Genomic DNA, 230,686 nt, shown 5'->3' with positions numbered 1-230,686 from the left:
TTCGGCTTGGCCCGGCTGCGCCGGCACGGCGGCGACCGCGACGGGGCGGTGGCCGTGCTCGACGAGGTCGAAGCCTCCTCCTCGCTCTACACCGAGGCCCGGATCGCCGCTGTCGCAACGATTCTCGCCGATCGCGGCCCCGACGATCTGTCCGAGCCGGTGCTGCGCGAAGCGGGGGACCGCGTGCAGGCCCTCACCATCGAGTCCACTCGCCGCCGCGCCCAGGTACGAATGCAGGTGCTCGACGCCGCCCTCGCCTGGCTGACCGCGGGCAAAACTCCCGCCAGCCATACGCCGCTGCTCGGCGCACCCTTCGATCTGGAAGGCGTACGCACCGGCCTGGAACGCTGCTACCGCGACCTGGCACGCGAAACACCCGATATGTGGGCACGTTTCGAGATGGTCGACCGCGCCAACCGCGTCCGACCGAGAACCACACTATGAACGCCGAGCGGCCGCCCGACGCGGCTCCCACCCACCCGTCCCTGCCCGACTCGATCCCCACTGTGAGCGCCGAATTGAACCCGACCACCGCGGGCACCGTGCCTACCGAGCCTCTGCCCATCCCTGCGGAACGGCAGCGCACCACCGCCTGCCCCAACTGTCAGGCCCCGGTGGGTGTCAAAGATCGCTACTGCGAGGAATGCGGGCAGGAGATCGGTGCGCGCCGGGTCGCGCTGCCGCGGCCGGTGGACGAAGCGGGCACGCCGGCCGGGCCGTCGAGTTGCGAGAGCTGTGGCGGGCAAGACCACGACAGTGACGGCTACTGCCGTGGTTGTGGCCAATTGCGTACTCAGCCAGACCGTTTCGAGGCCGACCTGGGCGCGGTGTATGTCGCCACCGATCGCGGGCTGAGCCATGCGCGCAACGAGGACTCGGTCGCCGCGGCGGTCATCGACGGGCCCGGCGGTATTCCCGGCACCACCGTGATCGTGGTGAGCGACGGTGTGTCCTCCTCGGAAGACCCGCAGGCGGCCTCCGGAGCCGCCGTGCGCGCGGGCGTCGACGGCTGCCTGAGCGCCCTCGCCGACGGCGACTCGCCGGAGGAGGCCGTCTACGCCGGACTTCTCGCCGCCATCGAGGCGGTCCGGGCCACCGCCAAACCCAACGGTCACGCACCCTCCTGCACCTATGTCTCGGCGATCGTCCGGGGTTACGGCACCGGCGAATTCGAGATCGCGCACGCCAATATCGGTGACAGCCGGGCCTATTGGCTGCGCACCGAATCGTCGGCGTCGGTCTGCCGGCCCTCCCAGAAGCTCACCAAGGACGACTCCTACGCCCAGACCCTCGTCGACCTCGGCACCGACGAAGCAACGGCCATGCAGCATCCGCGCGCCCATCACCTGATGCGCTGGCTGGGAGCCGATTCCGGTGCCGAACCCACCGCCGACAGCTGTGTCGGCACCTTCACCACCACGGGCCCCGGCGTGCTGCTGCTGTGCAGCGACGGCCTGTGGAACTACCGGCCCGGCGCGAACGACCTGGCCGTCATCGCGACCGCGGCCGAACGGATGCCCGCCGCCCGCGAACTCGTCGAATTCGCGTTGCGCAGCGGCGGGCGCGACAACATCACCGTCGCACTGGCACCCATCACCTGAGCTATCCAGCAGGAGCACACTGTGGAAAACCAAGGCATTTCGGTAGCCGTCGACCAGAACGAGTATCTGGCCGAAGGCGCGGACACGGTCGACGCCATCGTCACCGTCGAAGCGGGAGCGGATTTCGTCGCCGCCGAGCCGCCCCCGGAGCGGGTCGAGATCCTCATCATCGACTGTTCCGGTTCGATGGCGACCGGCCGCAAGTTCCAGGGCGCCCGTGAGGCCACCCTGGCCGCGCTCGACGTGCTGCCCGAAGGCACCCGCTTCGCCATCATCGAGGGCACCGCCAAGGCGCGCTTGATCTTTCCCAAAGACGAGCCCTCGCTGCCCGCGACGCGGCAGAACGTGGCCGCGGCCCGCCGGCAACTGGACAAGCTGCGACCGTCCGGGGGGACCGCGATGGGGACCTGGCTCGGGCTGGCCCGCCAGCTCGCCAAGAAGCACGAGGGCGCGATGGTGCACGCCATTCTGCTCACCGACGGCAAGAACGAGCACGAGGAACCCGAAACCCTCGAAGCCGAGATCAAACTGTCCGAAGGCCTGTTCACCTGCGACTGCCGGGGAGTCGGCGCAGACTACGTGGTCAAGGAAATGCAGCTGATCTCCAACGCGCTGCACGGCAGCACCGACGTGGTCGAGCAGGGCGAGGAGCTCGCGGCCGACTTCACCGCCATGATGCAGAGTTCGCTGGCCAAGGCGATTCCCGAACTGAGACTTCGGGTTTGGACGCCGGCGGGGGCCACGGTCAACTATGTCAAACAGGTCAGTCCGGCAGTCCTCGACCTGACCGGCCTACAGGTGGAGAACAGCCCGCAGGTGCGGGACTTCCCGCTCGGCTCCTGGGGTGCGGAGGAACGCGAATACCACCTGCAGGTGCGCCTGGAACCCGCGCCGCCCGGCCGGGAGAAGGCCGCCGCGCGAGTTACCGTCTTCGCCGGTGATCAGGAGGTCGGCAAGGGGCTGGTGCGTGCGGTGTGGACCGAGGACACCCAGCTCTCGGCCCGGATCAGCGAGCGCGTCGCCAAATACACCGATCAGGCCGAACTCGCCCAGGTGGTGCAGGAAGGCTTGGACGCCCGCAAGAGCGGCGACGTCGACACCGCCACCGCCAAACTGCGCCGCGCCGTGGAACTGGCCACCCAGGCCGGTAACGCCGAAACCGCGAAGCTGCTCCGCAATGTTGTCGACGTCGAGCGCGACGGCACCGTCCGGCTGCGCACCAAGGTCGAGGCGTTCGACGAAAAAGCCCTCGAGGCCCGCTCGGTCAAGACCGTCCGGATCCCGCCGAAGAAGTCCTGATGGTTATCTGTCCCGACGGGCACTCCTCGGAATCGACCGATTATTGCGACGAGTGCGGCACCCAGATCGGGCAGCCGTCGCATGCCGCAACCCCGACGGCGGCGGCCTGCCCGGAATGCGGCACTCCGAGCGCCGGCAGCCGGTTTTGCGAAGGGTGCGGCCACGACTTCGTGCTGGGCACGCCCGCCCAGCCGCCCGCCGCATCTACCTTGATCGACCCGGCTCCGACACTGGTGGGCCAGCCCGCGGTATTCGAGCCTCCGCCCGAACCCACCCCGGTCCCGCAGCTCGCCTGGGTCGCCACCATCACTGCCGACCGCGCCTTCTACGAGCGCGTCCAGGCCCGCAAAGGACCCGACGCCGACCAGGTCGCTTTCCCCGCCTACTTCCCGGAACGCCGAATCACCTTGCACGGCAGCGACATCCTGATCGGTAAACACAGCGTCTCGCAGGGCGTGAACCCCGACATCGACCTCGGCATCCCACCCGCCGACGCCGGCGTCTCCCGCGCCCACGCCACGCTGCACCTGACCGAGGACACCGCGACCATCACCGATCTCGGCTCCACCAACGGCACCAGCCTCAACGACGCTGAAACTGATATTCCGAAGAACACCGCAGTACCGGTACACGCAGGCGACCGGATCCATCTGGGAGCCTGGACAACCATCACCCTCAGCCGCGGCTGACGGCCACCTGGTGGGGCTCTCCTCCGGTAGGGCCTACGTCATCGCCGCAGGTGATGGCGGTGCGACGGACAAGGGAGCATAGTGAGAAGTCTCAGAGAAAGGGACTTGCCATGCCCGAGTTCATGGATGTGCATACGACGATGCAGGGAGTTACTCCCGAAGCCCTGACCGAAGCCCACAACGCCGACCTGGCGATCCAGGACGACGAGCACGTGAACTTCAAACACGCCTGGGCAGACCCCGAGTCGGGGATGGTCTTCTGCCTGTCCGAGGCGCCCAGTGCCGAAGCGGTGCAGCGGATCCATCAGCGCGCGGGACACCCCGCCGACAACATCTACCAGGTGCCGGTCCAGGCTTGACCGCACCGGCCGGCAACCGGTTTACAACAAAAAATCAATCACCTAGCCGTGCTTGGTGCGGGCGGTCAGGTCGTCCAGCAGGATCATCAGCTCGCCGGTCTGCTTGGTGACTGCCATCAGGCGGATCTTCAGGCCCTTGAGGTTGGCGCCGTCGATCGGGGCGTCGAGCTGGTGCTTGACGTGCTGCCATTCGGCGCTGGCGGTGACCTTGCCCAGTTGCACTTCGTGGATGGAGCCCTCGGTGCTGCCGAGGCTGGCGAAGATCCGGATCGAGGCGTGCGGTGAGCGCACCCAGAGGTTCAGTGCCTCCAGCTGCCCGGGGACCGCGAAGGATTCACCGGATTTGGTGACGAGGTCGACCTCGAGGTCGTCGGCGGCCGACTTGATCAGCAGCACCAGGGCGCGGTGGTCGGCGCCGGCACGGCCGTCGATGTAGGCCCGGAGTTCCTTGTTGGGAGCGCCTTCGGCGAACGTGGTGAGGTGACTGCGGCCGGCGCCGGCGCCGGCGACGTCCCAGTTGTCCTTGTTTTCGAAGTCGTCCAGGAGCACCTCGACCGAGGTTTCCGACATCCCCGCTGTCCCTTCGTTCGCTCGGCGACCGGACATGCTCCGGCGCTTGGGTGTAACCCTACAATCACGACAGGGGCTGGGCGTTGCGGGCGGTGAGCAGCGCGGTCATCTGGCCGGTCTCGTTGCCCTGCTCGTTCACCATGTCCAGCGCCACTCGTTTGACCGCGGCGTTCGAGCCGGTGTTGAAGGCGGCCTGGGCCATATCGATGCCGCCGTGATGGTGGCGAATCATCAACTGCAGGAACAGGATTTCGGCCTCGGCGCCGCGCAGTCCGGCCAGGGTGGTGATTTCGGCGACGGAGGCCATGCCGGGCATCGGTGCGCCGCCGTGGTCGTGCTGTCCTTGCATCCAGCGCATCGGCGTCGCGGTGGTCAGCGGCAGCTCGAAAAGCTGTAGCCAGCCGCGCAGCTGGGCGATCTCGCCGGTCTGGGCGAGCACGATGCGTTCGGCGATGCCGCGGATCTGCGGGCTCGCGCCGGCGGGCAAGGTGCGCGAGAGCAGCACCGCCTGTTCGTGGTGCACCGCCATGTCCTGGGCGAAGCCGATATCCACCGGCGACAGCACCGGCCCGGGAGCGCTCGGCGACGGCGGGTGCAGCCAAAAGCCCAGCGCCCCACCGACTATCAGGCACACCGCCGCGAGCAGCAGCTGCTTACGCGCCAACGGTCGGCTCCTGATCGGCGGGCGGGGTGTAGACGTTGTTGTCCAGTTCGAAGATCAGGAATCCGTTGTCGCTGCAGGTGGTCCAGATCTGCGTGCCCCGGAACACCGGCGGTGACAGGCACATGTCGGCGGACATGTCGTTCTTGGTGACCATGCCCGAGCGCGGTCCGAGCGCCTGGCCTGGTTGCAGTTTGCCGTTGAGCATTTCGCGGGCCAGCGGCACGAAATTCCAGACCGGCACGCCGATGAAAGCCAGGTCGGAGTTGACCGAATTGGGTAGTGCACCACCGGATACGGGTCGCGGCGCTGGATGGCGCTGATGTCGAGAATGTTGATCCCGTTCTGGATCGACAGATACATCTTGGTGCCGTCGGGGCTGATCCCGAACCCGTGGGCGGTCAGCGACTGCAGCCCGTGCCAGATGACGCGCGGATTCGACGGATCGCTGACATCGATGGCCGTGACCAGGCCGGGGCTGGTGCTGGTGGCCCAGTAGGTGTTGCCGTCGGGGGAGAAGCCGCCCTCGTGCGACAGGAACGGCAGCGGCATCGTCAGGTCGGTGCCGGGCCCGGGGTTCAGCAAGCGTGGATGCGCGCAGTCGGAGATGTCGTAGATGGAGAAGTAGGCGGTGCCGGTCGTGATGGGAACGGCGGTGGCGGCCAGCAGTTTTCGCGCGTGGTTGACCTTGAGGCTCTCCCACGTCCCGCCGAGCATGGCGGGTTCGTCGAGGCTGGCGGTCTGCACCGGGTTCGCCGGGTCGGACGCATCGATGACGTGCACGCCCGGCGCGGCGCTGTTCAGCAGGTTCCCGGGAAAGAAGGTACCGGTGTAGGAGCAGTGGTCATAGACCGCCGACAGCGTCCCGCCGCCCTGCTGCTGCAATCCACCCACGAACGAGGTGTTGCAGCGATATCCGGCGGTGCTGCGCCCATTGAGCCGATCCTCGGCCGGAACATCGCCCTGCACACCGGTTTCCGGCAGCGAACCGGGCCCGCACTCCGCCCGCGGCACCGCGTTCTGCTCGATCTCGGGCCAGTTGTACACCGCCGCACCGGCCGAGCCGGGTGGCAGCGCCGTGAACGAAACAGCCAGTGCCACAGCGGCAGTCAGCATCGACAGTCGAGCCACAGAGCCCCTCCCAGAGTCACGTGTCGCAGATCCGCCGCACCACTGGGCAACCCCTCCTGGGCGGCAGATCTAGAACACGTTACAACTGGGCGGGCGTTCCTGAGGCAATTACAGCAATTCTGTCTTCCCGCATCAGGCGACCCGCGAGTCAGTGCATCGGCCGCGGCACCACCCGCGGCGAAAGGCCCTTGGTCGCAGGGCCTTCCAGGACCGTGCCATCGGGTGCGAAGCGCGACCCGTGCAACGGGCAATCCCAGGACATCTCCACGTCGTTCCAGCGCACGATGCCGCCCAGATGCGGGCACACCGCGGAGACCTCGGTGGTGGTGCCGTCGACGGTGCAGACCGCGGACGGGCTCAGGCCATGCCGTTCGACCTTCCCGCAGCCCTCTTCGGGCGCGGTGCCGGGCCCGCCGGACAGCCGCAGCAACCAGCCGCTGCCCATCTGTTGCGCCACTCCGGCATTGGCTTTCAGCGCCGAGAACCAGCCCTTCAATTCCGCGGGCCGCCAGGTTTCGAACACTCCGGACCAGGCCGGTGGCTTGCCGGTGCGCCGCCCGGCCAGCGCCAGCGCGGCCGCGGTGCCGTTGGTCAGGCCCCACTTGGCGAAGCCGGTGGCCACGGTGATCCGATCCTGGCCCGGCAGCAGCGGCCCCGCGTAGGGGAGTTCGCCGATCGGATGGTGGTCCTGGGCTGACCAGCTGTAGAGCGGTTCCGCGCCGGGGAACCACCGCTTGGTCCAGTCGACCAGGGCCTCGACATGGGTTTTCGCCGAATCCGTCCGCCCGACGCCGTGCGCGTTGCCGCCGACGACGAGTACGTTACCGTCGGGGGTCGGCGCGTAGCGCAGCGATTTCGTGGGCTGGCCGGCGCTGATGAACATCTCGCGCGGAATCGGTTGCGGCACACGGTAAGCGGTCAGATAGGAGCGTTCCGCCTCGAGCCGGGCGAAGAAGCCGCCGCGGTCGAGGATCGGCATGGCCGTGGCCAGCACCACCGAGTGGGCGGCGAGGTCGCCGTGCTCGGTGTCGATGATCAGGTCACCGTCGGGTCCGCTGCGCACACCGTGGGCGCGGGTGGATTCGTAGATCGGCGCGGTGTAGGCCTCCACCTGCGCGGCCAGCGCGGCGATCAGCGCCATCGGGTCGACCTGTACCTGATCGTCGAGCCGGACCGCGCCATGCACCGGGAACGGCACCTCGAGATCGCCCACCAGCTCGGTGGGCAGGCCTGCCCGCTGGGTCGCCTCGTACTCGGCACGCACCTGCTTCATTTCCCCGGCGGTCTGCGCGTAGGTGAGCGCGGGCTCGCGCTGGTGGTCGACGTTGTGTTCCTCGCAGAACCGCACCAGCCACTGCTGGGCGTCGCGATTGGCCTCGACGTAGCGAGTCAGGGTGCTGATCGAGTGCATCCGGGCGATCTTCTGCGCCCGCGTCCCCTGCAGCAGACTGACCTTCCCGGTATTCAGCCCACTGGCCGCGGCACCGACCCGGCGGGCCTCGAGGACCGCCACTTGGACGCCGTTTTCGGCCAGCAGCAGCGCGGTCACCAGGCCGGTGATCCCGCCCCCGATCACGACGGTGTCGAACCGGAGTCCCGGAGTGAGCCGCAGCCGGGCCGGCACCTCGGCGTCTTTCGTCCATAGTGACGTCATAGGCGGGAGATAGCCGATCGGGTGGTACCGAAACCTGTCCGGAAATCTCGCCGCGGCTGATTGAGCCCGGTTACGGCGGGTAGACGGCAAGTGTCCACCTGATAACCGAATTTCGGAGGTAGATATATCGTGACCGAGCGTAAGAGCGGTCCCCAGGAAGGCTTCGAAGGCACCGTCGAGGGCGTGAAGGGTAAGGCCAAAGAGGCCGCCGGAACCGTTTTCGGACGTGACGATGTCCGCGAAGAAGGCCGCGCCCAGCAGGACAAGGCCGAATCCCAGCGCGAAGCCGCCAAGAAGGAAGCAGCCGCCGAGAAAGCACGTGCGGAAGCAGGCGTCGACGAAAAGCGTCAGCGCGCACACCAGCAGGACTAGTCCTTGATCATTACGTCGATCATCGAAAAAAGCCCGCCCGGCGAATCCGCCGGGCGGGCTTTTTTTATTTAAGACTTCGGGCTCACTGGATGACGTTGTTTTCCATTGTCGGCAACTGGCGCGCGATATTCAGTTGGCGCTCGGCGGCATCGATCACTTCCATGGCACTGACCAGGAGCAAGCCCGGATCTGGTTCGGCGGCGTAAGGATCGCCAGTCTGCCCGGCCCACAGCGCGATATGCGCCGCGCGCCCGGCGGGCGGACCGGACTGGGCGGGGGAGAGGGGACCAAAGATCAGCACCGAGGGGGTGCCGAAGGCGGTGGCCAAGTGGCCGACGCCGGTATCTCCGCAGATCACCAGCGCCGCGCCCGCGACCGTGGCGGCCAGCTGTTGCAGCGTGAGTTCGCCTGCCACCACCGAGGTTTCGGGCAGACCGGCGTGCTCGGCTACATAGCGGGCAAGGGGAAGTTCGGTGGAGGTGCCGGTGACCAGAATCGGGTGACCGGCGGCCTGCAGACGGGAGGCGACAGTCGCGAAACGCTCCGCGGGCCATTGCCGCGCGGGCGAACTCGCGCCCGGATGAATGACGACGTGGGTGCGCTGGCCGAGGGCCTCCGGCGGCGGATCCAGCTCGATGCTGGCCGGATCCGTTGGTATCCCGGCTGATTCGAGCAGTTTGCACCAGCGCAGCGTCTCGTGCAGATCGTCCGGCCAGGCGGGGCCGCGCACCAGCGGGAAATCCGGATGCCGATAGGTGATCAGCTGCTCCGGGTCGGTGGCGTCCAGATCGGCGATGCCTTCGGGGCCCGGTCCGTGCAGGTTCACCGCGCTCGTCGGTGGCGGCGCGTTCCAGCGCAGGTCACCCAGGATCGGGGTGGCGTGCAGGTCGTCCACGCAGCCCGTCATGTCGACGATCGGGCGTAGCCAGCCGGGCGCGGCGAGCACGAGGCGATGGTGTGGGCGAGCGGCGCGTAACCCGCGCAGGGCGGGCAGCGCGGTGAGCAGTCCGCCCAGGCCGCGAGCCCGCAGGATCAGGGTTACGGCCGGGTCTGCGGTCGAGGACATCAGCTACGCCTCCCGGCGGTAAATCTCTGGCGCCCTTGCGAACTCGCGGACGAGGGCGGCAGCGTCGGCGTCCCCGTCCGCGAGCCGGCCGCCGACCTCCGTACCGCCCGGGCGGGAACGTCCTGGTGGTGCGGCTTTCGACGCTCGACGCCGATGTCGAGCGGGCCGGAGGCGGCAAATCGTATTCCGGTGATATCCCGGCGCATCCGCTCGAAACAGGGTGTGGCGCAGATCTCTACTTGGGGACCAGGATTCCGGTCAGGTCGGCCTTGTTGATGGGGGTGTCGGGGTTGGCCTGGGCCGAGCACATCAACTCGATCGCGGTGAGGGAACGGTCGACGGTCTGATCGTTCGGCACGTCGCCACCCTGCTCCTGTTCCAGGAACTTCGCGACGGTGGTGCGCTGCTTTTCCTTGTCCTGCTTGGTGAATTCGCTGCACGGCGTTTCGCCGCCCTTGTTCACGGCCTTCTCGGCCTCATCGCAACCCGCGGCGAACAGAGCGGCCGCGGCGAGGCCGGCGACGGCGGCGGTGGTCACAGTACTCAGATTCATCGAATTCTCCTGGGGCTGAAGGGAATCAGAATCCGGCCAAGCCGGAGGCGAGGTCGGGAACATCGAGCGCTTCGAGCACTTCGTCACGCGTCTGCGGGCAGGCCGCGGTGGTGGCCGTGTCGATCACCGTGCGGTCCCGGACAATCAGGTCGTTGAGGCCGCCGTTGCGCAGCCCCCAGTTGTGCACGGTGCCGTTGAAACCCACCCGGGCCAGCACCGAACCCTGCGATTTCCAATCCCCGAGCTCGTCGCGGAACATCTCGCACAACTGGTTCGCCGCCACCTCGGTGATCTGATCGGGGTTCGGAATTTCCGAACTCTTCGGCGTCGTCGAATTGAAGGTCATCGTGAATTTCGGCTGAGTCGGGGTGGCGGGGCCGATCGGAGTTTCGGAATCGCCTCCGGGCACGTTGCTGCCACATCCAGTCAGCAACAGCGCGCCCGCGGCGGCGAGCAAACACAACGAGCGAGCGTTCATCAATGCCCGCCATCGTCGGAGCTGTGCGTCTCCTCCTTGCGGACCCGGCGGTGCTCGGCGAAAACGAGGAACGCGCCGATACCGAGGCACAGCACGGTGGCGACAACACCGATGATCGCCCAGCCCTCGAATCCGTAGCCCGCGGCGGTGACAGTCAGCGCGAGCCCGACGATGCCCAGCATCACGAGAATAATGCCGGGCCAATTGCGGGTGTCCTCGAGCGTTTCGCCGGCGTGACTTCTGGTGGTGCGTTCATGATCCGGAAAATCTTGCTCGCCAACCATTAGGAAGCTCCTTTTCTGGCCGAACTGTCGAACAGGTGCCTTGGCAGCGATACCCGGGTTCGGCACGGTCAATCACCGGGTGGCCAGCGGCTGGGCCGCCTTGTCGCGCGCGGGCTGCAACTCGTAGATCGCATACGCCGCCCGGATCACCGGTTCGGCGACATTGCGCACCCGGATCCCGCCCGGGGTGGTGCCGCGTTCGGTGCCCGCGTGCGCGTGCCCGTGCAGCGCCAGATCGACCTGGAACTCATCGATCGGCTCACCCAGCAGATAGGAGCCGAGGAACGCGTAGATCTCCGGGGGTTCGCCGTGCAGGGTGTCGCTGATGGGGGAGTAGTGGGTGAGCACCACCGTCACATCGGTGTCGAGATCGGCCAGCGCGCTGCGCAGCGATTCGGCGACATCGACGGTGTGCCCGGCGAATTCGCGCATGAGGCGTTCGCCGAAGATGCTGGCGCACTTGCCCGCGAAGCCGCCGCCGAAGCCCTTGCAGCCGGCCACGCCGAGGGTTTCCCCGCCGATGTCGAGGGTGACCGAGGTGCCTTCCAGCACCGTGATGCCGTGGTCGCAGAGCAGCGCGGTGATCTCGTCCGGCAGGTCGCTGTGGTGGTCGTGGTTGCCCAGCACCGCGATCACCGGCAGCCCCAGGTCGGAGACTTCGTTCGCCACCACCCGCGCCTCCTCCAGGGTGCCGTGCCGGGTCAGATCACCGGCGAGCAGCAGCGCGTCGGCGCGCAACGGCAGTTCGCGCAGCGCCGGCCGCAGCTGGCCGGCCGATTCCGCGCCCAGATGGATATCACCCACGGCCGCGATTCGCATGGGGCTCAACTCCTTTCGGGCGCGGAGAGGTCTTCGGTGCCCTCCGGGGCGCAGGGCAGGGTGACGTGCACGTCGTTGTGAATGCGCGCCGTCGGCAGCTGCTCCCGGATCACCGTCTCCATGGCCTGTTTGCGTTCCACACTGCTCACCTCGCCGCCGAGCACCACCACCTCACCGCGAATGGTGACGTGGATGCCGAGTTCGCAGGTACGCGGATCCTCGGCGAGTGCGCGGCGCAGATGCGCGACGACATATTGCGGTGTCTCCATCTACTTGCCTCCCTCGGTGTCGGTGCCCCCGTTGGTGATTCCGGTGTCGGCGATCCCGAGATCGGCCAGCAGGCCGAGAAAGGCGCGCGCGTACGGCGAATGTTCGGTCTGCTGCCGCACGGCCGTCCAGTCGACCTGTTCGCGCAGGTCGCGGGCGATGTGCAGGAGCGGGCTCAGGTCCAGCCGGTGCGCGTCGAACACGAGCAGCTTGTCCACCATCAGGTCGGTGCCGCTGACGACCGGCGCCATCGTCGGGCCGATCCGCATTTCCTCCGCGCGATCCAGCAGTTCGTCGGTGACGTCGCGATTGTTCGGGCGGAAGATCACGTCGATCAGGGTGTCGCCGTCGTATACCTTGGTCAGCCAGTCCTCGGCGGGCTCGCACAGCCGCAGGCCCTCCTCCGCCAGTGCCGCCACGGCCGCGTCGGTGTCTTCGGGTTTGACGAAGATATCGACGTCGTGATGGGTGACCGGCCCGCCCCGGGCATACACCGCGCAACCGCCCGCGACCGCGAACCGGATACCGGTACCGGTCAGGGTGGTGACCGTGCGGGTCAGCGCGTGCAGCAGCTCTTCGGTGGTCGGAACCATAGGGCGGTGGTACCCGGCGCTTTCGCGGTTAATCGTGGTGACAGCGGGTATACGGGTCTTTACCCCTGGAGATCGAGCAGGGGAGGAGATTCAGGTGAACGAGCACGGCGGCCGCCCGGGGGAGGGCCGGTTCCCGCACGGCCGGTCCGAGACTGACACCGAACGTCTCGACCGCAACTGGGAAAGCCTGATCCAGGAATTACGCGTCGTCCAGACCGGTATCCAATTCTTGATCGGCGCTCTGCTGATCCTGCCGTTCCAGTCCGGTTTCGCGCATCTTTCCGGCCCTTTGCGGGTGCTGTATCTGGTCACCGTGTCCACGGCGGTGGGAGCGACGGTGTTCCTGGTGGCGCCGGTGTCCTGGCATCGGATCCTGTTCCGGCGGCAGCGCATGGGGAACGTGGTGGCCGCAGCGCATCGGTGCGCGATGATCGGGGTGGCTCTGCTGGGCGTCGCGCTCACCGGCGCCGTGATTCTGGTCTTCGAGGTCGTCGTCGAAGAGGCGTACGCGGGTGTGGTGGCGGGCGCGGTCCTCGCGGCGCTGTTCGTCGTCGCCTGGCTGCTCACCCCCTGGCGGTGGCGGGCTAGATCCGAGGCCGATCCGGCGTCGGCGGATGCGGCGGACGAGCGCTAGCGCGCGGTGGCTACCGCGGGCAGCGGGGCCGGGCGGAGCGGAGCGCTGCGGATCGGGGTGGCGCGCTCGTAGGTGGTCACGGTCTCGGCGGCGATGCGATCCCAGGAATAGCGCTCGCGCACCCGCTGGATGCCCGCGGCGCCCCAGGATTCGCGCCGCACCGGATCGTCGAGCAGGGCGCGTACCGCCCGTGCGATGGTCGCGGGTTCCGGTGGCGCGACTAGTCTTCCGGTGACGCCGTCGACCACGGTGTCCAGCATCCCGCCGACCGCGGTGGCGACGACCGGAGTCCCGCAGGCCATGGCTTCCAGCGGGACCAGTCCGAACGGCTCGTACCAGGACGTGCACAGCGCCACGTCGGCCGAGCGGTACAACCGCGGCATGGTCGCGTGCGATACCGGTCCGAGCATCCGAAGCCGTTCCGCCACACCGTAATCGGCAGCCAAACGGCGCAGGCGACGGGTTTCGGTGTCCTCGTCGAGGCCGTCGCCGACAGCGCCGCCCGCGATCACGAGTTCGGTATCCGGCAGTTCGGCGAGCGTGCGCACCGCAAGGTCGAATCCCTTGCGGCGCACCAGTCTTCCCACCGCCAGCAGCCGATGCGGCTGCCGTCGCCCGGCCGCGCCGCCGTCCGGGGTGAACGTCGCGAGATCGACTCCGCCGGGTACCACCGAAATCCGGAATCGCGGCACCCCCATCCGGGTCAGCTCGGTGACCTCGTCGGAGCAGGTGGCCAGGACCTGGGTGGCGCGGGTGGCGATGAGCCGCTCGAAGCGGATGCGCGGGCGCGGGCTGGTATCGGCCAGGCCGTGGAAGCGCCGGCGCACCGTGCCCAGCCCGTGGAAGGACACCACCACCGGCAGATCGTGTGAGCGGGCGGCCAATTCGGCGGCCAGCGCCGACATCCAGAAGTGCGCGTGCACCACCTCGGGGCGGCGCAGCGCCCAGTGCTTGCGCAGGAACGTCCCGAATTCACCCAGATGCGGCAGGATCTGGTCGCGCGGCAGCGGCCGCGGCGGCCCGGCGGGGACGTGCACCACGCGATAACCCTCCCGGGCCGGAACTTCGGTGCGGGTGTGCGGATCCTGCCGACGGGTGTACACCGTGACTTCGTGCCCGGCCCGGACCAGCGCCGCCGCCAATGCCCCCACCGCGACCGTCCGCCCGCTGGCGGCGCCCCCGCCGAGTTCGGTTAGCGGAGAAGCACATTCGGCCACCATTGCAATCTTCACGGCGGACTCCCATCAACGGCGCAGACGATCTGTGGCGGTTATGCCCAGTGAACTGCGGCGGCAAACCCGGGCAGGCGCTGTTCGACCGGGTGAGGGCGGGGTGCGTGATCCAAACCGTGACGATCGCGCCCCGGGCCGGTGCTGCGCCGGTTTTGTGTACAGAACGGAGCGGGCGTGCCAAACTAGGGAAAGGTTGAGACTACAGCCGACCCCGGATTCACAGCGACCGCCTCGATGAGGAGACGCTCGGTGCTAGGTCGGCGGGAGCGTTGCGACACGAGTTCCCCCATACGAACTCCCCACTTCGCCGCTCACTTCCCGCAGACCCCTCCGCACCTGTTGTGAACCGGAGATCCCCCCTGATTGTGGGAGGTATGTCATGCCTACGGATGCAGTTGTGCTGCACTCTCTTAACGGTGCTCACGTGTCTGCCGACGGCGCTACAGCGGACGATTCGACGCCACGGTTCCATCCGAGCCGTACCTGGGCGCAACGGGTCGACCGCCGTAGACGAAGCGTGGTGGTGCGGGTGGAAGGCGAGCTCGACGCCGCCGTCTATCCCGAATTTCGCGCCACCCTCGACAACGCGATCGATTCCGGCGCTCCCGCGGTGGTGATCGATCTGCGGGCCGCGCGGTTCGTCAGCCTGCGGGCCGCCGCCAGCCTCGGCGCGGCCCGGCAGCGGGCCGCGTGCAACGGCGTCGACCTCCGGATCGTGGCCGGTCGCCGCGACATCGAGCGTGCCTTCGAACTCACCGGAGTCCGGCCGATGTTCGGTAACTACCCCTCGATGCGGGCGGCCCTCGACGCCTGAATGACGTTGGTCCTCGAACCGGCCGATCCACTCGCTCGCACGCTCTACGCCACGCATACTGGCGCTGTGATGGAGAGTGGATCGGTTCACGAAGCGGACCCGGACGCCGAGGATGCCGTTGCGCTGAACCGTGTGATCGGAATGGGTAAGCCGCAAAGCGTCGGCAACTTCCGGTATTGGTTCGACGACGAGCGCTGGGAATGGTCCGACGAGGTGGCGGTGATGCACGGGTACACGCCCGGCACCGTCACCCCGACCACCGAGCTGCTGCTGACCCACAAGCACCCCGAGGACCGTGCGCAGGTGGCCAGCACGCTCGCCAAGACCGTCGAGCACGGCGATCCGTTCTCCAGCCGGCACCGCATCATCGACACCGGCGGCAACGTGCATCACGTCATCGTGGTCGCCGACCGGATGGCCGACGACGACGGCGAGGTCGTGGGCACCGCCGGCTACTACGTCGACGTCACCGACACCCTCGAGGAGCACCGGCAGGAAACCCTCGACGACACCCTGCCCGAGCTGTACGCGGCGCGCGCGGTGATCGAACAGGCCAAGGGCGCGCTGATGCTGGTCTACGGAATCAGCCCGGAGCAGGCGTTCAAGGTGCTCAGCTGGCGGTCCCAGGAAACCAACGTGAAGCTGCGCGCGCTGGCCGACCAGCTGGTCGCCGACATCGGCGCGATGGTGCACTCGCCAGTGCATATGCGCACCGAATTCGATCATTTGCTGCTCACCGCGCACGAGCGCATCCAGGCGGGTAGCTGACCAGGTTCGTGTTTGCTCCCGCCCGCACCGGGTAAGCGGCACCGTGAGGAACGTCGCGGTTAGAGCATGGGGCTGTGCCCGGTGGCCGGACCGCGCAACCGGCGACGCGAACAAGGTGGTGATGGGCAATGGGGGAGTGGACTTCCCGATCCTCAACGAAGACGACGACGATCGGGGTGCGGTTACCCGCTCAGTTCGACCAGCTCACAATGCTGCGCGCCCTCGCCGAAACCGTCTCGCTCATAGCCGATTTCGCGCTCGACGAGGTCACCGACATCCGGCTCGCCCTGGACGAGGTGGCCACGTCGCTGATCATGGAGGCGGTGCCGGACTCCACCCTCGAGTGCGAATTCACCTATGACGACCGGCAGATGTTCGTCCACGTCGGCTCGGTCGCGACCTCCGAGGCGGTAGTGGGGCAGGCCGGTTTCGGCTGGCATATCGTGCGGACCCTGACGGCTTCCATTGCCGCCGTGCAGGAACCGTTCGACGCGACGGTGGGCGGGTTCCCGACGATGGTGGATTTCAGCTGGGTGCGAGGGGTGGCTGATGACGGGTGAGTCGAGATCGCCCGGTGACAGCTACGACAATATCGAGCCGCTCTTCGAGAAGATCGCCGCACTGGATCCGGACGACCCGCGCCGCGAACCCATGCGGGAGGAACTGATCGAGCGTTGCCTGCCCTTGGCGGAGCACATCGCGCGAAAGTTCTCCGGACGTGGTGAGATCTTCGATGATCTGCTGCAAGTGGCACGACTGGGGTTGGTGCAAGCCGCGGATCGCTTCGATGTGAGCCGCGGTTCTTCGTTTCTGGCGTTCGCGGTGCCGACGATCATGGGTGAGGTGCGCCGGCACTTCCGTGACAACACCTGGGCGGTGCGAGTTCCGCGGCGGGTCAAGGAGATTCAGCTCAGCATCGGTCCGACCATCGAGCGGATGTCGCAGCGGCTGGGCCGGGTGCCGCGGGCCCGGGAGATCGCTGCCGAACTCGATGTGGATCTGGTGGAGGTCACCCAGGCGCTGATCGCGGGCAACGCCTATCAGTCCCAGTCCATCGACGCGGTGGCCGGCGACGATATCGACAACGCCCCGCTGCCGCTGCTGGAAAGCCTCGGCGAAGAGGAAGAGTCCTACCATCTGGTGGAGGACTTCATGGCGGTCAAACCGCTGATCGAGGACCTGCCGGACCGGGAACGCCAGGTGCTGATCATGCGGTTCTTCGAGAACAAGACGCAGACCCAGATCGCCGACGTGCTGGGGGTCTCCCAGATGCACGTGTCGAGGATCCTGTCCAAAACCCTGACCGCGCTGCGGGAACAAGCGCTGCGCGACTAGGGCTGGCGTGGTCTACCGCGGTATCGGCGGTGGCCCCGGGACCGGTGGCAGCGGCGGACGCGGATCGTCGGGATTCGGCATCGGGGTCGGGTCCGGCGGTAGCGGCGGAACAGGATTCGGCTCCGGGAACGGATCGGGTGCGGGATACGGTGGCACCGGATCCGGCTCGGGTAGCGGGGGATGCGTGAGCCCGGGCCCGTTGATCGGCATAGCGGTCATGGGTTCTGGGTACCCACCCCGAGCAGCGCAAACCGCCGCGAAAATCTCAGCTAACTGACCGCGCCCGGTTTGCCGCGCTTTACCATCGGGTACCTCATGGAGAACCGGAACCAAAGCTCAGGGAGCTAAGGAGGGTCGTCATGGACCGCCAGCGACGACCAGTCGCCCGGAATCCGCATCCCGGACCCGGCGATGCTCGAACGCTGAAACCCGCACAGCAAATCAATTCCCCCGCCGAGCAGCCCGACCGCGCGGACCGCACCCTGGTCACCCGCAACCACGAGGTCATCCGCCGCTGGGCCGAACAGCGCGGCGCACGCCCCGCCACCACCCCGTTCAGCGAATACAACGGCCGACTAGACACCTTGCGCTTCGACTTCCCCGGCTACGGCGGCGCGATCCTGCAGCCGGTCGAGTGGGACAAGTGGTTCGACACCTTCGGCGCCCGCCACTGCAGATTCCTGTATCAAGAAAAGCGCCCAGACGGCACGCCGAGCAACTTCAACCGCCTGGAGATCCCACGCGACGAGTGGTGAAGCTGCGCAGACCATTTTCGACGAGCGGGGCCCGGGATCCATGCGATCGCGGGCCCTGTTCTTCTACGAAAGCCGCCGCATCTGGTGCCCGGGCCGCGACCTTGAACCAGGAAATCAGCTGGGGGCCTTAGGGACTCGGGTCCTCGGAATGAGCGCTGAGCATCAGACGCTGGCGTTCGCGGCGAGCACCGGGGGGATGTGTGGGACTAGGTGTTCCGGCCCGGAGATCGCAGGGATGACGAGGATCCTGCGAGCTCCGAAACCATGAGCTCACGAGATGGCGGGCGGCTCAGGCGGACTCGCTGGCGTCCTCCTCGCCGAAGGCCGGGAGCATCCGTGGCAGGACCGCTGCGCCCGCGGTGGCCGCGATGGCGGAGGTGGTGGCGATGCTCCAGCCGACGGGGCCCAGCGGGGTGCAGCCGAAGTAGTGGCATAGGCCCGGGGTCATGACGATTACGCCGAGGACGCCGGCGCTGGCGGCGGTGGTGGCCCAGACGAGGGGGCTGGTGCGGCCGGAGAGCAGGGTTTGGCCGAGTTGGGTGCCGATCAGGGCGACCAGGCCGACGGTGGCGGCTCGGCGTTGGGTGCCGGTGTAGCGGGCGATCGTCCAGGCGCCGGAAGCGCCTGCGGCGGTGGCGATTCCGCGGATGGCGATGGTGCGGGCCAGCTCCGCGCCGAGGCTGGCGGGCGGGATCTCGGCGAGCTGGGCGGCGCGGTGTTCGGCGGCTTTCGCCGAGTCGATGCCGGGGTCCGGGCGGTTCCGGTCCGGGGACAGGGCGAGGGCCAGGGCGGGGAACATGTCGGTGAGCATGTTGACGAGCAGGAACTGGCGGGTACCCAGCGGGGCGGCGCCGGCCACGGCGGTGCCGTAGAGGGTGAACGCGACCTCGCCCGCGTTACCGCCGACGAGCACGCCGACGGCGTTGTTGATGCGCTGCCACATGCCGCGCCCTTCGACGAGTGCGTGCAGGATCGCGGTCGGATCCGGGTCGGTGAGCACCAGGTCCGCGGCGTTGCGGGCAGCGGCGGAACCGTGTGCGGCCAAACCGATTCCGACGTCGGCGGTGCGGATCGCGGCGGCGTCGTTGGCGCCGTCGCCGGTCATGCCGACCACGTGCCCGGCGCGGCGCAGGCCGGCGACGATGCGCACCTTCTGCTCGGGGCTGACCCGGGCGAAGACTGTGCTGCGCTCGATGAGTTCGGTCTGCTCGTTGTCGTCGAGACGGTCCAGATCCGAGCCCGTGGTGACCGCGTCGGCGGCGATACCGAGTTCGCGTGCGACCGCCGCGGCGGTGACGGGATGGTCGCCGGTGATCATTCGCACGCTGATGTTGTTGTCCTGCAACGCATTTACCAGCGGCAGGCTCTGCGCGCGCGGCGTGTCGGCGAGACCGAGGAACCCGAGCAGGGTGAGTTCGCCGACCATGTCCTCGACGTCGTCGGGGCGATCGGACAGGTCGCGACGGGCCACCACCAGCACGCGCAGGCCCTGCTCGGCGAGCTGACGCACGGCCTGTTCGGCCTGCTCCCGAAGTTCCTGCGGCAGTCCCTGTTTGCCCTCGGCGGTGCGGATCTTGGTGCAGCGGGGGAGCACCACCTCGGGTGCGCCCTTCACCACCAGACGCAGTCGGCTGGTGGTCTGTCCCAGCGCGGCGGCATAGCCGCGGTTGTGTTCGAAGGGGATCTCGTCGATCGGATCCCACTGGTGCGCATCGTCGCCGAGCACCTCCGCGGCATCCAGCACGGCACGATCGGTGGCATGCAGTACCGGCCCGTCGGCAGGATCGGGGCAGGCCCGGGCCGCGGCCCGCAAAAGTCTGCGCGCGCTGTCGGATTCGGCATCCGGCTCCCACTGCTCGTTCAGATCGGCGAGGGTGGTCAGCCGCAGCCGGCCCTCGGTGAGTGTCCCGGTCTTGTCGAAACACAGGGTGTCCACCCGGCCCAGCGCCTCCACGGTTCGGCTGGCGCGCACCAGGACTCCGTAGCGCGACAACCGCCGAGCGGCCGCCAACTGCGCGACCGTGGCCACCAGCGGCAGCCCCTCGGGCACAGCCGCCACCGCCACACCGACACCATCGGCGATAGCGGTACGCAACACCCGCCCACGCAACCCGCCCAGCACGGTGACCGCGCCGCCACCCGCCAGCGTCAACGGCAGCGCCCGCTGCGTCAACCGCCGCAATTGCGCCTGCACACCGCCCTTTTCCGGCGGAATGGCACCGGCCGTCGCGCGCCCGGCCTGTGTCTCCGCCCCGACCGCGACAACCACCGCGAGCGCGGAACCACTCACCACCGTGCTTCCCTCGAACACCATGCAGGCCCGCTCGCCGAGCCCCGCACCCGGAGTAGCCGCGAGTTCCTTCGGCACAGTGATCGATTCCCCGGTGAGACCGGATTCGTCCAGCTCCAGATCATCGGCGACCAGCAGACGCGCATCGGCGGGCACCACATCCCCGCCCCGCAGCACGATGAGATCGCCGATCGTCAGCTGATGCGCGGGTACTTCCTCACCCGGAAGAGCAGCACCGCTCAGGTTCAGCCCCCGCAAGTCCCGGGTACGCAATTGCATTGCACCCGAACCCGAGCCACCGTTGCTGCTCGCGCCGGACCCGCCGCCGAGGCCGGTGCCGCTGGAGGCTTTGCTGCTCAACGCTTCTCGGTCGACGAGCCGCGCCGTCAACTCCTCCCCGGCGAGCAACTCATGCAGCGCGCTCTCGGCTTTCTGGCGCTGTCGGGCCGATACCACCGCGTTCACCGTCAGCACCGAGGACAGCAGGATCGCATCGGACGGTGAGCCGAGGATGGCGGTGGCGACGGCGCCGACGCCGAGGATCGGAGTCAGTGGGTCGGCCAGTTCGTCGCGGACGTGCTTGCCGAAGGACAAGGCCGGGGCGAGGGGGGCGAGGATCCGTTCCCGGCTGGACTGTTCCGGGGCGGTTCGCTCGGCGACCGGCTGTGGCTGCGGGAGTCGCGACAGGACCTCGTCGGGTTCCAGTGCGTGCCATGGCAACAGGGGAGCCAGCGCGGTCGAGGGGACGCCGCGCACCGCCTGCCAGCCGCTGAACGCGCCGTTGGCCAGGCCGAGTACGTGGGCGGTGATCATCGGCGAGGTGCGGCCGCGGCGTCCGGGACCGGTGGCGAGCAGCAGCGCGCCGAGTGCGCAGCCGGACAGTGCGAGGGCCCGGCCGCGTTCACTGGTGGCCCGGGCGGGTGCGACCGCGGCGAGCACGCGCTGCACCTGAGTCAGGTCGCGGCACACCACATCCGCGCTCCACGGCAGTCGCAGCGCGTGGTCTTCCTCGCCGCACAGGCCGATTCCAGCGTCCGCCCAGGCCAGCGCCTTATGCGCCCGAGGACTCAGCACAGCGACAACGTGGCCGTCTTCTTGCAGTTCGTGCACGTACTTGCTCAGGGAGATGCCGACGTTGAGGAATTCGTCGGCGAGCGTGCGCAATTCGGCCCCGTCCGCACCTGCGGACAGCACTACGCGCAAACCCGCATTGCGTGCCGAAGTCAGCACGGCGTGCGCCCGCCGGTCGAGTTCGCGGCCGATCAGCACCCGCCCAACCGGGCGATCACCGTCGCGCAGTTCCCGCCACGCCGGTCGCAGCGTCGCACCGCGATCAGGAGTACCGCTGTTCGGATGCACCAGACGCAGACGTCGGTCAGGTGAGGTTTCGCCGCTGGAACCGTTCTTGTTCTCCGCCGCGCGCAGAAGTCGCTGCGCCGCACTCCACACCTGCGCGGCGGCGCGCAGCTCGTCCTCGGCTGCTTCGGATTTCGACTCCTCATCACCCCGGTCGCGCCACCGCGGATCGATGGCTTCCGCGTCGAGCACGATGCGCCGCGAAGTCAACAGGGCTTCACCGTCGATCACCATCGTGGTCAGCCGATCCAGCCGCCGCCACACCGCCGGGTAGAGGGTCAGCACGCCGGCGCGGGCGAGGGTCGTGGAAACCGTTGCCGCGTACGCTTCCCGCGCCGCACGCGCTGCTTTCGGCGCACCCAGTTGCAGGGCGTCGGCCGCTTGGGAGGCTCTGGCGTTGCCCGCGAACGCGGCCGCCCCGAGCAGCGAGCCCGCCGCGGTCTCGTCGGCCACCCGCTCCACCGGGCCGGGCGGCAGGTCGCAGGGCCGGGTATGCGGCGGCAGGGGATCGGCGACGCCCGGGCTGTGCGACGACGCCAGTTCCGCTTCCCAGCTTCGCCACAGCGTGTGGCGGGCCAGCGCTTCGGTCAGGGTGGCGGTGCGCTGCACGGTGTCGACCAGCAGGTTCGCCAGGCTTTCCGAGGCGCTGTCGCTGACCGCGTTGCCGAGCGCATTGGCCAGGGCGAGTACGAGATCGGCTCGGGTGCGGCCCAATCGGGCTTCGAGCAGGCGGCGTACCCGGGGCTGCGTATCGATGACGGCGGCGGCTCCGCGCAACGCCCGTAGCGGCGGCTGGAACGGGAGTACCAGTCCGGCGGTCGACACCGCGATCGCCGCCAAATCGCCTGCGACCTGAATTCCGGCGGCCAGCAAGGGTTCTCGATCGGCGGGGAATTCGGTGCGGCGACTCCAGCCCACGTCGCTGACATCGGCGTTGTCCTCGATGTGCTCGATGACGTGCAGCAGCTCCTGCAAGTCGTCCGCGCCGTGCTCGAGTTCGGCGATCACGCGCCCGGTGACGGTGTTGACCTTCCACTCGCGCACCGAGCCGAGGCGTTCCAGTTCGCGATCCAGTTCCCGGGTGAGCGCGGCGTGCTTGCCGGTGGCCAGGCCGTGCACCTCGATGGACGCTCGATCCTCGTGCACCGCGACCCGCCGCTGGGTGCGCTCGGGGCTCGGATCGATCAGTGCGGCCAGATCGTCGCGCAGGTGTTCAGGGGTCAGCGTTTCCATCCCGTGCGCTGCGGCTTTCACTCCGGACTCGAAGGCGTGTATGGGTATTTCGACCGCCTTCAGGCCCATGCCGAGCGCGAACAGCGAACCGCCACGCAGCGTTTCCGACACCTTGGTGCGCAGTGAGAAGCCCATATTCGACAGCTACCCAGGGGCGCATCCGGCAAACAGACACGAAAGCCTCTGCGGGTATTCGTCTTTCGTGTCGCGGCGCATTCTTTGCGGTGCGGTTCGAGCTGCATTCCCGGGTTGCAAGGATTGTGTCGAAGGTCACCGCCGACTTGCTTTTCGGGCGGGTAAAGGCCAAGGGTTGTGGATAGCCAGCGACTAACCCACCCTCCGATGTGGGGTTTACCGAACGGTTGGTTCGGGTAACCCGGAGGTTGGCACGTTGCTCGAAGGCGGAATGTCGCGTCGGTATGGGGATGCGAAACTTCCGTACTGCACGCGGGTCCGCTCTGGCAAGGGATGAGGACCTGTTGAGCACCAACTTGATGATCGTTGACGAGGACGAGAACGTCAGGGGCGAATTGCGCCTGGCGATGGAGGACGAAGGCTACGACGTTTCCGAGGCGCAAGAGGCTGAGGACGCACTGTCCTATCTGCGCAGCAAGGGTGCACCGGATGTGATGATCGTCGAGCTGATGCTCGGTGACATGGATGGCTTCGATTGCATCCGCGAGATCCGCCGCGAGCACGACGTGCCGATCATCGTGATCAGCTCGCGCGACAACACCCACGACGTGGTGGCCGCCCTGGAGGCCGGCGCCGACGATTTCGTCACCAAGCCGTTCGAGATCAAGGAGATCTCGGCCCGCATGCGCGCCCTGCGCCGCCGGGCCCGATTGACCGCCGAGCGGGACACACCCAAAGAGATCGTGCTCGACGCGCTGCCGGGCGCACCACTGGTGCTGACCCCGGATTCCGGTGCGGTCCGGCGCGGTAACGAGGAAATTCACCTCACCATCACCGAGTTCCGGCTGCTGTGTGAACTGGCCGAGACCCCAGGCCGCGTGCTCTCACGCGCCCTGTTGCTCGAACGCATCTGGGACGACGGCTTTTTCGGCGACGAACGCATCGTCGATGTGCACATCCGCCGGCTCCGCACCAAAATCGAACGTGATCCATCGGACGCGCGCATCGTGGTCACCGTGCGCGGACTCGGCTACCGATTAGATCTTCAAACCTAAGCCGCAGTATTTCCGGTAGAACGCCGACTCCATTGTGACGAGGCTTATTTCGTTATGCCCTCCTACCAGGCGTTGTGATCTCTTCGTAATGCAACCGCAAAGAGTTCGACAAGATCACCGCAAAGTTCAGTCGTAAGGCTGTGTAAGTACTGCAGACCCAAAAGGGAGATGTATGTCCACACCAACCTTGCCCACGCTCGATGACAGCACCGTCGCTGAAATCGACCGCCTCGCCGCACCGGTTATGCGCGCTCCGCGCGTCGGTGACGCCGCGCAGATCTGGCGAATCGCCAAGGATTCGCAAGTGCTCGACACCAATTCGAGCTACGCCTACCTGCTGTGGTGTCGCGACTTCACCGGTACCTCGGTGGTCGCCGAGGTCGACGGCCGCGTCGTGGGATTCGTCATCGGATACCTGCGGCCGGAAGCGCCCGACACGGTGTTCGTGTGGCAGGTGGCGGTCGAGCAGGCCCAGCAGGGCCTCGGCACCGGTACCGCTTTGATTCAGCATTTGCTCGACACCGTTGCCCCGCACGGGGTTTCGGTCCTGGAGACGACCATCGCACCGGACAACCCGGGTTCCATCGCGATGTTCAGCTCGGTGGCGCGTCGTCGTGGTGCGCAGATCACCAAGGCTCCCATGTTCGATCCGGAGATGTTCCCGGACAGCCACGAAGCCGAAGAGCTCTACCGAATTGCCCCGATCGATCTGTCCGTCAGTAAGCAGGAGGCCCGAAAGTGATCACCGCCGAGACGACCATCTTCGAAGAGCTGGAATCCAATGTCCGCGGCTATTGCCGCTCCTGGCCCACGGTGTTCACCACCGCCAAGGGCAGCTGGCTACGCGACGAGGAGGGCAAGGAATTCCTCGACTTCTTCGCCGGCGCCGGCGCACTGAACTACGGCCACAACAACGACGTGCTCAAGCAGCCGCTGCTGGATTACATCGCCGGTGACGGCATCACCCACGGCCTGGACATGTCCACCGCGGCCAAGCGCAAGCTGCTCGAAACCATGCGCGACACCATCCTGCGGCCGCGCGGCCTGGACTACAAGGTGCAGTTCCCCGGCCCGACCGGCGCCAACGCGGTCGAGGCGGCGCTGAAGCTGGCCCGCAAGATCACCGGGCGCGAGACCGTGCTCAGCTTCACCAACGCCTTCCACGGCATGACCCTCGGTGCGCTGTCGGTGACCGGCAATGCGGCCAAGCGTGCGGGCGCCGGCGTGCCGCTGGTGCATGCCGCCCACATGCCCTACGACGGCTACTTCGACAACACCACCCAGGACTTCCAGTGGATGGAGCGGGTGCTCGACGATTCGTCCTCGGGCTTCGACCGCCCGGCCGCGGTGATCGTGGAGACGGTGCAGGGTGAGGGCGGCGTGAATGTCGCTCGCCCGGAATGGCTCCGGCATCTGGCGGGGCTGTGTGCGGCGCGCGAGATCCTGCTGATCGTCGACGACGTGCAGATGGGTTGCGGCCGCACCGGCCCGTTCTTCTCCTTCGAGGTCGCGGGCATCACCCCCGACATCGTGACGCTGTCCAAGTCGATCGGCGGCTACGGCCTGCCGATGGCGCTGGTGCTGTTCAAGCCCGAGCACGACGTGTGGTCGCCGGGCGAGCACAACGGCACCTTCCGCGGCAACAACCCGGCCTTCATCACCGCCGAGGCGGCGCTGGCGCACTACTGGGCCGATGACACCCTGCAGCAGTCCACCGAGGCCAAGGGTGTGCGGATCGGCGAGGCGCTCGGTCAGGTCGTCGACTACTTCCCGGGCCTGTCGACCCGCGGGCGCGGCCTGGTGCAGGGCATCGCCTTCGACGATCCGTCCCAGGCCGGCAAGGTGACCCAGGTCGCCTTCGAACGCGGTCTGCTGGTGGAGACCTCCGGTTCCAGCGACGAGGTCGTGAAGCTGCTGCCGCCGCTGACGATCACCGACGAGGAACTCGATCTCGGCCTGCACCTGCTCACCGGCGCCATCGACACCGTGTGCACCGGCTGGCAGCGCCTGCACCACATGGACAAGGGAGCGTAACCAGTGATCGTTCGTACTACCGCGGAGATCACCGGCACCGATCGCGATGTCGCCGACGAAGGCTGGCGCAGCAAGCGCATCATCCTCGGCGGGGACGGTGTCGGGTTCTCCTTCCACGAGACCACCATCGAGGCCGGCACCACCCACGTCTTCCACTATCAGAATCACGTGGAGGCGGTGTGGCTGGTCGAGGGCGAGGGCACGCTCACCGACCTCGACAACAACGTGACCTATCCGCTCGGGCCGGGCTCGATGTACCTGCTCGACGGGCACGAGAAGCACCGCCTGGAAACCCGGACCCGGATGCGGATGTTGTGTGTGTTCAATCCGCCGGTCACCGGGCAGGAGGTCCACGACGAGAACGGCGTCTACCCACTGGTCGCCGTCCCGAGCAACTGAGGGAGGTAGCGAATGGTGTTGCAGCACACCGTTGATACGAGTCTGACGGATCACTACCCGACCCGTACGGGTGGGGCGCGCCAGCACATGGAGCGGGTCGATCCCACGGTGTGGGGGCAGATCGGCACCGAGGCCCTGTCCACCTTCGGCACCGACGGCTATGCGGTGCTCGACGATCTGCTCAGCCCCGCCGAAGTGGCCGAGTTCAGCGCTGAAATCGCCCGCCTGGCAACCGATCCCGCGCTCGCCGAGGACGATCGGGTGATCCGGGAGCGGTCCGGTAATCGGGTGCGCTCGGTGTTCGAGGTGCACAAGCTCAGCGCCGCCGTGGCCGATCTGGTGCGGCAGTCCCGGATTTCCGGGCCGGCCCGCGAGGTGCTCGGCTCGGAGGTGTACCTGCACCAGACCCGGATCAACTACATGCCCGGGTTCCGCGGCAACGGCTTCTACTGGCATTCCGATTTCGAGACCTGGCATGCCGAGGACGGGATGCCGGCGCCGCGGGCGGTGAGCCTGTCGATCGCGCTGACCGACAACTATCCGGTCAACGGCAGCCTGATGGTGATGCCCGGCTCGCACCGCACCTTCGTGCCGTGTCAGGGCAGCACTCCGGCCGAGCATTATCGGGAGTCGTTGCAGGAGCAGGAGATCGGGGTGCCGACGCCGTCGGACATCGCGGTGCTGGCCGAGCGGCACGGGATCACCCAGTTCACCGGCCGGGCCGGATCGGCGCTGCTGTTCGACTCCAACATCATGCACGGCTCGTCGAACAACATCACGCCGTTTCCCAGGTCGAACATCTTCCTGGTGTTCAACAGCGTGGAGAACACCCTCGTGGAGCCGTTCGCCGCACCCGGCCGAAGGCCTGAATACATTGCCGCGCGAGATTACACGCCGGTGTAAAGCTCCGCTGTTCCGCGTGCGCCTCGGTCGTCGGGGCGAGAGGCGCACGCGGGCAGCGGTTTACGCGTAGATGTCCAAGGTGACGGTGAGTGTGGCCAGCCTGGTGTCCAAGCGCAGGTCCTTTACCCGGCGCTGCAAATCCGCGCGTACGGACGGGGTCAGCAAAGCCCAGACCTCGCCGATCTGGGCTTGAGTGTCCAGATCAGCTTCGGACAGGATCCGTAGCAGCGCAGGCCAGATCCGCGCCTCGGTGGCCGCGCCGGGCACCGCGAGCAGCGTCGGATCGGTCAATTCGGTGATCTGCCTGGCGATTCGGCGCTGCACCTCGAAATCGGTGCGTTCGATCCAGCACAGCAGGCCCCGCCACAGCGCGGGCTCGTCGGCACCTTCCAGCGCGCCCACGAGCGCCGACATGCCGGTGTGGTCGCCGATGATCGGGTTCGCGGCCAGACTGTCCAGCGCCGAGGGGCGCAGGTTTCCGACGAAGCGCAGCAGCTCCGGAATCGCTCCAGCCGCGATGACCGTGCCGATCAATTCGGTGATAGCCGCGGTGGATCCGAATTCGAACATGAGCTCGCCGACCGCGCCGACCACATCGCTGTCGCAGCGCGCGAACACCGACAGTGCGGCCAGTTGCAATTCCGCGGACCCTGCCAGCACCGTCGCCACCATCTGCGGGATCCGGTGCGATCGCCCGTGCAGCAGTTGCCGCATGACGCCGCTGAGGTTCTCACCCGAGTACGCGTAGGCCGCGGACCGGATCAGCCCCTCGTCGTCGGCGACGCCCGCTTCGATGGCCCGGATCAGTGTCGGTGTGGCATAGGCGAGGAACGGGCCCGCGGTCACGTAGTCGCCGCGGCGCAGCACCTCGTTGGTGATCTGCACAATTGGCTCCGGCGGGGCCACATCGGCGAGCTGCCCGACGGTGTGCGGGTCCAGATACGGTGCGCAATCCGCGGCGTAACCGGGCTCCAGCATCCACACGGCATCCGCGGCTTTTTTCGGATATTTCACACCCACCGCGCCGGCCGCCCGCCCGGTCATCATCGGCGGAACGAGCTTCTGTACCAAGGGGATCGAGATGCTCAGCGGGATGATCGGCACCAGCTTGCTGATTCGCTCGAAGGTCGCTGCGTGCTGGGCGAAAATGACCGCTGCCATGCGCTGTTGCAGCTCGTGCAGGGCTTCGGCGCCGAGGCGCTCCAGATGCGCGAGGCGCTCGACGGGCACGTGCAGCGTCCGCGCCAGCAGCACCAGTTGGGCTTTGGTGACCAGATCCGTCATCAGCGCAGCCGATTGCCGAACATGATCTTCTTCGCGGGGGTGCGCAGCGGCCAGGGGAGGGTGCCGATCACGCTGTCCACGGAGTCGTTCAGCATCGCCGCCTCGATCCGGCGCGCCGAGCGGAAGGTCATGAGTAATTCGCGGATTTCGGGCTCGGAGAGCAGGTCGAGGGCGGATAGCGGGCCCCCCAATTCGCGTTCCAGCTCGGCTCTGGCGGTCATCGTTCTCCCGTTCTGCGCACCCACGCGAACAGCATTGCGCGCGCGGATTTCTCGAGTTGTGACCCGAGGTTTACTCGATCATATTCTGCCGGGATGTGCGCAGTGCTGGGATGATTCGCGGACGGAAGGGGGTTGACACGTCAGTGGCAATCATCGAGCAAAGAAATCGGCTCTTGACCTAGGTGTTACCGGTGAGTACAAATACGAGAAACATGCCGATCTGTCTGCAACTTTGAGATCGGCCTACAGAATTGCACGCCATTGGTTACCGATGTCATCACTGTCGAGCTCGAATACGAGGTCGAGCGCATGGCGATGTGGGATCTGCTGCTGGAGCCGCAGACCTACACGCGAATGTTCACCGGTATCGGAGCGGCCGAGCGCGCGGAAACTTCAGAAACGCAAGTGGTTCTGTTGATTCGCGCAAGCACCTCCGGTACGGAAATCACGGTACCGCCAATCCATCTCGTTGTCGCGCGGGAGCGGGAAATTCTCGAATTGCAATGCCCGAGCACCGGAAGTTTCGTCTCGATCCGGCTCCGGGACACCATTGATGCGAACCTGGAAGGGGAGAAGACGCGGGTCAACGTCACCGTTTTCGGTGCGGGCCGCATCCTCGCCAACGGCGGCGGTCCGGGCCTGGCCGAGCGCGACAATATGGCCGTAATCGACTGGGTGCGAGCGGGTTTGACGCGCATCGCCGAGGCGGTCCAGGGAAGGCCCACGTCGATTCTGATCAACGGTGAGGACTCAGCGACCCGCCTGCAGATGGGCATCGCCAGGCAACTCGTCACCACCGGCGTCGTGCGCAGTTACCGGTTCGACCGCGGCATCAAACAGCTCGGCGGACTGGCCAAGTGGGGTTTCAACCTGGCCGGCGGGTACGCCGCGGCCGCGGCCTACACCCCGAAGCGGCTCGGGCTGATCGACCCCGATGTCGCCTACACCTTCACCGAGGTGCACCGGCGCACCCATCAGCTGGCCGCCGCCCTGGCAACCCTCGGATTCGGCGCTCGCACCAGCATCGGACTGCTCGCCCGCAACAGCGCCCCGATGGTCGAATGTATGGTCGCCGCAGGCAAACTGGGCGTCGACACGGTGCTGCTCAACACCGGGTTGTCGGCGGGCCAGATCGAAGAAGTGGTGCAGCGCCACGGGCTGGCGGCGATCTTCCGCGACGACGAATACGACCACCTGCTCAAGTACGTCTCGCCCACCATCCCGCGCTACTCCACCTCGCCGCCGCGACCCGACGGCCCGATCAACCTCGACGATCTGATGGGCCTGGACGCGCCGGCCTTCTCCCGGCCGCGGCAGCCGGGCCGGTTGATCGTGCTCACCTCCGGCACCAGCGGCACCCCGAAAAGCGCTCGCCGCCCGCACCCCAAGGGTTTCGGCACCGTCGCCGCACTGCTGTCCCGGATTCCGTTCCGGATGGACGAGACCATGCTCGTGCCCGCGCCGCTGTTCCACACCTGGGGGCTGGCGGCGCTGCAGATCAGCACACCGATCCGGGCGAGTGTGGTGCTGCCGGAACGGTTCGACGCCGAGGACACCCTGCGCCTGATCGAACAGCATCGGGTGAGCGCGCTGGTGGTGGTGCCGGTGATGATCAACCGGATCCTGGACCTGCCGCTGCACGTGCTCGCGCACTACGACCGCAGCAGTCTGCGCATTGTGGCCAGTTGTGGTGCGCCGCTTGCCGGTTCGACGGTGCAGCGGTTCCAGGAGACCTTCGGCGAAACCCTTTACAACGTGTACGGGTCCACCGAGGTGTCCTGGGCCACGATCGCCGATCCGGCCGATCTGCGGGCCGCGCCGACCACGGCCGGGCGGCCGCCGCTGGGCACCAAGGTGGCGATCCTCGACAACGACTTCCGGCCGGTGCCGCGCGGGGTGACGGGGCGCATCTTCGTCAACAACCACATGCTGTTCGACGGTTACACCGATGCGACGCCGCCGCCCGAGGCCGAGGGCATGCTCGACACCGGCGACCTCGGCTACATCGACGCCGACGGCCTGGTGTTCGTGGCCGGGCGAGACGACGAGATGATCATCTCCGGCGGCGAGAACGTCTTCCCGCGACCGGTGGAGGAGGCGCTGTCGCATCTGCCGCAGGTGAGTGAGGTGGCCGTGGTGGGTGTGCCGGATCGGGAGTACGGGCAGCGGCTCGCGGCGTTCGTGGTGACCCGGCCCGGGTTCGGGTTGGATCGGGACATGGTGCGCAACTACATCCGGCATCGGCTGAGCAGATTTTCGGTGCCGCGTGATGTGACTTTCCTGGACGCGCTGCCGCGCAACGCCACCGGCAAGATCTTGAAACGGACACTCGTCCAACCGAGTTGACGGCCCCCTTCCTCCGCACCCCCGGCGGACGTCTGGGAAAACCGACCCATCCGTCCGCACCTCCGGGCCGAATAACCGTGGTGCTCGGGACCGCCCCGAGCCGAGCTCACGCTCGAACAACAACGGTTCGGAAAGGCTTTATATGAAAATCCGTGCACTCGGTATCGGTGTCGCGGTCACCGGCATCCTCGTCGCGATGTCGGGCACCGCGCACGCCGACCACGAGATGGTGGTCGTGGCGGGCAAGACCGGCGAGGCGCCGTCGACGATCTGCGCGAGCGCGGGCATGAGCCAGGCCGCTTTCGCCGCGCAGGAGACTGCGGGCCCTGTCGCGCTGCTGCAGGCGGAGAAGGTCCCCAGCGCCTACGTCGGTTCGTTCAACGACATCGAGGCCGACCTGGTGCTGCGCGACAACGGTGTGGTCGCGCCGTACGTCCAGCAGGTCAACGACACTCAGCACGCGCTGTGCACCAAGTCCGACACCGCAACCTCCCCGGCCGCCAAGACCGGTAACTGAGCTCCTCGGCTAGCGAACGACGATGCGTTGCAGCGCGTTCAGGTCCTTCTCCAGCATGCGGAACAGCCAGTAGATGGCGAGGAAGGCCAGCGCGCTGCCCACGCACAACACCCGGATGGCGAGGATTACCGAGCCGATGTCGTCGACCGGAATGAAAGTGGCCCCGGCGACTCCGAGCAGCGGAACCGCCGCGGCGATGGCGAGAAAATAGGTGCTGCGGCGGTCCAGCTGTTCCAGCCGGCGCGCGTCGTCCCCGCCAGCACCGCCGTGCGGCAGAAACATCGGATACAGGCAGCGCACCGCGTAGAAGCTCACCAGGAAGTACGGATACGCCATCGCGATCGCGCCGCACACGATCTGGGTGATGAAGAAGTGCGCATAGTCGGCGGCGCCGAGATGATTGCCGGACAGCTGCACCGACAGCGGGACCACGACGCCCGCCAGCGCCCACAGCGCGAAACAGGTGAGCACATTGCGGGTGCCCAGCCGGAGCGTGTCCGCGCGGACCCGGGCCAGGGCGGGTGCGTCGTAGGAGTTGCCGCGCCGCAGACCCCGCGCGGTCGACCACAGGCGCACCAGCAGCAGATTCGTGACGAGGAATCCCACCAGGAAACACAGCCCGTAGGTGGTCAGCGCGATCTGATCGAATCGGTGCTGAGCCTGGGCGTCGAACTTGCCGATGATCAGGGTGCGATTGTGGTGGTAGCTGTACCAGATCGCCAGGGCATTCGGAATCGCGATGGCGCAGGCCATGATCGGATGCATCAGCATCCGGGCGCGTAGTCGCGCACTTCGGGGTGGCGGATCCACCAGATCGCGGGCGCGCGCGTCGAGACAGACATCGAGTTGCTGCGCCATTTCGGCTCCGTTGGCCCAGCGCTTGTCCGGGTCGGGTTCCAGCGCGCGAGCCAGGGCTCGGCGTAAGGCCGCTGGACAATCCGCGGGCAGATTCTCGTACGGCAGGGCCTCCGGACTGCCCTCGCGACGCTGCAGCATGCCGTCCAGCGTGGTGCGGTCCCCGCCGGTTACACCGTCGTCGGCGAACGGCTTCGTGCCCGTGAGCAATTCCCACAGCACCACCGCCAGCGCGAACAGATCGCTGCGAATATCCAGGTCGGCCGCGGTTCCCGGCTTGTCCGGATGCACGGCCGCCAGCTGTTCCGGCGACATGTACGCCAGCGAGCCGCCGAAATACGCGACCGGGCTGGCCCCGGACACGTTGCCGCTGAAGCTGATGTTGAAATCCGCTAGCTTCGGCACACCCTCGGCGGTCAGCAGCACATTCGCCGGTTTGATATCGCGATGCAGGACGCCGCGGTGATCCGCGTAATCCAACGCCTCGGCCAGCCGGCGACCCAGCCAGGCAATGGTTTCCGGCCACGACAGCTGCGCCAGCTGGTCTCGCACCTGCGACTCCCCGGGCCGGATCTCACCTTTGTCCTCGAGCACGCCATCGATGACTTCGAGCAGCAGCGCGCCCGAACGCTGCGCGGGCCCGGTCTTACGCACCCGCTCCAAAACGTTGAACAGGGTTCCGCCCGGCACATACTGCATGTACAGCAGCCGCAGCCTGCGCTCCTCCAGGATCCGCTGATCGAAGACTCGCACGATGTAGTCGTGATCCAGCTGCGCCAGCGTCTGCGGCTCAGAACTCTTGTCCTGCGAGATCTTGACCGCCACCAGCCGCTGCATGGACCGCTGCCGCGCCAGGAAAACCCGTGCGAACGCGCCCCGGCCCAACCCGGTCATCAGATCGAAGTCATCGATCCGCTGCCCGGCCGCGAGATCGTCGAGGGCGACCGGCTCCGCCGCCGACATCAAGGTGCTGTGATAGTCGTCTGTGCCGAGCAGCTCCGAAAGTTGTTCTGCCTGAGCCGGATAGGTGGCGGTGTACTCCGCGAGATCTACCGCGCTCCCGGCGTTCTTCCGGACATGGAACTCCTCATAGATCAAGTCCGGCGGCAGGGGCCAACTGCTGAGCTCCGGCAACTCCGCCGCATAGTCGGCCAGCCGCTTGGGTTGCTGCCCCCGGCTCCACCGGTTGGCCAGGTCGACCTTGATCAACTCGATCAGCGAAACCCGCCGGATAGCAGGCGAATCCGGCAGGAACGCGGGAATCTCCGGCGGTGCTTGCGCGTCCCGCCAGGCCTCGGCGAACCGCTCCACCACCTCGGCCACCCCGGTACCGGGCGAACGGCCGGCCGCGACCGTCGCCCCCGAAACCACCGGAGCCGGATGCGCCATGGCTGCATCGTAACGTCGGCTGCCGACAGCAGTAGCCCAACGACAGCAGATCGGCCACCTGCGAGTCACATGGGGCAGAAAAGCATCACTGAGGCGGCAGATACTGCTGTGGCGAGACCGGCTGCTGACCCCACTGACCCTGCTGCGGCGACATCGGCTGCTGACCCCACCGCGCGGGCGGTTGTGTTGGGGTCGTAGCCCTGCCGGTCTTCGCGGCGGAGATCACCGCCAGGACGAGTGCGGCCAGGTTGGCGAGAATGCTCAGCACGAGCACCAGCAGGGGGACCGATGCCATGCCGAAGAACCGCCCGTAGGCCAGGATCGGGGTCAATCCTGTCGCGAACAGCATGCCCGAGCCTGCCGCGCAGGCCACGGCAGCCGCGGGCGCGCGCACCCCGATCAGCAGCACGATCGCGGAGCCGATCGCGGCGAGGCAGACGAGATAGAGGGGAGCGTCGTACCAGAAGTCCTCGTGGAAGAAGTCCATCCGTCCCCAGACCACGCGCTCGACAATCGCCAAGATCGTCGCGACCAGCAGTAGCCCGCCCGCCACCCGCCCGAGCGCCGACCCCGGGCGGCTCGGCCGCGGCGGATACCCGGGCCGCTGGCCGTAGGCCGCGGGATACCCTGGAGCGCCATGTACTTGCCGCGGACCACCTTGCCCCACACCCTGATACGGAGCCTGGGCTGAATACTGCGGCGGATATGCATCCTGCGGCGCAGGACCGACCCCCTGCTGTGCTTGCTGCTGACTCGGGTTCGTCACGAACAATTCCTCCCCGGGCGGCCGACCACACCGCCCCTGTAATTGATCCAACCCGAAACCCTAGGCCAATCCGGACAAGACTGCGGGCTGCCGATCAGCTAGCCGAGTGCGTGAAAGAGCTTCAGCCACTGGCCGGGAGCGACGAAGCCGACCGGTTGTTCCAGCGGAATGCCCGCGCCCGCACAGGCTTTACGGACAACGCGTGCCGGAAACGCCTGGCCTAGCGACGCCGCGAGCGACCCACCGACACCGGAGAAGCCGAGTTCCACCAGCCGTCGATAGTCCGGCAGCGCGGAGTGGGGGAGTAGCGGCTGCGAACGAACTCGAAGGTGCAGCACCGCCGCGTCGACCTGCGGGACCGGATGGAAGTGCTGCCGGCTGACCCGCGGCCCCAATTCCCATGCGACGCACGGCCAATGCTCGATCGCGAGTTTGGTCCAGCGACCGTAGTCGCCGGTGTGCTTACGCGCGAATTCCTCCTGCACCAGCAGCGTCGCCGAGGTCAGGTGGCGAGCCGCCAGGCACCACCGCACGATGTCGGTGGTGCTCCCGAACGGGATGTTGGCGACGACCGCGAACGGTTCGCTCGGCGCCGCCATCGTCCGGAAATCACTGTGATAGCAACGGATTCGGTTGTTGTCCGCGTACCGGCGGCGCAGGCGCGCGGCGTAGTGGCCGTCGATCTCGTAGGCCAGCACCCGGTCGGCCGTGCCGAGCAGCTGGCGGGTGAGCATGCCGTCGCCGGGGCCGATCTCGACAACGAGGTCGGAGTCACCGACTCCGGATGCGCGTATCAGCAGGCGGGCGGTGTCGGCACCGGCGAGGAAATTTTGTGACAGCCGCTTGCGAGGGCTCGTGTGGCTGCTGCGGGCACGCGGAAGGGAACGATTGCGGGACATGGGTGTCCTCCGGACGGAGTGGTCGAATCAGGAACCAGTGATTCGCCCGGACCCAGGCCGGTGCACAGTGTGACCGACGGAACGTCGGTAAGGAATCCGATCAGCGCCGAAAGATCAACGGCGCGCGCGGTTATCGCGCGATCGGGAGGTCACGGTGCGCCGGCCGAGCCCAGGCCACCGTGCGCAGTCGAATGTAGAACGCGCCGACAGCGCACGCGCTGCCTATGCCTGGGCTACCCATATCGGACAACATACCGGCGGCTCCGATTCAGCGGAAATGGTTTATCGGCCCAGCCAGCGGGCATTGTCGACGAAGATCGACAGCAAACTAGTAGCGAACTATCATTCCAACTAGGTCGGGCAAGCCCCTGGAGGCTCCTATGCGTACCAGTCATACAGCTCGTCTATCTGCTCTGATGCGATGGATCGTGCCCGCTGGACTCGGGGCCGCGCTCGTCGTCGCCCCGTTCACACTGCCGGTCGCCCATGCCGACGCCGATTACGGCGGCGGCTGTGTGCTGTATAGCGGCGATCGTGCGGCAACCGTCGATTCCCTGCGTTTCCGCTGCAATCCGGCGCAACAGGACGCCCTCTTCCGTGATGCCTCGCCGGGCGCGGTTCCGATGGGCCCGAAGAACGGCTGGGTGATCCGGCCGATCGACATGCAGGCATGGACGCCGGCGATCTGGATCGGAAAAACGTTCTACACCGGCCCGGATGGCGGGCACGTGCTGAACCGGATCACTCCGGCCGGAATCGAGGGGTGGCCCGCGGACGTGTTCCGCGGCCCGGCGCTGCTCGACGGCGGTCCGTCCTGGGTGCTGGACTACCGGCCGTCACCGAGTCCGCAACTGTACGACGAGATTCGGGAGATCACGCCGGGAGTGTGGTTCGGCTATTCGTGGTCGCGTGAGGCGGCGGGGCCCGCGCAGCTGCTGACCTTCGCGCTGGCCTGAGCGAAACTCGCTCGAACCCGGTCGGTTGTGTGCGGCAGACTCTCCGGCGTGAGCATACGTTCAGCCGAGGAGTTGGCTGCCTTCCTTCAGCATGGAGGAAAAGTTAAGTACCTGAAGTTCTGGGGTCACCAGCCGCAGCGGGACGGCAGCATCGGTCCCGGGTCGCTGAGCCAATGGTGGCCCGCGGAATTCACCGTCGACGGAGCGACTTTCCGCAGCGCGGAGCACTACATGATGTGGGGCAAGGCGATGCTGTTCGGCGACACCGAGACGGCCGAGCGAGTGCTGGCGGCAACGCATCCCAAGCAGGCGAAGGACCTCGGCCGCCAGGTGCGCGGGTTCGACGAAGCAGCTTGGAATGCCGAGCGATTCGCGATCGTGGTGGCCGGGAGCGTCGCCAAGTTCGGGCAGGACCCGGACTTGCGGGACTATCTGCTGCGCACCGGCGAGCGAGTGCTGGTGGAGGCCAGCCCGGTGGATCGGATCTGGGGGATCGGCCTGGCCGCCGACGATCCGCGCGTCGAGGATCCGGCGCGCTGGCGCGGCTTGAACCTGCTCGGGTTCGCGCTCATGGCCGCCCGGGACGAACTGCGCGCTCAGGCCGACTGATCGACCTCCGAGCGTCCCTCGGCCGCACACGCCCGCCACACCCGCGCCTCGGCAGAATTTCCTTGGCGATCGAGCAGTTCCGCGAGCCCCGCCATGGCCCGGGGTTCGCGGCGGTCGGCGGCGGTGCGCCACCAGCGTTCCGCTTCCCCGATGTCACCGCGCCGGAACCGCACCACCCCGAGGTCGTAGGCGGCCGCCGCATGCCCGGCCTCCGCCGCCTGCGCCCATAACCCGCACGCCTGATCCTCTTCCCCGCGCGTGTACATCGCCACACCCAGGTCATACAGGGCACCGCGCATCCCAGTGTCGGGATCCTGGCCCCGCCTCGACCCCGCCTGCCACTCGGTGTCGCCGGTGTGTCCGGGAAGCTCGCCCGGCGCCCACTGCCCGGCGCTCGACACGGCCTGAATGGACTCGTAAGACGCCTGCTGCGCTGCAAACATCCAGTCGCCAACGCCGGTTGCAGGCGGTGCAATGTTGCGCTCAGTGCCTGTGCCTGTGCCTGTGCCTGTGCCTGTGCCAGTGCCAGTGCCAACTGTCGGCTGCCGGGCCGCGGCGTCCCAGGACTGCGCTGCCGAAGACCCCGGCTGGCCAGCCCCTGCCCAACTGGAGGTTTGCGCCGGACGCTCGTTGCCGAACCAGTCCCGCTCCACGCCACCCGGCGCCGATGCTCCGGGAGACTCCGCCAACTGCCCGAGTTCCCGACCTGAGACCTGCCACCTCGGCTCCCGAGCCGACGCCTGCGACCCTGGTTCCAGAACTGAAGCGTGCGACCCTGGCTCCCGAGCCGAGGCCTGCGGTCCTGGATTCAGACTCGACGTCTGCGGTCCTGGAGTCAGACTCGACGTCTGCGGTCCTGGAGTCAGGCCCGACGTCTGCGGCCCCGGAGTCAGGCCCGACGCCTGCAGCCCCGGCTCCCGAGCCAAGGCCTGCAGCCCCGGCTCCAGAGCCGACGCGTGCAGCTTCGGCTCCCGATCGGGTGCCTGCGATGCTGGCTCCCGAACTGGTGTCTGCATCCCCGGCTCCTGGCCCGGTGCCTGCGACCCAGGTTCCCGGCCTGCCTGCCAGGCCAGCCCCCGAGCCGACGTCAGCATCCCGGGCTCTTGCGCGGGTGCCTGGGATGCTGGCTCCCGAACTGGTGTCTGCATCCCCGGCTCCTGGCCCGGTGCCTGCGACCCAGGTTCCCGACCTGCCTGCCAGGCAAGTCCCCGAGCCGACGTCAGCAGCCCCGGCTCCTGCACGGGTGCCTGCGATGTTGGCTCCAGAGCCGCAGCCTGCAGCCCTGGCTCGTGACCTGGTGCCCGCCACCCATGCTCCCGCGCGGGTGCCTGCGACCCTGGTTCCAGAACCGGCGCCTGCAATCCTGGCTCGCGAGCGGGTGCCGGCAGCCCCGGCTCTCGACCTGGCGCCTGCCAACCAGGTTCCCGACCCGGTGCCTGCGACCCCGGCTCCGGCGCTGGTGCTTGCCACCCCGGCTCCACTGCCGTCGCCTGCCGCGCCGGCCCCAGCGTCGGTTCGGTTCTGTCCGCGAACTGATCCGGTTCGAAGCGTGACTGCCAGTCGGCGCCGAAGCCGTTCTGGCCGGTAATCGGGGCGCTCGCGGACTGGTTTGGATCCGCGGGCCAGTTCGGCGCTTGCCCGGGCATGCCGTATCCAGCGAATTGTTCCGGCTCGGCCGGCCTGCCCGCCGCGAACCAATCCTGCTGCGTGGCAGCGGGCGTCGCGTCGGCGTACCAGGCCTGCTCATTCGCCGGAGCGCTGGCGGATTGCGGCGGACGCGCGCCGTTGCCGGTGTTCCATGCTCGGCCCGGCGTGTAGGCGTCGGCGTCGGTGCGCGGGTCCGGCAGCCCGCTGGCGGCGAACCATTCCGGGGAGCCGATTGCGGGCGTGGCCGGTTGGGGTGTCGGTTGGGGTGCCGGTTCGGCGATGATCTGCCCGGCTGTTTCGAACCATTGCTGCGACACCGGGATCGGCGCGGCCGACTGGGCGACCTGACCGCCGACCGAATGCCCGGGCTGCTCTATTCCGGGCTCGGCGGCGAACCAACTGCGCGGTGCGGCGGCGGAGGTGTCCATGCCGATGACCAAGTTCGCGAAATTGGGCGGCCCCTCGCCGACGCTGCACCACAGCACCATGCGCCCGTCGGGGGAGTCCTCGATGACGATGCCGTAGTTGCCGATCCACGATTTCTGCGCGCCGGTTTCGTCGACCCATACCGGCGTCAGCGTGAACATCGCCTTCGGGCTGGTGGGGGTGAGGTCGAAGGTGACGCCGCCGGAGAGCACGTCGCTCCACACGTCGACGCCGCCGAGTTGGCGGCCCTCGATGCCGATGTATCCGTCGGTGACCGACAGGCCGATGCCGTGCCCACGCAGCCCGTTCGGCGGCGCGGCCGAGACCGTGTACATGGTGAGCGTGGTGGGCGCGGGGCCGAACTGCTCGGAGTACATGGGATAGACCAGGCTGCCGTGCCATCGGATGGGGTCGGCGGATTGGTAGCGAGCGGCTAGCGGTAGGTGGTCGGCCGAATTCTGGGCAGACAGGTGCGAATACGGCTCGTACATCGGTAGCGCTCCGCCTTTCCGCGATGATCATCGCCATGTCTGCGCTGTGCGGCGCGGTACACCGTACTCGCTGACAGCCGACTCGCCGATGTGTTTCGGCGAGTCGCGGGACGGTCGCGGAAAACAGACGTGTTCGCTTGTTCTGTAAAGGATTTCGAATGCGGACACGCGGTTTGCTTCAGGCGCTGTTAGGTAGACGAAGAGCCTGGAATGTATGTGTAACCGACGGTTACACATAAGTGCTTTACTGCAAAATTTGGGAGAGGGCCGAACGGCCGAGGCACCGGGAGACGGCGCGTGATGCCCTCACCCTACCCGGTGCCCCTGAGATGCGCAGCGCGGGGGCTCAAACCCCGACAGCTTCGCCGTATTTGCCAAGGCTCAAACCCCGACAGCTTCGCCGTATTTGCCAAGGCTCAAACCCCGACGGCTTCTTCCATCTCTTCCTCTGCCTCGATCTTTCGATGCACTGGCGCTGGAGTGACAGGCGCCTGCTTGCGCTCATACCGCGCCGCGACCACCAGCAAAGCCAATCCTGCGACCAGCCACAACACCAGGCTCGCGATCCGAGCGCCGAGTCCCGCACCGCCGTCGAAGTAGAGCAAGCTGCGCGCCCCCTCCACGAAACCCGCCCCGTTCCAGAACGAGTGCAGCGCGCCGAAGAACCCGTTCTGTAACTCGGGCCGGTAGATGCCGCCGGAGGAAGTGAAATTGAGCATCACGAACAGCAACATGAGAACAAGCGTGGTCCACCGCTTCAGGAAGGTGTGCAGGCCGATGCCCACCAGCACGATGCCCGCGGAGTACAGCCACGACATGCCCCAGATCGCCGCGTAGTCGTGGTCGATGACGCCGAATACCGGTCCGGCGACCGCGAGTCCGATGATGCTGACTGCCAATGAGGTGGCCACGCCGATCGCCGCGCGCATCCGCATGCTCAGGCCCGCGCCCGCCGCGCCGATAGCGGCGACGCTGCCGTAGGAGCCGACGCTCAGCGCCACAAGCAAGAAGAAGATGCCTTGCCCGGTGGGGTCGCCGGGTGCGGTGGGCGCGATGTCGGTGACCGTCAGCGGCACGCCCTGCTGTCCGGCGACCTGCTTGAAGACCAGCTCGACCGCCATCGCGGTGGTGTCCGAACTGCCCTTGGCGACAAGCAGTTCCGGATGGTGCGCGTCGGGGACGTAGGCGCCGGCCAGGTCGCGGTCGCGCAGCTGACTGATCGCGGCGTCGCGATCGGGCAGGGTCAGCACCTCGAGCCCGTCGCCCGCCTTGTCCTTCAGGGTCTGCGCCAGCACCATCTCTTGCGGCGCGGTGCCGACGACAGCCACCTGCAAATGGTTGGGCTCGGGCTGATGGAACGCGCCGAGGTAGGCCAAGGCCATGCCCAGGCACATGAGCAGCGGGGTGAGTAGATGCGTGGCCACATGTCGCAGCTCTGCTGCCGAGGTCTTCAAAGGAACAACTCCCAATGGTTGGTAAATGCAACTATGCGATTAGTTGTATCATACAACCATGTCGGACGAGCTGCCACGAGGGGACGCGATCCTCGCCATCCAGCGCGAACTCACGGCCTTCGCGCGCCGCGCTCGGGGTCGCGCCGCCGAGCTGCATCCGGAATTGTCGCTGGTCGCGGCGAGCATTCTGGACCTGCTCATCGAGCGCGACGGTTGTCAGGCCAGCGAGGTCGCCGAGCATTTCCTGCTCGACAAGTCGACGGTGAGCAGGCAGATCGCGGCCCTGGAAAAACTCGGATACCTGACCCGGGAGGTGGATCCGGCCAACCGCCGCAATCTGCGGTTGCACCCGACAGCGGAGGGTCGCCGGGTAGCGGGTGCGGCCGAAGCCGCGCGGCGAGCGGCGTTCGCGGTGCGATTCGAAGACTGGCCCGACGGCGACCTGGCTCGCTTGGCGCAGTACCTCACCCGGTACAACGCCACCCCCTGAGCTCCGTCGAGTGCACGCGAAACGCGTTGCCGGACCCCTGCTTCCGCTGACTCGACAGTTGTCGCTTCAAAACCGCACTTAACCAACCAAGCACTTGCTACCCTTCGGCGATGATCCCCACTGTGGTATGGGGCACCGGCAATATGGGGCGTGCGGCCATTCGTGCCATCGACGCCCACCCGGAGCTCGAACTGGCTGGTGTGCTGGTGCACAACCCCGGCAAAGTAGGCCGAGACGCGGGTTCGCTCGCCGGTCTCGACTACGAACTGGGGGTCGCCGCCACCGACGACATCGACGGGGTACTCGCCGCGAGCCCGCGCGCGATCGTGTACGCGGCCTCCGGCGACATCCGCCCCGATGACGCGCTCGCCGACATCATGAAAGCCATCGGTGCGGGCGCGGTGGTTGTCTCGCCCGCGGTGTACGCGCTCTACGATCCGCGCAGTGCCACACCGGAAGTCCGGCAGCCGGTGCTCGACGCGATCGCGGCCGGCGGCGGTTCGCTGTTCGTCTCCGGCGTCGACCCGGGCTGGGGCAACGATGTGCTGCCGCTGCTGATCAGCGGCCTGGCCGGCACCGTGGACGTGGTCCGTTGCCAGGAGATCTTCGACTACACCACCTACGACCAGCCCGACTCGGTGCGCTGGCTGGTCGGCATGGGCCAGCCGATGGAATACGAGCCGCCGATGCTGGCCCCCTCGGTGCCGACCATGGTGTGGGGCGGGCAGGTTCGGCTGCTGGCTCGCGGGCTCGGCGTCGAACTCGACGAGATCCGCGAGACCGTGGATCGCCGCGCCCTGGACGCGACCGTGACCACAAAGCTCATGGGCGATTTCGACGCCGGGACGCAGGGTGCGATCCGGTTCGAGGTGCAGGGCATCGTCGCCGGCGAGCCGCGCATCATCATCGAGCACGTCACCCGCATCCACGCGGACTGCGCCCGGGACTGGCCGCTGCCGCCCGACGGTGAGGGCGCGCACCGCGTGATCATCGAGGGCCGCCCGCACATCGAGGTCAGCATCGAATGCTCCGACGAGGGCGGCAACCGGTCGGCGGGCGGAAACGCCACGGCCGCAGGCAGATTGGTGAACGCCATTCCCTGGCTGACCGCGGCCGACCCCGGCCTCTACGACGCACTGGACGTGCCGCTTACTCCGGCGGTCGGCAAACTCGGAAGGAAGAATCCGTGATCATCGATGTACCCGAGGGCAAGGACCCGATCGGCTATGTGTGGGGCGAAATGGTGCCGGGCATCGGCATTCCCGCCTCCGGCTTCTCGCTGGCGGTCTACGAGCACACCACCCTCGGACTGCGTGAATTCGAGGCCGCGCGGCTGCGCATCGCGCAGATCAACGGCTGCATCTTCTGCCTGGACTGGCGTACCGAACGCGACGGGCTGAAGGTCGAGGAAGGCTTCGCGGATGCGGTAACCGACTGGCGCACAAGCGATATCCTCGACGAGCGGAGCCGTTTGGCGGCGGAATACGCCGAACGCTACGCCGTCGACCACCACAACCTGGACGACGAATTCTGGCAGCGGATGTTCGCGCAGTACACCCAGGCCGAGGTGGTGGAGCTGTCCATGAGCATCGGCTCCTGGCTCGCCTTCGGCCGCCTCAATCGCGTGCTCGGCCTCGACGCCGCCTGCGTGCTGCCGGGGCACTAGTACCTCTGATCACGTACGCGCGGTAGTCACCGATCTCCGTCCGCCGGACTGAGGGTGTGGCTCCGCGCGTCGTAGATGGCGTAACCGAAACCGGCGATGAGGGCTTCGATGATCCGCCGCACCGCGGGCGCCGCGTAATCGACTGCGGAGCCGCGGGTGCGGCGGCGGTCGAGGCGGTCGGCGGCGGTGATGCGGACCGCATTGCCCGCCGCCTCCAGCCGCACCCGCGCATGCGCCCGGGACAGGGGAATAGCCCGATTCCAGGACTCCATTCCGGGAATCAGCGTCAACTGCAGATCATCCTCTATCGGTCTTCCCGCCTGGGACCGGTAATAGGCCATGACCTGATCGGGTGTGGACACGACCCCCGCCGGCACAATGATGTACACGTAACTCACCGCACCACCGTAACCACTTGGGCGCCATCGGCACTCGGCATTCTTTCGGATTTGCCTCGGGAGTTCGCGGTGGTGCGGGCGACGGTCGACCCGGACAGTTAGGCGCCGACCGGGGTTTCGGCGGTATCCGGCGGCTCGGCCACATTACGTTTGGGTCCGGTGAACCAGCGGCGGGCCGAAACGAACCACCAGATGCCGATCGCGCCGACCACCGCCACCAGGGTGAGGGGGGCGTAATTGACTACCGTCCAAGTGAATTCGTCGTTCCACGGGTAGCCGCGGTCGTCGGTGGGCAGGATGAACAGCACACTGATCAGGGCGATCCAGATCAGGGCGACGATGCCGATAGGCCGATACCAGGGGCCGAGTTGCCAAGGGCCGGTGCGGAATCGGCTGCCGTGCCGTTGACGCAGCAGAATCGGGATGCCGTAGGCGATATAGAGGCCGATGGTGGCGACCGAGGTGGCGGCGGCATAGGCGACGGGCGCGTTCGCCGCGGGGACCAGCATGGACGGGATCAGCAGCAGGAACGCGAAGAAGGAAATGAACAGCACCGCGTTCACCGGGACCTTGCGGACCGACAATTTCGACCACAGCGCCGAACCGGGCACCGCGCCGTCGCGCGCGAACGCGAACAGCATGCGGGAAGCGGAGGTGACCGAGGCGTAGCCGCAGAACAATTGAGCCGCCGCGGCGATGATCAGCAGCGTGCCGGACCAGAAGGAATTCAGCGAATTCTCCAGGATGTAGATCACCGGGTAGCCGTTGTTCTTCTCCGGGTCCAGGGCGTCGTCGAGATTCGGGATCGCGAAGGTGACCGCCATGATGAGCAGATAACCCGCGACCGCCGACACGATGATGGTGTTGACGATCCCTTTGGCCGCCGTCCGGGCCGCGTCGTGGGTTTCCTCGCTCATGTGCGCCGACGCGTCGTAACCGGTGAAGGTGTACTGCGCGTGCAGCAGGCCGAGCAGGAAACTGAATGCGACACCGCCGAATCCGACGGCGCTGTTGTCGACGGTTTCGGTGAACACGAAGCCGATGCTCTGATGGTTTTCCGCGCCGATACCGAGCACCAGCACGAATACCGCGACACCGGCCACATGCCACCAGGCCGAAATATTGTTGATGACCGCGGACAGGTGCGGGCCGATGGCGTTCAGCACCGCGTGCAGCACCAGGATGGCGGCGAAGACCATGAAGATCGCGGTGCGGTCGGTGCCGATCTCGATGCCGATCACATTCAGCACCGAGGTGGTGAAGATAGCGGCGCCGTAATCGATGGCGGCGGTCACCGCGATCTGGCCGATGAGATTGAACCAGCCGGTGAACCAGCCCCACACCGGGCCGCCGAGTTCGGAGGCCCACCAATAGAGGCCGCCGGAAGTCGGGTAGGCCGAAGCCAATTCGGCCATGGCCAGGCCGATGAACAACACCATGATCGAGACCAGTGGCCAGCCCCACGCCATGGTGATCGGGCCGCCGTTGGCCAAGCCGATGCCGTAACTGGCGAGACCGCCGGTCAGGATCGAGACAATGGTGAAACTGATCGCGAAATTGGAAAATCCGGACCAGGATCGCGCCAGTTCCTGTTTGTAGCCGAGTTCGGCGAGCCGGCGTTCGTCATCGGTAGTGCTCATAGATGCTCCCACAGCGAAAACGCTGCCCTCACACAGCGTTTGCAGAAGATCAGTGTGCGGTAAAGATCGGACTGCCGCAGGGTAAGCGGCGAAACTCGATCGAGGGATAGCGAAGAGTGCGCCCGCAACATGCCGATGCCGGGCGCGCGTATCCGGCGGTGGCGCGACGTAGCGTGGCGGATATGAGTGAGCGACTGGTGATCGTCGGAGGCGACGCGACGGGTATGTCGGCGGCCTCCCAGGCCCGCAGGCTACGCGAACCCGGCGAGCTGGAGATCGTGGTGTTCGAACGCGGCCGGTTCGCCTCCTACTCGGCGTGCGGGATCCCGTACTGGGTCGCCGGGGATGTGAAGGACCGCGAGGATCTGATCGCGCGCACGCCGGAGGAGCATCGGGAGCGCGATATTGATCTGCGGCTGGGCACCGAGGTCACCGAGCTCGATGTCGACGGCAGCAGAGTGCGGGTCCGGGATGCCGACGGGGCCGAATCCTGGTGTAGCTATGACAAACTCGTGCTCGCTACCGGCGCGCGGCCGATCCGTCCGGAGCTGCCGGGCATCGACGCCGGGGGTGTGCACGGTGTGCAGACGCTGGAGGACGGGCAGGCGCTGATCGACACCCTCGAGCACACCGAGGGTAAGAAGGCGGTCGTGGTCGGCGCGGGCTACATCGGCGTCGAGATGGCGGAGGCGCTGATCAAGCGCGGCTATGACGTGACCATGATCAACCGGGCGTCCGAGCCGATGTCCACGCTCGACCCCGATATGGGTGCGCTGGTCCGGAAAGCCATGTGCGGCATGGATATCGAGATCGTCGGCGGCGCCGAGGTCACCGAGATCCGTACCGGCGATTCGGGGCGCGTCTCGGCCGTTCGGACTGCCGACGGTGAATACCCGGCCGACGTGGTGATCCTCGGCATCGGTGTGCGGCCGGAAACGACCTTGGCGGAGGCCGCGGGCCTGCCGCTCGGCGAGGACGGCGGCCTGCTGACCGACCTGTCGATGCGGGTCCGCGGCCACGACAACATCTGGGCCGGCGGCGACTGCGTCGAAGTATTGGATCTCGTCTCCGGCCGGCAAATGCACATCGCGCTCGGCACGCACGCCAACAAACACGGGCAGATCATCGGCGCCGGCATCGGCGGGGGATACGCGACGTTTCCCGGCGTCGTCGGCACCGCCGTCAGCAAGGTCTGCGACCTCGAGGTCGCGCGAACGGGCCTGCGGGAGAAGGACGCCCACGCGGCCGGACTGCAATTCGTCACCGTCACCATCGAGTCGACCAGCCGCGCGGGCTACTACCCGGACGCCGCGTCGATGACGGTGAAGATGCTTGCCGAACGTCGCACCGGCCGCTTGCTCGGCACCCAGATCGTCGGGCGGGAGGGCGCGGGTAAACGTGTCGATATCGCCGCCGTCGCCCTCACCGCCCGGATGACCGTGGAGCAGATGACAGCGCTGGACCTCGGCTACGCGCCGCCCTTCTCCCCGGTGTGGGATCCCGTGCTGGTCGCCGCCCGCAAAGCCATGGCCGCGGTGGCGAAGAACAGGTAGAGCTACTGCTCAGGCTTGCCCAGCGACTCCAGGAGTTCGGTCTGGCCGAACATCGCGGCGGTGTCGCGGGCCGACGGGGTGCCCGCGTCGAGATCGGCGCCCGCGTTGATCAGCAGGCGCATGATCTCCTTGTCGCCCTTGAACACCGCGCCGGACAGGGGCGTCTGGCCGCTGTCGTTGAGCTGGTTGGCGTCGGCGCCGCGCATCAGCAGCACGGCTGTGGCGTCGCGGTGGCCGTGGTAGGCGGCGAGCATCAGGAGGCCGTCGCCGCGATCGTTGGTGAGGGTGGCGGGGACCCCGGCGTCCAGGTAGGCGGCGAGCGTGTCGGCGTCGCCCTGGCGCGCCAGATCGAAGACTTTGCCCGCTAGTTCGATCACCTTGTCTTCTTCAGTGCTCATCAGGCTATTTCATCATGTGTGGGCGGTGGCCCACGTCGGTGTTACCGGGACCGTTCCACCCCGAAGCAGTGCAAGCTGAAGCGGCGGTAGGGACTGGAGTTGCGGAAGTATTCGCCGCTGACCTGCGCGGGCTCGGCGAGGCCGAACTCACCCAGGAGTGTGACGGCCAGCTTTGCGGCGGTTTCCGCGGTTTCCGGCCCGGGCAAGAACTCGCGGGTCCACGCGCCGTACTCGTCCGGTGCGAACCCATGCTCGCGCAACACCTCCTCCGAACGCCCTTCGGGGGAGGTCACCATGACCAGTTCTTCGAGGTCTTGCGATAGCTGCAGCCATCGGGTGTCGTCCGCGACCGGGTCGGCCGCCGCCAGGGTGACCACGACATGATCCGGCGAGGGGCTCGTATTGCCGGTACCCAGCGTCCGCATCCCGAAGTGGATGTCGCGCAACGTCATTGCGAGCGCCTCGGCGAGTTCGTCCCAGCTGTGCACGAGCCGACCGCCGAAGTAGCAGCCGATCAGGCTCGGATGGTCATCCTCCCCGATCCAGGTGTAGGGCACCTCGCCGAGGCCTTCGCCGTATTCCCAGCTGCGGTAATCCCAGCCCTCCCACGCTTCGGTGGCGAAGACCCGCACCGTCAGGTCACCGCGGTAGCTGACCTCGAGTTGCCTGGTGGTGGTTTTCCCGCGCCAGCGCACGAACGCGTCGCCGTTGCCGCCGTACAGGGACGGCTCACCCCACACCTCTGTCGCGACCGCGAGATAGTCGCGGAACGCCTCTGGTGTGATGACCGCGGCGCACAGATAGACCTGCATCATCTCGGAATCCCCGCCGTGCCGCCGATCCCAGTTCTCGGTGAGATACGCACCCCGCACCACTCCAGGAACCGCCGCTGTCTCGCAGCGGGGGAGTTGGTCGCGCGACACCTCCCACCCGAGTTTCGTGCACGCCGCGACCACATCCTCGTGCCGCCACGTGCCGAAGTCGGCTGCCCCCAGATCGGTTAGCAGCGTGCGTAATTCATCCCGTCCCAGCCCCGTCATGTCCAGCACGCTACTCCCGGGCACCGACAGGAATCAGGGCTCAGGCCCGGCAACCTTCCAGGGTCGCGTTGCCCAGTTCCAGGACCACGTCCTCGACGTTGCCGCGCAAACGGAACGCGTTGAGCTGGCGGATCGCGCCGTTGCCACGTTTGAGGACAGCGGCGACGGTGTCGGTCACGAACGTGCGGTCGCCGAACTCGTCCAGGGCGGGGGAGACGTGGTCGATCAGTTCCATGAGCAGGTCCCGGGTGGGCAGGATGCGGCCGTCTATCGGGGCCACCACGTCGCCGTCGAGTCCCGTGCGCGCGGCCTTCCAGTACGCGGCCCGCAAGACGTCCGCGGCTACCGGTGGCGCGGTCATGCCCTCCGCCAACGACATTCGCGCCCGCAGCACCGTCGCCCGGACCAGGGCGGCCAGCAGGGCTGTTTCCTCGACGGTGGCGGGCACGTCGCTGACGCGGACCTCGACGGTCGGCCACTGGATCGATGGGCGGACATCCCAATAGACCATCTGCTCGTCGAGCATGATCCCGCTCGACAGCATCATCGCCACCATCGAGTCGTACTCGTCGACGGAGTGGAAATAGGGGGGTGGGCCCGCGCTCGGCCAGCGCCGCCAGAGGATGCTGCGCCAGCTGGCGTACCCGGTTTCCACACCGCGGTAGATGGCCGAATTCGCGGTCAGTGCCAGAAACAACGGCAGCCACGGCCGCAGATAGTTGCTCACCTGGACCGCGGTTTCCCGGTCCGGGACCGCCACGTGGACGTGGCAGCCGCACAGGCCCTGCTCCTGGGCGAGCATCCCGAAACCCTCGGCGATCCGCTGGTAGCGGGGCGTGTCGGTGACCGGGAAGCGGCCCGGGACCGTCGGCGGTATCCCGGCCGCGAGTAATTGGACGCCGTTCGCGTCCGCGCAGGCGGCCACCCCGCGGCGAAGCTCACGCAACTGCCCGAGCAGCTCAGGGGTGTTGGAGTGGACGTCGGTGCTGGTCTCCACCTGACAGCGGGTGAGCTCGAGCTGCAGGTCGATGCCGTATTCCTTGGCGGTTCGGGCGACCGCCTCGTTTTTCGCGGCCGGCGCACCCGTCTCCGGATCGGCGAGCAGGAACTCCTCTTCAACGCCGACAGTCGACGTGACTGGGTCCATCCACCAAGATTACGCTGCCTTCCCGCCTCGGCGAGAGCGTTTGCGTTCGTGCTCCCCCGTCCATGCCGAATCTGTTTCCCGCACAGTGCGTTTGTGCCCCGGCCTGGGTTGGCGACACGCTGGCGGACTCGGCGGTCAGCATCGCGGTTCGGCCGCCACCGGGGCGTTCAATCCCTGCTCCAGCCGCACTGGCATGCGAGACTTGCGGGCGTGAGCGGGCTCAGCGAAGCATTCAGCAGCGGAAAAACCGACAGTCGACCGGATCGCGGCGAGGTCATCGGCCGTGGTGTCGTATGGCTGGCCAAGTGGGCGCTGTGCGTGGTGGCGATAGCGGCGGGCGCCTGGGTCCTCGGCTACCTGATCGCGAAGCTGTGGGTGGTGATCCTGCCGGTCCTGCTGGCCATCGTCGTCGCCACCGTGCTGTGGCCGCCGACGGGCTGGCTGATGAAGAAAGGCTGGCCGCCCGCCGCCGCGGCGTCGGTGTCGCTGCTCGGGTTCATCGCCATCCTGGCCGGCATCATCGCGCTGATTGTGCCGTCGGTCGTCGACCAGGCGCCCGACCTCGCCGACAAAGCCACCGAAGGCATCGATAAGGTCCGCAACTGGTTGCAGGGCCCGCCGCTGCGGGTGCGCGACGAGCAGCTCGACTCCGCCGTCGAGGCCGTCACGAGCCGCCTGAAGTCCAGTGCCGAGCAGATCGCCTCCGGCGTGTTCAGCGGTGTCAGCACGGCCACCTCGGTGCTGGTGACCTTGTTCCTGGTACTGGTGCTGGCCTTCTTCTTCATCAAGGACGGGCCGCGTTTCCTGCCGTGGCTGCACCAGGTGACGGGCAGCCGCTGCGGCACCCACCTGGAGCAGGTGCTGGCCCGCGTGTGGGTCACCCTCGGCGGTTTCATCCGCACGCAGGCCCTCGTCAGCCTGATCGACGCCGTGTTCATCGGCGCGGGCCTGGTGATCCTCGGTGTCCCGCTGGCGCTGGTACTGGCGGTGCTGACCTTCCTCGGTGGGTTCATTCCGATCGTCGGTGCCTTCGTCGCGGGTGCGCTGGCGGTGCTGGTCGCTCTGGTCGCCAACGGCGTCACCACCGCCTTGATCGTGCTCGGCATCATCATCGCCGTGCAGCAGCTGGAAGGTAATGTGCTGCAACCGGTTCTGCAATCGCGGAGCATGAAACTGCACGCCGTTATCGTGCTGCTCGCGATCACCGCTGGCGGCTCGCTCTACGGGATCGTCGGCGCCTTCCTCGCCGTCCCCGTGGCCGCCGTGGCCGTGGTGACGCTGCGCTACATCGGTGAGCAGATCGATCTGATCACCGGAGAAACCACCGAAGCCGGGGCTCCCGAAGAGGTGGACGCCACCGCCCCCGGCTCCGACCACAGCACCGAAGTCGTCCGCGGCGCAAGCGATCCGGAGCCGGAGAAGTAGCGCTAGGCCGGTTCGCTCAGGTAGCGGGCGCTGAACCGGCGCAGGATCTCCATCGGGACCGTGATCGACTCCTTGTGCCCGAGCTCGATCAGGTAGTCCGCTTCGTCGGGGTCGAAATAGCCCGCGTGCCGGTAGGTTTCGATGCGCAGGGCCAAGCCGTTGCCGTCCAGTTCGGGATGGAACTGGGTCGCGTAGACGTGCTCTCCGACGCGGACCATCTGCACCGGGCAGCCCGCGGAGCTCGCGAGCAGCACCGCGTCCGGCGGCACTTCCTGGCAGGCTTCCTTGTGGCCGACGAACGCCCGGAACGACTCGGGGAGGCCTTGCAGCAAGGGATCCGCGGCGGCGGCGTCGTTCAGTTCGATGGTTTGCGCGCCGGGCGGTTCGCTGTAGCGCTCGGTGCCGACCTTGCCGCCGAGCACCTCCGCCAGCATCCCCAATCCGTAGCAGGCGCCCAGGTAGGGCAGGTCTCGCCGGACGATCTCGGTGACGAGCCCGCGCAGCTTCGGCTCGAATTCGCGCTGGTAGTCGTATTTTTGGTGCTCTGGATTGCTGATATTGCTCGGGCCGCCGCCGACGATGACCGCCGCGTAGTCGTTGAGGTCGACATCGGGGAAGTCCTGATCCATTCGAATCCGGACCACCTGCTCCCGCTCCAGTTCGGCCGCCCGCAGCATGGCGAAGTATTCGTCGTCGGACGCGGAGTGCTCGGGACGCAGCTGCAACAGCAAGCAGGGTTTCGGCATGGCTCCGATTGTGGAAGATCGCGGGCGTCAGTTGGGGAGGTCGGCGATATGTCTGTTATTTCGCTCAGCCGATCACCGGCAGCGTGCGATCGTCGGCGAGCCGTTTCAGCGCCCGCTGCATGATGCCGGTGACATAGTCGTAGCCGCGGTCCAGATCCAGTTCGTCACCGAGCGCGGTGCGCAGATCGATGGGGTGGAGGAACTCGACAGTCACCTTGGTGGGCAACGGAATATGTCCCGCGAGATCCCCGAAATTGAGCCCCCACGGCAGCGCGATCGAGATCGGGAACACCTTGAGCCGCAACATCCGATCCAGCCGCAGCAGCCGCGCCAGCCGATCACCTCGGGTGAGAATCAACTGATTCTCGTGCGCCCCATAATTGATCACCGGCACGATCGGCACATTCGCGTCCCACGCCAGCCGCAGGAACCCGGTGCGCTGCGCGAAATCGATCTGATCCTGCTCCCACGCCGGCCGATGCACCTCCCAATCCCCGCCCGGATACACCAGCACCGCCGCCCCGCTGTCCAACGCGGCCCGCGCACTCTCCGGATTGGCGGCCACCGTCCCGAACTTCCGCAAATAGCCGCCCAGCACCGGAAACGCCATCACCAGATCATGCGCCAACTGATAGAACGGCCGCTCCGGCCCGAAATGCCGCGTAAACGCCAACGTCGTCACCACCACCTCCGGCGACACATTCCCGCCGGAGTGATTGCCCACCAACAGGATCGGCCCCTCCGCCGGCACCCGCTCGATCCCCTTGATCTCCGCCCGGAAATACACCCGCACCAGCCGCCAGCTGAACTCCAAACTCCGCGCCACGAACTCCGGATCCCGCTCCGCCATATCCGCGCTCGGCACCCGCGCCTTCACCTGCTCCGACACCCACCCCGCGGCCCGGTCGAACGGCAGCAATTTCCGGATCCCAGACGGCACGGGAACCTCCTCATAACGCGATACACGATCACAGAAGGAATGCCTCCCATACGCCCCGCCAAACCTCACCCCACTCGCGCGGCCAATCCACTGTCGCCGCCGGAGCAAGCATCGAGCGATGACCAACCGCGAAAGCGTCACGCCCTTCGTGCTTTCCAGTACGACGGCTCAGGCCAGTACCGCCTGATCCACACCGACGGCGAAATGGAACAAACCACGGACGTGTTCGAAGCTCACGACGCTGAACCCAACGCACACGGCTGGAACAGCTTCGCCGAGTCCGTGGTCAACACCCACCTGCCAGGACTCGCCGACAGGTTCCGCTTCGACTCCGAGGCAGGCACTTTCATCGTCAACAGCACCGATCTCGACGCCCTCCGCTGCCCCGCCACCCACCTCCGTCAGGCATTCCACAACCACGAAATCCTGGACCGGCTGCTCGCCGCCGCCGATCCCGAACTCCTCCGCTAGCGGGACGAATCCGGCCATGCACCCGGGCACTATCGAACAACTCTGGCGCTAGTACCCGATTAGCCCGCATGAGTGGCTGTGACGCCGAGTCCGATTGCCAGGTGGGTTTGCCGATCCCGGGCGGGCCCAGCACGATCACGTTTTCTGCTAGGGAAACGAAGGTGGCGGTGCCAAGTGCGCCAACACATCCCGACCGATTGAACGCAGGTGATCGAGGTTGATGTCCTTCAATGTGTCACTTGCGGGAAGTTCACGGTGCGGATCCACATGATGGTGCCTTTGGCCTCGCGGTCAGCGATCTGGCGCTGGGACCAGTCTTCGTCACGCACTTACTCGGCGAGTGCTTCTCAGTAGCGAGCGATCGTCGCATTACCCGGGCTACAGAAGCCAGCATCGAGGGCAACCCACCGAGAGGCTTGGTCGAGCCGATGCTCGCGGTACCCGATCTCTGCTGCGTTGTGGTCACTGGAATCTCGTTTCTGTTGTCGGAACAGTGAGTTCGACGCCGACAAGGCGTCGTAATCGGGCAACGCGCGCAGCGTGACCGAATGTCGGTCGGGAGGCCGGCGCGCCTGGCCACCACGGCGACAATCGGCGGCGAACCCGGCCCCGCAACTGCGCGGCGAGAACGGACGTGGTCATGGTCGGTGAATGGTGGAGGCAGTTCGGCGGGGGAGCTTGGCTGGGATTGATGGGGTGGAGTGATCCACTGAGCACGACCCCGGAATGTTGAACTGTGTTCGGGGACAAGCATTGTCTGAATGCGGGGTGCGGCTGGGGGTAGGGGTCAGCCAGCGGACGCACGGGTCCGGCGTGGCTCAGGGCGTGGCAGTGGTTGCAGGCCAGGGTTTCGCTGTCGATGTCGGTGGTACCGCTATCGTCCACCGGTGGACGCGCCGATTTCCCGTGGTGCCGAACGGGTGTGGCACCACGGGTTCAGGCAGCAGGTGTGTCTGGCGCTAGACCGTGGAGCCAGCGTCGACGTTGTGCTCGGTCTCGTTCGCGGTGGTGGTGGATGCGCGCGAGGGTTTCGGCGAGGAGTTCGCTGGCGTGATGGCGGTGGTTGACCTGTGGTGTTTGGGTGGGGTCGATGTGGGGCGGTGCGATCCACCCGGTCCGACCCGGGTAGTCCGAATCCTTGCTGAGGGCAACGGTTTTCCAGCCGCCGGGCCCGTCGTGGACCAAGGCGTGGCAGCGGTCGCAGGCCAAGGTTTCGTTGCCGATGTCAGTCGCGCCGTTTTTGTTCCAGTCGGTGACGTGATGGACCGCGCAAAGGCTGGCGGGTGCGTCGCAGCCCGGGCGGGTACAGCCCCGTAGGGCCGCGATCAACGCCAGCCGTTGCCCGGCCGAGGCGAGGCGTTTGGTGCGTCCCAAATGTAGTGGTACCCCGGCATGGTCGAACACCATCAGCCACGGCAGAGCCCGTTGGGCGAGCGTCAACGCTTCGGTGATGGGGACGGTGCCCCCGGTCGCGGTGGTGGCGACCCCGGCGGCGTTCTCGATGTCTTCGACACTGATCGACAGGATTGTCGAGACGGGCAGTCCGCGATGGGTTCCGAGGTTGGCGGGGTCGGTGCCCGGCGACAACAGGGCGACCAACGCGTCGTGGGTACGTTGGGCGGCGCTGCGGGTATCGCGCTTCGCCGCAGCATCCAACACCTCCCGATCGATGTGTTCGGTGCTGCCAGAAGGGCTTTGCGGGTCGTCGGGATTGTTCATCCCCGGGCGGCCGAGTTTCGCGACCACTGGGTCGAGGAGGGCGCGCAGGGTAGGGGTGATGTCGCCGCTGATCGCCGACATCCCGTCAGCGCGTTGTTTACCGATCCGCAGGGCGCGTTGACGTTGACGGTCGGTGTCGTTGGTGAGGCTGCCATCGGGGTCGAGGCGTGCCAGGATGTCTCGGCCGATGTTGGTGAGGTCTTCAGGCATCACGGCACGGGCGGCGGTGGCCAGGATGTGTTCGGCGGCTTCGAAATCGGCGTTCGCGGTCGAGCCTGGGACACGCTTGAGCACTTTCGCGATCTCACGTGCGTGATCGGTGGAGATCTCACCTTCGGCTTGGGCGGCCGCGGTCGCCGGGTGGCGGGGTTCCATCTCCTCGCCTGGGATGTCATGCCACACACCCAAACTGGTGGCGGCGGCGATGCGGGCGGCGGCGTCGGCGTGGGAGATCCGAAGAGTTTGGATGAGTAGTTTTTTCGTGGTGCCGGCGCCGGTGCGGGCGGGGAGTCCGCCTTCGGTGGCGCGCACGATCAGTTTGTGGGCGAAGGAATCCAGCACCCGCCGGGCGCGTTCGAGCTCGCGTATCGCTTCGAGCACAGCCTCATCCGAGAGCAGCGTCACCGTGGTGGCGGTGAGGTCGGTGGCGGCGGTCAGTAGCGGGTCGGTGACCCGCTGTGCTGATACCGCTGGGCTGGTCGAACGCATGTGTGAATTCTATCGCCGTTCACAGCGGATAGCTATCGAAAATCGGGTCTGAATTCGATCTCTTCACACTGGACGAACGTATGAAAGCGCCTGTTACACAGCAGGTTACGGGAGACGGTCTTTCCGGTTTGTCTTCACAGCGCCCCGGCTGCCGTTCATCCACACCGATTCTCTTTTCTGTCTTTCTGGAGTGTTTTGGACTGGACCACAGCCGGGTGACCGAGGACCGAACCGAGCGTCCGCACGAAAGGTGAGGGGTAAGTCCGGTAGGGCTGCCAACGTGCCCCGCATGGTTTGGGCAAGATCTCTGGACCACAGCACCACTACTGGACCACGCTGTCCGGGAAGGTTTTTCGATCCCCCACCGCCGCCACCCTGCGGAAGCGCCGAAACCAGCCCTCTGCCGGGTACCGAACCGTCACCAGCACGCCTATTTCACCACCCGTCTGGGAAGCTTGTTCGATCCCCAGCCGCCGCACCCTGCGGACGCACCGAAACCAGCCCTCCACGAGGTATTGAACGGTCACCACGTCGTGTGGGTGTGCTGGAAACGCCCATCTGACGGATCCCGCGCGGCGTACCGCAAGCGACCTCCCAAATACGAATCGGCTACCGCCGTACGCCCACACCAGCGACAACACACCGCCGGTTCGGAATCCGCAACAACCGCCGGGCCACCCTGCGGACGTATCGAAACCAGCCCGCCGTCGGGTACCGATCGGGCACCACCTGACGGGCGCGTGGCGAAGCGCCGATCTGACGGTTGCCGCGTCGGCGTGCCGCAAGCGACCTCCCAGGTGCAAATCGTCCACCGCCGTGTGCCCACACCAGCGACGCACCGCCGGTTCGGAATCGGCAACATCCGCCGCCCCCCTGCGGACGTACCGAAGGCGGCCCGCCGTCGGGTGACGGTCACCACCTCCCGCGGGCGTGTTGGAAGCCGCCATTTGACGGGCGCCGCGCGGCGTACCGAAAGTAATCTCCCAGGTGCGATTCGGCCACCGCCGTGCGCCTGCACCAGCAACGACGCACCGCCGGTTCGGGATCGGCAACAACCGCCGCGATCCTGCGGACGTATCGAATTTGCTCGCCACCAGGTATCGAACGGCCACCATCTGCCTTGGACGTATTGGAACCGGCCCGCCACCGGGTACCGAACGGCCACCATCTGCCTTGGACGTATTGGAACCGGCCCGCCACCGGGTACCGAACGGTCACCACCTCCCGTGCTGGAAGCCGCCATCTGACGGGCGCCGAGCGGTCGTGCCGCGAGCGGCCTCCCAGATGTGATCCGGCCACCGCCGTGCGCCCGCACCAGCAACGACGCACCGCCGGTTCGGGATCGGCAACAACCGCCGCGATCCTGTGGGTGTACCGAAACCGGCCCGCCACCGGGTACCGAACGGCCACCACCTCCCGTGCTGGAAGCCGCCATCTGACGGGCGCCGAGCGGGCGCGCCGCGAGCGACCTCCCAGACGCGATCCGTCCACCGCCGTGCGCCCGCACCAGCAACGACGCACCGCCGGTTCGGAATCCGCAACATCCGCCCGCCACCCTGCGGACGTACCGAAACCAGCCCGCCACCCGGTATCGAACGGCCACCACCTCGCAGGGGCGTGCTGGAAGCCCCATTTGGCGGGCACCGCGCGGACGTGTCGAAAGCGACCTCCCAGGTGCGAATCGGGCAACGCCGTGCGCCCCGCACCAGCTATGACCACCGCCGGTTTGGCCCGGCCGGACGTCGCGTGGATACGCCAGAAGCAGATGAAGGCTCCCCATCGCATGGGGAGCCTTCCTGATCGATTCCGGTTGCGAAACCTGTTGCGCTACTCCGCAACCGCCGCTGTGGTTTGCTCTGCGACGCGGCCGAAGTCCAGTTTCACCAGCTGGTCGGCGCAGTCGAAGTAGCGGTCGTCGTGGGTGATGACGATGACTGTTTTGCCGCGCTGTTTGAGGGAGGTGAGGATTTCGCGGTAGAAGACGTCGCGGAATTTGGGGTCCTGGTCGGCGGCCCATTCGTCGAAGATGTAGATGGCGCGGTCTTCGAGGAGGGCGGTGAGGAGGGCTAGGCGTTTGCGCTGGCCTTGGGACAGGTCGATGGTGGAGAGGCGGCCGTTTTCGACGGTTACCTTGTGGGAGATCTGGAGTTCTTCGAGGTAGCGGCGGACTTCGGCGTCGAGGTCGGGGCGGTCGAAACCGAGGTATTCCTCGAACAGGTGGAAGTCGGTGAAGATGGCGGAGGAGTTCTGGCGGAACCACTCGATGTTCTCGTGATCGATCTGTTCGCCGTTGAGGGCCAGCCGGCCGGTGCGTGGAACGTAGAGGCCGGTGATGAGTTTGGCGAGGGTGGATTTGCCGCTGCCGTTGCCGCCGACGATGAAGGTGATCTGGCCGGGTTCGAAGACCAAGTCGAGTGGGCCGAGGTGGAAGCCTTCGTCGGTGTCGGGGCTGGGTAGGGGAGCCATCGGCATTGGCATGCCGTCGGCGCCACCGTGGTGGATTCGTTTGTGGCCGTTGACATCCGGGCCACCTGGGCCGCCAGGCGGCGGGAAGTGCGGCGGATGCTGCCCACGGCCCTTGGGTAGCCCACCCGGACGACCCTGCCTCGGAGCACCCGGAGCACCCAGGCCAGGAGCACCAGGCCCCGGAGCCCCCGGCGGCGGGAACGGCGGCGGCAACTCGGTCCGGTAGCTATAACTGATACCAGCCAACTCCAACCGCGCCGACTCGACCGCGGGCCGCTCGGTATACGGCAGCTGCTCCTCGTTGTGCAGCGTCTCCATGGACAGATTCATAGTGCGGATCTTGGCCAGCGCCACATCACCGCGCAGCAGGTCCGGCAGCCGGTGCATGAAGTTCTGCATCGGCATCGACAGGAAGGTCGTCACCAGCACATAGGCGACCATCACATCGTGCGGCAGGTTCAGCGCGGAGGCGATGACGAACAGGATCAGCGCCATCGTGCCGAGCTGCAGAATCTGCCCGATGCCTTGCGCCGCAGCGAATTTCGAGCCCGCGTCGACGTTCTGGTCGCGCAGCTCACCGGAGGTGCCGAGCAGATGCCGGTCCATGAAGTCGCGCCGCCGCCCGCGGTGCAACTTGAGTTCCTTGATGCCCAGCGTCACCGCTTGGAAGGACCGCAGCAGCGCGTCCTCGTTCTCGCGCGCCGCCTGGTAGACCCTGCGCACCCGCTTGAGGAACGTCTCCACACACGCGATTCCGAGCAGCGTGCCGCCGACGGTGATCGCGAAGATCGGCCCGGACACCACCGCCAGGAACACGAAGCAGCCGATGATGGTGGCCACGTCGATGCAGATGCTCGGGATCGCCGTGACCGCCTGCGACAGCGACCGCACGTCCTCGGTCAATGTCGCCATCAGCCGGTGCATTCCGAGCCGTTCCAGATGTTCCAGCGGCGCCGAAACGATGCTGGAGCTCAGGTCGGCCCGCAACCGGTAGATGGCGTCCTGGGCCAGCCGGAGCAGCAGGATCTGCGAGAGCACGCCGCTGACCAGGATGACCAGCCCGGTGAGGGCGAAGTTCTGCACGGTGACCGACGCGTGCGGTTCCGGCGACACCACCCCTCGGATCAGGGTAAGCAGGTAGGTGTTGGCCGCACCGCAGACGAGGCCCGCGAGCACCACGGCCGCGATCCGCACCCGGGAAATCGAGAGCAGGAATCTGATCAGTTGCATTGCTACTGCGCTTCTTTCGAAATGTGAGCGGCGACTATCGACGAATAATGTCGAAGATCATTCCCTCGAGGGTGACCCCCGGCGCGAAGGAGAACGCCACGCCCGTGGAGATCGGCTTGTCGCTCTGCGTTCTCTGCGGGAGCGCAGCCTGCGGAGTGACCAGACGATTCAGCATGTTCTCCAACACGAAGATCAGCGAGACACTGAGCATGTTGCCGTGCTCGGCCAGAATGTCCCAGCTGGGCGCGGCCGTTTCCGGCGGTATCCCGAGCGAGCGCGCGGACTGCTCGATGATCTTCGGCCCACCCGGGTGGATGGCCCACAGATCCACATCGGACTTCTGCAATCCGTTGCGCTGCAACGCTTCGGTGACCACCGGATCGACCCCCTGCAGAATGTACTCCGGCAGGCTCTCCGCCAGCTCGCAGGTGATCCCATTGTCGTTGACGCGCAACACGATTCCGTCTTCGGCGTCGTCGAACAGCCGGCTGAAGCTGTCCCGGATGACCACGCTGCCCGGCGCCAGCGGCTGATGAACCTGGCTCGCGCCGATCACGACGGCGCCGCACCCGTCGCCGAACAGGCTGTGGATGATGACGTCGTTGACGTTGTCACCGAACGCGGCGTTCACCGAGCTCAGCTCCAGCGCGATGACCAAAGACTTCTTATCCGGATGCGCCCGAACGTAGTCCGTGGCCGAACGGATGCCGTTCATCGCGGCCGCACAGCCCATGAAGTTGATCAGCACGCGGCTCACCGACGGCGACAGCCCGAGCTTCTTGACCACCGCGACATCGACTCCGGGCGCGATGAACCCGGTGCTGGTCACGAACACCAACTGCCCGATCTCCGCGGCCGGATCCGCCACACCCGCGAGTGCCCGCCCGGCCACGTCGACCGCCAGCGGCACCGCGTACTCCAGGAACAGGTCCATGCGCTGCCGGATGGTGGCGGGTTCCCGGCTGAACGCCAGGAAATCCGGGTCCAGCGGGTCGACCGCCAGGTGGCGGGTGTCGATCATGGTCTTCTGGTAGATCCGCGGAATGCGGGCCTGCTGCGCCGGATCGGCGAACAGCGCGGCGACCTTGTCGGCCGCCTCGGCCTGCGAGTAGATTTCACTCGGCGACCCGGTCGCGATTCCTTCGATCACCGCCACCGAGGTCGGGGGAGCCGGCGGCAGCACTCCGTATCCGTGCTCGGCCCCCACCAAGTGCCGACCTGTGTTCTCCGCGAACACTGTAGGCCGAGCGCCACCCTCATCGATTGTCACAGACACGAATTTCTTCCTTTCGAGAGAATATATGGGGACCGGGCCGCCACCCTCCAGACGGCACCGTCTCCGATAAACAGCGGAACCGGTTTATACCGTTCCGATTCCGGTGAAGCCCTGCGCCGTGTAGGTGACGCACGTCTTCAACGCCGAGGGCGACAAATGCTCACGCATGAAGCCCCACTTGTTCTCCTCCGCCTCGCGCGAGGGCGAAAGCAGGTAAGTCTGGATCTGTTTCGGGAACCGGTCGGTGAAGAAACTCTTCGCCGGCAGCCATTCCACCCCGAACTTCTCCGCCTCTTCGCGCACCACATCCTCGGTCGCGATATTGGCGAAACCGCTGCGCTGGTAGGGCAACACGTGATGCACCCGGTGCGAGCTCAGGCCCGCGGACAGGAAGCAGTCGACGTAGCGGTTGCCGACCACCCGCAGGTCGTAGGCCTGCTCGAGCTGGTTCACGCCCCAGTCCTCGGTGTCGGAATGCAGTTCGTCGGTGTCGACCTCGAAGTCGTGGCTGGCCACCACCAGGAACGTGCTGACCCACATGGTGACGACGAATTGCAGTGCCCAGGCCCAGAAATCGCCGGCCAGCGTGAACGCCACCAATTCGGCGATCAGCAGGAACCGCACACCGAACGAGCCGACGAAATGCCCCATCGCGCCGCGTCGCGTGCCGTACATATCGCGCACGCCGACCTGGCGCACCAGGCGGCAGACATCGAGCAGCCGGATCAGCATGCCGGTCACCGTGTGCCCGAACTTGTGCATGGTGTGCACCGGAATCCGGTACAACCGCGGCACCTGCATCATCATCGTGAAGACGTTCTTCTTGATGTCGACTTCACTCTGCGTGTGCGGGTGGTGCAGCAGCGCGTGCCCGTCGGCGGTAACGAACGCCAGCGCAACATAATTCATGTCGAAGGCGTTCACGAAAATCTTCGAGAGCTGGGTCTTCTGCGCCCGGTGGATCGCGTAGTGCCCGAATCCGGCGAGCGAACTACGCAGCACCACCATTGCGATCACGAACACCGGCAACGGCATCCATTTCGGATCGGCCAGACGCAACCCCTGCACCGCGAAGTACAGCACAGCGAGCACGCCGACCACGATGTTGAACAGCGTGTCCATCCGCTGCAGGCGGGCCGCCAGTTCCGGTTCCTTCAACCGCGCCTTGACTTTGTGCAGCAGGTCGTTCTTGTCGTCGAACCGGTACTTCGGGGTGTCGCGCCAGCTGTCGAAACCTTCCTTGAACAGGAAGTCCGGGGCGTTCGCCTTCGGATGGATGTCTTCCGGGATCGCTTGGCGGTCAAGGGCGTAACGCTCGATCATGCGCCCGATCCGCTCCGGATCCTTGTGGTAGGAACCGATGATCGAGGTGATGTCGCGATTCTTGGTGCGGCCGATGAAGAATTCGCCGCCGGGATGCTTGGAGATCCACTGACTCAGGTCGTAGGCTTTGCCGTTGTACACCCAGACGTTCGACACCGGAGGGGGACCGGGCGGGGGGCCGGGCGGCCGACGGAATTCCTGCTCCTCGGTAGCGGGGCGGTCACTCGTCGTCATGTCTATCCTTTGGAACAGGGTCATAGCTTGCGCCGCGGGCGGAGCTGTTCTGAGCGTTACGACAGAATCTTCCGTGCGGCTGCTTGCATCTCACTGAACAATCTCTTAAACCGGTTTGGGCGTTGCATGTTCGGGGTACGAGCGTGCCCCGAAAACGGGAAAGCCGGTCCGGGAGCAGGGAACAGCCGAAGCCGCCCCCACGCTCCCGGACCGGTCCTCGATACCGGTCGATAAGAACTAGCTGCCGGGCTTGAGCACGTTGACCGGCTTGCCGTGATCGGTCAGGGTCAGCTTGATCTCGCCCTGATCCTTCTTCACGATGGCGCGGATCAGGTTCGGGCCGGTGCCCGGCGAAGCGGCCGTGGACGGCAACTGGGTGGCCGAAGTGGTCGGCGGCGCAACGTCCTTGATCCACACGGTGATCGGCAGCTCGCCGATGCCCTCGCCGGCCCGCGGCACGATCGGATCGATCGCCGAGCCGCTGATGGTGCCGGTGACCTTCACGGTGTCGACGCCGTCGATCTTCTCGCGGCCTTCGGCCTTCGCGTTCTTGATCTGGGCGATGACGTTGGCCAGGCCCTTGTCCTTGTCCAGCAGGACGCCCGGATCGTAGATCTTCTCCGCCGGACCGATCTTGGTGTAGGTGGAGCCGTCGGTCAGCGCGTACAGCGTCTTGTCGACGACCAGGAACTTGGCCTCGATGAAGTCGGCTTCCGGCTTGGTGCGGATCTTCGCCTCACCCTGGGCCGCCCCCTGGCCCTGCGGCTGATTGGTGACGCCCGCGTCGATCTTCTCCATCGGCAGGTTCGGAATGTTGGTGACATTCAGATCCATGTGCACCGACTGCAGCGTCTGGGTGGTCTTGGAGCACTCCGACACCAGCTGGCTGCCTTCGGGCAGCTGCGACGGTGGCGCGGCGGAGGTGGTGGGAGAGGAGGATTCGTTCGAGGTGCAACCGGTCACCAGCGCGGCGAACACCGACGCCGCCATAACGACTGGCGCGATGCCCCGCCGACCGACCCGGAGTCGTCGGGTGTTTCGCGTACGCGTGGTCAAGTCACTCATATAAGCCCCTGAGGAGGTTCGTTCTACCAGCAAGTGGAAGGCATTCTGCCGCCCCCCAACGCAGTAGTATGTACTACTTGTCCGACTTTGGGGTTCATCGGTTCAGTTCGGGACTTCTAGCTGGGGGCGAAGTTCCGGCGAATTCCGGTCCGCTGTCAGCGTTCCCGCAGCAACACCTCATGATCGCCCGCCGGGCCCAGGTGAATTAAAAGGGGTCAGCGGCTCTGGAAGTCGGTCACCGACAGAGGTTTCCGGCACCGCCGAGTCGGCCGTTCAGTCCAGGGCGGCAAGTATCAGTTCGCCCAAGGCTCGGTCGCCGCGGGCGTTGGGGTGCAGCGGTGTGGTCGGGGCGGCGGGGACCAGCGGCTCGACCCAGCGGACGCCGGGGGCCTGGCACATGTCGTGACCGGTGATACCGGAGGGGTCGACACCGATGCCGTCGACCTCGCGGGCCGCGTCCAGCAGTACCTGGGACAGACTGCGGAAGATCCGGCGCAGGTAGGGCACGTCACCGTTGGCGACCGGAACCGCCGGCCAGCAGCCGCCGGATTCGGGGAACTGCGGAAGATAGCCCACCGCAACGATGGTCGCGTGTGGCGCGCGGGCGCGAATATCGTGGAACACCTGGAGCACCCGCGGCCGGATGCGGTTCCGCACGAGCTCGGCGAGCTGGTCGGTGCCGCTGGCGGTTTGGAAACGCTCGCACGGATTGCCGTGCGGGTCGGTCGCGGCGAGCGCCCCGCAGGTGCCCAGGGCGGTCACCGGATCGAGGTCGTTGGCGCCGATGGTGATGGTGACCAGGTCGGTGTCGGCGTTCAGTCCGTCGAACTGCGGTGGGTTGAACGCTCCCACCACGAACTGCGACTCGGTCATGTGCTGGGTGCGGGCTTCGCTACAGCTGTTGTCCACGAACTGGATCGGACGCAGGGACGCCGCGACGACGTTCGCGTAATTGCTGGTCGAGCGGAAACATCCGGGAACCCCGGAGGTGGCGGTGGCGTCGGCGATCGCCGCGTAGGAGTCACCGAGGGCGACATATTGTCCGATCTGGGGCGCGGGGTTCGCGGACGCCGGGACCGAGGTTGCGAGCAGGCCGGCGAGCGCGGCCGCGACGGCAGAGATCTTGCGCATATTTCATCCGAGTGGTTCGGGTCGGCGCGCCCGAGCGGGCGCTTGGGTGACGGCCACGCTACCGCCACTGATCCAATCTGCTTGGTATTTCACAATTTCGGGCAGATTTGATCAATTGCGAGGACCCGCCCGCGAAAGGTCGGATGAATCCCTTATTCTCTTAGCACTGTGAACTACTCCGTGACGGTCGTGCACCTGGTCGCCAGGCTGCACGTAGACCTGGGCCGCCTCGCCGCCCACCTGTGTCGCTGACCCGCGCCCATCGCCCGGTCAGTTCCGTTCCGCTTGGAGTTTTCCCATGTCTTCACCCGATTCCCCCGCCGTCTCGACCCGTAGCCTGAATCCGGCGCGCTGGTCGTTCGGCGTGCAGATCCTGCTCGGCTTGGCCGTCGGCGTCGCCGCGGGCCTCATCGCCCGCACTACCGGTGCAGCCTGGCTCACCACCACGCTCACCCAAATCGGCAGCATCTTCGTCCAGCTGCTCAAGCTCGCGGTGCCGCCGCTGGTGTTCACCGCGGTGCTGGTCAGCGTCGCCGGACTGCGGCACGTCACCAATGCCGCCCGCCTGGCCGGGCGCACCCTGCTGTGGTTCCTGGGGACCTCGCTGATCGCGGTCGCCGTCGGCATCACACTCGGGCTGATCACCAACCCGGGCCGCGGCGTCGAACTATCGCTGACCGGGGTGAAGGTGCCCGAACACAAGAGCGGCTGGACCGACTTCGTCACCGGCATCATCCCGACCAACGTCGTCGGAGCCTTCACCAATGGCAATGTGCTGCAACTGGTCTTCCTCGGACTGGTCTTCGGCATCGCCGCCCTGAAACTCGGTGACGCCGCCAAACCTGTTCTGGACCTTGCCGACTCGGTGCTGCAACTGGTGCAGAAGGCGCTGTGGTGGGTCATCCGGCTCGCCCCGATCGGCACCGCCGGGCTCATCGGCAAGGCCGTCGCCAGCTACGGCTGGAACCTGCTGCAGCCCTTGGCCACCTTCACCGCCGCCATCTACATCGGCTGCTTCATCGTGCTCGCGGTCGTCTACCCGGTGCTGCTGCGCACGGTCGGCGGCGTGAGCCCGATTCGCTTCTACGCCAAGGCCTGGCCCGCACTGGAGCTGGCGTTCGTGTCGCGCTCCTCGATCGGCACCATGCCGCTGACGCAGCGGATCACCATCGAACGCCTCGGTGTTCCCCGGGAATACGGCTCGTTCGCGGTTCCGTTCGGAGCGACCACGAAGATGGACGGTTGCGCGGCCGTCTATCCGGCGGTGGCGGCCATTTTCGTCGCCCAGATCAGTGGCATCGACCTCGGGATTCGGGACTACCTGCTGATCGCGTTCGTGTCGGTCTTCGGATCGGCGGCGACCGCGGGTCTGACCGGCGCGATCGTGATGCTGACCTTGACGCTGTCCACCCTGGGCCTCCCGTTGGCGGCCGCGGGCCTGCTCCTGGCGATCGATCCGATTCTGGACATGATCCGCACCGCCACCAATGTGGCGGGGCAGATGGTGGTGCCGGTGCTGGTCGCCAAGCGTGAGGGGATCCTCGATCAAGAGGTGTTCGACCAGCCCTCGGCTCCGCTGACGGAAGCGGAACCAGAACCCGAGCCGAAGCCGGAGCCGGTTGCCGCCTGAGCGGTCTCCAGGGCCAGGATGACGCTCTCCGTCGGGAACCGGCGGAGAGCGTTGCGTTATCCACTGTTGATCCAATCGAATACGTGTCGAAACCATCCAAATGAGCATGATCAAACTTCGGTAATTCGCTGCCGCAAGCGATTTCGCGGAATATCATCAGACGGCGCACTGAAATACGCTGAGCTATACGCCTATTCGAGTTTTCCGCCGCAAGCCGTCCGGTGACCATTTCGAACCAAAGGGCGCGTGCCATGCTAATTGAGCTGCTCCAACAATTGCTCGTTCCTGTTGCTCTTGCGGTAGCGGCGGTAATTGTTTTCGTCGTTGGAGACCGCCTACGGCCGAAATCGTGGCGCCAGGCCGACGACGGCTCCGGCAGCATGGTGGTCGACCTGGTCAACACGCTGTTCCTCGCCGTCGCCGCGTTCGTCGTAGTGATTTGCTGGCAGCAGTACGACAACGCGCACAATCACACCGTCGCCGAATCCAAGGCGCTGGTCGACGTCTATTGGGCCGCCCATGCGATGTCCGAACCCGACCACGACCGAGTCCAGGAGCTGGTCCGGGATTACACCGAACAGGTCGTCACCGACGAATGGACCGTCATGGACGAGGAAGGCCGACTGAGCCAATCCACCCAGCGCACACTGGATTCGCTGCGCGACACCGTCATGGCGATTCAGTCGCCCGACGCCGAGGATGCGCGGACCGCCGCGCTGGCCGGTCTCGACGCGGTCGCGCAAGCCCGCCACGACCGTGCGCTGGACGCGAGTCTCGGGATGCCCGGATTTCTGTATACCGCGCTGTGGTTCAGCACGGCGCTGCTGTTGTTCAGCGCGCTGATCTCCGGTGTTCTGGTCACCCTGCGAAGCGTCGTGATGACTGCCCTGCTCGGGCTGGTGGTCGGTGCGGCGATCGTCGCGATCTACGGTCTCGATCGGCCGTTCTCCGGCGCGAACATCGTCTCGAAAGACGCCTTCGAGATAGCGCTTTCCCGCTACCGCCGCATCACCTAGCGCCGACCTGGCCGGGCAACGACGACGATGGGATGTCCGCACATGGCACACATCAGAGCGTGGACCCTGGTGTCGACGCTGCCGCTTGCCGCAGTCCTGCTCGCTGGTCGGCCGGTCAGCGCGGGGGCCGATCCGTGGCCGCCGATCAACGAGATTGTCAGCGGCAGTAGTTCTCCGGGGTCCGCAGCGGCTGGGAGCGCGTTCGACGGGATCGTGATGGAGTTGGGGCCGAGTGTCCCGCTGGCGGGGTGGCATCCTGGAACCGGAAGCGCCAGCAGCTATTCGGTGCCGGCAGTCGAGGTTGCTCCGGCAATGGAGGTTGCTCCCGCGGTTGAAATCGCTCCTGCGGTCGACGAAGTGGGCGAGGCCGAATCGGCTGTTGTGGCGGCGGAGCGGGAAGAGCTGCCGCAACCCGACTCCGGCAGTGTTCGGTCGGCGTGCGCCGCTGGTGTTGCGGTCGGTAGCGCGCTGATCTTTCTCGGTAGTGCCACCGGCAGCGGGCTCGGCAACGGGTTGGTAGGTGTTGGCTCCAGTGGTTCCGGGACGGGCAGCGCCGCGGTCGGCAGCGCTGCGGTCGGTAGCGCTGTCACCGGCAGTGCGCTTCTTTGCCTGCTGTGGCCGCTCGAGGGCGTGCCTCCCACGCCCGGTAACCCGCTCGAGCTCGGCCCGCCCGACCCTGCCGCTCCGGCTCCGTCCGGTCCGGCTCCGGTGATGCCGGTGGTTCCGGGTCCTGTCACGGCCGCCCCGCTGGAGCTGCTGGCCGATGTACCGGATTCTCCTGTCGCGCCTAGGGTTCCCGGCGCACCGCTGGCCTGGACACCGCCGCCCTCCGACCCGGTTGCGTGGAACCTCTTGCAACTGCTGACGATTCTGGTGATCGCGATCCTCAGCACCGTCCGCGGTATCGCGGCCGTCAAGCGCAAGCACAGCGGATAGTTTCTGCGCTACCACCGAATCGCGATGCGCCGGAGCGAGGTGCGGCTCCTGGCCACCTTTGATCCGGCCATCGAGGGCCAGGATCACAGTCCGTGCAGATGCGCCCAGACAGGTTAACTGGGACGTCGGTGGAGCTCGGTCGCGAATTCCACCCGCCGCGCGGCGGTGGCGATCTCGGGCGAGGCTGCTGACGTGGTTCGGCATCTGTCTGCGGGCAGCGCCCCAATCAACCGTCCCATGACAGGCGCGGCGGCGACCGGCGAGTGCCACCGGATATCCGTGTGCTGCAACAGAGACAGGGGTGGAGTGATCACTCCCCGTGCAACTTTGCAGTGTCTGTATTCGGCTATCTTGCCGCGTTCCCGAGCTGATGCCGTGCGGTCCCATACGCTCCGTCGCTGCTCTCCGGGCAGGGGCGCTCGTCCTGTCTACACTCACGCGATGTCTGAAACGCGATGGTCCGGTGGTCTTGTCTTCACACCTGGGCTCATGGCGTTCACCGGCGAAATCGGGGAGACGGCGGCGCATTCGCATGCTGCGGTCCAAATTCTGCTGGTCACCGCGGGGGAGGTCAGCCTGACCGATGCTGCCGGACGCACCATGGCCGCGACCATCGCGATCATCCCGCCCGCCGCCCGCCACGAAGTTCGGGCCGAGCCGGGAACCGCCGGGCTGCTGGCTTATCTCGATCCCGACAGCATTGCCGGGCGAGCAGCGATCGCGCGATTGCGCGGTTTGCCTGCCGAGGATGTAGCGAGCTGGATCTCCGCGGCCACGCCTCGGCCCGGCGTGCTGCTGCCAGGGGAGTCGATGGGATCGCATCCACCGGGATCACATGCCGCGGTGGCCGACGCGCTACGGCTGGCAGCCGGTAACCCGGCGGGGCCGCCGACGCTGGTCGAGATGGCGGCTCAGGTGGCGCTCTCGCCGAGCCGTCTGTCGCACGTGTTCGCCGAGCAGATGGGTCTGCCGTACGCGGCGTGGCGGCGCTGGACGCGATTGCGGCGGGCCATGGATGCCGTCCGGGACGGCGATTCGCTGACCGAAGCCGCTCATGCCGCCGGTTTCGCCGACAGCGCTCATCTCACCCGGACTTGCCGCGACATGTTCGGCATCACCCCGACCGAAGCACTGCACGCCACCGGCTGGCGGGCCTGAAAACACCCTTCAGGTCAGCAGATTTCTTCAAGCGTCCGCCCATGCCGTCCGGCGAGGCTTGATCCATGGTCAAGCTGTTGCACCCCGTCATCCGATACGGCTACGCGCCGTTGATGCTGCTCGGCATCAACGGCGTCGGCATCGCCCTCGCTGCTTCCGGCGCGAACAAACTCTGGCTGCTGGCGTTGCTCGTCACGGCGATCGCGTTGTCGTTCCTTGCCGAACGAATGCTGCCCTACGAACAGGACTGGAATGCCTCCCACGGCGACGTGCAGCGCGACACCGCGCACACCTTCGTCAACGAGACCCTGATCCTCGCCAGTGTCGGCGTCATCCCGGTGCTCGCCGCGGTAATCCCGGGCGACGGAATCTGGCCGGTCACAATACCTTTCGTGGTCCAGGTGCTGATCGCGATCCTGCTCGCCGACATCGGTATCACCCTCACGCACTACGCCAGCCACAAGATCGGTGTGCTGTGGCGCTTCCATGCCGTGCATCACAGCGTGAAACGGTTCTACGGACTCAACGGCCTCATGAAACACCCACTGCACCAAACGATCGAGATGGCCGCCGGCGTGGCCCCGCTGATCCTGCTCGGACTTCCGGTCCCTGTCGCCGCCGCCCTGTCCCTGGCCGTTGCAGTTCAACTCCTGATGCAGCACTCCAACACCGACTACCGTGTCGGCCCGCTGAAACATGTACTGGCCCTCAACGAAGGTCACCGCTTCCACCACCTCAAATGGCCCGGCATCGGCGACGTCAACTTCGGCCTGTTCACCCTGCTCTGGGACCACCTGCTCCGCACCCACAGCTACGACCCGTCCCGCCGCTTCACCAGCGACGACCTCGGCATGGCCGCCAAACCCAACTACCCCGTCGGATATCTCGACCAACTCGCCGAGCCCTTCACCCGGCGCGGGGCCTGAGCGGTCACCATTCCGGTGAGCGCTGAATAGACCGAGCCAATCCACAGTTCGCGGCGCAGCGGATCAAGGTCAAGCGCGGCGCCGGCAATAGACGAAAAGGTGCGGCTCGGGAATCGCCTGTGGGTGATCAGGAGTGAACGTGCTCTGCCGCGACTGGAGAACCTCGAAGCCCGCGTCGTCCAGCAACGCCAAAAGCCCCGCCTCACCGTAACTGCTCACCCGCGCGGGCCGACCCATGAACATGACATCAACCTGTTCGATATCCGCGGGCACAGTGGCCAGAACCAGATAACCACCCGCCCGCAACCAACCCGCCATCCGATGAAGCGAGGCGTCGATCTCCGCCCGCGTCATCTGCAGCAACGGAAAGAACGCACAAACCGCATCCACACCGCCCGCCTCGACTTCGTAATCCCGCACATCGGCCTGATAGAACACCGCCCCGGGAACTTGCCGCCGCGCAACCTCAACCATCACCGACGAAACATCGATCCCCTCCACACGAAAGCCGTTGCCGGACAACACCTGTGCGCTAGGCACCCCGGTCCCACTGCCGACATCGATCACCCGCGCTCCACCCGGCAACTGCTCCGACAACCAACCAAGCGCCGCACCCTGCTCGGGCAATTCCCGGAACGCCCGCTCGTACTCGACACCGATCGCATCGAACAGCTCAGCAGCGGACAACGGTTCATCGGTCGCCATAAAGGGAGACTCCCACCTCCCACACCATCAATCAACCACGACATTCCCAGCGAGCGGCACCTGGTTGAGGCGAACGCCGAGTAGGTCCGTCATGGTATGCCGCTCGGCGACTGTCATCGTTGGTTGGCGGCGGGGCCGTGCGTGGCCGCCATGGGGCGGCGTTATCGTCGGCTGCTGTGGGGTCGGTGAGTGGCACGTGGTTGAGGTGAAGGTCGTGTGGTCTCGCGATTTGCGGCGACCGGTCTCCGAATCGTCGCGATTCCGCCGATTTGCGGTTGCAATCTCAAGCTGCAGTTCGGGTGTGTGTGCCGTTCGGCGTCAGTAGTTGTGGGTGGCGGTGTGGGGGCGGCTGTCGATGTATCCGTGGCGGATTAGGCGGATGCGCGGTTGAGGTGGACGGCGGGCCGGGTTGCCGTCGCTGCCTCTCGGTATTAGTAAGGCTCGACGAGGCGGGCCTCGTGGGCGAGGATGGCGGCTTGGACGCGGTTGTCGGTGGCTGTGCGTTGGAGGATTGCGCTGACGTGGGCTTTGACTGTGCCTTCGGCGATGTGGAGGGATTTGGCTATGTCGTTGTTGGACAGGCCTTTTCCGATGAGGGTGAGGACGTCGCGTTCGCGGGTGGTCAGGGTTGCTACCTTGTCGCGGGCCGCGCTGTGGCGTTCGAGGGTGTTGCCGTTGAGTTCGGTGAGGACTCGGTGGGCGATTCGGGGGGAGAGGAAGGCGGCGCCGTTGGCGGCGGCGTGGACGCCCATCAGGAGTTCGCGCGGGTCTGAGGCTTTGAGGAGGAAGCCTTTGACGCTGGCGGCGAGGGCGCGGGCTACGTAGTCGCCCTCGTCGAAGGTGGTCAGGATGATGACCGGGACATCGGGGTGCAGGCGGCGCAGTTCGGCGGCGGCGGTGAGGCCGTCGAGGTTCGGCATTCTGATGTCGAGCAGGACGACGTCGGGGTTGTGGGATCGGGTGAGTTCGATGGCCTGGTGTCCGTCGGCGGCTTCGGCGATGACCTCGATGCCGGGATCCGTGTCCAGGATTGCGCGTACGCCCGCGCGGATCATGGCCTCATCGTCGGCCAGCAGTACGCGGATCACGGTGCCGCCGCTCGGGTCGGGGCTGACAGTGGGATGCGGGCGGTTACGGTGAAATCGCCGCGCTCGGAACTGGACTGGAACGTCCCGCCCAGAAGCTCGACCCGCTCGGCGAGGCCGATCAGCCCGCTGCCAGCGCTCGAGGGGAATGGACTTGTGGCTGTGCGCCCGACCGATCCGGTGCTCGTGTTCGGTTGGGATGGGCTTGCGCCGGTTCGGTCGGCCGATCTGCTGCTCGTGTTCGGTTGGGATGGGCTTGCGCCGGTTCGGTCGGCCGATCCGCTGTTCGTGCTCGGCTGGGATGGATTTGCGTCGGTGCGGCCGATCAAGCCACTGCTTGTGCCGGTCGGCGCTGGCGTTGCATCGGTGCGGCCGGCTGATCTGCTGTCCGCGCTCGCGGGGAACGGGTTTGGGCAGTCGGGGCGGGGCGACATCTTGCCTGCGCTGGCTGTGGATGGAGTTGTGCCGGTGAGAGGGTTGGTCACTGCGACTGCTAACTCATCGCCATGCTGTTCGATCCGGATGGTTACCGGGGTTCCGGGTGCATGACGTGCGGCGTTGGTGAGTGTCTCCTGGATGATTCGGCGAAGGGCCGAATCCGCCAGTGGGGGAGGGGGATCGGAGGATAGGTCGTCTTCTAGCAGCACTGTCATGCCTGCGGCGCGGGCTCGGGCGACCAAGGCGGCGACCGGCATGTGCGGTGGTTCCGCGGTGGCTGTTTCGGTCCGGAGCAGGGCGATGGTTCGGCGGAGTTCGTCGGTGGCGGCTACTGCTGAGGCGCGTAAGTTGCTGGCGGAGCGGCGGTTCGGTTCGGTTAGGTCGGGGTTCAGTTCGAGGGCACCCGCTTGTAGGGCGATGAGGGCCAGTTCGTGGCCGAGGGAGTCGTGCATGTCGGTGGCGATGCGGGCGCGTTCGCGTAGGCGGGCGCTTTCGGCGGCTAGTTCCTGGGTTTGTTCCAGGTGGGCGATGCGGTCCTGGCCGGCGGTGATCAGTTCGGATTGCTGGCGGCGGAAGCGTCCGATCAGCCAGGGGAGCATCACGAACAGGGCGAGTGTCATGACGGCGCTGACTGCCTCGGAGATCTCGAACACCGCGATCGTGGCTGCCGCGCCGGTGGCTACCAGGAGGACTTCGCCGCCTCGGCGCACCGGTAGGTGGCGTCCCTGTAGGTATGCGGCGACCGCGAGCGCCGCGAACAAGGCCTGCCTCCAGGGTGGAAGCCCTTCCATGGCAAGTCCGTTCAGCACGCCGCCCGCCGCGGTGATTGCGAGGAGTGCGCTGTTCTTCATCCCGCCGACCTTACCGAGCGCAGCCGGACCATCCGAAGCACCGCGGTCGAGGCCCCGGCGAGGGCGGCAACGAGCAACGCTATTGACAGCGGCGCGGCGAAATAGGTGAGCTGGGACCAGGTAACTGTTCGACCACCGGTGATCGCCGAAATGATTTGCGGATACGCGGCGAACAGGAGTAACGGAATTGCCAGCGGCAGCAATCGCAGCGTGATCCGCCACCACGACCGCGCAGCGCAGCGTTGCGCCCAGCGCCGGGACCGCAGCACTCCCAGGACGCCCAGACCCAGAGTGCCGAGCGCGATCAGGGCGAGGACCAGCTCGAAAATCTGCCGCTGACCACCGATCTCCGCCGGTGTCTGCCCCCGGCTCAGCGCCACGAGGCCCTTGACGATGTCATAGGTGTCATCGTGCAGCGCGGCACTGTTGGCGAGTACCGCGAACCCGTATCCGGTGGCGGGGTCGATGGCCTGGAAAGCGGTGTAGGTGAACAGGTTCCCGCTGTGTACCAGCAGCGTGGGGTCCGAGTCCTCCGGCGCCCAGCCCATCGCGTACTCGTCGACCGGAGACGGCGTGTGGGTCGTTGCCAGCGCTGCCGGGCTCAGCAGTTGTGGACCACGGCCGTTCTGTGCGATCAACCACTTGCCCAGGTCGGCAGCGGAGGTGATGACGCCGCCGCTACCGCTGCCTTCGAGAAAGCCGGGCAGTTCCGGACGGGAGACCCAGGCGCCGAATATCGAATTGTATCCCTCGGCGGGCGCGATGTTCTCGGCACTCACGGCGCTGTCCGTCATCCCGAGCGGTCCGAACACACGCTGTGCAAGGAAGGTGCCGAAGTTCTGACCGCTGGCGACTTCGACGAGCCGCGCCGCGAGGTTGTAGTTCACGTTGCAGTATTTGAAGCGCGTGCCGGGATCGGTTGCGAGCGCGGCGGTGTCCAGGCGGGACACATAGTCCGCGAGCGACGTCGCCCCCTGGAGCCGGCCGATATCGACGGTCGAGTCCGTCAGCCCCGACGTCTGGTTCAGCAACTGCCGCACGGTCACCTCGGCGGCGCGCGCGTCTGCCGCGGTGAATCCGGGCAGCTGTTCGGAAACCGTGCGATCCAACGAGATTCGGCCTTCATCGACCAGAATCATGACCGCGGTTGAGGTGAATGACTTGCTGAGCGACGCGATCCGCATCGGAGTGTCCGCGGTGACCGGGCCACCGCCGGAATCGTGCCCGTAACCACCGGCGTGCACGACCCGGTCACCCTGGGTGACAACTGCCGACAGCCCGGGCAACCCGGTGCTGTCGAGTGCGGCTTCGAGGTAGTCGTCGATCACCGCTGGCGTCAGCGGCCCGGCGGGAGCCGCCTGCGACACCGGCAGCGCGACCACACCGAGACCAGCCACGATGGCGAGGATGGAGAGCAATCTGAGCATGCCGTCGACGCTAGGGAACAACACAGCCGAGAAAATCTGCCGAACGACCGGACCTACCCCCGACGAAAGTTATAGACCTCAGCCTGTGATGGGCGTGTTCTGGGCGGCGGCCAGCCACCATTCCCCGTCCCGCTCGACGAGGACATACATCGCCATTTCGGAGAAACCACCAGGTTCGAGGGCCTGTCGGCGAATGTGAGCGACAACGACATTGGGTGCGGGCGCTTGGACAGCGACGACTTCGAACCGCGATGCCGGTGCCACCCCAGCTTTCATGAGCTGGTGATGGATGGCGTTGAGCTGGTCATACCCGACGAGCGTGGCCCCTTTCGGGCTGCCCCACATGATGTCCGCGGCGAACCAGCTGTCATAGACATCGGCATCGCCCGAGTCGCCGCCTTTCTGGAGTTGTGCCGCCAAGGCGGTCGCCTCGGTGTCGGCGACAGCTTGACGAGTCGAATCGTGCAGCACTGGACGTGGTTTCATGACCATCACTGTAAGAGCTCAACCAACATTGAGGTCAAGTCCGTCATCTATTCCGAATCAGGCTCGCGCTCAACAGTTTTGCGGTCCGGCACCGACGACGCGCGCTGCGTGACCAGAATAGCCACGATCAACACCACGACGATTTCGAGGAGATCCCACCCGACCGGATTCTCGGCCGGTTCGAAGCCCGCGACGCCCGGTAACGCCACTTCGGCAGTCGCCGGGTCCGAGCCGACCGGCGGCGTGGGTTGCGCCACCTGACTGACTCCCGGCCCCAGCAGCGCACCCTGCCCCGGGACCGGCGGAACCTGGCCGGGAAACGGCGGAATCGCCAGGGGGATGCCGGGCGCCGGCGGCGACGGAGACGGCAGCAACAGCGCCAGGCACGTCAGCACCGCACTCCCGGTCGCGGCGCTACCCACCGCCGCGCTACCTAGACCGGCGCTTCCCAGCGCTCCACCGAGGGCAGACCCACTCATCCCTGACCCGCCCGAGCCCGAAGCGGCCGACCCCACCGCTGCCGAGCCCACCACCACCGACCAGGAGGAACCGAAAACCACCGATCCGGACGAACCCAGCAGCGCCGACCCCGAACTCATCCCACTCCCGGTGAGCAACGCGAGCACAAGCATCGATCCGCCGAGCACCGCGCTACCCGCGCAAGCGGTTTCCACGCTCCCGCTGTCGAGCCCGGGTGCGACGGCAGGACGGAGCGCGATTTCCTTCCCGGCGTCCGCCGAGGCATCCGTCGGCTGCGTGCTCCCGCTCGCGCTACCGCTCTGGATCAACTCTTGGGCAGTCGCACTCAGCGGCCCCAATCTGAGCGGAGTCCCCGCCTCGGAACCTCCAGGTGACGTGCCGTCCCCGCCACCCGAGCCGGTGGCGATTTCGCCGATGAACGGCAGATCCGGCGGCACCGCAGCGGCGAACGGGCAGCCCAACGTCAACGTCATGGGCAACAGCACGCTCGCGGCAACGACTTTCCTTGCCGCGCAAGCTCTTCGCCGTACCGGACCAACGAGGTCCATGCGCGCAATCCTCACTCGTCGCGGCTGCCGTCGTCGATCAGCTGAAACTGGGATTGGGCATAGGCGAACGCATCGGTCGGCACGCCGATGACGCTGGAGAACGGCCGCTGCAATTCGTGAACGGCCAGCAGCGCGCCTCCCACCACGACCCCCAGCAGCGCGGTCATCACCACGCTGCGCCACGTCACCCGCATCCCCGACAGCACCGGATTCAGTAACACCAGAAGCGAACCGATGCCCAGGATGGCAAACAGGAAGGTGGGGAGCATCCGTCCGGCATCGATCGCTCGATCAGCGCGGGCCTGGGTGACGCGGTCCAGTGCGGTGAGAGTCCGCGAACGGGCGTCGGTGACGAGCGAATCCGTCGAACGCACCGGAACCACCGTCTCCCGAATCGTCTCCAGCTGGGCGCCGACGGCCGTACTGAGTTGATGCTCGTTCTCCATGAGCGGCCACTCTTGGGAGATCACCTGATTCGTATAGTCCTGCACCAGGTCACGGACCCGCCGCTGTTCCACTTCGGGTAGCGCTTGCGCCGCCTCGTAGACATCGACCAGCGCTTTCGCCTCCGCGACGGTGTGGTTGTGCGCGGTCTGCTGCTGTTGCCAGCACACCACGAAGGTGAACGCGACCGCCGCCGTGAACAGCGTCTTGATCAGATCCAGCACCAGCGTGCCGGACGATTCGTCACTCGTCTGCCGCCACGACTTCGGACGCAACCGATCCCCGAGGACGAACAGCGTCACCGTTGCCAAAGCTACGGCGATGACGATGAAGATTTCCTGATCCATGAAGCGCTCACCTTCCGGTCGCAATCGGGTGCAACTGGATAACCGAAGTGCTTAGTGGAGCGATCAGTGATCGTAACAACGGGCGAACCGGACAGATCGGATCTCCGTTCGGGCCGTGATTCGGCGCGGTCGTTACAGGGTGCAGCGGGTGTCGGCCGCCGGAACCTTCAGATCGACGAGGTAGTCGGCAACCACGCCGTTCACGCAGTCGCTGGCGCCGGACATGACCACGGTGTGCTGTTCCCCTTCGACTGTCAGCACCGCACCGCCGAGGGTTTCGGCCAGGTGGACGCCGCCGTCGTAGGGAGTGGACGGGTCGCCGGTGATCGAGACCGTCAAGGTCTCGGGCAGCCCTTCGATGCCGGTGGCGTAGGGGTAGTCGAGAGTGGGTGCGGCGGGCCAGAACTCACACGCGTCCCGGGCGCCGTCGGCACCTCGGCCCGAGTCGGTGAACGGGGCTACCTGCTGGATCCGTCGCTTGAGGTCGGCTTCCTGCTCGGGAGTGCGGCGTTGCTCGTCGAGGCAGTTGATCGAGAAGTTGGCCTCGGCGAAATTGGCCCAGTGCCCATCCTGGTCGCGGCCGCCGAAGATATCGCCCACCGCGAGCAGGGTGTCGCCCCGCCCGGCCCGGATCTCCGCGATGCCCTTGACGATCACCGGCCAGGCCGCGGAGTCGTAGAGTCCGGCGGTCACAGCGCCGTACGCGGCATTGAAGTCCAGTTTCCGCCCGCTCGCGGTGACAATCGGCTGGTCGATCAGCGGGCGAACGATGTTCTGGAAGTTCGCGGTGGCTGTGCCGGGGTCGGTGCCCAGCGGGCAGTCGGGGCGGGTGGCGCAGTCGGCGGCCATCTTGTCGAAGGAGCGCTGGAAACTCCCGAATTGCGTCAGCCGCCGTTCGACGGTGCCCGCGTTCGGATCGATGCCGCCGTCGAGTACCAGCGCGCGCACGTGCTGCGGAAACATCTCGGCGTAGACAGCCCCGAGCCGGGTGCCGTAACTCTGGCCGAGGAAACTCAGCTTCTCGTCACCAAGGACCGCGCGCAGAATATCCATGTCGCGCACCGCATCCCGGGTGCCGACATGCGCGAGCACATCCGCGCCGCCAGACCCGGCGGCACACTTCTCGACCACCCTGCGGGCGTCCTGCTCGGTCAGTTTTCCCGCGCCGACCGTCACCGACATCACGGATTCACCCGCATCGATTTCGGCGTCGGAGAAACAGCTGATCGCCGGGGTGGACGCGCCGACGCCACGGGGATCGAACCCGACCAGATCGAACCGCTCGGTCACCGGGCTTTTCGCCATGTTCTTCGCGGCGACGGCGGCCATGCTCATTCCGGGCCCGCCCGGCCCGCCGGGGTTGATCAGTAGTGATCCGATCGGTTTCCCGCGCGCGGGCGCTTTCAGGAGCGCGATCTGCGCGGTCCGGCCCGAAGGATCGCCGTAGTCCAGCGGCACTTCCATCCGGCCACACTGAAATCCCGGATCGCCGGAGATGATTTTGTCGTCGGCGGCAGTTGTGGCATAGCCAGCGCAGGGCCCGAACGACAGCTTCTGGTCATAGAACCGCTGCAACTCCGATGACTGAGCAGGCTCCGACCGGGAACACGCGCCCAGCGCCAGCAACAACAGAACCGCCAACACCAGTCGGCCGAGCAGAGATGACCTCATATCGAATCAGTTCCCTTCGGTGCGTGCGGTCCGGAGCTTGCGTCCTACCCCGTTGCATGACATCGATCTGGGCAGGGTTGTAAAGGTCTGTCATCGCCACCTCGACGGTATCGGCGATCCGCCGCGAACCGGCTCCCAGGTTCGTTCATCGGCATCAGCGGGCAGCCGGTCCAGCTCGGCGCCCGCCGGCAGCGCCTCAGGATCTTGCAGCAGCTGCTTATACGCATCGAGTGCCTGGCGCGCTGATCACCCGCGACATGACGACCACAAACGCGCGATCGGCAGCGGAGAGCTCGCCCGCGACAGTCAATTCCGGCGCCACCTCGACCGGCGCGGCCTGCCGCACGAACCCCGTGAGCTCGAGCTCCCGGGTACTCCACGCCAAGACTGTCTTCCCTCCGGCACCGGATCCGGCGGCGCGGACGCGCCACCTAGGGAACAGTCTTGACTGTGCCGCAACGGCACAGTCAAGTGCGCCGTTGCGGCGTGTCGGCTGCCTAGGTGACGAAGAGCTGGTCGGCGAGCATTTCGTCGAGACTCTTGCCGAAGGCGTGCGCGATCTGATCGAGGTCTTCGACGGTGTGCGCGGCGCTGATCAGGAAGCTGTGCATCTCGGCCATGTAGACCTGATGTTTGCGCATGTAGTAGGCCAGGGCGATGGTGGCTTTGAAGTTGCTGCCCGCCATGCGATCTCGATAAAGTCCGGCCGCCCGGTGGCTGAAGTTGAGCGAGAAGATCGAATTGCGGGCCGAGATCCGGCAGGCGATCTCGCGCTGCTGGGTCGCCTCCCGCATGAGGTCGGCGAGGCGCTCGGTGTGGGTGTCGAGCTGGTCGTAGATCTCCGGGTGGGCGCCGAGGTGGCGCAGCGCGGCGAGGCCGGCCGTGCAGGTCAGCGAGTTGCCGCTCAGGGTGCCGCCGGCGAATACCCGGTTCTCGTAGTCGTAGAACGGGTCCTGCGAACTCTTGGCCATCTCGATGAACCGGCGCTGCCCGACCACCGCGCCCACCGGCAGACCGCCGCCGATCACCTTGCCGAGACAGGTCAGGTCGGGTTCGATGCCGACCATCACCTGCGCGCCACCGTAGGCGACCCGGAAGCCGCTGACCACCTCGTCGAAGATCAGCGGAATCTCCAGCTCGGTGCACAGTTCGCGCAACGCGGTGAGGAATTCGACGTCCAGCGCGACCACCGAGGTCGGCATGGGTTCCAAGATGACGCAGGCGAGTTCGTCGGCGTGCTCGCGCAAGCGCTGCAATCCGGCGATATCGCCGTACTGCAGTACGACGGTGCCCGCGACCGTCGCCGGATCGGCTCCGAGCGACCCGGCCACCGGTTCGGGCCGCGCCCGATCACCGGAGAAGCGGAACCACGAACTGACCAGACCCTGATCGGAGGACCCGTGGTAGTGCCCTTCGAATTTCGCCACCAGGGTCCGCCGCCGGTAACCCCGGCATATGCGGATCGCGAACATGATCGCCTCGGTCCCCGAATTGCACAGCACCGCTTGCTCGGCGGCGGGGAAGGCGTCGACCAGCAGTTCGGCCAGTTCGATCTCGGCGGCGTTGCCGATGCCGTTGACGAGCCCGCGCGCGGCGCCCTCGGTGATCGCCGCGGTGATCGCGGGATGCGCGTAGCCGAGCAGGTGCGGCCCGTATCCGGCGGACAGGTCGATGTATTCGTTGCCATCGAAATCCCGGATGCTGCCGCCGACGGCTTCCTTGACGAAGACCGGGAATCCGCTGGGGAAGAAGTAGCGGTCGATGTGGGTCGGCGCGACCAGCGAGGACCGCGCCCGGTCCCGCATTTTCAGCGAGGTAGGCATCTGGTCGGTGAAGTCGTCTTCGAACCGCCGCTCGACCTCGGCGCTCATGTAGGGGGAGTAGCGGTCGGTGAATTTGCGTGCGTTCGCCCAGATGTCGATGTCCGGATCGATCTGGGAGGCGAAGCCCTCGCCGGAGAGGAAGACCAGCTCCACCTTCGTGAAGTTCGTGGTGTATCGCGAATCATACTGTCGCAGTACCGCATTCACGTCATTGAAGTAGGACACCGTCGACCACCGGTTGGTGGAGATGTCGAAGTGATACCGCAACACCTCGATCATGTCGGCGACGTAGTCGTCGTGCCGCTCCCGCACCGCCTCGCCCGCGATCACGAAGTAGCGGGTGAACCGATCGACCGCGATCTCCCATTCCTTGCGGGTGCAGGCGTAATAGAAAGAGGACAGACCCCACTTCTCGTCCTCGGTGAGCTCAACGGTGACGCCGTAGTCCAGCAGCACCAATTCCCCTTCGGGGCTGAACATCACGTTGCCCGGATGCGGGTCGCCATGGCAGATGCCGTGCATGTACAGCATCGTGTAGATGATGTCCTGCAGCCGCTGGGCCAGGCGCGGCCGCGGGAACGAGACGGTCTCGACGTGCTTGCCCGGAATGCCGTGCATGTACTCCATCACCAGCATCCGCTTGCTGACCAGTTCCGGCAGCACCGCGGGGACTTTCACGAACGGATGCGCCCGCAGGTTCTCGCCGATGCGCTGCTGTTTCTCGGCCTCGTGTGCCATATCGGCCTGCGGCCGCAACAGCCGCGCCACCTCGGTGAACCGTCGCGGCACGTCCAGATACCGCACCGGCGGCACCGTGGCGTGCACCAGCTTCACCATCGCGCCGATCGAGGACAGGCTGTCCTCGATCTGTTCCGGCACCGAATCCTTGACCAGCTTCACCGCGACCTTGCGCCCGTCGAGCAGCTCCGCGATGTGCACCTGAGCGACCGACGCGCTGGCGATCGGCGTCAAATCGAAAGAGCTGAACGTCTTTTCGATCTTGTCACCCAACTCCCGCTCGATCGCGCGCCGAGTCTGCGCCTCGGTCATGTGCGGAGTCTGGTCCTGCAGCACCCGCAGCGTGTCTACCCACGATTGCGGCAGCAGATCCGATCGGGTCGCCGCGATCTGGCCCATCTTGATGTAGATCGGCCCCATCCGCAGCAGGAACGCCAGGATGGCGTCGGCTTGGCGCTGCTCCCGGGAGACTTCGCGCCGCCGGATCGAGTCGATCGAGTACGCGGCGACCCCGCGCATTCCATTGCCGGCAACCTTGCCGAGATGTCTGAACATGGCTCACCCGTTCGGCTTTGGTCGTCAGAAGACGAAGGAGAATACGGCGAAGGACATTCCGGCGCTGCCGACCCAGCCCACCGCGCGGTCGCCGGGCTGCAACGTGCCCTGGTCGAGCGCCGAGGCGATGGCGGCGGGCACCGAGGCGGACACGATATTGCCGGTCCGCTGAAACACGTGATGGATCGCCGAACCCAGTCCGACCTGGTCGGCCATCATCTGCCAGTAGCGCTTGCTGGAGGCATGGGTGAACAGCGCGGCCACCTTCTCGGTGTCGACGCCCAAGCGGTCGAAGACGGCGTACGCGTCCGCGAGCCCGGTTTCGTGCATCTCGAAGCCGAAGGAGGTGAAGTAGCCGACCCCGTTGGCCGCCAGTTTGTCCGACGGGTCGCAATACCCCTCGTAGCCTTCCAGCGGCACGTTGCACAGCGGTGCCAGATCGGGCCGGGAGGCGAAATGGAACTCCCACGGCTCGTGGTCCTCCGCGGTGAGAATCGTTGCGGTCGAACCTTCCCCGAGCGTGTAGGCCGGGAACCTGGACTCCAGCGCGGCCGCGTTCGGCAGCCGGAACAGATGCGGCACCACCGCCCCGCCGTCGCGCAGGCTGAACTCCGCGTTGACGATCATCGCCGCCCGATAGGGTCCGGTGCGCATCAGCGACTCGGTCACCTGCAGCGCCCGCGTCCAGCTCATGCAGGCGTCGAGGAGATCGAAGCAGTGCGCGTTGCTCAGCCCGATCGCCGCGGCCGAGTGGTAGGCGCCGCCCGGTTCGACGAAGCCGCGCCCGATCCCGGTGTAGATCAGTAGATCGATCTCCTCGGCCCGCATATCCGCCTGCGCCAGTGCGGTTTTCGCGGCGCCGCGCAGCAGATCGATGGGACGCTCACCATCGTCGAGCCAGCATCGGTCCCGCGAGCCCGCGTAGCGCAGGTAGCTGTCGATGGTCCGCAGCGTGCCGTCGAGGTCGCCGTCGAAGTCCCGGGCGCTGTGCTCGGCGATCATGTCGAGGATGTCGGCATTGCTCACCGTGCGCGAGGGCAGGCCGGCCACCGCGGCCCGGAGCTTCACCGCGCACCCCCCGGAGCCAGGATGTTCGCGAGCACCCGCACCATCTCGGTGACTGTCTCGGAATCCCAGATCAGTTCGGGCGGGAAGCGTTTGCCCGCCCACGATTCCAGCCATTCGTGCAGATCGATCTGATCGACCGAGCCGAGTCCGTGTTCGGCCAGCGAACGATCCGGATCCAGGTCCGGCGCGTCGGGCTTGTTCTCGGCCATCCAGGCGCGGATCTGTTCGAACAGGCCCTGCCGCACCAGATCTCGCATGGCGGTGCGGCCGTTGCCGTTCGTCGCGGTCCGCGCGGGTTCGACCGGCGCCGGGCGCACCCAGCGCTGGGTCTCGGGTAGTCGCCCGGCCACGAAATCGGTCATGCAGTGCTGGCGGCGCAGTTTGCCGCTGGTGGTCCGCGGTACCGCACCCGGCTGCACCAGAACCACTGTCGCGGGGGCGATGCCGTGCCGCTTGGCCACCGCGTCGTGCATCGACGCCGCCAGGCTTTCGAGCTCGCGGTCGATATCGGTGCGGCACTCGGCGACCAGCACAAGGTCCTCCTGCCCGGATTCCGTTACCGCGAAGGCGATGACGCCACCTGCCCGCAAGGCGTCGTCGCTGTCGACGACGGTGGCCTCGATGTCCTCCAGGTAGTAGTTCATGCCGTTGACGATCATCAGGTTCTTGAGCCGTCCGCAGAGGAAAAGCTCACCGGCATAGACGAATCCGAGATCGCCCGTCCGCAGCCACGGGGTGTCGTCCGCGCCGGCGATGCGGGCGCCGAAGGTGCGCTCGGTTTCCTCCGGCCGCCCCCAGTAACCGGGCGACACGCACGGACCCTGCACCCAGATCTCGCCGACCTCGCCTTCGGAGACCTGACGCCCGGATTCCGGTTCGACGATCGCCATTTCGGTATCCAGCACCGTGGTTCCGTGACCGACCAGGTCGATGCCGTCCGGCTCCGCGGTCGGCACCGCCTTGCGCCGGGCGAGCCCCGTGACGTCGAAACGCTCCGCGAGGTAGCGTTGTTCGCCGGTGGAGCAGGTCACCTTGAGGGTGTCCTCGGCCAGGCCGTAGCCGGGCGAGAGCGCCGTTTCCCGGAGCCCGCACGGGGCGAAAGCGATCTCGAAGCGCTCCAAGGTGGTCTTGCGGACCGGCTCGGCGCCATTGCTGAGCAGGTGCCAGCTGCTCAGATCCAGCGCCGCCCGCTGCTCCGGCGTGGTCCGGTCGACGCACAGGTCGAACGCGAAATTGGGTGCGCCGCTGTGTGTTCCGTGATACTTCGTGATCGCGTCGAGCCAGCGGACCGGATTCTTCACGAAGGTGGCGGGCGCCATCAGCACCGCGCGGCCGCCCGAGAAGACCGGCATCAGCACTCCGGTCACCTGCCCGAAGTCGTGGAAGTGCGGCAGCCACGAGGTCACCACACTGTCGGCGTCGATCTGCCAGCTGCAGGCCATCTCCAAGCACTGCCGCACCGACATCGCGTGGTCGATGATCACGCCCTTCGGCGTGGCGGTCGAGCCGGAGGTGTATTGCAGGTAGGCGATGGTCTTGGGGTCTATCGCGGAGGGCTCGGCGGCGGACTCCGCGGCCGGCGCGATCTCCTCGGTGACCACCTGCGGCAGCCGGGCGAAGGACAGCTCGTCGCCGAAAGTGGGCAGCGCGGTGGCGATCTCGCGCGTGGTGAGCACGCCGGCGGCCGCACAATCCCGCGCGATCACCTCGATCTGCTCGGACCGCCCGCGTCCTGGCTCGTAGAGCGGCACCGCGATCACCTGGGCGTACAGGCAACCGAAGAACGCGGCGACGTAATCGAGCCCGGCGGGGTAGAGCAGCAGTGCCCGATCGCCGCTGTGGAACTGTTCGGCCAGCACCGCTGCGATGGCGCGCGCCCGGCGATCCAGTTCGCGGTAGGTCAGGCTGCCGGATTGGTGGCCGTTCTCGTCCAGAAATGTGTAGGCCGTCTGATCCCCGCTCCGCCGGGCGCGCGTGGCGAGCAAATCGACCCAGTCACTCGCAGAGACAACAGAATCCGAGGACAACGTTTTCATGCCCACCTCTATACGTTGAAAGCTTGGTGATCGAATTTGGTCGGATGAATTCCCGGAAATGAGAATTGCGCTCAATCTAGCCACGAAATCGCTGGTGCGTCAATACTTCCGGGGATCGGCGATCGCATCAGGAAAGTGTCAGCCGAACTGTCAGCGGCGGCCGCGAAAATGGCAGCACCGGCCGGCGCCACAGGACCGACAAGGAGGTGCACCCGACATGTTCCGGGGTCGTGACCGGGACCGGAGCATTGCCGAGAGATCAGAATTCCCGGTATCGGCGCTGGACGAGGCCGTCGTTCTGGATCCGGCGAGTCCTTTGCACATCACGCACACTATTTGCGGACTGACAATTGCGACCGTGTCTGTGGATTGGTTACGCAAACAGTCTGCCGAGCATATTGCGGCGACGATCGCGCGGCACCTGTCCACGGCCGAGGCAGCCTATGCCGCGACATTGTGGACGCCGAAACGCCGGTTCGAATGGCTGGCCGGACGATTGGCGGCCAAATGCGCGGTCTGCGCATATCTGCGCCTGCACCTCGGAATAATCAAACAGACTCAGGAGATCGTCGTCGAGGTGATCGGCGAGGGTCCCAGCGCGGGCAAGCCTTTCGTGGACGCCGGCGGTGAAATCGGCATCTCGCACTCCGGTGAATTCGCGATCGGCGTGTGCACCACCGAACCGGTGGGCGTCGATCTGGAGCGGAACCGCAGGCTCGCGCCGCCGCTGGTGCACGCGCTGGGCCCGGCGGCCCGGGGCGTGAGCGCGGCCAGCTCGCGCCTGCACACGATGCCGGTTCCGCTGCGCTGGGCGTGCACGGAGGCGGTGCTCAAGCACTACGGCTTCGGCCTGCGCATCGATCCGCGCGAGGTGGTCCTCACCGCGTGGCGGACCGATGGTTCCTTCCTCTGGCGGGCGGGCCCCGGATTGCGTCGCGAGATCGCGGCGCTGCCCTGGCCGCGCCACGCCTGGGCGGGTGAAATCGCCGGGTATGCCCTGGCTTTGGTTTGGTAGACGGCGGAGGAGAGCATGAAAGCCCAACACGCTCGGCAGCGGGTCGCGATTCCCTTCGGTCAAGCTTTGACGGCGGCGCTGGCGGTAGCGGCGACGAGTCCGTCGTCGCACAACTGCCAGCCGTGGGCGGTGGCGCGGTTGCCCAGCGCTCGCGGGCTCGATAAGGGGTCGCCGGTGCCGGAATTCCTTGTGCTGGCAGTGGATCGGAGCCGGGAGATCGGCGCGCTGCCCGCGCATCACGCGGAGATGCGGGTCAGCTGCGGGCTGTACTGGCGGCTGCTGCAACGAGCGCTGGCCGCGCAGGGCTGGGTCGCGCACCGTGATGTCTCGCCGGTCGACACGCCGTCGCGGGTCCTGCCGGCGGAGTGGAATCCGTTGCGGCTGACCGAATTCCACTGGACGGGCGAGCAACGCGAATCCCTGTCGAGCTTGCGTGCTCTCGCCGCCAGCCGCCAAACCAACCGGGGGCCATACAGCGCGCGACCGATCCCGACGACCACACTGGCCGCACTCAGCGAGCATCTGGGCGGCACGAATCCGCCGATCGAGGTTCGGCAGCTGCGCACCGAAGACGAGCTCGATCGCTTCGCCGACTACGTGAAACGCTATGGCGGCAGGGATTTCGGCCACCGGCAGGCGTGGCAGGAGACGCACTCGTTCATCCGGCGCGACGCCGCCGAAGCGGACGCGCGCGGCGATGGCTTCACCTTCGCGCACCTGTTCGGTCCGCTATCGCCCGCGCAGCAGCTGCTGCGGCGCTGGGTGCTCGCACCGCGGACGATGAGCGCACTGCGGGTGATCGGATTCCCGCGCCTGCTCGCCGGACAGCTCGCACGGGTGGTCCGCACCGCGCCGGTCGTCGTGGCGCTGAGCCTGCCGGAATCCGGCGATCTCGACGACAACCTGATCACCGCGGGGGAGCGCCTCTGCGACTACTGGCTGCACGTGACCCGCTCGGGTCTGGTGCTGCATCCGGTCAGCATCGTGGTCCAGCACGAGGACCTGCGCGCCGGCTTGTGCGCCCGGTTCGGCATGACCGGCCGGCCCTTCTTCATCGCCCGGCTCGGCTTCCCGACGACGAGCTTTCCGCACACCCCACGCCGGAATCCGGACGCGTGTTTCCGCGAATTGTAGGCATTCCGGCCCGCGAAGGCGCTGGTGGTGCCATGCTTGTCCATATGGACAAGGCGATTGGACAGGCCATTCGGCCAAACAGCGCCACCCAGGGCGCCGCTACCCGCGCCGCGATCATCGACGCCACCGTGGAGATCATCATCGAGGCCGGTTGGGGCGGGGTCACCCTGCGCTCGGTCGCCGCCCGGGCGGGCGTCCGCCACGGCGTCGTCGGCTATCACTTCCGCGGCAAAGAAGATCTGCTCGGCCAAGCCGCCGCCGCGGCGACCCGGAACCTGCTGGCGCAGCCGCTGGCATTCGCGCGCCAGGCGACCGACCTCGAGCAAGTCGTCGAAGGCACCCTGGCCTGGTATTCCGCGGGCTCGCTCACCGATCCGGCGCTGGCTTTGCTGCTGGAGATCCTGCGGCAGGGCGTCCGCGATCCGGCGCTGCGCGAACCGATCGCCGCGGAGATGCGCGCCTACCGCGTCGCACTCACCGATCTCATCGAAAAAGGCCAGGGCAATGGTGCACTCACCACACGCGTGCCGGCGGCCGACATCGCGACCATCGTCGCGGCACTACTCGACGGACTGCTCATGCATGCCGTCTTCGATCCCGAGTTGAACCTGGAGGGCACGGCCGCGGCCGTGCGCTCGCTGCTGTCTGGAGGCTGACCGTGAGACAACACAGCTGGGGTGCGCACATGGCCCGCCGGCGTCGCCTGGTGATCGTCACCTGGTTGGTGCTGATCATCCTGTGCGGCTTGGCATTTCCGCTTCTTTCCAAAGAACTCAAGGCGCCCAACTACGGCGTGGACGGCGCGCAGTCGACGCGGGCGTCGAACCTGATTCAGCAGTACTTCCAGGGGCTGGGCAACGAACAGGACGTCATTGTCTTCGACGCCCCGCAGGGGCAGGTCTCCGATCCGGATCAGCGCGCTGCGATCGACCGGGTCGTCGTCGCCGCTCGCGGCTCGACCGGCGTGGTCACCGTGATCGGCCCGTTCGACCCGCTGGCCAAGGATCAGGTCGCACCGGACGGCCGCGCCGCCCTGGCGGTCGTCGGCATGCAAGGCGACACCGACCAATTGCCCGGTCGCGCAAGTGATCTGCAAGAGGCCATCGACGAAGCGGCGGGCAGCGGGATCGAGGCGTATCTGACCGGCTACTCGCCGATCACCAACGACCTGACCGTCGTGGAGACGACGGCGGCCTCGCAAGCGGAGGGGATCGGTCTGCCGATCGCGCTGGTGATCATGGTGCTGGCCTTCGGCGCGGTAATGGCCGCGGCACTGCCGCTGCTGCTCGCCATCGCCGGACTCATGCTCACCTTCGGCGTGATCTACCTGCTCAGTTTCGTGATGACCTTCGACGCCTTCCTGGTCACCATCGTGACGATGATCGGCACCGGCATCGGGATCGACTACGCGATGTTCATCGTGAGCCGATTCCGGGAGGAACTGGCCCGGCGCGGGGTCACCACGCGCGATCCGGACGCGATCGCGGAGGCGACCGGCGTGGCCATTCGCACTTCCGGGCGCACGATCCTGTTCTCCGGCGTGGTCGTGGGCATTTCGGTGTGCTCGTTCTTCATTCTGAAATCGCCGCTGTTCCGGGAGATTTCGATCGGCGTGCTGGTCTCGGTGATCTGCACCGTGATCGCGGCGCTCACGCTGCTGCCCGCCGTGCTGGCGGCACTGGGCCCGCGCGTCAACGGCTGGCAGTTGCCACCGCGGTGGCGTCCGGCGGACGTGCGGTCCGACACCCATCTCGCCGCCGGGCCCTGGGCGCGCTGGGCGCACCTGGTCATTCGCCGCCCGGTCATCTACGCGCTGGTGGTCGCCATCGTGCTGGTCGTGGCCGCGCTGCCGGTCGGAAGTTTGAAGTACGGCATCGATCTCGGCACGAAATCCCTTGCGGGACGGCCCAGCGCGAGCGCGCAGGAGGTGCTCGACCGTTCGTTCAGCCCGGGCGTTGTTTCGCCGATCCAGATCGTGATCACCGCGCCGGGCGACGGTCCGCTCGACGCCGCGGGTCAGGAACGGGCCAGCCGGCTCGCGACGGAGCTGTCCGGTGACTCGCGCGTCGCGCAGATCGAAACGCTGCCGAATGAGGGCCGGGTTCTGCTCAATGTGGTGCCGAAGGTCGCGATCGACTCCAGCGAGGCCATCGCGCTGGTGGAGCACATTCGCGACGACCTGGCGCCACCGACCGGCGATCAGGTACTGGTCGGCGGGGCGACGGCGAGTTTCGTCGATCTGTCCGACGAGACGACCGCCAAGCTGCCCTGGGTGCTGCTGCTGGTACTCGGCCTGTCGCTGGTGTTCCTGCTGCTGATCTTCCGCAGCGTGGTGCTGCCGATCAAAGCCGTCATCATGAACCTGCTCGCCACTGGCGCGGCGATCGGCCTGACCGTCGCGGTGTTCCAATGGGGCCACGGCGCCGGGCTGCTCGGCTTCACCAGCACCGGCTTCTTGCAGGTGTATCTGCCGATCACGGTGTTCGTGCTGCTGTTCGGCCTGTCGATGGACTACGAGGTCTTCCTGATTCGGCGAATCCAGGAGGCGTGGGAAGACGGCCACGACACCGACGAATCCATCGCCATCGGTGTCGAGCACACCGCACGTCCGATCACCGCCGCCGCGGCGATCATGGTCGCGGTCTTCGGCAGCTTCGTCACCGCGCAGGTGCTGGAGCTCAAGCAGTTCGGCTTCGCGCTCGCGGTCGCCGTGGCGATCGACGCGACCCTGGTCCGGCTCGTGCTGGTCCCCGCGTTGATGAAGCTCTTCGGCGACTGGAACTGGTGGCTGCCCGCGTGGCTGGACCGCGTCCTGCCGCACATCGGCGAGCACCACCCGCGCCGCACCGAGCAGCCGGAGGAGCTGGCGGCGTCGGCAGAGCGGCGCTAGGCCTGGTAGCCGGGGTCGATCCGGGTGCCCTCGTATTCCGCGGTGACCGTCGCCATGGTGTCGAAAGCGGTGACGAGGCCCTTGAAATCGGGGGTGTGCATGTCCTGCTCGAAGTCGGCGCGGCTGCTCACCTGGATCACCTCGAAGTAGTGCCCCGGTGTGGCAGTGCGCTGGACGCTGAAGGCGCGCACGCTGGGCAGCCGCGGGCAGGTGTGGTAATCGGTCTCGCGGACCCAGGCTTCGAACTCCGCGGGATCGGTGTCGGGGTGCAGGCGGATGAGATGGACGATGAGGTCCATGGCGTGGCTCCTTCAGCGGCGTTTGCGGCCCAAGCCCAATGCGCGGGCGACGTTGTTCTTCTGGATTTCGTTGGTGCCGGAGAAGATTCGGGACGGCACCGCGTCCCGCAGCAGGGTCTCGGCGTCGCCGGCGGTGACGCCGAGAGCGCCGCGCAGCTGGATCGCGTCCAAGCCGATCTGCACCGCGGCCTCGCTCACGGCGATCTTCGCCAAACCCGCCGACACCTCGCAGTTGCCGCCGCGGGACAGTTCGACGGCGGCTTTGTTCAGCAGGAGGGCGGCCGATTCCAGGCGCGCGAGCATGTCGACGATGCGGTGGCTGACCGCCTGGAATTCGCCGATGGGCGAACCGAATTGGACGCGTTCGCCCGCGTAGACGATGGTGCTGTCGAGCACCCTGCGCATCGCGCCGAGGTAGATCCCGAACAGGCAGGTGCGTTCCCACTTCATGGAGCCGGTGAAGACGCTCGCTCCGGCGCCCTCGCCGCCGAGCACGCAGTCCGCCGGTACCCGGCAATCGGCGAAATGAACTTCGGCCGTGGGGGATCCGCGTAACCCGATCTTGGCGTAGGGCGGACCGACCCGCAGCCCGGGGGTGGCGGCCCCGATGAGGAAGGCGGTCACGCCGAAGAAGCCGCTACCCGGGCTTGTGACAGCCTGAACCAGGAACACGTCGGCGATCGGGGCGTTGGTGGTGAACACCTTGGTGCCGTTCAGCACGTAGTGGTCGCCGTCGCGGACTGCTCGGGCACTCATGTTGAAGATGTCGGAGCCTGCCTCGGCTTCGGTGATCGCATGTGCGGCAACCAGTTCCCCCGAGCACAGCCGCGGTAGCCAGTGCCGGCACTGCTCCTCCGTGCCGAATTCCGTGATCGGCATCAGACAGGCGAAGAGATGCGCGGCGGCCGAGAACGCGAAACCGGTATCGGCACAGCCTGATCCGAGCGCCTCCATCAACGCGACGGCCGCGACCGCGTCCAGGCCACTGCCGCCGTACTGCGTGGGAACCGTGGCCCCGAGGATGCCCTGCTTACCTGCCAGCTCCCAGCGGCGGCGAAAGTCTATGGGCTCGAAGGAATCCGGACCGGTCAGGTCCCGCTGCGCGAATCCCGTCACCGCTTCACACATGGCCGTGATCTCGGGCGAAAGCTCGAAGTTCATGAGTTGCCGTCCTGCCGGTATTCCTCGAGCAACAGGTGGTAGTTGATGCCGCCGGTACCGAACGAGCTCACGCCCGCCCGCCGCGGTCGGCCAGGTGTCGCGGGCCACGGTTCGGCCGTCGTCGGCAGCACCGCCGGAATATCGGCGAGCGGCAAGTCCGGGTTCGGGGTGCGCAGGCTCGCGTTGGGCGGAAACGTCTTGGCCCGCATGGCCTGTAGCGCTTCGAGCAATCCCGCGCCGCCCGCAGCTGCGAAGGTATGTCCGACGACCGCCTTCACCGACCCGATCACCAGCGGGCGATCCCGCTCCGCGTCTCCGTAAACCTGTGCCGCCGCGGTGATTTCGACGCGGTCACCCACACGGGTACCGGTACCGTGCGCCTCCAGATAGTCCACCGCCGCGGGCTCGAAATCGACCGCGTCGAAGGCCCGCCGCATCGCCCGCACCTGACCGGCCACATCCGGCGCGATCAGCGACTTCGCATCATTGGAGCCGCCGACACCACGAATCAGCCCCACGATCTCGTCACCGTCACGCCGCGCATCGGACAGGCGCTTGAGCAGGAACAGCGCACAACCATCACCCGGACTGAAACCGTCGGCTTCGACATCGAACGGGGTAATCCTGGTGTGCGACAACAGCCCCAATGCCGAGCACAACACGAGATCACGTGGGTTGCAGGCGAACTCGACCCCACCGGCAATCGCGAAATCAGCGCCCCCCATCCGCAACGCATTGATCGCCACATCGACCGCCGCCAGTGTGGAAGCACACGCCGCCTCGACCGCTATCGGGATCGCGGACAGCTGGAACTCATTGACCACCAGCGCGGCAATCCCACTCGCCAGGCACCCGTCCAAATCAACGGGTGATAGTGGCCCGTTCACCGGGTCGTGGATTCGCCGCACCCGCTCCAGCACGCGCGCCCGCCCGCTCTCCGGCAGCGCAGCCCAAGCCTCCGTCGCAGCAAGCGCATCCTCCAACGCCGCAACCGACCGCTCAGCATTGCGCAACCGCTCACTCGTCAAACTGAGCGTGCTCCCGATCGCCACCACCCCGGTCCCCGCCCCCAACGCCGCCCGCCCCGCATACCGGCCCAACATCTCATCGGCCACCGAAAGCCCAAGCCGCTGCGCCGCATCCATAGCCCGATACCGATGCGGAGTAATCCGAACCCCCACCGGCGGCCGCTCCGGCACCCCCACCGCCCCACCCACCTGGCAATAACTATGCGTCAACGTCATCTCACCAGGCGCAAAATACAACTCCCGATCCAACACACTCTCCGGCAACCTGCCCAACCCACTCCGCCCGGACTTGATCGTCTGCCACAGCCCCGCCGCATCCGCCCCACCCGCAAACGCCCCACCGAAACCGACGATGGCAATGGGCTCTGCGGTGCGACTGTCACTGTCGGATCCGGCGGTGCGGACTGTGGCGAGTCCAGCGACGGCATTCGCGGTCGAGTCCCCGTGGCGACGACTTGCGCCGGATTCAGCTGAAGCGGACTCCGCGGTGCGATGTTCGGGGCTGAAACTTGCAGCGGCAGTCGGGTCCGCACCGCTCCCGCTGTCTGGTCCGGCGGTCGGAATGGGTTCTGTCCTGCGACGCGAGCTGTCGGATTCTGCGCGTTCGGCGAGGTCGTGGGGCTTGCTTGTGGCGTTTCCGCTTTCGAGCAGGAAGTAGCCGAAGGTGCCGCCGAGGGCTGAGCCGCAGAGGGCTGCGTATCTGGTGTCGGATTCTGGTTCAGGGGGCCAGGGGTGGGGGTTCTCGAGGGAGGAGAAGGGGGTGTCGGTGAGGTCGGGGGGTGGGGTGTGGCGGGGTGGGAGGGTGGCGTGGTGGAGGGTTAGGGCTGTGGCGGTTATGCCGGCTAGGCCTGCGTTGGCGTAGGTGTGGCCGAGGCGGTCGCGGGTGCTGTTCAAGGCCACTGTTTGGGGGGTGGTGTTGTTGAACAGGCGGGTGAGGGCGCGGATTTCGGCGTCGGTTACGTCGGGGATGCCGGGGCCGACGCTTTCGATGTAGCGGACGGCGGCGGGGTGGACTGCGGCGGCGTCGTGGCATTCCTTGGCGATGCGGAAGCGTTCCTCGGCGGTGGTCGAGTAGCGGAAGACGCCTGGGCGGGGTTCGTGGCGCAGGGCGCCTTCGAGGATCGAGGCGTAGATGCGGTCGCCGTCGTGCCGGGCTGTGTCGCGGCGTTTGAGGAGAAGAGCCGAGACGCCTTCGGAGAGGGGGGAATTCGTGGTCAGGCCCTTGGCGGCGAGGGCGTCGGCGGCGAAGTCTCCTTCGTGGCGCTGTCCGGTTACCACCAGGACCGCGTCGGCGGCGCCGTTGCGCAGGGTGTGCATCGCGTGTTCCAGTGCGACGAAGGAGGTGGCGTCCGCGGATTCCAGGGTGATCGTGTGGCCGAGCAGGCGGAATGCCGCGGCGATTCGGGCGGGGATGGTGCTGGCCATTTCGCCGACCCGGTCGTGGGGTGCGGCGCCCAGTCGCGCGACCAGGCTGGCCCGCATTTCCCGGCGGAGACGGGGCGCCGCAGCGCGGACTGCTTCGTCGTGATCGAGGGCCGCGGCACGTTCGACTGCACGCCCGTACCCGGCGCCCGCGACGCGAAGTGCATTGGCGTACTGGCGATCCAGGCCGAAACAGGTGCCTGCGATGACGTCCGTTCGCTCGGTGGGCAGCGCCCGCTCGGGGAACCCGGCATCGGCCAGGCACTGTCGTGCCGCCTCCAGCATGAGCATCTGCATCCGTGCCATCGACCGGCGCTGCACCGGAGGAATGCCGAACTGCGCCAAGTCGACCTCGACGTCGCTCAAATCCGCTGCGCCACAAGGCGGATCCGGTGCATTGAGCAAGTTCCAGAACGCTTCCACGCCGCGGGCACGCGGGTACAGGCACGCCATGCCGACGATGGCGATGGGTTCGCTCATCCGTCGATCACCTCGACCACGCCGCGGTCCCCGTCCACCATGAGCAGATCGCCGGTCTTGATCACGCGGGTGGCGTGTTTGGTGTTGACGACGGCGGGCACCCGGAACTCCCGCGACACGATCGAGCTGTGCGAGAGCATCGAGCCGATATCGGTGACGATCGCGCCCGCGATGGCGAACAGGGGAGTCCACGACGAGTCGGTGTATTGGGTCACCAGGATCTCACCGAACTGGAATTCGTCGGCCTGCCAGGCCAGGTCTTCGACAATGCGGGCCCGGCCGACCGCCTGCCCCGGACTGGTACCGAGACCGGGCAGCCGGGCGCCCTCCGGCAGCGGCCGAACGGACTTCGTGACGTCCCATTCGCCGATGATGCTGAGCGGCGGGGCGGGCAGCCGGGCGTAGTTCTGGAAGGTGCGCCGCGCCTCCTCCAGCTTTGTGCGAGAGACGATTTCGTGTGGATCGCCGCCGGCCAGGTAGCGCTGTATGTCCGCGAAATCCAGGTAGGCGACTTCGTCGGGGGAGCGCAGCAGACCCGCTTCGATCAGCCGCCGCCCCACCTCGTAGACGACGTCGCGGACCAGCCAGATCGAGGTGATCATCGCCAGCCGCGCGGTCTCCCGCAGTGAGCTGCAGGTCTCGTACAGCGACAGCGCGGTCTTCACGGCCCGGCGCTTCGCCGCGGGCAACCGTTCGACGGCCCGCATCGCCTCGGCCGCCCGCGGATCGTCTTCCGCGCCGAGCACGTTGCCGATCGAGAACCCTTCCTCGGTGTAGCGCCGGATCATCTGGAACACGTACGCGGGGTCATCGATCCAGCGCGGGTGGGTCAGTTCCATCTCCTGATGCGCGCGAGTTCCGTTCTCGCGCAGGAACGGTTCCATGTGCGTCGTCCAGAATGCCTGCCCCGCTTCGTCATTGCGGAGCCGCGCCGCCACATCGGCGGCCGATCCGGCCCGGATGATCCGCAACGCCTCGGGCTGGGTGCGCGCGACCTCGGCCAGCTCCCAGACCTCGCGCGCCGCCTCGAGCGTCCGCAGATTCGACATCCGGGTCTTGAAGTGGTTCTGCACGCGCTCCCCGGCCGCGCCGAGCCAGGCCCCGCACATCCCCTCCAGCACACCGTAGAAGCCGAAGGCGTTGAGGAAGTACGGCATGTAGCCGACGTTCATATCGTGGAAATACGCCAAGCGGCGGCGCATTTCGTCGTGTAGCTCGCGCCGGTCGAGCTTGCGCAGGTCGATCCGGTGCGCGCGATCGTATTCGTAGTGCCGCGACTCGGTCATCCGCTGGGCGCGCGGTTTGGCGTCCCGGAATTCACGGGCGGCGGTCTTGAACCAGAACAGCGTGGACCGCAACCACGACACCCCGAGCGGGTAGGAGCCGAACGGATTGCGGTAGTCGGCCAGGTCGATCTCCTCGCTGGCGAAGCGCAGATCGAACGGCTGCTGGTCCCGGGTGGCCAGACTCTGGCTCAGGATGTGCGCGGTGTAGGAGACGTTGAGGTAGACGTAGCCCTGGAAATAGCCCATGTGCAGCGGCATCTCGCCGCGGTCGCGCACACCGGTTCCGGCGATGCAGTCGCCGTGCACGTTGTCCTGGTAGTACTTCGCGAACGACAGCCCGAGCGGCGTCATGACACCGGTGAAGATCTCGCCGATGTCCATGCGCGTCCAGAACGTGCCGTGTTCGATCGGCGTGGGCTGCGTGTCGTTGTACGGGCTCAGCCGCGCCGTCTGCGGTGTGCCGGTGGTGATGGGCCGGGCCTGGAGCAGATAGAGCACCCGATCCCGCACCGCCCACTCGATATCCTGTTCGGCGCCATAGTGATCGCGGATCCGCTCGGCCAGCGCGGCGAGTTCGAAGAGCTGCTTCTCGGTCAGGCACGGCACGTTGCGGAAGGCTTCATCCACCTTCACCAGCTCGACCGCGCCCGAACCGACCGGGGCGCACCGAATCACCTTGTACCGGACGTTCTGCTCGACGACTTCGGGACCGGCGGGGTCGACCAGGAACGAATCCGAGGTGACGCGGCCGGAGACCAATCCCTCTCCCAGCCCCCAGCACGCGTCGACGACGAACCGGTCGGTGCGCCCGCTGATGGGATCGCGGGTGAACAGCACACCCGCCGTGTCGGCATCGATCATCTGCTGCACCACCACGGCGATCGTGCCGGCGCCCGCGGACTCCCGATAGGCCACCGCCCGGTCGGACCACAGGGAGGCCCAGCAGGTCTTCACCGCCTCCAGCAAGGCGGCGTCGCCGGCGATGTCGAGCACCGTGTCGTGCTGTCCGGCAAACGAATACGCGGCGGAGTCCTCCTTGCTCGCCGAGGAGCGCACCGCCACCCGCGGCTGCCCGAGCTGTGCATAGGCCGCGGCGACGGCGGCGGCGATATCCGCGGGGACCTCGGCGGCCAGGATCGTCTCGCGCACCTTCGCGGGCTCGTCCTCGACGTCGACGCCGACCTCTGCCAGGAACCGCTGGAACAACTCGGTGGTGAGGCAGAAGGCGGGCGGCACCGGGAGACCGGCACGCAGCAGCTCGTCGAGCCGAGCGCCCTTGCCGCCCAGCGATTCCTGGGGACGAGGATCGGCCGCGCCGAGGACCGTGATCAGGTCACTGACAGTCTTTTTTCTCATGCTGTGCGCTCCCGAGAGTTACCGGCGACGAAGGCGCAGAACTGCTCACCGGGGATCAGGCGGCGAACTTCGACCTCGCCGAATCCCGCGCTGCGCAACTGATCCGCGAGTTCGGTGGCCTCCGGCAAGGATCCGCCGAAATCGGCGTACTCGAACCACAGGCTCAGCACTTCCATGCTGAGGTTGCCGCCCCGGCACGAGGTGGTGAGCAGCAGCCGCCCGCCCGGTGCGAGCAGGGATCGTGCCTGTTCGAGGAGCTTGGTCCGGTCCTCGACCGGGAAGTAATAGATGTTGTTGTGCATGGTGATCAGGTCGAACTGCGGTTCCAGGTCGAGTTCGCGGACATCCGCGTGCCGGACCTCGACCCGGTCGGACAGACCCCACTCGGCGACATTGGCGGCGGCTTCCTGGGCAACCTCGGCCTGGTAGTCGACGGCCAGCGCAGTGAGCCGGGGATTCAAGGTGGCGGCGTGACGCACGTAATCACCACTGCCACAACCGATCTCCAGCAGTCGAAGCGGCGCTCCCGGATCCACCGCACGTTCGATGGCTTCCTCCACGAACGGCTGCACGACCTGGCTGGAGCGGGCGATGATGGCGCCGTCCTGGTCGGCCATGGTCAGCCGATGCCCGTGCTGGAGCATCGCCGGGCCGTTGAGCAGCACCGGCAGATGGAACCGCACAACCTCCTCGAGCGCCGCGGCCACGGCGTCGTTGCGCGGTAGCGCAAGAGCTTTGGCCGTGCGGCTCTTCAGCCGGTAGGTGCCGGTGTCGACGCTGAGCTCGCCGAGCCGCACCCCGACGTCCAGCCAGGCGCGCAGCAGCCGCCGGTCGTCGGTGATGCCGAGCGCGTCGGCGAGCGTCTCGGCATCCGCACCGGTCCCCGAGAGTCGCTGCAGCACACCACTACTCAGCGCACCGGTGAGAAACGCCGCGCGATACAGGGGTGTGACGAAGCTCCTGGCGAGGGATAACAGCAGCGGAAGCCTGCTGTCGGTGGCCACTTTGGTCAGGGTCGTGAGTTTCACGGCCGGTTCCTTCCTGCCAGACTTCGATAGTCGATCTTGCCGTTGGTATTGCGGGGCATCGCCGGCACGCGAGTGGCGTTGCGCGGCACCATGTATCGCGGCAGGAACCGTGCGCAGTGTTGTTTGAGAGCGAGCAGCCCGGGCGCGTCCGCGCCGGCGCGGACGGTGTAGAAGAGGGTGAGCTTGGCGTCCGGGCCCTCGCCGGTGACAATGACCGCCGCCTCCTCGAGCGCCGGATGCCGCAGGGCCACCGACTCGATCTCGCCGAGTTCGATGCGATATCCGGAGGCCTTCACCATGCGGTCCTTGCGGCCGTGATAGACCAGCCTGCCGTCCACCCAGCTGACCAGGTCACCGGTGGGATGACGGTGCCGGCGGTGTTGTGCCGCAGCCGGTTCCGATTCCTGCCGCCAATAGCCCGGGGTGACGCAGTCGCCTTCGATCACCAGTTCGCCGAACGCCTCCGGCCCGGTCAGCGCCTGCCCGTCCGCGTCGACGATCAGCGCGGTCGCGGAATCCACGGGCAGGCCGATGGGCAGTGGGTCGTCGGACTCTTGATCCGCTGGGGTGAGGCGGTGATAGGTGCAGACGTTTGTCTCGGTCGGCCCGTAGAGGTTGTAGACCTGGGTCGCGTCGCCGAGCACGACGAGGAGTTCCTTGAGCCGCGGTTTCGGATAGACCTCGCCCGCGAACAGCACATACCGCAGGCCGCGCGCGACCTCGGAGGTGAGCGCACCGCAGCCCGTCAGCAGCGCCAGGATCGAGGGCACCGAATACCAGACGGTGACCCCGTATTCGCGGATGCCCGCCGCCAGCGCCGCCGCGTCCCGCGCCTGTTCGTCCTCGATGATCCACACCGCCGCACCGGCCGACAGCGCGACGAACAGGTCGAAGGTGCTCAGGTCGAAGTTGAACGAGGCGTGGTTGGCGAAGACGTCGTCGGCGCTGACCGCCAATTCGCCACGCGCCCAGCCGATGAACGCCGACAGATTGCGATGCGAGATCTGCACGCCCTTCGGCGTTCCGGTGGAGCCGGAGGTGTACAGGATGGCGGCGAGGTCGTCGGGTGTGAGCTCGGCGAGCCCTGGGTTGCGCTCGAAACGATCACCGACGCCGAGGAACTCGTTCCAGGTGAGGGCGGGTTGCGCCACGCTGTCCGCCACGGCCACAACAGCTTTCACGGACTCCGGCAGTGCGGACTCGGTGAGCAGGGGCAGGTGACGCGCGTCGGTGAACACCACGATCGGCTCGGTGTCCTGGATGATCGTCTGTACGCGCTCCGCGGGATGGCCACCATCCAGCGGCACGTACGCGCAACCGGCATGCAGCGCCGCGAGAATCGCGTGCGCGTACTCCGGCCCCTTGTCCATCCAGATCACGACCCGATCGCCGACGGTCACCCCGAGCCCGCGAAGCCCGGCCGCGACTCTGCCGACTGTCTGCACGAGCTCGCCGTAGGTGACGGTCCTGCCGCCGACCAGGGCAGGCCGCGAGGCCTGCTCGACCGACTCGATGACAGGCATGCGCACCACGCTGGGCAGCGGCCGCGCGCTCATAGCCGTAGCTCGTCCCGGGCGGCCGGCACCCCCGTCTCGGCCCCGGCTTCGACGAAGATCTTCGCGGCCAGCTCCAGGTCCTCCGGCGTGTGCTCGGAGGTGACGCTGATCCGCAACCGGGCATCACCGAGCGGAACGCCGGGGAAGACGACTGTCTGGCAGAACAGCCCGCGGGCTCGTACCGCCCGCCCCATCTCCAGCGCGCGCTGCTCGTCGCCGATGACGATGGGCACGATCGCGCTCTCGGTGTGCTCGAGATCGAACCCGGCGTCGGTCAGCAGCCGCCGGAGATGACGAATGTTGTTCCACAGCGCGACGATTCGCTCGGGTTCGCGCTCCATCACGTCGAGCGCCGCGATCAGGCCCGCGGCGACCCCGGCCGGGATGGTCGCGGCGAACACATAGGAATTGGAGTAGAAGCGCAGGTAGTCGATCACGTCCTCGTCGCCGACCACGAAACCGCCCATACCCGCGAGGGTTTTGCTCATCGTGCCCAGTTCCAGATCGACCTCGCCTTTGAGCCCGAAGTGCTCGGCGGTGCCCGATCCGCGCACGCCGAGTACGCCGGTCGCGTGCGCGTCATCGACCAGTACTCGCGCGCCGTGCGCCCGGGCCAGCCGCACGATCTCCGGCAGGTCGCAGATATCGCCGTGCATGCTGAACACCCCGTCGGTGACGATCAGCATCCCGCGGACCTGGTCGGCGCTGCGTTCGAGCACCCGCGCCAAGTCGGCCATGTCGTTGTGCCGGTAGATCTTTCGCACCGCACCGGAGAGCTTGGCGCCGTCCACGATGCTCATGTGGTTGAGCTTGTCGACGACGACCGCGTCGCGGGCGCCGGTCAGCGCGGAGATGCACCCGAGGTTGGCGGCATAGCCGCCCGGATAGACGATGCAGGCCTGCCGGCCCTTGAACGCGGCCAGCTTGCGTTCGAGTTCCAGGTGTAGCTGATTGGTGCCGCCGATGATGCGGCACCCGGTATTGGTGGCCCCATAGGATCGGGTCGCGTCGCAGATCGCGTCGATGACATCCGGGTGGTTGGCCAGGCCGAGGTAATTGTTCGAGGCGAACATCAGGTATTCGCGCGAACGCCCGGTGAGCTCATCACGGATAACCGCCCGATTGGTACACCGCGAATGCAGCGGCATGCCATACCAATACAGGTGCTCGGTCTCGCGGTCGCGGCGGTGGGCGGCGAATTCCCGGGCGTCGGCATATAAATCGGGTTCCCGGCTGTCCATGAAATCGCGCATCGACCGGCCGTCCCACGCCGTCGTGCCCGGCGGGGCGGACGAATCCAATTCTCCGACAGCGAGTTCGGATTGTTCACCGGTCGTGGGCGGCACTTCGGGTTGTCCGCCGGCCGTGCCGGTGTGGGTCTCCAGCTCGGTGATGAGCTCGCGCAGGCTGGGCGCCGAGATCGTGGCGGACAGGCCGTTGGGCAGCGCCAACTCCTTCACGGCGTCGTCGATGATGGAGATCAGGACGACCGAATCGATGCCCAGATCGCCCTCCAGCTCGGCATCGAGATCGAGCTGGTCGCGCCGATATTGGGTATATCGCATCGCCGTCGAGATGACTACCTCGGACACGGCGCGATCGGTCCGGCCATCGGGAGAACGGCGTTGTGTCAGATCGGTCATCTCCAGGCCCCTCTATTTCTTTCGATAACGCTCGATGAGATCCGCGATCGTATTGACGGAGCGAAAATTCTCCGGCTTGATCTCGGGCAACGGAATCGCGATATCGAATTCGGCCTGGATCGAATGAACCAGGTCGAAGACTTCGGCCGAGGAAATAATGTTGAGCTCCAGTAACGGTGTATCGGCACGCAAATCCGCGCCATCTCCGTTCAACCAAGCTCCGGCAATGTGCTCGAGCAGAAAATCCGACGCCGTCACGACTCAACACATTGGCCTACCGCGCTGACCGATCCGCTGACAAAAACGCTGACCGCAATTCGCGGCCCGGACGAACGCATTCTTGCGACCGGGGCCGGCCCGTCAGGGCCCATCGACCAGGGGTTATGCACAATGCACAGCTCGAAGGGGTGCCACAGCATCGGGCGCGGCGTGAATCGGACCGGCCCGCACCCGCGCTAGCAGGACGAATGCCAGGCAACCCGGAAACCCGTTCGCATAGCGAAACGGCTACCGATTTGGAACCGCTGGAGTTCCAACGGAATTCAACTGTTCTTACCGGACGGTCATGATAGTCTGACCGACATTGGTTTCGAAACTGGTTGTATCGCAGCGGCTTTCGCTCAGCCCGAAGAGGGGTGCCCTCGCACAAAAACTCAGGATGGGTAATGGTTGTCAACAAGACTCCTGAACCGATCAACGACGAGGCACATCGGAGTGCTGTCCGTATTGATCTACTCGGCTCCGTGTCAATAGTTGCCAAAGGTGTGCGCACCGAGCTCCGATCGAGCAAACTGCGCGCGCTACTCGCCACTCTCGCATTGGATGCCGGGCGCACTGTCTACTACGACGAACTGGTGGCAGAACTTTGGCCTCGCGAAATCCTGAAGGATTCCAGAAACGCGTTGCAAGCCAATGCGACCCGTATCCGGCGGACCCTGGATCGATGTACCGGCGGAAACGGGCAATCGATTACCTTGCGCGCGGTCTACAACGGGTACATCCTCGATATCCCGCGTGAGTTGGTGGATGGGAATCTATTTCTCGATCTCTCCGCTCGTGGATCCGGTCTACTGCCGGACGATCCAGGGTGCGCCCTCGGGTTGCTCGACGAAGCATTGCGGCTGTGGCGCGGACCCGCGCTGCTCAACACGCACAGCGGCGAACGATGTCGGGGAGCGGCGGCGTTCCTGGAAGAGCGGCGCCTGCTCGCCTGGGAAGACCTCGTGTGCGCCCGGCTGTTGCTCGGCGACGATCGATCGGCCGCCGCCGAGCTGCAACGGTTGATGGCCGCGTCACCGACGCGAGAAGGGTTGTGCGAGTTACTCATGCTGGCCCTCTACCGTGGCGGCCGGCAATCCGAGGCGCTGCGCCTTTTCCATCGCACCCGGCGGCATCTGGACGAGGAACTCGGCGTGGGACCGGGCCGATCCCTGCTGCGCCTGTACGAGGACATCCTCGCGCAGGACGCGACACTCGACTCGGCCGACGCCGTGCTGCGCCGCACGGCGTTCGGATTCGCTTTGTGATCGACCGAGGGACCGCCCCGACGTTTCGCTGGTGAACTTGACCTTGTCACTGTGGCAAGGTCTTCACTGGCCGTCGGAGGTGGTCCCCATCAACTCGACACACAGGAACCCACAGAACACGCGACTGCTCGGCGCATTGGCCGCCGGGGAGTCGTCGACACGGCTGCAGGCGGCCCTGGCGGCCGGTACCCATGCCGAGCCCGGTTTCGTCGACGCGCTCGTAGCGCGGTGCGCGATCGAACCGGACTTCTTCGTGCGGGACATGCTCACCTGGGCGCTGACCCGGCTGCCGTCGGAGATCACGGTCCCGAAATTGCGCGCGGAACTGCTGTCCGAGCGCCCGCAAGCCCGCAGCCAGGCATTGCACACGCTGTCCAAGATCGGCGACCCGGGCGCGTGGCCCGCGATCACGCGGTCCTTGCTGCACGACGCCGACGACGAGGTCGCGCGCAGTGCCTGGCGCGCCGCGATCGTTCTCGTGCCCGACGGGGAGCGGGAGGTGCTGGCCGCGGAACTGGCCACGCAACTCGCCCGCGGCGACCGGGAGACACAGTTGAGTTTGAGCCGTGCCCTAGTCGCCCTCGGCCCCGTCATCGAGGCGAGCCTGCGGACAGCGACGGCAAGCAACGACCCGGCGGTGCGCGCGCATGCCAAAGCCACGCAGCGGCTCCTGGATGATCCAGACGGGGGATTCGACCTCGCAGTCGACGCGGCGCGGCGAGTGGCCGCGCTCGGTCCGGAGTGGAAGGAGACGACTGCTTGCTGATCGGTGAGGTGGCGCGCCGCTCGGGGGTGAGTGCCCGGATGCTCCGGCACTACGACGCCCTCGGGTTGGTGCGCCCGACCGGCCGCACCATGGGTGGTTACCGGGAGTACTGCCCGGACGACATCCGGCGGATCTTCCATGTGGAGGGCCTGCGATCCCTGGGACTGTCGCTGCGCGAGATCGGCCGCGCCCTCGACGATCCCGGGTTCGCCCCGTCCGCACTGGTCGGCAGCCTCATCCGAAAGACCGAAGAACGGCTGAAGCAGCAGCAAGAACTCCTCGAACGGCTCCGGACGGTCGACGCGACCGGGCCCAGCGGCTGGCAGGACGTCCTGCGCACCGTCGAGCTCCTGCACGAACTGGGTTCGGACAGTGCCGCGCGGCGGCAGCAGGCCGTCCTCGCCCCGGCCGAGGACGCGTCGATGCCCGCCGAGCTACTGGCCGAGGCCATCCTCACCGAATCCGACGCGAATGTCGCCGGGGCCCTGCGGTGGGCCCTCGCCCGGGCCGGCGGTGCCGCGGTGGCGAGCGTGGCAGCCGGCTTGGATTCGGCGGATGCCGAGGTGCGGCGGCGCGCGATCGTGGCACTCGCGGAATTACCCGGCGACGAGGTGACCACCGTGCTCACCGCCGCACTCGACGACCCGGACGCCACGGTTCGCAGGCACGCCGCTCTCGCACTGGGGGCGCGGGGTGTGACCCGCGCTGTGCCGGTACTGATAAGCACGGTGGTCGAGGGCCCGAACGATGTCGACGCCGCCGAGCTGCTGGGAACCATGGCCCAGGATCCCGAGTGGGCCGACCGGATCATGAGTGCTCTGGTCGACGAACTCGCTTCTCCCACAGCAGGTTCGGCGGTGCGCATGCGACTGACTCAGGCGCTCGCCGAGATGCCGGGGACCATCGCACTGGATACCCTGCGGCACCTGAGCCGCGACGAGGATCGGGCCGTGGCCCTGCTCGCCACGGCTCTCGTGGCCGTCCTCGACCAATGACGAAAGCCGTGACGCTGCAACGGCTTTCAGGCGATGGCGTACGGGTAGGCCGCGGCCCGGTTCTGGAACGACAGGATCCGCAGGTTCTGGACCCGGCCCTCACGGATCTCGATGGCGCGCCGGATGGTGGCGTTGCCGTCCCAGGCGTCGGGTCCCGCCATCACGATCGGCAGGTATTCCAGCAGCGCCTCGGAGTTCTCCCAGGTGGCGGAGTTCCACAGGAATGACGGACTGTGGTCGACGCCGTAGTAGTGCAGGTCGTCGCCGACGGTGAACATCGGGTCCGTGAACGACGTCGGACGGGCCCACTCGAAACCCATACCCGCATCGCAGGAGACATCGACGAACAGCGTGCCGCGCGCGAACAGCGGTAGGTCCTTGTTCTCCACGAACATCAGTGGTTCTTCGGTGTCCTGGAAGATGCAGTTCACGACAATGTCGTACTGGGCCAGCATCTCCGCCAGCGGGCCGGGTTCCGGCGCTTTCAGAGCCAGGATCCGGCTGGGATCGGCGGGATCGCGCGCGAAATGCTGCATTCGCACCGACGCGAACGGTGAGGCGACCGCCGAGACGCTGCGCTGGGTCAGCACGGTGACATCACTGATCCCGAGCGCTGACAGCGCCCGCACCGCGCCACGGGCAGTCGCACCGAAGCTGATTACCGCCGCGCGCATCCGCCGGCCGTAATCCCCAGTGGATCCCCGCAATTGCAGCGCGTGCATGACCGAGCAGTAACCCGCCAGCTCGTTGTTCTTGTGGAAGACATGGACACTGAAGTTGCCCTCCTTCGTCCAGTGGTTCATCGACTCCCAGGCGATCAGCGTCAGCCCGCGGTCGATAGCCAGCTGCGTCATCCGCTCGTCCTGCACACAGTGCGGCCACCCCCACACCACCTGCCCGGGGCGCAGATTCTCGAGATCCTCGGGGAGCGGCTTCGGCAACAACAGCACATCGCACTCCGCGAAGAGCTCCGCCCGAGTGCGATGCCCGCCGACCAGCGGCGCCAGCTGTTCATCGGTGTAACCGAACCGTTCTCCATAGCCATGCTCGAGAAGAACACGGTCGCGAAGCGCGGGATCGATGCGGTCGAAGTGGGCGGGATGGATCGCCAATCGGTGCTCGTCCTCTTTGCGGGAGGTCGCGACTACACCGACGGTCAGTTGCTTCACTGTCTGAGCCTACGCGGGCTCAGGGCGGCCCCTGACCACGCCGACATCTGCGCCAGGAGTCGCTAGAGAGCCGAGATTGCGAGAGTGATGCTGCGCGACTATTCTCCTGGCTTGCGCAGGGGTCCTTCTTGGCGCCTTCAGTGATTAACTAGGGGATTCAATGTTTCGGCAGATGTTAGCCAAGAGTGCGCTCGTCGCTTCAGTGTCGGCAGTCGCACTGCTCGCAGCCCCCCTGGTGGGGCAGGAATCGGCAGCGAATGCAGCCTTGCTGCCGATGAACGGCACTCCCGGACCGGTCGGCGGATACGTCATGGGCGACACACTGAACTGCTTCATCGACTACACCATGTGGATCGACCGAGACCCGGCCCAGCCGCACCGAGTAACAGCGCACGTGCAGCCCACGGGTGTCCGGCCAACCATCCCAGGACTGCCGACGCCGGCCAATTGCTCAGCAACGATCTCGACCTCGACCTCGACTGACCTGGCCCCATGGTTCACCCGGCTCTTCCGGCTGGACCGTCTGGACGCCGATCAGACCGGCGGTCAACCGGTGGCGATCGATTTGCCCTACGCGCCTGGCGCGGGGTGGGTAAACGCGAATATCTTGCCGGCGGTCGCCGGATCGATCCCGTTCCTCAACTTCGCCTCGGTGCCCAATGCCGGTTTCAACCTGCCTACGCCGGTGATCGCCCTCGGGTGAGTTTCGGATGGCAGCGGCCGGGTAGATCTTGATTTTCTGCTCCGGACGACAGGTGAATTGCGCGGTGGCGCAGCAACAACGATGACCAATCTCAATATTGAACGGGTGTATCTGGCAGCGGGGGTCGCACTGCTGTTGGCGGCGACGCTTCCTCGGCTCTTCAAGGATCGGGCGATTACGGCTCCGATGCTGATGTTGGGGGTCGGCGCCGTCGTCGGGGTGGTGATCGGGCCGGCCGGCTTGGAGGCGGTATCCCCGCTGTCGCACCCGACCGTGATCGAGCACCTCGCGGAGTTGTGCGTGATCGTGGCGCTGATGGGTGTCGGGCTCGCGATTGACCGTCCGCTGGACTGGCGCACCTGGGGTTCCACCTGGCGTCTGCTGCTGATCACCATGCCGTTGTGTATCGCGGCCGTGGCGGTGTTCGGTTGGTGGGCGGCGGCGTTGACGCCGGCCGCCGCCGCTCTGCTCGCCGCGGTGCTGGCGCCGACGGATCCGGTGCTGGCCTCGGATGTGCAGGTCGAGGGTCCGACGCCGGGTGGTGCGGGCTCGGCCGAGGAGGACGACGAAGTACGTTTCGCGCTCACGTCGGAGGCCGGTTTCAACGATGCCCTGGCCTTTCCCTTCGTTTATCTGGCGATCTTCCTCGCGAGCCAGGGCTCGGTGCAGAGCTGGCTGGCCGGCTGGTTCGCCTGGGAACTCATCGGCAAGATCGCGGTCGGCGTCCTCATCGGCGCGATCGTCGGCGACCTGCTCGGGCGCGGCTTGTTCCGATTTCCCATCAAGGACGCACGACTAGCCGACCGCGGGGAACCGATCGTCGTCTTGGCCGCGGTGTTCGCGGTGTACGGGCTCACCGAACTCGTCGGCGGCTACGGATTCCTCGCGGTGTTCGTGTGCGCGATCGCCATTCGACGTATCGAGCGCGACAGCGGATACCACGAACAGATGCATGGCCTCGTCGAACAGTTGGAGCATGTCCTCACTCTTGTAGTGCTGCTGCTACTCGGTGCCGCACTCACCACAGGCCTGCTCGACGCACTGTCCTGGCAAGGAGTCGTGCTCGGCGTCCTGCTCGTCTTCGTCATCCGGCCGGTCGCCGGGTGGCTGTCACTACAGGGATGCGATGAGATGGAGCCCAAGGAGCGCGCCGTCACGGCCTTCTTCGGTGTCCGCGGTATCGGCTCGATCTATTACGTCTCCTACGGCTTGACCCAGGCAGATTTCCGCGCGGAAGCCGACGCGATATGGGCGATCGCGGCATTCACGATCGTGCTGTCCGTGGTCGTCCACGGCGCCAGCGCCGCTTGGGTGATGAAGCATCTGGAGAACGCCCGCGAAAGCAGACAGCCGACGCCGTAGCCGCGTGCCGCACCGACGGCTCAGAACTCGCAGTACATGACGTGCAGACCGACCCGGCCGCGCGTGGGGTGGTGAAACGCTCCGGGCACGGTTCCCACGATCTCGAATCCCAGCCGTTTGTAGAGTTCGACTGCCCGGCAATTGGATTCGGCCACGGCGTTGAACTGCATGCCGACGAAGCCCTGCGCCTTCGCCCAGTCCAGCACGAACTGGCACAGCGCCGTACCGACACCCATGCCGCGGGCGTCCGCGGCGACCATGAAACTGGCCGTTGACACGTGTGCGCCCGGCCCCGGCCGATTGGCATACGCATTGGCGGTGCCCACCACCCGATCCCCGGCCACGGCTACGACAGTGACCGCAGGCGGCCCCATCACCCAGATGTCGTGTGCCTGATCCTCGGTCAACGCCGGGTCGTAGGTGAAAGTCTCACCGGCCCTGACGATCTCACGCATGATCGGCCAGACCTGCGTCCAATCGGCTTCGGTGTATTCGCGAACCCACACGGACCACACGCTAACTTGCCGGGGAATCTCCAGGAAAGAGCGCACCTGATCGACGACCCCGTCAGTTGTTGGCGCGCTGGATGGAGCGCCGGACCAGTCCGCGAATGCCGGGAAGCTGGATGGCGCGCAGCATCAGTTCACCGGCCCAGACGTGTGCGCGTGACGGTGGGGCGAATCGGTTCATTCCTTTTCGGGCCAGTGCCTGCCGCTGGAGTACTTCGGGACGCAACGCTGTCTCCCAGGCGCCGAGTGCGGCAGGAATGTCGTCGCCGTGTGCTGCTGATGCGGCGCCGAGCCGGTCGGCGCCGTCGAGTGCGAGGGCGGCGCCGTAACCGGCGAATACCGTTACGCACCAGGCTGCGTCGCCGAGCAGCACGACTCGGCCCTGATGCCAGCGGTCCATCACGATTTGTCCGACCGAGTCGAAGTAGGCGCCGGAGTCGAGTTGGCGGAGGGCGTCGGCGACGCCGCCGCCGAGATCCTCGAACGCCCGGGTCAGTGCGGGCGCTGCGCCAAGGGCCAGTTCAGATTTCGCGTCGGAGCAGCGGTAGGCAAAGAACGCCGAGGACCGTTCCGGCCCCAGGTTCATTACCGCGGCCGTGCGTCCGGGTCCGATAAAAGTGGTGCCGGCGCCTTCCGGTACGTGCTCGGGAACTGTTTCGAGCGGGAAAGCTCCAACCATGTGGCCCAGGTCCACGAAATATTCTTGCTCTGCGCCGAATACGAGCTCGCGGACCCGGGAGTGCACGCCGTCGGCTCCGACGAGCAGTTCGGTCCGCAGGCTGGTGCCGTCGCCGAGGGTGACGACGACTTCCCCGGGGGTTTGGGCGACGGCTTGCACAGTGGTGGCGAAACGAATGTCGGCGCACCCCGCCACCGCGTCGTACAGCGCCGACTCCAGGTCGCCGCGGAACACGCTCAGTGCCCGATTGCCGACGGCGGCCTCGGCGACAGCGGCGGGAATCCGGAACTTCTCCCGGCCGTCCGCGTGGACGAGAACCGAGGTGAAGAACCCGATATCGCGCGAAGTCAGCGCCGGTAGCAGCCCGAGCCGCTCGGCTGCCGCGTATCCCGGTCCGTGCAGGTTCACCAGATAACCGCTACTGCGTCGAGTCGGCGATCGCTCGAGCACGACGACTTCCCAGCCCTGCTGGTACAGCCGCAACGCGGCAGCCAAACCGGCGATACCGGCGCCGACGACTGTCGCCCGCCTGCGCGGTGTGCTGGTGTCGGGTGGTGCGGCGTTCGCGCGAGTTTCCATGTGTGACTCCTCGATCGATCTCGTTGTCGGCGAAAGCAATCCACGAACTGACGCCTTGCCGTCAACTAGTAGTTGACGAGGACAGAATCGTCAACCTATGGTTGACGCATGGATCGACAGGTGCGGCAAACGGGCCCGGAAGCGCCACTCATCAGCGGCGTCGCATGCAGCAAAGGTGTTGCCGCCGGCCCGGTTCGGCTCGTGCACAGTGTCGATGACTTCGACGCTGTTCGGCCGGGCGATGTCATCGTCTGCCGCACGACCGACCCCGCATGGACCATGCTCTTCAGCATCGCCGCAGCGGTGGTCACCGAAACCGGGGGGATCCTGTCCCACGCGGCAATTGTCGCCCGCGAGTTCGGGATTCCAGCCGTGGTGGCGGCCAAGGGTGCGATGCAGACTTTGGCGAACTACCGGACGATCTTGGTGGATGGGACCACGGGACAGGTTCACGCCGTGCGCTCGACCCAACGTTGATGTCTGGCACCACGGCTGCTCGCGGGAAAGGCCCGGAATGACGCACGTTTCATCCAGTTCGTTGCTCGCACTGCATGCGATCCGCCTCGGCGGGTTCGTCGACACGCAGGCGGTAGCCGATAGATACGGCATGCCGGTCGGCCTCGCGGAAGCGCAGGTGCGCGAATTCCGGACATGTCGCTGGATCAGCCGGTTCCGTTTCGGTGCGGACGCGGGGTGGTCGCTCACCGAGAGCGGGCGCGCGGAGAACGAACGGCAACTCGCCGACGAGCTTTCCGCGTGCGCGGCAAAAGCGTTGGTGGCAGAGGTCTATCGCAAGTTTCTTCCGCTCAACGCACGGCTGGTGCGGGCCTGCACGGCCTGGCAGTTGGTGATCCGGCCCGACGGCAGCATGCAGGACAACGACCACCGGGATGCGCAGCGGGATCGACAGATCCTCGTCGAACTCGAAAGCCTCGCAGCGGAATTGGCTCCGCTGACCACTCGGCTCACCGACCGTATCGCCCGCTTCTCCGGGTACGACTCCCGTTTCGCCGCCGCCCTCGCTCTGGCCGCCGATAACCCCGAGATGGTTACCGGCACCAAAGCCGATTCCGCCCACCGGGTCTGGTTCGAACTGCACGAAGATCTGATCGCCACGCTGGGTATCGATAGGGCACACAACTCCGGCCGCTAGCAGCGGGCTCAGTCGTCAGCGGGCGCAGCCTTCGTGGCGGCGACATGGACGGCATTGCCGCCCTCGTGTTTCGCGCGGTACATCGCGGAATCGGAATCGCGAAGCAGCTCACCGTAATAGGTTTCGCCGTGTGGTTGCGACGCGTCGAGAACCGCGACGCCGACGCTCGCGGTGATCGTCACGGGCAGCTCTGACATGCTCGCGATCGCCTGGCGTAATCGCTCACCTGTCGCGGCGGGGTCCGCACTCAAAGATCCGACCACCACGAACTCCTCTCCGCCGGTGCGTGCGACGAGGGCATCGGGTTCGACCGCTTCCCGCAGTTGCTGCGCCGCGTGAATCAGCACCTCGTCGCCGAAGGGATGACCGTAGGTGTCGTTGACGGCTTTGAACCGGTCCAAATCCAGGGTGGCGACAAACGCTGCGGTACTTCGCCGTCCACGGCCGTTCAGCGCCGACGACAGGTGTGCGTCCAGGCCACGCCGGTTCAACAGCCCGGTCAGCGGGTCGGACAACGCATCCACCCGCAGCAGCCAGTGACTGAACTGCATGAACGGCAGAACGACGCCGACCACGACCACCATCACCAGCACGACACCGAGGCCGACGGCGATATCGGCGCGCCGGCTGGTGTCGTTGGCCGGCAGCCGGCCGCCGATCATCAAACCCGCCATCAGCACGCTGGTCAGCACAGTCCAGCCGATGTGCAGAGCCAGGATCCGCGGACCATGGAACACCGCCACATAGCCGCCCATCGCCGCCAGCAGCACGATCCCCAGCACCCCGATGACGCGGTCATGAGTGATCAGCTCGTTGATGGCGGTGTCGAGATCGAAGAGCACAATCCAGGCCAGCGACTCGTATTCGCGCGGCCACGGAAAGAACCACCAGCGCAGCATCCACACCCCGGCCACGGCGGCCTCGACAACGCCCTGCACCTCGATGACCAGTCCCGGAGCATCGCCCTGCGCCACCGGCGCCAGCACCGCAAGGCACAGCATGACCAGTCCGCCGGTACCCAGCATGAACTTGAACGGGCCCAGCGCCCCATGCGAGGCGAACGTCTCGACCAGCTGGTCGTAGTCAACCCGATCTCGCCACCACCGGCGAAATAGGGATCGGTTGTCACTCATCGAGAAGCCGCCTTAGGTCGGCAACGGACCCCGGTTCTTTCGACCACCGTTTCCAAGATTGCCATACAGCCGAAGCGCTGCGGCGCAGACGCGACGGTAACTCTGATCAGCGTCGCTGCCCGGACGAATCGGTTGTTCGAGCAACCTTGGCAACCTCCGGGTCCGACACGCGCCTTTCGGGTTCGAACCGTAGGACATACACGGTGGTCGCGATGAACAGCAGTAGATAGCAGCACGAGTAGAAGGGCACGGCGATATGCGCCCACCACATGGGGATATCGTCGCGCGGCAGCATGAACAATCCGATGCCGATGGGGTGGGGCGCGTCCCGTATGGGCTCCCGGTCCGGATAGTTCCACCACCAGCAGAAGCTGACGAGGAAGACGACCACCGGCATCGACCATCGCAGGCGCGCTGTGCTGGTTTGCGCGTGATGCAGGGCGAGGACGAACAACGGCACGAACCACACCCAGTGATGCCCCCAGGAAAACGGGGACAGACACGCTGAGGTCATGCCCGCCAGCGTCACCGACAGCAACACCTGGCCGGATCGATACGCGCGAACGCTCGCCGCGAGCCCCAACAGGACCAGCGGAGTGGCTACGGCCAGCCACATCCAGGTGGGTGTGACGTACACCGTCGAGGTGGGACCGTCCACGGCGAAGCGGTCGATGTCGTAGAACCGCAGCATTTGCGCGAGGAATCCGTTGACCGATTGGTTGGCGGGCGAATCGACCGGGCCGACCCGCCCGGTCGCGTCGAACTGCCGTCCCCAATAGGTAGTGGAGTCGGTGGGCCGGATCAGGAAGCCGACACCGACCGTGGCCGCGAAGGTCGTCGTCGCGATCCAGAAGGCCCGCCACTGGCGCGTGCAGGCGAGGTAGACGAGGAAGAACCCGGGGGTGAGTTTGATTCCGGCCGCGATGCCGACGCCCACACCGCGCAGCGCCGCGGTGCGGGCGCGAGTTAGATCCCACACGCCGAGCAGCACCAGGAAGATATTGATCTGCCCGAGCCAGATCGTGGACCGCACCGGTTCGAACGCCGTGCACAGCACCGCCAGGGAAGCCGCGAAAACCCATGTGCGCCAGCTGTTCCGGTAGTGCAGCGCACGCAGGCAGACCGCGACCAGTGCGATCAGGGCGGCCATGATCGCCGCCCACCACAGCGCTTTGGCCACGACCGGGACGGTCAGTGTGAACGCGACGAACAACAGGGCAGCGAACGGCGTATAGGTGAACTCCATGTCGAAGAAGACCGGAGTGTCATACAGGCTGACTCCGTAGCGGACGGCCTCGCCGCCGGCGGTGTAGACGTACTGGTCGACATCGTTGTTGAACAGTCCGTAGTACGGGCTCCGGATCGGAATGGCGTAGACATGCCAGACGAGTGCCGCCGCCGCTGCCAGCAACGCGGCTCCGAGCATGCGCGTCGAAATGTCGTGCCGTGCTGCTTGATCGGCCACCGGTGTGGGCATTCTCGGTCCGAATCCTCGGGTCTGGGTCACTTCGGTGTGGGCGCGGGCAGAAGGCAACGCGCGATCTCATAGGTGGGAATGCGATCGATGCGCGTGCCGGCGAAGCTCAGCGACTGCATGACGTTGTGCCGGAAGCGCGTGAGCGTGAGCGGCGCCCGCGTGGAGGCCAGCAGATCCTGTGTTGCCGGGCAGGACATGGCTGTTCGCGCTTGCCGCACCCAGACGTCGTCGATATGCGCGGGCAGCCACGGGTGCTGATCGACCACGCCGGCATCGACCACCGCCCAGCTGGCATCGAGATTCTTGTCGTGCCCGATGCGCCCATCGGTCAGGCGATCGGTGTGCGCCGCCAGCGGATACGCCAGTCCCACCGGGTCGATGACGCGCACGGACAGTGGCAGATTCATGCTCGTCATGCCGAGATTCAGGAAGTACACGGTATGGCCCGCACCGCCATCGGGGATGGGTTGGGGCGGCGGCACGACGTACCAATAGGTCTGATCCGGCAGGTTGACCAGCAGTCCGCCGTTCGGCGTCTCCGCGATATCCCGGATCATGGGCCGCATGCGCGGATAGTCCAGATAGTCCTCCGCCCGGATCGGGTGATCGTGGCCGGTACCCAGCACGTAGTAGATGCGTTCGTCGACAATGCCGTTCGCGCGGATTTCGATGCCGTCGGTGACGGCCGTCGTTCGGGCAGCCGCCACCGCCCAGACGGCGATCCCGAGCAGGGCCGCGATCACGACGACGAAAGCCGCAGGGGGACGGCGCATTTCCGGCGCGCGCAGAGCTCTGGGCATCGGAATCGGCAGCACCATGACGGGCAGGAGCAGGCAGAACAGCTGCGGCAGCAGCATCCGGCCATGCATGAAGTCGCCGCCGACGCGCAACTCGTACACGACGAGCGCGACGCCGCTGCCGACCAGGACGGCGACGACAGCGCCGGGGGAGCGCAACCGGTCGCGCCACCCGGCCGGTGCGCTTCGGCGGCATTTCCGTTGCCGCACCACGACAATCGCGGTCCCGGCCAAAACCAGCAGCGGCAGCCACAACCGGTACGGCCCGACCAGATCCCACAGGTAGGTCCACCCTTGCGGCCACTTCGCACCGCCGGCGTCCTTGGCGACCGCGGTATTCGGGTAGGGCAGACCGTAGTAACCCATCCGCCAGACCTGATACCCCAGCGGAGCCACCCCCGCCACGCCGATCATCAGCATCCGGAAAACCCACGGCTGCAGCCGGTTTCGCGGAACCGGTGCGCAGAACAGGATCAGCAACGCGAGCGCGCCGGCCACCGTGAGCTCCGGTCGCACCAGGGGAGCGAGCCCCGCCCAGAACGCCGCGACCATACCGCCCGCACCCTGCGACCACCGCAGCAGCAACCACCACAGCACCGCCAGCCACGCGATGACCAGACCGGTCTCCAGACCCGAGGTCGCGTAATCGGCCGCCGGCGGCACCGCGATATAGACGATCGCACCAGCCGGAACCAGCAGAGACGACGACGGCCCGCCCCACAATCGAGCAGACCCCAGCATCGCGACGACGATCGCCAGCACCGACAGGCCGAGCGCCAGTCCGAGAGCGACGTATTCGAGCCGCGCCTGGGTCAGCCAGCCGAACAACCACACGAGATAGGTCCACGCGGTACTGGTATTGGTTTCGACACGCTCGTCGAGATTGAATACCGGGCCGTTGCCCGCCAGCAGGTTCCGCACGGTGCGCAGCACGATCAAGCCGTCGTCGGAGATCCAGCGCCGCTGCCAAGCACCGCCCGCGAACACGGCCGTGGTCACCGCGACCCCGCCGAGAAGCACTGCATGCGACAGCGTTCCGGGCCGGCGTCGCACGACATCCTGGTCGGTCGGCTGCCGTAGGGGAGTACCGTTGCCGCCGTCGTCGTGTTGCGTTGGCGGGGAAGGTAACACCGACAGCGACATCTAACCCTCCGATCCCATGCGAGCGTGCGATGAGACCCGTTAGCACGCCTGTGCGACGGGCGGTTACGTTGAACGGTAGGACGTTTCGTAGATAGCCTCGTCATTGCGATACTCGACGAAGTCGAACACAATCGATCGGTGACCTCGCGCTACACACCGTTTCGGTGGTTCGCTCCGCGCGATGGGGAATCACGATAGCGCACCGTCGACCAGGCTTCGGCAGCACTATTCGAGGGCGGCGAGCTTCCGTGCGAGAACGGTCTTCTCGCGGTCGTTGCCACACAGCTGGATCGCCTCGGTAAGCGCGGCGCGCGCCTCGGCGGTGCGGCCGAGCCGTGTGAGGAGTTCACCGCGCACGCTCGGCAGCAGATGCGAAGTCGCCAGTGCCCCACCAGCTGCCAGTTCGTCGACGATCGGTAGTGCGGCGGCGGGCCCGCTTGCCATCGATACCGCCACGGCGCGGTTGAGCTCCACCACCGGGGAGGGCGCGAGCCTGCCCAGCGCTTCGTAGAGCAGCACCACCCGCTCCCAGTTCGTTGCCTCGACCGAGGGTGCGACAGCATGACATTCGGCGATCGCGGCCTGCAGACCATAGGAACCGAGGCCACGGCCGACTTCGGCGGCCTTGCCCAGCGCGGCCCGGCCACGCCGGATCGCGGATCGATCCCAGCGCCGCCGATCCTGCTGTTCGAGCAGCACCGGTTCCCCGTCGGGACCCGTGCGGGCGGGAAATCGGGCGGCGGTGAGTTCGAGCAGTGCGAGCAGCCCGTACACCTCGGCTTCGCCGGGCATCAGGCGGGCCAGGACCCGCGCGAGCCGCACGGCCTCACCGGCCAGATCGGCTCGGATCAAATCGCTGCCCGCGCTGGCCGAGGAGCCCTCGGTGAAGATGAGATAGATGACGCCGAGCACCGACCCGAGCTGGGCCCGGCGTTCGGCCGCGGGCGGCACCTCGAACGCGACCTCGGCGGCGCCGAGTGTCTTCTTGGCCCGGGTGATCCGTGCCTGCACCGTCGCGGTCGGCACCAGGCACGCCTTGGCGATCTCGTCACTGGACAGACCGCCGACCACGCGCAACGTCAACGCCAAGCGGGCTTCGCGCGAAAGCACCGGATGACAGGAGATGAACATCAGCGCGAGCACGTCGTCGTCGATCTGGTCGGGATCCCACAGGACCTGCGCGTCCTCCTGCGCCGGCTCGGCGGGCGCGCCGCCGGCCAGCACGCCACCCTCGCCGAGAGTTCCCGCGAGGGTGGCGTACCGGTCGTCGAGTGCGGCGCGGCGCCGGAACGCGTCGATCGCGCGGCGCCGCCCGACGGTGAGCAACCACCCGGCCGGTTGCCGTGGCACGCCGTCACGCGGCCACGTCACCAGCGCCTCGGCTAGCGCCTCCTGCGCGAGATCCTCGGCCATCGCGAAGTCGCCGGTGTAGCGGGCCAGCGCGCCGACGATCCGGGCCGACTCGATCCGCCAGACCGCGGCCACGGCTTCCCGGCCGGAGTGGTGCGTCATCGTGGTGGCGTCCTCAGAGCTGACCGGTGGCCTCGCGCCAGGCGCGTTCCTTCAGGATCCACTTGTTGTCCTGCGGGAACTCGTCGATGGAGGCGACCCGGCGAATCTCGGTCTTTACTCCGGGCCCGGTCATCGGCATCCGCTTGGCCCACTCGACCGCCTCTTCCTTCGACGCGACATTGAGGATGTAGTAGCCGCCGAACAGTTCCTTGGTCTCGCCGTAGGGACCGTCGGTGACCACGGGGGGTTCGGTGGCGTAGTCGACGACCACGGTCTCGGCGGCGTCTTCGAGGCCCTCGGCGGCGACGAGGACCCCGGCGCGGATCAGTTCATCGTTGAATTTGCCCATGGTCTCGAGCATCTGGTCGAAATCGATGTCACCGCCCGCGGCCCAGGCTTCGTCGGTCGCGCGCATGATCAGCATGTACTTCATGATTTTGGCTCCTGGGGTAGGTGTGGATCCTTCTTACATCCCTAGGTCGAACGGGTGATGGCATAGATCGACAACCCACCGAAACATTTTTCGCTCCACGAAATCGGGGACGGCTTCGTTGAGCCGAACATCTGCTGCGACGCTGTACGGTTGCTGGGTGTGAATGCGGGGCAGTCAGGGCAGCGTGCGTACGCAATCTGAAAGGCTCGGATCTGATGCCGATAGACGCCGACCGGAGTTTCGACGAACTGGACGACCGCACCCACGGCGATGCTGGAAAGCCGCCGACCAAGCTCGGGCTCGATCGCTTGGTTTTCGGCGTCACCGCAATCACCTCGCTGGCTTTCGTGGCGTGGGGCATCCTCGATCACAAAGGCCTCGGCACGGCCTCTGCTGACGCGCAGTCGTGGGTGATCACCAATACCGGTTGGCTGTTCGTGCTGGTCGCCTCGATGTTCGTCGTTTACGTCATCTGGTTGGCGGCGAGTCGATACGGCAAGATTCCGCTGGGCGCCGACGGGGAGGAACCGGAGTTCCGCACCACGTCCTGGATCGCGATGATGTTCAGCGCGGGCATGGGCATCGGCCTCATGTTCTGGGGCGTCGCCGAACCGTTGTCGCACTACATGAGTCCGCCGCCGGGGACTGTCGAGCCGGAGACTTCGAAGGCCATCGAGGTCGCGATGGCAACGTCGTTGTTCCACTGGACCCTGCACCCGTGGGCCATCTACGCCGTGGTCGGACTGGCCATCGCCTACGGCACCTTCCGCAAGGGACGATCCCAGCTGATCTCGTCGATGTTCCGGCCCATTCTCGGGCGGCGCGCGGACGGCATCGGCGGACGCGCGATCGACATGATGGCGATCTTCGCGACACTCTTCGGCTCCGCGGCCTCACTCGGGTTGGGCGCGTTGCAAATTGGCGCGGGCATGGAGTTCAACGGCTGGATCGACTCGATCGGCAAGATCGGCCTCGTCGCCATCATCACCGGCCTGACCCTCGCCTTCATCGTGTCGGCAGTCTCCGGAATCGACCGCGGCATCCAATGGCTCTCGAATATCAATATGGTGCTCGCCGTGCTGCTCGCGGCATTCATCTTTGTCGCGGGCCCCACGCTGTTCATGCTCAACCTGCTGCCCACCGCCCTCGGTGACTACCTCTCGAACTTGGCCGAGATGGCCTCGCGGACGGGCATGAGCGGTGACGCGGATGTCCAGAAGTGGTTGTCGAGCTGGACGATCTTCTACTGGGCGTGGTGGATCTCGTGGACCCCGTTCGTCGGCATGTTCATCGCCCGGATCAGCCGCGGCCGCACGATCCGTCAGTTCGTCACCGGTGTCCTGCTGGTGCCCAGCATCGTCAGCTTGGTGTGGTTCGTGATCCTCGGCGGAGCCGGCCTGTTCCAGCAGCGTGCGACCGGCGATCTGACCGAGGCGGATGGCTCCGTCAACTCGAACTTCGCCCTCTTCCATCTGCTCGATCACTATCCGCTCGCCTCGGTAACCGCCGTACTGGTGATGATCCTGGTCGGCATTTTCTTCATTTCCGGCGCCGATGCCGCTTCGATCGTGATGGGCACCTTGTCCGAGAAGGGCGGCATCGAACCGTCCAAGCCGACGGTGGTCTTCTGGGGCACCGCCACCGGCGCTGTCGCCGCCATCATGCTGATCATCGCCGACGCCGACAACCTCGGCGGCGCGCTCACCGGCCTCCAAGCCGTGACCACAGTGGTGTCGCTGCCCTTCGTGCTGGTGATGGGATTCCTGTGTGTCTCGCTCTATAAGGACGTGCGCTCGGACCCGATGATCCTGCGCGAAGAACACGGTGCTGCCCTCGTCGAAAGCGCGGTGGTGCAGGGCACCGAGCGTCACGACTGCGAGTTCGAGCTTGTCACCGAGCGTGTAGACGATTCCCGCGCGGCGATGCCGGAGAAACCGGTCGACTGAGGCGGAGAGCGCCTCTTCCCCTCGGGCATGCCGAAGCTGGCTGATACCTTGCGTATTCGCGCGGATCGGTCAGCGGCTGGTCCAGAGTTATAGGGAGGCCGCCGGTGCACAGCGCTGGAAGGTGGGCCACTGGCCGCCGGGCCGGGATCTTGGTGCTGATCGTCGCTGTGGTGGCGGGTGTCGCCGCGGTCGTGTGGATGAACCGAGCACCACGGGATCCGCAGGCGACCTCCGAAGGCTATGGCCGCTTTCGGATTTCGTCCCCGCTCGATTCGACTCCGGTGCCGCAGTGGACATTGCGCGCTTCTGACTTGTCCGATGAACCCGGCGCGGTTTTGCTGTCCGCGCCGCAGGGCCTGGACCGGTACTACGGTTACGGGTCGCCGATGGACGCCGGCACGGTGATCGTCGCCGCGACCGCGGTGCCCGGAGAGCCGGGGCCCGGCGAAACCAGCGGACGCGGGGTCGGGCCGGTGCGGATGCACGGCATCGATCCAGGCACCGGGCAGGTGCGATGGACGACCGAGGTCGGAGAGCTCGACACCTGCCGTGAGCAGATCTTCGACGGAAAGCTCGCCTGCCGAGGCGCACATCGAGTGCTGATCATCGAGGCTGCGACCGGGGCGATACTCGGCGACCAGACGACGGACTTCGAGGTCATGGACGTGGCGGTGTGGGACGGCGTCGTCTCGGTCACCGGCCGGACTCCGGACTGGATGACCGCCGTCGTGACCCGGGGGACTTTCGCGGACATCGCCGCGACCTGGCGGCGAACGTACCCGACACCTCTTCCCGGTGACCCGGTCACTCCCAGGATCGGCAGCCGAGACTACTTCCAGGATGGGCACGACCACAGTGTCCGCCTCTACGATCTGCGCACCGGCGAGCCGCTGTTCACCGGACCCATCGTCGGAACCTTGGAAGGCGGCCTGATCGCCGAGCAGGAAAATATTTGGCGCCCGGATCGGGTGCGTTTTCTCGATCGCCGAGGCGACGCGATCAGCGAGGTCAGCAACCCCGGCTTCATCTCCGAGTGGTTTCCGACCGCGACCGCGGCGATGCCGCCGATCCTCACCGGGGAAAGTGCCTACGAGCGAACGACCGGCCGAGCCTTGTGGACCAATGCGCAGATCGGTATGGAAGATGTCACCGGCCGTATAAGCGCCATCCAGGGAGTAGTGGACAAAACGGTGATCGTGCGATCCCGCGAGGGCTCCGAGCTCTCAGGATTGGATCTCACTGACGGACACCAGATCTGGCGGCGGCCAACACCTTTCGCCAACGCGTCCCGCTATTCCCGCTTCGATGGCATCACCGACGGTAGACACCTGATCCTGTCCGACGGCGCCGCCGTGCACGCGATCGACGCCGCAGACGGTTCAACCGCTTGGTCGATCGCGCTACCACCCAGCGAGCGGCCCAACTTCCGCACGGCGGTGCAGGCGCTCGGCGGCCGCATGGTGACAACGACCGCGCAGGAATTCACCGGATACGCTGCGGGATAAGGGGTTTGCGTGAATTAGCCAGGTGAGCAAACGTCGACACAGGGGCCAGTAGACCGTACGTTCGTTGGAAGACGGACCTACCGGAGGGGGCTTCATGCGCGTCGATGTCGAATTCGCCAGTGATGGTGTGACTTTGAGGGGCTGGCTGTATCGGCCAGACGATGCACGGGGCACTACACCGCTCGTGGTCATGACGCACGGATTCGCGGGGGTGAAGGAATGGGTGGCACCTTTTGCTGACGTGTTCAGCGCTGCCGGCTTGGCCTGCCTGGTATACGACCACCCTGGATTCGGGACCTCGGAAGGCGAACCCCGTCAAGAGGTCGACCCTACCGCCCAAATCGAGGGCTATCGCGACGCGATCACCTTCGCTCAGACCCTGGAGGGGATCGATCCCGAGCGCATCGGTGTCTGGGGGACCAGCTTCTCAGGCGGACACGTCCTGGTGGTCGCAGCGACCGACCGGCGGGTACGTGCGGTTGTCTCCCAGGTACCGACTACCAACGGGTGGGCCAATTTCCGAAGCCTGGTCCCCACATTCATGCTGCCGCTCGTCCACGCGGCTATCGCTGCCGACCGCCTGGCCCGCGCTAGTGGCAAGCCCCATCAGACCATAAAAGCGGCCTCCGAAAACCCGACAGACTTCGTCGCTATGCCCGGCATCGAGGCCTACCAATGGCTGATGGCCAACGGCCCCCAGGTGCCGACCTGGCGCAACGAGGTCACCGTCTCGAGCATCGATAAGTTCCAGTCCTACACCCCAGAAGCGTTCATACGACGCGTATCACCGACACCTCTGCTAATGGTGATCGCCGAACAGGACACCCTCACACCCAGCGATATCGCACTGCAGAGCTACGCCGAAGCGTTAGAACCCAAGCGGCTCGTATTGATACCCGGCCCGCACTTCGCGGTGTACGAGGAACAGTTCGAACGAGCATCCAGCGCTGCCCGTGACTTCTTCCTCGACACGCTCGCCTGATCATCGATCGCCTCAGGATCGGCATTGGCCCGAACTAACCTTCAACGACGCAACGAGCCCGGCCGCGATTTCGCGGAACTAACCTGCAGTCGTAATACGACTCGTTTCGAAAGGACTTTCTACTGGTGATCACCGGCGAAACCACCGAGCGTGTGGGCGCTCGGATCGTCGCGCGAACCCAGGTCGAACATGAGAATTAGATTGAACCCGAATCTTGTTGGGCTACAGTGTATCTCGTGCGCGCGCGAATACGAGGTCGCCCACTTCCCGCGGGGCTGTCCGAGCTGTTTCGAGGCAGGCGCACCGTCCAACATGCGATGCGCATACCGAACGCTGGACACGCCGGCGAGCTTGGTTCCGCTTGTCGATCCGATCACGCTGGGGTCGGGCAGGACTCCGCTGCTTCGACTGCCGGACAGTTTGGGGCTGGGGCCCGGTGTGTGGGCGAAAGATGAGAGCCGCAATCCGACTGGTTCGCACAAGGACCGATTCAGCCTCGGCGCTGTCGGCTGGGCATACCTAGCCGGTTTCGACACGATCGTGGCGGCCTCGTCGGGTAACGCTGCGCTGTCGCTGAGTGCTTTCAGCGCCGCTTACGGGCTCGGCTGTGTCATCGCGATGTCCAAGTCGGTCGTCGGGCCGATTCCCGGCCATGTCCGAGCGTTGGGTGCTCATATAGAAATCTTCGAAACCGACGACCAGCGCTGGGAATACGTCGCGGATCGGTGTGCGGATGGCAAGGATTTCAACGCCACGAACTTCGCGGTCCCGGTAGTGGGAAGCTCGCCCTTCGGGATCCAGTACTTCAAGGAGATCGCGTACGAAATCGCCGCATCCGAGTGCACGCCCGACGCGCTCATCGTCCCCAGTTCCCGAGGAGATCTGGCCTTCGGGATCTATCAAGGTTTCGTGGACTTGGGAAAGCCGGTGCCCCGGCTTTATCTGGTCGAGCCGTTCCCGCGATTGGAAGCGGTCCTGGACTCCGGTGTCGATTGGCGGACTGCTTTTCCGGGGGAGACCGGCAACCTCGTCTCAATCGGTGGCGACACGACTACCCAGCAGTCGATCGCCGCCGCCGTGGGTTCCGGCGGTGGGGCCGTGGCAGTAGACCACTCGAAGGCCGCTGCCCGGCACCAGCGGATGTGGGAGCACGGTTACTGCTGGGAGGTCAGCTCCAATTCGGGCTTTGCGGCTTTGGAGTACCTGCAGCAGCAGGGCCAGGTATACCCGTCCGAGACGGCGATCGTCATCGCGACGTCGCACGGATTCAAAGGGCTGTAGGGGCAGACCCCGCAGCGTGGCCGATGAGTTTTCGGCTCCCGGTCGGTCCTAACTCGTGACACCCTAGGAAAGGACACTCCATGTCGGAACTTCTGGTCGACTTCATCACCTCCCTCGACGGCTACGCATCGGGAGAAGGCTGGCCCGGGTTCTGGGGACTCGAGAGCAAGGAGTACCTCGCGTGGCTCGGCGAGCAGCCCAAGGTCACCTACCTGATGGGAGCGAACACCTACCGGCTGATGTCAGGGTTCGCCGTCGGCGAGGTCCCGGACGGCCAAGACGAGTTCAGGCCCGAAGAAGAGGCGTCCGTGGATGAGCTCACGCAAGCGTCCAAGGTGGTGTTCTCCTCCTCGCTCGCGGAGCCACTGACGTGGGCCAACTCCACGCTCGTGCGCGACGACGCCGTCGAGGCGGTCCGCGCCATGAAGTCGAGTGGTTCGGGGCTCCTGAGCACGATCGGCAGCCTGAGCCTATGCCGGTCCCTGTTGCGAGCCGGACTCGTCGACCGCTTCCGGGTGGTGATGTTCCCGGTGATCACCGGGGCCACGGGCGCAGAACGCATTTACGACGGCTATCCGGACGTTGCCCTCGAAATGATTGAGCACCGCACCTTCGACGGCGGAATTCAGCTGGTCGAGTACCGGCCCCGTGTGCTCGACCACCCACCGCTCGGCGCCCCTGCGTAAGGTCGTCCCGTTCGTCCGGAAACCCGAGCTCGTACGGCCGCACGGAAGTTCGTGCGGCCGTATCTGTTTCGATCACGGCCAGTTGTCCAACCCGAATCTGACGAGATCGGTCATCGCCCGATAGCCGGCGTAGACGTCCCGTCTCGGATCCAATCCGTCCTTCTCGCTCCCGCTCGTGATTCCGACGGTGTACGGATCGGTGCCCGCGAAGTACCAGAGCGGTCCTCCCGACCATCCGTCCGAGACATGGTGCACTGTTTCGTATTCTCTACCGGGGTCGTCATTGTCGATATCGCGGATGCCGAGCGCGAAGTTGACCGCAGGCCGGCCCCCGAAGGTATCCGGGTAGCCGGATGACGTGTAATTGCGGCTCTCGATGTCGCTGTCTCCAGCGCTGCGCGTGCCCATCCACCCGAGGGCGTTGCCGAGTGGTTGGTACAGCCGGCACAGGGCGTAGTCGTAGCCGAAGACCTCGCCGCCCTGCGGCCGATAACCGCGAAATTCGGACACGTACGACGAGCCGAATGGAGTCGGGTTCGGGTCGCCGGCCCGATACGCGGGGATGAATTGCACCCACCAGTTCGGTTGGTCCCACGGCATGACGTGTCCGGCTGTGAGGACGAGGTTCGGGCCGACCAGGACCCCGCTCCCGCCGCCCGTCGGGGTGTAGACCTTGCCGATCGTGCGCCACGGGTACGGGAACCGCTCCGCCTCGGCGGCGAAGGCCTCCAGAAACATCCGATCCTCGGCGAGGCCGGACTGGTGGGCGGAAACCGGATACGGCGCGAGATCGGGGAGGTATCGCTGCTCGACCCACGGCGGGCGGTACCCCCGGATGTGTGTGTCGTCGGTCGGCGATTCCGCACGGGGGTCGATCTCGAGTTCGGTCTGCGCGAGCCCTGGAATGGTGGACCTGATCTGGCCGTCCGACTCGAGGACCCGCCAATCAGCGGTGGCGCCGGGGGAGTCACCGACCTGGAAGGCCGTCTTGGGGGTGTAGTCCGACCGGATGTAGATTCCGCTGTCCGGCTTGATCAGCGCTGCCATATCGGGCGGCATCGTCTCCGTGGCCGGAATAGGGGCGGCTGCTCGCATCTCGTCTAGAGTCAGTCCGGGCGCCGGACCGGTGGTTGTTGTAGTCACCGGGTCCTCCTCGCAATGGTGGGTGGTTGAAACGTGACACCTCGAGATCCTTCGCGATTGGTAGCGAAGCGGCATGAGTGTTCAGCTACTCGTCTTTCTCGAGCCCACGAAAGGGCACCCGGCCGCGGGTTATCGGTAACTGCGACGCCGGCGCGAGCACCGGAAGTGTCCCGAATCCCACGAGCTCCGGCCCGGCCTCGCCGAGCTCGACCTGGAGCTGTCAACACCCGCCGAGCCGCCGATGCCGGCTCCGACCGGATCGCTTGCAGCTGAAGTGAACTGGACGGTAGGGTCCTCGTCGCATGGGGTGCGATGGGTGCCACAGTGGCCGATTGCGGTGGGCGTGAGGGGGACCGAGTGAGCGACTTTTCAGTCGAGGTAGCCGACCTGAAAGGGTGGGCGGAGCAGGTGGGTCGGGCCCGAACCGATCTGTACACAGACACCTCAGGTCTGCCGGGTGGCAGTGGACCGTCGGCATCGGAGTACTCAGCTCCGACATAGTCCTGCTCTGCGCACAGGCCTGGATTGCGCCGTAACCGCTGTCGATCTCGTGCGGAGGTTTGCCGGTGTGCCGTACTCGAACGCTGTGAAGGCGATCGCATCGACTCCCACGTGGCGGAATCCGCGATCAACCTCCGATAGCCAATCTCCGCGGTAGGGACCGTCGTCCAGGCTCGGGATCCGGTCGTTTCGATAGTCTGCGAAATACTCGGCATCCGAGGCGAATTCGGCCGCACGACGCTCAGTGACGAGCTGGCGAACACTGTCGTCGCTACAACGGTGAAGGTTGACGCGGGCCTGGCCAAGTTTCTCGCACACCAGTTGCTATGTGGCGCACAGACATCCGCTGGGATCTTCTTCGGTCCGCCTGTCGCTGACATCAAGTAGGCCGTGGCGGCCCGAGGGTTGCGGCTCGAGGTCTATGAGCCCTCGGCGGATATCAAGCTCTCAGTGCATAGGCGCGCAGATCTAGGTCGAGATTCCGTGGCAGGAAACGGTCGATGTCTTGGTCGGCACCGATCCATCCGTCGTCGTCCATGGCTGTGCTGCCGCTGTAGCCTCGTCCCAGCAAATGGTAGCTGGCGCTGCAGGGGCGCGGAAGTCCGGTCTCGCCGAAGGTGGCACACCCTCGAGACCCCGCGGCGGAGACATGTAGGGTGTTCCCGGATTTCGTGCTGACCGACGTGTCGAATGCCGGTGTGGCGTTCACCGACACCTCGTTCGCCTGTCCGTGTCGCTCGGCGCGACCCTCTGATGCGTGAAGTAGCCTGCGCCTTAACCAATCTCGAGTTCGGTGTTCGTCATGCTCGTTTCAAACGATCTGGAGGACGCGTGGATGATCAGTGCTTTTCGGTGAGTTAGCCCAGCAGGACCAGCAGCCATGTTCGCCGACTGAGGCAAACCTTCGGCGAATGATGTTTGGCCACACCACGAACTCGAGGCTCGCCGACCCTTCGCGGTCGAGCAGATCCCCCAAAACTATCGTGCCCCGCGCACCGAGCGAGAGAAGACCTTGATCAAGTTGTTCAGCGAAATCCTCGGCGACGGCCGAGTCGGCATCGATGACAGTTCTTGCGCGCGGGGCGGGTTCGCCCTGCCGGTCACCCGGACGAACCGAGAGGCGGGCCTGTGATGATTCCGTTGTCGTTCGCGCAGCGCCGCCTGTGGTTCATCCATCGGCTGGAGGGGCCGTCGGCCACCTACAACATGCCGCTGACAGTCCGGTTGACCGGTCCGTTCGACCCGGCCGCCTTCGCGGCGGCGATCGGCGACGTCGTCGCCAGGCACGAGAGCCTGCGCACCGTCTTCGTGGAGGCCGAAGGCGTGCCCGGGCAGCGCGTGATCGACGCGGACCAGGTCGAGATACCGATCCTGATCACGGACGAGAAGCCGGCGGACCTGGACGCGTCGGTGCGCGCCGCCGCGCGGTATGCCTTCGATCTGTCGACCGAGATCCCCTTGCGCGCCAGCGTGTTCCGGTACGCGCCGGAAGAATGCGTGGTGATGCTGCTGATTCACCACATCGCGGGTGACGGCTGGTCGATGGCGCCGCTGCTGCGCGATGTGTCTCAGGCATACGCCGCTCGCCGCTCCGGGCGCGCCCCGGAGTGGGAGCAGCTGCCGGTGCAGTACGTCGACTACACGCTGTGGCAGCAGGAACTGCTCGGCTCGCAGTCGGACCCGGGCAGTCTGCTGTCGCGCCAGTTCGAGTACTGGCGCGCGGAGCTCGCGGGTCTGCCGGAGCAACTGCGGCTGCCCACCGACCGGCCGCGACCCCGGGCGGCCAGCTACAGCGGGGACACGCTGGTCTTCCAGATCGATCCCGAGATGCGCGCCGCCGTAGAGGGTTTGGCGAGCCGCGAAGGCGCGACGGTGTCGATGGTGTTGCAGTCGGCACTGGCGGTGCTGCTGTTCAAACTCGGCGCCGGCGAGGACATCCCGATCGGTTCGCCGATCGCGGGCCGCACCGACGACGCTCTGAACGAACTGGTCGGCTACTTCGTCAATACCTGGGTGCTGCGGGCCGCGGTCGATCCCGCGGCGTCGTTCACCGAGATCGTCGGCCAGGTGCGCGCGAAGGCGCTGGCCGCCTACGAGAATCAGGACATCCCGTTCGAGCTGCTCGTCGAGTTGCTCAACCCCGCGCGGTCGGCTTCGCACCATCCGCTGTTCCAAGTGCTGCTGAGCTTCCAGAACAACTCCGCCGCGACACTGGAGTTGTCGGGCGTCGAATTCGAACCCTATGGCCTGCCCGCGATGGCCTCGCAGTTCGACCTGACCTTCAATATCGGCGACGCGCCGGCGGGCTGGGACATGCACGTCGAGTACGCCACCGACCTGTTCGACCGGTCGACGATCGAGGCGATGGCAGCGCGGTTTGCCCGGATCCTGGGGGCTGTCGTCGCCGCGCCCGCCGCCCCGGTGGGCTCGATCGACGCACTCGAAGCGGACGAACGCGAGCTGGTGCTGCGGCGATGGAACGACACCGCGACCGAGGTGGACTCACAGGCCGACCTCGTCGAGTTGTTCCGGGCGCAACTCGAGCGGACGCCCGACGCGGTCGCGATCGTCCACGGTGACAACCAGATGACCTACGGCGAACTCGATTCCCGATCCAGTGCGCTGGCACGGCTGCTGCGGGCGCGCGGAGTACGGCCGGATGGCGTTGTGGCGGTGGCCTTGCCGAGGTCGGCGGAGCTGATCGTGGCGTTGCTCGCCGTGCTGAAATCCGGCGGTGCCTACCTGCCGATCGATCCCGGATACCCCTCGGACCGAGTGGCTTTCGTGCTCGCCGACGCCGCACCGGTTGTCGTGCTGACCGATTCCGCCACCGCGAAAGTGTTGCCGGACAACGAAACACCGCTGCTCTGCCTGGACACGATGGTCGCCGAAGACGCGGCAGGCATGGAGCCGGTGACCGGGGTGCGCCCGGAGAATCTGGCGTATGTGATCTATACCTCCGGGTCGACCGGCGTCCCGAAAGGCGTTGGTATCACCCACCGCAATGTGGTGACGCTGGTCGCGCAGGCGTGGGACGCGGGGCCCGGAGACCGGGTGCTGGTGCATTCCTCGATCGCCTTCGACGCGTCGACCTATGAGATCTGGCCCGCCCTGTGCGGTGGCGCGACCTTGGTGGTCGCCGGGGAACAGCGCTCGGATCTGGGGGAGATCACCCGGCTGGTGCAGACCGCGTCGGTGACGAAGATGTTCGCGACGCCGCCGTTGCTGTCCGCGCTCGTCGATCATGTGGAGGCGTTGCCCGACAACCCGCTCCGGAGCCTGCGGCAGGTGAATACCGGAGCGGACACGCTCACCGCGGGGCTGGTCGACGCGCTGAAGATCAAGTGCGGGATCGCGCGGGTGGACAACCTGTACGGCCCGACCGAGGCCACGGTGAACGTGACCTCGTACCCGATCCTCGACGATATCGTCGGCGAGGTCGTGCCGATCGGTGTGCCGGTCGCCGATGCGCGGGTGTTCGTGCTCGATTCGTGGTTGATGCCGGTCCCGGTCGGGGTCGCCGGTGAGCTGTATGTGGCCAGTGCTCAGCTGGCTCGGGGTTATCACAATCGGCCGGAGTTGACCGCCGCGCGGTTCGTGGCCGATCCGTTCGACCCGTCCGGCGGACGGCTGTACCGCACCGGCGATATGGTGCGCTGGACGGCGGGCGGGATGCTCGAGTTCGCGGGCCGGGTCGACGATCAGGTCAAGATCCGTGGCTTCCGGGTGGAGCCGGGTGAGGTCGAAACCGTACTGGCGCAGCATCCTTCGGTGTCCCAGGCGGTGGTGGTCGCACGCGACAGCGGCGGCGGCAAGCAGCTTGTCGGCTACGTGGTCGCCGACCGGACCGGTTCGGTCGAGGGCGACGGGCACGCGGACGGACTCGACGGCGGGCAGGTGCGCCGGTTCGCGGCCGAGCGGCTGCCGGACTTCATGGTGCCGTCGGTGGTCATGGTGATCGATTCGGTGCCGCTGACCGCGAGCGGGAAGTTCGATCGCGGTGCGCTGCCGGTGCCGGAGCTGACCTCGTCGGTGGCCTACCGGGCCGCGAGTACCCTGCAGGAGCAGATGCTGGCGGCCTTGTTCGCCGAGATCCTCGGCCACGACCGGGTCGGCGCCGACGACAATTTCTTCGCGCTCGGCGGCCACTCGCTGCTGGCCACCCGCTTGGTGAGCCGGATCCGGGTGGTGCTCGGCGTCGAGGTGCCCATTCGAACGGTCTTCGACGCGCCGACGGTGGCGCAGCTGGCGACCCGCCTCGGCGACCGTGCCCGGCCGCGGCCCGCACTGCAGGCCGGGCCGCGCCCGGACGCGGTGCCGCTGTCGTTCGCACAGCGGCGACTGTGGTTCCTGCATCGGCTGGAAGGTCCGTCCGCGACCTACAACCTGCCGTTGACGGCCCGGCTGCACGGCGTGGACGCGTCCGCGCTGAGCGCCGCGATCGGTGACGTCGTCGCCAGGCACGAGAGCCTGCGCACCATCTTCGTCGAGGCCGACGGTGTCCCGGTGCAGCGGGTCCTCGAGCCCGGCCGCATGCCGGTGACCGTCATCGAGACGGCGCCGGCCGAGCTGGCGGCGCGGGTGGACTCGGCGGTGCGGTACGCCTTCGACCTGTCCGCCGAGATTCCCGTGCGCGCCACCGTGTTCCGGTGCGGCGCCGACGACTGCGTGCTCGTCCTGTTGATCCACCACATCGCGGGCGACGGCTGGTCGATGGCGCCGCTGCTGCGCGATCTGTCGGTGGCCTACGCCGCGCGCCTGCGCGATCGGTCGCCCGGCTGGGCGCCGTTGCCGGCGCAGTATGTGGATTACACGCTGTGGCAACAGGAATTGCTCGGGTCGGCGGAGGATCCGGACAGCCTGGTGTCGGAGCAGTTCGAGTACTGGCGCGCCGAGCTCGACGGACTGCCCGAACAGCTGCGACTGCCCACCGATCGGCCGCGGCCCCGGGTGGCCAGCTACCGCGGGGACGTGGTGGCCTTCGGCATCGATGCGCCGTTGCGCGCCGAGGTGGAGCGGGTGGCCGCTCGCAGCGGTGCGACGGTGTCGATGGTGCTGCAGTCCGCGCTGGCGGTGCTGTTGTTCAAACTCGGTGCGGGCGAGGACATTCCGATCGGGTCGCCGATCGCCGGCCGCACCGACGACGCCCTCGGCGATCTGGTCGGGTTCTTCGTCAACAGCTGGGTGCTGCGGACGCGGGTGACCGCGGAGACGCCGTTCACCGAGCTCGTCGGTGAGGTCCGGTCGAAGGCGCTTGCCGGGTACGAGAATCAGGATGTTCCGTTCGAATTGCTGGTGGAGCTGCTGAATCCCGCTCGCTCGGCGGCGCATCACCCGCTGTTCCAGGTGTCGTTGGCATTTCAGAACAACACCGCCCCCGCCCTGGAGCTGCCCGGCGTCCGATTCGAGCCCTACGGCGCGTCCATTGCGACCGCGCGATTCGATCTGTTCTTCAATATCGCCGACGCGCCGGCCGGTCAGCCGTGGAACGGCCTGGTCGAGTACGCGACCGACCTGTTCGACCGGTCCACGGTCGAGGCCATGGCCGCGCGGTTGGTGCGGATCCTGCGGCAGCTGGCGGCCGACCCCGGCACGGCGGTCGGGTCCGTCGAGGTGCTCGACGCCGACGAGCGCGCGCTGGTGTTGCGCCGGTGGAACGACACCACCGTCCCGGTTGCCGAGGGCACCATCGTCGATGCGATCGATGCGCGGATCACCGCGTGCCCGGAGGCGACGGCACTCGTCTGCGGCGAGCTGGAGTTCTCCTATCGGGAGCTCGACGAGCGGGCCGATCGTCTTGCGCGGGTGTTGATCTCGCGCGGGGTGGGCCCGGACAGCGTTGTCGCGGTGGCATTGCCGAGGTCCGCCGAGCTGGTCGTGGCGCTGCTGGGCGTACTGCGGGCGGGCGGCGCGTATCTGCCGGTCGATCCGGCGTATCCGTCGGATCGGCTGGCGTTCATTCTCTCCGACGCCGCGCCGGTGCTCGTCGTGACCGACGCCGCGACCGCGGGCGCATTGCCGGAGACGGCCGCTCCGCACCTGATCTACGACACGGACATGACGGCCGATGAGTTCGCGCCCGCTCGGGCCGCCGGGCTGGGGCCGGACAATCTGGCGTACGTGATCTATACCTCCGGTTCCACCGGTGTGCCGAAAGGCGTTGGTATCACGCACCGTAACCTCGCCAGCCTGACCGCACAGGCGTGGCCGCTCGAGGCGGACGATCGGGTGCTGGCGCACTCCTCGATCGCCTTCGACGGCTCCACCTATGAGATCTGGCCGACGCTGGCGCGTGGCGCGGCCGTGGTGGTGGCGCGCGAAGCGCGGTCGGATCTGCTGGAGATAGCCGAGCTGGCGGCTACCCGCTCGGTGACGAAGATGTTCTCGACGCCGCCGATGCTGTCGGCCCTGATCGACCACGCCGATTCCCTGCCGGACAATCCGCTGCGGGGTATGCGGCAAATCATCGTCGGCGGCGCCGAAGTCACGGGCGATCTCGTTCGCAAACTGACGGCGACGTCCGCCGGTGTCCGGCTCCTGAACGGGTACGGGCCTACCGAAACCACGGCCTGCGTCACCAGTCACGACATCGTGGCCGACGCAGTCCCCATTCCGATCGGGCGGCCGCTGGGGAATGTGCGGGTGTTCGTGCTGGATTCGCGGTTGCTGCCGGTGCCGATCGGCGTCCCCGGCGAACTGTACGTCGCGGGCGCGCAATTGGCGCGCGGCTATCGCGGACGGGCGGCACTGACCGCCGCGCGGTTCGTGGCCGACCCGTTCGACCCGGCCGGGGGCAGGCTCTATCGCACCGGTGACGTAGTGCGCTGGAATCGTGACGGGGAGTTGCAGTTCGTCGGCCGGGTCGATGACCAGGTCAAGATCCGCGGCTTCCGCGTCGAACCCGGCGAGATCGAAAACCAGCTGGCGCGGCATCCCGCGGTTTCGCGGGCGGTGGTGATCGCGCACGACGCGAACGGCGGCGGCAAGCAGCTCGTCGGTTACGTTGTCGCGGACCGGTCCGCACCGGGCGGCGCGGAACTCGACGGCGCGGACGTGCGCGCGTTCGCGGCCGAGCGGCTGCCCGACTACATGGTGCCCGTCGCGGTGCTGGTGCTGGACTCGGTGCCGCTCACCGCCAACGGGAAGGTCGATACAGCCCGGCTGCCGGTGCCGGAGATCACCTCCGTGGCACGGTATCGCGCACCGCGTACCGCCGAGGAGCGGATCCTGACCGCGGTGTTCGCCGAGCTGCTCGGCCTCGACCGGGTGGGTGTCGACGACGGCTTCTTCGAGCTGGGCGGCGACAGCATCCGCTCGATCCAAGTGGTCTCGCGGGCACGGGAACTCGGGGTCGAGATCAGTCCGCGGGAGGTGTTCGAGCATCAGACGGCCGCGGCGCTGGCCGCCGTGGCGGCCGGGCGCGAGGTGTCCGCACCGGTGCTGACGGAACTGCCCGGCGGCGCGGCCGGGTGGTCCCCGCTGCTGCCCGCCGCGCGATTCGTGCGCGAGCTCGGCGCCGGATTCGACAGTTTCGCGCAGTCGATGCTGCTGGAGCTGCCGGTCGGCATCGACCGGGCGGGCCTGACGGCGACCTTGACCGCGCTGCTCGAGCGACACGGTGTGCTGCAGTCGCGGCTGATTGACGACGAGCGGGGCGCCGGGCTCGAGGTGGCCCCGGCCGGCGCGGTCGAGGTCGACGGATTGCTGCACTGCGTCGAAATCCCTGCCGCCGAACACGATTCGGAGGAACGAAGCTCGGTGATCACCGAGCAGGTCCGCGCGGCGACGCGACGTCTGGCTCCGGCGGCGGGGGTGATGATCCAGTTCGTGTGGTTCGACTCCGGCCCCGCCGCGGCGGGCCGGCTGTCGATCGTCGCCCACCACCTGGTGATCGACGCCGTCTCGTGGCGAATTCTGCTGCCGGACTTGGCTTCCGCGTGGCGGGATGTCGCGGCGGGGATGACGCCGGTGCTGCCCGCGGTGGGCACCTCGATGCGCCGCTGGGCGCACGGGTTGGCCGAGCAGGCTGTCACGCCGCGAGTAGTCGACCAACTGCCTTGGTGGCGTGCGGTTCTGGACGCGCCCGACCCGATGCTGGGCCGGCGGCCGTTGGATCCGGCCGTCGACGTCATGGCGACCGTCGAACAGGTGAGTGTTCAGCTTCCGGCGGCGGCCAGCGAAGCGCTGTTGACGGCGTTGCCCACGGCGTTGCACGGCGGGGTCGAGGACGGTTTGCTGGCGGCTTTGGCGGCTGCGGTCACCCGTTGGCGCGACGAGGCCGAGGGCCGAACCGACTGTGCCCGTACGGAATCGGTGGTGATCCGGCTGGAGGGACACGGCCGCGAAGAGGACGCCGTTCCCGGTGCCGACCTGTCGAGCACCGTCGGCTGGTTCACCAGCATGTACCCGGTGCGAGTGTCGGCGCGGGCGCAGTGGGATCAGCTCTGCGCCGGTGGTTCCGCGGCGGGCGCGCTGGTCAAGTCGGTCAAGGAGCAGCTGCGTGCGGTGCCGGACAAGGGCATGGGCTACGGACTGCTGCGCTACCTCAATCCCGATACCGCCGCTGTGCTGCAACAGTTCTCGCCCGGCCAGATCGGATTCAACTACCTCGGCAGGCTCACCACCGCGGATCTGCTGCCACAGCGGTGGCAGGGTGCCGGCTGGACCCCGGCCGGTGACGCGGCAGCCGCCGCGGCTCCCGACCCGGCGCTGCCGGCGCTGGCCGTCCTGGATGTCACCGCGATGGTGGTCGACACCGGCGAAGGCCCTGTGCTGCAAGCGGTCCTGGCCGCGCCGACGGGCGTGCTGACCAAGGCCGAGACCGCGCGCCTGGCCGAACTGTGGCGCGACGCGCTGACCGGCCTCGCCCGATACGCCGCGACACCGGGCGCGGGCGGCCTCACCCCATCGGATCTGACGCTGGTCCGGCTGGGGCAGCACGACATCGACGGCCTCGAGGCGCGTTATCCGGGTCTGGTCGATGCGTGGCCGCTGACGCCGATGCAGGCGGGGCTGTTGTTCCATCAGGCGCTGGCGGGTCCGGGCCTGGACGCGTACCACATGCAGGTGGCGTTCGGGCTGACCGGGCCGGTCGAGCCCGAGCGGATGCGGGCCGCGGGTCAGGGCCTGCTGGACAGGTATCCGAATCTGCGGGCGGCATTCACCCCCGGCCCTGACGGCCATCCGATCCAGGTGGTCGTCTCCGGAGTCGAACTGCCTTGGCGGACAGTGGATTTGCGCCAGCTCGGCGAGGCCGATCGGGAGGCGGCGGAGCAGCGGCTGCTCGCCGAGGATCAGCGCGAGCACTTCGATATGGCGGTCCCGCCCCTGCTGCGCCTGACGCTGGTGCTGCTGAGCGATGAGCGCTCGAAGCTGGTGCTGACCACCCATCACGTGCTGACCGACGGCTGGTCGCTGCCGCTGGTGATCCGGGAACTGTTGCACCTCTACGGTTCCGGCGGGGCAGTAGCGGACCTGCCGCAGCCGCCCAGCTACCGCGATTTCCTGAAGTGGCTGGGGGAGCAGGACTCCGAGGCGGGCGTGCGCGCGTGGCGCCGGGAACTCGACGGCGTCACCGAGCCCACCCTCCTCGCGAGCAGCGTGCGCGGCACCGACGGCGATGCCGAGATAGCGCGGTTCGAGGTACCCCTGACCGCCGAGATCGGTGCGGCGATCAACCGGCGGGCCGGCGAACTGGGCGTCACGGTGAACACAGTCGTCCAGGCGGCCTGGGGCATCCAGCTCGCCGCCGTGACCGGACGCCACGACGTGACCATCGGCGCGACCGTGTCGGGCCGTCCGCCGGCGATCGCCGGGGTGGACGCGATGATCGGCTTGTTCATCAACACCGTGCCCGTGCGGGTGCGCTTCGGTTCCGGTGACACCGTGGCCGAGCTGCTCACCGATCTGCAGGCGCGGCAGACCGCGCTGCTGGACCACCATCATGTCGGCCTGAGCGAGATCCACCAGGCCGCCGGGGTGTCCGTCCTGTTCGACACGCTGATCGCGTTCGAGTCCTACCCCGTGGACCGCGCCGGGATCGCCGAGGTCACCGACGCCAGCGGGATAGCGATCACCGATTTGCGGCCGAATGCCGCGACGCACTATCCGCTGACGGTCATCGCCGGCGCCGAACCGACGTTGACGCTGTACCTCGAGTACCGCACCGACGACGTCGATCGTGCCACCGTCGAGGCGATGGCGGGCCGGCTGGTGCGCATCCTGCGGCAGGTCGTGGCCGACCCGGCGGTGCCGGTGGTCTCGATCGACCTGCTCGGCGCCGACGAGCGTGACCTGGTGCTGCGCCGCTGGAACGACACCGCTCTCGACGTCCCCGGCAGCACCGCCGTCGGGCTGTTCGAGGCGCAGGTCGCCCGCACGCCGGATGCGAACGCTCTGCTTTTCCGGGACAGCGCGGTGTCGTATCGCGAACTCGACAGCCGAGCCGCGCAGTTGGCGCGGGTGTTGCGGGCGCGTGGCGTGGGCTCGGACAGCGTCGTCGCGGTCGCGCTGCCGCGGTCGGTGGAGTTGATCGTGGCGCTGCTCGCGGTGTGGAAGGCGGGTGGTGCGTATCTGCCGATCGATCCGGCGTATCCGTCGGATCGGCTGGCGTTCATTCTGTCCGATGCCGCACCGGTCGTCGTGGTGACCGACCGCGCCACCGCGAGCATCCTGCCCGACACCACGGCACCGCTGTATCTGGACGCGCTCGATCCCGCCGAGGCAGCGCAGCCCGCGGTCTCCGGTGCCGCACCGCAGAACCTGGCGTACGTGATCTACACCTCCGGTTCGACCGGTGTGCCGAAAGGCGTTGGTATCACGCACCGTAACGTGGTGAACCACGTTTCGCAGGGTTGGTTGACCGGCCCCGCCGAGCGGGTGCTCGTGCACTCGTCGATGGCTTTCGACGCCTCGACCTACGAAATGTGGGCGGCCCTGTGCGCCGGTGCCGGTCTGGTGCTGGCGGGTGAATTGCGTTCGGATCCGCGCGAAATGCTCGACCTGGTCGAGAACCACTCGGTGACACGACTTTTCGCTACTCCCGCACTGTTGGCCGTGCTGCTCGACTACGCGGAAACGCTGCCCGGCAATCCGTTCCAGGGTCTCGCACAGGTGATCGCCGGCGGCGCGGAGCTTTCCGCGGCACTGGTGCGGAGGGTCCGGGCCACGGCCGCGGACGTGCAGGTGCTCAACGGCTACGGGCCCACCGAGACCACCGTGTTCGCCACCACCTTCCCCGCGGACGCGGATTCGGCGAGCTCGGTGCCGATCGGGCGGCCCTTGGCGAATATGCGCACGTACGTGCTGGATTCGTGGCTGCGGCCGGTCCCGATCGGCATCGCCGGTGAGTTGTATGTGGCCGGTGCGCAGCTGGCACGCGGATATCAGGGCCGGCCGGGCTTGTCGGCCTCACGGTTCGTCGCCGACCCGAACGATCCGGCGGGCGGCCGGTTGTATCGCACCGGGGACGTGGTGCGCTGGACCTCGGCGGGAGCGCTGGAGTTCGTCGGACGCGTCGACGATCAGGTCAAGATCCGTGGCTTCCGCGTCGAACCCGGAGAGATCGAATCCGTACTGGCGCAACATCCCTCGGTCTCACAGGCGGTGGTCGTCACCCGTGACACCGAGACCGGCGGCAAACAGCTGATCGGCTATGTGGTGGCAGACCGGGCCGACGGCGGAGAGATCCGGGAGTTCTTGGCCGAGCGCCTGCCCGACTTCATGGTGCCGGCGGCCGTGATGGTGCTCGACGTGATGCCGCTGACCGCGAACGGAAAACTGGATCGCAAGGCCCTGCCCGACCCCGAGGTGACCTCGACGCGCCGTTACCGCGCGCCGGCGTCGCCGGCGGAGAGCGTGCTGGTCACGGTCTTCGCGGAGGTCCTCGGCCTGGATCGAGTCGGCGTGGACGACAGCTTCTTCGAGCTGGGCGGAGACAGCATCCGGTCCATCCAGGTGGTGGCGCGGGCCCGGGAACTGGGCGTGGAGATCAGCCCGCGCGAGGTGTTCGAGCACCAGACGGCCGCGGCGCTGGCCGCGGTGGCGAGCGGGCGGGACGCGGCAGCGCCGGTACTCGCGGAGCTGCCCGGCGGTGGAACCGGGTGGATGCCGCTGCTGCCGGTCGCGCGCTTCGTGCGCGAATTGGGCGGCGAATTCGACAGTTTCACGCAGATGATGGTGCTCGACCTGCCGGTAGGCATCGATCGGGCGGGCCTGGTGGCCACGTTGTCGGCGGTGCTCGACCGCCATGACGTGCTGCGATCGCGGCTGGTCGACGACGAGCGCGGGCCCGGACTGGACGTGGCGCCGGCGGGCTCGGTGAACGTGGAGCAGCTGGTGACCCAGGTGCCGGTGTCCTCGGAGACGGCCGGGTCGGTGATGTCGGAGATGGCGGCCGCGGTACAGCGGTTGGCGCCCGGCGCCGGAGTGATGGCGCAGTTCGTGTGGTTCGACGCAGGGCCGGACAAGGCGGGCCGGTTGGCCGTAGTAGCGCATCACTTGGCCGTCGACGGCGTCTCGTGGCGAATCCTGCTGCCCGACTTCGCCAATGCGTGGCAGGAGGTGTCGGCCGGACGCACGCCGGTGCTGCCGAGGACCGGAACCTCCCTGCGCCGTTGGGGCCATGGACTGGTCGAGCAGGCGGCCCGCCCCGAACGGGTGGCCGAGTTGCCCTGGTGGCGTTCGGTTCTCGACGGACCCGATCCGCTGCTCGGCAGCAGGCCACTGAACCCGGCGATCGACCTCGTGGCCGACGTGGGGCACGCCCTCGTCCGTATTCCGGTGCCCGACACCGAGATACTGCTCACCGCACTGCCCGCGGCCTTCCACGCCAGCGCCGAGGACGGGCTGCTGGCCGCCTTGGCGACGGCCGTGCGACGCTGGCGCGAGCTCGACGGTGTGCACGAGGAGTCGGTGCTGATCCGGCTGGAGGGGCACGGGCGCGAGGAGGACACCGTGCCCGGCGCCGACCTTTCGACGACGGTCGGGTGGTTCACCAGCATGTACCCGGTGCGGGTGACCGCGTCCGGAGTGGACTGGACCGAGCTGCGCGCCGGCGGGCCGGCCGTCGGCGCACTCGTCAAATCGGTGAAAGAGCAGTTGCGGGCGGTGCCCGGCAAGGGTGTGGGCTACGGGCTGCTGCGCTACCTGAACCCCGAGACGGCCCAAGCGCTGCAACCGTATTCGGCCGGGCAGATCGGCTTCAACTATCTCGGCCGGTTCACCTCGACCGATCTGCTGCCGAACCGGCTGCGCGGCGCGGGCTGGACGCCTTCGGTCCAGGCCGAACAGCTGACCACGCCGATGGATCCGGCGATGGGGTCGACGCCCGCGCTGGCCGCCCTCGATGTGAACACGATCGTGCTCGACACCGCCGAAGGACCGGTGCTGCAAGCCATCTTCGCCTCGCCCACGGCGATCATCGGCGAGTCCGAGCTCCAGGAGCTGGCGGCGCTCTGGCGGGAGGCGGTCGACGGGCTCGTCGCGCATATCTCGGCGGGCGGCGGCGGGCTGACCCCCTCGGACGTGCTGGCGCCGAACCTCGATCAAAGCGAAATCGAGGTGCTGGAACAGCGGTATCCGGGCCTCACCGACGTGTGGCCGTTGACGTCGATGCAGTCGGGCTTGCTGTTCCATCAGGAACTGGCCGGTGCGGGCTTCGACGCCTACCACATGCAGATCGTCCTCGGCCTGGTCGGCGAGGTGGATGTCGAGCGGATGCGCTCGGCCGGGCAGGGACTGCTGGATCGATACGAGAACCTGCGCGTCGGGTTCGTCACCGATCGGCGCGGCGACGCGATTCAGGTCGTCCTCGACGAGGCGGAATTGCCCTGGCGGGTAGTCGATTTGCGTGAGCTGCCGGACGGCGAACGGGAGGCGGCGCTGGAGCGGCTGCTCGCCGAGGACCGGGACGCGCACTTCGATATGACGGTGCCGCCGCTGCTCCGGTTGATGGTGGTGCGGACCGGCCCGAACCGCTCCGAGCTGGTCCTGACAGCGCATCACGTGCTGTTGGACGGGTGGTCGTTGCCGCTGCTGATCGTGGACCTGTTCGCTCGCTACGGCGGTTCCGGCGCGCCCGCGCCCGCCGCCGAGTACAAGCACTTCCTGAAGTGGTTGGGGGAGCAGGACTTCGAGGCGGGCGTGCAGGCTTGGCGCCGGGAGCTCGACGGCGTGCACGAGCCGACCCTGCTCGCCGACAGCGTGCGCGGAACAGATCAGCCCGATACGGCGGCGCTGCCGGAGGTGGCGCGCATCGAGGTGCCGCTGTCGCCGGAGACTGCCGCGGCACTGTCCCGGCGCTCGGCGGAGCTCGGGATCACTTTGAGCACCATCGTGCAGGGCGGGTGGGGGATTGTCCTCGCCGCGGCGACGGGCAGCCACGACGTGATCGCCGGGGCCACCGTGTCGGGTCGCCCGCCGGAGATTGCCGGTGTGAACTCGATGGTCGGCCTGTTCATCAACACCGTGCCCGTCCGGGTGCGTTTCGGCGCGGCGGACACGCTGGCCGACCTGCTGACCGACCTGCAGGCCCGCCAGACGACCCTGCTCGACTACCACCATGTCGGCCTGAGCGAGATCCATCGGGCCGTCGGCGTGCAAGTCCTGTTCGACACCCTCCTCGTGTTCGAGTCCTACCCGGTCGATCACGCCGGTATCGGGGCGGTCGCGGATACCGGCGGTCTCGCCCTGCGCGACTCGCGCCCGAACGCGCCGACGCACTACCCGCTGACGGTCATCGCGAACACCGCGCCGACCCTGACTCTGCAATTCGAGTACCGCCCCGGCTCCTTCGATCGGCCGACGGTCGAGGCGCTGGCCGGGCGGCTGGGCCGGATTCTGCGGCAGGTGGCGACCGACCCGGACGCGCCGGTGCGCTCGGTGGACCTGCTGGGCGCCGACGAACGCGAGCTGGTGCTGCGACTGTGGAACGACACCGCCGCCGCGATCGAGCCCGGCCGCACTCTGGTGGGCATGTTCGAGGCCCAGGTGCTCAGGTCGCCGGAGGCGGTCGCCCTGCTGGACGCCGACACCGAGGTGACGTATCGGGATCTCGCTCACCGCGCCGATCTCCTTGCGCGGGAGCTGGTTTCGCGTGGCGTCGGGGCGGACAGCGTCGTCGCCGTCGCGGTTCCTCGGTCGGTGGAGTTGATCGTGGCGCTGCTCGCGGTGTTGCGAGCGGGCGGTGCGTATCTGCCGATCGACCCGGCCTATCCCTCGGATCGGCTGGCGTTCATCCTCACCGACGCCGCACCGGTCGTGGTACTGACCGATCACGCAACCGCGGGCATTCTGCCCGACACGGCGATTCCGCACCTGCACCTGGACACGCTGGAACTCACCGAAGCGGCGGAACGAGTCGACCGGGCGGCGGTCCGGCCGGACAACCTCGCGTACCTGATCTACACCTCCGGGTCGACCGGTGTGCCCAAGGGCGTTGCCGTCACGCATCACAACGTGGCGAATCTGGTGAGCCAGCGGTGGTCTACCGGTCCGAACGAGCGCGTGCTCATGCACACGTCGGTGTCGTTCGACGTCTCCACCTACGAGATCTGGCCGACGCTGTGCGGCGGCCACACGCTCGTGCTGACCGGTGAATTGCGTTCGGACCCGGCCGAAATGGTCGAGTTGATCGAATCCAGGTCGGTGACGCGGGTGTTCTCGACGCCGGGCCTGCTGCCCGCACTGCTCGACCGCGTGGAGACCGCGCCGGGCCGGCCGTTGCGCAGCCTGGCCCAAGCGGTCGTCGGCGGCGCGGAAGTGACCACCGCGCTGGCGCGGCGGCTGTGGGAACTCGCGCCCGAGATCGAGATCGTAAACGGTTACGGGCCGACAGAGGCCACGGTGTTCGCGACGGTATGTGTCGCCGACCGGGGTGCGACGGACGGGTCGGTTCCGATCGGTCGTCCTTTGACGAATGTGCGTGCGTTGCTGCTGGATTCGTGGCTGCGGCCGGTCCCGGTCGGAGTCGCGGGTGAGTTGTATCTGGCCGGAGCCCAAACGGCCCGTGGCTATTTCGGCCGTGCGGCGCTGACCGCCGCCCGGTTCGTGGCCGACCCGTTCGATCCGTCCGGCGGGCGGCTGTATCGCACCGGCGACGTGGTGCGCTGGAATCGCGACGGGCAGGTGGAGTTCCTCGGCCGCGTCGACGATCAGGTCAAGATCCGGGGATTCCGGATCGAGCCCGGCGAGGTCGAAAGGGTGCTCGCGGAGCATCCCTCGGTGTCGCGGGCGATCGTCGTCGCGCACGACACCGGCAACGGCGGCAAGCAGCTGGTCGGCTATGTGCTGGCCGAGCGCGACGGCGTCCGGCCGGACGGGGGACAGGTACGCGAGCACGCCGCACGGCGGCTGCCGGAGTACATGGTGCCCGCCGCGGTGCTGGTGATCGACTCGGTGCCGTTGACCGTGAGCGGAAAGCTCGACGTCCGGGCGCTGCCCGCGCCGGAGTTCGCCTCGTCGGCGGAGTACCGCGCGCCGCGCGGCGACGACGAGCGGGTGCTGGCCGAGCTGTTCGGTGAGGTGCTCGGTCGCGACCGGATCGGCGTGGACGACAACTTCTTCGAGCTCGGCGGCCATTCCCTGCTGGCGACCCGCCTGGCCAGCCGGATCCGGGCGGTGCTCGGCATCGAGGTGCCGATCCGGGCGGTCTTCGACGCGCCGACAGTGGCGCTGCTGGCGACCCGGCTCGACGCCGGCGCGCAGCTGCGCGCCCCGCTGGCGGTCCGGTCTCGCCCCGAGGTGATTCCGGCGTCGTACGCGCAGCGGCGGCTCTGGTTCATTCACCGGTTGGAAGGGCCGTCGGCGACCTACAACATTCCGCTCGCGGTGCGGATGCGCGGGTTGGATGTGGCGGTCTTGCGCGCGGCGATCGGCGATGTGATCGCCAGGCACGAGAGCCTGCGCACCGTGTTCGTCGAAGCCGACGGCATCCCGGCACAGCGGGTGCTCGACCTGGACTCGGTCGAGGCTCCCGTGGTCGTCGCCGACGCGGACCCCGCCGAGCTGGATTCGGCGGTGGCCACGGCCGTGCGCTACGGCTTCGACCTGTCCAGTCAGATCCCGCTGCGGGTCACCGTGATTCGGCCAGGCACGCCGGACTGTGTGGTGGTGCTGGTGGTCCATCACATCGCCGGGGACGGCTGGTCGATGGCGCCGCTGCTGCGGGACCTGTCGGTGGCCTACGCTGCCCGACTCGGGCAGCGGGCGCCGCAGTGGGAGCCGTTGCCCGTGCAGTACGTGGATTACACGCTCTGGCAACAGGATCTGCTCGGTTCGGCCGACGAGCCAGGGAGCCTGCTGGCGCGGCAGTTCGAGTACTGGCGCACCGAACTCGCGGACCTGCCCGAGCAGTTGCGCCTGCCGGCCGATCGCCCGCGCCCACGGGTGGCGAGCTATCGCGGCGACATGGTGTTGTTCGACATCGATGCCGAACTGCGGGCCGGCGTGGAGCGGCTGGCGGCCCGGGAGGGCGCGACGGTATCGATGGTGCTGCAGTCGGCGCTGGCCGTGCTGCTGTTCAAACTCGGTGCGGGCGAGGATATTCCGCTCGGCTCGCCGATCGCGGGCCGCACCGACGAGGCGCTGGCGGACCTGGTGGGCTTCTTCGTCAACACCTGGGTGCTGCGGACGCGACTGTCCCCGGGCGCGGCGTTCACCGAGATCCTCGGCCAGGTCAGGGCGAAAGCGCTGGCCGCGTACGAGAATCAGGACGCGCCGTTCGATTTGCTCGTGGAGCTGCTCAACCCGACGCGTTCGGCGGCCCATCACGCGCTGTTCCAGGTGACCCTGGCGTTCCAGAACAACAGCCTGGCCAACCTCGAGCTGCCCGGCGTCGGTTTCGAGCCGTACAACGCGTCCCTGGCCGCCTCGCGATTCGACCTGTTCTTCAATATCGCCGACACGCCGGCAGGCATGCCGTGGAGCGGGCTCATCGAGTACGCGACCGACCTGTTCGACCGGTCGACAGTGCAGGCGCTGGCAGCGCGGTTCGTGCGCGTCGTGCGGGCGATAGCGACGGATCCTGGTGCGGCGGTGGGGTCTATCGATGTCCTCGACGCCGACGAACGCGAGACGGTGTTGCGCCGGTGGAACGACCGGACGATCGAGCTCGCTCCGGACGGGACCCTCGTCGGGTTGTTCGAGGCGCAGGCGGCTCGGACGCCAGCGGCGGTCGCCGTGGTCTGCGCCGGTGTCGAGGTGTCGTATCGGGAGCTCGACGCCCGCGCCGGGCGGTTGGCGGAAACGCTGAATTCCCTTGGTGTGGTGCCGGACAGCGTCGTCGCCGTCGCGGTGCCGCGGTCGGTGGAGTTGATCGTGGCGTTGCTCGCGGTGTGGAAGGCGGGTGGTGCGTATCTGCCGATCGATCCGGCGTATCCGTCGGATCGGCTGGCATTCATGCTCTCCGATGCCGCACCGGTCGTCATGGTGACCGAGCGCGACACCGCCGAGGCCCTGCCGGACACCTCCGTGCCGTGCCTGTATCTGGACGAACCCGAAGTTGCGGGCGTGGTGACCGGATGCCGCCCGGTTGTGCGGCCACAGAACCTGGCGTATGTGATCTACACCTCCGGTTCGACCGGTGTGCCGAAAGGCGTTGGTATCACGCATCGCAACGTGGCGACGCATGTTTCTCAAGGCTGGTTGACCGGCCCCGACGAACGTGTACTCGTGCATTCGTCGATGGCTTTCGACGCCTCGACCTACGAAATGTGGGCGGCCCTGTGCGCCGGTGGCGGCTTGGTGCTGGCGCGCGAGTCGCGTTCGGACCCAGGGGAGATGCTCGAACTGGTCGGGAAGCATTCGGTGACACGACTTTTCGCGACACCTGCGCTGCTTTCGGTGTTGCTGGAGCGGGCCGAAGCATTGCCCGGCAACGCATTCGACGGTGTGACCCAGGTGATCGCCGGTGGTGCGGAGCTTTCCGCGGATCTGGTGCGCAGGTTCCGCGCCGTCGCCACCGAGGTCGAACTGGTCAACGGCTACGGCCCGACCGAGACCACGGTGTTCGCGACGACCTTCGCCGTTGGCCCGGACCCGGAGGGCGCGGTGCCCATCGGGCGGCCGCTGGGGAACATGCGCGCGTTCGTCCTGGATTCGGGCTTGCGTCCGGTCCCGGCCGGCGTTTCCGGCGAGTTGTACATCGCCGGAGCGCAATTGGCGCGCGGCTACCGGGGCAGGTCCGGTTTGACCGCGTCCCGATTCGTGGCCGACCCCTTCGACCCCACGGGCGGGCGGCTCTACCGCACCGGCGACGTGGTGCGGTGGACCCCGGCCGGCACGATCGAGTTCGTCGGCCGGGTCGATGATCAGGTCAAGATCCGCGGCTTCCGGGTGGAGCCCGGCGAGGTGGAGAACGTGCTGGCACAACACCCCGGGGTTTCGCAGGCGGTGGTGGTCGCACGGGAGACCGATACCGGCGGCAAACAGCTGATCGGCTACGTGGTGCCCGAGCGCTCCGGACCGGCCGTCGGTGAAGACGAACTGGTCGGCCAGTGGCTGCGGGTCTACGACGAACTGTATTCCGCCACAGGCGAACCCGACGGCGCTGCGGACGACGGCGGTGTGCCGTTCGACGCGGACTTCGGCGGCTGGAACAGCAGCTACACCGGCGGTGCGATCGCGCTGGATCAGATGCGGATTTGGCAGTCCGCCACGGTCGAGCGGATTCGCGGGCTCGCGCCGCGGCGCGTGCTGGAGATCGGCGTCGGGTCCGGCTTGCTGCTGTCGCAGGTGGCCCCGGACTGCGAAGAGTATTGGGCGACGGACTTTTCCGCCGCGACCATCGATACGCTGCGGCGCCGCCTCGGCGAGCTGGAGGAGGACTGGGTCGGCCGGGTCGAGCTGAGCGTGCGGGGCGCCGACCACACCGACGGGCTGCCGGAGAACTACTTCGACACCGTGGTGTTGAACTCGGTCATCCAGTACTTCCCCGGTGAGCAGTACCTGCGCCGAGTACTCGACGGGATCCTGCGGCTGCTGGCCCCCGGTGGCGCGGTGTTCATCGGCGACGTCCGGAACCTGGCGCTGCTGACGGAGTTCAGCACCGCGGTCCAGATCGCGCGCAACGGCGGCGAGGAACCCGCGGCGGTGCTCGATCGGGTCAAGCGGGACATCGCCGCCGAGCAGGAGTTGCTGCTCGCGCCCGAGTACTTCCCGGCGCTGGCCCGCGTCCTCGACTTCGAGGCCGTCGACGTCGAGCTCAAACGCGGATACGCGGTGAACGAGCTCACGCGGTACCGGTACGACGTGGTCCTGCGTAAGGCTCCGGCGGCACCGCTGTCGGTCGCCGAAACGCCCAAAGCCGAGTTCCGCGACCATGTTTGGCTGCACGCGCTGCTGCGCGACCGGCGCCCCGGCGGCCTTCGGGTCACCGGAATCCCGCACGCCGGGCTGACGGGTCAGATCGAGGCTGTGCAGCAGATCCAGGCGGGCCGGCCGGTGCTCGCCGACGGGCCGGACGCTGCGTCCGCGGTCGGTTTCGAGGGCATAGTCGGCGACCACGCCGCGCGGCTCGACATCGGCCTGCTGCCCGAGGACCTGCACGTACTCGGCGAGCGGTTCGGCTACACCACGGCGGTCACCTGGTCGGCCACCACGGGCCAGATGGAGGCGGTCTTCCTCGACGCCGCCACCGTGGCGGAGCGGCCGCTGACCGGCGTGTACCTGCCCGAGGAGTCCCTCGCCGAACCGGCGCGGTACGCCAACAGCCCGCAGGCCGGACTGCTCGCCGCCGAGGTCCGCCGGTGGGCGGGGGAGCGACTGCCGGAGTTCATGGTGCCCGCCACGGTGCTCGCGCTGGACAGCATGCCGTTGACGGCCAACGGAAAGATCGACCGCGCCGCGCTGCCCGACCCGGAGTTGTTGTCCGGCAACGAGTATCGCGGTCCACGCACCGAGCGGGAGCGGACGCTGACGGAGTTGTTCGCCGAGATCCTCGGACTCGACCGCGTCGGCATCGACGACGATTTCTTCGCGCTCGGCGGGCACTCCCTGCTGGCCACTCGCCTCACCAGCCGGATCAGGGCGGTGGTCGGCGTCGACGTCCCGGTCCGGTTGATCTTCGACGCGCCCACCGTCGCCGAGCTCGCGACCCGGCTCGGCGAAGGCGGCGTCGCCGGCACGGACTTCGATCCGGTCCTGATGCTGAAGAGTTCGGGCTCGCGCGAGCCGCTGTGGTGCCTGCACCCGGGTGGCGGCCTCGGCTGGTTCTACCAGCACCTCGGACGGCAGCTGCCCGACCGGCCGGTGTACGCCATCCAATCGCGTGGTCTGGATGGCGGGCCGACCGCGGGCTCCATGCAGGAGATGGTGGCGGACTACATCGATCGGATGCGGACCATCCAGCCCGAGGGGCCCTACCACCTGCTCGGCTGGTCCTACGGCGGCGTCGTCGCGCAGGCGATGGCGGCCGAATTGTCCAGGCGTGGAATCCCGGTGGGATTCGTGGGTGTCCTGGACAGCGAGCCGCCGCAGGGCGCGATCGCGGACGCCGACATCACCGATGAGCAAGCCATGGCCGGTATCCAGGCCTGGGCCGACGACCGGTTCGGGGACCAGCTCGAGGCCCCCGTCATCCAGGAGTTGGTGCAGCGTCTGACAAAGGTGCTCGTCAACAACTGCAAACTGTGGGAGGGCTACACCTCACCCTTCTACGACGGCGACCTGACGGTCTTCGGCGCCACCCTCGACGTGACCGGAAACCGCCGAGCCGACGTCGAGCGCGAGCTCGAACAAGCCTGGCGCTCCTACATCGGCGGCCGCATCGAAGTCATCGAAATGGACTGTGCCCACGGCGACTTCGACCGGCCGGAAACCATGAGTCTGGTAGGCCGAATGCTGCACGACCTCATGTGACCGTCACCCGGTTTCCGGGTGCGACCAGAACCTGCGGGGACTGGTCGCACCCGGACCGTCAGCGGAACAGGCGGAAGAACCCGCGCACCTGCTCGACCAGCGACTCCGGCTGCTCCAGCGCAGCGAAGTGGCCACCATGCGGCAGCTCCTCGAACCAGCGCAGATCGGTGAACCGCCGCTCGGCCTCCCGCCTCGACGGGCGGGTTATGTCGCGCGGGTAGACCGACAGGCCGGACGGTGCGGTCACCTTGTCCCGGAAGTTGGCGAAGCTCTCCCAGTACAGGCGCGCCGACGACGTGGCCGACGCGGTGAACCAATAGACCGAGATCTCGTCGAGGATCTGCCGCCGCGTCAACGCGTCCTCGGGGTGGCCGTTGTTGTCCGTCCAGGCCCAGAACTTCTCGGCGATCCAGGCGGCCTGGCCTGCCGGGGAGTCGGTGAGGCCGTAGCCGAGGGTCTGCGGCCGAGTCGCCTGGATCGCCGAGTATCCCCGGCCGGTGCGCTGGAACTCCTTCTCGGCCCGGAGGTTCGCCAGCTCCGCGGACGTCGGGTCGTCGAACGTGCCCGCCGCCACGGACCCCAGGTTCAGGTGCACGCCGGCGACCCGCTCGGGCGCCACCTCGCCCAGCGCACCGGACACCGCCGAACCCCAGTCACCGCCCTGCGCGCCGTACCGCTCGTAACCCAGCGAAACCATCAACGTGTCCCAGGCGCGCGCGATGCGCGTGATGTTCCACCCGGTCGTCGACGGCTTGTCACTCCAGCCGTACCCGGGCAACGACGGCGCGACCACGTGGAATGCGTCCGCCCGGTCACCGCCGTGCGCGCGCGGGTCGGTCAGCGGGCCGAGGATCTCCAGGAACTCGAGCACCGAACCCGGCCACCCGTGCGTGAGCACGAGCGGGAACGCGTCCGGCTCCGGCGAGCGGACGTGCAGGAAGTGGATGCCCAGTCCGTCGATTGTGTCGCGGTACTGCGGGAACACGTTCAGCCGCTCGGCGAACCCGAAGTCGTAGTCCTCGGCCCAGCTGCGGCACAGCTCCTGCGCATACGCCAGCGGTAACCCCTGTGACCAGTCGTCCACCGGCTCGCGCTCGGGCCACCGTGTGCGTCGCAATCGCTCACACAGGTCCGCGATCTCGGCTTCGGTGATGCTGACCTCGAATGGCTCGGCGGACATGGCAGGGCTCCTTACTGGTGGCTAGGGCGCCGGCGGGGTTCTCAGGCGGGTGCGAACGTGGGCCGCCCGGTAGTGGAGAGCTGTCGCGACCGGAGCGCGAGGACGATCATGACCGCGGGGAAGAGCAGGTCGCAGACCAGCACTCCACCGGTATTGCCGGGAGCATGGTCGCCGTGGGCGAACCACTGGTAGAGGTGGCCGATCGCCGCACCCCACAGGAACATGCCGGCGCCGAGGCCGATGGTTATGCGCTCGCGGGCGGTGGCCGAGGCGGCGCGGAATCCCATGACGGCGAGCCCGAGGTTGGCGAAGGCGATCTCGAACTGGAACGGGGTCCGGTCGAAGCCGATCGCGGTGGCCATCACATCCGGGATGGTCAGGAAGGCGATCGTAATCCACAGGCTGCCGCAGCCGAGTGCGGCGACGGCCCACCACCGCTGCCAGGTTTCGAGGGCGGCTGCCCGGGAGGGGCTGTGCCGGGTTCGGATCAGTGCGCCGACCACCGCGATCACAATCCAGACCAGGGGAAAAGCCGACTGGGCGACGTAGGACATCTCGTTCATGACCTCGAGTGTTGCATGGTTAATATTAACCAGTCAAGACTCTCGTTTATCGAGCGTGAGGCACTGCGAGGTACCGAATCGGGCTATCGGCGCGGCTCGAGGAGCTTGGCCAGCGCGGCAGTGTCGCGCAGGTAGCGTTCGTACGGGAAGCCCGCTTCGAGCAGCGCGTCACGCAGCTCGTTCTGAAGCGGCCTGTCGCTGCCATGGAAGGCATTGCGGCCGGCTTCGGTGGTACTGACCAGTCGTCGCCGTCCATGCTCGGGGTCGGGCTCGACCACGACGAATCCGACTGTTTCCAGCGGCCGCAAGGCCCGGCTGACCGCCGGGTCCGATACTGCCAGCGCCTGCGCCAGTTGATGCTGGGTCACCGGCTCGATTTCTTCCAGCGTCCCCAGCAGGCGTATCTGGCTGTACGTCAGCGCCCCGGAGTCGTCCACGCGCCGCCGCGCGGCCTCTCCGAGCAGGTACACCACGCGATGCAGCAAGTCCCCGAGTCCATCGTCCACAAGCCGAACGTAGCAGAATCTTGCCTGGTTAACATTCATCCGTTCAACATATTTCGACACAGGACCGGCGGATCCGGGTCTGGCTCCGGCGTTGGCGAGGTCCGCGATCAGCCCGTCGCTGAGATGGCTCTGGCGAGTTCGACTCGGCTGCTGATGCCCAGGCGTGGATAGATGCGGTAGAGATGGGAGCCAACGGTCCGGTGGGAGAGGTAGAGCTTTTCCGCGATCTGGCGGTTGGTCAATCCCTTGGCGGCCAGGGAGGCGATCTGTAGTTCCTGGGCGGTGAGTTGGTCGCGGGCGGCGGGGGAGCGGCGGTCGCTGGTTTCGCCCGCGGCGCGAAGTTCGTTGCGTGCGGCTTGGGCCCAGGGGTCGGCGCCCAGGGCGTCGAAGGTATCGCGGGCCTCGCGCAGCGGTTCTCGGGCTTCGGAGGTGCGGCGTAGTCGGCGCAACCGTCGACCGTGATGGAGTTGCAGTCGTGCGCGGTACAGCGGCCATGCACCGGTGTGGCCGGTGAGTGCGGCGGTGTACGCGGCATCGGCCTCGGTGTCATCGGCGAGTACCGCGCGGCTGTATTCGTCGACGACGAGCAACATCGAGGCGGGGACGCGTTTCGCTAGCGTCGGGAGGTCGGCCAGCAATTCTCTTGCGGTATAGGCATTTCCGGAGGCAACCGCGGCATCGGCGAGTTCGGGTGCGACCCACCAACGTTGCATGGGGTGGCTCACCGGGTCGGCCGGGTCATAGACCCGCGCCAGTGTGGTGAACGCATCCACTGCTTGCCCGGCCAACAGCAGGAGCAGGCCGCGCGTTTGTTGAGCGGCGATCTGGATACACCGCATCCCGGCGGCCAATGGGCTGGCGGCGACCGTGCGCAGATGCTCGGCGGACAGTTCGGATTCGCCGCGCATGGCGGCGATCATGGCCAAATTGACGTGCCCGGTAATTAGATAGAACTCCTGGCCGTTCTCTGCGGCGAAGACGCGGGCTTCCTCGGATTCGGCGCGTGCCCTGTCCCAGTCGCCGAGCCAGATACGGATCCAGTTCCCGGCACCGAGGATGCCTGAGAGCAGGCCGAGTCGTCCTTGGCTGCGGCTGATTTCGGCGGTGTTGTCGAGGTAGGCAGTGCCGCGGCGGAAATCGCCGAGGAACAGCGCGGCGTAGCCGAGCAGGCGCAGAGTGTCGGCGTCGGCGCGACCCGGATCGAGCTGGTCGAGTTGTTCGAGAATCCCGGCACCGCGTTCCCATGGCAGGCAGAACGCGCCGATAGCCAATACCTGGGGGTGGTGCGGGGGCAGGCCCAGGGAATCTAGTTGGGCGGCAATGTATTTGCGGGATTCGTCGCTGGCGTCCTGGGTAGAGCATCGCGCTGCGGCGAACCACAACATCGCTGCTGCGAGATCGGTACTGCCTGCATCGTGCACATCGGCGGCGATATCCACGAGCTCCCGGATGCGACGGTCGGAATCCTCGTGGCGATTGAACCCGACAATTTCCTCGACGGCTGCCAGGCGCGCCAGCTCAATCGGCCCCAAGACGCTGAGGTCGGCCCGATCCAGCAGATCTATGGCCCCGCGGCGCGCGCCGGTCTCGCTCGCCAGTTCTGCGGCGTGCAGGAGTAGGGCGGTCGTGCGGTCGGGTCGCTCGGACAGTTTCGCCGCGCGATCCAGGGCGGCGACCGCGGCCATGGTGGCGCCACGGTTTCTCGATCGGTGCGCATAGTGTTCGAGTTGCGTGGCGATGGCGTCGTCGGTGCCGAGCGTGGCCGCGGCGCGATGCCAGAGTTGTCTGTCGGGGAAGTCGGCGAGAACCTCGGCCAATATCGAATGCGCGCCGAGCCGTTGCGTCAGCGGCGCCCGGACATAGGTCGCCGAACGCATCAGCGGATGCCGGAAGCGCAGTAGCGCACCCGCCATCTCGACCAAGCCGACGTCGATGGCTTCTTGCAGGTGCGCCGCACCGACCGGGATACCGGTGAGCGTGGAGGCCGCCCGCAACAGCCGGCCCACATCGCAGCTGATATCGGCGGCGAGGACGACGAGCAAGGCCTGAGCCGGCTCGCTGAGCTCGGCCGAACGTGCGGCGAACGCGGTTTCGAGACGGGCGGTCAACGGCAGATCTTCGACCATCCGATCCGTGGTCTGGCGCATCGCACGCGGTAACTCGGTGAGCGCCAACGGATTTCCAGCGGCCTGGCTGAGCAGTCGCTGTCGCACGTTGCTCGGCAGGGTGGGCGCCTGCGCCTGGAGTAGGGCGGCGGCGGCTCGTTCATCGAGCGGCTCGACCATGACCTCCGGCAGCCCCGCGCGGCGGGCGGAGTCCTCGGATCCGGTTCGGGTGGCGCCGAGCACGAGAACCGCGTCACTGCCGATCCGGCGCGCGACGAAACTGAGCACATCCGCGCTACAGCTGTCGATCCACTGTAGATCGTCGACGATCAGCACCGTCGGACATACCGCGGCGGCCTCGGCGACCAGCTGCAGCGTGGCCAACGCCACCGCGTACAGGTCGGGAGATCCGTCCTCCAGTCCGAACGCCGCGCGTAGCGTGCGCTGCTGCGAAATGGGAAGCTTCGACACTTCGCCTTCGAGGGGACGCAGGAGTTGATGCAGCGCGGCGAAAGGCAAGTCTGCTTCGTTCTCGACACCGGCTGCGGCAACCACGGTCAATCGCTGGTCGGTTGCTATCGCCCGAATAACGCTGAGCAGAGCCGACTTTCCGATACCTGCCTGCCCACGCAGGATCATCGCCGAGCCGTTTCCGGTGACCGCCTGATCCAGGAGGTTTCTCAGCATGGCCGAATGCCGGTCTCGACCAATCAAAGTCGCCTGCGAAATCTCACCGATCACCGCCAGATCCTGACAGGAAACCTGCGGTTTCACAAAGTGACGGCGCAGGTAGGTGGGGTAGTCAGCGAGCGGACTGAGTCATCGAGCGGCACCCATGACGTAATCACCGGTGCAGTCGTTCGCTACCCGGTACGCCACGGTAGCGCCAGGGTTGCCAAAGCGCCCGGCGAAACCTTGAAACCAGGTCGCGCTGCCCGACGGCAGCACCGACCTCTACATTCAACGGCGGGGATCTGTACGGGGCGCAGGAACTGGCTTGCAAGAAATGACAATGGCCGAAATCCATTGCACTGCAATGGATTTCGGCCATTTGGTGTCCGGAGGGGGACTTGAACCCCCACGCCCGTTAAAGGGCACTAGCACCTCAAGCTAGCGCGTCTGCCATTCCGCCACCCGGACCGGTGTGCTCAGCAAGGTTAACGGATGTGTCGGCTGGGACCAAATCGCCGTGCCGAGCTGGGTCTGAGCTGGGGATTCGGGTAGTTGCGCCGGGCGGGGGAGCCGGTGTGATTTCCGGCTCCCGCGTCGGGTTCAGCGCAGTTCTTCGAAGGTCCGTTCGAAGGCCAGCGCACCGTGCCCGTCGGCGACCTGACGATCGATCAGGTTCTTGATCGGAGCGACCAGGTCGAGGGCGACGCCGGCGTCCCGGCTGGCTTTGACGATGGCGTCCATTGCCGCTTTCTGGAACGCCAGATGCTGCACGTCGGTGGTGTAGTCGCCGGACTCGATGATGCGGCCGAACTCGGGGATGCTCTGTGCCATGGCGGTCACCCAGCCGGCGGCCCGGTGCGAAAAGGCCGAGACCGATTGGCCGGCCGAGGCGACCATGGCCGCGGCATGCATGAACCCGGTGAACATCGCGTACATGTTCGCGAGCAACGCAAAGTCGTAGAGCGATGCCAGTCCGGCGTCCTCCCCGAAATACTCTGCGTCGCCGAGCAATTCGAGCGCGGAACGGTTCGCGTCGAACACCGTCTGCGAACCGCTGTACAGGATCGATGAACCCGGCTGCCCGATCATGGGCGGCACCGCCATGATGCCGCCGTCGAGGTAGTCGATGCCGTGCCCGGCGGCCCAGTGCGCTAGTTCCCGGGCTTGTTCGGGGGCGGTGCTGGTCAGGTTGATCAGCTGGCGTCCGGCCAGTTGGTCGGCGATCGGGTCGAGGGTGTCGTGGACGGAGGCGTGGTCGAGCAGAACCGCGACGATCACCTGACTTGCCTGGACCGCTTCGGCGACCGAGGTCGCACCCGTCGCGCCGGCGGCGACGAGGTCGGCGTCCTTGCCGGGGGAGCGATTCCACACCGTGGTGGGATGGCCGCCCTTGACGAACGCCGAGGCCAACGCCTGGCCCATCGCGCCGAGACCGAGAACTGTAACTGTGGTGTGCTCCGCCATTGCGGGTCAACTCCTTCGAAGCTGGATGATTTTCGTGGCCAGCGCGCTGGAATCAACCCTGCGGGAAGCGTGTTGCTCCGACAAGTACCTACTATTTCGTCGGGTACTTACCTGTAGGTGTGTGACCAGCTAGCGAAGGGGAAGCGATGGGCGCGAAGAGACACGGGCCATACTTCTGCGGCATCGACGCCGCCATGGACGTGATCGGCGGCAAGTGGAAAGTGCTGATCCTGTGGGAGCTGGAAGAGCACGGCGTGCGCCGCTTCGGTGAGCTGCGCCGCGGTCTGCCCGGGGTGTCGGAGAAGATGCTCATCCAGCATCTGCGCGAACTCGAAGAGGACGGCATCGTCACCCGCGAGGTCTTCCCGGAGATCCCGCCGCGCGTGGAATACGAACTCACCGAACTGGGTTCGGCGCTCAACGCGGCGCTGGAGCCGCTCGGCGTCTGGGGTCGCAAGCGGATCGACCAGATCGGTGCGGAACGAGTTCACCTGTCGGCGTGACGATTACACGATCCTCATCTCCGCCGGTTAGCGCGCGTCCGGCCCTCCGGCCGGTCTGCCCGCGGAGGCGATTGGCGTCCAGCCACCCCTATTGTCTATAGTTTCGGAGCGCAGTTGATCTTGTACTCGGCTGCGCCACAACTGAACACATCACCTGTCCGGGTGGCGGAATGGCAGACGCGCTAGCTTGAGGTGCTAGTGCCCTTTAACGGGCGTGGGGGTTCAAGTCCCCCTTCGGACACACTTTCTCGTCCTACGAGACGAAAGACCGTGGCGCGTGCTCGAGTGCACTTGAACACGCTCACGATATTCCTTCTACTGGCGGCGCTTTCGCCGCATTCCTCCAGGTCACTGCACGTGAACGGTCTCCGCGGCGATCGCCAGGAGTCCCGGGAGCAACGCAACCCCGATTCCCGGAAGGCTGACGGCTCGGTGCCGGTCGGGTCGCTGGGCGGCATCCAAGGCCGCACCGGCATCCCCGAAAGTCTCCACCCGAACAGATGTCGGCCTGCACGCCAAACGCGGGTAGTCGCCGCGCGGGGAGGCAGAAAGTGTTCACTCGAGCACCTCTGGTGACGGGCGCGGTGACTTTGAGGTGCTGTACTAAATCACTAGCTGTGAGGGGTGGGGCAGCGATTTCGGGCGCTGGTCGGAGTACCAGGTGTGCTCGATTCCAGCGAGTCTGCCGTCCTCGACCCACAGAATGACTTCGCCGATCGATGCCCCATTGCGGTCGGTGACACCTCCCTCGACAAAGATTCCGGTGGTTGAATCGGATGCGGCCATCACTCCGGGGGGAACCATCAGATCGACGCTCGGGGAACCTTCACCCCAGGTAGCAACAACCTGTGCAAACGGAACCTGAGCCAGGTAGTCACCAGCAGCGGCTTTGTCCGAGAAGGACAGCAGTTTGGTCACGACGCTGGCTTCGAGTTCGGTCAAGGCTCTCGGCTCAATCGGTGTGCTCATCGTCTCTCCTCAGTTGTCGCGTTGCGTCACGGAATGTACGCGGTGCCGATCTTGAAGACACCGTTGATCATGGCGCCGCGGATTTCGACGGTCTGGCCGTTGATGGTGCGGACCAGAGGATTGTTTCTCTCGTATACACCGTCTGGCACACCTTGCACGCTCTCGATGAACTTCTTCATCGTCGCTTCCTCGCCACCGAGCGACTTCACCAGCCCATCCAGTTTGTGCTTGGGTTCGAAGACGTGTTTCATCGGTTCCTTGCCGAGCGCATAGTCCAGCGAGCTCTGCAACTTTTCGCGTGCGACACGGGCGATATCGGCGGTACGCTGCGCCATCAGGTCGGCGATGCGTTGGAGCTCGGCTCGTCTTGCCGCGAGATCATCCCCGGTCTCGGTGACTTTGTCGACGAATTTGGCGGCCCGTTTGGCGACCAGCACTCGGTCGACGTACGTCTTCATCTTCACCGCGAGCTTGCCCGCCTTCGCAGCGGCGATCGCCGCTGCGCCGAACCCGGCGGACAATGCACCCGCGATCACACTGAGGACGACGGTCTCGGCGATTTCTTGCGCCAGATCCTTGGCGAGATCTACCAGCAGCTGCCCTAATTGGGTGCGGAACTCCAGAATCGCGGCGCGGTGGTCGCGGCAGGATTTGGCGAGGTCTTTGTAGAGGGTGAGCACACCCTCGGCGGAGCTTTTCACCGCCCGGATGTCCTCGTCGACATGGGCCGCATCGGGTGCGGTTTCGCTTTCGAATCTCTTCGCCAGCTGATCCAGCAGCGTCGGCAGATTGCCAATCCCAGATTCGGAAGAGGCGAGTTTTTCCCAGGCCTCGGCAGCGGTCAGCAGGTCATGCGGCTCCCCGTCGGGCATCTCAACGCCGAACTTCTCGAGCGCCTCCACCGCGAACCCGACATCGTCGAACAGGCCACTTCCGGGCCCGCCCGCCGCGGGCGGCGGCACCAGACATGTCGACCAGGCCGGGTACAGATCCGCTGGCTTCGTCGGTTCCGGGCGGCCCGTTCCCGCAACGTAATCCGCGAGTGCATGGTTGTATCCGAGCTGGTTCAGGATGCCGGCGTAATTGCCCATCGCGGTGACGAGCAGCTCGGTCATACTCATCGCCGTTTTGACCGTCGAATCGTAGGACGTGGACCACGCCTTGGATTCGCCCACAGCCCCACCCATATTGGCGGTTTCCCGCATCGCGGCGATCTGTGTGGAGAACGTCCGATGACATGTGGTGGCAAACGAATACAGCGATGCGCCGGCCGCGGAATACACGGCCGGATCGACTATCAACGTCGTCATCGAGTCCTACGACCTGCCCAGCATCGCAAGATTCGCGGCAATAGCGGCCGTATACCGGTCGTGCGCAGCCTGGACGGCTTTGCGCATGGTCTCGATCCCCTCGGAAACATCGGTTGCCCCGGTGTGCCAGTCGCGATAGGCCTCCGCCTGCGCGTCTGCGGCGGCGCCGTTCCAGTTCTGCTGCACGGCGGAGATGCGTTGCTGCAACCCGTCGAGACTGTCGTTGAGGAATCCGGTAAACCCTGCGACTCGGGCCACGATCTGCTCGAGCTCGTCGAGATCGACGCGGAAAGGCTGTGCATTCTCGACCATCACAACCCCGGTAGGTCCAGCGACCCGGTGAACGTCACAGTGGTATCTGCCCGCACCTTGTCCTGGTCGTCGAGGGTTTTGCTTGTGACACCGAGTAGCTCGGACATCTCGGCCAGGGCATCGAGAACGGTGTCGGCTCCCTGCTTGGTCTCGGTCCACCCCGCATTGAACGAATCGGCGGAGGTCCCTCGCCAATTAGACAGCAGCGCTGAGATATCCGTCTCCAGGGAAGTCAGGCCGTTGATCAGCGATTCGGCGACCTGCTGGACGTAGCGTCCGGCATCGCTGACTTCATCGGGTACCAGGGCGAAGTCGCTCTGGGTGGAACCGGATTGAGCTGTCATTAGCATCCTCGAAGGTTGGTGCGGGTCAATAGGTTAGACGAGGTGGGTACCGGGCTGGTTCCGTCGTGGACCCATGACGGTGGTCACAGGCAGACAGTCCTCGATGGGTCAGGCACAACGACTCTGCCATCAACTCCGGCACTGCCAGCACTCCAGGTCGCCACACGCCAGGTGCTGGACAAAGTCCTTGCGGGCCTGCGTAAGTGAGCAGCCGCACCCGTCCTCATCGGTGTGCAATCGGATCACCGATCTGCTCTCCAAGAACGTGGGCGTGGGCTGGACACCAGCTGCCACCGATGGCGCTTATCCCGGCGCCGACGACATCCGACAGCTCATCGAGGGTGCCCTGGCACTCGGCTGGGAACTCGATGCCCGCGGCGGAACCTTCCCACTGACTGAGAGTTCCGGCGCGAACACCAGCACCGAACCGAGTTCCTAGCAGACTGCCGCGAGAGCTGATTCAGATCGAGGGAGCACGGCCGGTGCTCTGTCGGATAAGTCGTTGCGCGCGTTCGCGATCCGCTCGGATCTGTGCGCGTCGTTCCACCATCGCCTCGGCAGGGGAGTCGCCTCGGGTGAGGGCCTGGTAGACCGCGTGCACGTCCTCGAGAGCATCGCGGGCTCCGACACCGGCTGCGGGGGTGATGGCGTGGTCTGCATCGCCGACCAGCAATACCGGCAGTCGCGGCGTGGCGGCGCCGTCCAGCGGTACGTTGCGGGCATTGGACACGTGAACCGAATCTGTCTGGGCGAGAAGGGTTTCCAGCAGACTCGTGTTGGAGGGCGTGGCGGCCAGGACCTCGTCCGCCCATTCTCCTACAGGCCGCGAGCCGAGGTCGTCGGTCGGCAGCGGGTCTCGGGGGATACGCAGGAACCACAGTGCGGAGGTGTCCTCGGCCCAGACGTGGCCGAAGGTGGCGCCTTTGCCCTGTGGGGTGATCTCGTCGTAAAAGTGCAGTACCGCTGCGGGTGTCGGCAGCGACAGTGGTGCGGTGGTCATGCCGTAGATGACGATGTCTCCGGCATAGATCGGGGCGCGTGGGGGCTCGAGGTGGGCGCGCACCACGGAGTCGATGCCGTCGGCGGCGATGACCAACTCGTCGGCGAAGGTGACGGTCGGCTGGTGCTCGCGCTGTAGCGTGAGCGTGCCCGCGTCCACATCGATATCGGTGATCGCGACGCCGTAGTGGGTGTCGGCTCCGGACGTGTCGAGAAACTCGTGTAGTACCGCAATCAGGTTGGCGCGCAACCAGAATCGGTGCCCACGGTTCATGCGCGAGGAGTGCACGCCGACGCTGTTGGTGTAGTCCAGGCCGAGGATCGGGTGCGAGGCCGCGTGCAGGGCGGTTACGTCCACACCCAACTCGGTGAGCGCTGTATGGCCGCGATCGTCGAGGAACAGGAACGCGCCACCGGTCGCGCCGTCGCGTTGCTGCTCGTACACAGTGACCTTGTCGCCGGTGCGTGCCAGCGCTCCCGCCAGAGCGGTGCCGGCGATACCTCCGCCGAGGATGGTGGTCGCCACGATCGATCCTCCTGTGTAAGTGCTCAGTCGCGCAAAGTGTTCGGCCCTCGATATCAGTTGATCATGCCTGTCGGGAGAGAGGTCGAGAATCGGGACCACCGATGCGGTCAGGGCAGGCTGGATGCCGCGGATGCGCCCGTCGCGGCAGGTGCGGTCATCCGGGTTTGCACAGCGGCGCGCGGGGACGCCTTGCGTTGCAACCGGCGAAAGTACGGATAGTCTCCTGGTCCTTGGGTTGCGCGTAGTGCCTGCGCTACCGGTAACCGGCGCGTGGGCGGTACCGCGATTCGGGTGCTGGCAAGGTGGTTGGTTGCTGGGAGTCTGCCTAGTCTTCGATTGGGCCGTGATCGAACACGAAGCCGAATCGGTGGAGGGAATCCGTTGAGTACAAGGGTATTTCGCGTTGCAATGGCGGCTGGGGTGTTGTTGTGCGCGGTAGCCGGGTGTGGCACTGCGACGCACAAGGACGACTTAGATGAAGCATCCAGGCAGGCTGCGCTTACGCAGACACTGGACGCGGTGGTTCGAGCCGGAGTGCCAGGTGCCCAGATTGTGATCACAGAGCACGGGAAAGATTGGGTGACGACCGCCGGAGTGGGCGATCTCGTGACTGGCGCCCGATTCCCTGACGACGGCAGGGTCCGAATCGGCAGCAACACCAAGACTTTCATCGCCACGATCGTGCTTCAGCTGGTCGCCGACGGAAAAGTGGACTTGGATGCACCGATCGAGCGGTACCTCCCCGGCATCATGCAGGGTACTGGCCACGGCGGCATCACCATCCGAAACCTCCTGCAGCACACCAGCGGACTGACCGACTACACCGAGCTGCCCGACCTCCCCCTCGACTCGGAGGAAGTCCGGTGGCAAAGGATGGACACAGCCGATCTCCTGCGGCGCGTTCTGGGCTCGCCGCCTCGCTTCTCGCCCGGCAGCAAGGGCGAGTACAGCAACACGAACTATTTGCTGGCCGGGATGCTGATCGAGCAGGTCACCGGGCAGCCGGTCGACGTCGAAATCAACCGGCGGATCATCGAACCGCTCGAATTGCAGGCGACGTACTACCCGAAACCGGGAGAAACCGGATTGCGCGGCCCGCATCCGCGGGGCTATCACGAACGCGGTGGTCAACGGATCGACTACACCGACTTGGACACTTCGTGGGCTGGTTCGGCGGGGGCGATGGTCGCCAGCGGCGCTGATCTGAATCGGTTCTTCACAGCCCTGCTGGGCGGAAAGCTGCTACCGGCAGCGCAATTGGCGGAGATGCAGAAAGTGACCGTCCCGCTGGTCAACCGCGAGAACATTCCTTACGGCTTGGGCCTGGTGCGTATTGCGGTGCCCTGCGATGTCGCGGTCTGGGGTCATGGTGGCGGAATCATGGGCTTTCGCACCCTCGCTGGAGTGACGGCCGCCGGCCGGGCGGTGACAGTTACGGCGACACAATTGGTCGCCACTACCGAAGGTTCGGCTGCTCTGCGCGCGGCTTTCAACGCCGCCACCTGCGGGTGATCAGCGCGTCTCGGCCCGCAGAAGTTCCCAGACCACGTCGATCCCGATCTCCCCGGGCGTGAGCGGATCGCGCGCGGGTGACCGGCGAGCGATCTCGGTGAAACCCAATCGGCGCGGCACCACCGCGCTCGCGACGTTCGCTGCGTCGTGCCAGATCTGTACCCGCTCGATGCCGGGCAGAGAGAAGGCCTGCTCGACGAGTGCGGCGGCGGCGTCGGTGGCGTACCCGTGCCCGGTCTGTGCGGGGTGAACCCAGTAGCCGATCTCCCAGGCGTCCGGCTCGCCGCACCTTCGCAGACCGGACGACCCGATCACCTGCCCGCGCACCGTGATCGCATAGCTGTACCCGTCACCCGATTCCCAGGCGCCAGCAGCCTCGCCCAGGGACCGCCGCACTGCTTCACGCGGATGCTCACCGGCGCGGGCGACCCAGCCCATCCATGGCCGCAGGTGCGCCAGCGACTCGTTCACGATCCGATGCAGCGTGTCCTCGTCGGTTCGCAGCCATCGACGCAATTCGATTCCGCCGTATCGCACCGATTCCGCAGGCCGCGCCATGTCGTTCATCGTCCCCACGACGATGTCGACGTGCAACTGCTGGGCCCCCAGGGCATCGGCTTGAAATACGTCGAATCTGTCGTCGAGTTAGGACTGTAACTGTCCTATTTTCCGGACATACTCGAATCATGAGCGAAATCGAATCGACTGCGGGACAGCCTGATCAGGCCGACATCACCGACTACAACGATCCGGACGCCCCGTGGAACCAGGCGTGGGACCAGGAGGGCAGCATCGCCAACTGGAACGATGATGTGATCAAGGAGTTCCGGGAGAACTCGGGCAAGGTGGGCGGTGCTTACGCGGGCGGGGACCTGATCCTGCTCACCACCACCGGGGCCAAGAGCGGCAAGCGGCACACGACTCCGCTGGGTCCGCTGTATCGGGGCGACACCATGTATGTGAGCTCGTTCATCGAGGACAAGTACCCGGCCTGGTGGTACAACATCAAGGCGAATCCGCAGGTCACCGTCGAGCTCCGGGGTAAGACCTACCAGGCGACCGGCAAGGTGCTCGAAGGCGCGGACTACGACGAGTTCGCGACCTGGGTGCTGGCCGAGAACCCGTTGCTGGCGGACTTCCAGTCCAAGATTGATCGGCCGATTCCGCTGGTCGTGCTGAACCTCGACGGCGAGGGCTGAGCGCTCACCTTTCAGCCGTGGCGTGTCGACAATGGCGCGTGCCGGGCCGCGCAGCATCAGGTTGCGGCCCGGGGCGGGGTGCGATCACACCGCTATTCGTCGGTCCCTTGTACGGTGACCTGTATCGCGACCGGGGCGCCGGATCGGCCCAGTTCTAAACGCGCGGGGAAGAATCCGTCGCCGACGGAGGTCATCGCGAACATGATTTCCGCGCCTCCGACTTCGATAGTGGCTGCTTCGTACTCGGAGGCGCGGACCCCGGCCATCACCTGCCAGTGGTGTGAGTGTGGGCGGAAATCGAAAGCAAATCGGCGTTCCGGCGCAGCCGACTTGCGGTCTTGCAAAGCTTGCGCGCGTTCCAAGGCCTCGGCTTCGGGCAGATCGAGCCAGCCATAAACATCTTCTCCCGGGGTGCTGGTGCGACCGACACCGAATTCTTCGGCCACTTCACCCTCGTGCAGGCCCCAGAACACGACGTCAGCTCGGCCGTCGACCGAGTCCTCATGTTGCCAGTGGCGCAGCGCTGCAGCGTCGGCGAATACGAAACGCGCCCAGTCCACGCCGATGTCGCCGAGTGCTCGGATCTCCTCGACGGGTTCGTCGGATACCTCGATCCGGAAATGAGACCAACCGAAGTCCGCGTCGGGTGTCGCGGTGACGGGCAACCGCCGGTCAGTCGCAATACCGGCGACGGAAATGGCAGGCACACCGCCCGGCCACACCCCGAGGTAGCCTCCATCCATCAATATCAGTTCACCTGATGGGCAGGTGATCTCGCCCAAGGCCACGGCACCTCGCATAGCGCGGAAGTGTAGCCCGGCCCTCTGGAAGAGCCTTTGGCTATAGGGTCGGCAGTTGGTCGTCCGCGTCGGGGTATCGACCATTCTCCAATCTGAAGAGATACGCCCGCAGGTCGTTCTCGAGGTCAGTGGCCAGGTAGGCGAGGAAATCCCGTACACCTACTGCCGCCTCGGTGTACTGGGCGTCAACACCTTCCTCGGTCCACTCGGCTAGCAATCCGGCGAGATGCTGTTCGACCTTGTTGCGATCACTCCACCACGCGCGGACGGTCGCGGGTGTCCACCGTGAGTCACCGTCGAAGGCGTAGCCATCGTAGGGGTCATCGTTTGCTGCGTTCAGCAGACATTCGACCTCAGCGGGCGACTTCGGTTGACGGTAGACGAACTCGTTGTAGTACTCGCCGCCATACAGGACGTGTCGAGGGGCGTAATGCCTTCCGGTCCAACAGGTATCGGTCTGGCCGGTGTAGATGGGGCCTGGCACGTTCAGCCAATGCTTCTCCGCCCACTTACTTCCGTCGTTAGGGGTGAAGTTGAAGTAGTCCGGCGGAATCGAAGTCATAGGATCCCAGTACCCGGGTAGGTCGGTCATAGCAACAGCATTCCGCACAAGCGCGATGACCACCAAGCCTCCGCTATTGGCCCTTCAACGCTCGATCGGCACGGTTGACGAAGGTCGCGGTCGTGAAAGTGCCGATGGCGAGAACGACCATCAGAATCTTCGCGGGCCAAGGCCCTTCGATGATGGCGCCCACCGTCCCCAGCAGGACGAGGCCACCTATGGCGACCAACATTGCGGTCGCCCTAGTCGTTCCGTTGATCTCGCCGCGCAGAATCCGCCGCGACGCCGTGAGCAGGCTGAGGCCGGGAATCCCGGGCAACAGCGCGACCACGCAGACGACGATCAGGTACTCGGGATTGACCAGCCCGGACACCACGAGTCCGACAGAGCAGGCCAAAAGCGCGATGCCCAGCGCGATTCCGGCGGATCCGGCAAGGCGGGTCAATCGCCGAACCGCGGGCTCGTTCGCGTAGGGCGACTGCACGCCCGCCTGCGTCGCATCGATCTGAGACATTCGAAAACCCCCGTGTGACAGTTGAATTGGCGGGTGAGGACGGCTTTCCGCATCTCATGCCGACTGCCTGAACCCCCCGGTCCGTAGGCTACCGCCCACCATCACCCTCGAACAACCCGACACCGAATACGCTCTTGACATGTGAGGACCCTCGGCGGCAGCAAATCTTCGCTCGACTGCGCGCTTGTCGGCATGTGCGTGTTCGCGAGATCAACTGGCGGCCAACCGAACTGCGCGTCCAGCGATATTGCAGTGCGTTGTTGGGCTAGCGGGCGTGGGCGGGTTTCACGCTTCGGCCGGTGGTGGCCGGGTCGAGGCGTCTGCCTGTTGTGCCATTCGTGTGAGAGCAGCCAGAGCGGCCTGGTGTTCGCGATAGGCCAGCCGACCGTGATCGGTCAGCGCGAGCCAGGTTTTCGGCCTACGCCCTAGATATCCCTTGCGGACCGCGACGTAGCCGGCGTCCTCGAGCACGGTCATCGCTTTCGACAGCGTGGACTTGTTCAATTCGCACAGCTCCGCGACGGTGCCGAACTCGGCGTGCTTGCAGCCTTCCAGGAACGCGACCAGCTTCAAACGCGGCAGCGAGGCCAGCACCTCGCTCAGCTCAGGCATGTAGCCCGCCGCTGCCGTTCCAGCACCCACCATCCGATACCGCCGAGGAGCACGGCATAGATGACATGGGCCCATCCGTCGAGGAGCCCTTGCACCACGCTGGGCACCAGTACAACCAGCAGAAACAGCGAAACCCGTTGCCAGCGCCGCCGAGGCAGGTCCAGCAAGTACCGCGGAGCGACTCCGCTGTTGCGTTCCCTGCGCCATACCCAGATCATCAGGGCAAGAAAAACGCAGAATAGTGCGCCTCCGATGGCCATGACCGACCAGAAGCTCGCGTCGTCGGACTCGGGGCGGGCAAGGCCTACCACGAGCAGGCTGGAGGCTCCCAGCAGTGCTGCTGCCGGTGGAACCCATTGGGGCATGGGCGTTGCGGTGCGGGCTCGCAGGGTGGCCGAGGCGGCGATGGCGAGCTGAGCTTGCGGGGACGGTTCGTCGTTCACAAAGGTTACTGTAGGCCAATAGGTTTCCATTCATCAACCTATTTCCTGAGATGGACCTCCGGCGGTCATCGGCATTTGTTGTGCGTTGCCGAGGCTGAAATAATCTCTGCCCGTTGAGGTTCCGCGGACCCGCGCTGGGTGGCTCAGAACGCGCGGGTCGCAGCATGACAGCATGTTCTGCACGGCACCAAGGGTCTTCGCGGTTGGGTTCAATCGGCCGGGAGCTCCAACGGAGCGGTGACGCCGAAGTCGCGGGCGATCGCCTCAACAAGGGCGGTTCCGTTCCTGCCCAACCCATTACGCTCGCTCCAGGTCTTCACACGCGAGAGAAATCCAACCAGGTCCTGGTGCACCTGGTTCAGCAGGTCCGGCAGCAAAGAGCGCGCCACCACGACACTGCTCGCATCATGGCGGTTCTCGCCGCTGTCCTGCCACACATGCAGATCCTCGACACCGATCTCGACTTCGGGGAACGGGTCATGGCCCAGCCACGGCGCCGTTCCAGTGAGCACATCCGCCCACTCACGCCAATCCTCGAGCCCCGCACAACATCCCGGCACCACGACTGCCCCCGTGACGGTGTCGGTCAACCGCAGACCACCAGCTTGGATCAGGGTCTCCTCGGCCAGCAAGCCCGCCACCACCTCGTCCCTGCCAGCCGGTTCCGCGACATCGAGCCCACGAGCTAGCCCGCTCACGAACAGTCCGACTTCAGCATCTGAGCAACCACCATCGATCGGCACCCATGAATACGCGGGGACCGATGCAACCGGCCATGGCTGCGGTGGCTCGAAATCGAAGTTCGGTGCCTCGACGACGGCCTGCATCTTGATCACCTAGCCACTGAAGCAGAATCACTCGGGATAGTCCTGCGATTTTACGGTGGCGCGCCGTGCTCCGAATGCCTCGCAGTGCACCCAGTCCCCACGGCGAATCGGGCGCACAGCCCGATCACCGGCATGTGCGGATGTCTTGAGCTGCAGTGGATCTCATCGGGCAGACAAGCGCACAGCGGCGTTACAGGGCGCACGTCGGTCGCGCCCGAGTCTGCAGTTCGCTCGCAAAGAGCAGGGAAGGGCCGTGTACGCGGCCGCGCATCCGGAACGCTCGGCTGCCGGATGGCAGCCGGGCGTTCCGGATCCGACAGGGCGCTTGTCGATCGGACACGCAGTTGGGAGCCCCCGCAGGTCAACACCTTGCTGTTGCGCTCCGTGCCCGAGTGTCGCTACGTTGGTCTCGACATATTGAGGAGGGGGCTCGCGTGTCGACTGAATCAGATGCGCCCGGAACAGATTTCGCGATGGTTCCAAGCGAGGTGACTGATGCCGGTGTCTACATCCAGCAAGTCGCGGATTCTCTGATCACCGGACTGAGTTCGCTTGACCGCGACGTATCGAGTGTTCTCGACAATTGGAGCGGTGCGGCGGCAGATGCATTCGGGGACGGCTGGACTGCAACCAAGAAGGGCGCCGCCGACGTGTTGGACGCCCTCAACGCCATGGGTGGACTCCTGGGTGTCGCAAGCAAAACCATTACCGACCAAGACATCTCGAATTCCATCAACCTGAGTTCGCTCGACCTACCAGAACTGAACATGTGATGGCCGACAACTCACGTGACTTCACGTTCGATATCGATGAGTTAGACCAGCTCGTCACCCGCGCCAATGGATTCATTGGGTTCCTCACCGAAAGTCTCGACGGAATCAACCACCGAATCGCGTCCATACAACAAAACTGGCAGGGAGCCGCTGCCACCGCCCAGGCGGAAGCCTACCGGGAATGGGCGACCGGGGCAGCCGCGGTGGTCGAAGGAATCACTGAGATGCACGACGCCGCCGTCACCGCCCGCGACGCCTACAGTGCGGCAGCGGAGATCAATTTGAGAATGAGCGGTGGCTGAACTCAGTGGGCTCGATCTCCCCGCAATCCTACGAGAGCGCGGCCAGGGAATGCTACGACTTGTCGGAGAAATTCCAAACGGTCTACAATTCGCTGCAAACCGTCCTTTTAGAAACCAGCGCGATGGCCGGTGGCTACCAGGCGGTAAAAACGTGGTCGAAAGCCTACGACGACCGCGCCGCCGCCGTGACACTGGTGGCGACCAGCTGCGCTCAAGCCCTGCAACACTTCGGGGACATACTGACTGCGGCCGGCTACAACTGGAAGTGCGGGGAGTACAAAGCCAACCGCGACCCCAAGAAGGGTGACCTACCGGCCTTACCCAGTGGCTTCCCCTCGGAACTACCCTATGGCGCGGGCGTAGTCACCGGCGTCGCGTCATCGGGGACCAACAGTCGCGGACTCGAGACGGACTGGACCGAACTGCAAGATAAAGTCACCGCGCTTGTCGCTGGTGGCGAAGTCCCTGACGGCGACACCGACAAGCTCGCGCGCGCCGCAACCGCGTGGAAGACCTTCGCTCAGTCGGACCCCGTATACGGCGGCAAGGGACGCCTGTTAACGGTCGCCTCCGGACTGGAGCGTGGCTACGGATCCAAAGTCCCGGACGACATCCCGAATCTCGCAGGCCATCTTCGTACGCTCGCTACCAGCGTGGGCGAGATCGAAGCCGCGGCCCGCGACATCGCGGCCGGAGTCGACGCCCACAAGGCTGCTTTGACCACGATGCGCTCGGACATGAACACCCAGTTCACCATGGTGGTGGTCGTCACCGCCATTCAGATCGGGACTTCGATGGTGCGGGTCAAAGAGCCACCAACGAAGCAAAAGAAACCGAATGAGCAAAAGACACCCAGCGAACGCCAAGAAGAGATCGACTTCCTGGACCAAGCCGCCGGAGCTTTAGCTGGTCCCGCCAACACGTTCCTCACCGCGCTGAGCGGATTCGCCTTCACCATGGCAGCACTGACGAAAGGCGCACTGACCGCCGTTGCCGACCTGCCGATATTGATTACCGAAATTGATCTAGATAATGACGGTAAGCCCGATGCTCCCGTACAATTTCCCCCGAAGTCCGCCATCGACAAAGTCCCGAGCGAGTGGGGAGAAGGGAAACCGAACAGCAAAAAGGTCGGACAGCGTTGGGAGGACCCTAAAGACCAGGGCAACGGTATACGGATCGACCAGGGCGACCCCACCAGTCAGTATCCGACACAACAGGTGGACCACGTCATTATCCGATCCGGGGGCAAGGTAATAGGTCGGGATGGAAAGCCCATCGACGGAAGCATCAAAACTAACCCAGAGATGGCACATATACCATTAAGCGAATGGCTGACTTGGAGGAGTTGGGATAAACCATGACCGATGTTCAATATCCCGAGATGCGCAAGTCCGTGATAGAAGCACTCGAATCGTTCGCCGATCTGGACTATCAAAAACGAGTCTGGATAGATCGTGAATTCCCGCAAGAGAATTTTTACGACGACCTAGACGTGAACGTAAGTATTTTGTACGACGACTGCGTAGTCGTCCCCGACCCTCGCGGCAGGATCGGCACCGTGCTCATAGATGGGCCAGAGGTCGACCGACTGATCGAGTTGGACCAGGTACTCGGCCCCATGATTAGCCGACTAGGAAACGCACCGGATGCCACATACCTCGGCGATTCAGAGTGGCCGCTGGTGGTTGCAGCCGCACAGGCGGCTCTGGCTGCGATGCGGGATACATGACCACGCTTCAGCAAATTCCTGTCGAAGCAAAAATAGGTCAGGTGCGGTCTTAGACCGGGCCTGACCTGTTGTTTCTTTGGCCCTAATGCGACGTTACTCGAACCAGGACACCCTAACCACCACACTGGACCGCATCCGCCTCCTCCTGGCCGGGTGATCAACAGCGGCACCGGCTTTCCCGCGCCGGCAACCGCAAGATCAACCGGGTCCTGCACATCACGTATCTGAATGCCATAGTGACCCAATGGGTCGATGACGACTTTCCAGGGTTCGTTGAGATTCAGTTCCAGCAGGCGGATGACGCAACTGTCGCACTGATCGAAAAGGCTCCTGTACTCGATAATGAAGACCGCCTGACGCTAACCTCTGCGTATCCGGTTCCCTGGCGGCTAGGTTGCGACGTTCTTCACGTCGAACACGACCAGCACGGACGACATGTCGCCACCATCGAGTTACATGCGGGCGTGTCGGACCCCTCAGGCAACGGCGTGTATGAGGTTTCGGTCGATCAACTCGGAGACATGCCTGCCACGTAGTCGAGCTGCCCTGGAGGCTCGAACATCGGCATGTGCGTGCGTTCGCGAGATCAACTGGCGGCCAACGGAACCGCGCGCCAAGCGGTGTGGGTTCAGGGCGGTTGTTACGAGACGTTCTGGACCCCGGAGGGTTTCACGCGTCTTCGGGAAGTCGTGGTTGCGCGTCGGGGGAAAGCCGCTCCCCGGAGGGAGGGTAGATCGGTTCCGGGCGAGTTCCGAACAAGTAGTCGCGGAAGGCTTGCAGGTACTCGTCGAGGTCCCGCTGATCGGCGGTGCGATGCTGTGATAGGTGGCGGGTAGTCGCGGGGCGCGGCTCTTCGGTCGATGTCGCGGGTCGGCCCGATTGCGATGTTCACGGGTTGATACCACACGCCGCGCCACACCGGGACTCCGAGATGGTGGGGATTCACCGGCAGTGGCTCGGCCAGCGAGATGTCGACGGTAATTCGGTGCACAGGTGGCAACAATCCGTCGGGGAACAGATCCGCAACCATCGACAGGCAATCCCGCGCATCGAATCCGGTCACACCGACGCCCTGCCAGAATCGGGCGTCGAAGGACTCCTGCGGGTCGAATTCGATCCAGAATCGCCGCACCGTGGTCATCCGCCATTCCCTCCCACCGGCACCGATGATCCCAGAGCTGATCGGCGTCTACCACTCGATAATCGGAATGTGAGTGCACTCCCACCCGCGGCGTCGGGCGGGCTGCGCGGGCGAGCGCTCAGCGACATTTCCGTGCGCTGCCTCGAGGGCCCGTGGCAATGGAATGTTAACTTCTGCAACGGGTTTGGGTCGTGGCCGGTTGCGATTTCTGCGGCCGCTCCGTCCGTGGGTCGGCACCCAGTTACGACGGTGTCCGGAAGCCGCCGATCTTCTGCTCGAGTAGTTCGGCCAGCCGTAATGGGGTGCGGTCCTCGAACATCGGACCGATGAGCTGCACTCCCACCGGCAGGCCGTCGGGGGACAGGCCCGTGGGGATGGCGGTGGCAGGTAAGCCGGGCATGGTGGCCATACCGGCCCAGACGAGCTGGTCGAAGTACGGGTAGGCGACGCCGTCGATGTCGATGTGCCGGTTCTCCAGACCGCCGTTGTGGTTGTGCGGGAAGGCGGGAGTGGGCGTGATGGGGCACACCACGGCATCGAACTCCGTGAAGAGCTGCCGCCAGCCGTGGCGGTGGAGTTCGCGACGGTTGTTCGCCTCGACCCAGTCGCGGTGGCTGAGCACCATGGCGCGCAACCGCGCCGCATCGAGACTTCGGTCGTCCGCGCTCAGGGCGGCGGCATGGGTCCGCAGTTGTTCGTACACGTCAAGGGGAAGAGTCGCGGCGGCGTTCGACAGCATCAGCAGCATGTAGAGCGTCGCCGCTTCGGTCGGGTCGGGCAGCAGGGGACTGTGCCGTTCGACGTGGGCGCCCGCGTCGATGAGCGCTTCGGCGACCCGGTTCACGCCTGCCCGCACAGCGGATCCGGTCGGAATGAGCGGGTGGTCCTCGATGATCAGGACACGGAAGTCCGACAGCCGCTCGTGGCGCGCGGGCGGCAGTGCGATGTTGTAGGCGACGCCGTGGGTCAGCGGGTCCGGTCCGGCCATCACGTCGAGCAGTAGCGCGAGGTCGCGGGCGGTGCGCGCCATCGGACCGACGACGGCGAGGTCGAGGTTGATCGGCACGGCCGGCGCGGGCGGCGCGACCATGCCGCGGGTCGGCGCCAGCCCGAGTGTCGGCTTGTGCGCGTAGATGCCGCAGAAATGCGCGGGGGTGCGCAGCGAACCGGCGAGGTCGGAGCCGATGGACAGCGCGCCGAATCCACACGCCAGGGCCGCCGCCGATCCGCCGGAGGATCCACCCGGCGTGCGGCTGTGATCCCACGGATTGTTGGTGGTGCCGTAGATCTCGTTGAAGCTCTGGATATCTCGCAGCGTCAACGGCACATTGGTCTTGCGAGCAGTACCGCGCCGGCCGCCTTCAACCGCGACACCTGCACCGCGTCCTCGGCCGGCAGATAGTTCGCGTGCTGCGGCATGCCCCAGGTCGTGGGCAGCCCGGCCATGTTGTAGGACTCCTTGACTGTCACCGGAATGCCGAGCAATGGGCGGTCCTCGCCGCGGGCGCGCGCCTGGTCCGCACGGTGCGCGGCGGCCCGCGCACGGTCGAAGTCCGGCACACAGATCGCGTTGATCACCTTGTCGTCGCGCTCGATGCGGGCGATTGCCGCGTCGGTGAGCTCCACCGAGGTCACCTCACCGGCACGCAAGGCCGCTGAAAGTTCTTCGGCCGAAAGAAAATTCCACTTCATGAATCCGACGTTATTGATCTGCCGCATAGGACATAAAATTCCGCTGCGCACAACGAGGAATTCGAATGAGCCACATTCACGCACTCGATCCGTCGTCAGAGATGGCCCACCCCAGGTCATGGTGTTGGCAGTGGGCTGGCGCTATTGGCGCAGGCCATTAAATGCCGTTTCGCACAAGAGGGTAGATATCTCAGTAGTCATCAGGTCTCTCGGGCTGAAAGACTATTCGCCCGATGGCGGCGCGCGACGAAAGGGGAGCCAGAGGCGGACGTTCGTGACGATGTAACCATCCACTCTCTAGGCTTCGAACGTGCGAAACCTCTTCGACCCCAACGTTCTCCGGCTGCCACAACGGTGCGCTAGCCCGAGGTCCTGCCCGTAGCCCAGCAGGGACACCGCATGCCTATGCGAAAACCGCTGCCGTACTTCCTCGTCGCACGGACCCTGAGCATCCTCGGCGACCGCGTCACCGACGTTGTGCTGCCGCTGGCAGTGCTCGGGGCCTCCGGTTCCGCGGTCACGGCGGGCCTGGTCGGCGCGGCGGCCCAAGTGCCGCAGGTACTTGCAGCACTGCATGTCGGCGCCTTGGTGGACCACCGGGAACGCAAGAGCCTGATGGTGACGGTGGACGTCGTCAGGGCAGTCGCCTTTGCCGGGATCGGCGCGGAGGTGATGCTCGGCGGGGCGCGTTTGGTACCGCTGGCGCTTCTCGCGCTGATTACCGGCATCGGCGACGCGGTGTTCCATGCGGCGGCGGGCAGCTACCTGCCGAGCCTCGTCGGAGACCGAGACCTGATGCGCGCCAACGGTTTGGTGGAAGGCTCGGACGCTGCGGCAACGCTGACGGGACCGGCTGCGGGTGGCTGGCTGCTGCAGTCGCTGGGGCCGCTGGTGGCGTGCCTGGCCAACGCGGTGAGCTTCGGGATATCGGCCATGCTGTTGGCCCGGTTGCCGAAAAATGTTCCAGCACCCGGGAATTCCGGCGACGAGTCCGTGCTGGCCGGACTTCGGCTGGTGCGGCGGAACCGGGCGCAGGCTGTGCTGCTGGCGAGTGCGTGCTACTTGAATCTGCTTGCGGCGGCGGCGTTCCTGCCGCTGCTGGTACGTGCCAACGACGAGCTGCGCCTGACGCCGCTCACGACGGGGCTCATCGTGTCGGCGGCGGGTATCGGCGGCCTGTTGAGCAGCCTTGTGCTTGCCCGGTTCTGCGACGCCGCTCCGTGGCCGCTCTTGCTGGCAGCGGTGCTGTTGGTCAACGGTGCCGCGGTCGGTGTGCTCGCCCTGTTCGCGGCTCCGCTGTGGCTGGCCGCGACAGTGCTCGTGCTCGACGGCGCGTCGGCGCTCGGGGTCATTGTCGTGGCGACGATACGGCAGCGCATCACCCCGGATGCTGTGCGCGGCCGGGTGATCGCCGCGAGCACGGCGGCGACGGCCACCGTCCGCATGCTCGCACTCGCCGGCGCTGGTGCGTTGATCGACCTGGCGGGCCCGCGCCCGGTGCTGCTCGGCCTGGCGGCCCTCGCGCTGCCGTTCACTCTCCTGCTCGTTGCTTTTCGCGCGCTTTCGACCAGGATCCCTACAGGGTGATGCGTGGCCCCGAGAAGGATCGTGCACCGCGGTCCATCAGCGCGGGATGGTCTGGCCCGGTCGCAGCACTGCTCCGCATTCACCCGTCTTCTGGAAGTCGGGCAACAGGTGGGGCAGGACCTCACCCGAATACCGGCGTAGTTGCTGGAGCTGCTCCTCGTCGCGCACGACGTCTTTGCGGACCCAGTCCTCGTCCACGCCGAACGCCGCGTCTTGGTATCGCTGGATCTGGTAGTAGTCGCGTCCCATTCGGGGGTCGAGGGTGAGCTCGTTGCGGAACCACTCTCCGTGGGTGTGCACGAAAGTGGGTTTGCGTTCCTCGAATACGTAATCCTCGAGGGTGATGCTGTCCGTGCCCGCGTAGATGTCCGCGATCCGTGATTCGGTGAGCCCGGCCATATCGATCAGCCGCAGTCGCGATGTCAGCGAACTTCCGCCCATGTCGGGTGCGAGCAGACTGCCTTGCTGGAGGCCGATGATGTCGGCGTAGCCGTTGACGTACTGGCCGAACCGAAGGGCGATCCAGCACAGGGGCACATCCGAATCGGCGCGATAGGACTCGGCTGCGTCGGCCAATGCGACACCGGACGGGATCAGCGCGCCGACCAGTGTCAGCGCGACCAGCGCCCGGCCGCGCGTGCGCAGCCGGGCAAGCAATTCCGCCGCGGAGGTCACAACGACGAACGCGGCCAGTACCCACACCGGAGTGGCGAACCGGAACTGCCCCATCCAATCCGGTTGCAGCACGCAATAGGCGACCATCGCCAATGCCAGCGGAACCAGCAGTGCGGCAACGCCGTCACGCCATCTGCTCGGGCCGGCGAGGGCGAGCCCGACCACTCCGACGCCCGCGATGACCGCGGGCGCTCCCGCGTACTGCACCAACTCGCCGACTCTGGTCAGGTCGTGCACGGTCGGCATCGCCTGATGCTTGGCGACCGCCGTATTCGCGACGAGCCTGCCGAACTCGCTGATTCGCCACACCAGATACGCCCCGAACGGAATGGCGAACGCGATACCTGAATACAGCACATGCCGAAGTCCGGTGCGCCAGTCGGCACGCCGAACCAGAATCACCGAAACCAAAGGATATGCGGCCAAATAGATCAGGCCGTCGGGCCGGGTCAACGCCGCGAACGCCGCGATCGCACCGGCTGTCACCGCCACCGCCGGTGTCCACAGCCGCTGGTCCAGCACCGCCAGGAACAGGTGGACGGCCAGCACGCACACCGACAGTGCGAACAACGAGTTCTCCAGTCCGGAGAAGCACCAGATCACGAACGACGGAATCGCGGCGAGCACAACGCCTGTCGCGAACGTGACCAGCGCGGGCCACCGCGACACCCGGCGCGCGGCGATGTAGCAGGCGACGAGGATCCCGGCGCAGCAGAGCAGCGCGATCGCCTTCGGATAGAGGACGAAGTCCGGGACACCGAAGAGGATGCCACGGTCGAACAGACCGCCCCATTCGCCTAGCACCAGCACCAAAAGCCAAGTGGGATTGGAGAATCCCTCCACTGGTTCGGCGCCGGGCTGCAACACCGGGCCTAAACCGTCGGCGACGCTGCGCGCGTACGCGAAGGTGATTCCCGCATCGTCCACCAGCCAGCTGCCGTATCGCGCCGCCTGCAATGCCAGTAACAGCACACCGCCCGACACCGCCGCGACCGCCGCCCACAACGGTCGACCGTGTTGTTGCCGCAAGTCTTCTCGCTGCTCGGCAGGAGCTTGCGGCCGCGCGATCTCTACCTCAACCATTCATCAGATCCCAAGTTCGAACGATGTAGCCAAGAACTCCAAAACCTTAGCGTTTCTCATAAATCCCGCTACCCGACCTCGCCGCGTTCGAGATCTGGGGCACAACCGCACGCGCAAGTTGTAGGTTAGGCTACCCAAACGTACCGGCGGCGATTCTTGTGACGCATCGGTAGATCAACCGGAAGATAGGGCCGTCGTTGCACGCTTCACCAGTAAGTACTCGAGGACGTTCGATGCGGCGAGTTGCCGCGGTGGGACTGGTGGCGGCAGCGGCCTTGTCCGGATGTTCGGATCGTGCGGCGAACACCGCCGAGCAGGCCGCCGACTCGACGATCGAGTTGGTCGACCAGCGCGGTCAGCCGGTGCGGATCACCGGGGCCGTCGAGAAGGTCGCCTTTACGGTCTTCCCGGCGCCATCGATCTTCGCCGCGGTAGATCGCAGCTACGACCGGGTCGTGGGGATCAATCAGTCGACCCTGGTAGCCAACAAGGGGGGAATGTTCGCGAAGATCTTCCCGCAGTCGGCGAACTCGACGGTGGTTTCGGGTCCCAACTTCGTGCCGAATATCGAGACGCTGCACCAACTCCAGCCCGATGTCGTTGTGCAGTGGGGCGATCGCGGCCCGGACATCACTGAACCGATCGAAAAGGCCGGATTCCCGGTGGCCGGGTTGAAGTATGGAACCCAGGAGGATCTGGAAGGCTGGATCACCCTGTTCGCGCAGATGCTCGGCAAGCCCGAGCGCGGCCGGGAACTGATCAGCTGGCAGCACTCGGAGATCGCGGCGACGCGAGCCGAGGTGGCCGCCGAGACGACGCCGCGGCCCCGCGCGATGATCCTCTCGCGCGCCGGTGAGGTGTATTCGACGACCAGTCCCAAAGGATATGACGGCTTCCAGTTCGATCTGGTCGGCGCCGATCTGGTGATCAAGGGATTGCTTTCCGAAGCCGGGCAGGTCAGCCCCGAACAGATCCTCACCTGGAATCCCGAGGTGATCATGATCAGTGGATTCGACGAGAGCACCCCTGCCGAAATCTATGCTGATCCACGGCTGGCCGGCGTGAGCGCCGTGCAGAACCGGCGGGTGTACAAGACTCCGCTCGGCGGCTACCGGTGGCAGGTCCCCAGCGCCGAGTCACCGTTGATGTGGCAGTGGATGCACGAGGTGCTCTACCCGCAGACGGCTACCGGCGATCTTCGCGAAAACATTCGTCGCAGTTTCGACAACTTGTTCGCCTACCAGATTTCCGAAGCCGAGATCGATCAGGTGCTGCGGCTGGATATGAACGCGGATTCGGCGAGCTATGACCACTTCCGCCGTTGAGGTCGATGCACCGCCGAAAGAGCACGACGATCAGGTAGACCTGCCGCCTCGACAATGGCGGACTGCCGCGGTGTTCGTAGTGCTGGTGATAGTCCTGGTCGTCGTCGCGGTCGCGGCCCTCGCGGTGGGCCGGTATTACGTTCCCCCCGCCGAGGTCGCCCGGTTACTGCTCGGTGAGGTATTTCCGCTCGAGCAGACCTGGTACCCGCAGGAACGCAGTGTGGTGTTCGACATCCGATTGCCGCGGGTGCTGCTCTCGATGATCATCGGCGCGGGGCTGGCGGTGACCGGAGCGGTCATGCAGGCGGTGTTCCGGAATCCGTTGGCCAGCGCGCAAGTTCTCGGCGTCTCCGCCGGTGCTTCGTTCGGCGGGGTGCTGATGCTGCTGGTCGGCATCGGCGGCCTCTACCTCGTCGGCGGCGCGTTCCTGGGCGGAGTCCTCGCGCTCGTCCTGGTGCTGCTGATCGCCCGGGCGACTCCCGGATCTCCGCTGCTGATGATCATTCTCGGCGGCACGGTCGTCGGCGCGATGTTCCAGGCGATGGTGTCCTTCGTTACCTACATCGCCGATCCGTACCAGGAGTTGCCTTCGATTGTGTTCTGGCTCTTGGGGTCACTGGCCACTGCGAGCTATCACAAGGTGCTGGTCGCGCTGGTCCCGATCGCGATCGGAGTATCGGTGGCGATCGCGTTGCGGTGGCGGCTGAACATCCTGGCAATGGGCGATGAGGACGCGGCATCCCTGGGTCTGAAACCCGCTCGGATGCGGGCGGTGCTGCTGGCCTGCGTCGCGCTGATCACCGCCGGTGCGGTGGCGGTCGCCGGCGTGATCAGCTGGGTCGGGCTGATGGTTCCGCATCTGGTCCGGATGATGGTCGGTACCGATAACCGAATCGTGGTCCCGGCGAGTGCGTTGCTCGGCGCGTCGTATCTCACGCTGATCGATACGCTTTCGCGGACGCTCAGTAGCGCCGAAATACCCATCGGGATACTCACTGCCCTGATCGGAGCCCCCTTCTTCGTGCTGCTCCTGGTTCGCAATCGCCGCCAGCTGTGGGGTGCCGATGATTGAGGCGAGGTCGGTATCGTTTCGCTATTCCGCCAAGGGGCCCTGGATATTCCGGGATGTGTCGGTGGACGTGCGGCCCGGCGAGGTGCTCGCGGTGCTCGGTCCCAACGCGCGCGGCAAGACCACCATGCTCAAATGCCTGTCCGGACTTGTTCCGCCGACCGAAGGGACGGTCGAATTCGCCGGAAACGTCGGTTTCGTCCCGCAGAGCCATGCGGTGGTCTTCTCCTTTTCGGTGACCGACACCGTGCTGATGGGCCGTGCGCGTCAAGTCAAGATCTACGGTGCGCCGACCCGATCCGATCGCCGCGCCGCCGTCGCGGCACTGGCCCGGGTCGGTATCAGCCACCTCGCCGAGCGCGACTACGCCAGGCTCAGCGGTGGCGAACGGCAGCTGGTGCTGATCGCGCGGGCGCTGGTATCCGATTGCGGCACCATCGTTCTCGACGAACCCGCGTCGGCGCTCGACCTGCGCAACCAAGCGCGGGTGCTGACGCTGTTGCGCTCGCTCGCCGACGAGGGAATGGCGGTCGTGATGACGACGCACCATCCCGATCATGCGCTGCACATCGCCGAACGGGTCGTGTTGATGGTCGATGCGGTCGATCAGCGCGTCGGACCGACCCGGGAGTTGTTGACGGACAAGGTATTGAGCGAGCTGTACGAACTCGCGATCGTCACCGCCGATGTGCAGACTCCGACGATGGTGCGCCGGTTGATCGTTCCCGACTTCGGCAAGGGTGTGCTGTGACGGTGCTACGCGCGGTGATGGAACCCGGCGTCACCGAGGTCGGCGGGTGGCGCGGAATCGATGTCTATGATCTCCCGCACGCTGATCTCACTGCCGTAGCCGGCATCTATCTCGCGGCGGACATCGATCAGGAATTTCTGGCCGATCATCGGGAGTGGTTGAGTCGCTTCGTCTTCGACGGCGGCCGGGTGCTGGTGAACGGCCATGTGCAGCGGATATTTCTGGACGGCCTGACCCGCTGGCGCACACTGGATTTCCGTAAGCCCGCGGATCTCGCGCTGACCCGGGTGTCGGAGCATCCGGTGTGGGCCGGTATGGATGCGCGGTTGTTCCTGTACAACACCGGCACGCCGGGGCGGTTGTCGTTCGAGGAGCTCGAACGCATCGGCGTCGCCGGATTCTATGGCCGCGGCTACTATCTCGACCTGCCCGATGGCGCGCAGATCATCCACACCATCGGGCCGACGGCGTGCCCGATCGACTACGTATACCCGCTCGGTGCAGGACAAGTGCTCGTGCACGGCGGCAACGATCTGCTGCAGTTCGCCGCCGCTGACCGTGGCGCGAGTGCCCTTGCCGGACAGCTGTTGTCATGGTTGGGGCAGCGGTGAAGCGAGTCGTTTTCGTCCACGGCGGATCCCACGCCCAGCTGGCAACCCTCGCTGATCCGGCGCTCGCGCCGTATCGGATCACACCGGTCCATATCCGCACATTGGTGGCGGCCGAACTGGCCGACGCCGACGTGGTGGTGGTCAGCGATCGGCTACGGCCCGATCTGCTGATTCCGAGGTCATCGGCGCTGCTCGCCTGCCTGGACCGTGGTGCGACCGTGGTGTTGTTCGGCGAAAACTCGGTCGGCACATGGCTTCCCGGCGTTCGGGAGGACAGCCGGCCGACGGTCTTCTGGTGGTGGCGCACCGGGGAAGACCATCGAATCCGGCTACGCGAACCAGATCATCCGGCCTGGCCGTACTTCGCCGAACGCGCGGTGCGCTGGCACTACCACGGTGTGCTGGAACCGCCTGCCGGGGCGGTCAGCTTGGTCGATCTCGAGACCGTCACCGGCGAGCGCGACGGATCGCTGCTCTACATCGACGAAATCAGTACGCCGGGAAGGCTGCTCGTCACCACGATGGATCCGGTCTATCACCACGGCTCCGGATTCATGCCCGGCGCCACCCAATTCTTGTACTCCGCGTTGCTCTGGGCGACGCGGACCTAGGAGGAGAACCGATGTCGCTGACCGTCTGTGAAGGCTCGACCACCTTGGAATTCACCTTCGAGGAGTTGATGAAGTACCACGGTCCCGGCTATCCCGGCGGAGTGGCGCACGGGTTTACCGCCATGCGGGTGGCGCTGCCCCTGCTGGGTACCTCGGTGAATCGCCGAGAAGTGAAGGTGCGGACCGCGTTTCGTGGCCCGGGTGGCCGGGACTCGATCGAGATGGTGCTGCGTGCCGTCACCGAGGACCGCTACACCGTCACCGCTGAACTGGAGAAGCCCGAACGGGGTACAGCGCTCGAGCGCTACGTATGGGAGTTCGACTATCGCGGTGACGTGGTGACGGTGCAGCTGCGCGACGACGGTTTCGTCGTCGACGAATTCATCGTGCTGTCGCGTAAACCGAGTCGAACCGAGGAGGAAGAGGCCCATCTGGCACAGCTCAAGCTGGAAATGACCGACCGGTTGCTGAGCCGTGATGCTCAGGAGGTCTACGAGGTGGTGTGAGCAGCCTGCAGCAGTCGCTCAGGCTCGGTGCATGCGCGACGGGCCACGAGAGCGGCGCCGCCTCGGACTGCCGCATCGGAACGCACTGGTGCGGCGAGAACGGTGGTCGGGCGGGAATTGGCGGCGAGGGTGCGGCGCTCGAGTTCCGCACCGAGAGCGGGTGCCAGCGGTTCGAAGATCTCCGCGTAGCAACCGCCCAGAACGACGGTGGTCAGGTCGCAGATGTTGATCACGGACGCGAGCGCGACACCCAGGGCGGCGCCTGCCCGGGCGACGGCGCCGCGAGCGTCGATATCGGCGTCCGCCAACGCATTCGACAGCGCGCGGAGGTTGTCCAGTCCGGCATCGCCGAGGATGGCGTCGAGCCCGGCGTACTGTTCGACACACCCTTGGCCGCCGCAGCGGCAACGGCGTCCCGCACGCTCGATGCTGATGTGCCCGAGCTCGCCGGCGAAGCCGCTGACGCCACGGTAGAGAGTTCCGCCGGTCACCAGCCCGCCGCCGATCCCGACGTCGCCCGAGACGTACAGGAAGTCGTCTCCGGCCAGTTTGCGGGGCCACAGATGCGCCAGGGCAGCGAGATTGGCTTCGTTGTCGACCTCGACGATGTCCAGTCCGAGTGCGGTGCGCAGGCGATCGGCCAATCGGGCACCGGTCAGTCCTGGCACGTTCGGCGCCCGCACGACGGTGTCGCCGACGACGATGCCGGGAACAGCCAACCCCGCGCCGAAAACCCTGCGCCCGCGGTAGGTTTCGTCCTGCTCGATGAGGTCGATGAGGTGGCCGACGAGGTCCTCGGCCGACCGGCGGCGGTTGTCGACGTCGAGGTGCCGAGTCGACAGGATCGCGCCGTCGATGCCCGTCGTGGTGACGGCCAGGTAGCCGACATTGATCTCCGCGCCGAGGGCGATCGGCGCCTCGGGGTGGAAACGCAGCGGTTTCGACGGCCGCCCGCGTCCGGAGATGGTGGCCGCATCCTCGATGAGGATCCGCTGGTCGAGCAGCGGTTCGATCAGACTGGCGACAGTGGCCTTGGTAAGTCCGACGCGCTGGGCCAGATCGGCGCGTGAACCGGGGCGGTCCACCAAGCTGAGCAGGACGGTGGACAGATTGCCGAGCCGGACCTGTTGCAGGTGACCCGAATTGGTCGCGGGCCTCACCGCGGTAGGTACTTTTCGGCCGCGACGCGATAACGCTCCCGAACCCGCGTTGCGGCCGGTGCCCGGAACCAGCGGAGGGTTCCGAGATGTTCGGTCCAGGGCGGCAATTCGTGATTCGCATGCACTGTCTGGGCGGCCTGGCGTGCCGCGCCGATCGCCACGTAGTCCGCGCTCGGCGGGACGGCGACCGGCACACCGAAGATCGCCGGGGCGATCTGCCGGACGGCCGGTGCGGCCGCGGCCCCGCCGGTCAGCCGGACGCCGCCGGTGCTGATGCCTTGTGCGGCAAGGGCGTCGAGCCCTGCCGCGATACCGCACAGCATGCCCTCCACGGCCGCCCGGGCGATATTCGCCGGGTTCGAGTTGGCGGAAGTGAGGCCGTGCAGCGCGCCGGTGGCGTCGGGCAGATCGGGTGTGCGTTCGCCATCGAGGTAGGGGACGAACACCACGCCTTCGGAGCCCGGCGGCGCGGACAGGGCGAGCTCGCCGAGCCGGTCCAGCTCGATCCCCAGCATCCGCGCGGTCACCTCCAGCACGCGGGCGGCGTTGAGCGTGCACACCAGCGCCAGGTGCTGATCGGTGGCATCGGCGAAGCCGGCGACGATCCCGGAAGCATCCGCGGGACGGTGCTCGGTAACGGCGCACGCCACCCCCGAAGTCCCCAGCGAGATCACCGTGTCCGATCCCGCATCCAGCGCCAGCATCGCCGCCGCGTTGTCACCGGCGCCGACGGCGACCCGGAATGGTGCTGCAGCGGTGGTTGATTCGCGTGCGCCGAGTACCCGGGGGAGCAGGACATCCGATCGTCCGAACGCCAGCCCGAGCAGGTCGGTGCGGTATTCGCCGGCGACCGAGTCGTAGTAGCCGGTCCCGGAGGCATCGGATCGGTCGGTGGTCAGCGCGCGCAGGTCGAGATCACCGCGCAGGCGCCAGCTGAGCCAGTCGTGGGGCAGGCAGACCGCCGCGGTGCGCGCGGCGTTCTCCGGTTCGTGCTCGGCGAACCAGCGCAACTTGCTGACGGTGAACGAGGCCACCGGAACGATCCCCACCCGCCGAGCCCACTGGTCGGCAGCTAGGTCACGGATGAGGTCGGTGGCGGCCGTAGCGGATCGAGTGTCGTTCCACAGGAGGGCTTTTCGGACAACCCGGCCCTCCTCGTCGAGCGCCACCATGCCGTGCTGCTGTCCTGCGACGCTGACCGCGGCGACGTCGTCGAGCCCGCCTGCCTCATCGATCGCCGCGCACAGCGCTCGCCACCACTCTTCGGGGTGGACTTCTGTCCCCGGCGGATGTGCGGCGCGGCCGTGCCGTACCAGCGCGCCGGTTTCCGCGTCGAGGACGACGAGTTTGCAAGACTGCGTGGAGGAGTCGACGCCGGCGACCAGTGTCATGGGCGGTTCACCGGGCACCGGTCAGATGTTCCAGCTCGAGCTGGTTCAGGCGGACGAAGCCGTAGCCGCGCTCGCTCGCCTTGTCGATGTCGAAATCGGTGGCGGCGAGCAGTTCGGCGTAGCCTTCTCCCGGAGCCATTGTGGGGGTTCGCAATTCGGTGACCCCCGCCGTTTCGAGTGCGTCCTGGACCTCCGGATCGGCGCGGAAGGCGCTGGCTCGGTCTCTGAGCAGCAGGTAATTGCGCATGTTGGCGGCCGCGGATTGCCAGACGCCGTCGATGTTTTCGGTCCGGCTGGGTTTGTAGTCGAAATGCCGGGGACCTTCGTAGGCCGGGGAGCCGTCCGGGCCGCCGTGTTCGAGCAGGTCGACGAGGCTGAACGCGTTCATCAGGTCTCCGTGCGCGAAGACCAGGTCCTGGTCGTATTTGATGCCGCGCTGGCCGTTGAGGTCGATGTGGAAGAGTTTTCCGTGCCAAAGCGCTTGGGCGATGCCGTGGGTGAAGTTCAGACCCGCCATTTGCTCATGTCCCACTTCGGGATTCACACCCACGAGCTCTTCGTGTTCGAGGGAGGCGATGAACGCCAGCGCGTGTCCCACCGTGGGCAGCAGGATGTCGCCGCGCGGCTCATTGGGCTTGGGCTCCAACGCGAAGCGGATGTCGTAACCCCGGTCGAGCACGAATTGCGTGAGCAGGTCCAAGCTTTCGCGATAGCGGTCGAGCGCCGCACGCACATCCTTGGCGCTGTCGTACTCCGAGCCCTCCCGCCCGCCCCACATGACAAAGGTGCGTGCACCGAGCTCGGCCGCGAGTTCGACATTGCGCAGTACTTTGCGCAGGGCGTAGCGCCGGATGCCGCGGTCGTTGGCGGTGAGGCCACCTTCCTTGAACACCGGGTGGCTGAACAGGTTCGTCGTCACCATCGGCACGACGAGTCCGGTGTCCTGCAACGCCGCGGTGAGCCTATCGATGTGCGCGCGGCGCTGGTCCTCGGTCGCGTCGATGGGGAAGAGATCGTTGTCGTGAAAGGTGATGCCGTAGGCCCCGAGCTCCGCGAGCCGGTGCACCGCCTCGACCGGATCCAACGCGGGCCGGGTGGCATCGCCGAAGGGATCCACACCCCGCCAGCCGACCGTCCACAGTCCGAAGGAGAACTTATCCGCGCGGGTTGGCTGACGCATGGCGACCCCAATTAAGTTTAGTGACTGAACTAATGGGTGCAGAGTACGGGACCAACGAGGTTGTGGCAACGGTGCGGAGACCGCTATTGCGCGCCTGCGGAACGCCCTGGCTCGCTTAGGATTTCGGCGTGACGACCATGCCACGGCCCGTTCGCCGACGACGCCGATCCGTTTCGCGGCCCAGTTCTGGACTGCGACAACCGGATTCCACTAGTAGACCGCAGGGCAGTGTGCTCAGGCGGGTGGTGCTCGCGGTGGTCGGATGGGGCGGATGGACGAAACTGGCCGCGATCGCCACAACAGTCGCAGCACTCGGCGCACTGTGGTTCACCAGCAAATCGCTTGCGGCGACTGCGGACCAGTACCGGCTGGCGCAGCAGACCCAGGTGACGGAACGGTTCAGCAAGGCGGTCGAGGGACTCAGCTCGGACAAGATCGACGTTCGGCTCGGCGGAATCTATCTGCTCGAGCGCCTCGCCCGTGACTCCCCGCAGGACCACATGACCGTCTTCGACGTGCTCGGTGCGTTCGTCCGTACCCACTCGCCTGCCGATGGACCCGCGGCCGGCCAACGCGTCGGACTCGATATCCAGGCGGCCGTCGTCGTGATCAGCCGCCGCGATCGCCAGCACGACACGCATCCCGTCGATCTGTCCGGATCTCGGCTGGCAGAACTGCGATTGACCGGGCTGAACCTCACCGGCGTCAACCTCGCGGCAGCCAACCTTGCCTGGACCCGTCTCGAGAATGCCGATCTGACCGGCGTCAATTTGAGCGCGGCAGACTTGACCGGCGCGACCCTCAAGCATGCGGATCTGCGCCGAGCTGCCCTGATGGGCGGCCACCTTTCCTTTGCCTCGTTCGACCGAGCACGCCTGGAGAACGCGGACTTCACGGGCGCAACTCTCACCGACGCGTGGTTTCAGGGCACCGAGATGGGTGGTACCACGTTGGCCGGGGCTGATCTCGGCGACGCGCACCTCGAGTCCGCGAACCTCAACGGGGCACTCCTCGGTGGGGTGAAGTACAACTCGAAGACCGCATGGCCACCCGGATTCACACCTCCGCCGCCGGTCCCAGCCGAGGGCGGTTGCTTCCACGCCGAAACCGGCAAGCCCTGCTGACGCCCCAAACCGCACTGAGCAGTGGGGGCCACCAACTTCGGGCTCCGACGGTCATCGGCGGGAGTTACATCGGGGTTAGGTGATCTTGAAATGCCCCGATATGACTCCCGTCGGTGGAGTGCGGTACGGGTGCCCACCGGCGGGGGGTATGCCGACCACCGCCCGTGACCGCGCCCCGGGAACTTGCGTCCACGTGAGGAGGGGCCAGTATTCGGTGTAGGCGTCGGAGTCCTTGGCGCCAATTTGGTGGGGGAAGGTCTCGACGCGGACGATCACGGGGTGTGCGGGCCTGCCCATGGCTGTGTTCGCCCAGAGCAGATGGGCAGGCGCGGCAATGGGGTGCGGTCGTACGCTCCAATTATGAGCGAGCATCCGAGCGTTGAGATTCCGCGGGCCGAGACGCCGCGACTGCGCGCGATTCCCGGGGGGCGGGACCATCAGCCTCACCGTGCGGAGTCGGGGGTTTCCCGGGAGCTGTCTTCGGCGCCTCCGCTCGAACGGCGGCCGTTGGTTCCGGTCGATCGGCGGCCGTCGGCTCCGGGTGGACGTCGGGCTGTTCGTGAACTTCTGTGGCGCGAGGCGTTGGGGCAGCGCCTGCGCACGCTGAGGCAGGAGCAGCGCGAGACGCTTGCGGAAACCGCTGGGCGGGCGGGGGTTTCGCCGCAGTATCTTTCCGAGGTCGAGCGCGGGCTCAAGGAGCCTTCCAGTGAGATGGTTGCCGCTATGGCTGGGGCGCTGGGCACTTCGCTCGGTGGTCTCATCCATCAGGTCGCCGACGACTTGATCCGGCACAGCCGGCCCGACTCGACGCGCTCGATCGCCCCGCGTGCGAACTCCCGCTACAACGGACTACTCCTCGCGGCATAGCGTTTCTCGCACGGCTCCCTGCTTGTCGGTTCCCCGCAACACCACCCGCCCTGCCCGCGCACGCCGGTACCCACCGCACTTCATGATCATCAGGACTTCGGGGCGGCATCGCGCGAGTACGGGCCGCCATCAGGGCCTGATGATCTTGAATGGATTCCCCGGTGGTGTAGCCCACTGAATCCAGCGGGCTCTGGCCGGGAGATCCCACCGCAGGCGGTACGCGCCGCCGCAGTGGGGTCCCGGCTGGAGCCTGCCGCAGGCGACGGTTGCCCATCGCGCCGGTCTTCTGACCCGGTCAGTCCCGTGGCTCGAGGACTTGGTCGACGATGCCGTAATCGATGGCCGCCTGGGCGGTGAAGACGCGGTCGCGGTCGGTGTCGTGCCGGAGGGTTTCCACCGATTGGCCGGTGTGTTTGGACAGGATGGCTTCGACTTGCGCGCGCGTCCGGACCAGTTCGTCGGCCTGCAGGATCAGGTCGGGGATGGTGCCCTGGCCGCGGGCGGCGGGTTGGTGCAGGACGACCCGGGCGTGCGGGAGTAGCGAGCGGCGGCCTGCGACGCCGCCGGTCAGCAGTACCGCGCCGACGGCGATGGCTTGGCCGACGCAGGTGGTGACCACGGGGGAGTGGATGTGTTGCATGGTGTCGTAGAGCGCGAGCATGGCGGTCAAATCGCCGCCCTCGCAATTGATGTAGAGGTTGATGTCCTGGCCGGGGCTCTCGGCGTCGAGGTGCAGCAGCTGGGCGATGAGGGCGTTGGCTACGCCCGAATCGATAGGGGTGCCGAGGTAGACGATGCGCTCGGTGAGGAGATGTGAGTACACATCCATGATTCGCTCGCCGCGCGGATGTTGCGCGATGACATTCGGGATCGTGTAGCTGCTCATGACTCCACCTCGCTGGCGCTCGGTTCCGTCATGCGCAGCGCGCGCTGGCACATGATTCGCTCGCGATGCTCGCTCATGCGATTCCCACCTTCTGCCGCTGCGGGACGACCTGCCAGAACGAGTCGACGATTCCGTCGATGAACCCGTACTCCCGGGCTTGGGTCGCGGTGAACCAGCGGTCGTGCAGGGAGTCGTCGAAGATCTGGTCGTAGGGCTGCCCGGTGTCCTCGGAGATGAGGCCGAGCACGGTCTGCACGGTGTGCCGCAGATCGCCGGCCTGCACCTCGACCTCTACCGCGCTGCCGCCGATTCCGGCCGATCCCTGATGCATGAGGATCCGCGCGTGCGGCAAGGCGAACCGCCGCCCCGGAGTTCCGGCCGAGAGCAGGAATTGTCCAGCGCTGCACGCCAACCCGAGCGCCAGCGTCGACACCTCGCACGGCACCAGCCGCATGACATCGCGAATGGCGAGCATCGCCGGAACCGAACCACCGGGGGAGTGGATCCACAGCGAGATCCCGGCCTCCGGATCCTCGGCGGCGAGCGTCAGCAGCTGCGTCATGAGCAGCGCCCCGTTATCGTCGTCGAGCGGACCATCGAGCACCAGAATCCGGCGGCCGAAGAGCTGTTCTCGTACGCGCCAGTTGAAACTCGGCGTCTTGTCGTCTTGTGCCATGAATCCACCGTGCCCCAGCGATACCTCGAAAAGCGCGCCGCGCTGCTGTCAGCGGATCCGCTCACAGCAGCGCGGGGCGCGGGAACGATGCACGCCCACAGTCGAATACAGATGGAAAGGCGGCCTTTTGCGGCACTCGAAATGGCCGGTCGGCGAAATCGGCTCACAATTTGAAATATCCGCCTTTTGTGTCCAGAATCTTTTGTTTTGTTTGCCGGGCTCCGGGCGTAAAATTACGGGTCTATCCTGTCCTTCGAATGGCTGGAGTACCGATGTCTTTCCTGTTTTGCAACACGCGACAGATGCAACTCGGCCCGTCTCATCCACCGACGATCGCGCAGCATAAGGCGAATATCGCGGGCCTTCTGAATCAGAGCGCCTTCAGCAGCGTAATCACCAACGATGCCGAAGTCGCCGGAAACCGGGCCAATATGCGCCTGTCCATACTCCATTTGCCCATCAGCGATGGCCGCTTCTACGAGCAGGTCATGGCAGCGGGCGAGGAACGTGAACCCACGCAGGCGCTGGTCAACGAGATCGTCCAAGCGATAACGTTCTGAGCAGCCGCAGCCCGCGGCTCAGACCAGGAGGCGCCACAGCCCGACCAGGCCCAACGCGACGATCGCGGCCCGCAACGCTCCGGGCGAGAGCTTGCGGCCATAGCGTGCTCCGACCGCTCCGCCGATGAGAGATCCGACGGCGATCAGACCGGCGACGCTCCAGCTGATCCGGTCGAACGCGACGATCGTGTAGCTCAGGGCCGCAACGACATTGACGATCCCCGTCAACAGGTTCTTGGCTGCGTTCATTCGCTGAATCGGTTCGGAGACGAGCACTCCCATCACACCGATCAGCAGAGTTCCTTGTGCGGCGGTGAAGTAGCCCCCGTAGATGCCGACAGCGAAGGTTCCGAAGATCAGCAGCGTCAGTTTCGTTCGACTGAGGTGATCGGCGGCGCGTCCTGCTGCTTCGGAGCGCCGTCTGGCCCAGGCCTGGATGCGGGGCTGAAGTACGACGAGCACGAGTGCGGTGATCATCAGAACCGGAACGACCGCGGCGAACACCGACGGCGGCAGGTGCAGCAGCAGCCACGCGCCCAGCAGCGCGCCGAGGAACGAGGCGGGTATCAGCCGCTTCAACATCGGCCATTGCCCGCGCAGTTCACGCCGATAACCCCATGTCCCGGACACACTCCCGGCGACGAGCCCGATCGCGTTCGACATCGTCGCGATCTGCGGGGGATAGCCGAATGCGACGAGGGTCGGAAAGGTGATGAGCGTTCCCGTTCCCACCACAGCGTTGATCGCCCCCGCACCGAAACCGGCGACCAGGATGACAAGGATTTCGATAACTGGCACCGGACCGACGGTACGTGGTTAGAACACGGGGTCTCTCCGGGCCTGCCACCCCTCGACACGCACGAGAATCGCGATCAGCAAGCCGGCCGCGAGACCGAAGAGCAGTGTCATGGCCGTGTAGGACCACGCCCACGACGTCCATGCGTCAGCAGCCTCGTCGATCTCCCGATGGTATTCGTTGGTCGCCTGGAAGTTGACTCGTTCGACCACGACCGAAACCCAGGCGAACGCCCAGACGATCCACCACGCCCACACCAGCCCACTGTGCGGGACGCCTTTCAACGTGGATCGACCTCCGCCTGCCGCTGGATCACTGGCCCGCACAACGTCTTCCACCAGAATGGCCGGAAACACGAACGAGAGGATCGGGGTGAACCAGGCCCCGACGATCCAGCCGCGACCCAGGCGATGCTTGGCCGGACACAACATCTCCGAGTTGGCCCTGGCCCGCCAGAGCCACACAATCAGCAGCACTCCGGCGACCAGGACCGCGAAGAACCAGCCGAGCGTGGAGTACACGAAGGGCATGCGCGCGATGCCGCCATGGCTCGCGGTCTTTCCCCAACTGTGCGTTTCGACAACCGTGTTATTGGCCAGCCAGATCTGCACGCACCAGACGAGTTGAATAAGTACGACCGTGACCGCCAGCAGCGAGATGACGATCGCCAGCCCGCGCAGGCCATGGAGTCGGAGTTGTGTCATTTTCTTCGATTCTGTTCTAGCGGTGGGCCACTCGGCGGGAGTGAACGGATGTCGTTGCTGCCGACAGTGTTCCGCACGGTTACCGACGAGTCCACAGGATTTCCGCTGTTTCGATCCTGCGCCACCGGGTATCTGCCCGACGTCCAGTTCGAGCGGGGGAGCAAGCAGGCATCATGGCCGAGAACAGTCCGTCCAAGGAATACGACAATTCGTCTTCTACCGCAGGCCGGATTGCTCAGAACAGCGTCTTCGAGCGTTTCGCGCGCGCGGGTTTCATCGTCAGCGGCATCGTCCACCTGATCATCGGCTATATCGCGATCCGTATCGCTCTCGGCGGTGCGGGCGGCACCGCCGACCAATCCGGGGCTATGACCGAACTGGCCGCTAAGCCCGGCGGGATCATCGCCTTGTGGGTGGGTACCGTCGCGTTCGCGTTGATGGCGCTGTGGCGCCTCGCGGAAGCCGCACTCGGCAGCTCGTCGCGACCCGACGCCGACAGCAAGACATCCGAGGCGATCGATCGGGTGAAGGCGTTCTCCCTGGCGGTGCTCTACTTCACGTTCGCCCTCTCCGCCTTCGGATTCGCCCGCGGCAGCGGCAAATCCAGCGGTAGCGAGAGTGCCGGACCCACCGCCTACCTGATGCGCAGCACCGCGGGCACGATCGCCCTCGTCGTAGTCGGATTGATCATCATCGCGATCGGCGGCTACCACATCTATAAGGGGGCTGGTCAGAAGTTCCTGGACGACCTCGAGGGCAACACCAGCAACCTGGTGCGACGGTTGGGCCTGATCGGCTACATCGCGAAGGGATTGGCGATCGCCGCGATCGGATTGCTGGTGATCCTCGCCGCGACCCGACCGGAACCGGACCAGGCCACGGGTCTCGACGGGGCCTTCAAAACCCTTGGCGCACAACCTTATGGTGTGGCGCTGCTCATCATCGCGGGCTGCGGCATCATCACCTACGGCCTCTACAGCTTCGCGATGGCGCGCTACGCCAAAATGTAGGCGTCTTCGTTGCCGGTCAAACCGAGTAATTCGGCGGCGGCCTGCGAATTGGCGTGGGCGGCACCGTAGGTGGCGATATAGACCGCGCCGGGGGGCTGCCACACGGGTAGTCCCATCTCCACCACGATCGCGTCCGGTCTGGCGGCCAGCAGTGCGGTGGTCAGCGTTCGTTGCTCGCGGTGCCGATGTGCGTTGCGCAGCACGATGATCAGCGATCTGCCGGCGGCGTGGGTCAGCAGATCGGATGGGTCGGTACTTTTTGCGTCGACCTCGTTCCCGGCCGAGACCAAACCCCACGGTACGGGACCGACTGCGATGTTGCCCGGCGCGGACAGCTGGACCACAAACGGCGTCTTCGACACGGGCAGAACGCCTTTGACTTGAATTGCACGCCGCGCGGCCACTAGACCGACGCCTCGATCGACTTGGACTGCGCTGGGTTCGCCGAGCCATTTCCCGAGTTCGGCGACGCGGTCGGCGGCGCCGGCGAGTCGCTCGCGTGGCAGTCGCCCGGTGCGGACGGCATTCACGATCGCGGACACGATGTCCTGCACGCTGTCTCGGTGCTCCTTCGGGCCGAGGCACAGGAGATCGGCTCCGGCGGCCAGCGCGCGTACTGACGCCTCCGGGATGCCGATGGAGCCGGACGCGCCCTTCATATCCAACGCGTCGGTGACGACGACGCCCTCATAGCCGAGGTGCTCGCGCAGCAGTCCGGTAACCACTGCGCGCGACAGCGTGGCGGGGGTGGCGCCGCCGATCGAGGGCACGCTCAGGTGCCCGGTCATGATGGCCCGGACGCCCGCGGCGATGGCGGCGCGGAACGGCACCAGCTCGCGCCGTTCCAGTAGTTCGAGGTCGGCCTCCAGCACCGGCACGTCGAGGTGCGAGTCCTCTCGCGTATCCCCGTGGCCCGGAAAGTGTTTCACGCACGCGACCACGCCGGCGTCCAGCAGTCCGGCGACCGCAGCGCGCACGTGCCGCGCCACCAGCTCCGGATCCGAGCCGAACGACCGTGTCCCGATGATCGGATTGTCCGGTGCGGTGTTCACATCGGCGGAGGGGGCGAAGTCGAGGTTGACGCCCGCGGCGGCCAGCTCCGCGCCGATCGAGCGATGCACCCGTCGGGTGAGCTCGATATCGTCGACAACGCCGAGTGCGGCGCTGCCCGGATAAGGGCTACCGGTCGCGTGCGTCAACCGGGTGACATCACCGCCCTCCTCGTCGAGCGTGACGATCGGGTCGGAGACGGTACGCAGCTGCGCGGTGAGCCCGGCGAGCTCTTCGGCGCTCGGCATGTTGCCGTTGATGGCGAACAGCGTGACGCCGCCGAGGCCTTGTTCCAGTTCCCGCAGCAGCCATGGGGGCGCGGCCGTTCCGGAGAACGAAGCCAGGAGAGTGGCCCGGGCCAGGCGGGCAAGGTCAGCGTCGGTCATGGTGCGGCTATCCCTTGATGGCGCCGGCGGTCAAGCCGGACACCATGCGGCGCTGGACAAGGAGGAAGAACAGGACGACCGGAATCGTCATGACCGTCGACATGGCCATGATCGGTCCCCAGTCGACACCCTTCTGTGTGGTGAACCAGGTGAGCGACACCGGCAGGGTGTACTTGTCGTGGTCACTGATCAGGGTGTAGGCGAAGATGAATTCGTTCCACGCGTTGATGAACGAAAAGATGCTCGTCGCAACGAGTCCCGGCGCCACCAGCGGGAACAGGATCCGGACGAAGATGACGAACTGCCCGGCGCCGTCGATGGCCGCCGCTTCCTCCAGTTCCTTCGGCACGGCGGCGACGAAGGTGCGCAGCATCCAGACCGCGAAGGGCAGCGTCGTCGCCACATTGATCACGACCAGGCCGGCCAGCTGGTTGTAGAGGCCCAGGTCCTTGACCACGAGGAACAGCGAGATGAGCAGCGCCTCGGCGGGCACCATCTGAATGATGATCAACAGAATGAGGAACGTGGTTCGACCACGAAACCGGAAGCGCGCCACCGCGGTTGCCGCGAACAGCGCGAAGAACGAGCCGATCAGTACCGCGCCCAGCGCGACGATCACGCTGTTGAGCAGGTACACCCAGATCGACGTGCCGCCGGCTCCCTGGCTGAAGATCTGCGCGAAGTGCTCGAAGGTCAGGTCGTCCGGAATCAGGTCGACCTCGCCGGAAACGATGTCGCCGTGCGGTTTCAGCGCGGTGGCCACCATCCAATAGACGGGGAACAGCGACAGCAGGATGACCGCGACGGCGGCGGAGTTCACCCCGGCCCGGCCGAGGCGGCGGCGGTTCATCGCAACTCCTCCTGTCGTGCGATCTGGCGAATGTAGACGAGCGTGAGAACGAAAAGGATCGCGGTCAGCACGACGGCGATGGCCGAGCCCATGCCCATATCGGGTGGGCTGGCGAAGGCCTGGCTGTAGGCGTAGAGCGACATGTTGTAGGCGTCCTGTGACATCCCCGTCCCGCCGCCCAGGATGAAGAGCTGGTCGAAGATCTTGAAATCCCAGATGATCGACAGCACGATCAGCACCGCGAACACCGGGCGCAGCAACGGATAGGTGATGCTCCAGAAGGTGCGCCACGGCCCGGCACCGTCCACCCGCGCCGCCTCGTGCAGCTCACCCGGAATGCTTTTCAGGCCGGCGAGCACCGAGACCGCGATGAACGGGAACGACGACCACACCACACACAGCAGCAGCACGAAGTAGATCGACGTGCGGTCCAGGAACCAGGTGTGCCCGGTCCAGTCGTCGCGCCACGGCAGCCAATCCGGCAATAGCCCGAGCAGCCAATTGGCCACGCCGCCTTGATCATCGAACAGCCATTTCCACAGCACGGCGACATTGACCCTGGGGGTGGCCCAGGCGAGCATCGCCGCCGTGATCACCAGGCCGGACATGATCTTGCCCAGTTTGTGGATCAACAGGCCGACCAGGGTTCCGACCACGAGCGTCGCGGTCACGGCCAGGGCCGCGAAGATCAGCGTGTTCCGCAGCGAACTCCAGAAGACTTCGTTGTCGAAGATCTTCTGGTAGTTCGCCGTTCCGACCGACTCGGCCGGAGCGCCGCGCACCTGCCGCAGCCCGACCTGCTGGGTCGACATCACGACCATGCGATAGATCGGGTAGATCAGCAGTGCCGCGATGACGACGACGCTCGGCGTGAGAAATGCGTACGGAGTCAGCCGCCGCAGTCGACGGCCGAGGTACGCGCGGGTGTCCTGCGAAGCCTCGTGCATGTCAGGAGTTGAGGGTCTCGTCCATCGCCTTCGCCGCGGCATCGGCGGCGGCGTCGACGGAGGCCTTGCCGGTGACGACGTCCTTGATGGCGCGCTGCACCACCGACTCCTCGACTTTGATCCACTTCTCGTGCACCGCGTAGGTCCGGGCCTGGGACATGGCGGGGATGAAATTGCTCAGCCACGGATCTTTGGCGTAGGCGTCGCCGGCCAGCAGGTCCGGGTAGAACGGCAGCAACCCGGCCTTGATCCCGTAGGCGTCCGTGTACTTCTTGCCCGCGAGCAGTTGGAGGTATTCGAACGAAAGCTGCGGAGCCCCGGTGTCTTTCCAGATCGCGAGGTCGTTGCCGCCCGCGAACTGGCCCGCGATCCCGCCGGTCTTGCCCGGCAGCGGGAAGACGCCGAGCTGGGCGTCGGTGATCTTGTTCGTAGCGAGCAGATTGCCCTTGCCGAACGGACCTTCGGCGAACATGCCGACACTGCCATTGGCGAACATTTTGCCGATCTCGACCGAGTCCTTGGTGAGCACACCCTCCGAGGACACCTGTTCCTTCTTGACCAGGTCGGTGACGAAGGCGAGGGCTTCCTTGGCCTGCGGGGTGTTCAACTTCGACACCCATTTGCCGCCCTCGTCGGCGACGATCTGGCCGCCGTTGCCCCAGACGAACGGGGCGAAGCCGTGCAGCGCGTCCGCGGAGGTGGCGCTGACCGCGAAACCGTCAACGGCCTTCGCGGACTTGATCTTCTGGGCCGCGGCGAGCAGGTCGGCCCAGTTCTTCGGCGTCTGGATGCCGAGCTCCGCGAACCAGTCCTTGCGGTAGTAGACGCCTCGGGTGGCACCCAGCCACGGCACGGCGTAGGTCTTGCCGCCGATGGTCTCGTTGGCCCACTGGTGCTTCGGGATGGTCTGGCCCTCGGTCCAGGCGCGCACCTGGTCGGTGATGTCGAGCAGGGTGTCTTGCGCGGCCCAGGTGACGACCTGGGTGTTGCCGATTTCGGTGACGTCGGGTCCGTCGCCACCGGCGGCTGCGGCGGTGAGCTTCTCGGTGACCTTCGGCCACGGAATCCACTCCACTTCGACGCTGACGCCCTTGGCCTGCTCGAACTCCGCACCGACCTGGCTCATGATCTCGGTGTCATCGGCGGTCGGCTCGCCGAACCGCCACACCGTCAAGGTCTTGGTGCTGGATTCCCCGGTGTCGCCGCCACAGGCGGCGAGCCCCATCATCACAGCGGCGGCGAGCGCCGCGAACTTCGCGATCCTCACAGTGGTGCTTCCTTTCCGCGGCGTCCGGCTCCACTGCAGCCCGACGCATGCGTAGAAACTAACAGGAAACTTTCCTAATCAATTGCGTTATGGTGATTTTCGACGAAATCGACACGCGGCGGAAGGGGCCGACATGGCACCGGGACCGGGTACTCCTCGACTGCTCCGCGCGCTCAACGACCGCGCGGCGCTGGAGGCGCTGCTCAGCGCGGGTCCGCTGACCCGCGCCCAGATCGGCGAGCGCACCGGCCTTTCCAAGGTCACCGCCGCCGAGTTGCTGAACCGCCTGAAGGCGCGGCGCCTGGTCCAGGTCGTCGGTACGCAGGCCGGCGGGCGCGGTCCGAATGCCGTCCTCTACGCCATCACTCCGGGCAGCGCGCATGTCGCCGGTGTCGATGTCGGGCCGCGCGTGGTGACGGCCGGAATCGCCGACATCACAGGCACTTTGGTGAGCCAGGTGACGGTCGACCCCAGCGATGCCGAGGATCCGGTGGCGGTGGTCCATCTCGCGGTGCTGAAAGCCTGTGAGCGCGCGGACGTTTCGATCGACCAGCTCAGCGATTTCGTGATCGGCACCCCCGGCGTGGTCGACCCGCGCACCGGAGACGTGCAGTTCGCCTTCGACCTGCCCGCCTGGCACGAAGGTGTCCTGGCGGCCCTGCGCTCGGACCTGCGCCGCCCGGTGGTGATCGAGAACGACGTGAACCTGGTCGCTCTTGCCGAGCGCGCGTACGGCGTGGCGCAGGGCCACGAAGACTTCGCCCTGCTCTGGATCGACCGCGGCATCGGTCTCGCCGTCACCCTCGGCGGGCGGCTGCACCGCGGGGTGTCCGGGGGCGCGGGAGAAATCGGCTATCTGCCGGTGCCGGGAGTGCCGCTGCCCGAAGGGGTCACCGAGTCCGCCACCGGGGGCATGACCAAGCTGGCAGGCGGCTTCGCTTCGCTGATGAACGCCGACGAGATCGGAAACCTCTCCCGCGCACACGGTTTCGCCGAGCAGTCCGCGGCGCAGGCGGTCCAGTCCGCGGTCACCGCCGAGCAGAACGGAGACCAGCGGGGCGACGCCTTCCTGGACGAGTTGGCCCGGCGGCTGTCCTACGGCGCCGCAGCGGTGAACATCGTGCTCGATCCGGGTCTGCTGGTCCTCGCGGGCGCACTCGGCCAGGCCGGAGGTGCTGCGCTGGCCGATCGAGTGGAGCGGGCCGTGGCCCGGATATCACCCACCCGGCCGCGCGTGGCGACGACCGAGGTCGAAGGCAATCCGGTGCTGCGCGGAGCCCTGCACGCCGCCTTGGAACGGGCTCGCGAAGGGGTTTTCTCCACGACGACGGCTTAGCACGAAGGGCGCTAGGACTGCTCCAGCTGCCAATCCGGGGGCAACCCGTCGACCTTCACCGTCGATCCCTCGGCGACGAGAGTGACTGTCGCCGAACCGAGCCGAAGATCCGCCAGCCGCATCTGTCCTGCCCGCGCGGGCAACCGCGGCGTGACGGTGAGTTCGCGCTCGGGCACCGACGGCGCCAACCCCAGAAACGAGCGCATGATCAGCAATGGCGACGCGCTGGCCCACGCCTGCGGCGAACACGACGTCGGATACGGCACCGGCAGCCACAAATCCTCGCGGGCGAAACCGCAGAACAATTCCGGCGGCCGCCCGCCGAACGCCAGCACGGCTTCGACGAGTCCGGCGGAGAGTTGTTGCGCCAACTCCACAGCGCCCGGAATGTGCTGGTAGCGAAGCAGACCGGCGACCGCGATCGCCGTATCGTGCGGCCAGACCGAGCCGGTGTGATAGCCCATCGGGTTGTAGCGCCCCATCTGCGAGGACAGGGTGCGCAGGCCGAAACCGCTGTTCATGTCCGGCGCGGCCAGGCGGGCGATGGCAGCCGCGGCCCGTTCGTCGGGAACGATGCCGGTCCACAAACAGTGCGCGACATTGCTGGTGATGGCGTCGACCTGCCGCTTCTTCCGGTCCAGTGCGAGTGCGTAGCAGCCGGACTCGGGCATCCAGAACGCCTCATCGAAACGGAGTCGCAGGTCTTGGGCCTGTGCGCGCAGCCGGGTCGCGGCGTCGAGGTCGCCGAAGGCCTCCGCCAGCTCCGCCCGGCCCAGCCGCGCCGCATAGACATAGCCCTGCACCTCGCACAGCGCGATGGGCGGATCCGCGAGCTGCCCCTCCGCGAAACTGATCGCGTCCCAACTGTCCTTCCAGCCTTGATTGGCCAGGCCCCGATCGGTTTTGCGCCGATACTCGACGAACCCGTCACCGTCGGCGTCACCGAATTCGTCGATCCAGGCCAGCGCGGCGTCGGCGGCGGGCAGCAACTCTTCGACAGCGCTCTGCTCGACACCCCAGCGCCAGCATTCGGCCAGCAGCATCACGAACAGCGGGGCCGCGTCGACCGTGCCGTAATAGACGCTGCCGCCGAGGACCTGATCGCCTTTCGGGCCGTACCGCATCTCGTGCATGATGCGCCCCGGCTCCTCCTCGGTGAGCGGATCCTGTTTGCGCCCTTGCAGTTTCGCCAGCCGCCGCAGGGTGCCAAGGGCCAGGTCGGAGTCCAGGAGCAGCGACATCCACGAGGTGATCAAGCTGTCGCGGCCGAACAGGGCCATGAACCATGGCGCGCCCGCGGCCACGTACTCCGAGCCGTCCTCGGCGTCGGTCATGCGCAAGGCGCCGAGATCGCTTTCCGTGCGCTGCAGGATGGTGTTCAGGCCGGGGCCGTCGGCGGTCAGGCTGGTGGCATTGGCTCGCCACTGCCGGATTTTGCCCGAGGGGCTGGTCTCGTTGTCGTCGTGGACGTTGACCGGAACGGCCTGGTGTCCCACCACCGGCTGGCATTCGACCGCACTCTGCCAGCTGCCCTGACTCGGTACGACCACGTGCCAGGTCAGGGTGCCCGGATGGATGATCGGGGCGCCGGTCGCGGTGATCAACAGCCCGAGGCCGGTGTCTTCGCGGTCGGCCAGCCGCAGCGCGCCGTCGGTGGCGGTCATCTCGCATCCGGTGGTGTTCAACCGGCCGTCCTTGACCGAGAACAGATCGGCGAAATCGGAGTCGGCGGACAGCGTGATCGTCAATGCCGTGTCCTCGTCACCCAGATTGCGGATCACGATGTTCTCGTGCATGCCCTCGCCGATGATCCGCTGCCGCAGCACCAGAACCGTGGCGTCGGCGAGACCCGGGCGGGGCGGTACGCGCGCGATGAACGTGGTCCGGAATGCCTCGGCGGGCAGGACCGCGAGCTGCTCCAGGATGTGGCCGTCCAAACGCAGCTCCCAGCGGCTGAGTACGCGCGCGTCCCGGTAGAAGAACCCTTGGGCCAGTCCGCCGTGGATGTCGCCGAGCTGATCCGACAGGCAGAACGTGCCGGCCTCGACCATGGTCACCGTGCCGCCGCCGTTCGTGGGTGGCGGCTGTCCGTTACTCATGTCACGCCGACCGGACCGGCGCGGGCTGACCCAGCGCGGAGTCGAAAAGGCCTGCGGCGCCCCGCGCTACGCGATCGGGCAACTCGAGGGCGTCGGCGGTGCAGGCCAGGGCCATCGACCGGTGCGGGTAGACCGCAATCGCGGAGTCCAGACCGGTTACCTGCAACGGCCGCGCCGCGGCGCCGGTCGCGATCACCGCGAACACCGTATGCGGCCACGCGCTGGCATTGGCCGACGCCAGCGCGACCAGCCCGGCCGCGTCCATGAACAACACGTCGCTCAGGTCCACCAGGACTCGGGCCGGATGCTCGTGCAGGGTGCGTTCCAGCGCGCCGGCCAGGCAAGGGGTGGTGTGCGCGTCCACCTCACCGGTGACGACGAGGATGCACCCGGGCTCGTGCTGATCTTCGAAATCGACTGTGATCGTTCCTGATCTACGGAGCATCCGAACTCCTAGGTCGGCTGGATCCTGTCCTCAGGTGAGCAGTGTGTTCATGATGGTTCCGGCGCTGGTAGCGAGCAGGCCGCCGATCATGGCTCCGGCCACGATCTTCGGTGATTCCAGCCAGCTGCCGGTCCACTTCTCCCAGGCGAACTTGCCGCCCGCGAACGCGATTGCGAGAACGCCGGACCCCAGCACGAGCCAGGTCAAATAGTCGAGCATCTGCTGGAGCTGCTCCGCGACCGGCGGCGCTTCCGGAGATGCGTCGCTGATCTGGGCCAATGCGTCGAACGCGGTGATACCGACCATCGCCACTGCTCATTCCGCTCGAGTCCAGGGGTTACGAGCTCGCACGACGATGCTACCGATTTCCCGGCCCGCTCCAGTTACCCCCTTGGGTGACAACCGGCCCGCGCGGCCGGGATACAGTAGGCGACTGGAAGAATCCTCCTGCTGCCAGTCGCAATGGCGACAGTCGTGGCGGCCAACCGTGATGAAGGAGTCCGAGCGTGGATGCTCCACGTACGGCGGCTGAGTCCGAAGCGCTCGACTGGGGGTGCGCAGGATGACCGCCTTGGAGGTAATGCCGTTGCCTGATCGTCCCGGGGTGCGTGCCAGTGGTGAGATCACCGCGGTCACCCGATCCTCCTGGGAGGATGCCCTGGCCGAGTTGGCCGAGCGCCATACCGACGTGTCGTTCATCGAGCTGTCGGATGTGGCCTTCATCGATGTGTCCGGAGCGACGGCGCTGGCGGTGACCGTGATGGACTTGCCCGCCGGGCGGGTCGTGGTCGAACGACCGCCTTCACATTTGCCGCGTGTCCTAGAGATGTTCTGGCCGAACCTGCGAATCGAGGTGACGCCACGATGAGCGCAGTTGCCGCAAGCGAGGCGTTCGTGCACCCCGCCCTGTTCTACCGCAACGCGGAGGAGTACACCCAGCACACCGTGTCGTTCCTGCGCGAGGGCATCGCGGCGGGTGAACCGGTGGCCGTCGCGGTGCCCGGACCGAACCTGGAACTGATCAAGAGCGGGTTGGGCTCGGACGCCGAGAACATCCTGTTTCTCGACATGACCGATGCCGGGCGCAATCCGGGCCGGATCATCCCCAAGGTGCTCCGCGGATTCGCCGACGCGCACCCGCAGGGACGGGTGCGGATCATCGGCGAGCCGATCTGGGCGGGGCGCAGCGAGGTGGAATATCCCGCGTGCGCGCAACACGAAGCGTTGATCAACGCGGCCTTCGAGGGCCGCCCGGTGACGATCCTGTGCCCTTACGACGAAACCCGTTTGGACCCGGCCGTATTGGCCGACGCGCGGGTCACCCACCCCACCCTCATCAGTCAGGGGCGCGAGTACGCCAGCGACACCTACGACTGGCAGGCGATCGTGGCCCGCTACAACGAGCCGCTCGTGCCGGCGCCGGGCGCCGCTGTCTTCTCCTTCGCCGAAGCGGAACTCAGGGCTGTTCGGGCCTTCGCTGTCGCGGAAGCCGGGCGGCTGGGTCTCGGGGGTACGCGGTTGCAGGATGCCGAGCTGGCGGTCGGCGAACTCACGACCAACAGTGTGGTGCACGGCGGTGGCCGTGGGCAGCTCGCGATCTGGGCCGAACCGGGGCAGCTGGTGTGTGAGGTTCGCGACGGCGGCCGGATGCCGGATCCGCTGGCCGGCCGCAAGCCGCCCGCGCGGGGACAGATGGGCGGCAGAGGCCTGATTCTGGTCCATTACATGGCGGATCTGGTGCGCGTGCACACCAGCGACGCGGGCACGACGATTCGCTTCTACCTCAGCCTCTGAGAACTGTGGTGGTCACCGGCGCGTGACCACCACGGCGGCGGTCAGTGCAGCGGTTCGGACGAGACCTCTAGCGCTTGCTCCAAGGTTGTCCGCAACGGGATCTGGCTGTCGAGGCCGGTGACTTCGATCGCTCGCTGGACAGGGGCGGAGATGACCACGCGCAGCCCGTTCGGGGGGAGTACGCGCAGGGCGCGGATCAAGACATTCAGGCCCGCGGAACCGAAGAACGTGACCCCCGAGAGATCCATGACCAGCACTGATCGGCCGGCCCGCAACGCTTCGTCGGTGGCGCTCTGCAGCTCCGGCGCCGAGCTCAGGTCGACTTCACCTTCGACGGTGAGCACCGCGGCGGTCGACAGCAATTGGTGCTGCACCCGCAAATCCCTCGCATTGGCCCCAGCTGTCATGTTCTCGATACTCCGCGCGCGGTCGAGGGGTTGTGGATCAGTCGAATCTACCGCACCTGGAGTGGGGTTCACCGAGAACGCGCAGGGCGTAAAGTCACCTCCGGGTGGGTCTTCCGCAGTCGGCGACCATCGCTCGTCGCCGATCTCTCGTGTGGCGTCGCGGCGGCTCGGCGTGTCCACCCGGGCCGGAGACGTGTTCGGTTCTGATCGGTCGACCAACAAGGATGAGGAATGACGCATACGGCGGCACCGCCCACGGATCAGGTTGAGCTGCGCCAGCTTCTGGCCGGTTTGACGGCGGTGCGTGACGGCGATTTCGGCACCCGGCTGCCCACCGACGCCGACGGGTTGCTCGGTGAGATCGCGACGGTGTTCAACGGCATGGTGGATCAGCTGTCGCTGTTCACCTCCGAGGTCACCCGCGTCGCGCGTGAGGTCGGCACCGACGGGCGGCTGGGCGGTCAAGCGGAAGTGCCTGGCGTATCGGGCACCTGGGAGGATCTCACCGACTCGGTGAACGCGATGGCGGGCAATCTGACCAGCCAGGTGCGTGACATCGCGCAGGTTGCCACCGCCGTAGCGCAGGGCGATCTGTCGCAGAAGATCGATGTGGATGCGCGCGGGGAGATCCTCGAGCTCAAGAACACGGTCAACACGATGGTCGATCAGTTGTCGTCGTTCGCCGACGAGGTCACCCGCGTGGCGCGCGAGGTGGGCTCGGAGGGCCAATTGGGTGGCCAGGCCGAGGTGCCCGGGGTCGGCGGCGTGTGGCGCGATCTCACCGACTCGGTGAACTTCATGGCCGGCAACCTGACCGACCAGGTCCGCAATATCGCGCAGGTGACCACCGCGGTCGCGGGCGGCGACCTGAGCCAGAAGATCACGGTCGGCGCACGCGGAGAAATTCTCGAACTCAAGAACACCATCAACACGATGGTCGATCAGTTGTCCTCGTTCGCCGACGAGGTCACGCGTGTGTCCCGCGAGGTCGGCACTGAAGGCATCCTCGGTGGTCAGGCCGACGTCAAGGGCGTCTCCGGAACCTGGCGCGATCTCACCGACTCGGTGAACTTCATGGCGGGAAACCTTACGGCGCAGGTGCGCTCGATCGCGCAGGTCGCCACCGCTGTCGCCGGGGGTGACCTGACTCAGAAGATCCGGGTGGACGCGCGCGGAGAGATCCTCGAGCTCAAGAACACCATCAATACGATGGTCGATCAGTTGTCGTCGTTCGCCGACGAGGTCACCCGCGTGTCGCGTGAGGTGGGCACCGAAGGCAGGCTCGGTGGTCAGGCCGATGTGAAGGGCGTCTCCGGGACCTGGAAGGACCTCACCGAGTCGGTCAACGTGATGGCCGACAACCTTACGGCGCAGGTGCGTTCGATCGCACAGGTCACGACGGCGGTCGCCGGTGGTGACCTGACTCAGAAGATCCGCGTCGACGCGCGCGGGGAAATCCTCGAACTCAAAGAGACCATCAACACGATGGTCGATCAGCTGTCCTCCTTCGCCGACGAGGTCACCCGCGTCGCCCGCGAGGTCGGCACCGAAGGCAACCTCGGCGGCCAGGCCACCGTGCGCGGCGCCTCGGGCACGTGGAAAGACCTGACCGACAACGTCAACGTCATGGCCTCCAACCTGACCAACCAGGTGCGCTCGATCGCGCAGGTCGCCACCGCGGTGGCTCGCGGCGATCTCAGCCAGAAGATCACCGTGGAGGCCAAGGGCGAGGTCGCGGCGCTCGCCGGCGTGATCAACACCATGGTCGACACCCTGTCGGCGTTCGCCGACGAAGTCACCCGCGTCGCCCGTGAAGTCGGCACCGAGGGCCAGCTCGGCGGACAGGCTCGCGTGCCGAACGTGGCGGGCACCTGGAAAGACCTGACCGACAACGTCAACTCGATGGCGAACAACCTGACCAACCAGGTCCGCAACATCGCCCAGGTCACCACCGCGGTCGCGCAGGGTGACCTGACCCGCAAGATCGACGTGGACGCGCGCGGCGAGATCCTGGAACTGAAGACCACGATCAACACGATGGTCGATCAGCTCTCCGCCTTCGCCGCCGAAGTCACCCGCGTCGCGCGCGAGGTCGGGTCGCAGGGCCAGCTGGGCGGGCAGGCCGAGGTCGAGGGCGTCTCGGGTACCTGGAAGCGACTGACCGAGAACGTCAATGAGCTGGCGGGCAACCTGACCCGTCAGGTCCGCGCGATCGCGGAAGTCACCAGCGCCGTCGCCGAGGGCGACCTGACCCGTTCCATCACCGTCGAGGCCTCCGGTGAAGTCGCCGAACTCAAGGACAACATCAACTCGATGGTGGAGTCGCTGCGCGAGACCACCAAGGCCAACCAGGATCAGGACTGGCTCAAGACCAACCTGGCCCGCATCTCCAGCCTGATGCAGGGCCAGCGCGACCTGAATGTGGTCGCCGAGCTGATCATGGATGAGCTCGCGCCGCTGGTCTCGGCGCAATTCGGCGCGTTCTACCTGGCCGACGAAACCGCGCAGCGGCCGGAGCTGTTGCTGATCAGCTCCTACGGCAGCCCTGAAGAGCAGGGCGCGGGAACGCGATTCGCGTTCGGCCAGTCCCTGGTCGGTCAGGCCGCGCGCAGCCGCCGCACGATCGCGGTGGACAACGTGCCGGGCGATTACGTCACCATCTCCTCCGGGCTGGGCCGCACCGCGCCGGTCAACCTGCTCGTGCTGCCGATCGTGGTGGAGGAGCAGGTGCTCGGTGTGATCGAACTGGCCTCGCTGCACCACTTCACCCGCATCCATCGCGACTTCCTCGACCAGCTGATGGAGACGGTGGGCGTGAACGTCAACACCATCGTCGCCAACGCCCGCACCGACGAACTGCTGGCCGAATCGCAGCGCCTGACCACCGAGCTGCAGGCGCGTTCGGAGGAACTGCAGATCCGGCAGGAGGAACTGCAGCGATCCAACGCCGAGATGGAGGACAAGGCGGCGCTGCTGGTCATGCAGAACCGCGACATCGAGGCGAAGAATCTCGAGATCGAGCAGGCGCGCCAAGAGCTGGAGACCCGCGCGCAGGAGCTCGCCCTCGCCTCGAAGTACAAGTCGGAGTTCCTGGCCAACATGAGCCACGAGCTGCGCACGCCGTTGAACAGCCTGCTCATCCTCGCTCAGCTGCTGGCGCAGAACCCGACCCGCAACCTCACGCCCAAGCAGGTCGAGTACGCGGGCATCATCCACTCGGCGGGTTCGGACCTGCTGCAGCTGATCAACGACATCCTCGACTTGTCCAAGGTCGAGGCGGGCAAGATGGACATCACGCCCGAGTACGTGCCGGTGCGCAAGCTGCTCGATTACGTGGAGGCCACCTTCCGGCCGGTGACCACGCAGAAGAGTCTCGGTTTCCGGATCACGACCGCCCCGGGCCTGCCCGTGGATCTGCTCACCGACGATTCGCGGTTGCGGCAGGTGCTGGGCAACCTGTTGTCGAATGCGGTGAAGTTCACCGAGACCGGAGCGGTGGAGCTGCGGATGGCGCCGGCCGAGCCGCGCGAACTGCCCGCCGCCGTGCGCCGGCACGGCCCGGCTATCGCCTTCCGGGTGGTCGATACCGGCATCGGCATCGCCGAGCATCAGCTCGAGTCGATCTTCGGCGCGTTCCAGCAGGCCGACGGCACCACCAGCCGCAAGTACGGCGGCACCGGCCTGGGCCTGTCGATCAGCCGGGAGATCGCCTACCTGCTGGGTGGGGCGATCACCGCGGAAAGTGCTCTCGACCAAGGCAGTACGTTCACCCTCTACCTGCCGGTCGCTCGCCCGGACTTCCAGGAGGCGCCCTACCCGGAGCGTGACGGCACCGAGCCGGCCGACAGCCGTCCGGCGCTCACGCCGGTCTTCGCGCCGAAGCAGCAACGCAAGCTGCTGGTCGTGGAGGAGCGCCCGCGTGGGCTGCTCTCGCTGGTCGCGCAGAGCGCGGTGGCCGACCTCGCCGCCGGCAACGATCCGCGCGGACCCGTCCAGGTCGTCACCGCGATCGGCGTGGAGGACGCGGCCGCGGCGATGGCCGCCGAAGCGTTCTACTGCGTAGTTCTGGAGCTGGACATGCCCGACAGCGCCGCGCTGGTGTTGCTGGAGCGGATGGACGGAGACGCCGCGCTGAACAGCGTCCCGGTCCTCGTCCACAACCGTCGCCTCGACCCGGAACAGGAGCGTCTGCTGCAAGAGCGCAGCGCGCGCCAGCCGTTGGAGTTGCTGTCCAGCCTCGACGAACTGCGCGAGCGGATCGCCCTGCATGTCACGGCGGAGGCGCCGGGGGACGTGCTGCCGCTGGTGCGACGCGAGGAGGCGCCGGCTGCCGCACCCGAGCGGCCCGCCAGCATGCTCGCCGGTCGAACTGTCCTGATCGTCGACGACGACGCCCGAAACCTGTTCGCGCTCAGCAGCATTCTGGAACTGCACGGCATCCACGCGCTGCACGCCGAGAACGGGCGGGAAGGCATCGACAGACTCCTGGCCCATCCCGAGACGGATCTGATCCTGATGGACGTGATGATGCCGGAGATGGACGGCTACACCGCGACCTCGACCATCCGCGAGATGCCGCAGTACGAGGATCTGCCGATCATCGCCGTGACAGCCAAGGCCATGCTGGGCGATCGCGACAAGAGCCTCGCGTCGGGCGCCAACGACTATGTCACCAAGCCGGTCGACGCGGATGCGTTGCTCGCGTGCATCGAGCGCTGGCTCACCGCATGAGTGATCCGGACACCGGCGACATCGCCGTGGAGCGGCCGAGCGGGCCTTCGGCCACCCAGCCCGTTGTCACCCGCCTCGCGGCGACTGTGGAGCGGCTACGCAAGCAGGTCCAGCAGGCCCAAGCCACCGCGGACGGGCGGGCGCTGATCGAGATGGCCAAAGGTGTTCTGGTCGAACGCCTTCGATGCGGGCCCGCGGAGGCCGCCAATCAGCTGGACATCCTGTCCGAGCAAGCCGGGGTGACGGCGCTCGAGCTGGCGGCCGAGCTGGTCAACCAGGCGGCGCAGGACAAAGTCAGCGCGGCGGTGGGGGAGTTTCTGCTCAGCACCGCCACGCCGGACGAGTCGACCACGGTGGTCAGGCTGCGCACCGCCGAAAGCGGGTTGCTGGCGGCGGGGGACACCCAGCGGGTGGCCGAGTCCGTCCTCGAACACGCCGTCGCGCCATTGGGTGCGACGGCGGTGGCGATCTGGTCCGCGGGCACCGATTCCTCGCTGACCCTGGCGGGTTTCGCGGGGATCAGCGCGCACGAGGCCGAGCGGTGGCGCTATGTGCCGCCGGGGGTGGCAACCCCGGCGCGGCAGGCGATGGTGCGGCGCGATGCGCAATGGATCGAGGACCTGAGCCTGTCCGGGCTGCCGTCCATCGGCGACCGGAGCGGTGGCCGCGCGGCGATTCCGGTGGCCGCCGGTGGCAAATTGCTGGGCGTGCTCGAGATCTGCTGGCCGCGGCCGATCGAGTTGCAGCCCACGCAAATACATCGCCAGATGGAAGCGCTGGCCGAGCTGTGCGCGCACACTCTGGAGTCGGATCTGGCCGCCGTGTGGGCGGCGCACCGGCAGGACGTCGCCGAGCTGGTGCGGCTGGCCGACGGCTTGTTCGATCCGTGTCTGGTGATGGTGCCTCATCTCGACGAGCAGGGTGCGCTGGCCGACTTCCGCATCCATCACGTCAACACCTGTTTCGTGGATCTGGCGGGCCGCCCGCGTGGCCTGATCCAGGGCTCGCTGCTGCTCGAGATGTATCCGATGGCCGGCACCGAGGGCCAATTGTTCGAGCGGATCGAGCACGTCTTCGCCACCGGCGACACCTATCGCGCCGATCGTGTGATGCTGACCGAACTGGTCGACCAGATTCCGCTGACCGTCGCGGCCGCGCTCAGCATCAGCCGCCACGGCGACGCGGTGCTGGTGGTGTGGCGGGTAGAGGATCAGGCGGCCCGGCTGGCCGCCCTGCTCCAGCATGCCCAGCGTCTGGGCCGGGTCGGGGGGTTCGAGGAGAACGCGGCTACCAGCGAGATCACTTGGAGCGACCAGATTTTCGCCCTCTACGGGCTTGCTGCCGGGGCCGACCCGATTCCGCTGGCGGAGTTGCCCGGGCACGTCCACGATGCCGACACCGACGCGGTGCGGCGGTTCCTGCGGACCCTGCTGCGCTATCGCCGCCCCGCCTCCACCGCCTGCCGCCTGATCCGTTCCGACGGGGTGACCCGGCACATTCGGATCATCGCCGAACCGGCGCTCGACTCGGCCGGGCACCTGCTGGCCATTCGCGGCGCCTACCAGGACGTCTCGGCCCAGCACTGGACCGAGATCGCGTTGTCGGCCACGCGCGACCGGCTGACCGATACCGAGGCGCACGCCGCCGAGCAGAGTCACCTGGCGCGGCAGCTTCAGCAGGCGATCATGCCGGACACCCAGCCGTCCACCGACGCCTTCGGATTGCGCATCGCGGTGCGCTACCGGCCCACCGAACAGGAACATCTCGTCGGCGGCGACTGGTACGACACGCTGGTGCTGCCGACCAAGGAGATCCTGGTGTCGGTCGGTGACATCACCGGTCACGGCATCACGGCGGCGACCGGAATGGTGGTGCTGCGCAACGCGCTCCGCGGTCTCGCTGCCACCGGGGCCGGGCCGGGCCAGATGATGGCCTGGCTGAACCTGGTGGCGCATCACCTCACCGACAGCATCTTCGCCACAGCGATCTGCGGCCTCTACGACCCGCAGACCCGGATCCTGCGCTGGGCTCGGGCGGGCCACCTGCCGCCGGTGCTGATCCGGGATGGCGAAGCGTCCTGCCTCCCGGAGATCGGGGGCATGATCCTCGGCGCCGTGGCGGAAGCCACCTATGAGGAAGGCGAGATCCAGCTCGAGCCGGACGACACCCTCCTGCTCTACACCGACGGACTGATCGAGCGCCGCGACCGGGAGTTGGACCACTGTGTGGAACGGCTGCTGACCGTCTCGGCCGAATTCACCGGGACCCTCGACGATCGCCTGGACCATCTGCTCGACAGCAGCGACGCCGACACCGACGACGACACCTGTGTGGTCGGGATTCAGGTGGGGACGAGCCAGGGTCCGCCGGGCGGTGGCAGCAAGTCCTGAGGATGTCGCCACTGCAAATACACGACCGCCACGTCGTCTTCCAAACCTCCGGTCGACGCGGCGGCGGACTCCACACCACCGATCAGTTCGTCGAGGTAATCCGCGGCCTGGTCGGCTGTCACGGTATTGGCCATAGCCAGCAGCCCGGCTTCGCCGAGACGCGTGCCCCGGTCGTCTACGCGCACCTCGAACAAGCCATCGGTGACGAGCATCAGCCCGCAGCCCGCCGCCAAAGTCAGCTCCGCGACGGGCCATTCAGCGCGACCAGGGCGAAAACCGAGTGCGGGACCGCCCGGAACTTCGACCCACTCGGTCTTGGTGGGGGAGCGCACCAGCATCCCCGGGTGGCCGGCGCGCACCACCTGTAGTGATTCGGCTCCTGGTGGGGCGTACACCGTGGTCACCGTTGCGAAGGTGTGGTGGCCGGTCCGCTCGGCGACGAGGATTTCCTCCAGCAGGCGCATCTGCCTGACTCCGGTGACTCCGCTGAAAACCAAAGTGCGCCAAGCCAACCGGAGTCCCACTCCGATCGCGGCCTCGTCCGGACCGTGCCCGGACACGTCGCCGATCAGGGCGTGCACGGTGCCGTCCGCCTCCTGCACGACATCGTAGAAGTCCCCGCTGAGCAAGGTGTTGTCGCGGCCGGGGCGGTACCGCGCCGCCACATCCACGACGGGCTCGCCCCGCAGCAGCGGTTTGGGCAGCAGGCCCCGCTCGAGACGGAGGTTCGCCTCGGCGCGCAGATTGCTGACCCGCAGCGCCGCGGACATGCGCTCGGCTTGCTTACGCTGAATCGCGTATCGCACGGCGCGGCCGAACAGTTCGGCCTCGACGCGGCCTTTGACGAGATAGTCCTGGGCGCCGGCGGCCACTGCGGCCAACCCGGTCTGTTCCTCGTCGCGACCGGTCATCACCACCACGGCCACCTCGTCGGTGAACCCCTGCAGCCGCGCCAATGCGTCGAGCCCCTGGGCATCCGGCAAATGCAGATCGAGCAGCACACAATCCGGCAGGCCGGTGGCCAGTCGCGCACCTGCCTCCGCTAGCGATCGCACCCACTCCACCTGGAGTTCGGCCGACCCGTCGGCGACCAGTTCCGCCACTAACAGGGCGGCTCCCGGATCGCCTTCGACCAACAGCACCGAGGACACCGCGCGTGACCGGACCGACCGGGCAATCGGCGTGGCAGCTTTGCCCGGATGCGGTTGCGTCACCGCGCCCAGGCCTGCCTCGGGAGGCAGCACACCGGCAGACCCGGTGGTAGGCAGCTGTTCTTGCGATGCGGGTGGCTGCTTCATCGCGTCGCGCAAGATGATTCGGGCGGGCTGCGACACGACGGTGGTCAGTAGGTGTGGGTTCCCGCCGAGGCGGGCCAGGGGCAGGGTGTCCGCACCCATGAGGGCACGCTTCAACAACGCAGCCTCCGATCAACTCGGGTGGCGCCACGAAGGCGCGCCAACTCGGCTCAGCGGCGCGTTTTTTCGACCGTGAGGCGAAGCGATACTAACCGGCGGGGTCGGCTGTTTTGCGATCCGGCTACCCAGGACGGGCCCGCGGGGCAGATACTGTGCGGATGAGTCCAGAACAATCGCCCGTAGCCGAACCGGTGGGCATCGTCGACAGCGTGCTCGCCGCGGGGCGGTGTGAAGGCGTGGGCTGGTTTCGCTTCTGGTTCGCTGACCAGCGGTGGGAATGGTCCGACGACGTCGCGGCGATGTATGGCTATGCGCCGGGCGAGGTGGAGCCCACCACGGAACTGCTGCTCTCGCACAAACATCCCGACGACCGGGAGCCGGTGGAGTGCAGTATCGCGATAGCCGTGGAAGCCGGTGACCCGATCTGCGGCCACCACCGGATCGTCGACACCGGCGGCGCGGTCCGCGAGGTGATGGTTGTCGGCGATCAGCTGGTCGACGAAAGCGGCGAGGTGGCCGGGGTTTTCGGCTACTACCTCGATGTCACCGAGACGCTGGAAGAAGAGCGCAGCGAAGCGGTCTCGGACGTCCTGCCGGACATCATCGAGGCGCGCGCCAGGATCGAGCAGGCGAAGGGCGCGTTGAGTCTGGTCTACGGGATCAGCCCGGAGCAGGCGTACCGGGTGCTGCAGTGGCGCTCACAGGAGACCAATACGAAGGTGCGTGACCTGGCGGCGCAGATGATTCAGGAGTTCCGGCGGGTCGCTCGGGACACGCCGGACCTGCGTGGCCGCACCGACCACATCGTATTGACCGCCCACGAGCGCGTCACCCGAGACTGACCCCACTCCGGAACGTTTTACAGCGCTACCAGACCGGGGATCTCGGAGAACCGCCGGCGGGCCGACCCCGGGAGTTTGCTGTGCATGTCGACGGTGGTGCCCCGCGGGGTGGGCTGGACGTCGACCTGGTCCATGAGGGTGCGCATGAGGTCCAGGCCGCGGCCGCGGTGGTGGTCGTGATGGGTGGACGGGGGTTTCCAGTGGCCGTTGTCACGCACGGTGATGCGGAGGTAATCGGCCTCGGCGCGGACGCGCAAATGTATGGAGCCGTGCTGGCGGTCGCGGCAGCCGTGTTCGATGGCATTGGCGCAGGCCTCGTCGGTGGCGACGAGGATGTCGTAGGCCTGGTCGGAGTCGATGGCGTGGTCGGCCAGCCACTGTCGGAGTGCTCGGCGGGTCTCGGCCAGCTGTGCCGGCTCGGCGGGGAAATTCAGGTCCAAGGGCGCCGGTCGGCGCGGATTCTTCATGTTCCACCTCCTTGCTCGAGGTGGGCGTACCCGATTCCGCAGCTGCCATGCCTAGGGCCGCGATCTTGAACCCGGGGCACTCGGGCCACCCTGGTCAGGACTAACCTCTGGGCCGGGAACACACAAAAAGAAAGAAGGCTGCTCGCGTGGAATCGGACTGTTTCCGGCTGATCGAGGCGCGCCACATCGGCGACGTGATGCCGGCCTGGGAGCCGCATTTCCCGCAGTACGACACGGTGCGCGGATACTCCGAACTCGGGCATGTCTTCCTGCGGAACAGCGAGACTCGCGAATACGCGGTGCTGCACCCCTACGAGGCGCGGGCCCAAAGCTACGGCCGCTTCATCGATATCGACGACTTCATCACCGATGTACTGCTCGACCGGGTGTTCATGAAATACGTGCTCCGCCCGCCCCACGTGGCGGAAATTCAGCAACTGCTCGGACCCCTCGAGGAGCGCGAGGTCTACATCGCCGCGCCGTACCCGTTCCTCGGCGGTTCCGAGGAACCGGATGCGTACATGAAGGGCGACATCTGGGTGTTTTTGGACCTCGTTGCCCAAAGCCTGGAGCTGAGTACCTGAACCGTCGCGGTTCTCACACCCGGTGAGCGCGCAGTACACCGGTCTGCATCGGCAGCGTGAATTCCCCGTTGGCGGTTTCCGGTCTGCTCGCGAGGAAAGCGCGGATCCGGTCGAGCATGGCCTCTCGTTCCTGCTCCGCCATGACCAGCACCCCCGCGCGTGTGGCGAGTGTCGCTACGAGGGAGTCGGCGGTGCGACGCTGCCCGTGCGGGAACTCGGCCTGCTCGGGTGAGCCGAACCGAGCGTCCACGCCGGAGTCGGGCAGGTGCATGCCTGCTGTCGCGTCACGCCAACTGCTGACCGTGTCCCGCGGCCCGATAGCCGCGCTCCGCTGACCCGCTCGAGCTCGGCGACCCAGTCGACTCGGTTGTCCATGACGTTCCACAGACCGGCCAGGACGCCGCCCGGCGCGAGGACCCTGGCGATTTCGGGTCCCGCGACAGCCATGTCGAACCAGTGCAGGGCATTTCCGGCCAGCACGGCATCGACCGACGCCTCCGGTAGCGGTATCGCCTCGGCACTACCCGGCAGGGCACGCGCCTCCGGCAGCGCACGCCGCAGCTCGGCCAGCATCGCCGGGTCCGGCTCGACCGCGACGACATCGACACCCAGCGCCACCAGCGTTCCGGTCAGCTTGCCGGTTCCGGCACCGAGATCCAGCACGCGCGGGCCAGGCGCGGACTCCAGCGCCCAGCGCACCGCCGCCGGTGCGTAGTCCGGGCGGTGCTCGGAATAGGCGACCGCCGCTGTACCAAACGACGAGGCAAGACGTTGCCGCGCAACATGTTCCATGTGCTCAGGCTATCCGCGATACAGGCACATCCGTCGCCGCATCGAGTCCAGAGTGACTGTGCTGTTACGACGGAAGTGTGGCGATCGAGTGCACCCGGGGCCGGGCGATGCGACGGTAGTCCTCGGTTGCCAGCGCCAGTGAGCGGTCCAAGCGCGCGGCGTTGAAAAAGATCTCCTCGTGTTCCAGCAGCAAGGGGTCGACGACGAGTTCGAGCTCGTCGGTGAAGGTCATCGGCAAGATCGTGCCGCTGACGCTGCCGGAAAGGCGTTCGGCGACTTCCTTGTCCGCGAATCCGGCGTAGCGCCCCTGATAGTGCGCCTTGAGCTCATCCAGGTTCACGCGGGCGTGGCCGGGCACGACCGACAACACATATTTCCGTGTCTTCTTATCCACCTTGATCAATACGACGACGCACTTGGCGGCCTGCTGTACCGCGTGCCCGCGCAACCGGCTGACCAGATCGGTCCGGCCTTCCGGCGCATGGTCGATCGTCCGATATGCGGCGCCGTGCTCGTCCAGCAATGCGATCAGCCTCTCATAGGCATCAGCACGATCCTCAGGCAAATCCACGACCTGTCACCATCCCTCGTTGAAGGCTTGCTTGACCTCGGCGATCCGAACCTCGTTGCGCCGGTAGAACACCCACTGCTTGATCCGCGTCGCGTCGATCAGCCCGGCACCGACGAGCAGCTTCAGGTGTTCCCCCGCGGTCGGCTGACTGACCTGCAGCTTTTGGGCGATCAGAACTCCGCACACACCGTCGGTTTCCAAATCCCCATCGATCTGCGGTGGGAAATGCGTGACCGGGTCGCGCAACCACTCCAGAATCTGCAGCCGCCGCCGGTTGGCCAGCGCCTTGAGTACCTCGACCTCCATGAATAAGGGAGTTTGCTTAATGCCTAAGTCATTGTCAAGAGCTCAGATGTGCAGGGTGGGGCGGTAGATGAGTTCTTGGATGTTGCCGTCGAGGGTGTGGTTTTCGATCAGCTCCAGGTCGAAGTCGGCTGCGCCGAGGAAGATTGGTTCGAGGCCGGTCTGGCCGGTGATCACGGGGAAGAGCGTCACCTGGACGCGGTCGACCAGGCCGGCGGCCAGGAGCGCGCGGTTCATCGACAGGCTGCCGTGGGAGCGCAGCGGGACGTCGGATTCCTTCTTGAGCTGGGCGACGATGTCGACGGCGTCACCGCTCGCGATGGTTGCGTCGGGCCAGTCGAGGGGAGCCTCCAGCGTGGAGGACACCACCGTTGCGGGCAGGTTGATCATCCGGGTGACCCAGGGGTCGCGGACTTCGGATTCCTCGGTGCTCGCGGCCAGCATCTGCGCGAACGCCCGATATGTGTTGGCCCCGAAGACCATTCGCTGCTCGTCGCGGTACAAGTCGAGGCGGTGGTCGAGGAGTTCAGGGCCTTGCTTGCCCCAGTAGCCGGTCCAGTTGCCGCTGGCGGCTCCGAAGCCGTCGAGGCTGGAGAAGACGTCGAAGGTGTAGGTGGCGGTCATGGTTTCTCCTTTTGGCGCATCGGATCGGTCTGTGAATAGAGACGGGACACCACGGCGAAACTCATCGAGACCGGTGCCGGGGGCACGGACTGCACGTGCGCCTGGAATGTGCTGTGATCTCGGGTGGGAGGAATTAATCATGCGAAAGCGCATTCGGGACTGGAATCGCAGTATCGGGGTAGTGGGTCTGGCCCTCGCGGCCGCGGCGACCGGATGTCAAACATCGGGGACCGCGACGCCCGCGCCGCCGCCGACGGTCGTCGGGCCCAGCGACACGCCCCCGCCTACCCCGCCGTGGACTTTGGCTCAGTTGATCTATCACCCTTGTAATGTGCTGGGGCCCAGTGACATCGACCGATTCGGGTTCGCCGGCCCCGGCCGACTCGCCGGCTCACAACCCAACAATTACTGCCAGTGGCTCACCCTGCCCACGGCCGCCCACCCGATCAAGATGTACTTCCAGCCTGACCCGTGGCACACCTACAAGGACATAGAGAACCTCCGGCGCGGTGAGGAGAACTTCCGCACGGTGACCCTGGCCGGGCAGCCCGCGTTCCTGGTCGACGACCGCAGCGAAAGCGGCCACCGCAACTGCAAGATCTGGGGTGCAGTTGCCTCGGGCGGATTGTTCGCGTTCGAATTCGCCGCCGATCCCGGGGCCCCGGACGATCTCTGCGCCCGGGCTACCGAGATCGCCACGGTGATCGCCGACCGTCTTCAGTAATCAACGAATGCCGATGTCCTTGCGCCGCTGGCAGACTCGTCCTATGACAGCTGTCAGGTGCGACCGCCATCGGGAACTCTCGGCATTCCTGGCCTCCCGCAGCGACATTCAGCTCGCTGAGCTCCTGCACACGACGTCGTCCAGCAGCGTGGGGGTGGGTGGCGGCTCGTCGGTCGTCGAGGTCGACGGCGTGCCGGTATTCGCCAAAGCTATTCCGTTGACCGATCGAGAGCTCGCCCACCCGAGCTCCACCGCGAACCTGTTCGAGCTGCCGGTGTTCTGCCAGTACGGGATCAGTGGCCCGAGCTTCAACGCATGGCGCGAACTGGCGGCGAACATCGTCGTCACCGACGCTGTACTAGCCGGGGAGACACAGTCGTTCCCGATGCTCTACCACTGGCGGGTTCTGCCCGGCCGGTCGCCGATCGCAGCCGAACACTCCGATATCGACCGGGTGGTGGCCGCCCAGGGCGGCTGCGCGGCCGTGCGTGCTCGTCTGGAGGCGCTGGCTGCTGCAGCGTCGAGCCTCGTGCTGTTCTGCGAATACATCCCGTACTCGATGCCGGAGTGGCTGCGCGAGAACCCGGCGGACAAGGCCACCGCAGTCGCGCGGCAGCTTTCCGAGATCGTGGCGTTCCTCGACGAACGGCAGCTGCTGCACATGGACGGACACTTCGGCAACATCCGCAGCGATGGGGAGCGGATCTACCTCAGCGACTTCGGGCTGGTTACCTCGCCGCATTTCGACCTGTCGACCGCCGAGCGAGTGTTCGCTGAACGCCACGCCAGTCATGATGCCGATGAACGCCTTCTACTGGAAATTGTTCGACGGCGACGTCCACGCCGAATATCCGGTCGGTGCAGGCCGGACTGGAGGTGTTCGATGACAACCGGCCGGTAGCTCCGGTCTGTGGTAGACATCGAATATCACACCGCAGTCCGATCTCATGTCATACCAAGGGATTACAGCGAACGAGAATCCGGCCGATAGCTTCGGGGTATCGACAACGGCGCCCGCTCCGACATCGACCGGTTTCGTCGACGGCGGTGGCGTTTCCGGCCCAGCTCTCAGGAAGATCTATGACGACATCTGCCTTGGTCTCAGAGTCAACTCCGCCGCGGCGCGGCGCCGACGGTGATTACGCCCGCCTGTTGCGGCGGATCTCCGACGCGGGGCTGATGAACCGGCGTCCGGTCTACTACGCCGTCCGGCTCAGCCTGGTCGGGATCGCGTTCGCGGCGGGCTGGGCGGCGTTCGTCCTGGTCGGCGACTCGTGGTGGACGCTGCTGGTCGCGGCGTTCATGGCCGTCGCGTTCGCTCAGATCGCACTGGTCATGCACGATGTCGCGCATCGTCAGGTCTTCCGGCTACGGCAGCGGACGGAGATTGTCGGACGAATCGTCGGCAACGCCGGCATCGGCCTGGGCTACGGCTGGTGGCAGGACAAGCACACCCGCCATCACGCCAACCCGAACCATGAGGAACTCGATCCCGATGTCGCGCCCGACATCCTGGTCTGGTCACAGCAGCAAGCGCGGGCCAGCCGCGGTCTGGCTCGTCTCCTCGGCCGGGCGCAGGCGTATCTGTTCTTTCCCCTCTTGTTGCTGGAGGGTGTGAACCTGCATGTGGCAGGCGTGCGTGCGCTCAGAAACCGGTCGGTCAAACAGCGCGGATTGGAGGGCGCACTGCTGTTCGCCCACTTCGCCATCTACCTGGCCGCACTGTTCGCGGTGCTGCCACCCGACAAAGCCCTCGCGTTCTTCGCTGTCCACCAGGGCCTGTTCGGCCTGTACATGGGCTGCATCTTCGCCCCGAACCACAAGGGCATGCCCACCCTCACCGGCGACGACCGCCCCGACTACCTACGCCGCCAGGTGCTGACCTCCCGCAACGTGCGGGGCGGCGCGCTGACCGACATCGCCCTCGGCGGACTCAACTATCAGATCGAGCACCACTTGTTCCCGAGCATGCCGACGCCGAACCTGCGCCACGCCCAGGTGATCGTCCGCGACTACTGCTCCGAAATCGGTGTGGCGTACCACGAAACCGGGCTGATCGCCTCCTACCGCGAGGCGCTGAGGCACCTGCACCACGTCGGCGCCCCCCTCCGCAACCCAGGTCCGGAAGCCGAAGTGCCGCAACCCAATCACTGACTACCCGGCGACCAGCAGGGCAGGTGGAGGCGGAACTCGGCGCCGTCGCCTGCTGCGCCGGGCGATCGGACGGTCAGGGTTCCATGGTGGGCGAGGGCGACTTGGCGCGCGATCGGGAGGCCGAGACCGGCGCCGTCCGGGTCTTGGCGGCCGCGCCAGAAGCGGTCGAAGATGTGCGGTTGGTGGTCGGCGGGAATGCCGGGACCATGGTCGGTGACCACCACCGTCGCGCCGGAAGTGCCTGTCTCGAGGACGATTTCGACGCGGGAGCCCGGCGGTGCGTACTTCACCGCGTTGTCGACCAGGTTGGCGATCGCGCGCCGGAGCGTGGGCTCGTCGACCGCGGCGGGTACGGAGTCCGGTATGTCGCAGTGTAATTCGATGGATTTGGCGGACGCGGGCAAGTGGCACTCGGCCACCACCTCGCGGGTTGTCGCGGCGAGGTCGGCGGGTCGCCGATCGAGTACGCGCGCCCGGCCGCGCGCATCGGCGAGCAACTGCTCGATCGAGCCGAGCATGCGTTGCGCGGCAGCCCGCGACCGCACCAGCCCCGCCCGGTAGAGCTCGGGTGTCGGCTCCGGATGTGCCAGCACGACATCGGCATTCATCGCCAGCACCGACAAGGGAGTGCGGAGCTCGTGGCTGGTCTCCTCGACCAGGCGGCGCTGGGCATCGGCGGCCTGTTCCAGCCGGTCGAGCATGGCGTCGAAGGCCGCGGCCAGCGACACCAGCTCGGCGGGCCCGCTCCGCAGACCGATCCGGCGGCCGAGGTCCGCGGCCTCGATCTCCTGGGCCACCGCCCGGACCCGCTCGATCGGCCGCACCGCCCGCCCGGCCCACCACCAGGCGATACCCGCCGCGACGGGGGCCAGGGCGAGCGCGGTCAGCAACACCCATGGCGGCCGGCTGCTGGTCGTCGTCGCCACCTCGACGCCGGCGTCGGTCACGATGGACTCGTCCACAGTCAGCAGGCTGACCGCGGACAACAGGACTACCGGCAGATAGATCGCCACGCAGCCGAGGACCGCGAGTTGCACCCGCAGGGTCCGCCACCAGCGGGTCACGGGGTCACCAGCCGGTAGCCCGCGCCGGGGATGGTGACGATCGGCAGCGGATCACCGAGCTTGCGGCGCAAGCGGTAGAGGATCACCCGAACCGACGTGGTGAACGGGTCGGCGTTCGCGTCCCAGACATGTTCGAGCAGTTGCTCGGCTGACAGCACCTCCCCGGCGTGGTGCATGAAATAGCGCAGCAGCGACAGCTCGCGTGCGGTCAGGCGCAGTTCCCGCCCGGCGCGCCACACACGGTGCGCGGCGAGGTCCATGGTGAGGTCGCCGACGCGCAACGTGGCGTCGTGCATGTCCTTGCGGCGGGCCAGCGCGCGCAGCCGAGCCGTCAGCTCCGCGAAGTCGAACGGCTTGACCAGGTAGTCGTCCGCGCCCGCATCCAATCCGGCCACCCGGTCGGCGACCGCGTCGCGCGCGGTGAGTATCAGCGTTCGCACGGGGCGGCGTAGTTCGGGGTCGGTGCCGAGCCGGCGGACGAGTTCGAGCCCGTCGCCGTCGGGCAGGCCCAGGTCGAAACAGGCGACGTCGAAATCGTTGGTGCGCAATAACATATCCGCCGTGGCGTAGGTGCCGGCGAGGTCGACCGCGTACGACTCGTTGCGGAGGCCGAGCGCGAGCAGCTGCGCGAGCTCGGCGTCGTCTTCCACCAGCAGAATGCGCATAGGTCGAGCCTGACAGCCGTTCGCGGTCAGCGCACGCGCACGGCGGTGCGCTGTCCGGCGGGGCTCTCGATTGTCATGATGTCGGCCTCGAATCGCACGGTCGGCGCCGGGCCGCGCCCGGCAGGGTCGTCGGGTCGATAAGCCGCACCGGCGGTGCGCAAGAGCACGGTCGGCGGTGCGGTATCGAGTTCGGCCGCGTCGACCCCGCCCGCCTCGTCGAGGGCGTACCAGAACAGCCGTGACGAGCCGCCGGAACCGACCTCGACGTAGGTGCGCAGCTCACCGTCCCGAATGATGGTGCCCGCCAGAGTTACCCGGTCGATCGGGCCCACGATCCGCACCACCTGCTCGCGCTCGGCCTGTCCCGCAGCGGTTTTCGGCGCCGACAGCAAAGCGTGCACCGCCGCTTCGTGAGCAGCGACCTCCTGGGCTTCGTATCCTTCCGGCAGCGGAAACAGGACCGCGACGGCCTCGGCGCCGGTCGCGCTGACGGCCAGCCGATCCTGCTGCGCCGCGACACCGAATGTCGCACCGCCGTCGAGCCGATAGGTGCCGGTGATCGCGGCGACGGCCGCGGGATCGACGGCACCACCGGTGCGCGGCACAGGTATCGGTGCACCCGCGACGACCGCCGGACCGACTGCCGCCAGCAATTCCTCCGCGCTCACGTCGGCGGTGTTGGAGCTGATCGCCAGCACCCGGCGGCTCTCGGGCAGCACCACGACGGTGACGTTGTGCCCGGTGCCGCCGCCACCCGCCGTCGCGTAGACAGGTTCGCCGTAGCGGTCCGGGCCGAACGCCACCCACCCCGGGATCTCCGCGACACCGTCGCCGCGCTCGAAACGTAGCGAGGTGAGCATCGCGGTCGCCGGTGGGCCGAGCACCTGCCCGGCGAACAGTTCCCCCGCCCAGCGCGCCAGCTCCGCCGTCGACATCGCCAGCCCGCCGTTTCCTTCGATCGCCCAGTGCGGTCCGCCGAAATCGCTGCCCTCGCCGGGTGATCCGTCCTCCTGGTAGCCGACGGCCCGGGGTCCGGGCGCGGCGGGCTCGCCGTTCCAGAAACCCGCCGCGACCGGGCCGCCCGGGACGTTCAGCAATCGCGATGTCACGTATTCCCGATAGCCGGTACCGGACGCCTCCTCGACGAGCAGGGCCAGCAGCGTGTAGCCCGCGTTGGAGTAGAGGAACGCCGAACCTGGCTCGAAGGCCGACTCGAGACCGCCGAGCGCGCGGATCGCGGCCTCGCGGTCGAGTGGCGAATAGTCCTGGCCATGGGATCCCGTGAGTCCGCCGGTATGTAACAGCAACTGCCGCACCGTCACTCGCGCCGCCGGGCCGCGTAGCTCCGAAAGTAGCTCGCCCGCAGTGACATCGAGCCCCAGCTCGCCGCGGCTGACCAGGTCGAGCGCCGCGGCGGCGGTGAACGCCTTGGTCACCGATCCGATACTGAAAACTGTGTCGGAAACGTTGGGCACCTCGGCATCTCGATCGGCCAGACGGTACCCGGCCGCGCACACGGTCGCGCCCTCGACCAGGTAGGCGATCGAGCCACTGAAACCTGCTGCCGCCCATCGGTCCAACCCCTCCGCCAAAGCGGGCTCGCAACGCTCGACCGATGCCGCGTACGGAGCGCCGGGCTGGTCCACATCGGAGGTGCAGGCGACAGCGCCGAGAACGGTTGCGCCGACGAGTACCGCCAGTAGTCGATTCACCTGCCCAACGTAGGAAGCATGGCGTTAACGCGGCGTGAACGCGCCCGGCTCGATCACTCGGGCCACTCCGAACCCTCGATGACATCGACGAAGTCCGTTCGCACGTAGCCGGGCGAGAAACGGTCCAGCACATCGGCTTTCACGTTTCCGAAGGTGGATGCCGGGCGGTGCGCGATGCCGTCGGTGAACGCGGCCAGGATACGTTTCTTGAAATCCGGACGTGGATGCGCTGCCACCACCGCGTCCCGCACCTCCTGCGACACATCGTGGTATCCGATGCCGAGCACGTCCAGTTCCACGCCGGCCGTCACCAGGGCGATCTCGGGAGCCATCCGGGCCGGAATCTCGGGCGTGGTGTGCAGGGCGATGGCCGTCCACACCAGTTCGGCGCGATCGTCGGCAATCCCGTGGGCGTGCAGGAACTTTCGCGCCTCGTCCGCGCCGTCGATCTCGAAGCGCTGCTCGGCGTCCCGGTAACGTTCGGTCAGCCCGAGAGCGTGGAACATCGCGCCGACGTAGAGCAGTTCGGGATCGAAGTCCAAGCCGCGACGTCGGCCCTGGAGCGAGCCGAACAGGAATACGCGCCGCGAGTGGTCGAAAATCAGGGGAGTGGCGGCATCCCGGACCAACTCGGTCGCCTCGCGAGCCAGGGTGCTGTCGGGGATCCGGATATCAGCGATCGTTGTCATATTTCGAGCTTCGTCTCCATGCCCCGCGCGCCGCCATGGCCATCCGGACGGGAACCCCACAGATTCGGCCATTAGTCTGACCAGGTGAGTCGCATGATCGCGGTAGCGGTATACGAAGGCGTCCGATTGCTCGATGCCACCGCGCCCATGGAAGTCTTCAGTACCGCAACGGAATTGGGTGGCGACTACGAACTCGTCCTCTGTTCGCCGACCGGCGCACCGGTTCGCGCCTCGGCGGGCACGAGTCTCACGGTGGGCGCGTCCTACGCGGAAATCCGCGGCGCGCACACCGTTATCGTGCCCGGTTCGAGCCAGTTGCCGCACGCGCCCGCTCCGTCCAAATGGTCGAGGCGATACCGGCTTTCGTCGCCTCCGCGCGCCGCATCGCCTCGGTCTGCACCGGGGCATTCGCCTTGGCTCAGGCCGGTGTCCTGGATGGCCGCCGCGCCACCACTCATTGGCGGCATACCGGTGTTCTCGCCCGCGCCCATCCGAAAATCACCGTCGAACCCGATGCCATTTACGTCCGCGACGGCTCGGTCTACACCTCCGCCGGAGTCAGCGCGGGCATCGATCTGGCCCTCGCCCTCGTAGAGGAAGACGAAGGCGCGCACCTGGCCCGAGAAGTAGCCCGGGACCTGGTGGTATTCCTGCAACGCCCGGGCGGCCAATCCCAATTCTCGGTAGCCTCCCGGCTACCGCGTCCCCGCCACGATCCACTGCGCGCCCTGCTCGACGACATCCTCGCCGACCCGGCGGCTGACCACTCCTTGCCCGCCATGGCCACCCGCGTCGCCCTGAGCGTCCGCCACCTCACCCGCCTGTTTCGCGAACATCTCGACACCACCCCGGCCGCCTTCGTCGAAACCGTCCGCCTGGAAGCCGCCCAATCCATGCTGGAATCCGGTGAATCCGTCACCGGGTCCGCCCGGCGCTCCGGCCTGGGCAGCGACGAATCCCTCCGCCGAGTCTTCCTCCGCCACTTGGGCGTAAGCCCCTCCGCCTACCGCGCCCGGTTCCGCACCAGCCTGTCGGATGGGTGACCACTCGCCTGGGCTACCAGTCAGCCCGGCTCCGCAACCAGGTGCAGGTAGGCGGTGTCCAGGGGAATGTCGACTGCGAACCAGGCGGCGGGGCGGTCGTCGTCGTGCGGGCACCAGGCGGTGGCGACGCACAGGCGGGCCACTTCCGCGGCGGCCAGGCCGGGTAGGTGCCAGGCGACCCCGGCCGGATCCGTGTAGTGCACACCGTATTCGGTGGAACCCTCGGGCACGTTGGGTGGCAGCAGGTCGGCCCAGTCGGCGGGCATCAGGCGGCCGTCCGCGGCCTGCAGGGCGAGTAGTTCGGAGTCCGGGCCGCCGATCGACACCATGAAGTGCTCGTTTTCGACGCTGACGGCGGCCAGGCATTCGCCGGAGTCCGGGCCGCCGAAGGCGTCGGCCGGGAGGTCGGTCAGTTCGGCCGCGACGACCAGTCCGGACACCGCCGTTTTGGCTTTCACCTGCCAGATCGCAGCCCACATCGGGACCGGGGCACCGCCGTCCCAGGCCGGGACGTCGATGCTCCCGATCAGGAGATCCACCGTCGCGGTGTGGTGTTGCCAGCGGTGCAGGTGCGCACCGTTCGGCAAGCGCCACAGGGTATCCGGCTCGGCCGGCAGCACAGTCGATCCGAGTGTGACAGCGAACTCGACCTTCCCGAGGGGCGTGTCGATCACGGCTCGGCGGCGAGCTGCCCGGGCCAGGTCGTCGGTGGGGAGCATGCGCCCATCATGCAGTAGTGCTCAACGGGATTCGATCGCAGTGACTCTAAAGGTGTTCGCGCCGGTCGAAAGGTGGTTTCGTCTCGCTAGTTGCCCGGTTCCAGCGAAAGGCCCCACGCATGTCCGTTGCCAGCTCTGCCGAATCCGGAACCGCGGTGCGCGTGGTCAAGCTCGGCGCTCACATCGGCGCGCGAATCGAGGGGGTGCGACTCGGCGGTGACCTGGGTGCACGCACGGTCGCCGCCATTCGATCGGCGCTGCACGAGCACAAGGTGATCTTCTTCCAAGGCCAGGATCATCTGACCGAGGACGGGCAGTACGAGTTCGCGGAATTGCTCGGCAGCCCGACCACTCCGCATCCAACGCTGAACGCGACGGGGTCGAAGAGCCTGGCGATCGATTCGCAGCACGGCCGCTCGAACGTCTGGCACACCGATGTCACCTTCGTCGATCGGGTGCCGAAGGCGTCGATCCTGCGAGCGGTCACGCTGCCCAGTTACGGCGGCTCGACCACCTGGGCCTCGACGGTCGCGGCGTACGACGCGCTGCCCGAACCACTCAAAGTATTGGCCGAGAGCCTGCGCGCCCGGCACACCAACCTGTACGACTACGCCGGGGAAGGCCGCGCGTCGGAGGCGAATTCCGCGGCCTATCGGCGCGAGTTCGAATCGGCGTACTTCGAGACCGAGCATCCCGTGGTCGAGGTTCATCCCGAGACAGGGGAGCGTGCCCTGCTGCTGGGCTGCTTCGTGAAGGAACTGGCAGGGCTGTCCGGCAGCGAGTCGAAGGCGCTGTTCCAGCTGTTCCAGCACCGGATCACCCGGCTGGAGAACACCACTCGCTGGAATTGGTCGCCGGGCGACGTGGCGATCTGGGACAACCGTGCCACCCAGCATTACGCCATCGACGACTACGACGGCGCCGAGCGCCGCAAACTGACCAGGATCACGCTGGCCGGTGATATTCCGGTCGGCGTCGACGGGCGATCCAGCGTCGTGATCGCCGGTGATGCCGGGTACTACTCGCCGGTCCAGGCGCGGCGGGCGGCATAAGGCCACAACGGCATAACAGCATGTCAACTACCGCGCGCCGCCCGCTGGCAGGGCGTGCGCGATCGACTACTGTCCAGTGGCTCACGTGTCCGGTGATCATGCAGACAGGAACCGACCCGGTCTTCGGCCGACAAGGGGAATCCCGTGCATTTGTGGAGCTATATCCGGGGGCGGGGCGAGCTGCTGACGTTCCTGACCTATCAGCACGCGTCGCTGGCGTTGCAGACGGTACTGGTCGGGACGATCGTCGCCGTGGTGGTGGCGGTGGCGGTCTATCGGCTGCCGCTGCTGTCCTCGCTCACGCTGACTTCCAGCCGGGTGGCTTTGACGATTCCCTCGCTGGCACTGCTGGCACTGCTGCTGGTCCCGTTCGGGCTCGGCGTGGTGCCCTCGTTCCTCATGCTGGCGTTCTTCGCGACCTTGCCGGTGATCGGTAACGCGATCGTGGGATTGCGTTCGGTGCCGGCCTCGGTCATCGAGTCCGCGCGCGGTATCGGGCTGTCCCGGTGGCGGATTCTGTGCACCATCGAATTGCCGATCGCCTGGCCGGTGATCCTTACCGGCATCCGGGTCTCGACCCAGATGGTGGTCGGCGTCGCCGCCATCGTCGCCTACGTCCTGGGCCCTGGTCTGGGATCGCTGATCTTCAACGGCCTGTCCCGGCTCGGCGGCGCGAACGCCCTCGAAATGGCGCTGACCGGAACCATTCTCATCGTCGCGATCGCGTTGGTGTTCGACGCGCTCCTCGTCCTGCTGGGACGCCTCACCATCGCGAAGGGACTGTCATGACCGATGCTGTGACCCTCCGGCCGGTTCCGGCGGAACGCAATGTGACGGGCGCGTCGATCGCGCTGGACGGTGTCGTCAAACGCTATCGGGGACAGGAGAAACCGGCGGTCGAACGCCTGGACCTGGAGATCGAGGCGGGCCAGATCGTCGCGTTCGTCGGCCCGTCCGGCTGCGGGAAGACCACCACCCTCAAGATGATCAACCGGCTGATCGAGCCCACCGAGGGGCGGATCCTGATCGACGGCCGGGACGTCACGAAAGAGGATCCGGACAAGCTGCGGCAGTCCATCGGGTACGTCATCCAATCCGGCGGCTTGTTCCCGCACTGGTCGGTGGCCAAGAACATCGGCGCGATTCCGCGGGTGCTCGGCTGGGACAAGAAGCGGATCGCCGAGCGCACCGAATATCTGCTCGACCTGGTCGGCCTCGATCCCGGCACCTTCGCGGACCGGCTACCCAAGGACATGTCCGGCGGACAGCAGCAGCGCGTCGGCGTGGCACGGGCGCTCGCCGCCGATCCGCCGGTGCTGCTCATGGACGAGCCGTTCGGCGCGGTCGACCCGATCACCCGGGTTCGCCTGCAGGACAGCCTGATCGCGATTCAGCACGAGCTCGGCAAAACCATCGTGATCGTCACCCACGATTTCGAGGAAGCCACCAAGCTCGGGGACAAGGTGCTGATCCTGTCGGAGGGCGGGCACATCGAGCAGTACGCCACACCGGAGGAGATCCTCACCGATCCGGCCACGCCGTTCGTCGAGGAGTTCGTCGGATCCGGAGCGAAGCTGGCCTATCTGACGGTGTCGCGGGTGCGAGATGTGGAGTACGACAAGGTGTTCACCGCTCGGATCGGTGAACCGTCGGGGGACGTGATCGCCCGGGCGAAGGCGGCGGGGCACAGCTGGATCGTGGTCGTCGACCCGGCCGGGCGGCCGCGGTCGTGGCCCTCGCTCACGGAAGTGGCGACCAAACCCGAGGTTTCGGACTTCCTGGATCGCCGGTTGCCGGTCGTGGCGCGATCCTCGACGCTCAACGACGCGTTCGACGAGATGCTCGCGACCAGTCAGGGAGCCACGCTGGTCACCGATGGCCGCGGCGCCGTCGTCGGCTCGCTGAGCATCGGGGCGGTGACCGAGCTGATCCGGAACAAGCTCGCGGAGGGCACCCCGAAGAGGAGGACCTTTCCTACGAAACTTACGTCGACGGAACCGATCCCGCGCCCACCCCGGTGGTCGCCGCCGACGACGAACCCGGATCCCTGGCGGTCACCGCGCCCGGTGAGCCGACATGAATCGGTTGCGCCGCATACCGATCGACGTCTGGTTCGAGCCGATCATCATCCTGGCCATCGGTATCGGCTACCTGCTCTGGTACCGGTCCAGCACCTTCACCTCGACCGAGCAGGCATCGCTGGCCTGGGCCAATTTGCAGACCACGATCCTCGCGCACATCAAGCTGACCGTGGTGGCCACGCTGATCGTGGTCGTGGTCGCGATTCCGCTGGGTATCGCCCTGACCCGGCCCGCGTTGCAGCGGTTCGAGACGGTCGCCGTCAATGTCGCCAATATCGGCCAGGCCGCGCCCGCGGTCGGCCTGCTCGTGCTGTTCACGTTCTGGCTGGGCACCGGATTCCGTACCGCCGTGGTCGGTCTCGTGGTGTACGCGATTCTGCCGATCCTGCAGAACACGATCGTCGGGTTGCGGCAGGTGGACCAGCGCACGATCGAGGCGTCCCGCGGCATCGGTTTCTCGGCGGCGCGCACCCTGTTCCAGGTCGAGTTGCCGCTCGCGGTCCCGGTGATTCTCAACGGCGTGCGTACCGCGCTGGTCATCCTGGTCGGCACCGCGACGCTGAGCACCTTCATCGGGGCGACGAGCCTCGGCACGCTGATCACCACCGGCGTCACCCTGTTCCTGCCCAAACTGCTCATCTCCGGCGCGATTCTGGTCGGTCTGCTGGCGCTGGTCATCGACTGGCTCGGCCGGCTGGTCGAATTGGCCGCGACTCCGCGAGGTGTGTCATGAGGTCGATACGGGCCGGATCGATTGCGCTACTGGTAGTTACGCTGCTCGCCGGGTGCGGGCTGGTGAGCTCATCGGGCACGTTCCACGACTCGAGCCTCCCGGACGGTGCGCGGCCGCTGGACGGCGCGAAGCTGGTCGTCACCTCCAAGAGCTTCACCGAGGGCGTGCTGCTCGGCAAGATCACCGCGACCTACCTGGCCGCGGCCGGCGCCGAGGTCACCGACCTGACCGGGGCGCCCGGATCGGCGTCCTCGCGGCAGGCCCAGCTCAACGGTGACGCCGACATCCTGTGGGAGTACACGGGCACCGGCTGGGTGAACTACCACAACCAGACCGAGACGATCGTGGACCCGCACGAGCTGTGGCAGCGAGTGCACGACATCGAGAAGCGCGACAACAACCTGGAGTGGCTGCCCCCGGCGAACTTCAACGACACCTATGCTTTCGCCGCGTCCACCCCGACCGCGCAACGCCTGCAGGTGAAGTCGCTGTCGGATGTCGCCGCGCTGCCCGTCGCCGACCGCACCTTCTGCGTCGACGACGAATTCTTCAGCCGCTCGGACGGTTTCCTGCCGATGCTGGTGAAATACGGTATGCCGTACAACGATCCGAACGGCCTGCCCGCGGCCAACGTCACCCGGATGGACGCCGGCGTCGTCTACCCGGCGACGGCCAAGAGCGCGCCCTGCAACTTCGGCATGGTGTACACCACCGACGGCCGGGTCAAGAACCTCGGCCTGTCGGTCCTGGACGACGACAAGAAGTTCTTCCTCCCCTACAGCGGCACCGCCGTCGTCCGCGGCGCGATCATCGAGGAGTACCCCCAGCTTCGCGCCCTGCTCGGCACCATCTCCGAGCGCCTGACCGACCAGCTCATGCAGGACCTCAACGGCCGCGTCGACATCGACGGCGAAGACCCCTCCGACGTCGCCTACGACTGGCTCCGGGGCGAAAAGCTGGTCGGCTAGCGAGGACTGGGTGCGGGCGCGACACGCGTCTCGACCGGGCTAACACCGGCTGGTGCATGCACTGTGATTATCATGGTCCGCACAACAGACGAACACACTCAGCCGCAACCGCATCCGCGTCACTCAACGTTTAGGCCCAGTACACCCACTGCACGGCTCCTGCGCGCGTTACCCGGTTTTGCTTGCCCCCTTGCTCATCGGTGACCGAATTGATTGTCGGACACCGGCTTATGCTTCACTAATTTGCTGTCCCGACCATCGGTCATGCTGTGAACGAACCGGGTATTCGGTATTCGGTCACTGTATGGGTGATATAACCGTACGGAAGTTTGTTAATCCCCGGTACGGCGGCGAATTATGCAGTATTACAACGACATTCGCCCGGATTGCGACATACTGATCCAGTACGCCGCGCCATGGGTCGGGGGCTTCGACTTCGGAAAAGTCGAACGATTGTCCAAATTCGCTACAGCGCAGTCAGTGGAGGTCAGGGTCTATTTGCGCACCCCGGGATCCGGGCAGGGACGCTCGGGTGCGGGCTGCGGTGCGCTCCGGCTGAGTAGTGCCGTCTGAGCAAGTGCAGCAATGGTTTTGGTGCTTGGCGTTGCTGGCCGGTGGATCGGCACCGCCCAGCCTAGGCGACAAGCGAGGGAAATAGGCCATGCAATCCGTTACAAATTCACTCCGGCGTAGTTCGACGGCGATTCAGAAAGAACTGTGGCTGGCGCACGAGCTGTCAGACATCCCGAACAACTGTATCGTTTACGCGGATATCCACGCCGAGCTGGAAATCCGCCGCTTTTTCGACGCCCTGCGCCGGGTGTTTGCCGAATCGGAGTCGCTGACAGTCAATTTCGTCGCGGAGTCCGAGGGGCCAGAGCAGGTCGAGCGTGACGTCAGTGCTTGGAAGCCGACTTACCTCGACCTCACCGACCGGCCGGACCCGAAATCGGCTGCGCTCGACTATATGTCGCGGGAACGCGAGGTAGGTTTCGATCTCGAGCGAGATTGCCTGCTCCGGGTCGCGCTACTCAAAGTCGGTGACGGACACCATGTGTTGTCGATGTGTTTTCACCACATCATCATGGACGGTGTCGGCGTAGCCACGTGGACCCAGCGCGTGCTCGATGTCTATGGTGCCTCGGTGAGCGGGACCCCGGTCCCGCCCGCCGGTTTCGTGAGCGCAGAAGACATCCTCGACAGTGACCGGGCGTATCGTCGCGACCGACAGCCGATCGACCAGGAGTACTGGCGCCGGGCGATCCCGGCCGGAACCGAACCCGTCCGGCTCCCGGGCAACGCCGAGCCCGACGCCAAACCAGGGCGAGTCGGCTGCACCCGCAGCCTGTCCGGTGTGGAACTGCGGGAGCTGACCAGCTCCGCGGAATCGATCGGTCTCCGGCTGCCCTACCTGCTGATGGCGGTGGCGGCGGCCGCTGTCCAGCGGCACGCGTCGCGTGACGAATTCTGCGTCCAGATGCCGGTTTCCAACCAGACGGCCATCGCGAGCCGGACGCCCTGCCAGCTCTCGGATACGGTTCCGCTGCTGGTGCGGTCGAGCAACAGCCTGTCGCTGGCGGAGCTCGCCGAGCGGATCCACGACAGCGTCTCCAGCGCCAAAGACCATCTGCGCTACGGGATGTCGAACATCCGGCGCGACCTGAAGATGTCGAACGCGAAGGCTGACGGCTTGGGCCCGGTCGTCAACGTCATGTCGTTCTTCGGGGCGTTGCGGATGGCGGACGGCACGGCCGACCTCCAGGTCTTCTCGGCCGGGACCAGCGGGGATCTGTCGATCATCTTCTCCTATGAGCGCCAGGCGGCGCGCGGCGGTTACCTGCGGCTGGAGGGCGACGCGCGGGTCTACACCGAGGACGACCTGCACGGCTATCTCGAATCGATCGCGCGCTACCTGGGGCAGGCGGTCGCCGATCCGGCCGCGCCGATCGGGGCGGTGGATCTGCTCGGCGCGGAGCGCAGCCTGGTGCTCGAGACGTGGAACGACACGGCGACGCCGGTCGATTCGGCGGCGACCCTGCTCGGCTTGTTCGAAGAGCGCGTGGCGCAGTGGCCGGACGCGGTGGCGGTGGCCGCCGGTGCGGCCGAGCTCTCCTACCGAGAGCTCGATCGCAGGGCCGAACAGATTGCGCGGACCTTGATTTCGCATGGCGTGCGGCCGGACAGTGTCGTGGCGGTGGCAGTGCCGAGGTCGGCAGAGCTGATCGTCGCGATCCTGGCGGTGCTGAAGGCCGGCGGCGCCTATCTGCCGATCGATCCGGCCTATCCGCCGGAACGGCTGGCATTCGTGCTCGGCGATGCCGCGCCGATCGCGGTCCTCACCGACGGTGCTACGTCGAAATCGCTGCCGCACAGCAATGTCCCGCATATCTTGCTCGAGGACGCCGAGGCAGCACCTTCCGGTGTCGCGCGCACCGCCACGCCTCGGCCCGGCAACATGGCCTACCTGATCTACACCTCCGGCTCCACCGGCACGCCGAAGGGCGTCGCCGTCACCCACGCCAACGTCGCCTCGCTGTTCCTGAGTACAGCTCAGTGGTGCGAGTTCGGTACCGGCGACGTCTGGGCCTGGTGCCATTCCCAGGCGTTCGACTTCTCGGTCTGGGAGATCTGGGGTGCGCTCCTGCACGGCGGCCGCGTCGTCGTCGTGCCGTGGGATGTCGTGCGTACTCCGGCACAGCTGTGGGATCTGGTGGTCGACGCGGGAGTGACCGTCCTCAATCAGACTCCCTCGGCCTTCAACGCGCTCGCCGAAGCTCGCTCGGTCAGCGGCCGAGCGGATTCCGACCTGCGCATGGTGATCTTCGGCGGCGAAGCGCTGAACCCCGCCCACCTGCGCAGGTGGTACTCGGCGGGCGGCGATGACGGGCCGGCGCTGGTGAACATGTACGGAATCACCGAAACCACCGTGCACGTGACACGGCTCGATCTGGTTGCGGCACATGCCGATCGGAGTGGCAGCCCGATCGGGACGCCGCTGGGGAATATGCGGGTGTTCGTGCTGGATTCGGCGTTGGCGCCGGTTCCGGTGGGCGCGGTCGGCGAATTGTATGTAGCCGGTGCGCAGTTGGCGCGGGGCTATCGCGGCCGAGCGGGGTTGACCGCGGCGCGGTTCGTGGCCGATCCCTTCGACCCGGCCGGTGGCGGCAGGCTGTACCGCACCGGCGATGTCGCGCGCTGGACGACGGCAGGCGTTCTGGAGTTCGTCGGCCGAGCCGACGATCAGGTCAAGATCCGCGGCTTCCGGGTCGAGCCCGGTGAGATCGAAACCGTTCTGGCCCAGCATCCTTCGGTCTCGCGAGCCGTGGTGGTAGCTCGCGACATCGGCGGCAACCAGCAGCTGGTCGGGTATGTGGTCACCGACCGCGAATCGGGCGACGACGATGCGCGGGCGGCCCTCGGCGGGGAACTGCGACAGTTCGCGGCCGAGCGGCTCCCGGAGTTCATGGTGCCCGCGGTGGTGCTGGTGATCGACACGGTGCCGTTGACCGCGAACGGGAAGCTCGATCGCGCCGCGTTGCCGGCGCCGTCGATGGTGTCCTCGCGCCGGTATCGCGCCCCCCGCGGTGCAGGTGAGCAGGTGCTGGCCGAGCTGTTCGGTGAGGTTCTCGGCCGCGACCGAGTCGGCGCCGACGACAGCTTCTTCGAACTGGGCGGGCACTCGTTGTCGGCCACACACCTGATCAGCCGGATTCGAGCGGTCCTGGGGGTCGAGGTCCCGATCCGGACGGTCTTCGACGCTCCGACCGTGGCGCGGCTGGCGACTCGGCTCGACGCGGGTATCCGGGTGCGCCCGATGCTGTCGGCCCGGCAGCGCCCGGACGTGGTCCCGCTGTCGTACGCGCAGCGGCGGTTGTGGTTCATCCACCGGCTCGAAGGCCCTTCCGCCACTTACAACGTCCCGCTGACGGCACGATTGACGGGCGCGTTCGACACATCCGCCTTCGCCACGGCGGTCGCCGATGTGATTGCCCGGCACGAGAGTCTGCGCACCGTATACATCGAAACCGACGGCATCCCGGCCCAGCGGGTGGTCGACTTCGACAGCATCGAGGTGCCGGTGATCGTCACCGATGCCGTCGATGTGGATGCGGCAGTCGCCGAGGCGGCGCGGTATCGGTTCGATCTGTCCACGCAGATCCCGATCCGGGCCTCGGTGTTCCGCCGCGGCGTCGATGACTGGATGCTGGTGTTCTTGTTCCATCACATCGCCGGTGACGGCTGGTCGGCGACCACACTGTTGCGGGACCTGTCGGCGGCTTACGCGGCCCGGCTGGAACAGCGGGCGCCGAAGTGGCGGCCGTTGCCGGTGCAGTACGTGGATTACACGCTGTGGCAGCAGGAACTGCTCGGGTCCGCGACCGATCCTGACAGCATGCTGTCGGACCAGTTCGACTATTGGCGCGCCGAACTCGGTGGACTGCCCGAGCAGTTGCGGTTGCCGACCGACCGGCCGCGCCCGCGGGTGGCGAGCTATCGCGGTGACATGGTGCTGTTCGACATCGATCCCGAGATCCGTACGGCGGTCGAGCGGTTGGCCGCCGATCAGGGCGCGACGGTGTCGATGGTGTTGCAGTCGGCATTGGCGGTTTTGCTGTTCAAACTCGGTGCGGGACAGGATATTCCGATCGGTGCGCCGATCGCCGGTCGTACCGATGACGCGTTGACCGATCTGGTCGGGTTCTTCGTCAACACCTGGGTGCTGCGCACCGCGGTCGATCCGGCGGCGTCGTTCGCCGAGATCCTCGCTCAGGTCCGGGCGAAAGCCTTGGCGGCGTACGAGAATCAGGACGCACCGTTCGAGTTGCTGGTGGAGTTGCTCAACCCGGCCCGCTCGTCGGCCTACCACCCGTTGTTCCAGGTC

General features: G+C 66.7%; 191 protein-coding genes, 2 tRNA genes and 4 pseudogenes (2 of these 197 only partly in view). 87 read left to right on the top strand and 110 right to left on the bottom strand.

Features of this window, described 5'->3' with window-relative positions; genetic code table 11:
• From IBX22_RS01135 to IBX22_RS01115, 5 genes are all read left to right on the top strand, one after another.
• Window positions 1–444, top strand: the 3' end of a protein-coding gene (locus IBX22_RS01135; RefSeq protein ID WP_194813519.1) for a serine/threonine-protein kinase. The gene continues 1,974 nt to the left of window position 1, outside the view; only the last 444 of its 2,418 coding nucleotides appear in the window; its start codon lies beyond the left edge, outside the window; the stop codon is at window positions 442–444.
• Complete coding sequence (locus IBX22_RS01130) at window positions 441–1,601, top strand: protein phosphatase 2C domain-containing protein (protein WP_194813518.1); 1,161 nt, start codon at window positions 441–443, stop codon at window positions 1,599–1,601. The genes IBX22_RS01135 and IBX22_RS01130 overlap by 4 nt, the downstream gene beginning before the upstream one ends.
• A gap of 21 nt (window positions 1,602–1,622) precedes the next feature.
• Entirely contained in the window at window positions 1,623–2,900 is a 1,278-nt protein-coding gene (locus IBX22_RS01125; protein WP_309234370.1) for a VWA domain-containing protein, read from the top strand.
• Window positions 2,900–3,589, top strand: coding sequence for an FHA domain-containing protein (locus tag IBX22_RS01120; RefSeq protein ID WP_194813517.1), 690 nt, complete (start codon window positions 2,900–2,902; stop codon window positions 3,587–3,589). The genes IBX22_RS01125 and IBX22_RS01120 overlap by 1 nt, the downstream gene beginning before the upstream one ends.
• 110 nt (window positions 3,590–3,699) lie before the next feature.
• Window positions 3,700–3,948 (top strand): SCO4226 family nickel-binding protein, encoded by a 249-nt coding sequence (locus IBX22_RS01115; protein ID WP_194813516.1) that lies wholly within the window; start codon window positions 3,700–3,702, stop codon window positions 3,946–3,948.
• A gap of 42 nt (window positions 3,949–3,990) precedes the next feature.
• On the opposite strand, the gene IBX22_RS01110 is transcribed toward IBX22_RS01115, so the two are convergent.
• The 4 genes and pseudogenes from IBX22_RS01110 to IBX22_RS01095 form a co-directional block, all read right to left on the bottom strand.
• Window positions 3,991–4,518 carry a hypothetical protein gene (locus tag IBX22_RS01110; protein WP_194813515.1) on the bottom strand — a complete coding sequence of 176 codons (528 nt, stop codon included), beginning with the start codon at window positions 4,516–4,518 and terminating at the stop codon, window positions 3,991–3,993.
• Between the two features lie 64 nt (window positions 4,519–4,582).
• Window positions 4,583–5,182 carry a DUF305 domain-containing protein gene (locus IBX22_RS01105; RefSeq protein ID WP_228538121.1) on the bottom strand — a complete coding sequence of 200 codons (600 nt, stop codon included), beginning with the start codon at window positions 5,180–5,182 and terminating at the stop codon, window positions 4,583–4,585.
• Window positions 5,172–6,295, bottom strand: a pseudogene (locus IBX22_RS01100) (hypothetical protein). Before IBX22_RS01100 ends, IBX22_RS01105 begins: the two are co-directional and overlap by 11 nt.
• Before the next feature lie 163 nt (window positions 6,296–6,458).
• Window positions 6,459–7,964: an FAD-dependent oxidoreductase gene (locus IBX22_RS01095; protein ID WP_194813514.1), complete on the bottom strand. Its 1,506-nt coding sequence runs from the start codon at window positions 7,962–7,964 to the stop codon at window positions 6,459–6,461.
• Between the two features lie 129 nt (window positions 7,965–8,093).
• Here IBX22_RS01095 and IBX22_RS01090 point away from each other — a divergent pair, with 129 nt between their 5' ends.
• The gene (locus IBX22_RS01090) at window positions 8,094–8,336 is read left to right on the top strand and encodes a CsbD family protein (protein ID WP_194813513.1); all 243 of its coding nucleotides are present in this window, start codon (window positions 8,094–8,096) and stop codon (window positions 8,334–8,336) included.
• Between the two features lie 82 nt (window positions 8,337–8,418).
• Here the strand turns inward: IBX22_RS01090 and IBX22_RS01085 are convergent, their stop codons facing one another.
• The 7 genes from IBX22_RS01085 to IBX22_RS01055 all read right to left on the bottom strand — a co-directional run bounded on the left by IBX22_RS01085 (window position 8,419) and on the right by IBX22_RS01055 (window position 12,396).
• Complete coding sequence (locus IBX22_RS01085) at window positions 8,419–9,402, bottom strand: glycosyltransferase family 9 protein (protein WP_194813512.1); 984 nt, start codon at window positions 9,400–9,402, stop codon at window positions 8,419–8,421.
• A gap of 235 nt (window positions 9,403–9,637) precedes the next feature.
• Entirely contained in the window at window positions 9,638–9,955 is a 318-nt protein-coding gene (locus tag IBX22_RS01080; RefSeq protein WP_194813511.1) for a hypothetical protein, read from the bottom strand.
• 25 nt (window positions 9,956–9,980) lie between these two features.
• A complete protein-coding gene (locus IBX22_RS01075) occupies window positions 9,981–10,433 on the bottom strand; it encodes a hypothetical protein (RefSeq protein WP_228538120.1) in 453 nt (150 codons plus the stop codon).
• Window positions 10,433–10,717 (bottom strand): hypothetical protein, encoded by a 285-nt coding sequence (locus tag IBX22_RS01070; RefSeq protein WP_194813510.1) that lies wholly within the window; start codon window positions 10,715–10,717, stop codon window positions 10,433–10,435. Before IBX22_RS01070 ends, IBX22_RS01075 begins: the two co-directional genes overlap by 1 nt.
• A gap of 72 nt (window positions 10,718–10,789) precedes the next feature.
• Window positions 10,790–11,536 carry a metallophosphoesterase gene (locus IBX22_RS01065; protein ID WP_194813509.1) on the bottom strand — a complete coding sequence of 249 codons (747 nt, stop codon included), beginning with the start codon at window positions 11,534–11,536 and terminating at the stop codon, window positions 10,790–10,792.
• Between the two features lie 5 nt (window positions 11,537–11,541).
• Window positions 11,542–11,805 (bottom strand): BON domain-containing protein, encoded by a 264-nt coding sequence (locus IBX22_RS01060; protein ID WP_194813508.1) that lies wholly within the window; start codon window positions 11,803–11,805, stop codon window positions 11,542–11,544.
• On the bottom strand, window positions 11,806–12,396 hold the full coding sequence (locus tag IBX22_RS01055) for a nucleotidyltransferase family protein (RefSeq protein WP_194813507.1): 591 nt from the start codon (window positions 12,394–12,396) through the stop codon (window positions 11,806–11,808).
• Window positions 12,397–12,490: 94 nt separating this feature from the next.
• Between IBX22_RS01055 and IBX22_RS01050 the strand changes: the two genes are divergently transcribed.
• On the top strand, window positions 12,491–13,030 hold the full coding sequence (locus IBX22_RS01050; RefSeq protein ID WP_194813506.1) for a DUF6328 family protein: 540 nt from the start codon (window positions 12,491–12,493) through the stop codon (window positions 13,028–13,030).
• Here IBX22_RS01050 and IBX22_RS01045 read toward each other — a convergent pair.
• On the bottom strand, window positions 13,027–14,262 hold the full coding sequence (locus IBX22_RS01045) for a glycosyltransferase (protein ID WP_194813505.1): 1,236 nt from the start codon (window positions 14,260–14,262) through the stop codon (window positions 13,027–13,029). The two genes, IBX22_RS01050 and IBX22_RS01045, sit on opposite strands and share 4 nt — an antisense overlap.
• Before the next feature lie 424 nt (window positions 14,263–14,686).
• Between IBX22_RS01045 and IBX22_RS01040 the strand changes: the two genes are divergently transcribed.
• The 4 genes from IBX22_RS01040 (at window position 14,687) to IBX22_RS01025 (ending at window position 17,179) form a co-directional block, all read left to right on the top strand.
• Window positions 14,687–15,076, top strand: a complete 390-nt coding sequence (locus IBX22_RS01040) for an STAS domain-containing protein (RefSeq protein ID WP_309234369.1) — start codon at window positions 14,687–14,689, stop codon at window positions 15,074–15,076.
• Between the two features lie 69 nt (window positions 15,077–15,145).
• Window positions 15,146–15,844: a PAS and ANTAR domain-containing protein gene (locus IBX22_RS01035; RefSeq protein ID WP_194815496.1), complete on the top strand. Its 699-nt coding sequence runs from the start codon at window positions 15,146–15,148 to the stop codon at window positions 15,842–15,844.
• Between the two features lie 128 nt (window positions 15,845–15,972).
• Window positions 15,973–16,404 (top strand): anti-sigma factor, encoded by a 432-nt coding sequence (locus IBX22_RS01030; protein ID WP_194813503.1) that lies wholly within the window; start codon window positions 15,973–15,975, stop codon window positions 16,402–16,404.
• Window positions 16,394–17,179 carry a SigB/SigF/SigG family RNA polymerase sigma factor gene (locus IBX22_RS01025; RefSeq protein WP_194813502.1) on the top strand — a complete coding sequence of 262 codons (786 nt, stop codon included), beginning with the start codon at window positions 16,394–16,396 and terminating at the stop codon, window positions 17,177–17,179. Before IBX22_RS01030 ends, IBX22_RS01025 begins: the two co-directional genes overlap by 11 nt.
• A gap of 12 nt (window positions 17,180–17,191) precedes the next feature.
• Here IBX22_RS01025 and IBX22_RS01020 read toward each other — a convergent pair whose 3' ends face one another.
• Window positions 17,192–17,398: a hypothetical protein gene (locus IBX22_RS01020; protein ID WP_228538797.1), complete on the bottom strand. Its 207-nt coding sequence runs from the start codon at window positions 17,396–17,398 to the stop codon at window positions 17,192–17,194.
• Between the two features lie 140 nt (window positions 17,399–17,538).
• Here IBX22_RS01020 and IBX22_RS01015 point away from each other — a divergent pair, with 140 nt between their 5' ends.
• Window positions 17,539–17,934: a hypothetical protein gene (locus IBX22_RS01015; RefSeq protein ID WP_228538119.1), complete on the top strand. Its 396-nt coding sequence runs from the start codon at window positions 17,539–17,541 to the stop codon at window positions 17,932–17,934.
• Between the two features lie 289 nt (window positions 17,935–18,223).
• Here IBX22_RS01015 and IBX22_RS01010 read toward each other — a convergent pair whose 3' ends face one another.
• Complete coding sequence (locus IBX22_RS01010; RefSeq protein WP_194813501.1) at window positions 18,224–22,948, bottom strand: cation-translocating P-type ATPase; 4,725 nt, start codon at window positions 22,946–22,948, stop codon at window positions 18,224–18,226.
• Window positions 22,949–23,292: 344 nt separating this feature from the next.
• Between IBX22_RS01010 and IBX22_RS01005 the strand changes: the two genes are divergently transcribed.
• The 5 genes from IBX22_RS01005 to thpD all read left to right on the top strand — a co-directional run bounded on the left by IBX22_RS01005 (window position 23,293) and on the right by thpD (window position 27,339).
• Window positions 23,293–24,003, top strand: coding sequence for a response regulator transcription factor (locus tag IBX22_RS01005; protein WP_194813500.1), 711 nt, complete (start codon window positions 23,293–23,295; stop codon window positions 24,001–24,003).
• A 244-nt stretch (window positions 24,004–24,247) separates the two neighbouring features.
• Entirely contained in the window at window positions 24,248–24,745 is a 498-nt protein-coding gene (gene ectA, locus IBX22_RS01000) for a diaminobutyrate acetyltransferase (protein ID WP_228538351.1), read from the top strand.
• Window positions 24,742–26,037, top strand: coding sequence for a diaminobutyrate--2-oxoglutarate transaminase (gene ectB / locus IBX22_RS00995; RefSeq protein ID WP_194813498.1), 1,296 nt, complete (start codon window positions 24,742–24,744; stop codon window positions 26,035–26,037). The genes ectA and ectB overlap by 4 nt, the downstream gene beginning before the upstream one ends.
• Before the next feature lie 3 nt (window positions 26,038–26,040).
• Window positions 26,041–26,436 carry an ectoine synthase gene (locus tag IBX22_RS00990; RefSeq protein WP_194813497.1) on the top strand — a complete coding sequence of 132 codons (396 nt, stop codon included), beginning with the start codon at window positions 26,041–26,043 and terminating at the stop codon, window positions 26,434–26,436.
• Between the two features lie 12 nt (window positions 26,437–26,448).
• Window positions 26,449–27,339 carry an ectoine hydroxylase gene (thpD, locus tag IBX22_RS00985; RefSeq protein WP_194813496.1) on the top strand — a complete coding sequence of 297 codons (891 nt, stop codon included), beginning with the start codon at window positions 26,449–26,451 and terminating at the stop codon, window positions 27,337–27,339.
• Between the two features lie 60 nt (window positions 27,340–27,399).
• Here the strand turns inward: thpD and IBX22_RS00980 are convergent, their stop codons facing one another.
• Complete coding sequence (locus IBX22_RS00980; RefSeq protein WP_194813495.1) at window positions 27,400–28,623, bottom strand: hypothetical protein; 1,224 nt, start codon at window positions 28,621–28,623, stop codon at window positions 27,400–27,402.
• The gene (locus tag IBX22_RS00975) at window positions 28,623–28,844 is read right to left on the bottom strand and encodes a hypothetical protein (RefSeq protein ID WP_194813494.1); all 222 of its coding nucleotides are present in this window, start codon (window positions 28,842–28,844) and stop codon (window positions 28,623–28,625) included. Before IBX22_RS00975 ends, IBX22_RS00980 begins: the two co-directional genes overlap by 1 nt.
• A gap of 309 nt (window positions 28,845–29,153) precedes the next feature.
• Here IBX22_RS00975 and IBX22_RS00970 point away from each other — a divergent pair, with 309 nt between their 5' ends.
• Window positions 29,154–31,190, top strand: coding sequence for an AMP-binding protein (locus IBX22_RS00970; protein ID WP_194815493.1), 2,037 nt, complete (start codon window positions 29,154–29,156; stop codon window positions 31,188–31,190).
• 142 nt (window positions 31,191–31,332) lie between these two features.
• On the top strand, window positions 31,333–31,707 hold the full coding sequence (locus IBX22_RS00965) for a hypothetical protein (protein ID WP_194813493.1): 375 nt from the start codon (window positions 31,333–31,335) through the stop codon (window positions 31,705–31,707).
• Window positions 31,708–31,716: 9 nt separating this feature from the next.
• Here IBX22_RS00965 and IBX22_RS00960 read toward each other — a convergent pair whose 3' ends face one another.
• The 3 genes from IBX22_RS00960 to erm form a co-directional block, all read right to left on the bottom strand.
• Window positions 31,717–33,951: a serine/threonine-protein kinase gene (locus IBX22_RS00960; RefSeq protein ID WP_194813492.1), complete on the bottom strand. Its 2,235-nt coding sequence runs from the start codon at window positions 33,949–33,951 to the stop codon at window positions 31,717–31,719.
• An 85-nt stretch (window positions 33,952–34,036) separates the two neighbouring features.
• Complete coding sequence (locus IBX22_RS00955; RefSeq protein WP_194813491.1) at window positions 34,037–34,717, bottom strand: hypothetical protein; 681 nt, start codon at window positions 34,715–34,717, stop codon at window positions 34,037–34,039.
• A gap of 98 nt (window positions 34,718–34,815) precedes the next feature.
• The gene (gene erm, locus IBX22_RS00950) at window positions 34,816–35,616 is read right to left on the bottom strand and encodes a 23S ribosomal RNA methyltransferase Erm (protein WP_194813490.1); all 801 of its coding nucleotides are present in this window, start codon (window positions 35,614–35,616) and stop codon (window positions 34,816–34,818) included.
• A gap of 428 nt (window positions 35,617–36,044) precedes the next feature.
• Between erm and IBX22_RS00945 the strand changes: the two genes are divergently transcribed.
• Entirely contained in the window at window positions 36,045–36,572 is a 528-nt protein-coding gene (locus tag IBX22_RS00945; protein WP_309234368.1) for a hypothetical protein, read from the top strand.
• Window positions 36,573–36,620: 48 nt separating this feature from the next.
• Entirely contained in the window at window positions 36,621–37,181 is a 561-nt protein-coding gene (locus IBX22_RS00940; protein WP_309234367.1) for an NADAR family protein, read from the top strand.
• On the opposite strand, the gene IBX22_RS00935 is transcribed toward IBX22_RS00940, so the two are convergent.
• Window positions 37,169–39,745, bottom strand: coding sequence for a tetratricopeptide repeat protein (locus IBX22_RS00935; protein WP_194813488.1), 2,577 nt, complete (start codon window positions 39,743–39,745; stop codon window positions 37,169–37,171). The two genes, IBX22_RS00940 and IBX22_RS00935, sit on opposite strands and share 13 nt — an antisense overlap.
• Before the next feature lie 416 nt (window positions 39,746–40,161).
• The gene (locus IBX22_RS00930) at window positions 40,162–41,199 is read right to left on the bottom strand and encodes a hypothetical protein (protein ID WP_194813487.1); all 1,038 of its coding nucleotides are present in this window, start codon (window positions 41,197–41,199) and stop codon (window positions 40,162–40,164) included.
• Between the two features lie 58 nt (window positions 41,200–41,257).
• On the opposite strand from IBX22_RS00930, the gene IBX22_RS00925 reads away from it, so the two are divergent.
• From IBX22_RS00925 to IBX22_RS00915, 3 genes are all read left to right on the top strand, one after another.
• A complete protein-coding gene (locus IBX22_RS00925) occupies window positions 41,258–41,689 on the top strand; it encodes a MarR family winged helix-turn-helix transcriptional regulator (protein ID WP_194813486.1) in 432 nt (143 codons plus the stop codon).
• A 110-nt stretch (window positions 41,690–41,799) separates the two neighbouring features.
• Window positions 41,800–42,879: a dihydrodipicolinate reductase gene (locus tag IBX22_RS00920; RefSeq protein WP_194813485.1), complete on the top strand. Its 1,080-nt coding sequence runs from the start codon at window positions 41,800–41,802 to the stop codon at window positions 42,877–42,879.
• Entirely contained in the window at window positions 42,876–43,355 is a 480-nt protein-coding gene (locus IBX22_RS00915) for a carboxymuconolactone decarboxylase family protein (protein WP_194813484.1), read from the top strand. The genes IBX22_RS00920 and IBX22_RS00915 overlap by 4 nt, the downstream gene beginning before the upstream one ends.
• A gap of 26 nt (window positions 43,356–43,381) precedes the next feature.
• Here IBX22_RS00915 and IBX22_RS00910 read toward each other — a convergent pair whose 3' ends face one another.
• Entirely contained in the window at window positions 43,382–43,753 is a 372-nt protein-coding gene (locus IBX22_RS00910) for a hypothetical protein (protein ID WP_194813483.1), read from the bottom strand.
• A gap of 98 nt (window positions 43,754–43,851) precedes the next feature.
• A complete protein-coding gene (locus IBX22_RS00905; RefSeq protein WP_194813482.1) occupies window positions 43,852–45,393 on the bottom strand; it encodes an amino acid permease in 1,542 nt (513 codons plus the stop codon).
• A gap of 182 nt (window positions 45,394–45,575) precedes the next feature.
• On the opposite strand from IBX22_RS00905, the gene IBX22_RS00900 reads away from it, so the two are divergent.
• A complete protein-coding gene (locus IBX22_RS00900; protein ID WP_194813481.1) occupies window positions 45,576–46,946 on the top strand; it encodes an FAD-dependent oxidoreductase in 1,371 nt (456 codons plus the stop codon).
• Window positions 46,947–46,948: 2 nt separating this feature from the next.
• On the opposite strand, the gene IBX22_RS00895 is transcribed toward IBX22_RS00900, so the two are convergent.
• The 3 genes from IBX22_RS00895 to IBX22_RS00885 are packed head-to-tail and all read right to left on the bottom strand — an operon-like array spanning window position 46,949 to window position 49,531.
• On the bottom strand, window positions 46,949–47,344 hold the full coding sequence (locus tag IBX22_RS00895) for an ankyrin repeat domain-containing protein (RefSeq protein WP_194813480.1): 396 nt from the start codon (window positions 47,342–47,344) through the stop codon (window positions 46,949–46,951).
• 41 nt (window positions 47,345–47,385) lie between these two features.
• Window positions 47,386–48,384 (bottom strand): hypothetical protein, encoded by a 999-nt coding sequence (locus IBX22_RS00890; RefSeq protein ID WP_194813479.1) that lies wholly within the window; start codon window positions 48,382–48,384, stop codon window positions 47,386–47,388.
• 40 nt (window positions 48,385–48,424) lie between these two features.
• Complete coding sequence (locus tag IBX22_RS00885; protein WP_194813478.1) at window positions 48,425–49,531, bottom strand: glutamate--cysteine ligase; 1,107 nt, start codon at window positions 49,529–49,531, stop codon at window positions 48,425–48,427.
• A gap of 210 nt (window positions 49,532–49,741) precedes the next feature.
• Here IBX22_RS00885 and IBX22_RS00880 point away from each other — a divergent pair, with 210 nt between their 5' ends.
• Entirely contained in the window at window positions 49,742–50,956 is a 1,215-nt protein-coding gene (locus IBX22_RS00880) for an AI-2E family transporter (RefSeq protein ID WP_194813477.1), read from the top strand.
• A 2-nt stretch (window positions 50,957–50,958) separates the two neighbouring features.
• Here the strand turns inward: IBX22_RS00880 and IBX22_RS00875 are convergent, their stop codons facing one another.
• Window positions 50,959–51,702: a glutamine amidotransferase gene (locus IBX22_RS00875; protein WP_194813476.1), complete on the bottom strand. Its 744-nt coding sequence runs from the start codon at window positions 51,700–51,702 to the stop codon at window positions 50,959–50,961.
• A 64-nt stretch (window positions 51,703–51,766) separates the two neighbouring features.
• Entirely contained in the window at window positions 51,767–52,642 is an 876-nt protein-coding gene (locus tag IBX22_RS00870; protein WP_309234366.1) for a lysophospholipid acyltransferase family protein, read from the bottom strand.
• A 39-nt stretch (window positions 52,643–52,681) separates the two neighbouring features.
• Here IBX22_RS00870 and IBX22_RS00865 point away from each other — a divergent pair, with 39 nt between their 5' ends.
• Window positions 52,682–53,113, top strand: a complete 432-nt coding sequence (locus IBX22_RS00865) for an Imm51 family immunity protein (protein ID WP_194813475.1) — start codon at window positions 52,682–52,684, stop codon at window positions 53,111–53,113.
• 936 nt (window positions 53,114–54,049) lie between these two features.
• Here the strand turns inward: IBX22_RS00865 and IBX22_RS00860 are convergent.
• From IBX22_RS00860 to IBX22_RS00835, 6 genes are all read right to left on the bottom strand, one after another.
• Entirely contained in the window at window positions 54,050–55,540 is a 1,491-nt protein-coding gene (locus IBX22_RS00860) for an HNH endonuclease signature motif containing protein (protein ID WP_194813474.1), read from the bottom strand.
• Between the two features lie 1,827 nt (window positions 55,541–57,367).
• Window positions 57,368–59,236, bottom strand: coding sequence for an ATP-binding cassette domain-containing protein (locus IBX22_RS00855; RefSeq protein ID WP_194813473.1), 1,869 nt, complete (start codon window positions 59,234–59,236; stop codon window positions 57,368–57,370).
• Between the two features lie 34 nt (window positions 59,237–59,270).
• Window positions 59,271–60,473: a 3-oxoacyl-[acyl-carrier-protein] synthase III C-terminal domain-containing protein gene (locus tag IBX22_RS00850; protein WP_309234567.1), complete on the bottom strand. Its 1,203-nt coding sequence runs from the start codon at window positions 60,471–60,473 to the stop codon at window positions 59,271–59,273.
• 123 nt (window positions 60,474–60,596) lie between these two features.
• Window positions 60,597–62,069 (bottom strand): fatty acid desaturase, encoded by a 1,473-nt coding sequence (locus tag IBX22_RS00845; protein ID WP_194813471.1) that lies wholly within the window; start codon window positions 62,067–62,069, stop codon window positions 60,597–60,599.
• 237 nt (window positions 62,070–62,306) lie between these two features.
• Window positions 62,307–63,134: an LppX_LprAFG lipoprotein gene (locus IBX22_RS00840; protein WP_194813470.1), complete on the bottom strand. Its 828-nt coding sequence runs from the start codon at window positions 63,132–63,134 to the stop codon at window positions 62,307–62,309.
• A 273-nt stretch (window positions 63,135–63,407) separates the two neighbouring features.
• Entirely contained in the window at window positions 63,408–64,265 is an 858-nt protein-coding gene (locus IBX22_RS00835; protein WP_194813469.1) for an SGNH/GDSL hydrolase family protein, read from the bottom strand.
• Window positions 64,266–64,563: 298 nt separating this feature from the next.
• Between IBX22_RS00835 and IBX22_RS00830 the strand changes: the two genes are divergently transcribed.
• The 5 genes from IBX22_RS00830 to IBX22_RS00810 all read left to right on the top strand — a co-directional run bounded on the left by IBX22_RS00830 (window position 64,564) and on the right by IBX22_RS00810 (window position 69,931).
• On the top strand, window positions 64,564–65,895 hold the full coding sequence (locus IBX22_RS00830; RefSeq protein ID WP_194813468.1) for a dicarboxylate/amino acid:cation symporter: 1,332 nt from the start codon (window positions 64,564–64,566) through the stop codon (window positions 65,893–65,895).
• Between the two features lie 380 nt (window positions 65,896–66,275).
• Window positions 66,276–66,911: a DUF4239 domain-containing protein gene (locus tag IBX22_RS00825; protein WP_228538117.1), complete on the top strand. Its 636-nt coding sequence runs from the start codon at window positions 66,276–66,278 to the stop codon at window positions 66,909–66,911.
• Window positions 66,912–66,953: 42 nt separating this feature from the next.
• Window positions 66,954–67,847 (top strand): hypothetical protein, encoded by an 894-nt coding sequence (locus tag IBX22_RS00820; protein WP_194813467.1) that lies wholly within the window; start codon window positions 66,954–66,956, stop codon window positions 67,845–67,847.
• Between the two features lie 441 nt (window positions 67,848–68,288).
• On the top strand, window positions 68,289–69,005 hold the full coding sequence (locus IBX22_RS00815; protein ID WP_194813466.1) for an AraC family transcriptional regulator: 717 nt from the start codon (window positions 68,289–68,291) through the stop codon (window positions 69,003–69,005).
• 65 nt (window positions 69,006–69,070) lie between these two features.
• Complete coding sequence (locus IBX22_RS00810) at window positions 69,071–69,931, top strand: sterol desaturase family protein (protein WP_194813465.1); 861 nt, start codon at window positions 69,071–69,073, stop codon at window positions 69,929–69,931.
• 69 nt (window positions 69,932–70,000) lie between these two features.
• Here IBX22_RS00810 and IBX22_RS00805 read toward each other — a convergent pair whose 3' ends face one another.
• The 12 genes from IBX22_RS00805 to IBX22_RS00750 all read right to left on the bottom strand — a co-directional run bounded on the left by IBX22_RS00805 (window position 70,001) and on the right by IBX22_RS00750 (window position 84,633).
• A complete protein-coding gene (locus tag IBX22_RS00805) occupies window positions 70,001–70,636 on the bottom strand; it encodes a bifunctional 2-polyprenyl-6-hydroxyphenol methylase/3-demethylubiquinol 3-O-methyltransferase UbiG (protein WP_194813464.1) in 636 nt (211 codons plus the stop codon).
• A 431-nt stretch (window positions 70,637–71,067) separates the two neighbouring features.
• Complete coding sequence (locus IBX22_RS00800; protein ID WP_194813463.1) at window positions 71,068–71,724, bottom strand: response regulator transcription factor; 657 nt, start codon at window positions 71,722–71,724, stop codon at window positions 71,068–71,070.
• Window positions 71,721–73,010, bottom strand: a complete 1,290-nt coding sequence (locus IBX22_RS00795) for a sensor histidine kinase (protein WP_194813462.1) — start codon at window positions 73,008–73,010, stop codon at window positions 71,721–71,723. Before IBX22_RS00795 ends, IBX22_RS00800 begins: the two co-directional genes overlap by 4 nt.
• Complete coding sequence (locus IBX22_RS00790) at window positions 73,007–74,437, bottom strand: serine hydrolase (RefSeq protein ID WP_194813461.1); 1,431 nt, start codon at window positions 74,435–74,437, stop codon at window positions 73,007–73,009. Before IBX22_RS00790 ends, IBX22_RS00795 begins: the two co-directional genes overlap by 4 nt.
• Before the next feature lie 78 nt (window positions 74,438–74,515).
• The gene (locus IBX22_RS00785; RefSeq protein ID WP_194813460.1) at window positions 74,516–74,923 is read right to left on the bottom strand and encodes an SgcJ/EcaC family oxidoreductase; all 408 of its coding nucleotides are present in this window, start codon (window positions 74,921–74,923) and stop codon (window positions 74,516–74,518) included.
• Between the two features lie 47 nt (window positions 74,924–74,970).
• Window positions 74,971–75,876: a hypothetical protein gene (locus IBX22_RS00780; protein WP_194813459.1), complete on the bottom strand. Its 906-nt coding sequence runs from the start codon at window positions 75,874–75,876 to the stop codon at window positions 74,971–74,973.
• An 86-nt stretch (window positions 75,877–75,962) separates the two neighbouring features.
• On the bottom strand, window positions 75,963–76,742 hold the full coding sequence (locus IBX22_RS00775) for a DUF4239 domain-containing protein (RefSeq protein ID WP_194813458.1): 780 nt from the start codon (window positions 76,740–76,742) through the stop codon (window positions 75,963–75,965).
• Window positions 76,743–76,874: 132 nt separating this feature from the next.
• Entirely contained in the window at window positions 76,875–78,206 is a 1,332-nt protein-coding gene (locus tag IBX22_RS00770; RefSeq protein ID WP_228538116.1) for an alpha/beta hydrolase, read from the bottom strand.
• Window positions 78,207–78,630: 424 nt separating this feature from the next.
• On the bottom strand, window positions 78,631–78,798 hold the full coding sequence (locus tag IBX22_RS00765; RefSeq protein WP_194813456.1) for a hypothetical protein: 168 nt from the start codon (window positions 78,796–78,798) through the stop codon (window positions 78,631–78,633).
• A 112-nt stretch (window positions 78,799–78,910) separates the two neighbouring features.
• A complete protein-coding gene (locus IBX22_RS00760; protein WP_194813455.1) occupies window positions 78,911–81,529 on the bottom strand; it encodes an aminotransferase class III-fold pyridoxal phosphate-dependent enzyme in 2,619 nt (872 codons plus the stop codon).
• A 24-nt stretch (window positions 81,530–81,553) separates the two neighbouring features.
• On the bottom strand, window positions 81,554–82,597 hold the full coding sequence (locus IBX22_RS00755) for a 3-oxoacyl-[acyl-carrier-protein] synthase III C-terminal domain-containing protein (RefSeq protein WP_194813454.1): 1,044 nt from the start codon (window positions 82,595–82,597) through the stop codon (window positions 81,554–81,556).
• Window positions 82,594–84,633: an AMP-binding protein gene (locus IBX22_RS00750; protein WP_194813453.1), complete on the bottom strand. Its 2,040-nt coding sequence runs from the start codon at window positions 84,631–84,633 to the stop codon at window positions 82,594–82,596. Before IBX22_RS00750 ends, IBX22_RS00755 begins: the two co-directional genes overlap by 4 nt.
• Window positions 84,634–84,991: 358 nt before the next feature.
• On the opposite strand from IBX22_RS00750, the gene IBX22_RS00745 reads away from it, so the two are divergent.
• From IBX22_RS00745 to IBX22_RS00730, 4 genes are read left to right on the top strand one after another with little or no spacing between them, the layout of a single operon-like run.
• Window positions 84,992–85,648: a 4'-phosphopantetheinyl transferase superfamily protein gene (locus IBX22_RS00745; RefSeq protein WP_228538115.1), complete on the top strand. Its 657-nt coding sequence runs from the start codon at window positions 84,992–84,994 to the stop codon at window positions 85,646–85,648.
• Between the two features lie 15 nt (window positions 85,649–85,663).
• On the top strand, window positions 85,664–86,782 hold the full coding sequence (locus IBX22_RS00740; protein ID WP_194813452.1) for a RedV protein: 1,119 nt from the start codon (window positions 85,664–85,666) through the stop codon (window positions 86,780–86,782).
• A gap of 44 nt (window positions 86,783–86,826) precedes the next feature.
• Entirely contained in the window at window positions 86,827–87,438 is a 612-nt protein-coding gene (locus tag IBX22_RS00735) for a TetR/AcrR family transcriptional regulator (protein WP_194813451.1), read from the top strand.
• A gap of 2 nt (window positions 87,439–87,440) precedes the next feature.
• The gene (locus IBX22_RS00730; protein WP_309234362.1) at window positions 87,441–89,672 is read left to right on the top strand and encodes an MMPL family transporter; all 2,232 of its coding nucleotides are present in this window, start codon (window positions 87,441–87,443) and stop codon (window positions 89,670–89,672) included.
• Here IBX22_RS00730 and IBX22_RS00725 read toward each other — a convergent pair.
• From IBX22_RS00725 to IBX22_RS00690, 8 genes are read right to left on the bottom strand one after another with little or no spacing between them, the layout of a single operon-like run.
• The gene (locus tag IBX22_RS00725; protein ID WP_194813450.1) at window positions 89,669–89,971 is read right to left on the bottom strand and encodes a RedY protein; all 303 of its coding nucleotides are present in this window, start codon (window positions 89,969–89,971) and stop codon (window positions 89,669–89,671) included. The two genes, IBX22_RS00730 and IBX22_RS00725, sit on opposite strands and share 4 nt — an antisense overlap.
• Before the next feature lie 12 nt (window positions 89,972–89,983).
• Window positions 89,984–91,132 (bottom strand): L-prolyl-[peptidyl-carrier protein] dehydrogenase, encoded by a 1,149-nt coding sequence (redW, locus tag IBX22_RS00720; protein WP_194813449.1) that lies wholly within the window; start codon window positions 91,130–91,132, stop codon window positions 89,984–89,986.
• Window positions 91,129–94,062: a polyketide synthase gene (locus tag IBX22_RS00715; protein ID WP_194813448.1), complete on the bottom strand. Its 2,934-nt coding sequence runs from the start codon at window positions 94,060–94,062 to the stop codon at window positions 91,129–91,131. The genes redW and IBX22_RS00715 overlap by 4 nt, the downstream gene beginning before the upstream one ends.
• The gene (locus IBX22_RS00710) at window positions 94,059–96,704 is read right to left on the bottom strand and encodes a PEP/pyruvate-binding domain-containing protein (protein ID WP_194813447.1); all 2,646 of its coding nucleotides are present in this window, start codon (window positions 96,702–96,704) and stop codon (window positions 94,059–94,061) included. The genes IBX22_RS00715 and IBX22_RS00710 overlap by 4 nt, the downstream gene beginning before the upstream one ends.
• Window positions 96,701–97,732 (bottom strand): cyclopropane-fatty-acyl-phospholipid synthase family protein, encoded by a 1,032-nt coding sequence (locus IBX22_RS38195; protein ID WP_194813446.1) that lies wholly within the window; start codon window positions 97,730–97,732, stop codon window positions 96,701–96,703. The genes IBX22_RS00710 and IBX22_RS38195 overlap by 4 nt, the downstream gene beginning before the upstream one ends.
• Window positions 97,729–99,288 carry an amino acid adenylation domain-containing protein gene (locus IBX22_RS00700; protein ID WP_194813445.1) on the bottom strand — a complete coding sequence of 520 codons (1,560 nt, stop codon included), beginning with the start codon at window positions 99,286–99,288 and terminating at the stop codon, window positions 97,729–97,731. The genes IBX22_RS38195 and IBX22_RS00700 overlap by 4 nt, the downstream gene beginning before the upstream one ends.
• The gene (locus tag IBX22_RS00695) at window positions 99,285–100,931 is read right to left on the bottom strand and encodes an aminotransferase class I/II-fold pyridoxal phosphate-dependent enzyme (protein ID WP_194813444.1); all 1,647 of its coding nucleotides are present in this window, start codon (window positions 100,929–100,931) and stop codon (window positions 99,285–99,287) included. Before IBX22_RS00695 ends, IBX22_RS00700 begins: the two co-directional genes overlap by 4 nt.
• 12 nt (window positions 100,932–100,943) lie before the next feature.
• Window positions 100,944–101,189 (bottom strand): acyl carrier protein, encoded by a 246-nt coding sequence (locus IBX22_RS00690; RefSeq protein ID WP_194813443.1) that lies wholly within the window; start codon window positions 101,187–101,189, stop codon window positions 100,944–100,946.
• A 407-nt stretch (window positions 101,190–101,596) separates the two neighbouring features.
• Here IBX22_RS00690 and IBX22_RS00685 point away from each other — a divergent pair, with 407 nt between their 5' ends.
• The 3 genes from IBX22_RS00685 to IBX22_RS00675 all read left to right on the top strand — a co-directional run bounded on the left by IBX22_RS00685 (window position 101,597) and on the right by IBX22_RS00675 (window position 104,218).
• A complete protein-coding gene (locus tag IBX22_RS00685) occupies window positions 101,597–102,457 on the top strand; it encodes an AfsR/SARP family transcriptional regulator (protein ID WP_194813442.1) in 861 nt (286 codons plus the stop codon).
• 79 nt (window positions 102,458–102,536) lie between these two features.
• Window positions 102,537–103,223 (top strand): HEAT repeat domain-containing protein, encoded by a 687-nt coding sequence (locus IBX22_RS00680; RefSeq protein ID WP_194815487.1) that lies wholly within the window; start codon window positions 102,537–102,539, stop codon window positions 103,221–103,223.
• Entirely contained in the window at window positions 103,217–104,218 is a 1,002-nt protein-coding gene (locus tag IBX22_RS00675) for a HEAT repeat domain-containing protein (RefSeq protein ID WP_194813441.1), read from the top strand. The genes IBX22_RS00680 and IBX22_RS00675 overlap by 7 nt, the downstream gene beginning before the upstream one ends.
• Before the next feature lie 26 nt (window positions 104,219–104,244).
• Here the strand turns inward: IBX22_RS00675 and IBX22_RS00670 are convergent, their stop codons facing one another.
• Window positions 104,245–105,387 carry a N(5)-(carboxyethyl)ornithine synthase gene (locus tag IBX22_RS00670; RefSeq protein ID WP_194813440.1) on the bottom strand — a complete coding sequence of 381 codons (1,143 nt, stop codon included), beginning with the start codon at window positions 105,385–105,387 and terminating at the stop codon, window positions 104,245–104,247.
• A 274-nt stretch (window positions 105,388–105,661) separates the two neighbouring features.
• Between IBX22_RS00670 and IBX22_RS00665 the strand changes: the two genes are divergently transcribed.
• Together IBX22_RS00665 and IBX22_RS00660 are read left to right on the top strand one after the other, a co-directional pair.
• Entirely contained in the window at window positions 105,662–106,090 is a 429-nt protein-coding gene (locus tag IBX22_RS00665) for a hypothetical protein (protein ID WP_194813439.1), read from the top strand.
• An 81-nt stretch (window positions 106,091–106,171) separates the two neighbouring features.
• Complete coding sequence (locus IBX22_RS00660) at window positions 106,172–107,452, top strand: sodium:proton antiporter (RefSeq protein ID WP_194813438.1); 1,281 nt, start codon at window positions 106,172–106,174, stop codon at window positions 107,450–107,452.
• A 20-nt stretch (window positions 107,453–107,472) separates the two neighbouring features.
• Here the strand turns inward: IBX22_RS00660 and IBX22_RS00655 are convergent, their stop codons facing one another.
• A complete protein-coding gene (locus IBX22_RS00655; protein WP_194813437.1) occupies window positions 107,473–107,958 on the bottom strand; it encodes a GNAT family N-acetyltransferase in 486 nt (161 codons plus the stop codon).
• A 61-nt stretch (window positions 107,959–108,019) separates the two neighbouring features.
• The gene (locus IBX22_RS00650; RefSeq protein WP_194813436.1) at window positions 108,020–109,219 is read right to left on the bottom strand and encodes an FAD-dependent oxidoreductase; all 1,200 of its coding nucleotides are present in this window, start codon (window positions 109,217–109,219) and stop codon (window positions 108,020–108,022) included.
• A 108-nt stretch (window positions 109,220–109,327) separates the two neighbouring features.
• Between IBX22_RS00650 and IBX22_RS00645 the strand changes: the two genes are divergently transcribed.
• Together IBX22_RS00645 and IBX22_RS00640 are read left to right on the top strand one after the other, a co-directional pair.
• Complete coding sequence (locus IBX22_RS00645; RefSeq protein WP_194813435.1) at window positions 109,328–109,696, top strand: PEP-utilizing enzyme; 369 nt, start codon at window positions 109,328–109,330, stop codon at window positions 109,694–109,696.
• A 37-nt stretch (window positions 109,697–109,733) separates the two neighbouring features.
• The gene (locus tag IBX22_RS00640) at window positions 109,734–110,372 is read left to right on the top strand and encodes a transcriptional regulator (RefSeq protein WP_194813434.1); all 639 of its coding nucleotides are present in this window, start codon (window positions 109,734–109,736) and stop codon (window positions 110,370–110,372) included.
• Window positions 110,373–110,380: 8 nt separating this feature from the next.
• On the opposite strand, the gene IBX22_RS00635 is transcribed toward IBX22_RS00640, so the two are convergent.
• From IBX22_RS00635 to IBX22_RS00615, 5 genes are all read right to left on the bottom strand, one after another.
• A complete protein-coding gene (locus tag IBX22_RS00635; protein ID WP_194813433.1) occupies window positions 110,381–111,505 on the bottom strand; it encodes a diguanylate cyclase in 1,125 nt (374 codons plus the stop codon).
• A 106-nt stretch (window positions 111,506–111,611) separates the two neighbouring features.
• Window positions 111,612–112,982, bottom strand: coding sequence for a glycosyltransferase 87 family protein (locus IBX22_RS00630; protein WP_194813432.1), 1,371 nt, complete (start codon window positions 112,980–112,982; stop codon window positions 111,612–111,614).
• Window positions 112,983–113,008: 26 nt separating this feature from the next.
• Window positions 113,009–114,922, bottom strand: a complete 1,914-nt coding sequence (gene zomB, locus IBX22_RS00625; RefSeq protein WP_375540193.1) for a flagellar motor control protein ZomB — start codon at window positions 114,920–114,922, stop codon at window positions 113,009–113,011.
• Between the two features lie 225 nt (window positions 114,923–115,147).
• A complete protein-coding gene (locus tag IBX22_RS00620) occupies window positions 115,148–116,434 on the bottom strand; it encodes an RNA polymerase sigma factor (protein ID WP_194813431.1) in 1,287 nt (428 codons plus the stop codon).
• Between the two features lie 13 nt (window positions 116,435–116,447).
• Entirely contained in the window at window positions 116,448–116,867 is a 420-nt protein-coding gene (locus tag IBX22_RS00615) for a YciI family protein (RefSeq protein ID WP_194813430.1), read from the bottom strand.
• 215 nt (window positions 116,868–117,082) lie between these two features.
• Between IBX22_RS00615 and IBX22_RS00610 the strand changes: the two genes are divergently transcribed.
• The 5 genes from IBX22_RS00610 to IBX22_RS00590 all read left to right on the top strand — a co-directional run bounded on the left by IBX22_RS00610 (window position 117,083) and on the right by IBX22_RS00590 (window position 123,267).
• On the top strand, window positions 117,083–118,813 hold the full coding sequence (locus IBX22_RS00610) for a BCCT family transporter (protein ID WP_194813429.1): 1,731 nt from the start codon (window positions 117,083–117,085) through the stop codon (window positions 118,811–118,813).
• 104 nt (window positions 118,814–118,917) lie between these two features.
• Entirely contained in the window at window positions 118,918–120,318 is a 1,401-nt protein-coding gene (locus IBX22_RS38190) for a PQQ-binding-like beta-propeller repeat protein (protein WP_194813428.1), read from the top strand.
• Window positions 120,319–120,412: 94 nt separating this feature from the next.
• Window positions 120,413–121,300, top strand: a complete 888-nt coding sequence (locus IBX22_RS00600) for an alpha/beta hydrolase (protein ID WP_194813427.1) — start codon at window positions 120,413–120,415, stop codon at window positions 121,298–121,300.
• A 150-nt stretch (window positions 121,301–121,450) separates the two neighbouring features.
• Window positions 121,451–122,581 (top strand): PLP-dependent lyase/thiolase, encoded by a 1,131-nt coding sequence (locus IBX22_RS00595; RefSeq protein WP_194813426.1) that lies wholly within the window; start codon window positions 121,451–121,453, stop codon window positions 122,579–122,581.
• An 80-nt stretch (window positions 122,582–122,661) separates the two neighbouring features.
• Complete coding sequence (locus IBX22_RS00590) at window positions 122,662–123,267, top strand: dihydrofolate reductase family protein (RefSeq protein WP_194813425.1); 606 nt, start codon at window positions 122,662–122,664, stop codon at window positions 123,265–123,267.
• Between the two features lie 72 nt (window positions 123,268–123,339).
• Here IBX22_RS00590 and IBX22_RS38185 read toward each other — a convergent pair whose 3' ends face one another.
• Window positions 123,340–124,410, bottom strand: coding sequence for a trypsin-like serine protease (locus IBX22_RS38185; protein WP_194813424.1), 1,071 nt, complete (start codon window positions 124,408–124,410; stop codon window positions 123,340–123,342).
• A gap of 1,632 nt (window positions 124,411–126,042) precedes the next feature.
• Here IBX22_RS38185 and IBX22_RS00580 point away from each other — a divergent pair.
• Window positions 126,043–146,766: a non-ribosomal peptide synthase/polyketide synthase gene (locus IBX22_RS00580; RefSeq protein ID WP_194815485.1), complete on the top strand. Its 20,724-nt coding sequence runs from the start codon at window positions 126,043–126,045 to the stop codon at window positions 146,764–146,766.
• A gap of 58 nt (window positions 146,767–146,824) precedes the next feature.
• On the opposite strand, the gene IBX22_RS00575 is transcribed toward IBX22_RS00580, so the two are convergent.
• The 6 genes from IBX22_RS00575 to IBX22_RS00550 all read right to left on the bottom strand — a co-directional run bounded on the left by IBX22_RS00575 (window position 146,825) and on the right by IBX22_RS00550 (window position 153,256).
• Window positions 146,825–147,946, bottom strand: a complete 1,122-nt coding sequence (locus IBX22_RS00575) for an epoxide hydrolase family protein (protein ID WP_194813423.1) — start codon at window positions 147,944–147,946, stop codon at window positions 146,825–146,827.
• Between the two features lie 41 nt (window positions 147,947–147,987).
• Window positions 147,988–148,509, bottom strand: a complete 522-nt coding sequence (locus IBX22_RS00570) for a DUF6790 family protein (RefSeq protein WP_194813422.1) — start codon at window positions 148,507–148,509, stop codon at window positions 147,988–147,990.
• An 83-nt stretch (window positions 148,510–148,592) separates the two neighbouring features.
• Window positions 148,593–149,015, bottom strand: a complete 423-nt coding sequence (locus IBX22_RS00565; RefSeq protein WP_194813421.1) for a MarR family transcriptional regulator — start codon at window positions 149,013–149,015, stop codon at window positions 148,593–148,595.
• 107 nt (window positions 149,016–149,122) lie between these two features.
• A complete protein-coding gene (locus IBX22_RS00560; protein ID WP_309234361.1) occupies window positions 149,123–151,861 on the bottom strand; it encodes an AAA family ATPase in 2,739 nt (912 codons plus the stop codon).
• Between the two features lie 311 nt (window positions 151,862–152,172).
• Window positions 152,173–152,260: transfer RNA gene (locus IBX22_RS00555), tRNA-Leu, on the bottom strand.
• Between the two features lie 132 nt (window positions 152,261–152,392).
• Window positions 152,393–153,256: an NAD(P)-dependent oxidoreductase gene (locus tag IBX22_RS00550; protein ID WP_194813419.1), complete on the bottom strand. Its 864-nt coding sequence runs from the start codon at window positions 153,254–153,256 to the stop codon at window positions 152,393–152,395.
• A 146-nt stretch (window positions 153,257–153,402) separates the two neighbouring features.
• Between IBX22_RS00550 and IBX22_RS00545 the strand changes: the two genes are divergently transcribed.
• A complete protein-coding gene (locus IBX22_RS00545) occupies window positions 153,403–153,759 on the top strand; it encodes a helix-turn-helix domain-containing protein (protein WP_194813418.1) in 357 nt (118 codons plus the stop codon).
• A 156-nt stretch (window positions 153,760–153,915) separates the two neighbouring features.
• Window positions 153,916–154,000 (top strand) — tRNA-Leu (locus IBX22_RS00540).
• 362 nt (window positions 154,001–154,362) lie between these two features.
• On the opposite strand, the gene IBX22_RS00535 is transcribed toward IBX22_RS00540, so the two are convergent.
• The 4 genes from IBX22_RS00535 to IBX22_RS00520 are packed head-to-tail and all read right to left on the bottom strand — an operon-like array spanning window position 154,363 to window position 156,694.
• Window positions 154,363–154,728, bottom strand: coding sequence for a hypothetical protein (locus tag IBX22_RS00535; RefSeq protein WP_194813417.1), 366 nt, complete (start codon window positions 154,726–154,728; stop codon window positions 154,363–154,365).
• Window positions 154,729–154,754: 26 nt separating this feature from the next.
• Complete coding sequence (locus tag IBX22_RS00530; protein WP_194813416.1) at window positions 154,755–156,038, bottom strand: hypothetical protein; 1,284 nt, start codon at window positions 156,036–156,038, stop codon at window positions 154,755–154,757.
• A 6-nt stretch (window positions 156,039–156,044) separates the two neighbouring features.
• Window positions 156,045–156,350, bottom strand: coding sequence for a WXG100 family type VII secretion target (locus IBX22_RS00525; RefSeq protein ID WP_194813415.1), 306 nt, complete (start codon window positions 156,348–156,350; stop codon window positions 156,045–156,047).
• Window positions 156,350–156,694 (bottom strand): WXG100 family type VII secretion target, encoded by a 345-nt coding sequence (locus IBX22_RS00520; protein WP_194813414.1) that lies wholly within the window; start codon window positions 156,692–156,694, stop codon window positions 156,350–156,352. The genes IBX22_RS00525 and IBX22_RS00520 overlap by 1 nt, the downstream gene beginning before the upstream one ends.
• 229 nt (window positions 156,695–156,923) lie before the next feature.
• Here IBX22_RS00520 and IBX22_RS00515 point away from each other — a divergent pair, with 229 nt between their 5' ends.
• On the top strand, window positions 156,924–157,133 hold the full coding sequence (locus IBX22_RS00515) for a hypothetical protein (protein ID WP_194813413.1): 210 nt from the start codon (window positions 156,924–156,926) through the stop codon (window positions 157,131–157,133).
• Between the two features lie 21 nt (window positions 157,134–157,154).
• Here IBX22_RS00515 and IBX22_RS00510 read toward each other — a convergent pair whose 3' ends face one another.
• Window positions 157,155–158,219 (bottom strand): FAD-dependent monooxygenase, encoded by a 1,065-nt coding sequence (locus IBX22_RS00510; protein ID WP_194813412.1) that lies wholly within the window; start codon window positions 158,217–158,219, stop codon window positions 157,155–157,157.
• 408 nt (window positions 158,220–158,627) lie between these two features.
• Here IBX22_RS00510 and IBX22_RS00505 point away from each other — a divergent pair, with 408 nt between their 5' ends.
• Window positions 158,628–159,731, top strand: a complete 1,104-nt coding sequence (locus tag IBX22_RS00505) for a serine hydrolase (protein ID WP_194815484.1) — start codon at window positions 158,628–158,630, stop codon at window positions 159,729–159,731.
• Here IBX22_RS00505 and IBX22_RS00500 read toward each other — a convergent pair whose 3' ends face one another.
• Window positions 159,732–160,289 carry a GNAT family N-acetyltransferase gene (locus IBX22_RS00500; protein WP_194813411.1) on the bottom strand — a complete coding sequence of 186 codons (558 nt, stop codon included), beginning with the start codon at window positions 160,287–160,289 and terminating at the stop codon, window positions 159,732–159,734.
• Window positions 160,290–160,417: 128 nt separating this feature from the next.
• Between IBX22_RS00500 and IBX22_RS00495 the strand changes: the two genes are divergently transcribed.
• A complete protein-coding gene (locus tag IBX22_RS00495; RefSeq protein WP_194813410.1) occupies window positions 160,418–160,930 on the top strand; it encodes a nitroreductase/quinone reductase family protein in 513 nt (170 codons plus the stop codon).
• Between the two features lie 92 nt (window positions 160,931–161,022).
• On the opposite strand, the gene IBX22_RS00490 is transcribed toward IBX22_RS00495, so the two are convergent.
• The 6 genes from IBX22_RS00490 to IBX22_RS00465 form a co-directional block, all read right to left on the bottom strand.
• Window positions 161,023–161,712, bottom strand: a complete 690-nt coding sequence (locus tag IBX22_RS00490; protein WP_228538113.1) for a hypothetical protein — start codon at window positions 161,710–161,712, stop codon at window positions 161,023–161,025.
• A 58-nt stretch (window positions 161,713–161,770) separates the two neighbouring features.
• Window positions 161,771–162,322: a hypothetical protein gene (locus tag IBX22_RS00485; protein WP_194813409.1), complete on the bottom strand. Its 552-nt coding sequence runs from the start codon at window positions 162,320–162,322 to the stop codon at window positions 161,771–161,773.
• A gap of 43 nt (window positions 162,323–162,365) precedes the next feature.
• Window positions 162,366–162,806, bottom strand: a complete 441-nt coding sequence (locus tag IBX22_RS00480) for a hypothetical protein (RefSeq protein WP_194813408.1) — start codon at window positions 162,804–162,806, stop codon at window positions 162,366–162,368.
• Between the two features lie 285 nt (window positions 162,807–163,091).
• Window positions 163,092–163,418, bottom strand: a complete 327-nt coding sequence (locus IBX22_RS00475) for a transcriptional regulator (protein ID WP_194813407.1) — start codon at window positions 163,416–163,418, stop codon at window positions 163,092–163,094.
• The gene (locus IBX22_RS00470; protein ID WP_194813406.1) at window positions 163,406–163,861 is read right to left on the bottom strand and encodes a hypothetical protein; all 456 of its coding nucleotides are present in this window, start codon (window positions 163,859–163,861) and stop codon (window positions 163,406–163,408) included. Before IBX22_RS00470 ends, IBX22_RS00475 begins: the two co-directional genes overlap by 13 nt.
• A gap of 209 nt (window positions 163,862–164,070) precedes the next feature.
• On the bottom strand, window positions 164,071–164,697 hold the full coding sequence (locus tag IBX22_RS00465; RefSeq protein WP_228538112.1) for a hypothetical protein: 627 nt from the start codon (window positions 164,695–164,697) through the stop codon (window positions 164,071–164,073).
• A gap of 425 nt (window positions 164,698–165,122) precedes the next feature.
• On the opposite strand from IBX22_RS00465, the gene IBX22_RS00460 reads away from it, so the two are divergent.
• From IBX22_RS00460 to IBX22_RS00440, 5 genes are all read left to right on the top strand, one after another.
• On the top strand, window positions 165,123–165,461 hold the full coding sequence (locus tag IBX22_RS00460; protein ID WP_194813405.1) for a WXG100 family type VII secretion target: 339 nt from the start codon (window positions 165,123–165,125) through the stop codon (window positions 165,459–165,461).
• Window positions 165,461–165,763 carry a WXG100 family type VII secretion target gene (locus IBX22_RS00455; RefSeq protein ID WP_228538330.1) on the top strand — a complete coding sequence of 101 codons (303 nt, stop codon included), beginning with the start codon at window positions 165,461–165,463 and terminating at the stop codon, window positions 165,761–165,763. Before IBX22_RS00460 ends, IBX22_RS00455 begins: the two co-directional genes overlap by 1 nt.
• A 59-nt stretch (window positions 165,764–165,822) precedes the next feature.
• Entirely contained in the window at window positions 165,823–167,127 is a 1,305-nt protein-coding gene (locus IBX22_RS37195) for a hypothetical protein (protein WP_228538111.1), read from the top strand.
• A complete protein-coding gene (locus IBX22_RS00445; RefSeq protein ID WP_194813403.1) occupies window positions 167,124–167,495 on the top strand; it encodes a hypothetical protein in 372 nt (123 codons plus the stop codon). Before IBX22_RS37195 ends, IBX22_RS00445 begins: the two co-directional genes overlap by 4 nt.
• A 236-nt stretch (window positions 167,496–167,731) precedes the next feature.
• A complete protein-coding gene (locus IBX22_RS00440; RefSeq protein WP_194813402.1) occupies window positions 167,732–168,031 on the top strand; it encodes a hypothetical protein in 300 nt (99 codons plus the stop codon).
• A gap of 846 nt (window positions 168,032–168,877) precedes the next feature.
• Here IBX22_RS00440 and IBX22_RS00435 read toward each other — a convergent pair.
• Window positions 168,878–170,328, bottom strand: a pseudogene (locus tag IBX22_RS00435) (amidase).
• Window positions 170,329–170,727: 399 nt separating this feature from the next.
• Between IBX22_RS00435 and IBX22_RS00430 the strand changes: the two are divergent.
• On the top strand, window positions 170,728–171,915 hold the full coding sequence (locus tag IBX22_RS00430; RefSeq protein WP_194813401.1) for an MFS transporter: 1,188 nt from the start codon (window positions 170,728–170,730) through the stop codon (window positions 171,913–171,915).
• 36 nt (window positions 171,916–171,951) lie between these two features.
• On the opposite strand, the gene IBX22_RS00425 is transcribed toward IBX22_RS00430, so the two are convergent.
• Window positions 171,952–173,673, bottom strand: a complete 1,722-nt coding sequence (locus tag IBX22_RS00425; protein ID WP_228538110.1) for a hypothetical protein — start codon at window positions 173,671–173,673, stop codon at window positions 171,952–171,954.
• Window positions 173,674–173,906: 233 nt separating this feature from the next.
• Here IBX22_RS00425 and IBX22_RS00420 point away from each other — a divergent pair, with 233 nt between their 5' ends.
• Genes IBX22_RS00420 through IBX22_RS00395 form a run of 6 tightly spaced genes read left to right on the top strand, consistent with a single transcriptional unit; the run spans window position 173,907 to window position 178,546 of the window.
• Window positions 173,907–174,998 carry an ABC transporter substrate-binding protein gene (locus IBX22_RS00420; protein ID WP_194813400.1) on the top strand — a complete coding sequence of 364 codons (1,092 nt, stop codon included), beginning with the start codon at window positions 173,907–173,909 and terminating at the stop codon, window positions 174,996–174,998.
• Window positions 174,979–176,070, top strand: coding sequence for an iron ABC transporter permease (locus IBX22_RS00415; protein ID WP_194813399.1), 1,092 nt, complete (start codon window positions 174,979–174,981; stop codon window positions 176,068–176,070). The genes IBX22_RS00420 and IBX22_RS00415 overlap by 20 nt, the downstream gene beginning before the upstream one ends.
• A 55-nt stretch (window positions 176,071–176,125) precedes the next feature.
• On the top strand, window positions 176,126–176,818 hold the full coding sequence (locus IBX22_RS00410; RefSeq protein ID WP_309234360.1) for an ABC transporter ATP-binding protein: 693 nt from the start codon (window positions 176,126–176,128) through the stop codon (window positions 176,816–176,818).
• On the top strand, window positions 176,815–177,429 hold the full coding sequence (locus IBX22_RS00405) for a hypothetical protein (protein WP_194813397.1): 615 nt from the start codon (window positions 176,815–176,817) through the stop codon (window positions 177,427–177,429). Before IBX22_RS00410 ends, IBX22_RS00405 begins: the two co-directional genes overlap by 4 nt.
• Window positions 177,426–178,040: a hypothetical protein gene (locus IBX22_RS00400; RefSeq protein WP_309234359.1), complete on the top strand. Its 615-nt coding sequence runs from the start codon at window positions 177,426–177,428 to the stop codon at window positions 178,038–178,040. The genes IBX22_RS00405 and IBX22_RS00400 overlap by 4 nt, the downstream gene beginning before the upstream one ends.
• Window positions 178,041–178,051: 11 nt before the next feature.
• Window positions 178,052–178,546, top strand: a complete 495-nt coding sequence (locus tag IBX22_RS00395) for a hypothetical protein (RefSeq protein WP_194813395.1) — start codon at window positions 178,052–178,054, stop codon at window positions 178,544–178,546.
• Here the strand turns inward: IBX22_RS00395 and IBX22_RS00390 are convergent.
• The 3 genes from IBX22_RS00390 to xylA are packed head-to-tail and all read right to left on the bottom strand — an operon-like array spanning window position 178,531 to window position 182,277.
• Window positions 178,531–179,706: an ROK family protein gene (locus tag IBX22_RS00390; protein WP_194813394.1), complete on the bottom strand. Its 1,176-nt coding sequence runs from the start codon at window positions 179,704–179,706 to the stop codon at window positions 178,531–178,533. The genes IBX22_RS00395 and IBX22_RS00390 overlap by 16 nt on opposite strands.
• A complete protein-coding gene (xylB, locus tag IBX22_RS00385) occupies window positions 179,703–181,097 on the bottom strand; it encodes a xylulokinase (RefSeq protein WP_194813393.1) in 1,395 nt (464 codons plus the stop codon). The genes IBX22_RS00390 and xylB overlap by 4 nt, the downstream gene beginning before the upstream one ends.
• A 7-nt stretch (window positions 181,098–181,104) precedes the next feature.
• Window positions 181,105–182,277 (bottom strand): xylose isomerase, encoded by a 1,173-nt coding sequence (gene xylA / locus IBX22_RS00380; RefSeq protein ID WP_194813392.1) that lies wholly within the window; start codon window positions 182,275–182,277, stop codon window positions 181,105–181,107.
• 230 nt (window positions 182,278–182,507) lie between these two features.
• Here xylA and IBX22_RS00375 point away from each other — a divergent pair, with 230 nt between their 5' ends.
• The gene (locus IBX22_RS00375) at window positions 182,508–183,401 is read left to right on the top strand and encodes a pentapeptide repeat-containing protein (RefSeq protein ID WP_194813391.1); all 894 of its coding nucleotides are present in this window, start codon (window positions 182,508–182,510) and stop codon (window positions 183,399–183,401) included.
• 360 nt (window positions 183,402–183,761) lie between these two features.
• Window positions 183,762–184,268, top strand: coding sequence for a helix-turn-helix domain-containing protein (locus tag IBX22_RS00370; RefSeq protein ID WP_375540192.1), 507 nt, complete (start codon window positions 183,762–183,764; stop codon window positions 184,266–184,268).
• Between the two features lie 295 nt (window positions 184,269–184,563).
• Here the strand turns inward: IBX22_RS00370 and IBX22_RS00365 are convergent, their stop codons facing one another.
• Both IBX22_RS00365 and IBX22_RS00360 read right to left on the bottom strand, forming a co-directional pair.
• The gene (locus IBX22_RS00365; protein ID WP_194813390.1) at window positions 184,564–185,154 is read right to left on the bottom strand and encodes a ClpP family protease; all 591 of its coding nucleotides are present in this window, start codon (window positions 185,152–185,154) and stop codon (window positions 184,564–184,566) included.
• 73 nt (window positions 185,155–185,227) lie between these two features.
• The gene (locus IBX22_RS00360; protein WP_194813389.1) at window positions 185,228–185,830 is read right to left on the bottom strand and encodes a ClpP family protease; all 603 of its coding nucleotides are present in this window, start codon (window positions 185,828–185,830) and stop codon (window positions 185,228–185,230) included.
• Between the two features lie 272 nt (window positions 185,831–186,102).
• Here IBX22_RS00360 and IBX22_RS00355 point away from each other — a divergent pair, with 272 nt between their 5' ends.
• On the top strand, window positions 186,103–186,390 hold the full coding sequence (locus IBX22_RS00355) for a hypothetical protein (RefSeq protein WP_194813388.1): 288 nt from the start codon (window positions 186,103–186,105) through the stop codon (window positions 186,388–186,390).
• A gap of 18 nt (window positions 186,391–186,408) precedes the next feature.
• Here the strand turns inward: IBX22_RS00355 and IBX22_RS00350 are convergent, their stop codons facing one another.
• Together IBX22_RS00350 and IBX22_RS00345 are read right to left on the bottom strand one after the other, a co-directional pair.
• The gene (locus IBX22_RS00350) at window positions 186,409–187,188 is read right to left on the bottom strand and encodes a sulfite exporter TauE/SafE family protein (RefSeq protein ID WP_194813387.1); all 780 of its coding nucleotides are present in this window, start codon (window positions 187,186–187,188) and stop codon (window positions 186,409–186,411) included.
• Window positions 187,189–187,206: 18 nt separating this feature from the next.
• A complete protein-coding gene (locus IBX22_RS00345; protein ID WP_194813386.1) occupies window positions 187,207–187,890 on the bottom strand; it encodes a DUF4328 domain-containing protein in 684 nt (227 codons plus the stop codon).
• A gap of 173 nt (window positions 187,891–188,063) precedes the next feature.
• Here IBX22_RS00345 and IBX22_RS00340 point away from each other — a divergent pair, with 173 nt between their 5' ends.
• The gene (locus IBX22_RS00340) at window positions 188,064–188,900 is read left to right on the top strand and encodes a DUF1206 domain-containing protein (RefSeq protein ID WP_194813385.1); all 837 of its coding nucleotides are present in this window, start codon (window positions 188,064–188,066) and stop codon (window positions 188,898–188,900) included.
• On the opposite strand, the gene IBX22_RS00335 is transcribed toward IBX22_RS00340, so the two are convergent.
• From IBX22_RS00335 to IBX22_RS00320, 4 genes are read right to left on the bottom strand one after another with little or no spacing between them, the layout of a single operon-like run.
• On the bottom strand, window positions 188,885–190,336 hold the full coding sequence (locus tag IBX22_RS00335; RefSeq protein ID WP_194813384.1) for a glycoside hydrolase family 3 protein: 1,452 nt from the start codon (window positions 190,334–190,336) through the stop codon (window positions 188,885–188,887). The genes IBX22_RS00340 and IBX22_RS00335 overlap by 16 nt on opposite strands.
• Before the next feature lie 7 nt (window positions 190,337–190,343).
• On the bottom strand, window positions 190,344–191,186 hold the full coding sequence (locus IBX22_RS00330) for a carbohydrate ABC transporter permease (protein ID WP_194813383.1): 843 nt from the start codon (window positions 191,184–191,186) through the stop codon (window positions 190,344–190,346).
• Window positions 191,183–192,133, bottom strand: coding sequence for a carbohydrate ABC transporter permease (locus tag IBX22_RS00325; protein ID WP_194813382.1), 951 nt, complete (start codon window positions 192,131–192,133; stop codon window positions 191,183–191,185). Before IBX22_RS00325 ends, IBX22_RS00330 begins: the two co-directional genes overlap by 4 nt.
• Window position 192,134: 1 nt before the next feature.
• A complete protein-coding gene (locus IBX22_RS00320) occupies window positions 192,135–193,400 on the bottom strand; it encodes an extracellular solute-binding protein (protein ID WP_194813381.1) in 1,266 nt (421 codons plus the stop codon).
• A 133-nt stretch (window positions 193,401–193,533) separates the two neighbouring features.
• On the opposite strand from IBX22_RS00320, the gene IBX22_RS00315 reads away from it, so the two are divergent.
• Complete coding sequence (locus tag IBX22_RS00315; RefSeq protein ID WP_194813380.1) at window positions 193,534–194,736, top strand: ROK family transcriptional regulator; 1,203 nt, start codon at window positions 193,534–193,536, stop codon at window positions 194,734–194,736.
• 11 nt (window positions 194,737–194,747) lie between these two features.
• Here the strand turns inward: IBX22_RS00315 and IBX22_RS00310 are convergent, their stop codons facing one another.
• The 3 genes from IBX22_RS00310 to IBX22_RS00300 are packed head-to-tail and all read right to left on the bottom strand — an operon-like array spanning window position 194,748 to window position 197,586.
• Window positions 194,748–196,835 carry a glycogen debranching N-terminal domain-containing protein gene (locus IBX22_RS00310; RefSeq protein ID WP_194813379.1) on the bottom strand — a complete coding sequence of 696 codons (2,088 nt, stop codon included), beginning with the start codon at window positions 196,833–196,835 and terminating at the stop codon, window positions 194,748–194,750.
• A 1-nt stretch (window position 196,836) separates the two neighbouring features.
• Window positions 196,837–197,280 carry an STAS domain-containing protein gene (locus tag IBX22_RS00305; protein ID WP_194813378.1) on the bottom strand — a complete coding sequence of 148 codons (444 nt, stop codon included), beginning with the start codon at window positions 197,278–197,280 and terminating at the stop codon, window positions 196,837–196,839.
• Between the two features lie 30 nt (window positions 197,281–197,310).
• Window positions 197,311–197,586 carry a hypothetical protein gene (locus IBX22_RS00300; protein ID WP_194813377.1) on the bottom strand — a complete coding sequence of 92 codons (276 nt, stop codon included), beginning with the start codon at window positions 197,584–197,586 and terminating at the stop codon, window positions 197,311–197,313.
• A 256-nt stretch (window positions 197,587–197,842) separates the two neighbouring features.
• On the opposite strand from IBX22_RS00300, the gene IBX22_RS00295 reads away from it, so the two are divergent.
• Both IBX22_RS00295 and IBX22_RS00290 read left to right on the top strand, forming a co-directional pair.
• On the top strand, window positions 197,843–198,148 hold the full coding sequence (locus IBX22_RS00295; RefSeq protein ID WP_194813376.1) for an STAS domain-containing protein: 306 nt from the start codon (window positions 197,843–197,845) through the stop codon (window positions 198,146–198,148).
• Window positions 198,145–199,074, top strand: coding sequence for an anti-sigma factor RsbA family regulatory protein (locus IBX22_RS00290; RefSeq protein WP_194813375.1), 930 nt, complete (start codon window positions 198,145–198,147; stop codon window positions 199,072–199,074). The genes IBX22_RS00295 and IBX22_RS00290 overlap by 4 nt, the downstream gene beginning before the upstream one ends.
• Before the next feature lie 41 nt (window positions 199,075–199,115).
• On the opposite strand, the gene IBX22_RS00285 is transcribed toward IBX22_RS00290, so the two are convergent.
• Window positions 199,116–199,448: an STAS domain-containing protein gene (locus IBX22_RS00285; protein ID WP_309234358.1), complete on the bottom strand. Its 333-nt coding sequence runs from the start codon at window positions 199,446–199,448 to the stop codon at window positions 199,116–199,118.
• Between the two features lie 264 nt (window positions 199,449–199,712).
• On the opposite strand from IBX22_RS00285, the gene IBX22_RS00280 reads away from it, so the two are divergent.
• Together IBX22_RS00280 and IBX22_RS00275 are read left to right on the top strand one after the other, a co-directional pair.
• On the top strand, window positions 199,713–204,212 hold the full coding sequence (locus IBX22_RS00280; protein ID WP_194813373.1) for a HAMP domain-containing protein: 4,500 nt from the start codon (window positions 199,713–199,715) through the stop codon (window positions 204,210–204,212).
• Window positions 204,209–206,602 carry a SpoIIE family protein phosphatase gene (locus IBX22_RS00275; RefSeq protein ID WP_194813372.1) on the top strand — a complete coding sequence of 798 codons (2,394 nt, stop codon included), beginning with the start codon at window positions 204,209–204,211 and terminating at the stop codon, window positions 206,600–206,602. Before IBX22_RS00280 ends, IBX22_RS00275 begins: the two co-directional genes overlap by 4 nt.
• Here the strand turns inward: IBX22_RS00275 and IBX22_RS00270 are convergent.
• The gene (locus tag IBX22_RS00270) at window positions 206,554–207,999 is read right to left on the bottom strand and encodes a PP2C family protein-serine/threonine phosphatase (protein ID WP_228538109.1); all 1,446 of its coding nucleotides are present in this window, start codon (window positions 207,997–207,999) and stop codon (window positions 206,554–206,556) included. The genes IBX22_RS00275 and IBX22_RS00270 overlap by 49 nt on opposite strands.
• A 176-nt stretch (window positions 208,000–208,175) precedes the next feature.
• Here IBX22_RS00270 and IBX22_RS00265 point away from each other — a divergent pair, with 176 nt between their 5' ends.
• Window positions 208,176–208,859 (top strand): PAS and ANTAR domain-containing protein, encoded by a 684-nt coding sequence (locus IBX22_RS00265; RefSeq protein WP_194813371.1) that lies wholly within the window; start codon window positions 208,176–208,178, stop codon window positions 208,857–208,859.
• Window positions 208,860–208,876: 17 nt separating this feature from the next.
• Here the strand turns inward: IBX22_RS00265 and IBX22_RS00260 are convergent, their stop codons facing one another.
• Window positions 208,877–209,326: an ATP-binding protein gene (locus tag IBX22_RS00260; protein ID WP_194813370.1), complete on the bottom strand. Its 450-nt coding sequence runs from the start codon at window positions 209,324–209,326 to the stop codon at window positions 208,877–208,879.
• Between the two features lie 146 nt (window positions 209,327–209,472).
• On the opposite strand from IBX22_RS00260, the gene IBX22_RS00255 reads away from it, so the two are divergent.
• Complete coding sequence (locus IBX22_RS00255; RefSeq protein WP_309234357.1) at window positions 209,473–209,910, top strand: T6SS immunity protein Tdi1 domain-containing protein; 438 nt, start codon at window positions 209,473–209,475, stop codon at window positions 209,908–209,910.
• Window positions 209,911–209,923: 13 nt separating this feature from the next.
• Here the strand turns inward: IBX22_RS00255 and IBX22_RS37860 are convergent, their stop codons facing one another.
• From IBX22_RS37860 to IBX22_RS00235, 5 genes are all read right to left on the bottom strand, one after another.
• On the bottom strand, window positions 209,924–210,052 hold the full coding sequence (locus IBX22_RS37860; RefSeq protein ID WP_255526406.1) for a hypothetical protein: 129 nt from the start codon (window positions 210,050–210,052) through the stop codon (window positions 209,924–209,926).
• A gap of 32 nt (window positions 210,053–210,084) precedes the next feature.
• The gene (locus IBX22_RS00250; RefSeq protein ID WP_228538108.1) at window positions 210,085–210,702 is read right to left on the bottom strand and encodes a class I SAM-dependent methyltransferase; all 618 of its coding nucleotides are present in this window, start codon (window positions 210,700–210,702) and stop codon (window positions 210,085–210,087) included.
• Window positions 210,703–210,766: 64 nt separating this feature from the next.
• Window positions 210,767–211,273, bottom strand: a complete 507-nt coding sequence (locus IBX22_RS00245) for a YbaK/EbsC family protein (RefSeq protein ID WP_309234356.1) — start codon at window positions 211,271–211,273, stop codon at window positions 210,767–210,769.
• A 6-nt stretch (window positions 211,274–211,279) separates the two neighbouring features.
• Complete coding sequence (locus IBX22_RS00240; protein ID WP_194813369.1) at window positions 211,280–211,579, bottom strand: helix-turn-helix transcriptional regulator; 300 nt, start codon at window positions 211,577–211,579, stop codon at window positions 211,280–211,282.
• 42 nt (window positions 211,580–211,621) lie between these two features.
• Window positions 211,622–212,200: a dihydrofolate reductase family protein gene (locus IBX22_RS00235; RefSeq protein WP_194813368.1), complete on the bottom strand. Its 579-nt coding sequence runs from the start codon at window positions 212,198–212,200 to the stop codon at window positions 211,622–211,624.
• A gap of 139 nt (window positions 212,201–212,339) precedes the next feature.
• Between IBX22_RS00235 and IBX22_RS00230 the strand changes: the two genes are divergently transcribed.
• The 3 genes from IBX22_RS00230 to IBX22_RS00220 all read left to right on the top strand — a co-directional run bounded on the left by IBX22_RS00230 (window position 212,340) and on the right by IBX22_RS00220 (window position 215,078).
• Window positions 212,340–212,924: a DUF3558 domain-containing protein gene (locus IBX22_RS00230; RefSeq protein WP_194813367.1), complete on the top strand. Its 585-nt coding sequence runs from the start codon at window positions 212,340–212,342 to the stop codon at window positions 212,922–212,924.
• A gap of 43 nt (window positions 212,925–212,967) precedes the next feature.
• Entirely contained in the window at window positions 212,968–213,825 is an 858-nt protein-coding gene (locus IBX22_RS00225; RefSeq protein WP_228538107.1) for a serine/threonine protein phosphatase, read from the top strand.
• A gap of 179 nt (window positions 213,826–214,004) precedes the next feature.
• On the top strand, window positions 214,005–215,078 hold the full coding sequence (locus IBX22_RS00220; protein ID WP_194813366.1) for an acyl-CoA desaturase: 1,074 nt from the start codon (window positions 214,005–214,007) through the stop codon (window positions 215,076–215,078).
• On the opposite strand, the gene IBX22_RS00215 is transcribed toward IBX22_RS00220, so the two are convergent.
• Genes IBX22_RS00215 through IBX22_RS00200 form a run of 4 tightly spaced genes read right to left on the bottom strand, consistent with a single transcriptional unit; the run spans window position 215,072 to window position 219,208 of the window.
• Window positions 215,072–216,142, bottom strand: coding sequence for a HAMP domain-containing sensor histidine kinase (locus IBX22_RS00215; RefSeq protein ID WP_194813365.1), 1,071 nt, complete (start codon window positions 216,140–216,142; stop codon window positions 215,072–215,074). The genes IBX22_RS00220 and IBX22_RS00215 overlap by 7 nt on opposite strands.
• Window positions 216,139–216,807 (bottom strand): response regulator transcription factor, encoded by a 669-nt coding sequence (locus IBX22_RS00210; protein ID WP_194813364.1) that lies wholly within the window; start codon window positions 216,805–216,807, stop codon window positions 216,139–216,141. Before IBX22_RS00210 ends, IBX22_RS00215 begins: the two co-directional genes overlap by 4 nt.
• Window positions 216,808–216,833: 26 nt before the next feature.
• A complete protein-coding gene (locus IBX22_RS00205; protein WP_194813363.1) occupies window positions 216,834–218,519 on the bottom strand; it encodes a serine hydrolase in 1,686 nt (561 codons plus the stop codon).
• Between the two features lie 53 nt (window positions 218,520–218,572).
• A complete protein-coding gene (locus IBX22_RS00200; protein ID WP_194813362.1) occupies window positions 218,573–219,208 on the bottom strand; it encodes an HD domain-containing protein in 636 nt (211 codons plus the stop codon).
• Window positions 219,209–219,301: 93 nt separating this feature from the next.
• On the opposite strand from IBX22_RS00200, the pseudogene IBX22_RS00195 reads away from it, so the two are divergent.
• Window positions 219,302–220,251: pseudogene (locus tag IBX22_RS00195) on the top strand (GlxA family transcriptional regulator).
• A 20-nt stretch (window positions 220,252–220,271) separates the two neighbouring features.
• Here the strand turns inward: IBX22_RS00195 and IBX22_RS00190 are convergent.
• A complete protein-coding gene (locus IBX22_RS00190) occupies window positions 220,272–220,970 on the bottom strand; it encodes a hypothetical protein (protein ID WP_194813361.1) in 699 nt (232 codons plus the stop codon).
• A 119-nt stretch (window positions 220,971–221,089) separates the two neighbouring features.
• Between IBX22_RS00190 and IBX22_RS00185 the strand changes: the two genes are divergently transcribed.
• The 6 genes and pseudogenes from IBX22_RS00185 to IBX22_RS00160 form a co-directional block, all read left to right on the top strand.
• A complete protein-coding gene (locus IBX22_RS00185) occupies window positions 221,090–222,022 on the top strand; it encodes a TauD/TfdA family dioxygenase (RefSeq protein WP_194813360.1) in 933 nt (310 codons plus the stop codon).
• 144 nt (window positions 222,023–222,166) lie between these two features.
• Complete coding sequence (locus tag IBX22_RS00180; protein ID WP_194813359.1) at window positions 222,167–222,811, top strand: ABC transporter permease; 645 nt, start codon at window positions 222,167–222,169, stop codon at window positions 222,809–222,811.
• Window positions 222,808–224,102: pseudogene (locus IBX22_RS00175) on the top strand (ATP-binding cassette domain-containing protein). Before IBX22_RS00180 ends, IBX22_RS00175 begins: the two are co-directional and overlap by 4 nt.
• Window positions 224,099–224,836: an ABC transporter permease gene (locus IBX22_RS00170; RefSeq protein ID WP_194813358.1), complete on the top strand. Its 738-nt coding sequence runs from the start codon at window positions 224,099–224,101 to the stop codon at window positions 224,834–224,836. The pseudogene IBX22_RS00175 and the gene IBX22_RS00170 overlap by 4 nt, the downstream one beginning before the upstream one ends.
• Window positions 224,833–225,804: a glycine betaine ABC transporter substrate-binding protein gene (locus IBX22_RS00165; RefSeq protein ID WP_194813357.1), complete on the top strand. Its 972-nt coding sequence runs from the start codon at window positions 224,833–224,835 to the stop codon at window positions 225,802–225,804. Before IBX22_RS00170 ends, IBX22_RS00165 begins: the two co-directional genes overlap by 4 nt.
• Before the next feature lie 661 nt (window positions 225,805–226,465).
• On the top strand, window positions 226,466–230,686 hold the 5' end (the start) of the coding sequence (locus tag IBX22_RS00160) for a non-ribosomal peptide synthetase (protein WP_194813356.1). Its footprint extends 10,986 nt past the window's final position; the window shows 4,221 of its 15,207 coding nt (coding positions 1–4,221); it begins with the start codon at window positions 226,466–226,468; the stop codon falls past the right edge of the window.

It is taken from the genome of Nocardia sp. XZ_19_385 (genome assembly GCF_015355755.1).
Classification (GTDB): domain Bacteria; phylum Actinomycetota; class Actinomycetes; order Mycobacteriales; family Mycobacteriaceae; genus Nocardia.
This window is presented reverse-complemented; position numbering and strand designations above follow the sequence as displayed.

Coding starts and splice junctions, on each gene's coding strand:
- IBX22_RS01130 (WP_194813518.1), top strand. CDS start 441: ATGAACGCCGAGCGGCCGCCCGACGCGGCTCCCACCCACCCGTCCCTG.
- IBX22_RS01120 (WP_194813517.1), top strand. CDS start 2,900: ATGGTTATCTGTCCCGACGGGCACTCCTCGGAATCGACCGATTATTGC.
- IBX22_RS01115 (WP_194813516.1), top strand. CDS start 3,700: ATGCCCGAGTTCATGGATGTGCATACGACGATGCAGGGAGTTACTCCC.
- IBX22_RS01110 (WP_194813515.1), bottom strand. CDS start 4,518: ATGTCGGAAACCTCGGTCGAGGTGCTCCTGGACGACTTCGAAAACAAG.
- IBX22_RS01095 (WP_194813514.1), bottom strand. CDS start 7,964: ATGACGTCACTATGGACGAAAGACGCCGAGGTGCCGGCCCGGCTGCGG.
- IBX22_RS01085 (WP_194813512.1), bottom strand. CDS start 9,402: ATGTCCTCGACCGCAGACCCGGCCGTAACCCTGATCCTGCGGGCTCGC.
- IBX22_RS01080 (WP_194813511.1), bottom strand. CDS start 9,955: ATGAATCTGAGTACTGTGACCACCGCCGCCGTCGCCGGCCTCGCCGCG.
- IBX22_RS01075 (WP_228538120.1), bottom strand. CDS start 10,433: ATGAACGCTCGCTCGTTGTGTTTGCTCGCCGCCGCGGGCGCGCTGTTG.
- IBX22_RS01070 (WP_194813510.1), bottom strand. CDS start 10,717: ATGGTTGGCGAGCAAGATTTTCCGGATCATGAACGCACCACCAGAAGT.
- IBX22_RS01065 (WP_194813509.1), bottom strand. CDS start 11,536: ATGCGAATCGCGGCCGTGGGTGATATCCATCTGGGCGCGGAATCGGCC.
- IBX22_RS01060 (WP_194813508.1), bottom strand. CDS start 11,805: ATGGAGACACCGCAATATGTCGTCGCGCATCTGCGCCGCGCACTCGCC.
- IBX22_RS01055 (WP_194813507.1), bottom strand. CDS start 12,396: ATGGTTCCGACCACCGAAGAGCTGCTGCACGCGCTGACCCGCACGGTC.
- IBX22_RS01035 (WP_194815496.1), top strand. CDS start 15,146: ATGGAGAGTGGATCGGTTCACGAAGCGGACCCGGACGCCGAGGATGCC.
- IBX22_RS01030 (WP_194813503.1), top strand. CDS start 15,973: ATGGGGGAGTGGACTTCCCGATCCTCAACGAAGACGACGACGATCGGG.
- IBX22_RS01025 (WP_194813502.1), top strand. CDS start 16,394: ATGACGGGTGAGTCGAGATCGCCCGGTGACAGCTACGACAATATCGAG.
- IBX22_RS01020 (WP_228538797.1), bottom strand. CDS start 17,398: ATGACCGCTATGCCGATCAACGGGCCCGGGCTCACGCATCCCCCGCTA.
- IBX22_RS01015 (WP_228538119.1), top strand. CDS start 17,539: ATGGACCGCCAGCGACGACCAGTCGCCCGGAATCCGCATCCCGGACCC.
- IBX22_RS01010 (WP_194813501.1), bottom strand. CDS start 22,948: ATGGGCTTCTCACTGCGCACCAAGGTGTCGGAAACGCTGCGTGGCGGT.
- ectA (WP_228538351.1), top strand. CDS start 24,248: ATGCGCGCTCCGCGCGTCGGTGACGCCGCGCAGATCTGGCGAATCGCC.
- thpD (WP_194813496.1), top strand. CDS start 26,449: ATGGTGTTGCAGCACACCGTTGATACGAGTCTGACGGATCACTACCCG.
- IBX22_RS00980 (WP_194813495.1), bottom strand. CDS start 28,623: ATGACGGATCTGGTCACCAAAGCCCAACTGGTGCTGCTGGCGCGGACG.
- IBX22_RS00975 (WP_194813494.1), bottom strand. CDS start 28,844: ATGACCGCCAGAGCCGAGCTGGAACGCGAATTGGGGGGCCCGCTATCC.
- IBX22_RS00970 (WP_194815493.1), top strand. CDS start 29,154: ATGGCGATGTGGGATCTGCTGCTGGAGCCGCAGACCTACACGCGAATG.
- IBX22_RS00965 (WP_194813493.1), top strand. CDS start 31,333: ATGAAAATCCGTGCACTCGGTATCGGTGTCGCGGTCACCGGCATCCTC.
- IBX22_RS00960 (WP_194813492.1), bottom strand. CDS start 33,951: ATGGCGCATCCGGCTCCGGTGGTTTCGGGGGCGACGGTCGCGGCCGGC.
- erm (WP_194813490.1), bottom strand. CDS start 35,616: ATGTCCCGCAATCGTTCCCTTCCGCGTGCCCGCAGCAGCCACACGAGC.
- IBX22_RS00935 (WP_194813488.1), bottom strand. CDS start 39,745: ATGTACGAGCCGTATTCGCACCTGTCTGCCCAGAATTCGGCCGACCAC.
- IBX22_RS00925 (WP_194813486.1), top strand. CDS start 41,258: ATGTCGGACGAGCTGCCACGAGGGGACGCGATCCTCGCCATCCAGCGC.
- IBX22_RS00920 (WP_194813485.1), top strand. CDS start 41,800: ATGATCCCCACTGTGGTATGGGGCACCGGCAATATGGGGCGTGCGGCC.
- IBX22_RS00905 (WP_194813482.1), bottom strand. CDS start 45,393: ATGAGCACTACCGATGACGAACGCCGGCTCGCCGAACTCGGCTACAAA.
- IBX22_RS00900 (WP_194813481.1), top strand. CDS start 45,576: ATGAGTGAGCGACTGGTGATCGTCGGAGGCGACGCGACGGGTATGTCG.
- IBX22_RS00895 (WP_194813480.1), bottom strand. CDS start 47,344: ATGAGCACTGAAGAAGACAAGGTGATCGAACTAGCGGGCAAAGTCTTC.
- IBX22_RS00890 (WP_194813479.1), bottom strand. CDS start 48,384: ATGACGGGGCTGGGACGGGATGAATTACGCACGCTGCTAACCGATCTG.
- IBX22_RS00885 (WP_194813478.1), bottom strand. CDS start 49,531: ATGGACCCAGTCACGTCGACTGTCGGCGTTGAAGAGGAGTTCCTGCTC.
- IBX22_RS00875 (WP_194813476.1), bottom strand. CDS start 51,702: ATGCCGAAACCCTGCTTGCTGTTGCAGCTGCGTCCCGAGCACTCCGCG.
- IBX22_RS00865 (WP_194813475.1), top strand. CDS start 52,682: ATGCCTCCCATACGCCCCGCCAAACCTCACCCCACTCGCGCGGCCAAT.
- IBX22_RS00860 (WP_194813474.1), bottom strand. CDS start 55,540: ATGCGTTCGACCAGCCCAGCGGTATCAGCACAGCGGGTCACCGACCCG.
- IBX22_RS00855 (WP_194813473.1), bottom strand. CDS start 59,236: ATGCAACTGATCAGATTCCTGCTCTCGATTTCCCGGGTGCGGATCGCG.
- IBX22_RS00845 (WP_194813471.1), bottom strand. CDS start 62,069: ATGACGACGAGTGACCGCCCCGCTACCGAGGAGCAGGAATTCCGTCGG.
- IBX22_RS00840 (WP_194813470.1), bottom strand. CDS start 63,134: ATGAGTGACTTGACCACGCGTACGCGAAACACCCGACGACTCCGGGTC.
- IBX22_RS00835 (WP_194813469.1), bottom strand. CDS start 64,265: ATGCGCAAGATCTCTGCCGTCGCGGCCGCGCTCGCCGGCCTGCTCGCA.
- IBX22_RS00830 (WP_194813468.1), top strand. CDS start 64,564: ATGTCTTCACCCGATTCCCCCGCCGTCTCGACCCGTAGCCTGAATCCG.
- IBX22_RS00825 (WP_228538117.1), top strand. CDS start 66,276: ATGGTGGTCGACCTGGTCAACACGCTGTTCCTCGCCGTCGCCGCGTTC.
- IBX22_RS00820 (WP_194813467.1), top strand. CDS start 66,954: ATGGCACACATCAGAGCGTGGACCCTGGTGTCGACGCTGCCGCTTGCC.
- IBX22_RS00815 (WP_194813466.1), top strand. CDS start 68,289: ATGTCTGAAACGCGATGGTCCGGTGGTCTTGTCTTCACACCTGGGCTC.
- IBX22_RS00810 (WP_194813465.1), top strand. CDS start 69,071: ATGGTCAAGCTGTTGCACCCCGTCATCCGATACGGCTACGCGCCGTTG.
- IBX22_RS00805 (WP_194813464.1), bottom strand. CDS start 70,636: ATGGCGACCGATGAACCGTTGTCCGCTGCTGAGCTGTTCGATGCGATC.
- IBX22_RS00795 (WP_194813462.1), bottom strand. CDS start 73,010: ATGAAGAACAGCGCACTCCTCGCAATCACCGCGGCGGGCGGCGTGCTG.
- IBX22_RS00790 (WP_194813461.1), bottom strand. CDS start 74,437: ATGCTCAGATTGCTCTCCATCCTCGCCATCGTGGCTGGTCTCGGTGTG.
- IBX22_RS00785 (WP_194813460.1), bottom strand. CDS start 74,923: ATGAAACCACGTCCAGTGCTGCACGATTCGACTCGTCAAGCTGTCGCC.
- IBX22_RS00780 (WP_194813459.1), bottom strand. CDS start 75,876: ATGACGTTGACGTTGGGCTGCCCGTTCGCCGCTGCGGTGCCGCCGGAT.
- IBX22_RS00775 (WP_194813458.1), bottom strand. CDS start 76,742: ATGGATCAGGAAATCTTCATCGTCATCGCCGTAGCTTTGGCAACGGTG.
- IBX22_RS00770 (WP_228538116.1), bottom strand. CDS start 78,206: ATGGAAGTGCCGCTGGACTACGGCGATCCTTCGGGCCGGACCGCGCAG.
- IBX22_RS00760 (WP_194813455.1), bottom strand. CDS start 81,529: ATGTTCAGACATCTCGGCAAGGTTGCCGGCAATGGAATGCGCGGGGTC.
- IBX22_RS00750 (WP_194813453.1), bottom strand. CDS start 84,633: ATGAAAACGTTGTCCTCGGATTCTGTTGTCTCTGCGAGTGACTGGGTC.
- IBX22_RS00740 (WP_194813452.1), top strand. CDS start 85,664: ATGAAAGCCCAACACGCTCGGCAGCGGGTCGCGATTCCCTTCGGTCAA.
- IBX22_RS00735 (WP_194813451.1), top strand. CDS start 86,827: ATGGACAAGGCGATTGGACAGGCCATTCGGCCAAACAGCGCCACCCAG.
- IBX22_RS00725 (WP_194813450.1), bottom strand. CDS start 89,971: ATGGACCTCATCGTCCATCTCATCCGCCTGCACCCCGACACCGATCCC.
- redW (WP_194813449.1), bottom strand. CDS start 91,132: ATGAACTTCGAGCTTTCGCCCGAGATCACGGCCATGTGTGAAGCGGTG.
- IBX22_RS00715 (WP_194813448.1), bottom strand. CDS start 94,062: ATGAGCGAACCCATCGCCATCGTCGGCATGGCGTGCCTGTACCCGCGT.
- IBX22_RS00710 (WP_194813447.1), bottom strand. CDS start 96,704: ATGAGAAAAAAGACTGTCAGTGACCTGATCACGGTCCTCGGCGCGGCC.
- IBX22_RS00700 (WP_194813445.1), bottom strand. CDS start 99,288: ATGAGCGCGCGGCCGCTGCCCAGCGTGGTGCGCATGCCTGTCATCGAG.
- IBX22_RS00695 (WP_194813444.1), bottom strand. CDS start 100,931: ATGACCGATCTGACACAACGCCGTTCTCCCGATGGCCGGACCGATCGC.
- IBX22_RS00685 (WP_194813442.1), top strand. CDS start 101,597: ATGGTTGTCAACAAGACTCCTGAACCGATCAACGACGAGGCACATCGG.
- IBX22_RS00665 (WP_194813439.1), top strand. CDS start 105,662: ATGAACGGCACTCCCGGACCGGTCGGCGGATACGTCATGGGCGACACA.
- IBX22_RS00660 (WP_194813438.1), top strand. CDS start 106,172: ATGACCAATCTCAATATTGAACGGGTGTATCTGGCAGCGGGGGTCGCA.
- IBX22_RS00650 (WP_194813436.1), bottom strand. CDS start 109,219: ATGGAAACTCGCGCGAACGCCGCACCACCCGACACCAGCACACCGCGC.
- IBX22_RS00645 (WP_194813435.1), top strand. CDS start 109,328: ATGGATCGACAGGTGCGGCAAACGGGCCCGGAAGCGCCACTCATCAGC.
- IBX22_RS00640 (WP_194813434.1), top strand. CDS start 109,734: ATGACGCACGTTTCATCCAGTTCGTTGCTCGCACTGCATGCGATCCGC.
- IBX22_RS00635 (WP_194813433.1), bottom strand. CDS start 111,505: ATGAGTGACAACCGATCCCTATTTCGCCGGTGGTGGCGAGATCGGGTT.
- IBX22_RS00630 (WP_194813432.1), bottom strand. CDS start 112,982: ATGCCCACACCGGTGGCCGATCAAGCAGCACGGCACGACATTTCGACG.
- zomB (WP_375540193.1), bottom strand. CDS start 114,922: ATGTCGCTGTCGGTGTTACCTTCCCCGCCAACGCAACACGACGACGGC.
- IBX22_RS00620 (WP_194813431.1), bottom strand. CDS start 116,434: ATGACGCACCACTCCGGCCGGGAAGCCGTGGCCGCGGTCTGGCGGATC.
- IBX22_RS00615 (WP_194813430.1), bottom strand. CDS start 116,867: ATGAAGTACATGCTGATCATGCGCGCGACCGACGAAGCCTGGGCCGCG.
- IBX22_RS00610 (WP_194813429.1), top strand. CDS start 117,083: ATGCCGATAGACGCCGACCGGAGTTTCGACGAACTGGACGACCGCACC.
- IBX22_RS00600 (WP_194813427.1), top strand. CDS start 120,413: ATGCGCGTCGATGTCGAATTCGCCAGTGATGGTGTGACTTTGAGGGGC.
- IBX22_RS00590 (WP_194813425.1), top strand. CDS start 122,662: ATGTCGGAACTTCTGGTCGACTTCATCACCTCCCTCGACGGCTACGCA.
- IBX22_RS00580 (WP_194815485.1), top strand. CDS start 126,043: ATGATTCCGTTGTCGTTCGCGCAGCGCCGCCTGTGGTTCATCCATCGG.
- IBX22_RS00575 (WP_194813423.1), bottom strand. CDS start 147,946: ATGTCCGCCGAGCCATTCGAGGTCAGCATCACCGAAGCCGAGATCGCG.
- IBX22_RS00570 (WP_194813422.1), bottom strand. CDS start 148,509: ATGAACGAGATGTCCTACGTCGCCCAGTCGGCTTTTCCCCTGGTCTGG.
- IBX22_RS00550 (WP_194813419.1), bottom strand. CDS start 153,256: ATGGCGGAGCACACCACAGTTACAGTTCTCGGTCTCGGCGCGATGGGC.
- IBX22_RS00545 (WP_194813418.1), top strand. CDS start 153,403: ATGGGCGCGAAGAGACACGGGCCATACTTCTGCGGCATCGACGCCGCC.
- IBX22_RS00535 (WP_194813417.1), bottom strand. CDS start 154,728: ATGAGCACACCGATTGAGCCGAGAGCCTTGACCGAACTCGAAGCCAGC.
- IBX22_RS00530 (WP_194813416.1), bottom strand. CDS start 156,038: ATGACGACGTTGATAGTCGATCCGGCCGTGTATTCCGCGGCCGGCGCA.
- IBX22_RS00525 (WP_194813415.1), bottom strand. CDS start 156,350: ATGGTCGAGAATGCACAGCCTTTCCGCGTCGATCTCGACGAGCTCGAG.
- IBX22_RS00520 (WP_194813414.1), bottom strand. CDS start 156,694: ATGACAGCTCAATCCGGTTCCACCCAGAGCGACTTCGCCCTGGTACCC.
- IBX22_RS00505 (WP_194815484.1), top strand. CDS start 158,628: ATGGCGGCTGGGGTGTTGTTGTGCGCGGTAGCCGGGTGTGGCACTGCG.
- IBX22_RS00500 (WP_194813411.1), bottom strand. CDS start 160,289: ATGGCGCGGCCTGCGGAATCGGTGCGATACGGCGGAATCGAATTGCGT.
- IBX22_RS00495 (WP_194813410.1), top strand. CDS start 160,418: ATGAGCGAAATCGAATCGACTGCGGGACAGCCTGATCAGGCCGACATC.
- IBX22_RS00485 (WP_194813409.1), bottom strand. CDS start 162,322: ATGACCGACCTACCCGGGTACTGGGATCCTATGACTTCGATTCCGCCG.
- IBX22_RS00480 (WP_194813408.1), bottom strand. CDS start 162,806: ATGTCTCAGATCGATGCGACGCAGGCGGGCGTGCAGTCGCCCTACGCG.
- IBX22_RS00475 (WP_194813407.1), bottom strand. CDS start 163,418: ATGCCTGAGCTGAGCGAGGTGCTGGCCTCGCTGCCGCGTTTGAAGCTG.
- IBX22_RS00455 (WP_228538330.1), top strand. CDS start 165,461: ATGGCCGACAACTCACGTGACTTCACGTTCGATATCGATGAGTTAGAC.
- IBX22_RS00445 (WP_194813403.1), top strand. CDS start 167,124: ATGACCGATGTTCAATATCCCGAGATGCGCAAGTCCGTGATAGAAGCA.
- IBX22_RS00430 (WP_194813401.1), top strand. CDS start 170,728: ATGCCTATGCGAAAACCGCTGCCGTACTTCCTCGTCGCACGGACCCTG.
- IBX22_RS00425 (WP_228538110.1), bottom strand. CDS start 173,673: ATGGTTGAGGTAGAGATCGCGCGGCCGCAAGCTCCTGCCGAGCAGCGA.
- IBX22_RS00420 (WP_194813400.1), top strand. CDS start 173,907: ATGCGGCGAGTTGCCGCGGTGGGACTGGTGGCGGCAGCGGCCTTGTCC.
- IBX22_RS00415 (WP_194813399.1), top strand. CDS start 174,979: ATGACCACTTCCGCCGTTGAGGTCGATGCACCGCCGAAAGAGCACGAC.
- IBX22_RS00395 (WP_194813395.1), top strand. CDS start 178,052: ATGTCGCTGACCGTCTGTGAAGGCTCGACCACCTTGGAATTCACCTTC.
- xylB (WP_194813393.1), bottom strand. CDS start 181,097: ATGACACTGGTCGCCGGCGTCGACTCCTCCACGCAGTCTTGCAAACTC.
- xylA (WP_194813392.1), bottom strand. CDS start 182,277: ATGCGTCAGCCAACCCGCGCGGATAAGTTCTCCTTCGGACTGTGGACG.
- IBX22_RS00370 (WP_375540192.1), top strand. CDS start 183,762: ATGAGCGAGCATCCGAGCGTTGAGATTCCGCGGGCCGAGACGCCGCGA.
- IBX22_RS00365 (WP_194813390.1), bottom strand. CDS start 185,154: ATGAGCAGCTACACGATCCCGAATGTCATCGCGCAACATCCGCGCGGC.
- IBX22_RS00360 (WP_194813389.1), bottom strand. CDS start 185,830: ATGGCACAAGACGACAAGACGCCGAGTTTCAACTGGCGCGTACGAGAA.
- IBX22_RS00355 (WP_194813388.1), top strand. CDS start 186,103: ATGTCTTTCCTGTTTTGCAACACGCGACAGATGCAACTCGGCCCGTCT.
- IBX22_RS00345 (WP_194813386.1), bottom strand. CDS start 187,890: ATGACACAACTCCGACTCCATGGCCTGCGCGGGCTGGCGATCGTCATC.
- IBX22_RS00340 (WP_194813385.1), top strand. CDS start 188,064: ATGGCCGAGAACAGTCCGTCCAAGGAATACGACAATTCGTCTTCTACC.
- IBX22_RS00335 (WP_194813384.1), bottom strand. CDS start 190,336: ATGACCGACGCTGACCTTGCCCGCCTGGCCCGGGCCACTCTCCTGGCT.
- IBX22_RS00330 (WP_194813383.1), bottom strand. CDS start 191,186: ATGAACCGCCGCCGCCTCGGCCGGGCCGGGGTGAACTCCGCCGCCGTC.
- IBX22_RS00325 (WP_194813382.1), bottom strand. CDS start 192,133: ATGCACGAGGCTTCGCAGGACACCCGCGCGTACCTCGGCCGTCGACTG.
- IBX22_RS00315 (WP_194813380.1), top strand. CDS start 193,534: ATGGCACCGGGACCGGGTACTCCTCGACTGCTCCGCGCGCTCAACGAC.
- IBX22_RS00310 (WP_194813379.1), bottom strand. CDS start 196,835: ATGAGTAACGGACAGCCGCCACCCACGAACGGCGGCGGCACGGTGACC.
- IBX22_RS00305 (WP_194813378.1), bottom strand. CDS start 197,280: ATGCTCCGTAGATCAGGAACGATCACAGTCGATTTCGAAGATCAGCAC.
- IBX22_RS00300 (WP_194813377.1), bottom strand. CDS start 197,586: ATGGTCGGTATCACCGCGTTCGACGCATTGGCCCAGATCAGCGACGCA.
- IBX22_RS00295 (WP_194813376.1), top strand. CDS start 197,843: ATGACCGCCTTGGAGGTAATGCCGTTGCCTGATCGTCCCGGGGTGCGT.
- IBX22_RS00290 (WP_194813375.1), top strand. CDS start 198,145: ATGAGCGCAGTTGCCGCAAGCGAGGCGTTCGTGCACCCCGCCCTGTTC.
- IBX22_RS00280 (WP_194813373.1), top strand. CDS start 199,713: ATGACGCATACGGCGGCACCGCCCACGGATCAGGTTGAGCTGCGCCAG.
- IBX22_RS00275 (WP_194813372.1), top strand. CDS start 204,209: ATGAGTGATCCGGACACCGGCGACATCGCCGTGGAGCGGCCGAGCGGG.
- IBX22_RS00270 (WP_228538109.1), bottom strand. CDS start 207,999: ATGGGTGCGGACACCCTGCCCCTGGCCCGCCTCGGCGGGAACCCACAC.
- IBX22_RS00265 (WP_194813371.1), top strand. CDS start 208,176: ATGAGTCCAGAACAATCGCCCGTAGCCGAACCGGTGGGCATCGTCGAC.
- IBX22_RS00260 (WP_194813370.1), bottom strand. CDS start 209,326: ATGAAGAATCCGCGCCGACCGGCGCCCTTGGACCTGAATTTCCCCGCC.
- IBX22_RS37860 (WP_255526406.1), bottom strand. CDS start 210,052: ATGGCGGAGCAGGAACGAGAGGCCATGCTCGACCGGATCCGCGCTTTC.
- IBX22_RS00250 (WP_228538108.1), bottom strand. CDS start 210,702: ATGGAACATGTTGCGCGGCAACGTCTTGCCTCGTCGTTTGGTACAGCG.
- IBX22_RS00240 (WP_194813369.1), bottom strand. CDS start 211,579: ATGGAGGTCGAGGTACTCAAGGCGCTGGCCAACCGGCGGCGGCTGCAG.
- IBX22_RS00235 (WP_194813368.1), bottom strand. CDS start 212,200: ATGACCGCCACCTACACCTTCGACGTCTTCTCCAGCCTCGACGGCTTC.
- IBX22_RS00230 (WP_194813367.1), top strand. CDS start 212,340: ATGCGAAAGCGCATTCGGGACTGGAATCGCAGTATCGGGGTAGTGGGT.
- IBX22_RS00225 (WP_228538107.1), top strand. CDS start 212,968: ATGACAGCTGTCAGGTGCGACCGCCATCGGGAACTCTCGGCATTCCTG.
- IBX22_RS00220 (WP_194813366.1), top strand. CDS start 214,005: ATGACGACATCTGCCTTGGTCTCAGAGTCAACTCCGCCGCGGCGCGGC.
- IBX22_RS00210 (WP_194813364.1), bottom strand. CDS start 216,807: ATGCGCATTCTGCTGGTGGAAGACGACGCCGAGCTCGCGCAGCTGCTC.
- IBX22_RS00200 (WP_194813362.1), bottom strand. CDS start 219,208: ATGACAACGATCGCTGATATCCGGATCCCCGACAGCACCCTGGCTCGC.
- IBX22_RS00190 (WP_194813361.1), bottom strand. CDS start 220,970: ATGCTCCCCACCGACGACCTGGCCCGGGCAGCTCGCCGCCGAGCCGTG.
- IBX22_RS00185 (WP_194813360.1), top strand. CDS start 221,090: ATGTCCGTTGCCAGCTCTGCCGAATCCGGAACCGCGGTGCGCGTGGTC.
- IBX22_RS00170 (WP_194813358.1), top strand. CDS start 224,099: ATGAATCGGTTGCGCCGCATACCGATCGACGTCTGGTTCGAGCCGATC.
- IBX22_RS00165 (WP_194813357.1), top strand. CDS start 224,833: ATGAGGTCGATACGGGCCGGATCGATTGCGCTACTGGTAGTTACGCTG.